158 protein-coding genes, 4 tRNA genes and 1 other RNA gene are annotated in these 168,878 nt (G+C 58.0%); 76 read left to right on the top strand and 87 right to left on the bottom strand.

Annotated elements, in window-relative coordinates; genetic code table 11:
- Window positions 1–172: twin-arginine translocation signal domain-containing protein (locus RI101_12480; protein ID MEC4890865.1), on the bottom strand; the 172-nt coding region annotated here is incomplete at its 3' end.
- A 711-nt stretch (window positions 173–883) separates the two neighbouring features.
- On the opposite strand from RI101_12480, the gene RI101_12485 reads away from it, so the two are divergent.
- Both RI101_12485 and RI101_12490 read left to right on the top strand, forming a co-directional pair.
- Window positions 884–958, top strand: a tRNA-Gly gene (locus tag RI101_12485).
- Window positions 959–1,036: 78 nt separating this feature from the next.
- Window positions 1,037–2,008 carry a pyridoxal-phosphate dependent enzyme gene (locus RI101_12490; GenBank protein MEC4890866.1) on the top strand — a complete coding sequence of 324 codons (972 nt, stop codon included), beginning with the start codon at window positions 1,037–1,039 and terminating at the stop codon, window positions 2,006–2,008.
- 13 nt (window positions 2,009–2,021) lie between these two features.
- Here the strand turns inward: RI101_12490 and RI101_12495 are convergent, their stop codons facing one another.
- The 4 genes from RI101_12495 to RI101_12510 form a co-directional block, all read right to left on the bottom strand.
- Window positions 2,022–4,214 carry a DUF3488 and transglutaminase-like domain-containing protein gene (locus tag RI101_12495; GenBank protein MEC4890867.1) on the bottom strand — a complete coding sequence of 731 codons (2,193 nt, stop codon included), beginning with the start codon at window positions 4,212–4,214 and terminating at the stop codon, window positions 2,022–2,024.
- A complete protein-coding gene (locus RI101_12500; GenBank protein ID MEC4890868.1) occupies window positions 4,204–5,325 on the bottom strand; it encodes a DUF58 domain-containing protein in 1,122 nt (373 codons plus the stop codon). The genes RI101_12495 and RI101_12500 overlap by 11 nt, the downstream gene beginning before the upstream one ends.
- 39 nt (window positions 5,326–5,364) lie before the next feature.
- Entirely contained in the window at window positions 5,365–6,306 is a 942-nt protein-coding gene (locus RI101_12505) for a MoxR family ATPase (GenBank protein ID MEC4890869.1), read from the bottom strand.
- Between the two features lie 142 nt (window positions 6,307–6,448).
- Window positions 6,449–7,537, bottom strand: coding sequence for a hypothetical protein (locus tag RI101_12510; GenBank protein MEC4890870.1), 1,089 nt, complete (start codon window positions 7,535–7,537; stop codon window positions 6,449–6,451).
- Window positions 7,538–7,888: 351 nt separating this feature from the next.
- On the opposite strand from RI101_12510, the gene RI101_12515 reads away from it, so the two are divergent.
- From RI101_12515 to RI101_12525, 3 genes are all read left to right on the top strand, one after another.
- Window positions 7,889–8,908 (top strand): ChaN family lipoprotein, encoded by a 1,020-nt coding sequence (locus tag RI101_12515; protein MEC4890871.1) that lies wholly within the window; start codon window positions 7,889–7,891, stop codon window positions 8,906–8,908.
- A gap of 108 nt (window positions 8,909–9,016) precedes the next feature.
- Window positions 9,017–9,928, top strand: a complete 912-nt coding sequence (locus tag RI101_12520) for a hypothetical protein (protein MEC4890872.1) — start codon at window positions 9,017–9,019, stop codon at window positions 9,926–9,928.
- Between the two features lie 139 nt (window positions 9,929–10,067).
- Window positions 10,068–10,259, top strand: a complete 192-nt coding sequence (locus tag RI101_12525) for a hypothetical protein (GenBank protein ID MEC4890873.1) — start codon at window positions 10,068–10,070, stop codon at window positions 10,257–10,259.
- An 89-nt stretch (window positions 10,260–10,348) separates the two neighbouring features.
- On the opposite strand, the gene RI101_12530 is transcribed toward RI101_12525, so the two are convergent.
- Window positions 10,349–11,026 carry an arylesterase gene (locus RI101_12530; protein ID MEC4890874.1) on the bottom strand — a complete coding sequence of 226 codons (678 nt, stop codon included), beginning with the start codon at window positions 11,024–11,026 and terminating at the stop codon, window positions 10,349–10,351.
- A gap of 69 nt (window positions 11,027–11,095) precedes the next feature.
- Here RI101_12530 and RI101_12535 point away from each other — a divergent pair, with 69 nt between their 5' ends.
- Window positions 11,096–11,800: an ABC transporter ATP-binding protein gene (locus tag RI101_12535; GenBank protein MEC4890875.1), complete on the top strand. Its 705-nt coding sequence runs from the start codon at window positions 11,096–11,098 to the stop codon at window positions 11,798–11,800.
- On the top strand, window positions 11,797–14,469 hold the full coding sequence (locus RI101_12540) for an FtsX-like permease family protein (protein ID MEC4890876.1): 2,673 nt from the start codon (window positions 11,797–11,799) through the stop codon (window positions 14,467–14,469). The genes RI101_12535 and RI101_12540 overlap by 4 nt, the downstream gene beginning before the upstream one ends.
- Window positions 14,470–14,495: 26 nt before the next feature.
- On the opposite strand, the gene RI101_12545 is transcribed toward RI101_12540, so the two are convergent.
- The 10 genes from RI101_12545 to RI101_12590 form a co-directional block, all read right to left on the bottom strand.
- Complete coding sequence (locus tag RI101_12545; GenBank protein MEC4890877.1) at window positions 14,496–17,069, bottom strand: M1 family metallopeptidase; 2,574 nt, start codon at window positions 17,067–17,069, stop codon at window positions 14,496–14,498.
- 145 nt (window positions 17,070–17,214) lie between these two features.
- Window positions 17,215–17,916 (bottom strand): ribose-5-phosphate isomerase RpiA, encoded by a 702-nt coding sequence (gene rpiA, locus RI101_12550; protein ID MEC4890878.1) that lies wholly within the window; start codon window positions 17,914–17,916, stop codon window positions 17,215–17,217.
- Window positions 17,913–18,980 carry a glucokinase gene (gene glk, locus RI101_12555; protein MEC4890879.1) on the bottom strand — a complete coding sequence of 356 codons (1,068 nt, stop codon included), beginning with the start codon at window positions 18,978–18,980 and terminating at the stop codon, window positions 17,913–17,915. Before glk ends, rpiA begins: the two co-directional genes overlap by 4 nt.
- Entirely contained in the window at window positions 18,977–19,747 is a 771-nt protein-coding gene (gene pgl / locus RI101_12560) for a 6-phosphogluconolactonase (protein ID MEC4890880.1), read from the bottom strand. Before pgl ends, glk begins: the two co-directional genes overlap by 4 nt.
- A 1-nt stretch (window position 19,748) precedes the next feature.
- Entirely contained in the window at window positions 19,749–21,440 is a 1,692-nt protein-coding gene (locus RI101_12565) for a glucose-6-phosphate isomerase (protein ID MEC4890881.1), read from the bottom strand.
- 102 nt (window positions 21,441–21,542) lie between these two features.
- Complete coding sequence (locus RI101_12570; protein ID MEC4890882.1) at window positions 21,543–22,181, bottom strand: hypothetical protein; 639 nt, start codon at window positions 22,179–22,181, stop codon at window positions 21,543–21,545.
- A 28-nt stretch (window positions 22,182–22,209) separates the two neighbouring features.
- A complete protein-coding gene (locus RI101_12575) occupies window positions 22,210–22,845 on the bottom strand; it encodes a L,D-transpeptidase (GenBank protein ID MEC4890883.1) in 636 nt (211 codons plus the stop codon).
- A gap of 8 nt (window positions 22,846–22,853) precedes the next feature.
- Window positions 22,854–23,990 carry a L,D-transpeptidase gene (locus tag RI101_12580; protein ID MEC4890884.1) on the bottom strand — a complete coding sequence of 379 codons (1,137 nt, stop codon included), beginning with the start codon at window positions 23,988–23,990 and terminating at the stop codon, window positions 22,854–22,856.
- 14 nt (window positions 23,991–24,004) lie between these two features.
- On the bottom strand, window positions 24,005–24,625 hold the full coding sequence (locus tag RI101_12585) for a hypothetical protein (GenBank protein MEC4890885.1): 621 nt from the start codon (window positions 24,623–24,625) through the stop codon (window positions 24,005–24,007).
- A gap of 149 nt (window positions 24,626–24,774) precedes the next feature.
- Window positions 24,775–25,011: a hypothetical protein gene (locus RI101_12590; protein ID MEC4890886.1), complete on the bottom strand. Its 237-nt coding sequence runs from the start codon at window positions 25,009–25,011 to the stop codon at window positions 24,775–24,777.
- Between the two features lie 401 nt (window positions 25,012–25,412).
- On the opposite strand from RI101_12590, the gene rpmH reads away from it, so the two are divergent.
- From rpmH to RI101_12665, 15 genes are all read left to right on the top strand, one after another.
- A complete protein-coding gene (gene rpmH / locus RI101_12595; protein MEC4890887.1) occupies window positions 25,413–25,550 on the top strand; it encodes a 50S ribosomal protein L34 in 138 nt (45 codons plus the stop codon).
- Window positions 25,551–25,743: 193 nt separating this feature from the next.
- Window positions 25,744–26,079, top strand: a complete 336-nt coding sequence (rnpA, locus tag RI101_12600) for a ribonuclease P protein component (protein MEC4890888.1) — start codon at window positions 25,744–25,746, stop codon at window positions 26,077–26,079.
- Between the two features lies 1 nt (window position 26,080).
- Window positions 26,081–26,293: a membrane protein insertion efficiency factor YidD gene (gene yidD / locus RI101_12605; GenBank protein ID MEC4890889.1), complete on the top strand. Its 213-nt coding sequence runs from the start codon at window positions 26,081–26,083 to the stop codon at window positions 26,291–26,293.
- Window positions 26,294–26,324: 31 nt separating this feature from the next.
- On the top strand, window positions 26,325–28,016 hold the full coding sequence (yidC, locus tag RI101_12610) for a membrane protein insertase YidC (GenBank protein ID MEC4890890.1): 1,692 nt from the start codon (window positions 26,325–26,327) through the stop codon (window positions 28,014–28,016).
- Between the two features lie 55 nt (window positions 28,017–28,071).
- Entirely contained in the window at window positions 28,072–29,511 is a 1,440-nt protein-coding gene (gene mnmE / locus RI101_12615) for a tRNA uridine-5-carboxymethylaminomethyl(34) synthesis GTPase MnmE (protein MEC4890891.1), read from the top strand.
- An 8-nt stretch (window positions 29,512–29,519) separates the two neighbouring features.
- On the top strand, window positions 29,520–31,406 hold the full coding sequence (gene mnmG / locus RI101_12620; protein ID MEC4890892.1) for a tRNA uridine-5-carboxymethylaminomethyl(34) synthesis enzyme MnmG: 1,887 nt from the start codon (window positions 29,520–29,522) through the stop codon (window positions 31,404–31,406).
- A 75-nt stretch (window positions 31,407–31,481) separates the two neighbouring features.
- A complete protein-coding gene (gene rsmG / locus RI101_12625) occupies window positions 31,482–32,129 on the top strand; it encodes a 16S rRNA (guanine(527)-N(7))-methyltransferase RsmG (GenBank protein MEC4890893.1) in 648 nt (215 codons plus the stop codon).
- 61 nt (window positions 32,130–32,190) lie between these two features.
- Window positions 32,191–32,967, top strand: a complete 777-nt coding sequence (locus RI101_12630; GenBank protein MEC4890894.1) for an AAA family ATPase — start codon at window positions 32,191–32,193, stop codon at window positions 32,965–32,967.
- Entirely contained in the window at window positions 32,945–33,796 is an 852-nt protein-coding gene (locus RI101_12635) for a ParB/RepB/Spo0J family partition protein (GenBank protein ID MEC4890895.1), read from the top strand. Before RI101_12630 ends, RI101_12635 begins: the two co-directional genes overlap by 23 nt.
- A 167-nt stretch (window positions 33,797–33,963) precedes the next feature.
- A complete protein-coding gene (locus RI101_12640) occupies window positions 33,964–34,464 on the top strand; it encodes a polymer-forming cytoskeletal protein (protein MEC4890896.1) in 501 nt (166 codons plus the stop codon).
- Window positions 34,465–34,586: 122 nt separating this feature from the next.
- Window positions 34,587–35,033 (top strand): polymer-forming cytoskeletal protein, encoded by a 447-nt coding sequence (locus tag RI101_12645; GenBank protein ID MEC4890897.1) that lies wholly within the window; start codon window positions 34,587–34,589, stop codon window positions 35,031–35,033.
- A 36-nt stretch (window positions 35,034–35,069) separates the two neighbouring features.
- Window positions 35,070–36,152 carry a tRNA 2-thiouridine(34) synthase MnmA gene (mnmA, locus tag RI101_12650; GenBank protein ID MEC4890898.1) on the top strand — a complete coding sequence of 361 codons (1,083 nt, stop codon included), beginning with the start codon at window positions 35,070–35,072 and terminating at the stop codon, window positions 36,150–36,152.
- Between the two features lie 434 nt (window positions 36,153–36,586).
- On the top strand, window positions 36,587–37,669 hold the full coding sequence (locus RI101_12655) for a DUF481 domain-containing protein (GenBank protein MEC4890899.1): 1,083 nt from the start codon (window positions 36,587–36,589) through the stop codon (window positions 37,667–37,669).
- A gap of 48 nt (window positions 37,670–37,717) precedes the next feature.
- Window positions 37,718–38,131 carry a large conductance mechanosensitive channel protein MscL gene (gene mscL / locus RI101_12660; protein MEC4890900.1) on the top strand — a complete coding sequence of 138 codons (414 nt, stop codon included), beginning with the start codon at window positions 37,718–37,720 and terminating at the stop codon, window positions 38,129–38,131.
- 60 nt (window positions 38,132–38,191) lie between these two features.
- Window positions 38,192–39,319 (top strand): OmpA family protein, encoded by a 1,128-nt coding sequence (locus tag RI101_12665; GenBank protein ID MEC4890901.1) that lies wholly within the window; start codon window positions 38,192–38,194, stop codon window positions 39,317–39,319.
- A 72-nt stretch (window positions 39,320–39,391) separates the two neighbouring features.
- Here the strand turns inward: RI101_12665 and RI101_12670 are convergent, their stop codons facing one another.
- Together RI101_12670 and RI101_12675 are read right to left on the bottom strand one after the other, a co-directional pair.
- Window positions 39,392–40,639, bottom strand: coding sequence for an ABC transporter substrate-binding protein (locus RI101_12670; GenBank protein MEC4890902.1), 1,248 nt, complete (start codon window positions 40,637–40,639; stop codon window positions 39,392–39,394).
- A 66-nt stretch (window positions 40,640–40,705) separates the two neighbouring features.
- Entirely contained in the window at window positions 40,706–41,788 is a 1,083-nt protein-coding gene (locus RI101_12675; protein ID MEC4890903.1) for a HEAT repeat domain-containing protein, read from the bottom strand.
- 359 nt (window positions 41,789–42,147) lie between these two features.
- Here RI101_12675 and RI101_12680 point away from each other — a divergent pair.
- The 6 genes from RI101_12680 (at window position 42,148) to RI101_12705 (ending at window position 46,846) form a co-directional block, all read left to right on the top strand.
- Window positions 42,148–42,230 (top strand) — tRNA-Leu (locus RI101_12680).
- A gap of 57 nt (window positions 42,231–42,287) precedes the next feature.
- Window positions 42,288–43,610: a trigger factor gene (tig, locus tag RI101_12685; protein MEC4890904.1), complete on the top strand. Its 1,323-nt coding sequence runs from the start codon at window positions 42,288–42,290 to the stop codon at window positions 43,608–43,610.
- 69 nt (window positions 43,611–43,679) lie between these two features.
- Window positions 43,680–44,318 carry an ATP-dependent Clp endopeptidase proteolytic subunit ClpP gene (clpP, locus tag RI101_12690; GenBank protein MEC4890905.1) on the top strand — a complete coding sequence of 213 codons (639 nt, stop codon included), beginning with the start codon at window positions 43,680–43,682 and terminating at the stop codon, window positions 44,316–44,318.
- Window positions 44,319–44,331: 13 nt separating this feature from the next.
- Window positions 44,332–45,588, top strand: a complete 1,257-nt coding sequence (clpX, locus tag RI101_12695; protein ID MEC4890906.1) for an ATP-dependent Clp protease ATP-binding subunit ClpX — start codon at window positions 44,332–44,334, stop codon at window positions 45,586–45,588.
- 166 nt (window positions 45,589–45,754) lie between these two features.
- Window positions 45,755–46,273 carry a TIGR02266 family protein gene (locus RI101_12700; GenBank protein MEC4890907.1) on the top strand — a complete coding sequence of 173 codons (519 nt, stop codon included), beginning with the start codon at window positions 45,755–45,757 and terminating at the stop codon, window positions 46,271–46,273.
- Between the two features lie 54 nt (window positions 46,274–46,327).
- Window positions 46,328–46,846, top strand: coding sequence for a PilZ domain-containing protein (locus tag RI101_12705; protein MEC4890908.1), 519 nt, complete (start codon window positions 46,328–46,330; stop codon window positions 46,844–46,846).
- On the opposite strand, the gene RI101_12710 is transcribed toward RI101_12705, so the two are convergent.
- The 3 genes from RI101_12710 to RI101_12720 all read right to left on the bottom strand — a co-directional run bounded on the left by RI101_12710 (window position 46,767) and on the right by RI101_12720 (window position 49,776).
- Window positions 46,767–47,639: a HEAT repeat domain-containing protein gene (locus RI101_12710; GenBank protein ID MEC4890909.1), complete on the bottom strand. Its 873-nt coding sequence runs from the start codon at window positions 47,637–47,639 to the stop codon at window positions 46,767–46,769. The two genes, RI101_12705 and RI101_12710, sit on opposite strands and share 80 nt — an antisense overlap.
- Window positions 47,636–48,442 (bottom strand): twin-arginine translocase TatA/TatE family subunit, encoded by an 807-nt coding sequence (gene tatA, locus RI101_12715; protein ID MEC4890910.1) that lies wholly within the window; start codon window positions 48,440–48,442, stop codon window positions 47,636–47,638. The genes RI101_12710 and tatA overlap by 4 nt, the downstream gene beginning before the upstream one ends.
- A gap of 131 nt (window positions 48,443–48,573) precedes the next feature.
- A complete protein-coding gene (locus RI101_12720) occupies window positions 48,574–49,776 on the bottom strand; it encodes a M24 family metallopeptidase (GenBank protein MEC4890911.1) in 1,203 nt (400 codons plus the stop codon).
- On the opposite strand from RI101_12720, the gene RI101_12725 reads away from it, so the two are divergent.
- From RI101_12725 to RI101_12740, 4 genes are all read left to right on the top strand, one after another.
- A complete protein-coding gene (locus RI101_12725; GenBank protein ID MEC4890912.1) occupies window positions 49,775–50,302 on the top strand; it encodes a hypothetical protein in 528 nt (175 codons plus the stop codon). The genes RI101_12720 and RI101_12725 overlap by 2 nt on opposite strands.
- A gap of 143 nt (window positions 50,303–50,445) precedes the next feature.
- A complete protein-coding gene (locus tag RI101_12730; GenBank protein ID MEC4890913.1) occupies window positions 50,446–50,853 on the top strand; it encodes a hypothetical protein in 408 nt (135 codons plus the stop codon).
- 1 nt (window position 50,854) lies between these two features.
- Complete coding sequence (locus RI101_12735) at window positions 50,855–51,595, top strand: gamma-glutamyl-gamma-aminobutyrate hydrolase family protein (protein ID MEC4890914.1); 741 nt, start codon at window positions 50,855–50,857, stop codon at window positions 51,593–51,595.
- Window positions 51,596–51,718: 123 nt separating this feature from the next.
- Window positions 51,719–53,167, top strand: a complete 1,449-nt coding sequence (locus RI101_12740; protein ID MEC4890915.1) for an amino acid permease — start codon at window positions 51,719–51,721, stop codon at window positions 53,165–53,167.
- 15 nt (window positions 53,168–53,182) lie between these two features.
- Here the strand turns inward: RI101_12740 and RI101_12745 are convergent, their stop codons facing one another.
- The 8 genes from RI101_12745 to RI101_12780 all read right to left on the bottom strand — a co-directional run bounded on the left by RI101_12745 (window position 53,183) and on the right by RI101_12780 (window position 59,935).
- Window positions 53,183–53,617, bottom strand: a complete 435-nt coding sequence (locus RI101_12745; protein MEC4890916.1) for a hypothetical protein — start codon at window positions 53,615–53,617, stop codon at window positions 53,183–53,185.
- Between the two features lie 74 nt (window positions 53,618–53,691).
- A complete protein-coding gene (locus tag RI101_12750; GenBank protein ID MEC4890917.1) occupies window positions 53,692–54,198 on the bottom strand; it encodes a phosphate-starvation-inducible PsiE family protein in 507 nt (168 codons plus the stop codon).
- A 19-nt stretch (window positions 54,199–54,217) separates the two neighbouring features.
- Window positions 54,218–54,610, bottom strand: coding sequence for a hypothetical protein (locus RI101_12755; GenBank protein MEC4890918.1), 393 nt, complete (start codon window positions 54,608–54,610; stop codon window positions 54,218–54,220).
- A gap of 9 nt (window positions 54,611–54,619) precedes the next feature.
- A complete protein-coding gene (locus RI101_12760) occupies window positions 54,620–55,903 on the bottom strand; it encodes an MFS transporter (GenBank protein ID MEC4890919.1) in 1,284 nt (427 codons plus the stop codon).
- Window positions 55,900–57,003 (bottom strand): beta-N-acetylhexosaminidase, encoded by a 1,104-nt coding sequence (gene nagZ, locus RI101_12765; GenBank protein ID MEC4890920.1) that lies wholly within the window; start codon window positions 57,001–57,003, stop codon window positions 55,900–55,902. The genes RI101_12760 and nagZ overlap by 4 nt, the downstream gene beginning before the upstream one ends.
- A gap of 20 nt (window positions 57,004–57,023) precedes the next feature.
- Entirely contained in the window at window positions 57,024–58,532 is a 1,509-nt protein-coding gene (locus RI101_12770) for a leucyl aminopeptidase (GenBank protein MEC4890921.1), read from the bottom strand.
- A gap of 51 nt (window positions 58,533–58,583) precedes the next feature.
- The gene (gene queE / locus RI101_12775) at window positions 58,584–59,258 is read right to left on the bottom strand and encodes a 7-carboxy-7-deazaguanine synthase QueE (protein ID MEC4890922.1); all 675 of its coding nucleotides are present in this window, start codon (window positions 59,256–59,258) and stop codon (window positions 58,584–58,586) included.
- Window positions 59,249–59,935, bottom strand: coding sequence for an HAD family hydrolase (locus tag RI101_12780; GenBank protein MEC4890923.1), 687 nt, complete (start codon window positions 59,933–59,935; stop codon window positions 59,249–59,251). The genes queE and RI101_12780 overlap by 10 nt, the downstream gene beginning before the upstream one ends.
- A gap of 147 nt (window positions 59,936–60,082) precedes the next feature.
- Here RI101_12780 and RI101_12785 point away from each other — a divergent pair.
- The 5 genes from RI101_12785 (at window position 60,083) to RI101_12805 (ending at window position 64,224) form a co-directional block, all read left to right on the top strand.
- Window positions 60,083–60,166 (top strand) — tRNA-Leu (locus tag RI101_12785).
- A 409-nt stretch (window positions 60,167–60,575) separates the two neighbouring features.
- A complete protein-coding gene (locus tag RI101_12790) occupies window positions 60,576–62,381 on the top strand; it encodes a PAS domain S-box protein (protein ID MEC4890924.1) in 1,806 nt (601 codons plus the stop codon).
- Between the two features lie 10 nt (window positions 62,382–62,391).
- Entirely contained in the window at window positions 62,392–63,048 is a 657-nt protein-coding gene (locus RI101_12795; GenBank protein MEC4890925.1) for a response regulator transcription factor, read from the top strand.
- Window positions 63,049–63,341: 293 nt separating this feature from the next.
- Complete coding sequence (locus tag RI101_12800) at window positions 63,342–63,713, top strand: response regulator (protein ID MEC4890926.1); 372 nt, start codon at window positions 63,342–63,344, stop codon at window positions 63,711–63,713.
- 76 nt (window positions 63,714–63,789) lie between these two features.
- Window positions 63,790–64,224 carry a hypothetical protein gene (locus RI101_12805; protein MEC4890927.1) on the top strand — a complete coding sequence of 145 codons (435 nt, stop codon included), beginning with the start codon at window positions 63,790–63,792 and terminating at the stop codon, window positions 64,222–64,224.
- A 2-nt stretch (window positions 64,225–64,226) separates the two neighbouring features.
- Here the strand turns inward: RI101_12805 and priA are convergent, their stop codons facing one another.
- Window positions 64,227–66,140 (bottom strand): primosomal protein N', encoded by a 1,914-nt coding sequence (priA, locus tag RI101_12810; GenBank protein MEC4890928.1) that lies wholly within the window; start codon window positions 66,138–66,140, stop codon window positions 64,227–64,229.
- 543 nt (window positions 66,141–66,683) lie between these two features.
- Window positions 66,684–68,255, bottom strand: a complete 1,572-nt coding sequence (locus tag RI101_12815; GenBank protein MEC4890929.1) for an OmpA family protein — start codon at window positions 68,253–68,255, stop codon at window positions 66,684–66,686.
- Between the two features lie 619 nt (window positions 68,256–68,874).
- Here RI101_12815 and ndhC point away from each other — a divergent pair.
- From ndhC to RI101_12885, 14 genes are all read left to right on the top strand, one after another.
- Complete coding sequence (gene ndhC, locus RI101_12820; GenBank protein MEC4890930.1) at window positions 68,875–69,258, top strand: NADH-quinone oxidoreductase subunit A; 384 nt, start codon at window positions 68,875–68,877, stop codon at window positions 69,256–69,258.
- Window positions 69,249–69,776 (top strand): NADH-quinone oxidoreductase subunit B family protein, encoded by a 528-nt coding sequence (locus RI101_12825; GenBank protein MEC4890931.1) that lies wholly within the window; start codon window positions 69,249–69,251, stop codon window positions 69,774–69,776. The genes ndhC and RI101_12825 overlap by 10 nt, the downstream gene beginning before the upstream one ends.
- Window positions 69,777–69,785: 9 nt before the next feature.
- Window positions 69,786–70,283, top strand: a complete 498-nt coding sequence (locus RI101_12830; protein MEC4890932.1) for an NADH-quinone oxidoreductase subunit C — start codon at window positions 69,786–69,788, stop codon at window positions 70,281–70,283.
- Between the two features lie 14 nt (window positions 70,284–70,297).
- Entirely contained in the window at window positions 70,298–71,542 is a 1,245-nt protein-coding gene (gene nuoD / locus RI101_12835) for an NADH dehydrogenase (quinone) subunit D (protein ID MEC4890933.1), read from the top strand.
- Between the two features lie 24 nt (window positions 71,543–71,566).
- Window positions 71,567–74,257, top strand: coding sequence for a molybdopterin-dependent oxidoreductase (locus tag RI101_12840; protein ID MEC4890934.1), 2,691 nt, complete (start codon window positions 71,567–71,569; stop codon window positions 74,255–74,257).
- Between the two features lie 36 nt (window positions 74,258–74,293).
- Window positions 74,294–74,881, top strand: coding sequence for an NADH-quinone oxidoreductase subunit NuoI (gene nuoI, locus RI101_12845; protein MEC4890935.1), 588 nt, complete (start codon window positions 74,294–74,296; stop codon window positions 74,879–74,881).
- A 9-nt stretch (window positions 74,882–74,890) separates the two neighbouring features.
- Entirely contained in the window at window positions 74,891–75,412 is a 522-nt protein-coding gene (locus RI101_12850; protein ID MEC4890936.1) for an NADH-quinone oxidoreductase subunit J, read from the top strand.
- A 3-nt stretch (window positions 75,413–75,415) separates the two neighbouring features.
- Window positions 75,416–75,718, top strand: a complete 303-nt coding sequence (gene nuoK / locus RI101_12855) for an NADH-quinone oxidoreductase subunit NuoK (protein MEC4890937.1) — start codon at window positions 75,416–75,418, stop codon at window positions 75,716–75,718.
- 1 nt (window position 75,719) lies between these two features.
- The gene (nuoL, locus tag RI101_12860; protein ID MEC4890938.1) at window positions 75,720–77,696 is read left to right on the top strand and encodes an NADH-quinone oxidoreductase subunit L; all 1,977 of its coding nucleotides are present in this window, start codon (window positions 75,720–75,722) and stop codon (window positions 77,694–77,696) included.
- A gap of 36 nt (window positions 77,697–77,732) precedes the next feature.
- Window positions 77,733–79,292 (top strand): NADH-quinone oxidoreductase subunit M, encoded by a 1,560-nt coding sequence (locus tag RI101_12865; protein MEC4890939.1) that lies wholly within the window; start codon window positions 77,733–77,735, stop codon window positions 79,290–79,292.
- A gap of 5 nt (window positions 79,293–79,297) precedes the next feature.
- On the top strand, window positions 79,298–80,974 hold the full coding sequence (locus RI101_12870) for an NADH-quinone oxidoreductase subunit M (GenBank protein MEC4890940.1): 1,677 nt from the start codon (window positions 79,298–79,300) through the stop codon (window positions 80,972–80,974).
- A gap of 30 nt (window positions 80,975–81,004) precedes the next feature.
- The gene (locus tag RI101_12875) at window positions 81,005–82,501 is read left to right on the top strand and encodes an NADH-quinone oxidoreductase subunit N (GenBank protein ID MEC4890941.1); all 1,497 of its coding nucleotides are present in this window, start codon (window positions 81,005–81,007) and stop codon (window positions 82,499–82,501) included.
- Window positions 82,502–82,744: 243 nt separating this feature from the next.
- The gene (locus tag RI101_12880) at window positions 82,745–84,352 is read left to right on the top strand and encodes a response regulator (protein ID MEC4890942.1); all 1,608 of its coding nucleotides are present in this window, start codon (window positions 82,745–82,747) and stop codon (window positions 84,350–84,352) included.
- Between the two features lie 23 nt (window positions 84,353–84,375).
- Entirely contained in the window at window positions 84,376–85,323 is a 948-nt protein-coding gene (locus tag RI101_12885) for a hypothetical protein (GenBank protein MEC4890943.1), read from the top strand.
- On the opposite strand, the gene RI101_12890 is transcribed toward RI101_12885, so the two are convergent.
- The gene (locus tag RI101_12890) at window positions 85,320–85,745 is read right to left on the bottom strand and encodes a rhodanese-like domain-containing protein (GenBank protein MEC4890944.1); all 426 of its coding nucleotides are present in this window, start codon (window positions 85,743–85,745) and stop codon (window positions 85,320–85,322) included. The two genes, RI101_12885 and RI101_12890, sit on opposite strands and share 4 nt — an antisense overlap.
- On the opposite strand from RI101_12890, the gene RI101_12895 reads away from it, so the two are divergent.
- Window positions 85,732–86,124, top strand: coding sequence for a hypothetical protein (locus RI101_12895; protein MEC4890945.1), 393 nt, complete (start codon window positions 85,732–85,734; stop codon window positions 86,122–86,124). The genes RI101_12890 and RI101_12895 overlap by 14 nt on opposite strands.
- 12 nt (window positions 86,125–86,136) lie before the next feature.
- Here RI101_12895 and pyrE read toward each other — a convergent pair whose 3' ends face one another.
- The 12 genes from pyrE to RI101_12955 all read right to left on the bottom strand — a co-directional run bounded on the left by pyrE (window position 86,137) and on the right by RI101_12955 (window position 95,061).
- Complete coding sequence (gene pyrE, locus RI101_12900) at window positions 86,137–86,709, bottom strand: orotate phosphoribosyltransferase (GenBank protein MEC4890946.1); 573 nt, start codon at window positions 86,707–86,709, stop codon at window positions 86,137–86,139.
- A 112-nt stretch (window positions 86,710–86,821) separates the two neighbouring features.
- The gene (locus tag RI101_12905; protein MEC4890947.1) at window positions 86,822–87,331 is read right to left on the bottom strand and encodes a CbiX/SirB N-terminal domain-containing protein; all 510 of its coding nucleotides are present in this window, start codon (window positions 87,329–87,331) and stop codon (window positions 86,822–86,824) included.
- Between the two features lie 28 nt (window positions 87,332–87,359).
- Window positions 87,360–88,313, bottom strand: coding sequence for a DUF523 and DUF1722 domain-containing protein (locus tag RI101_12910; GenBank protein MEC4890948.1), 954 nt, complete (start codon window positions 88,311–88,313; stop codon window positions 87,360–87,362).
- On the bottom strand, window positions 88,310–89,755 hold the full coding sequence (locus RI101_12915) for a deoxyribodipyrimidine photo-lyase (protein ID MEC4890949.1): 1,446 nt from the start codon (window positions 89,753–89,755) through the stop codon (window positions 88,310–88,312). The genes RI101_12910 and RI101_12915 overlap by 4 nt, the downstream gene beginning before the upstream one ends.
- Window positions 89,755–90,177 (bottom strand): hypothetical protein, encoded by a 423-nt coding sequence (locus tag RI101_12920; GenBank protein ID MEC4890950.1) that lies wholly within the window; start codon window positions 90,175–90,177, stop codon window positions 89,755–89,757. Before RI101_12920 ends, RI101_12915 begins: the two co-directional genes overlap by 1 nt.
- A gap of 9 nt (window positions 90,178–90,186) precedes the next feature.
- Complete coding sequence (locus RI101_12925) at window positions 90,187–90,720, bottom strand: hypothetical protein (GenBank protein MEC4890951.1); 534 nt, start codon at window positions 90,718–90,720, stop codon at window positions 90,187–90,189.
- Between the two features lie 8 nt (window positions 90,721–90,728).
- The gene (locus RI101_12930; protein MEC4890952.1) at window positions 90,729–91,181 is read right to left on the bottom strand and encodes a PDZ domain-containing protein; all 453 of its coding nucleotides are present in this window, start codon (window positions 91,179–91,181) and stop codon (window positions 90,729–90,731) included.
- 61 nt (window positions 91,182–91,242) lie between these two features.
- On the bottom strand, window positions 91,243–92,157 hold the full coding sequence (locus RI101_12935; GenBank protein MEC4890953.1) for a TIGR01777 family oxidoreductase: 915 nt from the start codon (window positions 92,155–92,157) through the stop codon (window positions 91,243–91,245).
- Between the two features lie 223 nt (window positions 92,158–92,380).
- Complete coding sequence (locus RI101_12940) at window positions 92,381–93,226, bottom strand: SUMF1/EgtB/PvdO family nonheme iron enzyme (protein MEC4890954.1); 846 nt, start codon at window positions 93,224–93,226, stop codon at window positions 92,381–92,383.
- Complete coding sequence (locus RI101_12945; protein MEC4890955.1) at window positions 93,223–93,591, bottom strand: hypothetical protein; 369 nt, start codon at window positions 93,589–93,591, stop codon at window positions 93,223–93,225. Before RI101_12945 ends, RI101_12940 begins: the two co-directional genes overlap by 4 nt.
- Window positions 93,592–93,742: 151 nt before the next feature.
- Entirely contained in the window at window positions 93,743–94,708 is a 966-nt protein-coding gene (locus RI101_12950; protein ID MEC4890956.1) for a formylglycine-generating enzyme family protein, read from the bottom strand.
- Between the two features lie 56 nt (window positions 94,709–94,764).
- Entirely contained in the window at window positions 94,765–95,061 is a 297-nt protein-coding gene (locus RI101_12955) for a hypothetical protein (protein MEC4890957.1), read from the bottom strand.
- Between the two features lie 69 nt (window positions 95,062–95,130).
- Here RI101_12955 and RI101_12960 point away from each other — a divergent pair, with 69 nt between their 5' ends.
- The gene (locus tag RI101_12960; protein MEC4890958.1) at window positions 95,131–96,123 is read left to right on the top strand and encodes a MerR family transcriptional regulator; all 993 of its coding nucleotides are present in this window, start codon (window positions 95,131–95,133) and stop codon (window positions 96,121–96,123) included.
- Between the two features lie 317 nt (window positions 96,124–96,440).
- On the opposite strand, the gene RI101_12965 is transcribed toward RI101_12960, so the two are convergent.
- Window positions 96,441–100,448, bottom strand: coding sequence for a helix-turn-helix transcriptional regulator (locus RI101_12965; protein MEC4890959.1), 4,008 nt, complete (start codon window positions 100,446–100,448; stop codon window positions 96,441–96,443).
- 552 nt (window positions 100,449–101,000) lie between these two features.
- Window positions 101,001–101,086, bottom strand: a tRNA-Leu gene (locus tag RI101_12970).
- Window positions 101,087–101,447: 361 nt separating this feature from the next.
- Here RI101_12970 and RI101_12975 point away from each other — a divergent pair.
- The 6 genes from RI101_12975 to RI101_13000 all read left to right on the top strand — a co-directional run bounded on the left by RI101_12975 (window position 101,448) and on the right by RI101_13000 (window position 108,719).
- Window positions 101,448–101,690, top strand: a complete 243-nt coding sequence (locus RI101_12975) for a hypothetical protein (protein MEC4890960.1) — start codon at window positions 101,448–101,450, stop codon at window positions 101,688–101,690.
- A 369-nt stretch (window positions 101,691–102,059) separates the two neighbouring features.
- On the top strand, window positions 102,060–102,524 hold the full coding sequence (locus tag RI101_12980) for a hypothetical protein (GenBank protein ID MEC4890961.1): 465 nt from the start codon (window positions 102,060–102,062) through the stop codon (window positions 102,522–102,524).
- A 506-nt stretch (window positions 102,525–103,030) separates the two neighbouring features.
- A complete protein-coding gene (locus RI101_12985; GenBank protein MEC4890962.1) occupies window positions 103,031–103,636 on the top strand; it encodes a recombinase family protein in 606 nt (201 codons plus the stop codon).
- A 1,122-nt stretch (window positions 103,637–104,758) separates the two neighbouring features.
- A complete protein-coding gene (locus tag RI101_12990; GenBank protein MEC4890963.1) occupies window positions 104,759–106,228 on the top strand; it encodes a hypothetical protein in 1,470 nt (489 codons plus the stop codon).
- 695 nt (window positions 106,229–106,923) lie between these two features.
- Window positions 106,924–107,679 (top strand): hypothetical protein, encoded by a 756-nt coding sequence (locus RI101_12995; GenBank protein MEC4890964.1) that lies wholly within the window; start codon window positions 106,924–106,926, stop codon window positions 107,677–107,679.
- Window positions 107,680–108,017: 338 nt separating this feature from the next.
- A complete protein-coding gene (locus tag RI101_13000) occupies window positions 108,018–108,719 on the top strand; it encodes a hypothetical protein (protein ID MEC4890965.1) in 702 nt (233 codons plus the stop codon).
- 52 nt (window positions 108,720–108,771) lie between these two features.
- Here the strand turns inward: RI101_13000 and RI101_13005 are convergent, their stop codons facing one another.
- Together RI101_13005 and RI101_13010 are read right to left on the bottom strand one after the other, a co-directional pair.
- Complete coding sequence (locus tag RI101_13005) at window positions 108,772–110,316, bottom strand: site-specific integrase (protein MEC4890966.1); 1,545 nt, start codon at window positions 110,314–110,316, stop codon at window positions 108,772–108,774.
- A 452-nt stretch (window positions 110,317–110,768) separates the two neighbouring features.
- Window positions 110,769–112,223, bottom strand: a complete 1,455-nt coding sequence (locus RI101_13010; GenBank protein ID MEC4890967.1) for a hypothetical protein — start codon at window positions 112,221–112,223, stop codon at window positions 110,769–110,771.
- A 156-nt stretch (window positions 112,224–112,379) separates the two neighbouring features.
- On the opposite strand from RI101_13010, the gene rplI reads away from it, so the two are divergent.
- The 6 genes from rplI (at window position 112,380) to lpxC (ending at window position 117,635) form a co-directional block, all read left to right on the top strand.
- On the top strand, window positions 112,380–112,847 hold the full coding sequence (rplI, locus tag RI101_13015; GenBank protein ID MEC4890968.1) for a 50S ribosomal protein L9: 468 nt from the start codon (window positions 112,380–112,382) through the stop codon (window positions 112,845–112,847).
- A 29-nt stretch (window positions 112,848–112,876) separates the two neighbouring features.
- Window positions 112,877–114,139 (top strand): serine hydroxymethyltransferase, encoded by a 1,263-nt coding sequence (gene glyA / locus RI101_13020; GenBank protein ID MEC4890969.1) that lies wholly within the window; start codon window positions 112,877–112,879, stop codon window positions 114,137–114,139.
- Between the two features lie 30 nt (window positions 114,140–114,169).
- A complete protein-coding gene (nrdR, locus tag RI101_13025; GenBank protein ID MEC4890970.1) occupies window positions 114,170–114,634 on the top strand; it encodes a transcriptional regulator NrdR in 465 nt (154 codons plus the stop codon).
- 111 nt (window positions 114,635–114,745) lie between these two features.
- Window positions 114,746–115,855, top strand: a complete 1,110-nt coding sequence (locus RI101_13030) for a sensor histidine kinase (GenBank protein ID MEC4890971.1) — start codon at window positions 114,746–114,748, stop codon at window positions 115,853–115,855.
- Complete coding sequence (locus RI101_13035; GenBank protein MEC4890972.1) at window positions 115,842–116,513, top strand: response regulator transcription factor; 672 nt, start codon at window positions 115,842–115,844, stop codon at window positions 116,511–116,513. Before RI101_13030 ends, RI101_13035 begins: the two co-directional genes overlap by 14 nt.
- A 159-nt stretch (window positions 116,514–116,672) precedes the next feature.
- The gene (gene lpxC, locus RI101_13040; GenBank protein ID MEC4890973.1) at window positions 116,673–117,635 is read left to right on the top strand and encodes a UDP-3-O-acyl-N-acetylglucosamine deacetylase; all 963 of its coding nucleotides are present in this window, start codon (window positions 116,673–116,675) and stop codon (window positions 117,633–117,635) included.
- 231 nt (window positions 117,636–117,866) lie between these two features.
- Here lpxC and RI101_13045 read toward each other — a convergent pair whose 3' ends face one another.
- Window positions 117,867–118,286: a winged helix-turn-helix domain-containing protein gene (locus tag RI101_13045; protein MEC4890974.1), complete on the bottom strand. Its 420-nt coding sequence runs from the start codon at window positions 118,284–118,286 to the stop codon at window positions 117,867–117,869.
- Between the two features lie 402 nt (window positions 118,287–118,688).
- Between RI101_13045 and RI101_13050 the strand changes: the two genes are divergently transcribed.
- The 3 genes from RI101_13050 (at window position 118,689) to RI101_13060 (ending at window position 120,321) form a co-directional block, all read left to right on the top strand.
- Window positions 118,689–119,516: an inositol monophosphatase family protein gene (locus tag RI101_13050; GenBank protein ID MEC4890975.1), complete on the top strand. Its 828-nt coding sequence runs from the start codon at window positions 118,689–118,691 to the stop codon at window positions 119,514–119,516.
- A 117-nt stretch (window positions 119,517–119,633) separates the two neighbouring features.
- On the top strand, window positions 119,634–119,918 hold the full coding sequence (locus tag RI101_13055; GenBank protein ID MEC4890976.1) for a hypothetical protein: 285 nt from the start codon (window positions 119,634–119,636) through the stop codon (window positions 119,916–119,918).
- Between the two features lie 70 nt (window positions 119,919–119,988).
- Complete coding sequence (locus RI101_13060; protein ID MEC4890977.1) at window positions 119,989–120,321, top strand: arsenosugar biosynthesis-associated peroxidase-like protein; 333 nt, start codon at window positions 119,989–119,991, stop codon at window positions 120,319–120,321.
- A gap of 35 nt (window positions 120,322–120,356) precedes the next feature.
- Here the strand turns inward: RI101_13060 and RI101_13065 are convergent, their stop codons facing one another.
- The 3 genes from RI101_13065 to RI101_13075 form a co-directional block, all read right to left on the bottom strand.
- Window positions 120,357–122,216, bottom strand: a complete 1,860-nt coding sequence (locus RI101_13065) for a RiPP maturation radical SAM C-methyltransferase (GenBank protein MEC4890978.1) — start codon at window positions 122,214–122,216, stop codon at window positions 120,357–120,359.
- 39 nt (window positions 122,217–122,255) lie between these two features.
- Window positions 122,256–122,606: a 4a-hydroxytetrahydrobiopterin dehydratase gene (locus RI101_13070; protein MEC4890979.1), complete on the bottom strand. Its 351-nt coding sequence runs from the start codon at window positions 122,604–122,606 to the stop codon at window positions 122,256–122,258.
- A gap of 706 nt (window positions 122,607–123,312) precedes the next feature.
- Window positions 123,313–123,615 (bottom strand): hypothetical protein, encoded by a 303-nt coding sequence (locus RI101_13075; GenBank protein ID MEC4890980.1) that lies wholly within the window; start codon window positions 123,613–123,615, stop codon window positions 123,313–123,315.
- Window positions 123,616–123,858: 243 nt separating this feature from the next.
- Between RI101_13075 and RI101_13080 the strand changes: the two genes are divergently transcribed.
- Complete coding sequence (locus tag RI101_13080) at window positions 123,859–124,347, top strand: macro domain-containing protein (protein MEC4890981.1); 489 nt, start codon at window positions 123,859–123,861, stop codon at window positions 124,345–124,347.
- Window positions 124,348–124,564: 217 nt separating this feature from the next.
- Here the strand turns inward: RI101_13080 and RI101_13085 are convergent, their stop codons facing one another.
- The 3 genes from RI101_13085 to ssrA form a co-directional block, all read right to left on the bottom strand.
- Complete coding sequence (locus RI101_13085) at window positions 124,565–125,551, bottom strand: formylglycine-generating enzyme family protein (GenBank protein MEC4890982.1); 987 nt, start codon at window positions 125,549–125,551, stop codon at window positions 124,565–124,567.
- 190 nt (window positions 125,552–125,741) lie between these two features.
- Window positions 125,742–126,461, bottom strand: a complete 720-nt coding sequence (locus tag RI101_13090) for an MBL fold metallo-hydrolase (protein ID MEC4890983.1) — start codon at window positions 126,459–126,461, stop codon at window positions 125,742–125,744.
- A gap of 123 nt (window positions 126,462–126,584) precedes the next feature.
- Window positions 126,585–126,934, bottom strand: a transfer-messenger RNA (tmRNA) gene (gene ssrA, locus RI101_13095).
- A 214-nt stretch (window positions 126,935–127,148) separates the two neighbouring features.
- Here ssrA and RI101_13100 point away from each other — a divergent pair.
- Window positions 127,149–127,820: a methyltransferase domain-containing protein gene (locus tag RI101_13100; protein ID MEC4890984.1), complete on the top strand. Its 672-nt coding sequence runs from the start codon at window positions 127,149–127,151 to the stop codon at window positions 127,818–127,820.
- A gap of 15 nt (window positions 127,821–127,835) precedes the next feature.
- Here RI101_13100 and RI101_13105 read toward each other — a convergent pair whose 3' ends face one another.
- The 9 genes from RI101_13105 to RI101_13145 form a co-directional block, all read right to left on the bottom strand.
- Window positions 127,836–129,470, bottom strand: a complete 1,635-nt coding sequence (locus RI101_13105; GenBank protein MEC4890985.1) for a hypothetical protein — start codon at window positions 129,468–129,470, stop codon at window positions 127,836–127,838.
- 2 nt (window positions 129,471–129,472) lie between these two features.
- Window positions 129,473–130,354 carry an MBL fold metallo-hydrolase gene (locus RI101_13110; protein MEC4890986.1) on the bottom strand — a complete coding sequence of 294 codons (882 nt, stop codon included), beginning with the start codon at window positions 130,352–130,354 and terminating at the stop codon, window positions 129,473–129,475.
- Window positions 130,355–130,357: 3 nt separating this feature from the next.
- Window positions 130,358–131,413: a methyltransferase gene (locus tag RI101_13115; GenBank protein ID MEC4890987.1), complete on the bottom strand. Its 1,056-nt coding sequence runs from the start codon at window positions 131,411–131,413 to the stop codon at window positions 130,358–130,360.
- A 62-nt stretch (window positions 131,414–131,475) separates the two neighbouring features.
- Window positions 131,476–131,865 carry a RidA family protein gene (locus tag RI101_13120; GenBank protein MEC4890988.1) on the bottom strand — a complete coding sequence of 130 codons (390 nt, stop codon included), beginning with the start codon at window positions 131,863–131,865 and terminating at the stop codon, window positions 131,476–131,478.
- A 155-nt stretch (window positions 131,866–132,020) separates the two neighbouring features.
- A complete protein-coding gene (locus tag RI101_13125; protein ID MEC4890989.1) occupies window positions 132,021–132,752 on the bottom strand; it encodes an SDR family oxidoreductase in 732 nt (243 codons plus the stop codon).
- Window positions 132,753–132,764: 12 nt separating this feature from the next.
- Window positions 132,765–133,370, bottom strand: coding sequence for a nitroreductase family protein (locus tag RI101_13130; GenBank protein MEC4890990.1), 606 nt, complete (start codon window positions 133,368–133,370; stop codon window positions 132,765–132,767).
- 5 nt (window positions 133,371–133,375) lie between these two features.
- Window positions 133,376–134,788 carry an efflux transporter outer membrane subunit gene (locus RI101_13135; protein MEC4890991.1) on the bottom strand — a complete coding sequence of 471 codons (1,413 nt, stop codon included), beginning with the start codon at window positions 134,786–134,788 and terminating at the stop codon, window positions 133,376–133,378.
- 1 nt (window position 134,789) lies between these two features.
- Entirely contained in the window at window positions 134,790–137,963 is a 3,174-nt protein-coding gene (locus tag RI101_13140) for a multidrug efflux RND transporter permease subunit (GenBank protein ID MEC4890992.1), read from the bottom strand.
- 3 nt (window positions 137,964–137,966) lie between these two features.
- On the bottom strand, window positions 137,967–139,157 hold the full coding sequence (locus RI101_13145; GenBank protein MEC4890993.1) for an efflux RND transporter periplasmic adaptor subunit: 1,191 nt from the start codon (window positions 139,155–139,157) through the stop codon (window positions 137,967–137,969).
- Between the two features lie 233 nt (window positions 139,158–139,390).
- On the opposite strand from RI101_13145, the gene RI101_13150 reads away from it, so the two are divergent.
- A complete protein-coding gene (locus RI101_13150; protein MEC4890994.1) occupies window positions 139,391–140,296 on the top strand; it encodes a lysophospholipid acyltransferase family protein in 906 nt (301 codons plus the stop codon).
- Here RI101_13150 and RI101_13155 read toward each other — a convergent pair.
- The 6 genes from RI101_13155 to RI101_13180 are packed head-to-tail and all read right to left on the bottom strand — an operon-like array spanning window position 140,281 to window position 143,402.
- Window positions 140,281–140,517, bottom strand: a complete 237-nt coding sequence (locus RI101_13155) for a CDGSH iron-sulfur domain-containing protein (GenBank protein MEC4890995.1) — start codon at window positions 140,515–140,517, stop codon at window positions 140,281–140,283. The two genes, RI101_13150 and RI101_13155, sit on opposite strands and share 16 nt — an antisense overlap.
- 23 nt (window positions 140,518–140,540) lie before the next feature.
- Complete coding sequence (locus RI101_13160; GenBank protein ID MEC4890996.1) at window positions 140,541–140,987, bottom strand: VOC family protein; 447 nt, start codon at window positions 140,985–140,987, stop codon at window positions 140,541–140,543.
- A 4-nt stretch (window positions 140,988–140,991) separates the two neighbouring features.
- Window positions 140,992–141,402: a VOC family protein gene (locus RI101_13165; protein ID MEC4890997.1), complete on the bottom strand. Its 411-nt coding sequence runs from the start codon at window positions 141,400–141,402 to the stop codon at window positions 140,992–140,994.
- Entirely contained in the window at window positions 141,402–142,064 is a 663-nt protein-coding gene (locus tag RI101_13170) for a DsbA family oxidoreductase (GenBank protein ID MEC4890998.1), read from the bottom strand. Before RI101_13170 ends, RI101_13165 begins: the two co-directional genes overlap by 1 nt.
- Window positions 142,061–142,927, bottom strand: coding sequence for a pirin family protein (locus RI101_13175; protein MEC4890999.1), 867 nt, complete (start codon window positions 142,925–142,927; stop codon window positions 142,061–142,063). Before RI101_13175 ends, RI101_13170 begins: the two co-directional genes overlap by 4 nt.
- A 25-nt stretch (window positions 142,928–142,952) precedes the next feature.
- The gene (locus RI101_13180; protein ID MEC4891000.1) at window positions 142,953–143,402 is read right to left on the bottom strand and encodes a DoxX family protein; all 450 of its coding nucleotides are present in this window, start codon (window positions 143,400–143,402) and stop codon (window positions 142,953–142,955) included.
- Between the two features lie 269 nt (window positions 143,403–143,671).
- On the opposite strand from RI101_13180, the gene RI101_13185 reads away from it, so the two are divergent.
- The gene (locus RI101_13185; protein MEC4891001.1) at window positions 143,672–144,214 is read left to right on the top strand and encodes a hypothetical protein; all 543 of its coding nucleotides are present in this window, start codon (window positions 143,672–143,674) and stop codon (window positions 144,212–144,214) included.
- A 14-nt stretch (window positions 144,215–144,228) separates the two neighbouring features.
- Here the strand turns inward: RI101_13185 and smpB are convergent, their stop codons facing one another.
- Window positions 144,229–144,711, bottom strand: coding sequence for an SsrA-binding protein SmpB (smpB, locus tag RI101_13190; GenBank protein MEC4891002.1), 483 nt, complete (start codon window positions 144,709–144,711; stop codon window positions 144,229–144,231).
- Window positions 144,712–144,769: 58 nt separating this feature from the next.
- Here smpB and RI101_13195 point away from each other — a divergent pair, with 58 nt between their 5' ends.
- The gene (locus RI101_13195; protein MEC4891003.1) at window positions 144,770–145,276 is read left to right on the top strand and encodes a DUF721 domain-containing protein; all 507 of its coding nucleotides are present in this window, start codon (window positions 144,770–144,772) and stop codon (window positions 145,274–145,276) included.
- On the opposite strand, the gene RI101_13200 is transcribed toward RI101_13195, so the two are convergent.
- The 8 genes from RI101_13200 to hisS all read right to left on the bottom strand — a co-directional run bounded on the left by RI101_13200 (window position 145,203) and on the right by hisS (window position 156,047).
- On the bottom strand, window positions 145,203–145,814 hold the full coding sequence (locus tag RI101_13200) for a hypothetical protein (protein MEC4891004.1): 612 nt from the start codon (window positions 145,812–145,814) through the stop codon (window positions 145,203–145,205). The two genes, RI101_13195 and RI101_13200, sit on opposite strands and share 74 nt — an antisense overlap.
- Before the next feature lie 47 nt (window positions 145,815–145,861).
- Window positions 145,862–148,342 (bottom strand): DNA gyrase subunit A, encoded by a 2,481-nt coding sequence (gene gyrA / locus RI101_13205; protein ID MEC4891005.1) that lies wholly within the window; start codon window positions 148,340–148,342, stop codon window positions 145,862–145,864.
- A 92-nt stretch (window positions 148,343–148,434) separates the two neighbouring features.
- Window positions 148,435–150,900, bottom strand: a complete 2,466-nt coding sequence (gyrB, locus tag RI101_13210; protein ID MEC4891006.1) for a DNA topoisomerase (ATP-hydrolyzing) subunit B — start codon at window positions 150,898–150,900, stop codon at window positions 148,435–148,437.
- Window positions 150,901–150,907: 7 nt separating this feature from the next.
- Entirely contained in the window at window positions 150,908–152,035 is a 1,128-nt protein-coding gene (gene dnaN / locus RI101_13215; protein ID MEC4891007.1) for a DNA polymerase III subunit beta, read from the bottom strand.
- Between the two features lie 24 nt (window positions 152,036–152,059).
- Window positions 152,060–153,400: a chromosomal replication initiator protein DnaA gene (gene dnaA, locus RI101_13220; protein ID MEC4891008.1), complete on the bottom strand. Its 1,341-nt coding sequence runs from the start codon at window positions 153,398–153,400 to the stop codon at window positions 152,060–152,062.
- A 592-nt stretch (window positions 153,401–153,992) separates the two neighbouring features.
- Window positions 153,993–154,334 (bottom strand): DsrE family protein, encoded by a 342-nt coding sequence (locus RI101_13225; GenBank protein MEC4891009.1) that lies wholly within the window; start codon window positions 154,332–154,334, stop codon window positions 153,993–153,995.
- Window positions 154,335–154,354: 20 nt separating this feature from the next.
- On the bottom strand, window positions 154,355–154,675 hold the full coding sequence (locus RI101_13230; protein ID MEC4891010.1) for a DsrE family protein: 321 nt from the start codon (window positions 154,673–154,675) through the stop codon (window positions 154,355–154,357).
- Window positions 154,676–154,781: 106 nt separating this feature from the next.
- Window positions 154,782–156,047 (bottom strand): histidine--tRNA ligase, encoded by a 1,266-nt coding sequence (gene hisS / locus RI101_13235; protein MEC4891011.1) that lies wholly within the window; start codon window positions 156,045–156,047, stop codon window positions 154,782–154,784.
- A 237-nt stretch (window positions 156,048–156,284) separates the two neighbouring features.
- Here hisS and RI101_13240 point away from each other — a divergent pair, with 237 nt between their 5' ends.
- Window positions 156,285–157,772, top strand: a complete 1,488-nt coding sequence (locus RI101_13240; protein ID MEC4891012.1) for an FAD-dependent thymidylate synthase — start codon at window positions 156,285–156,287, stop codon at window positions 157,770–157,772.
- 19 nt (window positions 157,773–157,791) lie between these two features.
- Window positions 157,792–158,829: a tetratricopeptide repeat protein gene (locus RI101_13245; protein MEC4891013.1), complete on the top strand. Its 1,038-nt coding sequence runs from the start codon at window positions 157,792–157,794 to the stop codon at window positions 158,827–158,829.
- 1,011 nt (window positions 158,830–159,840) lie between these two features.
- On the opposite strand, the gene RI101_13250 is transcribed toward RI101_13245, so the two are convergent.
- The gene (locus RI101_13250; GenBank protein ID MEC4891014.1) at window positions 159,841–160,176 is read right to left on the bottom strand and encodes a helix-turn-helix transcriptional regulator; all 336 of its coding nucleotides are present in this window, start codon (window positions 160,174–160,176) and stop codon (window positions 159,841–159,843) included.
- Window positions 160,157–160,480 (bottom strand): type II toxin-antitoxin system RelE/ParE family toxin, encoded by a 324-nt coding sequence (locus RI101_13255; GenBank protein MEC4891015.1) that lies wholly within the window; start codon window positions 160,478–160,480, stop codon window positions 160,157–160,159. The genes RI101_13250 and RI101_13255 overlap by 20 nt, the downstream gene beginning before the upstream one ends.
- 386 nt (window positions 160,481–160,866) lie before the next feature.
- Between RI101_13255 and RI101_13260 the strand changes: the two genes are divergently transcribed.
- Entirely contained in the window at window positions 160,867–161,685 is an 819-nt protein-coding gene (locus RI101_13260) for a hypothetical protein (GenBank protein ID MEC4891016.1), read from the top strand.
- A 280-nt stretch (window positions 161,686–161,965) separates the two neighbouring features.
- On the opposite strand, the gene RI101_13265 is transcribed toward RI101_13260, so the two are convergent.
- The 6 genes from RI101_13265 to RI101_13290 form a co-directional block, all read right to left on the bottom strand.
- A complete protein-coding gene (locus tag RI101_13265; protein ID MEC4891017.1) occupies window positions 161,966–162,919 on the bottom strand; it encodes an alpha/beta hydrolase in 954 nt (317 codons plus the stop codon).
- Between the two features lie 251 nt (window positions 162,920–163,170).
- The gene (locus RI101_13270; GenBank protein MEC4891018.1) at window positions 163,171–163,440 is read right to left on the bottom strand and encodes a hypothetical protein; all 270 of its coding nucleotides are present in this window, start codon (window positions 163,438–163,440) and stop codon (window positions 163,171–163,173) included.
- 231 nt (window positions 163,441–163,671) lie between these two features.
- A complete protein-coding gene (locus tag RI101_13275) occupies window positions 163,672–164,007 on the bottom strand; it encodes a P-II family nitrogen regulator (protein MEC4891019.1) in 336 nt (111 codons plus the stop codon).
- Window positions 164,008–164,067: 60 nt separating this feature from the next.
- Window positions 164,068–167,283, bottom strand: coding sequence for a DUF2309 domain-containing protein (locus RI101_13280; protein MEC4891020.1), 3,216 nt, complete (start codon window positions 167,281–167,283; stop codon window positions 164,068–164,070).
- A complete protein-coding gene (locus RI101_13285; GenBank protein ID MEC4891021.1) occupies window positions 167,271–168,560 on the bottom strand; it encodes a proton-conducting transporter membrane subunit in 1,290 nt (429 codons plus the stop codon). Before RI101_13285 ends, RI101_13280 begins: the two co-directional genes overlap by 13 nt.
- Window positions 168,561–168,568: 8 nt before the next feature.
- Window positions 168,569–168,878 (bottom strand): NADH-quinone oxidoreductase subunit L (locus tag RI101_13290; protein ID MEC4891022.1); only part of this gene is annotated, 310 nt, incomplete at its 5' end.

Raw genomic sequence — 168,878 nt, forward strand, 5'->3', positions numbered from 1 at the left:
GGTATTGATCGTGATAGACGCGCTCCCACGACCGGTCCGGATAATCGCCCAGCGGGTTCCCGACTTCGATGACCGGCTGCAGCGCGGTCAACGCCAGGACTTTATCCGCCACCGCCACTGCGGCCACGGTCCCCGCGGAGACTTTCAAAAATTGCCGACGTGACAAAAACATGAGTGACACCTCCTAAGTTGAGGGCTCAAAAAGCCCACGTGCCTTTCCTACTATTTAAACCGCTTACCAACCACCCCCCTTCCTTCTGATGATTTCGCCTTAAACCCGAGAACAAATAGCTGGCAACGAAGGGCGCTATAACCTTCCATCCACGCTATTTTCTCAACGTTTTCCAGCATAACGATTCATTCCTTATCGCAATATTCAAACCATTGAATTGAAATGGGATGACAGGAGGGCAATGCTTTTAACTAGTTGATAAGTATAGACATAATGACTTTACTGCGATCCAATCAACAAAGAGACACTTCTTCGAAATGAGTAGTTTTAGTATCACTTAAAAATCTCCATGCCAGCTATGCTATATAAATATAAAAAATACAGCTACTTATGAGTTGCGTCGATTATTCGTCCGGTGATACCAAAAGGTAGCGCTCTATCCGCTGAGCGAGACGTTTTCCCATCTAAATCTATGCGCATGATTCATGTAAAAAAGATCTAGCGTAGGTCAATGAACATCCGGCTACGTCTTTTTATAATCTCTCATTAAAAAGACGGCCCCCAGTGATGCTAGCTCCTAGCTTCCATAGCTCTAAATCCATCGTTCAGATATTTCGCCTGACCATGACAATCTTTTATATATTGATTGGCTTGCTTGACAGCCAAGATCTACCTCAGTAGAATCGCACCTCTTCGTCAGCCCCCTAGCGAGCGGGAATAGCTCAGTGGTAGAGCATCGCCTTGCCAAGGCGAGGGTCGAGGGTTCAAATCCCTTTTCCCGCTCCAAATTCTCTTCTTGGATATTCTGGTACCCCGAACGATTTCTTCCTGATTGGGCTACATTCGCAAATCCAGGGATTCCCCATGGTGAGTGACGTAGCATTTGAGTCCATTGCCCAGGCGGCTGATATCCTAAGGGGAGTCGCCCACGTTACACCGGTCATATCGAACCGACAGCTCGATGCGGTGGCACAGGCATCCGTCTTCCTCAAATGCGAGCAGTTTCAAAAAACCGGCTCTTTCAAGTTTCGAGGAGCCTACCATGCTGCCAGCCATGTCCTCTCATCCGGTCGCTCCAAAACTGTCGCCACCATCTCTTCCGGAAACCATGGTCAAGGACTGGCCTTGGCCGCCAAGTTGCTTGGCCTCTCCGCCCATGTGATCGTGCCAAAACCTGAGTCAGCGTTGAAGTTAGCGGCGATTTCGTCATATGGAGCCCAGCTCCATCTTGAAGAGAATCGATCTCTGGCTGAAACGACGATACGTGAAATGACAGAGCAAGGAGAGATCATTCCGATTCATGCCTTCAATGATCCGCACGTCATCGCAGGACAAGGTACGATCATGCTGGAGCTCTTCTCGCAAGTCCCGGACTTAGACATCATCCTTGCCCCGATAGGGGGAGGGGGATTGCTGTCGGGGCTCTGCCTGGCCACCCACCACCTCAACCCATCCCTCCGGGTATATGCCTGTGAGCCTTACGGTGCGGCTGATGCCAAAGAATCTCTCCGATTGAATCAGGTCATCCCGATGCCTGCGCCACAAACCTTGGCCGATGGGCTCCGGACAAGTCTCGGCAGCAAGACACTCCCCATCTTGCGACAGCACCTGACCGATGTCTTGTTGGTGAGCGAAGAGGAAATCGTGGCGGCGATGCGCTTCGTCTCTGAACGGATGAAGCTCGTGATCGAACCTTCCAGCGCCGTCGCGATAGCCCCATTACTCCGGGCAGAGTCCGTGTTAAGAGGGAAACGGGTGGGAGTGGTTATTACCGGAGGAAACGTAGACCTTGAAATCTTTTGGAAGTCTCTAAAGCCCGCAGCCGGCCAACCATAAATTTAGAATGTAGTCACGCCACCGGCGGATCAAGGTGCATCAATTGGCTAAGGCTCTGCTGAGCGCGGTCCAGCTCTTCTTTGGTCAATGCAACCTGTCCAAACCTTCTCCGGCAATAGAGATCCGTGACGATTGCCATCGATTCACCAGCCTGCGCCCATTGTTCTTTGACGGATTGCAAGAATTCCAGGGGAGTGGCGGCGGGAGACTTGGCAATTCCATATTGAGCGGCCTGCGTGATCGCCCTCTCGTACATGGAGGCAATGACCGTCCGATCAGGGGAGACCTTCTTCGATAGGCTCTTCTTGCCCCACGGCCACACCCGGATCAGGCCGAACATGGCACCAAACCCGATCACGACGAGGCCCAGAAACTTCAGAACAAGACGAAGGTTTCCCTCACGTGCAGATTGGACCATCGCACCCAGTCGATCGCCAACGGGAGCCAGCAGTGACGAGAGCGAACTCCACGCGTGATGGCGGACCGCGTCACTGCCCTCCTTGAGTCCTCTCACCACCGCGACTTGATCGGCTCCGCTGTATTGCACAAAGAACCGATTCCATCGGAGCCGTAGGTTATCCATCATCCGGCTCAACGTCTGCCACCCTGGATCGACCACGGATTCAATCACGGCTGGAGTAGGGTCCATCATGACCCAGCCGGAGTGGGGCAAATACACTTCGACCCAGGCATGGGCGTCACGTTGACGCACCAGATAATAGTTGCCGTATTCATTCCATTCAGTCGCCAAAAACCCCGTGACTAATCGCGCGGCCACGCCCACACTCCGCAGCATCACGACCATGGCGGTCGCATAATGCTCGCAATAGCCTGTCTTTCGGGAAAAGAGAAACTCTTCGAGAGGGCGATCCTGGCTGCTGGCCGGAATATCGAGACTGTATCGGAAATTTCTCGACAGATAATCTTGGATGGCCTGAGCCTTCTCATACGTACTCGCCTTGGCCTGTGTCACCTCTTGGGCCAAGGCGGCCACGCGCTCAGAGGCGTCCGGAAGCTGCAAATAATGTCGCGCAAAGGGCTCGGAATATGTGACTGGTTGGGGGTGCAGATCCGCGGGCTGTACCGAATGGGGGCGTGACAGCACCGTATACTCGATCCGGGACGACGCGGATAACGGAAGGTAGAGCGCCCCGGTCGGATCGGACTGGATCCCGAAAAACTGCCCGCTGACCGACTCAGGGAACGGAGCCGCAAACAGCACCGCTGTATCCAATGCCTCCAACAGGATAGTTTGGCGAATCAATGGACCGCTCTGACCGGAGAGACGCGGCTGGCTGGATCTAATCGTGAAGGTCCCCGGCGATGATTCGGCTACAGCTCGACGATTCGTCAGCTGTGTAGTCCATGATCGCCCATCGTACCGGTCATAGGCCATTCCCCGCAGATAGAAATGGTCCTCAGCTTTCCCAGACCGCTCAGCCAACTCCACTCGCATCACGATTCCCGGATCCCGCTTGATTGGGCCGATCATCCCCAAATCCACGGTTTCTGAAAATCCCGACGTCCGGATGCCTTCCCCCATGCTCGTATGGCCGAATCCTGCGCTCACGCGCGGGATCGTGAAGAAGATCACCACCGTGAACAACAACGTTCCCAGAGCCAGGCCATTGGCCAGCCAAAACAATTGCGGGGTAATGCGGGCTCCACTTGCCGACGGTGACTCGACCGAGTTCGCAGCCCGAACCTCCAGCGTGCGGTCCTCAGATTCTCTTGTGAGCTGATACAGCACGAGCGTCCAGACTCCCGTCAGGAGATAGGCAAGAAACACGGGGAGGTACCACAAATCTGTGGTCGATGCCGCCGACGCCAAAATGGCCATCAGGCTGATGGCGTAGAGGTGGAGGTAGTCCCTCCGGCTCTCCAAATTGAAAAGCTTGATGACCATGAGCAGCAACAGAAAATGCACGCCCGCCGGCAGCAGCTCACCCGACATCCAGAGCAGATCAACCCAGAATCCCGCAAAAGCTGTGAGCACCAGGACATTCCACGCTCTCGTCGAGAGCGTGATGTGATTCACGAATTGACCAACTGGATAGATCCCGACGGTTCGCAGAAGGGTGAGGATCAACGTCGATCCGGTGAGCAGCAGAAGACCTTCCGGCAAACTCGCGCCGAGACTGAGGCCGATAAAGGCCGCGGAGGCGAGCAAGATCGATGTCAGCCGTAAGGCCTTATCAAACGGCATGGGCCCTCGCGCGGAGAGCTGTTTCATCAATGACGACGTCCGGACGCCCTCCCCAAGAAAAGAGCTCCTGTCTCCCCCAAGGCAAAATGGCAATGGTCGCACCGGCTCCGCCACTCAACGAGTCATCACCCTCTGCAGGAATGAGCGGCCCGTTTGAGTCGGGAGCCACCCGCTCACACAGCGCCAAGGATTCCAATAGGCCCATCAGATGGGCCTCGCCTTGACCAAACACAGACGGGGTCTTCCCCACAATCATCCTCACTTGATACCCCCGCGCCGTCAGTGCCCAGGCCAGAGAGGCCGTCAACGACACCGCCTCCTCGAACAGGGTGTCATGACTTTGCGGAGCGGTTGTAGAGAGGATGAGCGTCACGCGCTGCTGATCTTCCGCTTCCATCTCACGCACCATCAGCTTTGAGGTGCGCGCCGTGGAGAGCCAATGGATGTTGCGGGAATCATCGCCCGAGTGGTACTGCCGCAGATTATAGAGTTCGCTTCCATGCCCTCTTCGCTGAAGCGAGCGCTCATGCCCCAAGGCAATGACGTTTGCAAGGAGCTGGTCTTCAACCGGCTGAATCGCGGGAGAAACAATCACTGATCCTTCGAGAGGATAATAGGCCTTCTTGAGAAACAGGCCGAAGGGAAACGAGGTGCCGACGCGTACGCCTCCCAAAGACAACCGCCCTCGTTTGGTCGCCACCAGGGGATAGGGCAACAGATGACTCGCCCCGGGCAGCAATTGCCGCACTGTCAGCCCGCGATCGATCTCCTGCTCGCCGGCCACATCCCACAGGCGGAGCGAAAAGCTCGGCATCCGTGTTTTACGATTGCTCACGACGAGCGTCGCCGTCGTCGGCTCATTGAGATAGATGAGGCCCGGGAGATGGCGGCGGAATTCCAGCCTGCGCAGGCAGAGCTCCGCCACAATCCCTGACATCATTACCACACTCAACATCATGGCAAGGAGCAGATAAAACAGATTATTGCCGGTATTGATCGCGGCCACGCTCACGGCGAGCGTGAAAAACAGAAACCTGGTTCCCTCGGACGTGACTCGCGTCGAGCGGCGCTGGGTCACACGCCGGAACCACCGTTTCAGACCATTCAGCATAGCGGTCGTCTTCCGAGAGAGCGCGACGAACGTCGCAGCTTAGACAGGGACCGGGACGGACTCGACGAGATCATGCACCACCTGCTCGGTCTGCTCGCAATTGCGCTGGCGCAACCCCTGAGACCGGCTGAGCATGATGCGATGCGAGAGCACGACAGGGGCCAGCTCTTTAATATCGTCCGGCAGGCAATAGGCCCGTCCTCGCACAAACGCCAACGCTTTGGCCGCACGGCTCAAGGCCAGCGCGCCACGGGTGCTCACACCGAGCGACAACAGCTCCGTCTGCCGCGTCGCCTGCACGATTGCCAGGAGATACTCCGTTAAGCTCTCCTCCATCAGCACCTGCTCGACTTGGTGTTGCAAGTCGAGCACGTCGCGGGCACTCACCACCGGCTGCAGATCTTCGGCCGGATGAAGCGATTGCGGGCGGTCCAGCACCTTCTTTTCCTCCTCCGGCGAGGGATAGCCGATCTGAAGGCGCATGAGGAACCGGTCGAGCTGCGACTCCGGCAAGGGGAACGTGCCGTGATATTCCGCCGGGTTCTGGGTGGCAATGACCATGAAGGGCTGATGCAGCGGATGGGTCTGATTATCGACGGAAATCTGCGCTTCGCTCATCGCTTCCAATAAACTGCTCTGCGTCTTGGGCGTCGTGCGATTAATTTCATCGGCTAGAACGATGTGCGCGAAAATAGGGCCCGGCATAAATTCAAACGCCTGTTTTTGCCGGTTGAACAGGGAGACGCCGACAATATCGGAGGGCAGCAAATCGCTGGTGAACTGAATGCGTTTGAAAGAGCAATCCAACGACCGCGCCAGACTGTGAGCCAGGGTCGTCTTCCCAACGCCCGGCACATCCTCCAGCAACAGATGCCCGCGGGCCAGCAGGGTCACGACCGTTCGTTCGATGACGCTCGGTTTGCCTTTGATCACACGGGCAATATTCTCTTGGATCGCCTGCACGATGGAGGTGGATTTCATAATGGGTATCGTCGTTGTTCCGGTTGTGAGGCAGATACTGACCAGATTAGAGAGAAGTCTAGCAAAGGGTCTGGGGGTGGTCAATTTATGGTGTATATCCGGCGGGCGAGGCCGACGAATGTTCGACGGGCAGGGGAATTGGCTAGCAACGGTTCGGAACGAGTGTCACAAACCAGGGAGGCGCTTCTTCGATCATGTCGGAGAAGCGGCGCGCCGTACTGCTGGCCGGAAGACCTGGGAAAACTGCGCCGCGCCGGATCAGGACCTGCCGGAACGAAGCAGGCTTGCCATTGGCTTGGACGGTTGGCGATGCCGGCAGAGTGGCACGGAGAGGGGCGATGTCGGCAAGCGACAGAGACTCTCCGCTCTGCAAGCCGGTCAATTGCCGGTAGACCTCGCCAAAGACCTCCGGCAGATTTGACGACGAGAACGGCAGATCGGCAGGACGATAGCGCGGATGCTCCAGCAACTGCGCGAGCAATTCCCAGAACACTTGCGAATCGACTGCGCCAAGAATGCCCACGACACCGCGTTTCGCCAACAGATTGAGAAGGGCCAGAGGACCGCGAATGTCGAACTTCCAGGACGGGAAGATGAGGGCCCGTTCACCGTGCTGGACTTCTAGGGCCGATTCACCTTCAAAGCGAATCTGTCGGAAGGTCCCCTTGGTCTGGCGAAGATCCTCCAGAATCACAGCCTCTGAGAGTCGTGTCGGCTCATAAGCAAACGTGGGAGTGGCCGGAGCCCAGCAGGTGGCGATGGTATAGAGAGGCGCCAGCTTGCCGGCGTCATCGAGATCGTGCAGGTCGCACATGTCTTGATTGCCGTAAAAGCGAAAGGCCAGCCCAGGCCGTGCTTGCAACTGCGCGATGCGCGTGCGCCCAGGATGGAGCGGCCCACCGAGCTTAGAACCGGGATCGAGCCGGTCCACAGCATGGAGTATCAGATCTCGCGCTTGGCCCAGAAGAATCGGCAGATACTGATCCGCGAGCTCGCCGGCGAAGGAAAGATCTCCCGCTCCCAAATCAAGAACGGACGCCACAGGCGATTGGAGAAGAAGATCGAACGGATTGGATGACTGCCGGACCAACCGATCGACGTCTTTGTCTCCGACATCCGGCACAGGCCATCGCGAGGCCAGTGCCGGAATGAGTCCGAAATATATGCAGAGGGCGCGAAACGCTTTGGACGGAGGGAACCCCGTGAGTGCCTTCAGACCAGGGCCGTCCACATCTTGAATCCCTCTTGCGTGTCCCCGGTCCAAAGACCGGCTCAATAGATCCTTGACTGCCGGAGGAAGCGATGCCTCCTGCGATGCACGGACAAGTTGTGCGAGTATCAAAGGAAAGGCCGATGATTCGTGGACCCGTTTGGATGCCTCCCACCGGCTTCCCGATTCTTGTGCGAGACGGTTTACGACCCGTCGGAATTCTGCAATGGTATCGTGTTCGGACATGATGAGACAGGATCATTCCCCAACGACATTCGCAATGCACGCCGCTTCAGGAGAATAATGGCCCTGTCCTCACACCGTCAAGGCGGCCAGCTTGTCGCCATGTCGTGGGTATGTTAGGAAACAATCATGCACCCACCCCACCGCACAACTATTTTCAGCAGAAATATGCAGCGGCTCTCGCTCTGCCTCGCGTTCGCCTTCCTTTCCCTCCTCAATGCCTGTGCGCCAACCGCCGTATCCACCCAAGGAACGAGCCGATCGTCTGTCTCTGTCTGGCAGCCAGGCCAGATCATCGATGGAAAGACCGGGCAGGTTCTGGACCGATCCGATTGGCTCAAGAGTCTTTCACAATACGACATCGTGTATCTGGGAGAGGAGCACTACAACCGTCACCACATAGAGGCGGCCCTCACGGTCCTAAAAACTGTGATGGCAGAGGGCATCCGTCCGGTTCTGACAATGGAAATGTTCGGATGGGATGGTCAGGGGGCGTTGAACGACATCCTTTCCAGTTCTGATCCCATGGATAGCCCATGGCTGGATCGTGCACGGTGGCAGCAGAACTGGGGAGGCGCGTATGACAATTACGCGCCGCTCGTCGCCTTCGCAAGAGACCAGCATCTGGCCCTCTACGCCATGAACCCGCCAAAATCCTTGATCCGTCGCGTCGTCACATTGCGCCTGGACCAGGCTCGGCAAGAACCGGAATGGACTCTCTGGGGGATGGATCGGGAAGAGATCGTCGATGATCCCGCCTATCGGTCCAGAATTCTCGCCCAACTCCAACGCTGCCATGGTGGCGGCGCGGAAGAAGACTACCTTCCTATGTACGAGGCCTCGATGGTGCGGGACGAAGGCATGGCCAAAACCGTCGCACAAGCCCTTCGCACCGCCCGGCTCTCCGAACATGCTCCCCGGACACTCATCCTAAGCTATACCGGAGGCGGACATATCCAATACCACCTGCCTGTTCCCAAACGAGTGGCCCGCCGGCTCACCGAGAAGATCGCTCAGACAACGGTCTACCTTGCCTCGTATGACTCCAGCCGCGCAGATGACATCGTGAACTTGGTTCAGGAAGGCATCGCCGATTACATCTGGCTGACGCCGGTCAGCCAGCAAGGTCTCCCCCAGCGCTGCCGGTAGGTGACGTCTCACCCCCCTTGGCCGGCAGGCTGAGAACAAGAACTCCCGAATTGTTGACAGATTCCCGAGAGAGAGGCAGACTGACTCGATGTAGGGGACTGGTCTTTCATGGCTATCACGCGAAACAAGATTCCTTGCAGCGCAGATCGCCTTGGCCTGCTCGATCCACACATGATCCAGGCGGTGGTCGAATCCTCTGCCTTTCAGATCGGCAAACAATACCTGGCCGAAAATCGGGTTCGAATCGTTGAAGCCGACGAAGCCCAGATCGCATCAGCCGTGATCGGCAATTCCGGACTCTATGAACAGACGATCCGGTTGAAAGACGGCCACTTAATCTCAAAATGTTCCTGCACCCTGCCTGAAGAACCAATCTGCCGGCATTGCATCGCTGTCCTTTTGGAGTATCACCGTTGGTCACAGCCCCGTCAGGCGCGAAAATCGCCGGCGGCACCCGAGACGAAACCTCAGGCGGCACCCCAACCAACAGCCCAGGGGCAGGCGAAGACCGCCCAGGCCTCAGCGTTCTCAGCCGACGTCAAACTCAGCGAGGTTATGTTATTCATCGAGTGGCTGCAGCCGGCGATGGCGGCAATCGAAAAAGGACAGGCGCTCCCGGCCTCACCGCCAATTGGCGCCGGTGAAATCGCCACCTGGATGCACACGATTCGGAATCTTGAAGAACGCCGCCAGGAAAGCGAAGCGGTACAAATTCATCTTGAAGCGGATCTGCGGGATCGGGAGGCCTATGTCGGACGGCTCACCCAACAATTGCAGACATCAATCGCGGAGGCCAAGACAGCCCAAACCACCACGCAAGAACTCCAGCGAGAAGTCGAGACCTACAAAGGACTCCTCGCGAAGGTGGCTGAGCTGGCGGGTGACGTCAGCCGTTATGACGGTCAGTTGAAATCGATGGCCCAAGAGTTCCTGAGCAAAGGCAGCCAGCTCGACAAATTGGCGGGATCCTACAAGTCAGTCGCTGACGCCCTCAAATCTGTCACCAAGACCCCTTCCTGACATCCTCCGGTTCGGCTATCCCCCAGCCACCCAATATTGGGCGTCCTCCTCCCATCCAGAAAGACATCTTGCGCTCCTCCTCGATGATTTTGTAAAATGCGGCCCTCGATTTCGATTTGGCCCTCACAGAGGAGTGATCATGATGAAGAAAATGTTGGCAGGAGTGAGCATGATGAGCGCCGTCATGCTGACGGTGGCGCCGGTCGTATTGGCAAATGAAGCCAAAGGTGATGGTCCGCCAGACTATAGCGGCATCACGGGCTTGTATTACGTCATTATTGCCCTCATCCTCGGCTACGGCGTCTGGGACACGTTCCTCAAGAAGTCGTAAGCGGTTCCGCCTCGTATCATGTTGTACGAAGTCCTGCCCGGTTGAATATTTCAGCCAGGCAGGACTTCGTGCTTCTCGTCTTGCGGGACCTACGACCCGTTCTTCAGGAGCGGCCTGAGCTTCTGGAATACCCCGTCAACAACCCGCTCGTATCCCGCTGCCGTCGGATGAATCCCATCAGCCTGATTCAACTCGCGTGAACCAGCCACTCCTTCAAGGAAAAAGGGGATCAGCGGAAGATGATACTGTTTGGCTAACTCAGGGTAGATTCGTTCAAACCCATCAATATAGTCCTTTCCGTAATTGGGCGGCAGCGTCATCCCGGCAAGAACGATCTTTGCCCCTGAGCGTTGAATGTGCTGGATCATCCGCTCTAAGTTCGCTTTCGTCTCCTCCAGCCGCAACCCTCGGAGCCCGTCGTTGGCGCCCAGTTCAAGAATCACGATCTCCGGGTGGCTCTTCAAGATCCAGGGCACCCGGCGCAGCCCCCCTGCCGTGGTCTCTCCGCTGACCCCGGCATTGATCACTCGATATCGAAACCCTTGCGCATCAAGGCGCCGTTGTAATTGCGCGGGGTACGCGTCGCCCGCTCCCATTCCAAGACCCGCCGTCAGACTATCGCCAAATGCCACAATCGTGGGCCTTACATCCGGTGATGACACGGAAGGCTCCGCACGAACCTCGTGCGAAAGCCCACCGAAACCGATGACCATGAGGGAGACGCTGAGAATGACGGTCGAGACCGACACGTTTCTGATCAATTTCACCCTACGTTCCAAAGTCGTACAGTATAATAACACCCGGCCGAATTCTCCGGTACAGGAGCGCACTCCTCTATGATCGCCATTGCACAGCTTTCGATGCATCTTCCGGCAGGGGGCCGGCCTGTCACCATCCTCGACAATCTGTCACTCGATATTCCAGACAAACAGATGGTGGCCATCGTCGGTCCGTCAGGAAGCGGGAAATCGACGTTGCTGGGCTTGATGGCGGGCCTCGACCGGCCCACGTCAGGATCGATCACGTTAGACGGAACCGAGATCACGACCCTGTCCGAAAGCGCGCTGGCGCGCTTTCGCCGCGCCAAGATTGGATATATTTTCCAATCCTTTCATCTGATTCCAACCCTTACGGCTCGTGAGAACGTGATGGTGCCATTAGAACTCAGTGGCGAGCGAGGGGCCGATGCTCGGGCGGCGGACCTTCTTGCCACGGTAGGACTGGCAGGCCGTCTCGACCATTATCCGGTCCAACTTTCCGGAGGCGAACAACAGCGCGTGGCCGTCGCACGGGCCTTCGCCTGCCGTCCGCCCTTCCTGTTTGCCGACGAGCCAACCGGCAATCTCGACAGTGCCACGGGCACACAGGTCATCGATCTGCTGCTCTCGATGCATCGGGACTATGGCACCACGCTGGTCCTGGTCACGCATGACCGGGCCCTTGCCGGCCAGATGCAACGCGTCGTGTCACTGCGAGACGGCCGCATCGAATCCGATCAACTGGCTCCAGATTCCACCGGCGCCATAGGCTCCTGCGCGTGACGCGCGTCCTCTTAAAGATGGCCTGGCGGGAAACCCGCGCCTCCTGGCGGCACTTTCTCTATTTTCTGATCTGTATAGCGGTCGGCGTCGGAGCGCTGGTGGGTGTCTCCCTCTTCGCCGCCAACGTAGAACAATCTGTCACCCGAGAAGCTCGCGGGTTGCTGGGGGGCGATCTTGAGATTCGCCTCTCCCGTCCGATGAGTCCCTCAGGGTTGGATTACCTTGCCTCGCTGTCCAGCCGGGACATCGTACTGACGCATGTCAGTGAGTTGGTCGCAATGGCCGCACGAACGCCGGGCGGGAATCCGGGCGGACAACCCACGCAACTTGTCGAATTGAAAGCCGTTGAGACCCTCTATCCATTTTATGGGGCCCTGCGCATCGAACCAGCACGCCCGCTGTCAGCGCTCCTGTTTCCTCCGGCGGGCCAGTGTCTCTCACAGCCCTGTCACGGAGCTGTCGTACAGGACGCGCTACTGATCAAGATGGGGCTCGCTGTCGGTGATCGCGTCACAATCGGCCAAGCGATGTTTCTGATCACCGGCGTCATCCGGACCGAGCCGGATCGGATGGCCAATGCCTTCAGTGTCGGCCCTCGGGTGTTGATTTCCCAGGAAGGACTTCAGGCCACGGATTTGGTCAAGGTCGGCAGCCGTGTGCGTGAGCGATACTTGCTGAAAGTTCCGCCTTCCACCAGAGTCGATCCGATGCTCTATGAGTTACGGGACCGGCTCGCAACCGACTCTCCACGAGTCTCGACCTATCGCGACGCGCAACCGCAGCTCAAACAATTTCTCGACCAGCTCACGCGCTATTTGGGGCTGATCGGCCTCACCGCGCTGTTCATCGGCGGCCTCGGCGTGGCCACGTCAATTCGGGCCTTTCTGCGGGAAAAACTGGCCACCATCGCGATCCTCAAAACCATCGGCGCCGAATCCCACACCATTGTGTTCATCTATGTTTTACAGGCCGTCTTGTTAGGACTCACAGGCAGCCTCGGCGGATTGGCGATCGGCATGGGGCTCGATCACGGAGTCCCGTGGGCCATTACAACCTGGTTTGACGCTGACCTGATCGAACAATTGGGATTCGTTTCCGGCTTGACGCTGAACGCGCTCCTTCCATTGGGGAAAGGCCTGGCGCTGGGCCTGCTCACAACACTGTTGTTTGCTCTGTGGCCGCTCTTGACCATTCGTGAAATCAAACCGTTCGCCATCTTCCGGCGCGAGGTGGCCCCTGATGAAGGGGCTGCGACGGCAGGGTTTCTCACCGGCCGATTTAGACGAGTTCGCGTTGATTATCAAAAGATCGTGGTCGGTGTCTTCATTGGAATGGGGTTGGCGGGGCTTTCGATCTGGCAGGCGGGGTCTTGGATGGTGGGATCCTTGTTTCTTGCGGCGTTTGCCCTGGCGATCGTCTTGCTGGGCAGCGCATCCTGGCTGGTCATGCGGGGGCTTTCGTGGATGCCGCGTATTCCTCATCTGGCCGTTCGGCAAGCGGTTGGCAATATGATCAGGCCGGGGAGTCAGACGGCGAGCGTCACGATTGCCATAGGAATCGGCGTCATGGTGATGGTGACGGTCGCGCTGGTGGAACGAGCGCTGCTTCGGCAAGTGGGCGAGAGCCGTCCACAGGATTCCCCAACCTTTTTTTTCATCGACATTCAGCCGGATCAGGCCGAAGGCATGACGTCGTTGCTCCGGACACGCAAGGGCGCGACCCCTCCGACATTGACCCCACTGGTACGGTCACGCCTGGCGGCCCTCAACGGCCAGCCGGTCAAGGTGGATGCCTTGTCCGAGGAAGAAGAACGAGCTCGGCGCTCAGGAGACAAAGAGGAGCGGCGAAAAACTTGGTACCTGACCCGTGAGTATGTCCTGACCTTTCTGGACACGCTCCCTAAAGATAACCGGATTGTCAAAGGCACCTGGTGGTCTCCGGGCCAGGCTTTTACCACCCCCCTCGTCTCCGTCGAAGAAGAGGCGGCCCATGCACTGGGCCTCGATCTCGGACAAACGCTCACGCTCGATATTCAGGGCGCCAGGCTCGTCGCAACCGTGGGGAGTATTCGCAAGGTGGAGTGGGGAAACTTCTCCACCAATTTCTACCTGATTCTTTCGCCCGGCTCGTTGGATGGCGCCCCACTGACCTATGTCGCCACCGTGCGTGTTCCTCCCGAAGACGAATTGCCGCTCCAACAGGCCGTCGTCGCGGGATTTCCAAATGTGACCGCGATCAATATCGGGGACGTGCTGGAGAGTTATGCGCGCATGCTGGACAGGCTGTCGCTGGCCATCCGCGCCGTCGCTTTGTTCTGCGTCGTGACCGGCGGACTGGTCATGGGCGCGGCCCTCGCCGCCACCCGGTATCGCAGACTCTATGAGTCCGTCATCCTCAAGGCGCTCGGCGCGACGCGCAACATGATTACCTTTTCATTCGCGATCGAATATGCGCTGCTGGGGCTTGTCGGGGGAGGCATCGGCATCGGATTGGCCAGCGCCTTGTCCTGGGGCATCCTCACATTTCTCTTCGAACTGCCATGGGGATTGCACCCATCCATCCTGCTGGTGGGAATGAGTCTGACGATTGTGCTCACCCTGGCCGTCGGATTTCTGAGCACCTATCGGCTGCTCGGCCAGCGGCCCTTGGCCGTGCTCCGTCAGGAGTAGCCATCACGGCCTCTCGCGCCTTCTTATCAAGAGAGCAGCGACTGCGACAGGCTCGCCCCTGCTCGTTCGCGAAACGCGACGGCGATGCGGAGCTGTTCAAAATACTGCTCCAACGTCTTCCCGCCGAGATCGATCTTGCGACGGCCGAAAAAGTCCCGCACATCCCGTTCGAGTTCCGGCGTCGCGAGGCACACGATGCCGCCGCACATCCGCCGGAGGCCCTGCTTCGGAAACAAGCGGTCCATCTGGTCCCAGTTTGCCTTCACAAAGTCCCACGCCTGCTCCCGGCCATACACATTCCCCAGCACCGCGCTGACGAGAAACGGGGCATCTTGCGTTCTGGTCTCTCCGCTGACCGTCCTGGCCAGCGTCCGTTGCAGCAACGCGGGAGGTTGAAATGCCGCGAGGGAAAACAGATAGCGCCGTTCTTCTTGCGGCGTCGCGGCCGCTCGATATTGCTCAGCAAAGGCCTCGTACCGCGCCTCGTCTCCGGTATGGGCAAGAATGGACACGAGGGCGGGGACGAGATTCGGATCCACCGCGGCGGAATCGTGTGTGTACTGCTGATAGCGTTCGGCGGCCTGTTGCTGAATTACCGTGTCGTTGCCCAGCTTTCCCAACGCGCCGATGAGCTCCCCGCGCAATTGCCGGACAAGATCGTTTTCTCCCGCCTGAGGCGTCCAGCCAAGCCTGTCGACCGCGGGGGCGACGAGCGCTCGGACGAAGGCTTCCAACGCAGGCCGTTCCTGGGCGGTGACGATGCGATTCAAAAACGTCAAGGAGTCGAGCAGCACGGCCCACACATTCTTGTCCCGCTCCTGCTGGAAGGACTTGGTCAAGCGGAGATAGTCCGACAGCGGCATGAGCCCGGAGAGGGTCGTCGCCCAGGCATCGCCGACCATATTGAACCGTTCGATGGGCGCCAGCCTGTCCAGACCGGCCGTGAGGAGCTGCTGAAGCAGCGTAGGACTATAGCGGACCCGATAGAACCCGTGGCCCCCCTCGTTGATGAGGAGATGGGTCGTTCCCTTGGGAAGCGCCACCCGCATCTGACGATCTTTGAGCAGTATCTGACGAGACTCCGCCTCGTTGCCGATGCCGACGCTCATCCGCACCGGCACCTGCCAAGACTGCTCCGTCGTCTGTTCGTTCGGCAGATAGGAAAAGCGTTGCTGAGACAGCACAACCGCCGACTCTCCATCCATAGCCACCGTGATCAATGGGAAGCCTGGTTGGAAGATCCAGCCATCCATCAACTCGGGAACCGGCTGCTTCGCGGCCGTGCCTAACGACACCCACAGATCGTTCGTATCCGCGTTTCCATACGCATGGGTGCGAAGATACTCGCGCACGCCATCACGAAACACGGTTGGCCCAATGTGTTGCTCCAACATGCGGAGCACGGAGGCTCCTTTTTCATAGGTCAGCACGTCGAACATGGCGTCGGCATCCTTGGGGGCGCGCACCGGAAATTCAATGGGCCTGGTGCTCTGGAGCCCATCGACGGAGAAGGCCGCCGCCCGTGAGACGCTGAAGGAATCCCACCGCTTCCATTCCGGCTTCCAGGCATCCACCGCCAACATTTCCATGAAGGTCGCGAAGGCCTCGTTCAGCCACAAGCCGTTCCACCAGGACATCGTCACCAAATCGCCGAACCACATGTGGGCATTCTCATGGGCGACCACATCGGCGACTCGTTCCAGTTCGCCATGGGTCCCGCTTCCAGGATCGACCAGGAGCGCGGTTTCTCGAAACGTGATGGCGCCCAAATTTTCCATGGCGCCCGAGGCAAAGTCGGGAATGGCCAGAAGGTCCAGCTTGTCGCCCGGATAGGGAATCCCGTAGTAGGCCTCGAAAAACGTCAGCGACGCGACGGCAATGTCATGGCCAAACGAGGTGAGTGGTTGTTTGCCTGGCACGGTCCAGAGCCGCACGGCCGTGTTGCCGACGAACACCGGCTTCGTGGCTTCCAGCCGCCCAACGATGAAGGCCACCAGATACGTGGACATCTTGATACTGTCGGCGAATCGCAGCACTTTCTTGCCGGCTTCGACGGACTCAGACACCACCTGCGTGTTTGAGACGGCGGTCAGGGCTGGATCGATGGCCAGCGTCGTGGCAAATACGGCTTTGAAATCCGGCTCGTCCCAACAGGGGAAGGCGCGGCGCGCATCGGTAGCTTCAAATTGAGTCGCCGCCAATATCTGGGTCGCCCCTGACGGGTCTTTATAGGTGCTGCGGTAAAAGCCACGCAGCTGATCGTTCAATTTCCCCTGAAACACCAGATGAAGCCGCCATTCGCCCGGTGTAATAGCGGACGGGAACCGGAGCTGACCGCGTTGCAGCGATTCATCCAGCTCGATCGTGGCGCGCCTCCGCTGCCCCGCGACATTGTCGAGTTCAGCGGAGGCGATGTTCAGATCGACCGCGTTCAGGATGATGACGCTCGTCGCCTGTTCGACTCTTAGGGTGACCGTCTCACGCCCTGAAAACGTGGCGGAAGCCAAATCCGGTTCGAGATGCAGATCGTAGCGAGTCGGGATCACGTGCCGGGGCAGCCGATAGGGATCCCCCATCATCGTTGTCGTATCTACGGTCATATCGTTACCTCTTGGTCGAGCTGGAATGACGGTTGTGTGTGCAGGGGCGCAGGCGGCAAGGAGCGCCGGCGCGAACGGGAGCATCAGAAGGAAACGAGCCTGTTTGAGCAACGTCAGGCACGTCTCGCGCCGGCCAACGCAATCCTCATCCTCGTGTTGCATGGAGCGTTTCGACGCCCTGAGGTCTGCCGACAATCACGATATCGGTGCGTCCGACAAAGAGACCGGTTTCCACGATTCCCGGAATTTGGTTCAGCGCGACTTCGAGTTCCTGCGGCCGGTCGATGCGGGCGAGATGCACATCCACGATCAGATTCCCGGCTTCGGTTTTAAATGGAGCCCCGTTGCGCTCCCTCAAGACAACTCGGCTCTTGGTCAGCGCTTCGATTTCCCGCGCCGTACTGCCCCAGCCAAACGGGATGACTTCAATCGGCAAAGGGAATGAACCGCCCAACATGGCCACTTGCTTCGTATGATCGACCAAGACGATAAATTGCTTGGCGGAGGCCGCGACAATCTTTTCCTTGAGCAGCGCACCACCGCCGCCCTTGACCAGATTGAACGCGGGATCGACCTGATCGGCGCCGTCGATGGCCACATCGATCTCCCACCGATTATCCGTATCAATGAGCATGATGCCGGCTTGTCTGGCCAGTATCGCTGTTTCTTGCGACGTCGGCACGCCGCGCAGCTGCATCCCGGCGCGGACCTTCTCGCCCAGGGCGATCACCATATGCTTCGCCGTCGAGCCGGTTCCGAGTCCTACGACCATGCCGTCGCGGACATACTCCACCGCGGCCAAGGCCGCGGCTTTTTTCAGACTATCGAGATCGTGAGGGTTGGTCATAATGCCGGTGCGTGTGAGAGGGCGCCGGCGACCGAGGCCGCGCCGAGGAGCGCGGTCTGCTGATTCATGACCACCTTCACAGGCATGTTGCTCAGCAATCGCTTATAGCGTCCCTTGTTGGTAAATGATTTCATGAAGGTGCCGTCTTGCAGTTTCTTGATCAGCTTCGGCGCCATGCCTCCGGCGACATAGACTCCGTCGAGCGACAACGATTTTAATGCGAGATTGCCGGCTTCGGCCCCATAAATGGAGGCAAAGAGATCCAGCGTCTGCTTCGCAATCTCGGCCTGTCCATTGAGGCCGGCTTCGGCGATCTCCGCTGCGGGATTCCCGGCCTTGATCTTTTCCGCCAGCCAGGTCGGTTCATTCTTTTTCGTGTCCCGTACATACTCGTAGATCGCATGCAACCCCGGCCCTGACAGCAACCGCTCATAGCTCACGTGGAGATACTGGCTGCGCAAATACCGGAGCAGCTCGATCTCATAATCATTGGTCGGGGCAAAATCCGTATGCCCTCCCTCCGACGGCATCGGACGATAGGACTTGCCATCCCAAAAAAGAATGGCTTCGCCGAGTCCTGTGCCCGCGGCAATCAGAGCCAGCGCTTGCCGTTTCTTCGGCAGCGTGCCGGGGTTGAGCACTTCTACTTCATCGGGACGGAGTAGCAAGACTCCATAGGCGGTGGCTTCGAGATCGTTGAGCAATTGCACCCGCGGAATGCTGAACTTCTTCGCAATCGCCGGACCATCGACAATCCATGGAAGATTGGTGGTCTGTGAATGGTTGTCGATGACCGGCCCCGCGATGCCGAAGCAGGCGGCAGCGACAGTGATTGGCTCCGGCGGAGAGTCCGCCTCTTTCTCTTCGCCATCGATTTCCGCATCGAGTTCATCAAGGGGAGTCGGCGGCTTGGGCGGCGTGAGAAACTCTTCCAGGATTTCTTCGAGTGATTTATAATCGGCGCTGTGAAAGGTTTCGAGCCGCACCGGCTCCACTCGCTCGCTGACCCATTCATAGAGGGCCAGATTGGTTTTCGTTCCGCCGATATCGCCTGCGAGAATCATGATGCTCCCCTGTGTGGGTCCGAGAGACTGGCTCCAGCCGATCGATCCAGCAGCCAAATCAGCCGTCCGCTCTCCGGTCGTACCAATGCAGCCGGCAGCGCTGGCTCCATCTGATTGCGTGGCTCGATGACCGCGCGCACGGTCTGCGCCTTCCCGGCGCCGGTAACCAGGAACAGTACCACAGTCGCCCTGTTGAGCACACCTACTGTCAGCGTGAGTCGTGACACAATCCCCTTGGGCGCCTGCCCCACGGTCACCAGCCGGCGCTGCTCCGTCACCGCCGTGGTTCCCGGAAAAAGGGACGCCGTATGGCCATCGTCTCCAAGGCCAAGCAATACCAGATCGAGTGGTGGGATTTTGGGAGCCGGACAAGCTGTGAGTGCCCGCAATGTCTTTTCATACTCTCGCGCGGCGGCAGCGGGATCAGGCATTTCGCCTTTCATGCGATAGACCTGGTCCGGCGGGATCCCGAGGGGCTGAAAGAGAGCCGTCTGCGCCAGCCCGTAATTACTCTCCGGATGCTCCGGCGGCACACAACGCTCATCCCCGAATACAAACATGACATGATCCCATTGAATCTGAGACCGCCATTCCGGGGACGTCAACGCACCATACACCAGCTTGGGTGTAGATCCGCCGGACAAGGCCATGAGACATCGGCCACGTGATTGGATCGCATGCGCCGTGATATCACGAATCAGGACACAAGCTTGGTGTAGCCATTCCTGGCCGTCTGAATAGATCTGGATGTCAGGAGAGTCAGGCATGTCAGCGACGTCGTTGCTGCTGCCGTTTCAAGGCTGGGCGACGGACGGTACGGGCGGGGATCAAGGCCTGTGTGATGGCCTGCACCGCCGCCACGGGATTCGCCCCCAACGAGACTCGGAGAACGGCACGCTCGTGTGCCTGGAGCGAGTCAAGATCGCCCGCAGCCTGGGCTTGAGCCAGTGTGCCGAATGAGAACGCCTTTCCTGGAATGGCCAAGTCGGGTGTCATGCGATCGACCAGCTCTAGAAAGATACCGCTATTCGGACCACCTTTGTGCAGTTGTCCGGTGGAGTGCAGGTAGCGAGGGCCGTAACCGAACGTCGTCGTGATATGGTGTTGCTGGATCAACGTCTTTCTGAGACGGCGGACCGCCGATTCAAATGACTTGGACGGCATCCCATAGGCCAGAATCGAGAGATAGGCCCCGGGCTTCATCCGGCTGGCCAACGAGACGGCAGCCTGTTTGGGCGAGCTGACGGTTTGGTCAGGCAATCGGCCATTGGCCATGAACCCCTCCAGCACCCGATTGGTGTTGTCCTTGCTTTCCTGAACGTTCGGCTGATCGAACGGCTGAATGCCCAACAGATGACCCGCCACCGCCGTTGCATATTCCCATCGGAAAAATTCCGCCCCGAGGTCGTAGGGATCTCTGAGATCGAATTGCAGAACGGGATGGCCGCCTTGTGCAAGCGCCTGAACTTGGCGATCGAGGGTGGCATTCTTGGCCCCCTTCAATCGCAAATAGATAAAGAACCGGTCTTGTCCGTACATCGTGGGAGTCAGCACCGGCTCTTGCGCGACAGGGATCAGACCTGTGCCCTCCTTCCCCGTGCTCTCTGCCAATAGCTGCTCGGCCCACAACCCAAAGCTGTCGATCGGTGGTGATGCGATGATGGTGACTTTATCGCGTCCCGCCTTTGCCATTGTGGCCATGGCCACACCTAAATAAATGCCGGGATTGCGCTCGACGTGATCAGCCACTCGGCACTGATCGGCCATACGTGCAGCCCGTTCCAGCAGCCGTTGGACATTGACCCCCAATAACGCGGCAGGCACTAATCCGAACAGCGATAGGACGGAATACCGGCCGCCGATATCGGGCGGATTGCTGAAGATCTGACGGAATCCATAGTCCTTCGCCATGCGCTCAAGTCCGGTCGCGGGGTCGGTGATGGCGATGAATTGTCCGCCTCCCTGGTTCCCCTTGGTCCGAGTGACAAGATCCCAGAAATGGGCAAAGAGAGACATGACCTCAACCGTGCCGCCGGATTTGCTCGCCACCAGAAAGATCGTACGAGCCGGATGAATGGCCTTGGTTACTGATTTCACCCATCCCGGCACGGTCGAATCAAGCACCCACAGTTTCGGACAGCCCTTCTGCGATCCGAACGTGACCCGGAGGACTTCAGGCCCCAGACTGCTGCCCCCCATTCCGAGCAGGACGACATCTGTGATGCCATCTTGTCTGGTTTCTTTGGCAAGGAGGCGAAGGGTGTCTAATTGCTGAAGCATATCCTGAGGCAGGGATAACCAACCCAGGCGATTGGAAATTTCCGAGGGATCTGGCTTCCAGAGACGGTGATCCTTGGCCCAGAGGCGTTCAACGGTGCGGGTGAGGAACTGCTGCTCGAGCGAAGCATGGGTCAACTCGGCGTACGGCGATGCAAGCATGCGGAGTGAGGACCGCCCCATAATCTCCTCCCCTCAAGCAACAGACCGACTGAGAGCCGTGTGCAGACTGTCGGATATCTTAGGGAACCGAGACACGAAAAGCCACTGATCTTCAACCATGTATCATGAGGGGTCTGGCAAGCGGCGGACAATCAATGCCATCCCATCGACTGTGGACCATGCCAGCGACTGCGCTTGTTCGACCGATAGGCTAAGCGCGATGCTGGCCTCAGGCGGGGACGGCTGATTCGTGTGGGCAGTACCCCATGCCTTCAGTTGCCGCCAGAGATCCGCGGCCGATGAAAGGGCCCTTTGGACAACCCCCTCATCACGAGCCGATTGAATCTCTACCCGGAGGGCCGGAGTAAACGACAGTTGATAGTCCGTCGGCATATCCGCAAGTGCGATAGGCTCCTGCTCCGTGGTTGCGGACGGATCGATCTTTCGGCGAACCACCGGCGGCCGTGCAGCCAGTCGGAACGTGCCCGTCAACTGATGCGGAGCTGTGGCAGCCCATCGCAGAATCGATATCCGGTGGAGATCGACTCCGCGCCCCTTGATCCGGACCGCTCCTGCAGGAAGGTCGAGCAGAAGATAGGTTTGCGGCCTGGCGGCGAGCTTCACTTCTTCTTCAAGAACCCGGGTCGCCTCGCGAAGAGCGGCTGGGTCATCGCGCTTGAGATCGGGGAATGCATCGTATTCGGCGGCCCACCCAGTGGACACCATGACAAAAAAGAGCACGATTGCAGCTTGAACAGGCATGAACGGTATCTGTGTTAGCCCGGCACGGCTAGAAAATCATGATGGGTGTCCCGACTCGAGCGAGCTGGTAGACACTTTTCAGGTCGTTGTCGTTCAACCGAATGCACCCGTGGGTCACATTTTTTCCCAAGAGCCTGGTATAGAGGGTGCCGTGAATGAAGTACCCTTTTCCGAACCCGAGCGCATATTCCCCGAGGACCCCCTGTTCCACCCGGTCGGCAGGATTTTTGGGCACCATGAGGCCCTCTTCGATGAACGCCCAATCGGGTTTCACCCATACCGGATGCGTCAATTTCGACTGCACAGAGAACTCTCCACGGGGCGTATCGAACACCCATTGGCTGTTCCCTTCCCCGGGTTTGTCCAGCACGATTCCGCTGCCGGTCGAAGCCAGCGCGTCCAAGATCACCTCGTGGCTGCGCTTTACGTATAAGTGATTTCTTGCTGTATCGACAAGAATATACGGCTGGCGAGGCATATACTGCGTGAGCTGTTTGCTCACATTCTTGTACCGGGCGTGGAGATCATCCAGGAGAGCTTGATCGCGTACCGGCGGCGGTGTGACGGACGCAGGTGACGTCTGCACTTCGCTGCGAGTGGAGGACAACAGAATCGCAACCAGCCCGAGCGCGACCGCTGACAGTATGATGAAGAACCGTGTCATCGGGCGCCTCAGGTTTCGTCTTTCCGCACATCTAATTGGGACAAGGCCAATGCAACTGCATTGCCCTCGGTCAACGCCCCGACGATCGTGACCGGCGTCCCGGCCTGGACCCGCTCAAACAACGCCGTCATGTGTGCGTTTTCGAGCATGACGCATCCCAGTGTTTGCGCCATCAGCTCGTTTTCCGCCCCATGGATCTCGATTTGCCCCCCGATTTGTTTCGCCGTCGGAATATGACCGGCCTTTTTGGCCTGAACAAATCGACGCCGATCATCTTGATTCGGATAATCCAGGACCAGCGCGCGGTAAAACTGGGTTTGCCCTTGCCCGCGTTTGGCGGTGATGCGATAACGCCCTTCCGGTGTGGCGCCATCCCCTTGAAATTGCTTTTCACGGATTCCGTTAAATCCGAGCCGCACCGGATACGAGAGGATTGGCCGCCCATTTTTATAGAGGATCAGATTCCGATCGGCCTTACTCACCACAATCGCCGTTGACTGATGCGTACGGGACCAATCCACCGTTTGCTGAGCCAGTGTCTGCCATCGGGCGATCCGGCGTTCATCCGTATAGCGCCCGAGCTCCTTGCTGAGTACGGACGCCTCAACAAATAGTGCGCGCCCGGCCTGATCGGCAGCCTGAATCGCCCGCTGATAATCCTGGCGATCGTAGAATGACCGGGCTTGCTTGACAAGAAGATCGGCCTGGACAGACTTGCCCCCCAAGACGATACGCCCATCAATGGCATCGACTTGCGAGGCGATCAGCTTGAGTCGTTCCTCGACCCGCGTGAGCTTGTCCTGCGCCATCCGTCGTTTGAGGTCTCGCTCCTTATGAAGCCGCGCAACAGTTCCCCCGCCCTCTTCCAGTAACCGTTTGAGCTCGGCCTCCAAATCGTTGGCTTCCCATGGCCAGCGAACCAGGTCATCATCCGATTGAACACGCGCTCTCAGTGGAATCCATTGCTGAACGAAATGCGCGTAGTCGTCAGGGGCAACCTCCGCCGCTTGCAGGGCCACCAGATCGTGATCAATGGATTCAAGAGCATTGACCAGATCCGGTGGGACGGCTTCAAGACAGCCCGCCAGGAGCAAGCCCTGGCAGACTGCAAAACCCCTCAGCATATTCGTGAATATTGCCCTCATCAGGAAATACTACCTTATTTCTTCTTTGCCGCCGAGGGTTTCCCTTTTCCCACCTTGGCAAGAGCGCTCTGAATTTCGGCTGAAACGGCCTGGCTCTTGTCGTTAATAGCCTTCGCTTGAGTTTGCGCCGCAGGATAATCTTCCTTGTCGATCGCGATTTGGACTTGATTCAACGAGGCTTTCAGTGCCTCCACATCGTTCTTAATCGCTTCCAATGCTGCACGGTCTTTGCCCACTGGCGCACTGGCGACAAGATCTTCCGCGACCTTCACGGCTTCCTGTGCGACTTGCCGCGCCTGAAGGGCTCCAGCCTTGGCTTCCTCTTTCTTCTTTTCCGCATCGACCTTGACCCGCTCACCCTCGGCTTTGGCGGAGGCAGCCAGTTGCTCGACCTTTCCATAGTCCCGCAACAGCGCAAACTTGGCATCCTGGTCGGCCGCTTCTTTCTTCATCGCCGCCAGCGAGGCTTCGAGCTTAGCAAAGTCCTGCGCGCTATAGGTTGCAGCCCCGCTTTGCTGAGCCTCCCGTACGGCTTTATCCGCCGCTTCGATTTGCTCTGTCGGAGGCTTGGCACAGCCGGCTAACAAAAATGCTCCTAAAGCAAGAGGGGCTATCATATTGGTCATCTTCGTCATCTCGGTCTCCTTCTTCTTTCGATTCAGTCAATCCAATTGATACGTATCGCGGGCACAAATTCGAGGCCGTCCAGAGACAACGGCATTGGGATGCCGAGGCCGGTCTCGATGATACAACCAGGCCTCGGAGGGAAATTCGGCTATCCGTTCTACTTTTTCTGACCTTTTTTCTTTCCTTTGCTTCCCTTTTTCCCCTTCTTCCCCTTTTTCTCCTTGTCACCGTCCGCTGGTTTCTCCGCTTCAGCAGGAGCAGAAACAGCAGGAGCAGGGCTCGCAGGTGCTGCAGGAGTGGCAGGCACAGCTTCTTGGGCTCGAGCTGACGCCCCCATTGAGAACGTGACAGCAATAGTGATGGCCACGACGCTGGCGAGAATCCGCATCATCATGATTTTCCTCCTCAACGACATAAAATGTAGAGACATCCCTTCCCTTCAGCACGATCTCCGCGTCTAGGCAAACCAGTGACGCGAACATCTACGTTCATCATGGCAATCTCGATGCCATCACTCTCCCAAGTCAAAAATATTACAATAAATACATAATAACAATGCGTTACGCATGGTAGCGCTTAAAATGCTCTCAATTTGTCCTGTGGCACTCTGGCACTGACTGGACAAAAATGCCTCAAAAATTAATGCTTTACCGAATTCGCTTTCCTAGCTCTCAACAGGACGGCGCCTAAAGAAACGGCTTCTTATCGCAATAGAAAATTGACACATGGACACATGCTCAATATAATGCCCCTTTCGCTCAGGTAGCCAGTGCGGCAATTACGAAGGAGAGTGTGATGTCTTTTACGTTCCAGCAGCCCTCGAAATTGAAACGGAAACGGGAACATGGGTTCCGCAAGCGGATGAGCACCAAAAACGGCCGGAAGGTATTGGCTCGTCGTCGGGCAAAGGGCCGCGCTCGTCTTGCCGTCTAAGACATCCTGATCCATTCCGGGACGGGATTGGAATAGATTCTCAGGGCGATGGGCGTTCTGCCTTTCTCTGGAAGGTGCTTCTTCCTGCCTCTCATTTGAACGACAATGGCAGCCCACGCCTTGAGCATCCTACTGATGGTCTCTCCATATTCTGATGGCGATAAGACAGGGACCTCAACCCAGGCGTCAGTCCATGTTTTTACGGGTGAGTCGTGAGATTGAGCAGGTCAAGCGCCATGGCCACCGCGTTTCAACTCACTTCTTCAATTTATTGCTCTTTCGAAAATCCGATTCCCTCAGCCAAGTCGGAATTATCGTCGGCAAACGGTTTGGGATTGCCGTACGGCGGAATCGTGCCAAGCGGATTTTTCGTGAACTGGTTAGAGAGACTTACCCCGATCTCACGCCAGGCTTCGCGCTCCTGATCTTTCCCAAGAGGGATGCAATCCTAGAGCCCTTTCAGGATCTCAAAGCGGCATGGATCGGCTCGCTTCGAAAACAACGGTTGCTGTCATCAAAACCGCTCTAACATGCGTCACCTTTTGATACTGTTCATTCGCGGCTATCAATATCTGATTTCCCCTTTGCTGGGGCCTGCCTGCCGGTTTGAACCCACTTGCTCTCACTATGCCGCGGAGGCTATTCATCGCCATGGCGCTTTATATGGGTCGGGACTGACTCTCGCCCGTTTATTGAAATGTCACCCCTTCCACCCAGGCGGGATCGATCCTGTCAAAAAATAATCTCCTTTATCTGAGAAAGTACTGCTGAGATATGGAAAAGCGCGTCGTGGTTTTCTTGGTCCTCTCCCTTGTCATCATCTTCGGGTATGAATACGCCCTCAAGGAATTGGGATTGATCCCGGCGGTGTCCTCTGTTGAAGAAACTGCACCAGCTCCCGGAGACGATCAAGGATCTCGTCCTGCACCGGCGGTCAATGCCCAAGCGCCTGTCGCCTCTTCCGGTCAGCCTCTTTCGGCCTCCTCAGGCGAATCGCGAGCGCAGGAAGCGGCCATGCAGCCGATCGCAACGGACGAGCTTGTCGAGATAGAAACCGACTTGTACCGGGCCAAATTCTCGCCTCACGGAGGCGTGCTGACAAGCTGGGAACTTAAACGGTATCAGAATTCAACGACGGACCAAACGGCCGTTCAATTAGTCCGGCAAGGGGCAAAATTCGCCGGACCGTTAACGGTCGTCACCGGTGATCCGGCCCTGACCAAGTCATTGGTCAATGGTTTGTATACGGTCGAGAAGGATTTCACCTCCTTGGATCAGGCTCATCCCGTCGGACATTTGACCGTCCGCTATCAAGATGAGTCTCAAAACATTTTCCTCGAAAAGCAGCTGACCTTTCATTCCAATAGCTACCTCGTCGATATCCAAGTCAAAACTACTGGACTCGACGGGACCGTCAATCTAGGCTTAGGCACCAATTTTGGCATCGTGGAATGGGGCGATGGCATGATCGGCCAAATTGGATCGGCTGTTCTGGTGGATGGGAAAGTCGAAAAAGAAGCCCCTGAGTCTGAGACCGAACGGAGCGGCAATATTCAATGGCTCGCGCTCCAAGACAAATATTTTCTGTCGGTATTAATTCCCAAGCAGGCCTCGACCGTCTTGGTCAAGAAGGAAGGCGATAAACTTATTTCGGCCGCCGTCAAAATACCGGTGACCCCATCAGGATCCACATTGGCCCTCCAGCTGTATGCTGGCCCGAAAGAATATGACACCTTGCAGGCCTTGCAACTAGGGCTTGAGGACACGATCGACTTCGGATGGTTCATCTTTGGCAGTTGGAGCGTCGTCAAAGCCATTGCGAAGCCCATTTTTTATGTCCTGCGTTTTATCAACGAGTACACCCACAATTACGGCGTCACTATCATCCTGTTGACCATGGCGATCAAGGCGCTCTTTGTCCCCCTGCAATTCAAGAGCTATAAATCGATGAAACAGATGCAGGTGATTCAGCCCAAGGTTCTGGCGGTTCAGGAAAAATACAAGGACGACCGGGATCGCCTGAACAAAGAGCTGATCAAGCTTTACCGTGATCATAAGGTGAATCCGGTGGGTGGCTGCCTTCCGATGGTGTTGCAGATGCCGGTGTTTGTCGCGCTCTTTAATATTCTCTATATGACGATCGACCTCCGGCAGTCGCCTTTTATCGGCTGGATTACCGATCTTTCGCTTCAAGACCCCTATTACGTGATGCCGATCATCATGGGTGTCACGATGGTGGTGCAGCAAAAGATTACGCCCACCACGATGGATCCCACGCAGGCGAAGATCATGCTGATGCTTCCCGCGTTCATGACTTTTTTGTTCATCAATTTTCCTGCCGGTTTGGTCTTGTATTGGCTGACCAACAATGTGCTCACAATTTCTCAGCAGGTCATCACCGATCGAGTCATCTTTGCGAATAAGCCTGTCTTGCACGATGCGAGTGAGTCACCATCCAAGCGTTGAGGGAATGGCGATAGCGGAGACCCTTGAGCATAACTTCTGGATGTGAGGCACGACCATGGCATACGGAGGGGGGCCTGATGATACAATCTGTGCCATTGCCACACCGGTCGGCGAGGGTGGTATCGGAATTGTCCGACTGAGCGGGACGGATTCCATCCCCATTGCCGCTCGATTTATCCGGCTTCGGTCGGAGGTTCCGATCGGCTCACTTTCGACTCATTCGCTTCATCTTGCGGACATTATTCGCCCCCAGCCTTCTTCCCATCCCAGCCAGACGTGTACGGGCCACGATGCCATCATCGACGAAGCTTTCGTGGTCTATATGAAAGCCCCCCGATCCTATACAGGCGAAGATGTCGTTGAAATTCATTGCCATGGCAATCGCCGCATCTGCGCGATGATTTGCGACGCGGCACTCTCGGCCGGATGCCGCCTGGCCCAGCCAGGTGAGTTTACCAAGCGCGCATTTCTCAATGGCAAGATGGATCTCTCTCAGGCTGAAGCGGTCCTCGACACGATTAGAGCGACTTCGGAAGAAGGGTTGAAGGTCGCACAGCGCCATCTACGAGGCGATTTAGGGAAAGAGGTTGGACGGTTACGCGAACAACTTCTCGCGCTGCTGGCCCATATCGAGGCCGGCATCGATTTTGTGGAAGAAGATATCAGTTTCGTGGAACGCACGGAGCTGCTGGATACTCTGGCAGACACTCAGGTGGTCATCCTCCGCGCCCTGAATACCGCTAAAACCGGGCGTTTGCTTCGGGAGGGTGCACGGGTGGTGATTGCGGGCCGGCCCAATGTTGGAAAATCGAGCCTCTTGAATGCGCTGTTGCGCGAACGGCGCGCGATCGTGTCCTCCATTCCCGGTACCACCCGCGACATGATTGAGGAGTCGATGGAGGTTGACGGAATTCAAATCTCCTTGATCGACACAGCCGGAATTCGCAACACGGTCGATCCCCTCGAACAAGAGGGCATTCATCGCACCTGGAATGCGCTCCATGACGCGGACCTCATTATCACTCTGTTCGATGCGACGTCTCCCCCGGAGGAATCCTTCGAGATGGAGCCGTATTGCCTGTTCCAAGAGCGGGCGATTCCTGTTTTAAATAAGGTGGATCTCCTGCTACCTGAACAACGAATGTCCTTACAACAACGGCTGTCCGATATCTTGGGACACCTACCCATTTGTGTTTCAACGATGAGCGGAGAAGGCCTCGATTCTTTGCGCCATCAGCTACGCTCTCGAGTCTTACCCGATTATCTCGAGTCTTCCGAAGGGGTCATGATTACAAATGTTCGTCATCAGGATGCGCTTGTGCGATCAAATGACGCGCTCACTCAGGCCATCGATTCGGTCAACTCAGGAAGAGAAGCGGAATGTCTGGCGGTCGACCTCCGTACCGCAGCTGATGCACTTGGTGAGATTACCGGCGTAATTACGTCGGACGAAGTTCTTGATCGCATTTTTTCTGAATTCTGTATTGGGAAATAGCGAGACCCATGGCTCAGGCTTTCGATGTTATCGTGGTAGGAGGAGGGCATGCAGGCTGCGAAGCGGCGTTGGCTGCGGCGCGGATGGGCGCAGACACCTTGCTCTTGACGATGGAGAAGGATCGCATCGCCCAAATGTCGTGCAATCCCGCGGTCGGCGGCATTGCCAAGGGCCACCTGGTAAAGGAGATCGATGCACTGGGCGGCGAGATGGGCCGGAATACGGATCGGGCCGGAATTCAATTTCGCTTTATCAATACCAGCAAAGGCCCGGCTGTCCGAGCCTTGCGCGCCCAATGTGACAAGAAGCTCTACCGTCTCGCCATGCAGGACACGCTGGCCGCACAGGCTCATCTGCGGGTTGCGGAAGGAACGGTCGACCGCCTTCTCACCGAGTGCGGCCGTGTGGTGGGCGTTATCACCGGCGCCGGCGAGCGCATTGACGCCAGAGCGGTGATTCTGACATCAGGTACATTCCTTAAGGGTCTTATCCATATTGGGATGAGTCATTTCCCGGCCGGACGAGCCGGCGAGGCCTCCGCGGAACACCTGTCCGATTGCATGCGCGACCTTGGATTCGAAGTCGGTCGATTGAAAACCGGCACACCGCCGCGCCTCGACAAACACTCCATCGATTTCTCTGTGATGGAGCCGCAGCCCGGCGACGATCCTCCGCCGCCCTTTTCCTATCGCACAGAGAAAATCACCACCCCTCAGATTTCATGTCATCTCACATATACAAATTCACGCACGCATGAAATCATCAAAGAGAATCTCGACCGCTCACCACTCTACAGCGGCGTCATCGATTCCGTTGGGCCCCGCTACTGTCCATCGATTGAGGACAAGGTGGTTCGATTTGCCGATAAACAGCGGCATCAAATTTTTGTGGAACCGGAAGGACTGGATACCGACGAGTTTTATCCCAACGGTATTTCAACGAGCCTTCCGGTAGATGTTCAAGCCCAGATTCTCGCCACGATTCCAGGACTGGAATCTGCCAAGATATTGAAACCAGGATATGCAATTGAATATGACTATTTCCCACCGCGCCAACTGTTTCCTACGCTTGAAACAAAGCTGATCGCCGGCCTCTATCATGCCGGACAGATCAATGGGACCTCAGGCTATGAAGAAGCGGCGGCACAGGGAATTATGGCAGGTATCAACGCGGTCTTAAAGCAGAGAGGGGAGGCCCCTCTCATCCTCGATCGTTCGCAGGCTTATATAGGCGTATTAATTGATGATTTAATTACAAAAGATGCTCGCGAACCCTACCGCATGTTCACGTCACGAGCCGAGTATCGCCTTTTACTTCGCCATGGCAACGCGGATCTTCGTTTGATGGAGACCGGTTATCAGGTGGGGATCGTCGGACAACGCGACTATGACAATCTTCTCAGAAAGCGAGAGGCTATCGTTCAGGAAATAGAGCGGCTCAATACGACCAGACCGAAATCATCCGATGCCATTCAGACGCGCTTGAAAAACACACACCTTGAAAACTATTTGACCTCTCATACGTTTGCCCAGCTACTCAAACGGCAGGATTCAACCTATCGCCAACTGCTACATACATTCGATGCGATAACGATAGAAGATGATGAAATCATTGAAGAAGTTGAGCTAGAAATTAAATACGAGGGGTATATCAAGAGGCAACTGCAGCAGATCGGTCAGTTTAAAAAACTTGAGCAACGATCGATTCCCCAAACATTTGACTACAAAACTATCCCAGGGTTTTCTCGGGAAGTACTCGAAAAATTCGTTCGCGTGAGGCCTTCGACAATAGGGCAGGCGTCAAGAATTTCAGGAGTGACCCCGGCATCAATTTCTCTGCTTATTGTGGCACTTGAAAAATTCAAGCGTAATGGGTCACGGTCTGCTCAAGCATGATCATCCGTCATAAATTATTGATGACCGTATTCTTGCCCTCTTGACCTCCTTCCCATAATCACGTAATTGTTCCACGTGGAACATGAATTTTCTATTTCCTCGCTTCTCGTCGATAGCGCTGCCTCACTCGGCATTTCGATTACTGCAGAACAATCCAAAAGCTTCATGGTCTATTTAGATCAATTGAAGACTTGGAATAGGACGACGAATTTAACCAGCATCACAGACGATGCTGAAATTGTGATTAAGCATTTCATCGATTCCATTGCCGCTATAAACGCCGTTGACTTTCATGTCGGCAGCCTTGTGTGTGATGTAGGAACGGGGGCAGGATTTCCAGGAATCCCACTCAAAATCATGCGACAGGACCTGCGAATGGTCTTAATAGAACCATCGAAGAAAAAAGCGTCATTTTTACGATATATTGTTGGGCTGCTCCGCCTTAATCAGATGGATATATTCGAAGGATCTTTGGAGAGTTTTGCAGGTAACTTCACCGGTAAAGAAAAGGCAGACTATATCCTCGCTCGAGGGATCAAATACGATTTTATTCTTGGCCTGTCACAAGCAATCCTTTCAATGAACGGGAAAATCATTCCTTTTCTTTCTATGCCAATTGATCGTACAGGCTTAATCGGTGGAGCAACCTGTGAGAATGAATACTCTTTTGATCTCCCAATGGGCCTTGGGCACCGAGTCATTGCTTCCATATCAATGATATAGAGCACCATCACTGTGAATGTTCCACGTGGAACATTCAACCATATCGCGAAAAGGTTAAAGAATGGCGCGTATTGTTGCCGTGGCCAACCAAAAAGGAGGCGTTGGGAAAACAACGACTTCCGTTAATTTATCAGCGGCGCTCGCGCTCCAAGGTCAATCAGTTTTATTGATTGATCTTGATCCTCAGGGAAATGCCACCAGTGGGGTTGGAATTGATCCACGGTCATTGCAAAGTACTGTCTATACATGTCTTATTAAGCAAGCCAAAGCGGTCGATGTTGTACATTCTACTGATATTAAAGGACTTTCTGTCATTCCATCCAATGCTGACTTGGCCGGAGCAGAAATAGAACTCGTTGGACTTGATGAGAGAGAACACTACCTTCGTGACGCCATTCAAGACATTCACGCTCAGTATGATGTCATCATTTTAGATTGCCCACCAGCTCTTGGGGTCTTAACTATCAATGCCTTGGCAGCTGCAGGCTCGGTCTTAATCCCGGTTCAATGTGAATATTATGCACTTGAAGGGCTGACAAGATTGATCGGGAGCATTGAACGGGTGAAGGACGCCATAAATCCCAACCTCTCTATCGAGGGGATTGTGCTGACCATGTTCGATGCTCGCAATAGTTTAGCCCGTCAAGTGTCTGAGCAGGTCCGTGGCCACTTCGGTGACAAAGTTTATCAATCTGTTATCCCTCGAAACGTCACCTTGGCAGAAGCCCCAAGTTATGGGCGCCCGGGTATCCTGTACAATATGGCCTCATCCGGTTCTCAGGCCTATCTTTCGCTCGCAAAGGAGTTCATTGCCCATGGAGAAAAAAGCGCTCGGTAGGGGATTGGACGCACTGCTTCCATCAGGAAAATCATCGCCTTCTCAGCCACTTGCATCAGATGTACACCAGCTGAGAGTCGATGCGATTGTCCCGAACCGGTATCAACCTCGGCAGATTTTCCATCCTGCTGAGCTTGCAGAATTGGCTGCCTCAATTAAAGAGAGCGGCTTGCTCCAGCCAATCTTGGTTCGTCGCAAAGGCGATGGAATCTATGAGCTGATCTCAGGAGAGAGAAGATGGCGCGCGACAAAGGAGGCCGGCCTCGACACGATTCAAGCCGTTGTCAGGAATTGTAGCGACCAAGAGGCCATTCTCTTTGCTCTCGTTGAAAATATTCAACGAGAAGATCTGAATCCCATGGAAACGGCTCGGGCCTATGCCAGAATGATGAACGAATTTGGACTTACTCAAGACGGCATTGCTCAAAAAGTGGGGCGCGATCGATCCTCGGTAGCGAATTCCCTTCGCCTGCTTAATCTTCACCCTGATGTCCAGCAACTGGTTGAATCCGGAGCTCTTTCTGCCGGTCATGCTAAAGCACTCCTTGGGCTGGCTCTTCCAGAATATCATAATAAATTCGCTAAGATAGTGACAGATAAAGGCCTCTCAGTCAGAGAAACGGAAAAGCTGGTTGAGACAGCATCCACTGAAAAGCGCCGCGAGAAAAAAGCATTGCCCAACTCTGACTGGTCCGACGTCGAGTCCAGATTACAAAAGCGACTCGGGACTCGCGTTACCATAGAACCACGCGGCAAAGGCGGAAAAGTCGTCATTCATTATTTCTCCGAACCGGAGCTTGAGGGTCTGATCGAAAACCTCCTTTCCTAACAGCCGCCCCCAAACATTTTTCTGTCACCCAGGCATGGAAATGCATATTTCTTGTCTTTCTGTAAAATAACGCTAAATATCTTCCCTAGACACTCCGATACAGCTCCTAACAAGAGCCAACCCATTCACCCTATGTATTCGGAATAGCCAGAGGAGGAGCATCGATTATGTGGAAATCAGACAAGCAAGACGGGAAGCGTCCGATGGGGGAGGAAATGGAAGTCGAAGACTCCAATAGTAATTCCACCCCGACCAGACAAGAAACCGCCGAAGATGTCAGTGCATTCGTGGGAAAGGGCGTTGAGTTCAAGGGAACGATTTCCTACAACGGCACCGTACGCATCGACGGATTCCTTGATGGCGAAATCCATACGGAAGGCGTGCTACTCGTCGGCGAAGAAGCCGTCATTACTGCCAAAGTCACGGCCGGCACCATTGTGTGCAAGGGCAAAATCACTGGCGATGTCGTGGCAAAAGAAAAGGTCAAGCTCCGGGCTCCCGCGATTGTCAGCGGCGGTATCAAGACGCCGATGCTCTCGATCGAAGAGGGCGTGCTCTTCAACGGAACCCTGGAAATGAGCCAAGGAATCAGGGAAGTGCCGCGCGACATCCCTGCCCACCCAGTGGGCATGTCCAATCAGGGCGGACTGAAGCGCGTGAATGGTTGATTTTAGCTAATAAGTTTCACGTAAGCATAGCCTGATCCCGTTGCTCATCGGGGCGCCATTCTTGCTGTTTTTTGACGCCCCGATGAGTTGACCGCAGCCATGAGAAAGGTCTACATCATCGTATGTGGGCACTCGGCGACAGAAAAGCCTCACCGGAAAACGAAGACGACAACTTTACCTTTCTAGGAAGGGGCGTCGAGTTTAAAGGCGTGGTCACCTTCGACGGTACCGTGCGCGTCGACGGCCGCCTTGAAGGAGAGATTCATACCACGGGGATGCTTATCGTCGGGGAATACGCCGTCATCAAAGGGATCATTTCCGCCGGCGTATTGATGACCAGTGGAAAAATCCAAGGAACCGTGACAGCCGCTGAAAAAATACAAATCCTCAAGCAGGGGGTCTTAATCGGAGACATCCGAACCCCGGCGATCTCCATCGAAGACGGAGCCCATTTCCATGGGATGTGCGACATGGGAGCTCACAAGTGGGTGGACGAACCATTACAGCCAGCCAAAAATGTCCATGATCTCACCCTTCACCGAAATAAAGTGCGGACTCCAGACCTCTAGCCCTTTCAGCTCCTAGCCAGTACAATAGCTCCCACTATGGCACGCCCAACGGTTCTCCTCGGCATGAGCGGAGGAGTCGATAGTTCTGTCGCCGCGCTTCTCCTGGTTCGCCAAGGCTACGAGGTCCATGGCGTCACCCTCCAGGTGTGGGAGCACGAAGATGAGACCGTCGCGGCCTCCAAGCGATGGGAAGAGCGAGGTTGCTGCAAAGTGGGCATTGCCCGCTATGTCGCACAGAAACTGAACATCCCTCATGAGCTCGTCGATTCACGGGAGCAATTCCGTGCTGCGGTCATAAACGATTTCGTATCCGGGTACGCCAACGGCACCACACCCAATCCCTGTGTCCGCTGCAATGAACGAGTCAAACTCCGGCAACTCATCGAACTGGCTGATGCCAAAGGCATTGCCTACGTCGCAACCGGCCATTATGCACAAATCGCCTCTGAGCAAGGCCGGACGATCCTTAAGCGCGGCGCGGATCCGAAAAAAGACCAGAGCTATTTTCTCTATCGCATTCAACCATCTTGGATGTCCAGGCTCCTGTTTCCAGTCGGCATGATGAACAAGACAGCCGTCTGGGAGCGATCAGAAGAACTCGGACTCCCGACGGAGGAACTTCGTGAAAGCCAGGAAATCTGCTTTGTGAGCACCGGAGACTACCGGACATTTCTACAAACGGAAATTCCCACGGCCAAGAATCCAGGTCTCTTTGTCGACCAGGATGGAAAACCACTTGGAACACATCAAGGCATCGCCTTCTATACACCAGGCCAACGCCGCGGCCTCGGCGTCTCATCGGGTCAACGCCTCTACGTTCAACGGGTTCAGCCCGAGAACAACACGGTTGTCCTGGGACCAGACGACGCCCTCCTCAGCTCGGCCTGTACCGTGGCCGATCTCAATGTGCTTGACCCGATGCTGCATGCACATTCGGCTCTGGTAGAGGCCAAACTCCGCTACGCGACTCCAGCGACTCCCGCGACCATCCAACCGAGTGGTCCCAGCTCTCTCACCATACAATTCCACACACCACAACGAGCCATCAGTCCAGGACAATCGGCCGTCTTTTATCATGGAAACCAAGTCCTTGGAGGCGGTATTATCCAAACCGTCTAACGGACGGGCACACCTCGTTCAGCGATAATCTTCCCCAGCATCAAAGACGGCGATATAACTGCCGACCTTCCCTCCTCCTAAGTGGATCCAGAGAAGCACCCATATTTCTTGAGGCAGACTTATGCCACTCTATGGCCAGGATGCCACAGAAGAATATCCCTCCCCAAAAAACTAATTCCATTCCCATGAAAACACGCATATTCTAATAGCACTCTTATGGCATCAGCATTGCTTGGGGGTGGAAAACCTCCTCACATACTTCAACTCCTACTGTTATGTGACAAGAGAGATAAATTCATCGTTGCGCAGAATAAAACAAGTCAGGTATACACATCACTCAATACAGTCCATTTGGCCCTAGGTTGTCTATCGACATTCCAACCACCTGTTAAATCGGAAACCGCGCCACTCGTCTTTGTGTATAAGGAGGAGCAATGAAGAAACTCGTCTCTCTACTGCTCATGCTGGGTATCAGCATGGCTGGCATGGCATCTGCCCATGCTGTTGAAGAGGTTCCCCATCTTGATATGGCCACGATGAAAAATGGCAGCACTATTTATGGGGAAGTAATTGAGATGTCCGGAGGGGTCCTCGTGATGAGAACCCCTGCCAGTCCAGACAATCTGATAAAACTTAATTGGAGCGAAGTCGTCAGCCTGTCCGTAAACCATCCGATCCCCTTCCATTTCAAAGAAGGTACAGTCCTGATCGGCACGGCCACCGTTGGCCCAGACGGAAATATCAACATCAGCTCCGAACCCCTCAAGGGCTCTCTGTCGGTGCCAGTGGATGCCATCACGGCGGTCAATCCCCTCATTCAACCGCCGGTCATCTATTCCGGCAGCCTCACAGCCGGCCTGTCGCAAACAACCGGCAATAGCCACCTCAAGAATGCCAGCGTACTGGGCGATCTGGTCGCGCGCAGCGAACAGCTTCGCCTCTCAATCAACGGCCGCTACATCTATGGCGAAAATGCCAGCACCCTCATTGCGCGTAACTCCCGGGGAACGATCAAGCTCGACTTCTTTATCACCAAACGGTTTTATTGGTTTGCCTCAGCCTATGTTGAAAACGACCGGTTCCAAGACTTAAAAATGAGAACCGCCCTCGCCAGCGGTCCTGGTTATCAATTTATCGAGCGTGGAGACTTTACCGGCATCTTCAAAGATATGACCTTCTATACAGAAGCCGGCGTCACATACTTCAACGAAGATTTCCGTCTGGCGGAGGATAAATCATCCATCCGTGCCCGTGTCTCCATGAAACTGAACTGGCCAATCCTGGACGACCGCATCACCTTCTACCACTACGATGAGTTCTACCCATCGCTCGAGAATACGAGCAACTATTACTTGACCATGGATAACGGGGTGCGATTCAAGATCTGGGAAGGATTCGTCAGCGGCATTCAAGTCACGACACGGTACAACAGCAAACCCGCGGCCGGTACCGGCGATACAGACAATATGTACCTCTTTACCCTGGGCTATAGTTTCGACACCGCACGCAAACGATAACGCCGATCGAGTGAATATCCATAACCAGGCTGACCAAGGAGGGTACCTATGCTGAAAGAATTTAGAGACTTTGCCATACGCGGTAATGTACTCGACATGGCCATCGGGGTCATCATCGGCGGGGCGTTCGGTAAAATCGTGTCCTCGCTGGTCAGCGACGTGTTGATGCCACCAATTGGACTGTTGATGGGGAGAGTCGATTTCTCCAGTCTCTTTATCAATATGTCAGGCACACCTCAGCCTTCGCTCACCGCAGCGAAAGCCGCCGGAGCTCCCACCATTAATTACGGGGTCTTCCTGCAAACCGTCTTCGACTTCATGATCATTGCCTTTGTCATCTTCATGTTGGTGAGGCAGGTCAATCGATTCAAAAAGGAAGCCCCTCCCGCGCCGCCGGCGGGACCTACCAACGAAGAAAAGCTCTTGATGGAAATCCGAGACGCCCTGAAAAACCGTCACTAATCACCGGCGTTTGACTTGCCACGATTGGGCAAGCGCGCGTCATACACAAAAGGAGAACCCATGCGAATATACAAGACACCTCTTCTGGCACTGAGCCTTCTGGCACTGGCCGGCTGCTCTTCCTGGCAACCGATGTGTCCGGACAACGGCTTCCAGTACCGCATCTGCCCGCAAGGCACCGCTCAGAGCACCACGCAAGATTTAACGAACCGACTTGCCGCGCTTGAAAAGGAGCGCGAGGCCCTCGCCGCCGAATTGGCTGCCGCGAAGCGGGAGAGCGGATTACTCAGTGAGCGAGTACAATCCCTGGAATCTCAACTGGCACAAAAAGACCGAGAGCTGGCGGCGTTGCGTAGCGGTGCCGGAGACTCATCGCAACTGGCCAGACAGCTCTCCAGTGCGCAATCCGATCTAGAACAGGCGAAATCCCGCATCACAGATCTCGAGCGACAACTCGCCGCCGCACAAGCCGGGGCATCGACTGAGAAAGAGCAGCTCGCCGCCCTTCAAGCCGGAGTGGGAGAGAAGGACCAGCTCGCCAAGGACCTGGCAGCAGCCAAGCAGCGGAATGCAGAGCTCGAAGCCCAATTAACTGCCCTGACCAGCGCGGCCGGGGATAAGAGCAAGCTTGCCGCCGATCTCGCCGCTTGCGCACAACGAGTCGCCGATCTGGAACGCCAACTCGCAGAGCGGGACAAAGAACTTGCCGGACTCCGTGGCGACCTTTCATCGGAAATGGCTAAGCTGAGAGAGGCCCAGCGCGGACTCATCAAGGCGCTGCGCCCGCAGATCGAGAAGGGCAACATCATGGTCGATCTCAACAATGAACGCCTCCTCATCAACCTCGCCTCCAGCTATCTCTTCGGATCGGGCGAGGATCAACTCAAGCCGGCCGGAGCCGATGCGCTCAAGCAAGTGGGGAACATTCTCAAAGATTTCCCTGAATACAAGGTCGCGGTAGACGGCCATACGGACAATCGCCCCATTCGGAGCGCGCTGAAGAAAAAGTTTCCGACGAACAAAGAACTCTCCGAAGCCCGAGCCGCGAACGCGGCGCAAGCGCTGACGGAAGGCGGCTTAGGGGCAGCGATAACTCACGGCTATGCTGACACCCAACCGGTGGTGCCGAACACCACCGATGCCGGCCGGGCCAAGAATCGGCGTGTCGAAATACGGGTTACCAAGTAACTCTATGACCGGTCCTAATTCGTAATACGGGGGCTTCTCCCGCAAGGAGAAGCCCCCTCTCACATTCGTCGTCTACAAGATACAAGCCTGTTGATCAACTGAACCGGACACAGCCACGCCTGGAACCGTAGACACTATTTTATAGTGCCCCAGACCCAACTCTTTTCCAAACGCTTCGCCCACCAACACATCCTGCACATGCTGATGATCTGACGCCCGAAACACCGACGGACCTTCCTTGAGCCCATCGAACTCGTGCCCCTCAAGGGCTTTAATCAGAGCGGCCGTCTCTGTGGTGCCCGCCCGTTGCATCGCTTCAAGAATTTGGGTCATGGCGGCATACCCAAGATAACAACGAGACGTGGGCGTATGGTTATACTTATCGATCACGCCCTGGATGAAGCGTCTCGAGCTGTCTGTCTTCACCTTGGGATCCCAGATGAGTCCCCAGATCCCCGCATTACTGGCATAGCCGAGCGGGCGCCCGATTTGCTCGCCACTGATCATGCCACCCACGCCGATCTTCTCCTTGGCCAACTCCAGCTTGGCATAGACCTTCAGCGCATGAATCAGATCCCAGCCGTAAAGGTTTAAGACGATCAATGATGGCCGCTTGTCTTTCGCAACAGCCACGGCGTCGGTAAAATCCGTGGACCCAAAGGGCATCAGTGCTTCACCGATCAGTTCAACTCCGTGGGACTGCCCGGCGGTCACCATCTCCTGAGCCATTGCCTTGCCATCCAGGGAACTGGTGGTGATCATGTACCACTTCGTCCCGTACGCCTTGACCAGATGAGGCACGACCGCCCGTGACATCATGGCGGCATTCGGCATGAACACAAAGGTGTGGGAGTTACAGGCCGCTCCGCTGAGTTCTGGAAGATGCGAGCCCGTGACCATAAACAGCTTGTGCTCTTTCTTGGCATATTCCGACACAACCAAGGCGCAGTCCGCATTGAAGGTGCCCATCAACACATCGACACGATCCTCCTTTACAAACTTGGTCGCGGCCTTCAAGGCCATCTCCGGATTCGAGGCATCGTCCGCTTCCAGAATCATCACCGGACGCCCCAAGACGCCCCCTCTCTTGTTAAAAAGATCGACGGCCACATTCGCGCCGTGGACGTCATGGATCGAAGAGGTCTTATATGGACTCGACAGCGGATCGATGATGCCGATCTTGATGGGCTGGCTGCCCGCCGCTGCTGTCTGAGCAACGCTTGTCCATCGCACACCCTGGTTGATCAGGTCACCACAAACCAAGGACCCGGTGGCGGCTACGGCCAATTGAAGAAACTGTCGTCGCGATTGCTCAATCATGCAGATCCTCCTCTTCTGCCAATCCATCGCCCAGGCACAACCGCTGAACGTCACGATAGTCGATATTCAACTGTATTGGTCCCAGGTATCACACTGCTTGATCGACCAAAACACAGCTTCTTTGAGTTTTTTGAGCTGCAGATTGTCAGGATCACGGATGGCTTGAAGCTTCTTATCCAAATCGTAGAGAGGCTGAATCGAGCGTTTATCGGGAATCTTTCCCAACGCCCACGCGACCTCGATGAGCACCGGCCAATCGGTCTTGGGATCCTGAAGTCTGGCCAGCAATGGAAGCACCACCGACGCATCACCGTGAATGCCCCCCAGCTGGCCCAGCCCCTTGGCCGCGGCCGCCTGAATTTCTACCTGCGGAGCGGTATTCATCATCTCGACCAAGAGGGGAATCCCTTCTCGCCCCAGATTCCCCATAGCCATCAAGGCCTGCTTCGCAAGATCCCGGTCTTGCAGCGCCTGCTTCAATTTCGGCAAGGCCTCATCGGCCTGCATCTCGCCCAGCAATGAAATGATCCGCACCTTGCGAGGCACACTCGTGTCCGCCGCATCCAAGACCTTGAGCAGCCGTTCGGGATGCCCCCACTCTGCGGCCAGTAAGAGAGGAAACTCGTATTTCTCCAGCGCCTCTTTCAATCGTGCCATCGCAAAGGTTCCGGCGTCGCCCGCATGAGCCGCCTGAGCCGCAGCAGACGCATCCTCGAAATCCGTGCGCACTTCCTTCTGCCACTTAATTTTCATCCCGCCCAGCACATAGGTCAGCTGACACGCCGGCCCTTTCCATAACCTGGACGGAGCATCGGGCAAATCATTATCTCCCCCCGCTGACGCGGTTCCTTCCCACGTCTTGCGTTGCTCACATTTGACCCGAAAGACCACATCGTGGGGTTTGGTCCCATCCTGAACCATGGTGTACCCTAATTCACTCAACCGCCGAACCACGACCGACGATAGAGGACCGGCATCGGTGGCGCCTGTATCAGTCAGAGCAATCGCCTCCACCAGAATCGTTTGAATCTTATCGAGCTGGGCCTTCTGCTCCGCGGTAAAATACTCCCGATACGCCCCCGCCTCGGAAGTCCATAGACTCACACTCCCTATGATGACGGATGCCAGCACCACTAATGATCGAAACATGACACACCTCCTTGCCAGCCGGACACTGCGGAGATGAAAAAGCTGTATGAACCGCTGAACACCATAAGCATAGAAGCGCGAGGGACCATGCCACTTAAGTATACTCCCCGGCCTTTGTCGGGACCACCCATCTCTCACGACCTCCCCGCTTAGACCCATGATCCCTGCCTGCTTCCCCTGTGCATCCAACGCTCCACACTGATGCTCAATAAGATCCGTCTCCTTCCCGGATCCAGCGCCCAACCCCGCAGGAGTATGGGTTGACACTGGCATCCCTCCAACGGTACAAAAGGCTTACACAATCGCGTGTTTTGCTGTCTCAGCAATCGCGGCGACAGCCCCGCGATGCTCCCCACCGTGCGAGAGTGGCGGAACTGGCAGACGCGCGAGACTTAGGATCTCGTGGGTAACCGTGGGGGTTCAAGTCCCCCCTCTCGCACCAGCCACGGCAGACCATATTGGCACTCATCCCTAGCAGCAGTGTGGAAGGACGTCCGCGATGACCATGAAGATGGAAATGACCGAATTAGGCCCCATGAAGCGGGCCCTGAAAATTGAGGTCGCCGCAGAGGAAGTCACGCAGCGATTCTCACAGGCCTATACCGAACTGAACCGGCAGGTGCGCATCCCGGGGTTTCGTCCGGGCAAGGCGCCGTTGGGCATTCTTGAACAACGGTATGCCAAGGCCGTTGAAGAAGACGTCATCCGCAGCCTGGTGCCAGATTATTACGACCGCGCGATCCGACAGGCCGGCATCAGCCCGGTCGTGGTCGAGATCCCCCCGCTGGAGCGCGTAAAAATCAAGAAGAACGAACCCTTCACCTTTACGGCCACCGTTGAAATCAAGCCCACGATCGACCTGCGGGATTACAAAGCGCCCAATCCCATTTCGCTCAAGCCGGACAAACGCACGGTCACAGACGAACAACTGGATCGCGCGCTTGAAGTCTTGCGCGAGCAACAAGCCAAGCTGGATGCGGCGCCAGCCGGCACCGCATTGGCCGAAGGGGATTTTGCCGTCGTCGACCTGGAAGGGTTCCTGTCCGGGTCTCCGCTCGAAGGCACCAAGAAAGAGGGCCAGCTCCACAAAGTGGGATCCAAAGCCGCCCTGCTCGGAATTGAAATCGACTCCCATGTGACCGGCAAGAAGGAAGGGGACGTCATCGAGATTCCCCAGGCCTATCCGCCGAGTCATCCAGACAGCCGAGTTGCCGGAAAGACCGTGCAGTTTCGGCTTGTCATTCAGGGAGTGAAACGGAAAACCTTGCCCGTGCTGGACGACGAATTTGCCAAAGACTGCGGCCCGTTTTCAACGCTGCAAGAAATCAAAGACAAGCTCCGCAGCGAAATGGAGAAGGCGCTGAAGCGCGATATTGATGAGTCCTACAAGGACACCATTCTCAAGCGTTTGGCGGAAACCCATCACTTTGACCTGCCTGAAACCCTGGTCAATCGCGAATTAGACGCGATCGTTCGCCAGAAGCTCCAGGAGCGCCAGCGTGGAAAAGCCACCGACCCGGCTCCTGCAGCCACAGCGGAAGATATTAACGCCATTCGCGAAGAGAACCGCGAGGAAGCCAACCGCCGTGTCAAAGTGGGTCTCGTGCTCGAAGCCATCGCGGCCAAGGAAAACATTACCGTCACTCAGGAAGACATGAATAACGAAGTGAACCGCCTGGCAACAGAGCTTCGTGTCCCTGTAGGCGATCTTGTGAAGATGATCCAGTCTGGCGGCCAAGATTCTATTGAAGAACTTCGTTCTCGAATCCTGGCCGACAAGGCCCTCGACTTCGTTTACCGTCATGCCGTGATTCAAGGATAGATACGGGCATTCGCTCCGGGCCCACGCCCGGAGCTTTCACAACCCGAAGCCGGAAAGGAACTGACGTCTATGCTGGTCCCCATCGTCGTCGAACAAACGAATCGAGGCGAACGCGCCTACGACATTTACTCCCGGCTCTTGAAAGACCGCATCATCTTCTTGGGGGCCCCCATCGATGACGTGTTCGCCAATCTGGTGATTGCCCAACTCCTGTTCCTCGAGGCCGAAGATCCGGAGAAGGATATCAATCTGTATGTGAATTCTCCCGGAGGAAGCGTCACCGCAGGACTCGGCATTTACGACACGATGCAATACGTGAAGCCTGCCATCAACACTATCTGCCTGGGCCAGGCCGCCAGCATGGGCGCCTTGCTCCTGACCGCGGGCACCAAAGGCAAGCGCTTTGCGCTCCCCAACGCACGCGTGATGATTCATCAGCCCTTGGGCGGGTTCCAAGGGCAGGCGACCGAGATCGACATTCATGCCCGCGAGATTCTGAAAATCCGCGAACGGCTGAACGAGATCATGGCCAAACACACCGGCCAGCCGATTGAAAAGATCGCGCATGATACGGAGCGCGACTACTTCATGTCCGGTGAAGAAGCCAAGAAGTACGGACTGATCGACGAAGTCATCACGCGGCCTCCCAAAGCCTTGAAGGCAGTGGAATCCGGCGACGCCGCCAAAGACGGGGCCAAGGGCAAGTAACACAGGAGGGCGCATGGCCAAGCAGGAGAAAGTCGACCGACATCTGCGGTGTTCGTTCTGCGGAAAGAGCCGCGATGAAGTCCGCAAGCTCATCGCGGGTCCGACCGTGTATATCTGCGACGAATGCGTCAACCTCTGTAACGACATCATTGCCGAGGATTGGGAAGAGGCTAAGGAGGAAATTTCCTCCAAGCTCAAAAAGCCGGCCGACATCAAGCACCATCTTGACCAATATGTCGTCGGCCAAGAACGGGCCAAGCGTATCCTCTCCGTCGCCGTGCACAACCATTACAAGCGCATCTCGTCCAAAGAAAAGGATGTCGACGACGTCGAGCTCCAGAAGGGCAACATTCTCGTGGTCGGCCCAACGGGAACGGGAAAAACCCTGCTCGCCCAGACGCTGGCCAAGTACTTGGACGTCCCGTTTACCCTGGCCGACGCCACAACACTGACAGAGGCCGGCTACGTGGGAGAAGATGTCGAAAACATCATCCTCAAGCTCCTCCAAGCCGCTGACTACGATGTGGAACGAGCCGAGCGCGGAATCGTGTATATCGATGAAATCGATAAAATCAGCCGCAAGAGCGACAGCCCCTCCATCACCCGTGACGTATCCGGAGAGGGCGTGCAACAAGCCCTCCTCAAGCTGATCGAGGGCACAGTTGCGAATGTTCCCCCCCAGGGAGGGCGCAAGCATCCTCATCAGGAATTCATTCAGGTCAATACCAGCAACATCCTCTTCATCTGCGGCGGCGCCTTCGTTGGGCTGGACTCGATCATCGAGCAACGATTGAACCGCAAGGCCATGGGGTTTGGCGCAGAAATACGCGGGAAAAACGAAGTGCGCTTGGGCGAGCTGCTGGCCAAAGTGCAGCCGGAAGACTTCCTCAAATACGGGCTCATCCCGGAGTTTGTTGGACGGTTGCCAGTGGTGGCCACACTGGAAGAATTGGATGAGCGGGCGCTCATACGCATTCTCACCGAGCCGCGAAATGCGTTAACCAAGCAGTACGAAAAATTGCTCTCCTTCGAAAAGGTGAAGCTGAAGTTTACCGACGGCGCCTTGGGAGCCGTCGCCCGGAAGGCCTTCCAGCAGAAAACCGGAGCCAGAGGCCTTCGCGCTATTCTCGAAGAAGTCATGCTGGATGTGATGTACGACGCCCCGTCGCAAAAGCAAATCAAGGAAGTCCTCATCACAGAAGATGCGATTTCAGGGAAGAATCCCCCGATTCGCATCTACGAACAGGATAAAGACGCCAAAAGCGCATAGCCATTGTGCTGGCTCGGGCTACCATCTGTAGCCCGAGCCAGTTTCCTCTCTCCCCTCCCGGTGTGCCCTCGAATCATACGCCTCCTGTGCAAATCTCATGATTTTCTCGACAATAGAGAATACCCCGATATACTCGTGGAATGACGAACTGCGCTCAGGAGGATCTGTGAAATATCCCGTATCATCCAGCCTTCGCCACAGAGGGAAAGCGCTCGAACTGGATGCAGCGCGCGAAATGGTCACCCTGCTCGGAATCACCGGCGAACCTATTGGAAGCCTGCCATGGGATTTTGTCATCGACCAGATTCTGGCCTATCGCAAACCGCCCACACCCAAAGAAACACGAACCGAACCACGCGTCGCCCTGTCATTTCGGGTGAAGTATAAAACCCCGGAAGGCCACCACTTCGATAGCCGGGCCGGGGGAATCGGCGGGGGAGGCCTCTTTATTGAAAGCACGTCCCCCCTACCGGTCGGGACCAAGATCGCCATGGACTTTTCACTCTCTGAGCAACCGCCTGAGTGGATCCCGGCCAAAGGCATCGTCGCCTGGGTCTGCCCCAAAGCCGATCAATATACCTTCAGCCCCGGCATGGGGATCCGCTTCACCGATATGGCCCAGGAAACCCGTGACCGTATCCTCAGCATCGTCGCGTCACTTGAGAGCAACGGGCAGGCCGCGTAAACAGGCTCCGGCGACGCTCACCATTTCGTCCGTATGTTTTCAGTGGATAGACAGATGAAATTCACCGTTCAAACGACCGCCGGCCATCAAGGGAAGATTCTGTCGGTTGACGCCCAAGACGAAACCGTAGTGATCCATTCTCCTTCGGGAAATCTTCTCGGCAGCCTGCCTTGGAGCGCCGTCATCGATCGCGCCATCCAGCACTTTGACGATGGCGACTACGCGCATGCCCGGAACTATCCTCGCACCCCCCTGGCATTGAAAATCCGCTATTCCACACCGGACGGCAAACAGATCGACAGTTTAACGGGGGGGGTCGGAGGTGGAGGGCTTTTTATCGAAAGCAGCGACCCCTTGGCTCCTGGCACCATGCTCACAGTGGAATTCGCCCTTCCCCACCGCCCGGCACAAAAACTCAAAGCCACAGGGAAGGTCGCCTGGACGAGAAAAAGGGCCGAGCGTTATCTGCTCTTCCCGGGAATGGGCATTCAGTTTATCGAGATCGAGGAGCAGGCCCAGAAGGATCTGATTGAGCTGGTTGAAGGATTGAATCGAGCCCGTCTCTCGTCGTAAGCCCCGCAAGACTCTGCCTGGCCCAGCGGCGCACTTGGGCGCTGCTATCCACGAGGGCCGCAGCAGTAAGACCGCTGCCCACCGTATCCTCTGCATGAAATCCCAGGCGATAGGCCGCTTCGGCCCGCACGGCGGCATCGGCATCGTGCGCCAGCCGATCGAGAAGTGTTGCCACAACACGATCGTCATTCTGTTCACCTAAGACCGCCACAGCCAATTGCCGCACATGCGCGTCATCACCGACGGCCTTCCGCAATAATTCCTCCTGCGCATCTCCCACTCGATCGAGGCCCAGTAGTGCGGAGAGAGCGGCGGACCCAGCGTGAGAGTTTTCATGGGACAAGATGGCCGCAATCGTAGATCTGACTTCCTGATCGACCTCAGCATTGCCCAGTGCTTGTGCGGTAGAAAGCCGAACGGCAGGACTTGGATCCAGCAATAAGACAACAAGCCGCCGACCGGCATCCGCCTTCAACGGGCCCAGCCGTCCAAGACTGCGAGCAATCGCTTCCCGCACGATGGGGGACTCGTCGCCAAGCCGCGATACAAGATGGGGTACCGCACTCGGATCGCCGATCTTGCCTAAAGCCTCCGCTGCCGTTCGACGGATCGCCCCGTCTCGATCATCCAGAAGCATCACGAGGGAAGCAACGGTATGGAACGGAGCGGAAGGAGGGGAGTCTTGATAACAGCCCTGAAGCGCAGCCGTCACGACCATCAAGACAAGATGGGAGAAAACACGATGGAGGAACATATGAATCCGGACGACCGCACAAAATCCTGCAGATCTCACGCTGGCTTGGGCGGTTCCTCATCAACGACCGGCAATTCCCTGGCCGCTTCAAGGGATTGCTGGAATTCTTTCTGCGCAGAATCCATTTCATTTTGGATGGTGCGCATTTCCGGATCGACGGTATTGCGGACATCCGCCACCGCTTGCCGGAATGTGCGCAATGCATCCCCAAGGCCTTCCCCCAAACTCTGCATGTCGTTGGGAGACACCCCCGCCGGCTGGGCGGCTTTGGCCTTGAGTGCCGCCTGCTGTGCCTGCACACGAGCCACCGCATCTTTATTCACAATCGCCGAAGGCCGATTGGCCGCTGGTTTGGCCTGGGCTCCCGGAGGAAGCGGAGGATACTGGGCACGCGACATGGGAGCGGGCGCTGCGGCGCGCTCCTCCATCGTGACCACCCGTTGAGCGGCGCCCGGCGACGTTGCCGCCGGTTGAGGCGCGGCAGAACGAGGAGCTTGAGGAGACTGCGGACCCATATTGTAGAGCATCGACGCCGTTGTGCCAGGGGTCAATTCAGGACCAGGCACATAGGGAACATTGGTGGCTTTTGGCGCAGCTGGCGCCTGAGCCGCCGGTGGAGCCACAACAGGAGCGGCTTGAGCCTGAACCACCTGCGGTGCGACAGCTTCCGGTTGAACCTGGGCGGCATCCGGAGGCGGAGGCATTTCGTTTACTTCTTTTTTGAATCCTTTCAGCGCCTTGCCGACCCCTTCGCCGATCTGAGGCAACCGGCCGGCGCCAAAAATGATCAGCACGATGACGAGAATGATGATCAGCTCTGAAATGCCCATTGTTCCGAACATTGCCGCACCTTTCTTCTTCCCGTGAGCCTTGACGAGGCCCGGCCTAACGCCCCGCACCTGGGCTGAATCTAGCCGCCACAGCGATGGACTGTCAAGGAAGGTATGATCAGAGAGGGAGCGACCGAACTCGCTTACAGGATGGGAACGATTTCCGTCTGCAGAGGCTGGCCGTAAGCCAGCGCCTCGCGTTCGGAGACATACACATCCAACTCACTCCGAATGCCAAATTCTCCCGGCAGATAAATTCCCGGTTCAATTGAAAAACAGGTGTGTGGAATGATGCGTCGGCTATCTTGAGTCTCCAAATTATCGATGTTGGCCCCGTTGCCATGCACTTCTTCGCCGATGGAATGGCCGGTGCGGTGGACGAATTGTGCCCCATACCCAGCCGCCACGATCACCTGCCGGCAGGCCTCATCAATTTCCCAGCCATAAGGGTATTGCCCTGCAGCCACTCGCTGTTGCACAAAAGTGACGGCGGCATCGCGGCCACTCCGCACCGTGTCGAAGACCGCACGATGCTTGGAGGGAACCCGGCTTCCCGTAAATCCGGTCCATGTAATATCTCCATAGACCGCACCCGGCTCCTGGCGCTTGGCCCAGAGGTCGATCAACACCAAATTCTCACGAGTAATGGGCGAAGACCTGGTCGCGGTTGGCCCATAGTGGGGATCCGCGCTATGGGCATTCACGGCTGCAATGGGAGGACTCGACGTCACCATCCCCGCATCATGAATCCGCCCCAGGATGAATTGCTGTACATCATATTCCGTAAGCGAGCGGCCGGCATGTACTACCGATCCGACATGTGCAAACGCTTCATCCACGATCCGGCGCAAGGCCGTCACCGCATAGCGATGGGAGTCCAGCTGCTCGTCCGTCCAGACCGCTTCAAACCGCTGAATCAGGTCGGCTGCACTCACCACATCCACCCCGAAGCTGCGGATCAGATCGATCGTGCCCGCATCAACCCGCGAGACATACGGCACGGCATTCCGCGGGGAGTATTGCATCGCCACACGCCGCTGACCGGCGAGGAGCGCCGACAGAAGCCGGTGCTGCTCTTCCCATGACACATAGACCTGAGAGCGCCCGGGCAATTCATCCAGCACGTGAGGCTCAATGCGATGGAGCAGCTTCACCGGTTCGCCAATCGCCGGCACCCAGTAATACCAGCGCCGCGTCACATGGCGTGACGGGTCCAAGAGCAGGACGCGATAGGCCAGGGGATCGCTCCCCCGAAAATCATAGAACAACCAGCCGTCCGCCAAGCCGGTCTCCCGAAGCGTCTGCTGAATCGACGCCACCCGTTCGTCATATCGTGAGGTCGTCATGGTGAGGCATCTTATCGTCGGAACAGAGACCCGTCAATTCACGCTCGGCTCGATCCAGCCGCATGCTACAATGTGGCGCATGGATACGACCGCGCCACCCGACCAGCTTCCGTATCGCGTGACACTCTTCTTTGGTCCTGAAACCGTCGAAGAACAGGATGACACTCACTACTGTGTGTTCAATGTCAAAAAACGGAGTTGGAAGGCCGGGATTCAAGTCTCCGTCGAGATCGCGAAGGCCCAAGTCACGGCCCTCCAGGAAACACTGCAGCTGACAGAACGTCTCGCAAGCGCTCTCGCATCCGTGCCCGAACCTGAACAGGCTGACTACGCGGCACGCATTCAGGACCTTTTTGCCCAAGCGATCGCCTGGTGCAAACTCGACCTGCGACTAGATTTAGGCGTTCCCCAAGAGAACCAGCGTATCGGCAGCACCGAACTGGTCCAAGAACTTCATCATGCCGCACAAGCCAGACGAGAGTATGTTGTTTCCTACATCCTCAGCGAGCTCGATCTCATGCCATGAACGCCTTCGTGGGCATTCTGCTGAAAAGCCATTCGGCAGGGGGTTTGCAAGCGATGATGAATTTGTTATAACGCGATACACCCGTTTTGAATCAGGAGAGTCATTCAGATCACTCTTCTGCTGTGAAGAAGAAGGAGGTACCCGTGACACGTCTTGGATTGATGCGTACGCTTCCACTGACCACGCTGGTCGTGCTGATGACATTTTCGCTCCTCATCGCCGCTCCGGCCTGGAGTCAATCATCTTCAGCCGATACCCAACAGGGAACGGCCTCCGGCGCAGGCATGCAGGCAGCCTCCGCCGTTTCCACCATTCTGTATTTTCCGCTCAAGGCCGCCTTTTCGATTTGCGGTGGCATCGTCGGCGGATTGGCCTATGTCTTCTCCGGCGGAAGCGAACAAACTGCCAAGAACATCTGGATCCCCAGCATGTACGGCACCTACGTCATTACCCCCGAGCATCTGAGCGGCGATCGCCCAGTCCGATTCCTCGGCGTAGCCGCCGACAGCGAATCGTCAGGCACCACCGGTGCGCCTGAACCAGTCCGGTAACATGAAACCCGTCATCGGCGTCACGCCAGACTTTAATGCCGGTGACCGGAAAGAATGGGGTGGGCATGAGCCCACCTATTTTTTGCGGGCGCGCTACATTCGCGCCATCGAAGAACTCGGCGGAATTCCCCTCATCCTGCCGCTCGTCGCCGATACAGCGGGACGGCGCCGCCTCCTGGACGGCATAGACGGGCTGCTCTTGACCGGAAGCGGACCCGATCTTCCGCCGCGTCTTTACGGAGAGCGTCAGCGCTATAAATTTCCGCTTGTCAGCGAGCGCCGCGCCAACTTCGAGCTGGATCTCGTCCACCACGCGCAACAACGCGACCTCCCCTTGCTGGGCATCTGCGGCGGGATGCAAACCCTCAACGTGGCCTTTGGTGGCAGCCTCTTTCAGGACCTGCCGTCCCAGGTGCCCGGCGTCTTGCCCCATCGGCAAAAGGCCAAGGCGATCCATGTGTCCCACGCCGTAACGGTCGCACCAGGCAGCCTGCTCAGAAGAATCGTCAAGAAGGCCTCGATGATGGTGAATAGCTCCCACCATCAATCCGTGAAAACCGTAGGACCAGCCTTGATCGCCAGTGCCGTTGCGCCGGACGGCGTGATCGAAGCCGTCGAATCGCCCCGACACCGATTTCTCCTCGGGATCCAATGGCACCCTGAATTTCTCTTCGAGCGCCACGTACTCCATCGGCGGTTATTTCACGCTTTGCTACGAGCCGCTCGCCACACGCGCACCTGATACCCGGGAGGTCACGCTTCTCAATTCTTCTGGCCCTCCACTATCCTGCTGCTATACTGACCAAAAGATGGATCCTGCATCCTTGAACACCCACACAACTTCAGACGATCGTTCGGAGGGTTCGTGACCAGCCGCCTCTTGCGCACCAAATCGATCGAACGCATTCTCTCAGACGCCGACCATCCGCAGCACCGCCTCAAGCGCACCCTGAGCGCGTGGGACCTGACCGGATTGGGCATCGGCGCCATTATCGGCACCGGCATCTTTGTGCTCATCGGCACCGCGATCGTGGGCGATGCCCACCGGCCAGGAGCCGGTCCTGGAATCATTCTCTCCTTCATTCTGTCGGGATTGACCTGCGTGCTCGCCGCCCTCTGTTATGCGGAATTTGCGGCCATGATCCCGGTCGCCGGTTCGGCCTACACCTATTCCTATGCCACGCTCGGCGAATTCCTCGCCTGGATCACCGGATGGAATTTGATCTTGGAATACGGGGTCGCCTGCGTCGCCGTAGCCATCGGCTGGTCCGGCTATTTCAACAATCTGCTCAAGCTTGCCGGAATCCAGTTACCCAATTGGGCCACCCACGCCCCCGGAGGTCCCGAGGGCGGCATTGCCAACTTCCCTGCGGCCATCATCGTCTTGCTGGTGACCATCATCCTCGTCATCGGCATCAAGGAAAGCGCCCGCGCCACCGGCATCATCGTGTGCCTGAAGCTGGTCGTCATTCTCTTTTTCATCGCCGTCGGCGGTCCGGCGGTCACCCCGAGCAACTGGACCCCGTTCATGCCGCAGGGCTTTGCCGGGGTGAGCGCGGCCGCCGCCACCGTCTTTTTTGCCTACATTGGGTTCGACGCCATCACCACCACGGCGGAGGAAGCCCGCAATCCTCAGCGGGACTTGCCAATCGGCATTATGGCCGCACTGGGCATCTGCACGATTCTCTATGTCGCCGTCGCCGCCGTCCTGACCGGGCTCGTGCCCTCCGATCAGATCGACATTCATGCACCCGTGGCGGAAGCCCTTCGCTTGGTGGGATATACATGGGGCGCCGCCGTCGTGGCCATCGGCGCGGTGGCGGGGATTACGAGCGTCCTGGTCGTGATGATGTTGGGCCAGATCCGGGTGTTTTTCGCAATTTCACGTGATGGGCTGCTGAGTCCCTGGCTATCGGCTGTTCACCCGCGGTTTGGAACGCCCCATCATGCGACCTGGCTGACCGGGGGTGCCGTAGCGCTCATGGCTGCCCTTGTGCCCATCGGCACCGCCGCCGACATGACCAATATCGGAACGTTCTTCGCGTTCACCCTCGTCTGCATCGGCCTCATCGTCCTGCGCTACACCAGGCCCCATCATCCCAGACCGTTCAAGACTCCCTTCATGCCGTGGGTCGCGATCCTGGGCGCGATGTCCTGCCTTGCCCTCATGTGGCAGCTTCCCACACTCACCTGGCATCGGTTTGTCTGGTGGACCATCGCGGGCATCGTCTTGTATGGAATCTACGGGATGCGGCACAGCAAGCTCGCCGCAGCTCAGGCGAACGAAACCGCGACGCGGCCGAATTCAGACTAAGCAACCAAGACAGGATTACTTCGATTCGACCGCAGATTCCGGTGTAGCCGCTGGAGCGGCAGAAGCAGATGGCGGAGGAGTCGCAGGAGCAGGACTTGGCGTGGCGGCTGCCGGAGGAGCTGGCGCGACACCGGCTGCTGCTGGGGGAGCAGCCGGCTTGGGAGGAGCGGCCGGTTTCGGCGGAGCTGGTTTCTCCGGCTTAATTCCACCTTCCCACGACGGCCCGGAATACATCTCTGCCGCCAGCCCTTTGGTCTTCCACTTGTCTTCGAAATCAGCCGCTGCTTTGTTCGGAGTTTCCCCCACACCCAAGACGTCATTCCAGGGATAGGCTTTAGGACTGATCTGGCAGCCGGTCTCCGTCCGCTTCAAATAGAGCGCGATCGGATTCCCTCGGTAGGGGCCGAGAAAGATATGCACGCAGCCGACATATTCGAGTAAATTGGCCATACCAGTCTCCAGGAAGGCGGATGATGCCATAAGTCGCGGGACACAGGCAAGTCAAAGAGACAGGAATCTGACTGCTAGGCGATCGCGCTATTCCCAGCCGCCGGCCGCTTTCGGATCATGAAAACCGCAATGATGAGGACCAGAATGACCAGCACATTCAAACCCACATCCATCAAGTATTGATAGAATTGCATGTCCGTCATGTGCAGTTGATGGGACAACTCCGCGCTCGCCGTCAAAATTCTCCTGGTACAGGCAATAATGCCCACGGCCAAGTACGGCTCCAGCGTCAGGACTTCGGTCTGGAGAAATCGGACCACCGTGCGGAAGAGCTCCAGTAAAATAATCACCAACAACAAATCATTGAGCAGCTTGAGCCCCGCCGGCAGCAACGCCACTTCCCCGGCCTTGGTGAACAACACGACCAGGAACAGATACCACGCATGCAGGAAAATCAGCATGCCCAGGATCAAGAGGCTGAACCCGGCCGTGGCATAGCCCAACCGGTCCAGCCACTCCATGTAATGACACCAGCGCTTCAGGACCTCACCGCGAGCCGTGACCGATTGATCAGCCGCCATCACTATCCTCCGATCGTGATTAGGCGTGTCCCGCCTGACCGGTTGGCTTCGGCTCCGGATCAGGGGCACGCATCTGACCGAACTTCAGCTCCCGCATCGAACTGGCCGTCAAGGAATGTCCGCAGCAGCGGATTTCCTTAAAGCCCGCTCCGCCATCCATAATCATCACACGCAACCCGCAGGAATCGGGATAAAGCTTCTTTTCATCCAGGATCACCGCCGGAGGCAACAGCCCTTTTTTCCGGCCGGCCGGAGAGCCCATGTCTTCCACCACATCCAGCTCCGTCAATTCATGATTGCAGCAGATCACCTTCTCAAACCCTTCGCCGCCGCCCATGACTTTGATCACGAGTCCGCACGATTGAGGATGCCGTTTGTGCTCATCGAGGATATCGCCCTTCTTTACCGCCATCCGGTCACCTCAGTCCTGCGCAGCCGCGATGCCGCGCTCTTCATCGACTCCAAGAAATACGGCCAGGCCGGCCGCGAAAAAGACCACCATGGAGAGGACCGCCCAGCGCTGGCTGCCGGTCCAAGCCGTGACTTCACCGTAGACGATCGGCCCCATGATCGCCGCAAACTTCCCGACGACGGAAAAAAACCCGAAGAACTCTCCTTGCCGGCCCAGCGGGGTAAATCGTCCGAGCAGCGTGCGACTGACCGCTTGATTGGATCCAAGCGCAGCACCCGCCACCAGCCCGAGCAGATAAAACTGAGTCTGTGTTTGAACCATCGCCGCAGCAATGACCAACCCGACCCACATGACTAACGTAATCGTGATGGCTCTGACCGCGCCAATCCGATCAGCAACCACTCCAAATCCGACCGAGCCGAGGCCCGCCGTAATCTGGGTGACGAGGAAATAGATAATCAGATCCCCCGGCGTGAAGTCTAGGACTTTGTTGGCGAAAATCGCCGAGGCCACAATCACCGTATTGATGGCATCCGAATAAATGAGATAGGCCACGAAGTACCGCCGCAGATCACGATATTTCGCCAATTGGCCGATCGTGTCGCGCAATTGGGCCGTCAGTTCACGCCATAGGGTCAGCCCAGGCGCGAAGCCCCTCGGTTGAGCCCGCTCCTGCAGCAAGGCAAAAGTCGGAAGGGCGGCCACAAGAAAAAACACCGCGGTAACCACAAAACTCAGCCGGTAGAAGATCAAATTGGCGTCGGCAAATCCCTCTTTGATGAAGGGATAGGCCAGCGCCAGCGACAAGAGCCCGCCGACATAGCCGAATCCCCACCCGTACCCGGACAAGCGGCCCATCTGCTGGGGCGGCACCAGCTCGACGAGAAATGCGCTACAGAACACAAAACCCAGGTCAAAACCGATATTGGCCAGACCGAACAACACCAGCCCGAGCCCGGTGTCGCCCCTGACGACGAAAAACAACAACGCGGTGCAGGTCACACAGAGCAGGGTAGAGCCGATCAGCAGCCACTTCTTGACCGCGCGGGCATCGGCCAACGCCCCCAATAGCGGAGACAGCACCGCGACCACCAGCATAGAGGCCGAATACCCCCAGAACCACAGCCGCTCAGCCATTCCGTTAGAGGACAGATCCGCCGCCACGACCTGAATGAAATAGACGCTATAGGCGACGGTGACGATGAGGGTGGAAAAGGAGGAGTTGGCGAAGTCGTAGCAGCACCAGGCCCAGAGTTCGCGACGGCTGGCCGGGTAGGGGGGCGGCTGTGTCACACCGTCGCTTTCGCGATGCGCTCGCGCGCCTGGTGGATGGAGCGGAGCAGCATTTGATGGCTGCGGCAGCCCACGATCAACTTGGCATCGGAAATCACAACCGGCTTATAGGGGGCAAGAAACCGCTGCTTCAACCGGGCAATACGCGCCAGCGATTGCTCCAACCGCTCGATGGAAATACTTCCATCGGCAACGGCTTTATCCAAGGCCGTGATGGCCGCAATCTCGCGGTTCCGGTCCTTGCAGATCAACGGCATGTCGCAACCAGCCTGAATCGCCCGCACGGTGGCCTCTTCAATGCCATAATGATCGATAATCGCATGCATCTCCAGATCGTCGGTTAAGACCACCCCGTCATATTTGAGTTCCCCACGAAGGAAATCGGTGATGATGGCGGGAGACAGCGTCGCAGGCACCTTGTCATCCAAGGCGTGGTACCGCACATGGGCCGTCATCAATGTGGCCACTCCGTGAGCCGTGGCCTGGCGGAACGGGGGAAACTCGACGTCTTCCAGCCGCTCGCGCGTAGCCGTCACGACCGGCAGTTCCTTGTGGGAATCCGTACTCGTATCCCCATGTCCGGGGAAATGCTTGCCGCAGGCCACCACACGGCTATCTTGAAGACCGCCGATCGTGGCCAATCCCAGTTCGCAGACAGGACCGGGCGTTGTGCCGAAGGCGCGATCCCCGATCACCGGATTCGCCGGATTGCTGTTCACATCCAGCACCGGGGACATATTCATATTGATCCCGACCGCCCGGAGTTCTTTCGCAATGGTCGCCGCCGCCGCATAGGCGAGTTCGGAAGAGTTGCAGCGCCCCAGCACCTCGCAGGGCGGGAAAATCGTGAAGCTCTTCGGCAACCGCGACACCCGGCCGCCTTCCTGATCGATCGAAATCAGCAACGGCGAATGCGGGCTGCACCGCTGCAGCTCATTCGTCAATTCCACGATTTGCCCGATCGATTCCAGATTGCGCGAAAAGAGAATCACCCCGCCTGGCTTATATTCCCTGATAAAGGCCGCCAGGTCCGGGGAAACCGACGTCCCGTCGAACCCCACCATGAATAACTGGCCGATCTTCTCACGCGACATCAGCATAGGTGCAGCCCTCAACGGCCTTAGAGTGTCCGATCGATCAAATACTGGATCAATAGCCGCGTCCCAATCCCGCTGGGCCCCTTGGGAATATAGGCCCGTTCCCGCTCGCTCCAATCCGTGCTGGCAATGTCCAAATGCACCCAGGGGCAATCACCAACAAACTTGCTCAGGAACAACGCCGCCGTGATCATCCCGCCCCCGCGGCCTCCGATATTCCGCATATCCGCGACATCGCTCCGCAGCTGCTCGAAGTATTCCTCCCACAGCGGCATCTCCCAGACCCGCTCCCCTGAGCGCAATCCGGCCTTGCGCAACGTCTCCTTCAAGACCGTATCGGTCCCGAACATGCCGATGGCGAACTGCCCCAGCGCCACGACACAAGCGCCGGTGAGCGTGGCAATGTCGATCAGGGCCGCCGGTTTGTAGCGGGTCGCATAGGCCAGCGCATCGGACAAAATCAGCCGGCCCTCCGCATCCGTGTTCTGCACTTCAACCGTTTTGCCAGACAGCGTCTTCACCACATCGCCGGGCTTCATGGCCCGGCCACCCGGCATGTTTTCGGCCACCGGCAAGATGCTGATCAGATGCAGGGGCAATTTCAACCGGGCCGCGGCACGGATCGACGCCAAGACCTCGGCGCCGCCGGTCATATCCGCCTTCATATGTTCCATGTTTTCCGCCGGCTTGAGTGAAATACCGCCGGTGTCGAACGTGATGGTCTTGCCGACCAGCACAACAGGCCGCTCGTCTTTTTTCTTTGAGCCCTTGTATTCGAGAATAATGAACTTCGGAGGCTCATGACTGCCCCTGGCCACGCCGAGCAACGCGCCCATCCCGAGTTTCTCCATATCGCGCTCTTCGAGGATCTTGATCGTCAGGGATTCTTCCTTCGCAATCGCTTTCGCCTCGTTCGCCACCATGGCCGGGGTCAGCACATTCGACGGATGGTTGCAGAGATCGCGCACCAACACCGCCGCCTCCGCCGTCGCGACACCACGCCGCAGCCCTTCCGTGACGGAACGGAGCGCCTCCTTCCCCGTCACCAATACGCACATGGCCTTCACATCTTTGGCAGCCGGCGCGTCACTGCGATAGGTCGTGAACTGGTAGCTGCCGAGAATCGCCCCCTCGGCCATCGCTTGCGCGGCCTCCACCAGCGACGATGCGGCCGGCAGCAGCGCGGGTAAGGCGACGATAAACGACGACGCCTTGATCTGACGCACCCGCTTCACGGCATACCCCATGGCCTGCCGAAGCTGGTCCGCGCCGAGATCCTTCTTCTTGCCCAGCCCCACCAGGAGAATCCGTTTGGCAGGGACCTTTTTCTGTGCATGAATCAAGGCCAGCTCATTGGCCTTGCCCTCGAATTCTTTCGATTGCAGCAAGTCCCGCAGCACGCCGCCCAGGGCCTTATCGACCGACGCGGCATCCAGGGAAAGCGCCTCGCCCTCGCAATGCATCAGGACCAGTACCTCGGCTGCTTCGGTTGTGACCCGGCCTATCTTGGTTTCAACGCGCATGATCTTCATAGCCCGTACACCCTCCTCGAAATAGACGACACCACCTCACCACACAGGATGCTATACGCCCCGCATATCGGGAGCCCAAATATATTTGTGCAACTGCAATTGGAACCGTACCGGCAGCCGATCCGCCAGAATCCATTCCGCCAACTGGCGAGGGTCCAGGGAGCCGAACACCGGACTGAAGAGCACCGTGCAGCGGTCGGCCAGCCGATACCGCGCCACCATCTCGCGCGCCCAGTCATAATCCGCGCGGCTGGCCAGCACATACTTCGCTTCATCCTTGGCCGTTAACTGATCCAGGTTCGGCCAATGCATGCGATCCGTCATCCCGCTGCCCGGACATTTCACGTCAAGAATGATATGAGCCCGCCGATCGACCGGCTCAATGTCGATCGCACCACTGGTCTCCAGCAAGACCGTATAGCCCTCGTCGCAGAGCCGCGCAATCAATGGAAGCGACTCCGGCTGCGCGAGCGGTTCGCCGCCGGTCACTTCAACCAAACGGCATCCGTATTGCGCCACCTGCGCGAGGAGCGCATCGACAGACAACAATGTACCGCCATAGAAACTATATTCCGTATCGCACCAGGTGCAGCGGAGCGGGCAGCCGGTCAGCCGAATGAAGACGCACGGCTGGCCCGCATAGGTCGACTCGCCTTGAATACTGAAAAAGATTTCGGTGACCCGCACCATCGTCTCTCGAGGCGGTGCAGCCAGATTCATTTCCATGACACCACCGGCCAGCCATTGCGCCGGGCTACCCGGGCCATCCCCCTGATGGGATTCACCACGGTTGGATGCCCTACCGCGCTCAAAATCTCCCGATCGCCGGGACTGTCTCCATAGGCGAAGCAGGCGGCCAGATCCAAGTCCAGCTCCTCAGCCAGACGCTCCACCAGTGTGTGTTTTCCATTCCCGTAGGGCAACGGCTGAAGCAGATCGCCGGTATAGACACCATCCCGTTGCACCAGTTGGCCGGCCAGACACCGATCGACTTGCAGCGAGGTCGCAATGGGATCCACCAGAAAGTCGAGCGATCCCGTCACCAGCACAATGGCATGACCGGCCTGCCGATGCTGCTCCATCTGTCTCATGGCATCGGGCGAGACCGCGGGGCATAAGCATTCACGACAAAATTCTTCACCCAGCGGCTCAATCACTTGAGCCGGCTTCCCCATCAAATACAGTTTCCGTTCCCGGAGCGGCTGAAGGGACAGGGCCGGCCAATGCCGAAGCCACCACATCGCACTGGCCCGCGCTTCGGGCCATCCCACGATTCGCCGCTGCCAGAGCCATCGAAAAAACCGTATTTCGCTCGCCTCGCCGGGCAATAGCGTGTTATCCACGTCGAAAAACGCGGCGACAGACGTGCCAAGACGGTGGCGATTGGAGGTCACGAAGGCCATGAAACGACTATCCTACCTGCTTACCCGAGAACGCCCACGGTCAGTACGGGAGATGGGGGCCGATTCTACCGGACACCTGCTTTATTGACAAGGATTTTGGCCTACTTCTATAATGCCCCTCCCTCGTCCGGTTTCCATGCTTCCGATGCCGAAGTGGTGAAATGGCAGACACGCACGTTTGAGGGGCGTGTGGCGCAAGCCGTGCGGGTTCAAGTCCCGCCTTCGGCACCAACAACAGTAGCTCCCGCCCGAATCTCTTAAGAGACGATGATCGATCGGCGCACGGCCCGCCGCTCTTTCTTGGCGGTTCATCCGGGCATCAGGCCTGGTGTATTTTTGTCTAGACATTCGTCACCCCTTCATAGGACACTCTTCATTCCTAATCTTCCCGGTTCAGGCCTTACCTGAGAGGGCATGTGGCTAAGCGGTTCTCGCAACCCACCTTACAACCACTGTTCTGGACTCCTCGACCACGACTCCTCTCTCTCCTGTTACATGGCGTCACGTTGAAACTGCTGTCAGCCTTTCCCATCAGATCCGGCTGTAGTTCCACCACCTTTTCTTCATCCATCTCCTTCGCACAGTCCCTTAGGTTCTCCGACCATCTCAGGATCTCTTCCACTAGACAAGGAGCTACCGCATGAGTCGCACCGATGTCCTTGAGGAACTTGAGTCGATGCGAACGCAGGTATCAGAACTTACACGCGAGCTCGCCGAGCGCGACCGCACCATCGACGACCTTCGGAACATCATGGACACCGTGCCCGACTTTCTGTTCACACTCGATCACGGCGGACAGCTCATCAAATGGAACAGACGGGCGGTCGAAGCCACCGGATATACACCCCAGGAGTTATTCCATAAACCCGCCCTAGACTTTGTTCCAGAGGAAGAACAGGATCGTACCGCAGCGGCGATTCGACAGGCCTTCACGGAAGGATACGCGGAGCTCGACGGCCATTTACTGACCAAAGGGGGCCGCCGCATTCCCTATCATTGGACCGGCGCCGCACTCAAGAATTCACAGGGTAACGCCATCGGCATCACGGGCATGGGCCGGGATGTCTCCGAACAGAAACGCGCGGAAGAGGAACACCGCGCCTTATTTGACCAAAGCCCGCTCATGTGCTTTCTCATCGACACCGATGGGACACTCCAGAAAGTCAACCGGCAGGGGGCAATGGCATTGGGGTATGAGGCTGACGAGTTGCTGGGCCAGTCCATCCTCACCCTGTTTCCGGAGGAACATCACGCCCTCGCAATGGACCATATCGCCGCCTGTATCATTGGCTCCGGAAGCGCCCTCGCAAGTTGGGAACTGGAGAAGCAACGCAAAGACGGCAGCCGTCTCTGGGTCAAGGAATTCACTCGGGTGATGACAGACCGGTATGGCCGGCCCACCCTGCTGATCTCCTGCGAAGACATTACGGATCGCATCCGGGCTGAGCACATGTTGCGGCTTTCACAATTCACGATCGATCATGCCGTGGACGCGATCTACTGGATCGATCCCCAGGCCAAGATCATCCGGGTGAACAAGGCGGCCGGCACTATACTGGGATACTCGGAAGAAGAGTTGTGCACGATGACCGTCCACGATCTGAATCCCGCATTCCCAGAAGCCATCTGGCCGTCGTTTTGGGCCGAATCGAAGCAACGCAAAACCCTTACGATCGAAACCACCCATCGACATAAGCAAGGCCACCTGATCCCCGTCGAGATTCAGATCAACTATCTTGCTTATGAGGGCCAAGAGTTCCACTGCGCCTTTGTTCGCGATATCACCAATCGCAAACAGGCGGAAGATGTGCTCCGCCATCGGGAGCAGGATTTGCGCAAAGTCCTCGACGAACGGGAACAGCTTAGCCAAAACCTCCACGACGGCATTTTGCAATCGCTCTACGCGATCGGGCTTGGCCTCGAATCCTGCAAACCCCTTATGCGCCACCGAAAACACGGCAAGGTCTCGGAACTCCTCGAACAAGCCATTGGCCAGATGAACCGCGTGATGGGAGAGATCCGGAACTTTATTGCCGGACTGGATTCCGGAATGTTATCGGAAGACACGTTCTCTAGCGCGCTGCATGCCGTGATTCACGCGATCACCGCCACCCAACCCCTTCACTGCACGGTGACCATCGACGATGCCGCCGCTGGCCGGTTATCCACCGAGCAGGCATTGCACTTGGTGAATATCGTGCGCGAAGCCCTCAGCAACAGCCTCCGCCACGGACGAGCCACGAAAGCCTCGGTGTCGCTCAAGCAACTGGCCCATTCCCTTCGCCTCTGCGTCAGCGAAAATGGGCATGGATTCAATCCACCCAGTGTGCAGGGAGTGGGAAACGGCCTGACCAATATGGCAGCGCGAGCCCACAAGATCGGAGCACGGTTCTCGATCCGTTCCGCGCATGATCGCGGAACACGCATCCTCGTCAATCTCCCATAACAGGAGGACTATGCGAACGGTACAACCTCACCCGGTCCGGTTGCTCCTCGTCGATGACCATGAAGTGGTGCGCGTCGGGCTGCGAACGCTGCTCGTACAACATGACCATGTCACCGTGGTGGGAGAAGCCGACAGCGTGGCTGGAGCCATTCTCAGCGCCGCACGGCTGAAACCCGACGTCATCCTCATGGATGTGCGTCTGCCGGATGGCTCCGGTGTGGACGCCTGCCGGGACATCCTGGCCGCCAACCCCGCAATCCGTGTGATCTTTCTTACCTCCTATGCCGATGACGACTCGGTCCTTGCCGCGGTGCTGGCCGGAGCGCACGGATATGTTCTCAAGGAAATCGATTCCGCCGCCTTGCTCCGAGCTGTACACACCGTTGCCCAAGGCCATTCCATATTGGACCCTCACGTGACCGAACGCGCCTTGAGCTGGATCCGGGGCCTTGGCACAACTCCGCAGGCCCCAGGTACGGACCCTCTCTCTACTCAAGAAGAACGCGTGTTAGCGTTAGTTGCGGAAGGGCAGACGAATAAGGAAATCGCAACGGCTCTCAATCTCAGTGACAAAACGGTGAAGAACTACCTGTCTAACATCTTTCAGAAATTGCGGATCACCCGGCGGGCTCAAGCCGCCGCATTCTTTATCAAACGGCAACCGTAGACAGAGACAGACGGCCCTAGACCAATCCGTCCCAAAATCCTTTCCAAGCCGCTCAATCGCTCTAGTAACAAGACGTTGCCATGCACTAAGCTTGGGCCATTGAGGCGGGATGTTCCATGATCTAAGGTCGGCTCTTCCTTGCACGAGATGACATACGGATGGAAGCGCTTGCTCGCATTAGCACGTGATGCTAGAGTTGCCGGGGCGCTCATCAACCGGCTGCATGGGCTTGCAAGAGTCTTCCCCCCACCCCAGCCGCACGGTTGCTAGGGCCTTCTTATTAGAGGTACTCCATGCCATCTGTCCTAGTCGTTGATGACGAAGATCAGATCCGCCAGTTGATCCGAGAAACCTTGGAGCAGGCCGGGTATGAGGTTCAAGAGGCCCGTGATGGGAAAGAAGGCCTGGAACGATACCGGGCCAAACCGGCCGACCTCGTGATCATGGACATCTTGATGCCGGACCAAGACGGACTGGAAAGTATCATGACGCTTCGGCGTGAGTTTCCTGCCTCCCGCGTCATTGCCATCACGGGTGGCACCGACATGATCGGCATCTTGAATTTCCTCGATGTCGCCAAAATGCTCGGCGCGCGCAGAACCCTTCAAAAACCATTCGACATGCAGACGTTGCTGGAGGCCGCGCGGGCCGAGCTCGCCCGGTAAGTTCGCTCCCGGCAGCCACGACCGCCTCACCCCTCATTGACTTCGGATCGTACAGCCGTCACACTGCCTCCCCGCCATGCCACTGACCTCGCAGAACCTCATCCAGCTCAACATCGGCCTCGGCACGCTTGTCGTGGCCGCAGGATTTTGGCTGCTCTGGGGCGCCGTGCCAACGGCGGTCATGGTCGGATGGACCCTGCTCGTTGCGGGTTTTCTCTTGTGGAAAGGCCGGACGATCACGAAAATCTGGGCCTGGTCCACGCTGCTTGTCGGACTGGAGAGCTTCGCCTGGCCGCTCAATCTGATGGTGCAGCTCAAGTCGGCCACGACCACGCCATCGGACGAAGAGATGGGAACCGTCCTCTCCGCCGTCGTCTTGGGACTCTTCGCCGCGGTGTTCTGGATTTCCTTTTCCTATGGCCTCTTCAAGCGCGCGTGGGCCGCATCGACACCGGTTCCTCCCACCACCCCGCCCACGCCCGTGAAACCACCCCGCCCCAAAAAGCGCTAGACTTACGCCATTTCGAGAGGATCCACGTCCACGCTGAACTTCACATTTCTGCGGGGATAGGCAGGCTCGACCATTTCCAGAGCCTGTTGCACCACCAGACGAATCGCGGCACGATCGTGTCCCTTGACCATGATGTGTGACCGCACTTGTCCTTTCGGACCCATCCCGACAGCCGGCACCGGACCGAGAATGCCGATGCCCTCAGATGACGGAGCGAGGAGAGACCCGGCGGGGGAAGATATCCCCTTTCGATGAACCGCCGTGACAGAGGCCGCCGCAGCACCGTGTAACTGCTTCACCCACTGTTGCGCAGCTTGCCCGACCAGCACACGATCCTTGCCGGACACCGCCAGGTGAATCAAGTGCACAGCCGGCGGATACCCAAGCAGTTGGCGGGCCCGCAGCTCCTCATCATAAAACCGGGCCGGATCATGGAGGGCGATGGCCTGCATGACATGATGGTTCGGCAGAGCGGTTTGGAGCACCACGCGCCCTCCGGTTGCAGCCGGACATCCCAAACTCGCCGCGTCAACCAGCAATTGGTAGGTGCGCTCAGCCGCTCGAAAGTCCGGCACGTGCAACCCGGAATCGGCCTGCACAATCCCGACAAGACCAACGGGAGCGATCGGCTCACGCTGAAACAAGACCTGCGTCCCGATGAGAATATCCCACTCCCCCGAGTACACCTGCCGCCACGATCCTCTCGCGGCCCCGGCCCCCTGCGAAACGTCTCCTTCCACCCGCACCAGACGGGCGTCTGGAAAGAGCCGGCGAACCTCCAGCTCCACCCGCTCCGTTCCCTCGCCAACCGGACTGAGACGTGACGAGCCGCAGGTCGGACAGATGTCGGGGGGAGACAGGCCGACACCGCAATATCGGCAGGTGAGCCGCCCTTTGTCTCGGTAATAGGGAAGCGCCACGGCACAGGAGGCACAGCGGGGAACCCACCCGCATTCCCGACAGACCAGCGCCCCAGCGTAGCCCTTTCGATTCAAGAACAAGATGGCCCGCTCATGCCGCTGCAGCGTCTCGCGCAACGCGGCCACTAAGCGGCCACTGAATGGCGAACCTGAAAAGTCCTGAGACAGATCGACCAATTCGACGATCGGAGCCTGCTCAGGGCGAAACGGCTGCGTCCGTCGCTCAACGTCCGCCACCGTCATGGACTCCAAGGAAGGATGGGACGATCCCATGACCAGCGGCACCTGATGCTGTTGCGCCCGCAACCACGCGACCTCGCGCGCATGATACCGCGGCTCCTGCGGTTCCTTGAGCGCCGCGTCATCTTCACCCTCTATCCATATCAACCCGATCTTGTGCAACGTGAGGAAAATGGCCGAACGGGTCCCGACCACGAGCTGAGGCGACTCCTTCGATTCCGTGGGGCTCACAGGATTCTGAACCCGGCCATGATGCACGATCACTGGCAGGTCCATGATGCCCTGCAGAACCTTCGCCAGCCATTCAGCCTTCGCCACCTCCCCGACAATCACCAAAACCGACCGGCCGGCGGCCAACACCTGTCTGGCGGCACTGGCCAACAAGGCAATCCGATAATTCGTGTCACCATGAAACAAGACTTTCATGGCGCGAGAGGCCTGCAGAACGTTTGTAAGACATTGTCCAGCCTCTCGATCTATTTCCGGAGACAGCGGCAAACGGATGGGCGCAGGATGCTGTGCCACCGATGCTTTGCGGGCCGGAGCCTGCTTCCGCGGAGCGCCACCCGTGCTGCGTATGACCCACTGCTGGGCTTGGAGCCGTTGCAGAGTGCCGCGCGGGACTTCCTTGGCAGCCATTTGAGTGGTCGCCGCCGATAACCCGCCGGTTCGCCGGGCAATACGGGTGAGAAGCGGCCGCATTTCCTCGGGACAGCGCCCCCCTTCAAGTGCGCTCCGTCCCTCCTGAGTAGCCATGAAACGGATCGGTGGAGGCTTCGAGAGCGGTTCCGCAGGCAACACCAACCGCAAACATTGCCCCCATGGGGCAAGATATTCATCCGCCACTCGTTTTGACAATGCGAATAGCTCCGGGGAAATCCCCGAAAGCTGCGCCCCTTCGACAACGGAAACAATCGGTTTGAGCCGAGAGACACTCATGCCCGTTGGCGGCTGGCCGCTCAGCCTTACAACCGCCCCCTGCAGCATTGTCCGGCCGAACGGCACGCTGACGCACTGACCGACCGCGATCCGATTTGCCAGAACGGGAGGAACGAGATAGGTAAAGGCCTTTGCGATATGCCGCGGCACGATTACATCGGCAAAGAGTTGCGGAGCTGCAGACGCGTGGGACGGGGGAGGCATAGGAGGCATATCGGTGTGTTGCATACAGCATTGTAGCAGCGCAGGAAAAGACAGGACAATGAACGAAAGCCGCTTGCGTGAATCCTGAACAGGGAGAGGACAGAGCATCCAGGATGCCATCAGGAGACATCCTGGACGCTCACGGGAAGAGTCTGACTAGAGTGCTGGAGCAGAAGGCTTGGTCGAATCCTGTGCGGGAGGATCCGGCATGGTCTCCCCTGCCGAAGCAGGAAGACTGGGAGTTCCAGGCGCATCGGCCTGAGGAAGCGCTTCTTGCCCCGATGGCACTGAAGTGCCCGGAGTGGCGCGAGGCCCTTCTTGACCAGCGCCCGCATCCACCGAACCGGCTCCACGAGCGTTCAGCTGTGACGAATCAGTTTCCATCTGGCCCGGGACCTCTGCCTGAGAGGTTTTGGGTTCGGCCGATGCCGGCGCATAGAGCACCACCTCAACTCGGCGGTTGCTGGTGCGACCTTCTTCCGTCGCATTGGTCGCAGCCGGCCGGCTATCGCCATAGCCCATGGAAGACAACCGGCTGGAGTCCACCCCGCCTTTTTCCACCAGGTATCGCACGACGCCATTCGCACGAGCCTTTGATAATTCCCAGTTACTCGGGTAGCGGGACTTCAGTGAAGGCCCGATTTCCCTATTGTCGGAATGACCTTCCACGCGAATCATTCGTCCATCGCCGCTGGACTGCAGATACTCGATCAACTGATCAAGGACTTTGTACCCCTCGGGTCGGATCGCAGCCTCGCCCGACTCATACCGCAACAGATTTGCCACGTCTGCAAGGTTCAGGCGGCTCGCGCCCGCGGCATCCTGCACTTTCAAACTCCGTGCAACCGCGTCAGACGGAATGACCGACGCGACACTTTTTTCAGACGTCCCGCGCTTCGGCTGGGGCACAATCGGAGCAGGGGAGAGCTCAGCTGGTTGCGCAACCGGCGCCGAATGTCCCACCAGCTTATATCGATCTCCCACCATGATCCTCGTCGTCGACTTCGTAATCTGGGCCGTCGCCGTCTGGTCTTCCGTTGAGATGATCCTGATCTGCCCAACCTTGCGAGAGGGAATCCCCAATCCCTTGCGATAGATATCCAAGAGATCTCCCTGCCTCAGACCATCCGCTTGCCCCCGATCGAGATACACAACATTCCGCTGAGCCACGAGAGTCACCGGTGGATCCGCTTGCAGACTGACGATCATGCCGCCGATATCTCCTCGATCACCAATGGAACTGGTCCCGCTCGCCGCCACAGGGGGAGCAAACCGGTACACCGGATCGCCAGGAGCAAAGGCTCCGTAACTGCGAACGACCTCCACGGTCGTCAAGGCATCATCCACCTGAGCCACCCGCACCACCGCCAGCCGCAGGGTGATGAATCCAAGGTATTCGCGCGTGACCGGATGAAACACCTTGCGGACCCGTCGATAGACCGTGAATAAGTCGCCTGCCGCAACGTCATGAGGGTTGTCCAACTTGAGATAGACAGAATCTCCCGCACCGATAACGGTCCGAGCTCCTGAAGCTTGATTGTCGCCGGTGATCAGATTCACCAGCCCATCGCGGGGCGTCACTTTCTGAATAGAGCCGGCTGCATAAGCCAGTGCGGCCTCACCGAGCCGAACCGACTCAGTCTCTTGCGTTTGAGCCATCACTCCGTCTGGCAGAAGGCTGCCCCACGACAAGAGCACAGCTAGAACGATTCGTATCATGTTTTTCATGGGTTTAGTCCTTCTGTTGAGACAAGTAGCTCTTCGCAAACCATAGCAAAGGGTCGTGTATTGTCAAGAATAATGGCAGAACCCCACCGTGCATTTGACGGCGGATTTCTCGGGGTGGTACCGTGTCACGAAATATTACAATATCCTGCTCGCGAATCATGGTTGGTTCACATGACAACACCACGACCAGCCGACTCTCCCCGCTCTTCCCCGCAACCGAGGATTGAAACCCAAATTCATCGGCGGCGAAAAGCAAAAGCCTTGTCGCCGTTAGAATCAGAATGGGACGACTCCCAGCAGAATCCACCAGCCCATCTCCGCATACCACGCTCCCAAAAACTCCCCCAAGATCCTCAAACCTGACGAAACACACCACCCTGGATGCCGCAATACGGATTTCATTCGGTCATACGGCAATTTAACGACCGTGAAACGGTCAGTGCTAACAGTCTGTAAAATAAATACAATTCATCATTTTTCTCTCCAGTCCCTGTAGGCACGGAAACCTAGGGCTTTCGGGTCGGTATTTGTAGGTCCTTTGTCCGCTTGCTATCCCAAAGACCACGGCACTAAGATCTCCCCTCTTCTTTCTAGGTCAACAGCTTGTGAGACGAGAACGATGACCGGTTTTGACCTGCTCCTCGAGTATTTAACTCGATATTTCCCGATTCTGCTCTTCGTCTTTATCGCGCTCGCGTTCGGGGTAGTGACACTGGTGATCAGCTATTTTGTCCAACCTAAATATCCAGAACCGGAGAAACTGTCGACCTATGAATGCGGATCCGAACCATTCTCGGATGCTCGGATGCCGTTTCCCGTTCGGTACTATATCTTTGCGATGTTGTTCGTTATTTTCGATATTGAAGTCATTTTTCTCTATCCCTGGGCTGTCGTGTTCGAAAAGCTCGGGATTATCGGGCTTGTTGAGATGCTGATTTTTATCGCTTTATTTCTCGTGGCTTATGTCTATGCGTGGAGGAAGGGGGCGCTTGAATGGGACTGATCCAGCTAGGACGACCGGACAAGGACGGCTCCCCCGACGTCATCACGACCACCGTGGAAAAGGCGGTGAACTGGGCGCGCAAAGGGTCGCTCTGGCCCATGACCTTCGGCTTGGCCTGCTGCGCGATTGAAATGATTGCCGCCGTGTCGTCGCGCTACGACATGGACCGATACGGGGCCGGTGTGTTTCGTGCCTCCCCCCGGCAGTCCGATCTCATGATTGTCGCCGGGACCGTCTGCCGCCGAATGGCGCCCGTGATCCGTAAGATCTACGACCAGATGCCCGAGCCTAAATATGTCATCGCCATGGGATCTTGTGCGACATCAGGGAACATTTACGACAGTTATAGCGTAGTGCAGGGAGTCGACCGGTTCATCCCTGTCGATATTTATGTGCCAGGATGCCCTCCCACACCTGAAGCGCTGTTCGACGGCATCTTGAAACTGCAAGAGCGGATTATGCAAAAGCGAGTGTTTGTAAAGCAGCCGGACCAGGTCAAAGAAAGCCTGAAGGTATAGTTCGTCACCATGCATCTCTTGGCTCAGCGAGTACAGGATACGTTTCCCGCTGGATTTGTCTCCGCCAATGAATGGCGCGGGGATGTGTCTGTAACCGTGACCCGAGCCACCGCACATGAGGTGGCCCGCTTCCTTCACGACGATCCGGGAATGGACTTCGACTACATTGTGCACGTAAGTTCTGTCGATTGGCCGGACGATGAAGAACGCTTTGAAGTCGTATGGGAGTTCTATTCCATTCGCAAACGGCAACGAATCCGGCTCAAAGTGCGCGTGCCGGAATCGGATTGCATCGTGGACTCCTTGACCGATCTCTGGAAAGGCGCCGACTTCATGGAGCGCGAGGTCTACGACATGATGGGCATCCGCTTCCGCAATCATCCCGATTTGCGGCGGATCCTCATGCCGGACGATTACACCGAAGGCTACCCCCTTCGGAAAGACTTCCCGCTGCGCGGCAAGGGCTGGCGGGACACGTTCGATTTTCTTGACGAAATTCCGCGGTAGGAATCACGCAAGCGATGGCATTCGAAGACCAGAGAACGACCGTTTATAAAGTCGATCCGGAGCATCCGGAGAGCGAAACGCTCCCGACGCTGCGAACGGAAGAGCTGCTGCTCAACATGGGGCCGCAGCATCCCAGCACCCACGGCGTGCTCAAAGTCATCTTGGAGCTCGAAGGTGAGCGCCTCGTCAAATCGACCCCGGTGATGGGCTATCTCCATCGCGGCGTCGAGAAGCTGGCCGAGGAAGGCACCTACCATCAATTTATTCCGCATACAGACCGGCTCGACTACGTCTGCGCGATGTACAACAACTTCGCCTATTGCCGCGCCGTGGAAAAGCTGATGAATCTGCAAGTTCCGGAACGGGCGGAATACCTCCGCACGATCGTGGCAGAAATCCAGCGCATCATCGGCCATCAATTCTGGCTCGGCACCCAGGCACTCGACATCGGCGCCATGACCGTCTTTTTCTATTGTTTCCGGGACCGTGAAATTTTGCTCGACTGGTTCGACGAACTCTGCGGCGCGCGGTTGACCACCAGCTGGTACCGGATCGGCGGAGTCGAGCGGGACTTCACCCCCTCGTTGCTTGGCAAGTTGAAGCAGTTCCTCGATTATTTCCCACCCAAGATCGACGAATACATCGTCTTCCTGGAAAAGAATCGCATCTGGGTCGCGCGCACCAAAGGTGTCGGAGTCATTTCCGCAGAGGACGCCGTCAGCTTCGGCTTGAGCGGTCCGACCCTGCGCGGCTCGGGTGTGGATTACGACCTGCGCAAATACGAACCCTATTCCGCCTATCCGAAATGCGAGTTCAGTGTTCCCGTCGGCAAGAACGGCGACACCTACGATCGCTATTGGATCCGGGTCATGGAAATGTACGAGAGCGTGAAGATCATTCGCCAGTGCCTTGAGCAGATGCAGGAAGGCCCGATCATGGCGGATGTGCCCAGCGTGACCCTGCCTCCAAAGGAACGGGTCTTCACGAATCTCGAGGCCATGATTCAGCAGTTCAAACTGTTCTCCCAGGGGTTTAACGCCCCTCCGGGGGAAATCTACTGCGGAACCGAGGCGCATAAAGGCGAGCTGGGGTTCCATATTGTCAGCACGGGCGGGGGGAAACCCTATCGCCTGAAAATCCGCGCCCCGTCGTTCATTCACATGGGCGCATTTGATTATATGTCGCGCGGCTACATGATCGCCGACGCCATCACGCTGTTCGGCACCTACGATATCGTGATGGGCGAGTGCGATCGGTAGGATAGGGATATAAGGATCGGGACCATGGGCTTGAAGCCAGCTACAAATCCGGATGTCGAAGCGGCGTCCATTGAGTTGACCATCGACGGCAAGACGGTCTCCGCGAAAGACGGCGTCTCGCTCTATGACGTCATTTCCAGCACGGGCAAGATCATCCCGGCCATGTGCTACCACTATACCTTCGACCCCTTCGGCTCCTGCGGCATGTGCCTCGTCATGCAGGAAGGCAAGAAGGCCCCGGTCCGCTCCTGCACCGCGAAAGCCACCGCCGGCATGATCATCAGGACGGAAGGCGAAGACCTCTTCCTGGCCCGCAAGAAGGCGGTCGAGAAACATCTGTCCGTCCATCCGCTGGACTGCCCGGTCTGCGATGCCGACGGCCACTGCGAACTGCAGGATATGGCCTTCCAGCATGGCGTCACAAATTTGGCCAATGCCAAACAGAAGTTCATTCCGGAAGACACCCGCAGTATCGTCCTCGACTTCAATATGAACCGCTGCATCGCCTGCGCCGAGTGCATCAACGTCTGCAAGGACGTGCTCATGATCGATGCGTTGCAGTTCATGAAAAAGGGCGGGTTCAACCAAGTCGTCGCCAAAGGCGATCTCCCCCTGTCCTGCGAATTTTGCGGCGATTGTTTGGCTGTCTGCCCAGTGGGCGCCATTACGAACAAGTATTCCAAGTATCTCTACAAGCCCTGGCAGATGAAGAAGACGACGAGCACCTGCAATTACTGCGGTGACGGCTGCCAGCTCTACCTGGAGACCAAAGACTCCGAGGTCATTCGTGTGACGTCGCCCTTGTCCTGGAAAAACAAATGGGGCGATCGATCGGAAACAGCGAAGGGGCACGGCGGGCTCTGCGTGCGCGGCCGCTTCGGCTTCGAATACCTCGACGGAAAGAGCCGCCTTACCCAGCCGCTCGTGCGTGAGAACAACCAACTCGTGCCGAAGCCCTGGCTCGAGACCATGCACCAGGTCGTGGATCGGTTCGCCGCGATCAAGGAACAGCACGGCAGCGACGCCATTGCCGGACTGATCACGGCCCGCTGCACGAACGAAGAACTCTATTTGTTCCAAAAACTCATGCGCTCCGTCATCGGGACCAATCAACTGGACAGCAGCGCGCGCTATGGGCACATAAATTTTGTCCATGCGTCACGGCATGCCCTGGGCTTCGGGCGGACCCCGAACGATTGGGAAGATCTCACGAAGGCCAAGGCCATTTTGCTGATCGGCTCGAACCTCACGGAGACAAACCCGCTGACCGCCGTCCGAGTGAAAGAGGCCGTCCGGGTGTATAACGCCCAAGTGGTGGTGCTCGACTCAGCCGTCACGAACATCGCCAAGCTGGCGTCACATCCCTTCCTGATTAAGCCAGGGACAGAAAGCCTGGTAATCGACGGATTGGTGAAGGCCACGATCGAGCAGGATCTGGTTGACGAAGCCGCGGTCGGTAAGCACCCCCAATCGTTTGAGGCCTTGAAGGCCGCCGTCGCGGGCTTGTCGCTCGATCAACTGGCTGCCCAAACCGGTATTTCCGCAGAAGCCTATCGGGAAATCGCCGCCATCATAGCGGAAGCGCCCCGCTCGATCATGCTCTGCGCCGAAGGTATCGTGCGCCGCCCGGATGGCTACCAGAATGTGCTGAAATTGATCGATCTGGCCTGGATTACCGGCAAGCTCGGCAAGGCCGGTTGTGGCGTGAATACGGTCACCGAAGAGCCGAACGAGCAAGGCGCTGTCGATATGGGGGTCGCGCCTGAATTCCTTCCAGGGCAGGCCCGCTATGACGATGCGGCCGCACGTGAGCGATTCGGCAAAACCTGGGATGCGCCCCTCCCCGCCAAAGGCGGCGCCAACCTCATTGAAATCCTAAAGCGCTGCAAGAGCGGGCAGATCAAGGCCTTATATGTGCTTGGTGAAAACCCCTTGGCCACACTGCCGGCCTCGATGGAGATCAGGCAGGCGCTTGAAAAACTCGACCTGCTCGTGGTGCAAGATCCTTTCTTGACCGATACCGGACGCCTCGCGCACTTTGTCCTCCCGGCCTGCACCTATGCCGAAAAGGACGGGACGTTTACCAATCTCGAAGGCCGTGTTCTCCGCGTCCGCCAAGCGATGGACCCGATCGGCGAAAGTCTTCCTGACTGGCACATCATGACGGCTCTGGCCAATGCCTTGGGCGCGCAATGGCCCTATGAATCGGCCAACGACATTCAATCCGAAATCATGAAGCTGCTCCCGGGATACTACAATCTCGGCCAGCCGCGCAAAGTGACGCCGGAACCGGATGCGTATCTCGCCAACGGCTACGCGGCCGAGGTCACGGCCCGCTACCGAGCCGTGCAAGCCGTTAGCGATTCGAAGCGGTCCTTCGCCTTGGTGATGGGGCAGCAACTCACGCATTCCGGCAAGATGTCCACTGAGGCGCCCGGTCTGATCAAGATCGCGCCGAACACGGGCAAGCTGCGGATGAATCTGCAAGATATGGAACTGCTGGGGCTTCAGGACGGTTCAAAAGTGCGCGTGACATCGGAACGGGGATCGCTCCAACTGGGTGTGCAAGCGGACGCCTCGCTCGCGCCGAATACCTGTTTCTTCCCGGAGCATTTCAACGAGCCGCCGGTCAAGGATTTGATGGCGGTGCACGTGGACGCGACGACCGGCGTCCCGTCATTCAAGCATGCATGGGTCAGTATCGAACGAGCCTAGGGATCGCCGGATGATTCCGAAAGGCAGGAGCCTACGATGAGCGTCGCCGCACTGACAAAGAAGATTCTGCATGCCGCCTTGTTCTATGAGATTTGGGACGCCATGAAGGTGACGTTTCGCCATATGTTCCATAAACCGATCACGTTTCAGTATCCTCGGGAGCAGCGCACGCTGCCGGATACGCACCGCGGGGCGCTGAGCCTGCTCCGGTACGACGATAAACGGGAACGCTGTGTCGGCTGCGACCTCTGCGAAGCCGCCTGTCCCTCGCATTGCATCAAAGTGGTGAGCGCCGAGGACAAGGAGCGCCCCCTTCAGCGCTACGCCAGTGAATTCTATATCGACATCACCAAGTGTGTATTTTGCGGCTATTGCGTGGAGGCCTGCCCCGTCAACGCGCTGGCTATGACCAAGATGTACGAGTTTTCCACGCATGACAAACGCACACTGCTCTTCGACAAAAAGCGTCTATACGAAATTGGGGAGCGTCATTTGGAAGACGCGAAAAAATATCTCTATGCCCATAACCAGGAGAAGAATGCGGAAGAGAGTCGCGAGTACCGCTACTACTTTCCGCAATCGGTCCTCAAACCGACGCAATCAACTCCCAAGCATTTGAGCTGAGCACGGACAATGATCGCTGTCTTTTTTTCGTATTTTGCCTTGGTCAGTATCGCCGCCGCCGTCCTGACCGTCGCCCTCAAGAATCCCGTCCATTGCGGATTGGCCTTGCTTGCCGTCCTCCTGCATGTATCAGGCTTGTTCGTCTTGCTGAACGCGGAATTCCTCTGGGCCGTCCAAGTGGTGGTCTATGCCGGCGCCATCCTGGTGCTGTATCTCTTCGTGCTCATGCTGCTAAATCTGAAAACGGACGAGCGCTATTTCCACTCGACCTATCTGTACTTTCTGGGGCCTGCGGCCCTGGGTTCGCTCTATGTTTTGTATTTGCTCGTGAAGTCCCCCTATGCCGGGGCGAAAGGCACGGCTCCCACGGTCGCTATTTTACAGGATGGGGATACGGCGGCCGTCGGCATCAAGATGTTCAGCGACTATCTGCTGCAATTTGAAATTGTCGGTGTCTTCCTGCTCGGCGCCATTATCGGCGCCATCGTGCTGGCCAAGACGCCTAAACCGATCGATGCCGGAAAAGACTGACGCATGATACCTTTAGCCGCCTATGTCGCCGTCAGCGCGATCCTCTTCCTCACCGGACTCCTCGGAGTGCTGATCCGGCGGAACTTTATCATCGTGCTGATGTCCGTCGAGATCATGCTGAACGCGGCGAATATCAACCTGGTGGCCTTTTCACATTACCTGGAGTCCATGGCCGGCCAATTGGTGGCCCTGTTCATCATCGCCATTGCCGCCGGAGAAGCGGCTGTCGGATTGGCCATCATCATCGTGGTGTTCCGTGGCAAGCTCTCAACCAACGTCGACGAAATGAACCTATTGAAGTGGTAACGTGTCTGATTTAACCGATCTGCTCATCAAGCTCATTCCGGTATTTCCGTTGCTGGCCGTGATTGCAAACGGCCTCTTCGGCAGCCGGTATTCCCACGAGATTGCACACCGGCTGGCCTGGGGCTCCGTGGCGCTGTCCTTTCTCTGTGTGATCGGCGTATTCGCCGACGTCCTCCGCACAGGAGTCTCGCACGAAGTCGTGGCCTACCAATGGATCTTCGGCGGGGATCTCACGATCAACCTGGCCTATCTGGTCGATCCCTTGACCTGCGTGTGGCTTCTCGTGGTGACCGGCGTCGGCTTCCTGATCCACGTCTATTCCGTCGGGTACATGCATGGCGAAGAGGGGTTCACCCGCTTCTTCACCTATATGAACCTCTTCATGGTCTCGATGTTGCTGCTCGTCATGGGCAACAACTACGTGGTGCTCTTCATCGGATGGGAAGGCGTCGGTCTTTGCTCCTATCTCTTGATCGGCTACTATTACGACAAGGTTTCCGCCGCGAAAGCCGCCTCAAAAGCCTTCGTCGTGAACCGGATCGGCGACGCCGGATTTCTCCTGGCCATTTTCCTGGTCTTTATCAACTTTAAGACCCTCGACTATACGAAGGTCATGGCACAGGTCAGCCAGCTCTCGCCTGAGATGGCCACCGCCATCGCCCTCTGTCTGTTGATCGGCGCCGTCGGGAAATCAGCCCAATTGCCGCTCTATACCTGGCTGCCGGATGCCATGGAAGGTCCGACTCCGGTGAGCGCCCTTATTCATGCCGCCACCATGGTGACGGCGGGCGTCTACATGATCGTACGCAATCACGCCATCTTCGATATGTCGCCGATCGCCATGGAAATCGTCGCGGTGGTCGGGGGATGCACCGCCCTCTTCGCCGCCACCATCGGCCTGGTACAGACTGACATCAAACGCGTGCTGGCCTACTCGACCGTCAGTCAGCTCGGATACATGTTCCTCGGCTGCGGCATCGGTGCCTATACCGCCGCGGTCTTCCACGTCATGACACATGCCTTCTTTAAGGCCCTCTTGTTCCTGTCGGCCGGCTCGGTCATCCATGCCTTATCGGGCGAGCAGGACATCCGCAAGATGGGGGGACTCAGCAAGAAGATTCCCTGGACTTATCGTCTCTTTCTCATCGGCACCATTGCCATTGCCGGCCTTCCGCCCCTGGCCGGCTTCTGGAGCAAAGATGAGATCATGGGACATGCCTTCGTCAACCATCACTATCTGTACTACGGCATGGCCGCAATCGGCGCGTTCCTCACCTCGTTTTATATGTTCCGCCTGACCTATCTGACCTTCTACGGCCCCTCACGGATGGATCATCACACGGAAGAACATGTGCATGAATCGCCGATGGTGATGGTCGGCCCGTTAATGGCCTTGGGTGTGCTCTCAGTCCTGGGAGGACTGATCCTGGGCTTCCCGCCGGAACATGGCTGGCTGCACGGGTTCCTGGCGCCGGTCGCCGCGGTGGCAGGGGAACATGAAGCGAGCGCCGCACTCGTGCTGCTCCTCATGGGCGCCGCCACCGGGATCGCCCTGCTCGGATGGGGCCTCGCGCATTTTCTCTATAGCGCCAGCCCCGCGACAGCCGAATCCTGGAGCACCAAGTTTTCCGGAGCCTATACGACCTTGCTCAATAAATATTACGTCGATGAACTCTACGACTATCTGTTTGTCGAACCCACCAAACGGATCGGGGAATGGCTTGACTGGTTCGACCGCACCGTCATCGATGGCCTTGTCCGCGGCGTGGCGCAACTGGCCGATTGGGGCTCCGCCGGATCGACGTGGATCGAAAAATATGTGGTCTACGCCGGCCTCAATGTCATTGGGCTCGGGAACCACATGGCGGCGCGCCAGGGCCGCAAACTCCAGAGCGGGATGGTGCATCACTATGCCGCGCTCATCATTGCCGGACTGTTTCTGTTGGCGCTGGTCGTACAGCTCATTATTCAACTGTAAAGAAGATCCTATGATCGCCGAGGCATCACAGCACCCATGTTAGAAGAACTCGCAGCCGGTTTCCCGATCTTGTCCTGCCTGCTCTTTCTCCCACTCGTCGGAGCAGCCGTCCTCTGGCTCTTTGAGGACGAGGATATGGTGCGAACCTCGGCCCTGACAATTACCCTTGTCGAATTGGCCCTCGCGATTTTTGTGTTGATTCGCTTTATTCCCGAATCCGCGGCCATGCAGTTTTCAGAGCATGTCCCATGGATCCCCGGGCTCGGCATCAGCTATCACCTGGCCGTTGACGGCATCAGTGTCCTCTTTGTCGGCTTGACCGCCTTCCTGACTGTCCTGGTGGTCATCTACTCCTGGGACACCATTCGTCAACAGGTCAAACTCTACATGATGTGTGTCCTGGCCCTTGAAACGACAACCATGGGCGTCTTCGTCTCGCTGGACCTGATTCTCTTCTTTGTCTTCTGGGAATTGATGCTCATCCCCAGTTATTTCCTCATCAAACTCTGGGGTGGGGGAGCCGAGCGGCATTATGCGGCCCTGAAGTATGTGCTCTATACGCTCCTCGGCAGTGTCTTTATGTTGGTCGGGATCGCCCTGCTCAATTTGAACTTCCATCAGTGGGCGGTCCTTCGTCATACCGACCAGGTCTATTCCTTCGACTTGCTCGATCTATTGACCGTTCCCATCCCCCTCAGCCAGCAGATCCTGATTTTCTGGCTGATGTTTATGGGCTTTGCCTTCAAAGCTCCCGTATTTCCGTTCCATACCTGGCTCCCGGATGCCTTGCTGGAAGGCCCGATCGGCATGGCGGTGGTTCTGGCCGGACTCAAGTTGGGAACCTTCGGCTTCATGCGATTCAGCATCCCGCTCCTGCCGGACGCATCCAAGAGCCAGACCGTGGTGGCAATCCTCATGTGTCTGGGCATTGCAGCCATCCTGTATGGGGCCATCATGGCGCTCATTCAGCCAGACTTCCGCCGCCTCCTGGCCTTCAGCAGCATCAGCCACCTTGGCTTCATCGTGATCGGCCTCTTTGCGCTCAATTACCAGGGGCTTCAAGGCAGCCTTTTGACCATGATCAATCTTGGATTCAGCACTGCCGGCCTCTTCTTCATTGCCGGCTTTCTCTATTCCCGGCAACAGACAACCCATCTCTCTGCCTTTGGTGGGATGGCCAAACAGGTTCCGCTGCTCGCCAGTTACTTTTTGTTAATCGGCCTGGCCTCTATTGGCTTGCCGGGAACGAACGGATTCGTCGGAGAATTTCTCATCCTCCTGGGGACGTTCAAAGCGAATTGGATCTATGGCGCCTTTGCCGTCACCGGCGTGGTCTTCGGAGCAGCCTATTTTCTCTGGTACTACGAACGGGCCATTCTCGGCCCCCTGGGCAAAGCCGTGAAAAGCACCATGGTGGACCTGCAACTTCGTGAAATGATTATCGCCGTGTCACTGTCCGTGATGATTCTCTGGATCGGGCTCTATCCATCCCCCTTCCTGCGCATCATGAACGGCTCCATCCAAGCCTTAGTCGATCGGCTGGACCATGGCACGGTGGCATCGCTTACTGACTCCGTTCAACGACAGGATCACTAGAACCCATGGGTGACTACGCACTGCTCTACATTCTGTTCGCGCCGTTCGTCGGCGCCTTGGCGCTCATTTTTGTCTCCAACCGCCAGGCAATGCTCGTCCGTGGCATCGCAGCCGGATCGGCCTTCGTTTCCCTGATCGCGTCCATCTACTTGTTCTATGCCTATGACCCGGCCAAAGGCGGGTTTCAGTTCATCCAGAAATTCGAATGGTCGCGCCAGCTCGGGATCTCGCTGTATCTGGGCGTGGATGGGATCGGCACTCCGCTTGTGCTGGCCTCTTCGATTCTCTTGTTCGCCGGAATCTTCGTCTCCTGGCACGTCAAAGACCGGATGAAAGAGTTCTATATCTGGATCTTGATTCTGGCCGCCGCGACCATCGGCGTCTTCATGTCACTGGACCTCTTCTTCCTGTACTTCTTCTACGAGATGTCCGTCATCCCCATGTACCTTTTGCTCGGGATGTGGGGCAGCCACACCAAGAAGTATCTCGAAATGACCGACGCCGAAGGCCTCAAGCAGCGCGATTCCGTGGGGTTCATCTTCAATTTCGGCTCGAACAGCAAAGAATACGCCGCGATGAAACTCGTGCTGTTTCTCTCGGCCTTTGCCGTCGCGGCCCTCATGGGAATTTTATTGATCTACAAATATTCCGGCCTGAATACCTTCGATATTCTGGTGCTCCGTGAGCAGGCCCATCTGATGAATATTCCTGTCCTAGGCACCACGCTCGACAAGATTATCTGGGTCCTGATTTTCTTCGGATTCGCGTCGATTGCGCCGCTCTGGCCCCTCCATTCCTGGTCGCCGGTCGGACATGCGGCAGCTCCGGCCGCCACGAGCATGCTCCACGCCGGCGTGCTGATGAAGCTCGGCCATTTTTCGATTATTCGGGTCGCCTTTGAAATTCTTCCGGAAACCACGCGCGAGATGATGCCGATGGCGGCGGTCCTCTGCATGTTCAGCATTATTTACGGCGGATTCGTGGCCTTTTACGCCAAAGACACGAAATACGTGATCGGCTATTCCAGCTCCAGCCACATGGGCTACGTCTTCCTCGGCATGGCCGCGCTGGACTATATCAGTTTGAGCGGAGCCGTCATCTATATGTTCGCCCATGCCATGGCCACCGGCATGCTCTTCGCCATGGCCGGCTGGGTCTACGACCAGACCCATACGCGCGATATCCCGTCGCTCGGCGGCCTGTCGAACAAGATGCCCTTTATCTCGGGCTGTTTTGTCGTAGGCTGCATGGCCTCCATCGGCATGCCCGGCACGGTCAATTTTATCGCCGAGGTCATGATTATCGTGGGGAGCTGGAACAAGTATCCGTTCCAGGTCGTGGTCGCCGTCCTCGGCATCGTGCTGACCCTCGCCTATCTCTTCAAAATGATGCGCGGGTTGTTCTATGGCCCCATGGATCAGAAATACAGCCACTCCCACGATGCCGTCTCCATCGTAGACCGGCTTCCGCTGCTCATCATGATTTCCGTGAGTATCGGCTTTGGCCTCTTTCCCATGCATTTATACAATGTCGTCCGCTCAGGGGTGGATCCGCTCATTGCCAGGATCACACACGTCGTGCCGGTAGCCTCCGCTCCGGCCCTCGATTCCCCGAGTCCAACAGTACAGGAACAATTGGCTGCACGCGGAGTACAGCTTCAACCGGAACGGATGACAGAATAGGGTACGCCTGACGATGTACGGATCGACGCTATGAATTTTGAATTGAACATGTCGCTGTCGGATCTCCTGCTCCTTCTGCCGGAGATTGTGCTGACCATTTGGCTCTGCCTTGTCTTGATTGCCGATTTCGCATTCCCGCGCATGCCCAAGGAGCAGCTGGCCTATTTCAGCATCGCCGGCCTCGTGGCGACCCTCGCCTGTCTCGCCTGGCTTGATATCAGCCATACCACCGGGGCCCTCTTCGGCAACATGTATGTCCTCGACCGGATGGCCCTGTTCTTCAAGATGTTTATCGTTGGGGCGAGCATCCTCGTCATACTCGCGTCCATCGAATACGTCCAGAAATTCGCCTTCTTCCGCGGTGAGTATTACTTCCTGGTGGTCATGTCCGCCCTCGGCATGATGTTCATGGCCTCCGCCAACGATCTGCTGTCGCTCTTTGTCACGCTGGAATTCTCCACCTTCGGATTCTATGTCCTCGTGGCCTACCTTCGCGACGATGTGGCCTCCAACGAAGCCGGGCTTAAATTCTTCATCCTCGGAGTATTTGCCGCGGGATTGCTGGCCTATGGCATCAGCCTGGTGTACGGAGAAACGGGCAAACTCGTATTTTCCGATATGACCTCTGCCCAGGCTACCCCGGGCCTGATCATCGGCTTCCTGCTGATCTTTGCCGCGCTTGGATTTAAGATCGGCGCGGTGCCCTTTCACTCCTGGATTCCCGACACCTATCACGGATCGCCCACGCCCGTGACCGCGTTCCTCTCCATCGCTCCCAAAGGCGCGGCCTTTGCCATTCTCCTGCGCATGTTCTTTGTCGCGCTGGCGTCATTTAAGCCCATGTGGGTCCTGTTGCTCGCGGCCACCTCGATCCTCTCGATGACCTATGCCAATATCGTGGCCATCGCGCAAAAGAACATCAAACGCCTCCTGGCCTACTCCGGCATCGCGCAAATCGGGAATGTGCTCATCGGACTGGCTGCCGGAACCAAGATGAGCAACGACGCGATTCTGTTTTACCTGCTGACCTATCTCTTCGCGAATATCGGCGCATTCGCTGTCATCATTGCGGTCAGCCATGCTATCGGCAGCGAAGAAATCGACGATTACAGTGGCCTGAATCGCCGGTCGCCGTTTCTGGCGTTTTCCATGCTGCTGTTTCTCCTGTCCTTGGCCGGAGTCCCTCCGCTGGCGGGCTTCATCGGCAAACTCTATATCTTTGTCGCGGCCATTAAGGAAGGTCTCTATACCCTCATCACCGTCGGTCTGATCAACATTGTCATCTCGATGTACTATTACCTCATCGTGGTCAAGAAAATGTACATCGCCGAACCGACCAATCCGGCTCCAATCGCGATTTCCACGCCCCTCAAGGTGGTGGTCTATATCAGTCTCGCCGGTACGCTGCTCATCGGGATCTACCCCCAGCCGTTCATTGACTGGGTCGTGGCCGCCACGATGATGTTTTCCCATTTTGGCGCCCCAGCCTCTACCATGATCCCCCCGGTCTCCCCATTTGGAGGCTAACTCGCCTCTGCTCAGATATTAGAAACTCAACCCCCTTGCGGCCCCTCCACAACAGGAGTAGAGTGCGCCTCATTGGTCTCCATAGACATCGACAGGGCGGTTTGTCCCTTCTATGGACATAGCAACATACGATTATCCGCAGACTTCTACTCGTCCACGAGACGCAGCCTACTTTTTCCATTTCTCTCTCGCTCCAGACACAGCCACCGGTCATCCCCCCTGGAACTATAGGATTGAAGCACTGTGACCACCCCGCTTCGACTCCTCCAGCTAGAGGCGAATCAAGACGATGCGGACCGTATCGTCGCGGCCTTAACCGATGGAGACATTGCCTGCCAGACGGTGCGTGTTGACCAGGCCGACGCCTTTATCAAAGCCTTAAAACGAAAGAAATTCGACATCATCCTCGCCGACTATTCCCTTCCCGGTTTTGACGGCTTCACAGCCCTCAGCCTGGCACGGCAAATCTGCCCTGACATTCCGTTCATTTTCGTGTCCACCACGCTCGGGAAAGACCTCGCACTCGACGCGGTTCGTCGTGGGGCCACCGACTACATTCTCAAACAGCGCCTCGGCCGCCTGGTTCCCTCCATCCATCGGGCGCTGAGGGAATTGGAAGACCGCCTCGAACGCAAACGCGTGGAACAGGCCTTGCGCCAGAGCGAAAAGCAATTGCGGCAAGCGCAGAAATTGGAAGCCGTCGGCCGATTGGCGGGAGGGCTCGCCCACGACTTCAACAACCTCCTCACCGTCATCATGGGACATGGCCAGGGACTCCTGGCCGAGATTCCGCCAGACGATCCATTGCGCAGCAGGATTGAGGAAATGCAGCAGGCGGGAGATCGGGCTGCGACCCTGATCCGTCAACTCCTGACCTTCAGCCGACAGCAGCCATCGAAGCCGAAGGTGCTCGCCCTGAATCCCCTCATCACCAATTTTGAAACCATGATGCGCCGCTTGATCGGGGAAGATCTCGAGCTCACTATCGCATTGAGCCCGCAGGATCTGCAGATCAAAGCGGACCCGGCTCAGATCGAACAGGTCCTCATGAACCTGGTCGTGAACGCGCGCGAGGCCATGCCCAAAGGGGGACAGCTGGTCATTCATACCTCGCTGGTCGAACTGACACACACGCCCATGTATTATGCGCGCCCCTTCGCCTTAGGGGCCTTTGTGAAACTCAGTGTGGCCGACACGGGGCGGGGAATGGCCCCCGACGTGCTCTCGCATATGTTTGAGCCGTTCTATACCAGCCGGCGAGACGGCAAAGGCACCGGGCTGGGGCTATCGACCGTGTATGGAATTGTCACGCAGAATGGAGGAGGGATTGACGTCACCAGTCAGGTGGGGAAAGGCACCACCTTCGATGTGTATTTCCCCAGCATGCCATCGCGCATTGTGCACCCGCAGCCGAATGAGCCGTTCAGTTGCTCATTGCGGGGTCATGAAACCATTCTCCTGGTGGAAGACGACCAATCGGTCCGCGAGATGGTTCGTGATGGACTGAGAACCCTGGGCTATCGTGTGATTGAATCCCGGAACGGCCTGGAAGCCTGTCTCATCGCATCTCAACAAATCGGAAACATTCACTTGGTCATCACTGACGTGGTGATGCCGGGCATGAGCGGCACCGAGCTCGCCCAACACCTTCGGATCTTAAAGCCGGACCTCAAACTGCTCTTCATGTCAGGCTATGCGGACGACATCGGCATCGGATCCAGCGACCCCTCCAGCGACTACCTCCAAAAACCCTTTACGCCGGAACTCCTCGGGCAGCGCATCCGGCGACTGGTTGAGCACACCGCGAACAGCCAGACACAGCCACCAGCCCACGAACTGGCTCCGCAATAATCGGTCACGATCGGCATATCGGCATGAGCATCCATCGCCCGTTTTCATTCTCCTCAACCATCCTTCGCAGACCCGTCCGGCGCCGCGCGAGCGGAAACAGAGGCCAGCTCGCCATCCGTCTGATCCTGGCCAGCGCTCTTGGATTGCTAGGCGCCCCTGAGGCCTTTGCACAAGACCTCCAGTGGGAATCCTTCGGCGACGGATTGGCCGTATCCGTCTGGCAACCGAGAGAACGCTGTCCCGACATCGACTCCCTGCTCGTCGTGGACGCCGATCCGGAGCGCTACCGGTTTTCCGTTCACTACTATGCCCAGGAGGGTTTGGCCCATCCGCCCACCATTGAAGAGTGGCAGAAACGGACACAGGCCACGGTGCTCTTCAACGCCGGCCTCTTTCGCGAGAACTTCGCGTATCTGGGTCTCTTGTTCAAGGAGGGCCACTCACTGGGAAGCCGCCGCCATACGACCTGGCAAGGACTCTTTGTCGCAGAACCGGCACAGCCCACGACAGAACCCAACGCCCGCGTCCTCGATCTGGCACGCGATCCCTTTCAGGAAAGCGCGCCGCCCTATCGCGAAGCGGCCCAATCCCTCATGCTCCTCGATCGGACCGGAACGATTCGGGTCCGGCAGACGGGCAAGCTGGCCTATCAAACATTGGTTGCCGAAACCCGCAATGGCCACATACTGGTCTTCAAGAGTGTGGGGTTAGTCAGCCTGCACGGAGTCGGCCAATGTCTTCGTGACGCGTTTCCGTCCATCCGCACTGCCATGGCCATGGATGGAGGATCGTCTTCCGATCTCCTCGTATCCGATTCCCTCTGGACACAGGGAACGCCTCACCCGCAGCGAGCCTCCTGGAAGGAATGGTTTGCAGGAACTTCCACCCCGCATATCCCTCTGCCGGCGGTGATCGGCATCAGCCCGAGAAAACCACCGGCCTCGTCAACCGGGCAGGCGGGGAAACGCTAGCGGTTTGGTTGAGCGACGGGAAATCCTGCCTCTGTCCAGGCATTCATACTGCCGTCGACGTTATACACATGCCGATACCCCAAATCCGCCAAGGTCTCGGCGGCAATGTTGCTGCGATGTCCGGACTGGCAATACACCACGATATGATCGTCCAGCTGAACACCCAACTCGCGATGACGGCTCTTGATTTCAGGAAAATCGATATTGAAATCCGTCCCGGGAATCATGCCCGCCCGATGCTCGTCTGGAGTCCGAACATCCACGAGAACAAATCCTTTCTTCTGCGGTGACGGCGCCTTGGCAAGACCCGCCTGCAGCTGCTGGACGGAGAGCAGATAAGAATGATAAGACCACCCCGTTCCAGCCAGCACCAGGCTGGCCATAAGCGTGATTCCCATGAGCGCCCCTATGAAACGCGTCATTGTCACCTCCTTGTCTCATGACGACTGCAGAGCTTCGTCTACTGCCTCGAAACATCCTAAAAAGAGATTGAGCGGCTGGTCAAGAGCAGCAGGGCTCATCGGAGGGCTCCTCCTCGCCGGATGCGCGGATGGGGCCAAGCTCCTGCAAGAATCCGAGAACGGCGGCGTGATCGTCTACCCATTCAAAGGCGAACAGGGAGCCCTGCTGTCCGCTTCCAGAACAGAAGCCTTCGCGCTGATGAAAGAGAAATGCCACGGACCCTACACCATCATCCGCGAAGGAGAAACCAAAGGACGCACACGCATTGCCGGTGCAGTGGAAGGGGCGCAGGAAGCCGTTCGTGAGCGCCGGTGGGGGATTCAATTCCAATGCCGGTAGACGGCACAGGCCTTATGTCCTGCCTGGTTGATGCCGCATGAGATCGTCGATGGTCAGGAGGCTCACGACGGTCAATCCTTCCGCCTCCACTTTCTTGCGTCCCTCCTGTTCGTGGCGGTCGACAATCACCAGCGCGTGCGTGACATGCAGCCCAGCCCCCCTCGCAGTCGTCACCGCTTTCAACAGAGACCCACCGCTGGTCAGCACGTCATCGACAATCAACGCACGATCGCCCGGCTTGTACGCCCCCTCGATCAACTTGCCTAACCCGTGATCTTTGGGCTGTTTCCGCACCACAAATGTCCGCCAATCCCGTGACGGCTGGGCCGCATAGGCATAGTCGGAAATCGTCGTCGCAATGGAAATCGCCCCGATCTCCAACCCTCCCAGACAATCCAGATCAACGCCCTTGAGCGCATCATACGCTAGCTGCGCCACCAAACGCCTCGCCCGAGGATGAGCCATCAAGGCGCGACAGTCCACATAGAACGGGCTCGTGAGTCCGGACGCCAGCTTGAACCCACCTTGGGGATCCCACTTGAATGACTGCGTGTCATGAAATGCTTTCGCCAGTTGGTCCCGCACGGAATCCTCCCTCTCTGTCTACGAAAATGACGGGGCGTATTGTACACGGCCCAGGCCACAGATAGCATCACTCTCGTGAGCGGGCGGTCTTCAGGAGCCGCGGCAAGGCCACCTAAGAAAAGCGCCGCACCTGTTCCGCCAATGTGCTGGCCACGAGACCGAGATCAAAAGGCCAGGCATACCGCAGTTCAACCCCCGGATACTGCGGCCGCAAATGGTCGAGGATTTCTGGGATCTCCACCTCCGAGTGCGACCCGCCCGGCGTGAACATCGTCGTCGTCACAGTAATGTGCGTCGCCCCTTTCTTGACCAGGGCCTCGACCGACTCTTCCAGCGTCGGGGCACAAAACTCGTTGTACGCGACGGCAAAGAGCACATCTCCCAGGCTGGCTCGCAACTGAGCCGCCACCGCTTCCAGTCCCGATTGATACGGATCCGTCTCCGGTGTCCTCGGCCACTGGCGGATTTTGGCATCAAGCTCCAGCTCTTCAGCCGAAGGCGGTTGCTTGGCCGCGCGCCGCTGAGCTTCCAGCCGTTTCAGCTTTGTGACCAATTCCTGCGGACACCCCTTGGGAATCCCGCCGTGCCCGACCAGAATCACTCCCTTGATTGCCGTTCCCATCTTGTCTCTCCCTTTCCCCTATCTTCAGTTACACATGATTGCGCAACATGAGTTCTTTCGGATGCGGATTCAGATACACCTGGTCGCGAATGTAGTGCACCTCGAAGAGGTGGACGTAATGCTTGATCAGCGTGAGGGGCACAATGAGCGGCGTCAACCCTTGATGGTAGTCTCCGATCACACCCAGCAGTTCCGCCTTGTCCCGCGCGGCAAGGTGGTCTTTGAAATATCCGAGGATGTGCTGTAACACATTCACATGTTTCCGCACCGTCGCCCTCATGGCCAACGCTTTCATGAAGAGGTCGCCATACCGGTGGGCAAGCTCTTTGGGCCGGTGCCGTTCCGCCTGGCCGACCAGCCGCCCGAGGGCCTGGTAATGCTGCGGACTATGGGCCATGAGCAGATACTTATGAATCGTGTGGAACCGGACCACCGCCTGCCTCGTCACACCGTTCTGAAGCAGATCCTGGTACCGGCGGTAACAAAATACGCGCTCGATAAAATTCTCCCTGAGCGGCGCATCACAGAGCCGCCCTTCCTCCTCGACAGGAATCAGCGGGAACTGTTCGACAAAGGCCCGCGCGAAGATGCCGGATCCGTTTCGGCTCGGCATCCCCTGTTCGGTATAGACGCGAACCCGCTCGACGCCGCAGCTTGGCGACCCCCTCTTAAACACATACCCAGAGAGGTCCAGATCCCCAAGCGCCTCAAGGCGCTTCGCGGTCATCCTCTCCAACACCCGAGTATGATCCTTCCCGCTGGTGATGGTCAGGAGCCGGGGATGAGCAGGATCGCCGACCAGCCGCATCGCTTCCCGCGGAGTGCCCAGTCCGGCCTCGACTTCCGGACAGACCGGAACCCACTCCACATAGGGGCCCAAGACATCGGTCAGAAAGTTGTCGCGCTTGTGGCCCCCGTCAAACCGGACTTCGTCTCCGAGAAGACAGCGGCTGATCCCGAGACGGAGCGGTGCGGTTGTCATGATCCTACCCGTTGTGTGCCCATCTTCAAATATTCCTCGCGTGCCCGGCGATGATCCACGATGGGTGCAGGATACTCGCCCCCGATCCGACAACCGACACGTCCCTGCTCGCTCGCTGGCATCAGATGCGGCTCATGAATCCACTTATTCGACAGCAAAGCCAACTCCGGCACATAGAGACGAATATACTGTCCTTCTGCATCGAATTTCTTGCTTTGGAGCACCGGGTTGAAAATGCGGTACCCGCGCATCGCATCCGTGCCGGTCGAGGCGCACCATTGCCAATTGCCGTTATTCGCAGCGACATCCGCGTCCAGCAAATGCTGCATGAAATACCGCTCGCCACTCTGCCAGTCGATCCGCAGATCCTTGATCAGAAACGAGGCTGTAATCATCCGTACACGGTTGTGCATCCATCCCGTCTGATTCAGCTGCCGCATGCCGGCATCCACAATCGGATACCCGGTCTTCCCTTCGCACCAGGCCTGAAACAGGCGGTCCCGTTCCGGACCCGGTTCCCGCGACAGGGGGACTGCCACGGGACGGAACGGACCCTCAACGACACGGGGAAAGGCCGAGAGCACCTGCTGAAAAAACTCTCGCCACACCAGTTCATCGATCCAGATCAGGACATCCGCCCTCGATACCCGGCTTCCCTGTGTGAGACCGCCCAAGGCCGTATGGATAGCCGTGCGGGCCGACAGAGTTCCAAAACGAAAATGAGGGGAAAGTTGTGAGCTCCCGTCGATGCCCGGCAGATTCCTGCCCTGACCATACGTGTGACCCGGGCCACGGAGAAACCGTTGCAACCGCTTCCGGGCCTGCCCCTCTCCCGGCTCAATCCAGGGCACCACGTGGTCGTACCCTAATTCACCCGCCGATGGAAGGGGAGAAGAGGCAGGGAGCTCTGGATTCTTTGAAGCCGTGATGGCCCTGGGAATCGGGAGGGGCGAGGGTTTCGCCGCCTGCCACTTGGCCCACCAGCGGGTGCGATAGGCGCTGTATCGTTGCATCGGTTCGCCGGTCACGCCTCGGACTTCTTCCGCCTCAAACACAACATGGTCTTTGAATGTGCGGACGACCACGCCGATCTGTGCCAATCGGTGCTGAAGGGCCCGGTCCCGCGCAATCGCCCCCGGTTCATAGTCACGGTTCCAATAGACGACATCGGCCTTCCATTCGCGGGCCGCTTGAACGACTTCTTCCACCGGATCGCCCCGACGCCATCGCAGCGTGAGGCCCAGACCGGCCAACGATGCCGACAGGTCCCGGAGACATCCCAGCATGAAATTCACGCAGGCGGCCCCGAAGACAAGCGGCTGCAAGAGAAGTTCATCAAAGACAAAGAGCGGAATAACTTCTCCACAGGCCTCGCAGGCGGCCGTCAAAGCCGGCTGATCGTGCACTCGAAGATCGCGTCTGAACCAAACAAGGCCGCGCATCAGAACAGCTCCTGCGATGCCGGGTTCGGCTTGTGAACGGACCGGGGCGCATCGGCAAACAGGGATCGCCGCCAGATGAGGTACAGGGCAAACAGGAGAGTCGTGGCCATGAATCCTGACCGGACCATATGAAATCCAAATGCCACCTGATTCATCGCCTCGCTCACGATTCCGAACCCGGCATAGGCCAGACTCAACCCCCATGCCCAGGGCCGCAACCAAAGAAACCCGTAGCCGATCAACAGATGCACGGCGGGAGAGTGAAGTTTGACCAGGAACGAGACGGACCCTGCCACTGTCGTCCCGAACAGCTTGAGCGCATAGGCGGGAAACAGCACGATGACGATCAGATCCACGGTGCCGACGAACAGGAACAATCCGCCAAGCAGTTGGATATCCACGCCCGCCAGTCTTGCTCGCATCTTCGCCTCCTATCGTACCCAGGCTGTGGGAAAGCGCTGCCACCAGCTCTTCGGATTCGCCGCCCGCCATTGCGTCTGTTCCACCCAGAGGCGATCGGACTCGGCCTTGTTCAAACGATTGGCCATCGCCGCGCTGACATCGGACTGTTGCCGCACACCGGCCTGGATCATCTCCTTGGCCATGCGGGCCAGTCCCCCCGGAGGGTCAACCAGGTCTTCCGTGTCGCGGTACGCCAGGTTGAGATACAACTGCTCAACCGCTATCCACTGCTCTTCGCGGGACAGATGTTCCAAATAGGCATCGATCGCCTGATAGACATACGTGAGGTGGATATAGCTGGCAGCCGATGGCGTCTCGTCGATGGCCCGCTGACAGGCTTCAAGCGCACGACGATAATCGCCGGCCGCTAAAAAGAGATTCGTGCGTGCCAGATTGGAATGCGCCTGTGAGGGAGCCGCACTGCCTGGCTCACCGAATGCCGCCCCTCCCCACAAACCAATCAGCAGCCCGAACAGCGCCATGCATGCCAGACGATGGACCATGAGACCTCCTATCTGCCGGACCCGCCATGCGAACTCATCGGGCCCTTCGGCAGCTTGTCGCTGGCGACACGCGTGATGGACAGCTCACGAGTGCCTCCTTCACCCTTCACCCCCAACTTCACGACGGTTCCCGCTTGACCCCGGATCATCTTGACCACCTGTTCATATGTCTTTCCCGTCACGGGAGTCCCATCCACCGTCATGACTTCATCCCCGTGACGGAGCCCTGCCTGTTGAGCCGGTCCTTCCGGATGGACCATCCCGACGTAGAGCACCGCCGGATCACCGATCCGCTCAGCCCCGACCTGGAGTGACACGCCGATCACGCCGTTGGGCAAAGACGAGTCATCCCCATGCGCATAGGGCGCCGAACTCACGGGCTGGTCGGCCGCCCCGGCGGCCCCCGCGAAGAAAAGCCCTATCATTAATACCGTCACAATATGAGTACTTGTGATCTTCATCGGTCTCCCTCCTTGTGAATAACCATCGACGATCGCTGCTTCCGTGCGCAGCTTCTGCACACTAGCCTGCAAGGATCGCCCGTAAGGCCGTCTCCAGCGTCGGATATTGAAAGACGTACCCACCGGAAAGCGCCTTCGCCGGACTCACTCGTTGACCTGTCGTCATCAGCGTTCCCAGCTCACCAAGCGCCACGTTCAACGCCAGGCCCGGCACCGGAAACCAGGATGGCCTGTGCAACACCTTACCAAGAGTCATACTGAATTCGCTCATCGTCACCGGCGTCGGTGCCACAGCATTAACGGGACCAGACACCGTGGGGGTCCTGAGGACCCACTGAATCAAGCCGATGTGGTCGCGCCGGTGAATCCAGGAGACCCACTGGGTTCCCGGCATGATCGGACCTCCCGCGAACAACCGGAAGGGCAGCAGCATCTTCGGCAACGCGCCGCCGGCCTGTTCCAGGACCATGCCCGTCCGCAAAAGAACCACCCTCGTGCCATACGATGCAGCGGCAAGAGCCGCGGCTTCCCACTCCAGACAGAGATCGGCCAGAAAGCCTTGGCCGCGCACCGCGCCTTCATCCAGCACACGATCGTCGCTGGCCCCGTAGTAGCCGATACCGGACGCGTTGATGAGCGTGCGTGGTCTTGAAGACCGGCGCAATAGGGCCTCGACCAATAGGCGGGTAGTCCGCACACGGCTGTCGGTGAGGAGGCGCTTCCGCGCAGGGGTCCAGCGGGCTTCGGCGATTGGAGCCCCGGCGAGATTGATGATCGCATCGGCTCCTTCGAGCGCCTGCTCCCACAACCCGGCCTCTCGCCCACTCCACTCAACGGCAGTCACAGCGGGGCCGAACAACCGTTGGGCTTCTACCGGCCTTCTCGTCAGGAGTGTGACCGTATGGCCTTCCGCACAGAGCAACAGGCACAGGGGCCGGCCGATGAATCCCGTTCCGCCAGTCATCACAATGCGCATCGTCGTTTCTCCTGCATCAACCAGACCGCATCGAAAACCATTCCGCGTCCATTCATAATGTCCACTGATATTGCCGGTCCCATGATCGTGATCCTGCCGTCCTCCCCGTAGCTCCCACAACACCACTCCTGCTCCATGTCCTCCAAGGGGACAGGTTCCTCCAGAGGGAGGAGCCCGTCCACCTCAGCGAGAGACGCCGTGCGGAGTCGCGGCGCCGCCCTGGCTATTTTTGGCGAACCTCTTCATCAAGGCTACGAACACAGCGAAAGCCGGTGCCGTGCGTCTGAAGCGCAACCCCCCCGCGGCCCCTGGCGGAGGTCGTGATGTCGGCCAGCGGGCTATGCCACGAGCCGCCGCGGATCGATCGCACCACACCCTTCTTGTCAGGACCCTGCGGATTTCGGTCCTGCGCATGCTTGTAGTAATCCGCATCGTACCAGTCGGACACCCACTCCCTCGCATTGCCGGCCATATCTTTCACTCCGTAAGGGGAGTCTCCCTCAGGCAGAGTGCCGACGGGGTGGAGCGTCTTCTCCTCATCCCATTCACGATCAAAATTTGCGCGCCTCAACGTCGCCGGTTCATTGCCCCAGGGAAACAAACGGCCATCGGTCCCACGAGCCGCCTTCTCCCATTCGGCCTCTGTCGGAAGACGCTTTTTGGCCCAACTACAGTAGGCCTTGGCGTCATACCAGGTCGTCTGAACGACAGGGAGTTGCTCGATACCCTTCGCGGACAAGAGCGGCCCCGTGCCGTACGGATTCGGCGGATTGCGATGGCCCGTCGCGGCGACGAAGGCCATGTACCGTTCATTGGTGACTTCGACTTGATCGATCGCAAAGGCATCGAGATAAATGGATCGTTGCGGCCATTCATCGGCGCGGCCCTTTCCCTCTGGATTCCCCATTAAAAATTCTCCGGCAGGAATCGTCACCATGGGAACCGGATCAAGGTCTTTTGACCCCGGGGCCGCCGCCACGACAGTCGATGGCCCAACGGCACAGACAATGGCCATGATCCCTGCAGCCACATTCCAGCGAGCTGTGTTCCTGCTCAAGGCTCGTGTCATTTCTTCTGCTCCTTGCTCCCCTCGATGGCGTGGGTCGTATGGATTTTGACTTGGCCGACAAGACGCTCCACCTGGCGCTTGTCCCCCCGCTCGGCTGCCTCTTGGGCCTGAGGGATGAGGGTTCTGGCCTCGTGCAAATGCTCCTCGATTTCTGCCTGCAGCGCGGGCGAGGCTACGGTGCCTCCTAAGGCCGCGCGATGATACACCTCCCAGGCATGGTCCACCTCGTGCTCGGCGTCATGCACCGCTTTCGCGCTGTCCGGATGCGGGTGGCCGGCCGGATCGATGGGACCAGCTAATCCAATGCCGGTTCCCATGAGTGCGCTGAATACCATTCCAAGAATAATAGTGGTGTCCCGTGTCATGTGTACGCCTCCGTCGCAATCGCACCTTCGCCACAACCTGCTCACCATTCAATGAACGCGACGTCCTGAAACGCTCGATCATCTCAGGTCTCCTGCCAGGAAGTCAGACTTTCTGGGGGGCGGCCATGCCGCCCCCCCAACGGCCTTGCTGCTATTTCTTCTTCATGCTCTTCTTGATCAGATCACGGGTGGCCAAGTACTCCTTGTTCCCCGGATCAGCAGCCAGCGCCTTCTCGATGGAAGCCATCGCATCGGCGTTCTTCTCCGCCCCCATGGCGACGAGAGCCTGGATGAAGGCATCACGACCGGTCTGCATGGATTCGTCGGAAATCGTCTGTGCCGACTTGGCGCAACGGAATCCGAGTCCTACTCCATAGGAGTTGTTCTCCGGTTGATTCCAGAACCGATGGCTCGTGTGCAAGGATGTCTCCGGAGCCAGCCAGGAGCCGCCGCGCAACACCCTGACCGGACCCTGATTGGCAAAGTTGTAGCCCTTGTCCGGCCCCTTGGGGTTCAGCGCAAGACTCTCGTTATAGGACTTCGGGTCATACCAGTCATTGACCCACTCGAACACATTGCCGGCCATGTTATAGACGCCGAATCCACTTACCCCTTCCGGATAGGAATCAACCGGCATGGTGCGACCGACATTCTGTCCATAATTGGCCTTCTTGGGATCAAGTTTGTGGCCCCAGGGATAATGGTTATCGCCATCCGGGCCTTTGGCAGCCCGCTCCCACTCCGCTTCGGTCGGAAGGCGCTTGCCGTCCCACTTGCAGAATGCGTCAGCATCAACCCAGCTCACCCCGACCACAGGCTGGTTAGGCTTGCTCAGACGGGGATCGTCCCAGTACGCCGGTGCCGGATGGCCGGTAGCTTTCATGAATTCCTTGTACCGTGCATTCGACGCTTCGTACTTATCGATGAGGTAGGCATCGAGGACGACCTGATGCGCCGCTTCATCGGCATGTTCGCGACTCCCCATGGTGAACTCACCTTTGGGGATCAATACCATATCCTTGTCGCCGGCAGACGAATCTGCTGCTGCCGCCATGGATAGAGTTCCCGTCATTAACGCCACTCCCAATCCCACCTGAAGAACTGTTTGACTCCGCATTGGAAACCTCCTTGGTTTGGAAACACCAGGAACACCCTGGCCGATTGAGACCCTTGTTACGACCGAACCTGCCACTCCCTCGATTGATCCAATGTGCCCTGAGACCGAACCGTCCTTGACTCCAGCCGGACTCGCCGATTGCGCACAATGACGGGATCGACGACTTCCCCGCATTGCACACAGCGCTTGGCGGCAAACGCGAGTTCGCCGGTGCTATTCAGGAGGTCCATGCACAAGTCACTCACCATGAATCCGCCGCATCTGACGCACATCGACTCAGGGTGGCCTGCCAAAGAGACGGCCCGGTGCTGCAGATGATTCCCGTTCCCTTGCTGCGTCGATGCTGTTGCCATAATCACCTCCATAGGATTTATGTTCAATGTTTGTTTCATGTATGTCTAATGTATAAACCATGATGTCCAATGTGTCAAGTGTTTTTGTATAAATTATTTGACAAACATTGGACGCTGAAATATAATCAAAAAATAATAATGAATCTCCATAGAATTCATAGAGTTGCGAAACTAACAGGCCTCTCGAAGGATGTGATTCGTGTCTGGGAGAGGCGCTACGGGCTTGTCAAACCTTCGCGAAGCTCCAATCGCTATCGGGAGTACAGCGACGAAGAAGTGGCACTCCTTCGCTTCGTGAAGGATCAAATGGAACAAGGGGCAACGATCGGGGGACTGGCAGCGGAGGGACATGATGCCCTGGTCGCGCGCATGCGCATCGCCACGCCGGTTTCTCCCCAGGAGGAAAAACCGCATGAGCGGCTGCTAGATGATTTGATTGGATCCCTTGACCCGCTCGACAAGGCAGGATTCGAGCGCAAGCTCAACGGCGCGGTGGCCGTCATACCATTTGAAGAGGCGCTTCACCGAATATTACTGCCACTGCAGCGCCGCATTGGCGAGCTCTGGCATGAAGGCAGATTGAAGGTAGGCATCGAGCACTACGTGACAAAACTCGTGCAGCAAAAACTCTTCTCCGTCATGAATCAAATGCCGGTCAATGAATTAGGGCCCCGCGTCTTGATCGCCTGCGCTGAAGGGGAGCTTCATGAAATTGGCGCGCAAGCCGCCGCCTACATTGCCGCCTCTCATGGTTGCCAGGTGTATTACCTGGGCCCCAATTTGCCCACGTCAGAGCTTCTGTCATTCTGCGAGCGGATCACTCCCGATCTCGTCCTGCTCTCTCTCACCGATGCACAAACAGAAGCGGCCGCACTTCAACACCTCAAGAACCTCGAGCGGCTCGCCAGCCGCTGGTCTATTGCGGTGGGAGGACAGGGGGCGCGCGCCATCGAGCCGCTCCTGCGGAATTCCACGATAGAACTCCTCGACGACTTCAACGCACTGCACAGCCGACTGACCAGGCTTAGCTCACACCGCAAACTCGCCGATCATTCCCAATAGAGAGCGCTTCGGATCCATTCGCCTGCAGATAATCGAGGATCTGAATAAAGGAAACCCCGGGAAAGGCGGGCGACTACCGGCTTCACGGCAGTCGATCGAGAGAAGAAAAGCCCTAGCAGGCTGCGGAAATTCTCTGGTAGAGACGCTCAGCATCGATGAATGGATCAGACACGGGAGCGGTTCAGAGCAATCGCAGGATGATCAAAAAGGCCGTCCAGCAAGGCCGCAGCAAGCGAAGAGGCGAAGCGTACTGACGAATGTACGGAGAGCCTCTGAGCGCCGCGAGAACGCCGTTGGCGGACTTTGTCAGCATCCTGCTAGAGCTTCCACGAGGGAGAGCCCCATTCCTGCGCCAGATCTTCGCGCCACGCGCGATCTTCATAAGAGGTTGCGATCTTCGCCATCAGGCGCGACGTACGTGGCCATCCCTCGCGTAACCGGCGCGCGGATTCACGAAGCCGATCAGCTTGCACCTTCCATTCACTCCGCTTTTCGCGACCCGCATTGCCGTGGAAGGAGAGGCCCAGACTGAGCCCTGCCTCCATCTCCTCGCTGGCCAGTTTCTCCATGAGGTTCCGAACCGCTTCATGGGGCCAGGCCCCGTCCTCACCTGGAGGATAATGCGCCAAGACCCGTCCGATCTGATAGTCAGCCGCCTTAAGGAGGCCAAGACTGGATGCCAATTCACGAGCGCGTGACACCCACGGCGTCAACGTTTCGATTGAAACCGTCCCATCCACATTGAGTCCGGGCGCCTGCTGCCATCGTGACAGCAGATCAGCCCCGCACTGGGCACGGAGCTGCTGCGCCTGGGTCGCATCCTGAATCGCGTGCGGTTCCGGCCCATAGGTGCAGGTTAATAGTTCCACGAAGAATGCGGGGGTCTCGGCCAGCACCCGCTCGACTCGACTGAGCCGCGGATCACATCGAATAAACGGCCTTAACGTCCATTCCAACCGTGCGAGTTCCACATCAGAAATCTCGCCGGACCGAACCATCTGCTTCAACAGACTGACGACGCGATGACCCTGCCGTCCCCAATCCAACTCGCCAGGCGATGATGACGCCAAGCGAGACATAACTTCTACGGCAAGTCCTGAACGCACGCGAGAGGACTCGCCCTCTGAAGAGAGAACCAGCAGCTCGATCGCCGACTCCCATTGGCGATAGTCGAGAAACTTTTGGACGACCCGCTCAAGAAATTGCCCGTCGAGCCGCCCGTGCCCATGCGGGCCGATGTGCGACCAATACAGCCGCCTGGTGGTATCATCTTCACGGTCCACCGCATCCCAGGTCATTTTGTCCGGGAAGGGAAGGCATCGAAAATAATCCGCCCGTTGCGCAGGAGTCCACGTGTGCCAGACGCTCCCCTCGCGCAAACGGACCGCCCAGTTATAGCCCTTCATCGCCCGGCGTGTGATGAGAAAGTGCCTGCCCAGTTGCCGGCGCGCTTCATTGGAGGAACCTAAACATTGCGTCAGAATCTCTACCTCGGATGCATCCGGCACCTGACTCGCGCCCAAAGCGGCGCCAACTTTCTCCGGATAGGGCACCTGATCAGCTAACGATAAAATCGCGGGTAATCCTCCCTGCGCAAACAGCGTGTCCACACTGCTGATCTGCGCCTCTTGAAGCGCCTTGGCATAGTCCTCGCGAGATTGTTTGGAGGAACTCTCGGGCTCCGCTGAGAACAGCCACTTCCGCTTGATGACCGGATCGCGGGGCTCAAACTTCGCCTGGAGCCCGACAAGACGGTCAACCACGTTGGGGGAAAGCGCTCCAGCCGCACGATGATCCCGCCGATGCGATGACACCATCTGGCGCACGCTCTCCCACACCAGACTCTTATCGGCTTCACTGAATAGTCCAGGGTCGAGAGACAGCAACCTGCCACACAGCGATTCACCGACTGATCGAGGCACCTCCGGCAACCGGTCTATCAAGGCCTTCCAGCGGGAACCCGCCGTCCCCGTATCATCCAGCTGCCTTTGAGCGATCTCCTCTGCAGCCCGCAGGATTTCCGTAGAGATGGCCGTGGGATTCCGTTCCGCCCCCCACTCTCGCCAGCGCGGCTTGACGACCGGCTGTGTAGGATCCAGGCTGCTTGGCACACAGTGATCGAGAAGATCCCATGCCACGTTCGGCTCGCGTGTTCGTATCAGATCAAGCACGCGCAGGCGCTCGTCCAAGTTCGCAACAGTGCCGGACCCGCCGCAACGCAGGACCTTGCGCAGAAGGACGAGCGGCCCCGTTGCCAAGCCACCGCCAGGCCCCTTCCCCGCCAGCGTCGCGAGCATCAACGCGGTGCGCGCGAAGTAGTCAGGCGACCAGGCCAGCCCCTCCAGCGCATCCAAGAGTCCCGTCGAGGGAGGCGCGTGCAGTGCCGCGTTATCTCCGTCTGAGACTATCGTTCCCAGATGCGTAGGTGGGCTCGCGAGCGCGCGTTCGAGCGCCGAGAGAAAGACGTCTGGCGCGGCTTCGGCAAGACAGGGGAAGAGCGGGGAGAGCGATGTCCACAGAAACCAGTCCTCGGATTGGGACAGAAGCTTCGTGAGCATCCTCGTCGCCCAGGCTTGTCCGTTCGCACGATCATCGATCGGGCACACCTCACTCCACGAGCCCAGTATCGCGAGCGTTTCAGCCAGCCCCTTGCGGAGTGCGCCCGAATGCGTCAGGACGGGGTCACGCTCCCCCAATACCTCCAGCACCACAGACTCCAACCGTTCAAGATGCTGTTTCGATATGGAACGAGACAGGAGACACCAGCCATCCGCCAGGGACGCCCACACCCGCATATCACCGGCCAGGCGAACCGGAGGATCAGGATCACCGGCCCAGCGTTGAAGCAGGGCCGTCACTTCTCCATACGCGGTTCCTGCCAGAGCAGACAGCACCTGTTGATCGGCCGGGTTGCGGTCATTCCATTGCCCGGCGAAGAGGGCCGAGATCAAGATGCGCGCAGAGCCGGATTCCGTCCAGAACGGGGTCACGGTAGAGGCGTCAACAGCCAGGGCTCGCCGGAGTACACCCAGGCTTCGCCCCGCCAGTGCCGCGAGTTCTCCAGCACGGTGAGGAGCCACACCCGTTGCATCGAGAATCGCGCTGGCTGCCTCTCGATTGAGCCACGGAAGAATGATCGCACCGTGCGAAGGCCGTTCGCCTCCCCCAAACGGAACCGCGATCGAGTGGCCATTCGCGAGAGCGGCAGCCACAGCATGGCGATCGTGAACAAGCGGGATCAGCACGAGCGGAGTGGTCCAGCCAGCCAACTGCCTCCAGGCCACAGGATCGTCGACGATCACCGCGCGAGCCAGAATGGCTTCCCGCTCTTCAGGATTTCCCATACGCAGAACGGCAGCGGCAAAAAACGCCAGGGCTTCTTCTCTCGTGTCCGCTTGCAGCTCCAAGACCGATGGCTGAGCCAGAAGGAACTCATGCACTGGCACAACGGACTCCCAACGGCCGGCCAGGACCAGCTCCGGGCTTATCGCAGGGCAGGTTGCGCCCGACCATGTGTGCCAGAAGCTGTGGATATCCATGACGCCGCTGGGATGCCTGCCCATCAGAGTTGAAAACCAGATATGCACCGCCGGGCAGGCCTCGAGCCAGGCCGCCAGATCATCGGCATCAAGAACACGAACGTCCTTCCACAGCCCTTCCTGTCGCTTGGATAGAGCCCAGGCTTCTTTGTTCGCCCAGCGCCTCGGAGTGACAAAGACAAATGTGCTATGGGCCGGCTGCACCACGCCTGGTTCGTTCACCCTTGCCGCATAATCTGCGTCGGCCTTCTCTTCGACCTGCTCCTGAGTCCCCATCTCCCAGCCGGAAACTCCTGGAGAAACAAAGACATGGCCTTGCGATACCCGAAGGACTCCGTCCCACACAGATCCGTGTTTCCCATCTTCTGACCCGATATGGATCTCTTCAAGCCCTACAAGGGTGCAGATCGCCAGCTTCTTGATCAGTTGGGGAAGGATGGCGGGCGCATCGAGTCGGTGTGCCAAGCCCTCCACGTCTGCCGCATCCGCCAACTCTGTCCGCATCCGCCTTGAAACCTGGACAGGGACCCGAGCAGGGGAAGCTTTCGAGAAGGTGATCGTATGAGCCGCCTCGCTCACTGCCGGAAACAACGTGGCAACCGGAGCGCCGAGGGCGGCGGAAATCTTGATGGCGAGGTCATGCCGAACCGATTGTGTACCAGCTTCAATTCGCTGAATTTGCTGCTGGCTCGTTCCAATGTTCGCCGCCAGAGCCTTTTGGGAGAGTCCCAATTCTTGACGGAAAACCCGTATCCGGTTCAGTTCTTTTGGTTCCTTGAGCTTCATCGGATCCTATGCGGTTGGAGCTGTCCGCGTTCTCTGCAACCACTACTTTTTGGCCATATTGCCCCAGTGCTCTACTCAATATCGTGAACACGAATTAGTGTCCAGAAATAACACGATTTCATGTTTCTCCATATTCTCACAAACAATCAGAGCCTTATCGATCAGTAAATACGTGAAAATGACCTGAGGTGATGGATGGAAAACGAGAGTGAGTTGGCAGCCCCCCCGGACAACTCACTGACCATACAGCCATGGGAGGGCAGCCCTGGCCTTCCGGCAGAGCCGCGATGATCCGCTCCCAGAGAGCTTGAGCGGGTATCACTCCGCTAGGCGTCCCAGGAAATGGAGCCCCATGTTCTGCTGTTCATCGAGGAGTGGGCAAGAGTTGCCTACGGACGGCTCATGCGATATCGGAGAACTGATAGGCAAACGAAAGGAGACCAGAGGAGGATACGCCTGAATGAAAATGGATGAAGGTTCAGCTGCGGGAAAAGTTGGGGCAAGAGGCTGAACCGATATCGGATCAGCAAGACAACCGTTTTAGAGAAGGTGTGGTGCCGAAGGCGGGAGTTGAACCCGCATGACCTTGCGGTCGCTGGTACCTGAAACCAGTGTGTCTGCCATTCCACCACTTCGGCGTCGAGATGCGTGGGGAGCGGTGATTATCCCGAATTCCCGACCCCCGCGTCAAGCAACGGTTTTTGTTGTTATTGACGCATCCGACCGCCACCCGCCCATAGTGCCATTCACCTAACCAGAGAAGCCACGAATACCACCGAGTCACCCCACCTGATGTGCCTTCTGAATCGTTGCGGAAGTGTAGCCGATCCACAGGCAAAAGTGTAGCACTAAGCAGAATATCACTCTCTCCTTCCATAAATGGATTGTATCCACTTGCGGGTGTAATGCTTGCATTTGCTCTCCTTCCGTTGCTATAGCTGCCTCCCAGTAGCGGCAACAACAGACCTTCAATCACCCATTCACACCTTGGGAGGCTTCATGGAAATGAATCAGGACAGCAGTAACAGTAACGACAACGCTTTCCCGATGGTCAAAGCCAAGCACGCTATAACCAATGCGGTGAACACCTTGGTCCTAGCCTTGGACCTCTTACCGGAAACAGAAATGCAGACTCGAAACACCGTCCTTGAAGCTCTGGCGGTGTTGGGTGTTTCGGAAGAGGATCTTAAGGAGTGGAGTGAATTCGGAATTGTGGTCCCCCATGTAGGGAATAAACATTGATGAGGCGTATCAGAAATAGAATCGTGTGAGGATCGGGCGAGGATGTGGCGGGTTTAGGGAATTACTACTCTGTCTGTAGATGATCAAACCTCGGTGAGGCATATCGAAATGGATACTAATTGGATATCTGCCTTCACGGTCAATGGGTTCCGAATTACTACTTTGTCTGTAACCAGCTAAACCTTGACGCTCATGTATCTCATTGGGATACTTGCCGAATATCCCTGCATGGTCAATAGGTTCCGAATTAAGGCCCCATCTGTAGCCGAGAGAGAACCCTCTCACCCGTCAAAGGATGACTTGACTCAGATGATAGACTAGATCGGACCGCCCTTCGTAGGTCTGGGGAGTGTTTAACGGGGAGTTTCCATGAAGCCTATCCTCTTCCACGACATCGACGGCGTTCTCTTTGGAGAGTATGACGGTCAGTTCCAGCTCAGACCAGGCGTTTCCAGTTGGCTCCGTTGGGCTGTCCAGACCTTCGATCTCGTGTGGTTGACCTCCTGGGATCGGGAGAAACTCCACACACTCCTCAGAGGCCTCTACCTCGATGATGTTATCCAGCAATCCACATACGGGGACTGGATGAACTACCAACACAAGGAAGCCTGGTTAGAACGTGCACACAAGCGACTGAACGGACGGGCCTGGTATTGGGTCGATGATATTCACACCGATATCTCGACGCTTCCGGCTGAGTCGTGTGTATTGGTGAACCCGAAAGGGCGGGATGAACTGGAGCGGCTTAAGACCTTCTTGAGTGGGAGGTTATCTGCAAGTGGAACGGATATGGCTCAGGAATCCATCCACCACGCACATAGCTCGCGTTTCTAAGGCGATCCCCTATCGACCCATGCCTTCCTATGGATCGGGGAGAGATCGTGGCTCCAAAGGCCTCCTAGGAGGGGAGTTTTGAAAATGGAGTAAAAATTTGTGAGGGGATATCGCTGATCGTCGCGCCTGAATTTCCCCCATGACCGGGTGGCCGGTCTCGGACAGCTACCCCTTGTCTTGAAACAACCTGCACGGTCCTCTCCTCACCCGCGATTCCCATAGCTCTCACTTCCGATCCTCGGTAAAGTTGTTCTCCGGTTTGGTGTTGGTCTTATCCATCCCACCCAAATGAGAATTCAAATTCAAACCACCGACCAAAGCGAAACCTGGTCAAGCCTTGCGGATGTGGAAGCTTCCTTTGAGGCTGTCCTAATAACCCCACCACATCCTGACCCACAAACCCTTGCATCCATGCAGGGTGGAGCGTGTCAAAACGCATGTCCTATATACAGTTGATTTCAGGACGCAGGCATGGTACAGTCCCCGGCACACAGGGAGGACACACCATGGAGCTTCAGCGACTTCAGAAGACCAGGCGGGTAGCGCTGTATGCGCGAGTGAGTACGGACGGACAAAGCGTCGAGAATCAGTTGAAGGAACTGGAAGCGGTAGCCATCAAAGAAGGCTGGGAAGTGGTAGAGCGGTTTGTTGATAAGGGAATCAGCGGTGCGAAAGGGCGAGAGGGACGGCCTGCCTTTGACAGGCTTTGCAAAGGGATCGTGCGCCGTGAATTCGACATGGTGGCCGCTTGGTCTGTGGATCGGCTAGGCCGTAGCCTTCAAGACCTTGTTACCTTCCTCAACGATCTCCACAGCAAGCACGCCAACCTCTATCTCCACAAGCAAGGGATCGATACCACGACCCCAGGCGGGAAGCTGTTGTTTCAAATGCTGGGGGTCTTCGCTGAGTTTGAGCGAAGCATGATCGTGGAGCGTGTCAGGGCCGGTCTGAAGCGGGCGAAGGCAGAGGGCAAGGTGCTAGGCCGTCCCCGTGTTAGTGCGGCTGTAGAAGCCAAGGTGCGCGTTTTGAGAGCCAAAGGCGAGGGCATGCGGAAGATAGCCAAGACGTTGGGGATCGGGAACTGTACCGTTCAGCGAATCGTTAACGCTTAGTTAGCAGCCAGAACAAGACAAAGCCTCCTACGGCCTAAGAAGGCCACTGAAGGTTGTCGGCCACAGCCTCACAGCGTATCGAATGGATGCCCCACGGCCTTCCCAGAATCGTGGGTGGGCTCAGTCTATCTCTCTCCAGTTTCATTCTATCTCTGTGTGATGCCCCTCGTATTATGTTTCGCTAACGGACCACGTTTCACCCCGTTCATCAGTTTGTCTCCTAACCCTTTTACACACTCAATTTCCTCGAAAGGAGTTCTTGTCCTCTATGTCCTCTTCCCTCAATCCTTGGGCCTCGCTGGAGGCTCGTTCTTCATCGGGTAACGGCAGCGGTAACAACAGCGACAACAACCCAACTACCAATCCAGCGCTCAATGGGCGATGCGTACTTCAGGCAAAAAACACCACCGAAGTTCGACGCCTTAGGACTGACCATGAATCCGAACAGGCATTGGCCTTCCTAAAGAAGGCGTTAGCAGGGGATACACCACACGATAAACCATCCATCTCGTTGGTGGTGAGGCGGTCTCTAAAACTCTATCGAGACTATGTGGCTGGGTTTGTCGATTACCCAGCACAACTTGACCATGAGAGAAAGATAGTTCGGATGAACAGCTTGCTCCCAAGACGAAGAAGGAGCAGGCCTGACGTAAGCTAATTTCCTCGACCCATCCCCTCAGCGATCTATGTTTATACCGGCCACCTAGCTAGCCTTTTTCACAGCGATCTCATTCTGACCCATACCTTCCTATGGGTTGAGGCGAGATCGTGTCCAAAACGCGAGCTAGCTCAGTACGTATTCAATTACTCAAGAAAGGATTCGCACACGATGTCATTGAAGGTTGAACAGCATCACCACCGCCACCACCGCACAGAGATCCAAATAGACGAAGCCACCACCGACCCAAGCAACAAGGGGAAACTCCTCACGCCTCTGAGAGCGATTCGGGTGAAGTGTTTGGATTGTTCTGGTGGGTCATCACATGAAGTTCAGGCCTGTACCGTTGTTGCCTGTGCTCTCTATCCGTATCGGTTTGGGAAACGACCGGCAACGGTGGCCAAGCACCAGACAACAAAGAGGAAGAATCTCCTCCATCTCAAAAAAGGACACCCAAACACACCATGACGATGATTCAACAGCAATACGCCAAAAAGTCGAAGCAGATCCAAGCCGCCAAGCGTGAAGGCCGATGGGGTCAGGTGAAGAAACTCAAACAAGAACGGGAGGCATTGAAGTCAGCACTTCGAGGGGGAGTACCGCATATCAACGGCTCAAGGCCTTCTGAGACCGTTGAGACCTCACAGGAAGATGATTCTCGTACCCTTCCTTTCAACTTCTATTACATCCCAGGCTCTCAGCAAGCTGCCGTTCTGGTAGATCAGATCTTCTCTCGATGGACACAACATCACCAATTCAAGCGATCCATTCCAGACGACCGCTTGCAGGCATACCGACAGATCATCGAGACGGTGATAAGCAACCTCCTGTATGTCTACTCCATCGGACAGGAAGCCGTCCTTATCACCAGAGAGAAGAAACGGTTGTCGGCTCGTAGTCGGTATCGGCCCACCTGTTTCAATGAGAAGCTTTTGACCGTCCTCGATGACCTGCATGCGATGGGCGTGATTGAGCAACGTCTAGGCGAACGCTGGGGGAGGGACTATGCCAAGGTGTTTGGGTTCAGCACCGCCCATCGGCCTCGCCGAAAGAATCAAACGGAACTCCATACGACTCCACACCTGGAGGCCCTACGAAGCCAGTACCGAGTTACACGGCCAGCCGATGTGTGTGTCCTCACCGATCAACAGGAAGTCATCATTCTCAAGGAAGATGAACGCTCCGGCTTGGTGGAATATCAGGACACAGACCAGACGGTGACGTATCGAACTCACATGCAACACATCAACCGTATGCTTGAAGAGGCGGGGAATCTCCTTGCGCCTGAGTGTCAGAACATCCCTCGATTCGATCAGCGTCAGCGGTTCTTGGTGAGGAAGTTCACCCATAGCAGCTTAGAATCAGGAGGACGGTTGTGGGGTGGGTTCTGGATGAACGTGAAGAAGAAGGAACGACCCTATGTGTTACGGATCAATCAGGAAAGAACCGTGGAGCTGGACTACCGTTCCATCATCGTTCACTTGGCCTACATCGTGGCTGAAGCGCCTCAGCCGACTATGGATGACCTCTATAACATTCCAGGTCTGTCCATCGAATCACGGCCAGGAATCAAGAAGCTCATGGGTGCTTTGTTGTTTGATCAAAGCCCTACACGCTCACGATTTCCGCAAGGCGTTGGAGAGTTGTTCAGTAAGGAAGATCGGTCCAAAGGATTTGCCTCAGTGGTGGGTCTCATTCGCCAGGCTCACCCCAACATCGCCCACCTGTTTGGAACTGGAATCGGTCACTACCTCCAGTATTTGGAATCATGCGTACTGGTCAAGGTACTACTCTCCTGCCAAAGAGCGGGTATCGTGGCTCTTCCCATTCATGATGCTGTGATTGTGGCGTCATCTCATAGGGACACAGTGAGAGAATTCATGAGGCTGGCTTCTCTTGAGGTTGTTGGTCGGTCTATTCCTGTAGGGTTATGAGAGGCTATGTATGGGAAGGGATAGGGTCACAGAGCGATGGTCATAAACTCTATAACCCACCTTCCCCTATGTAGGGGTCTTAAGGAATGAATGAAATCCACGGCTTTTAACTCTCTGGAGCCAACAGGCGAACATCAATAAAGCAGAGCATGGCGATAGTAGGAACCGAATAGGCCGCTCCAATTGAAAATCTTTCCCAACTATGCGAAAAAGAAGACGGCCTCCCAGAGTGGTAGCTCCAAGAGGCCGCTTCTCCATCCTAGGTTCTACTTCTGAGATTTGCGACGCGGTCTGAGGGGGAAACCCTTCAGGCCGTAGTCCTCAGCGTAGATCACCTTGCCGGTTCTTGTCGTGATGTACTTCACGAAAGCGATTGGTCCCGGCTGTGGCTTCTTGTGAGTCATACAGCATCCTCCCTTCCCGGAGCGTCTCACAACCGCCCCGCGCCTAAGGGCAGTCTGATATCCGAGACGGAAGATTCAGGACAAATCAATCAGCCACAGTTCGTGATTACCATGTCTCCAGGGGGGACGCAAGCCCATGTTTTACTGATTCACTAGGCTGGCAGCGGGATTTGTTGACCTGTAGAAATCGCTATGGTAGAAGAGTCGCCCGTGAAGTTTCCCCCTCCTTATTCAACCATTCGAGTCTATTTCCGCCCTAAGATAAAGACCTATGGTAAGGAGATACTGACAATGAAGTCCCCAAGTCCCGCCGTACTTTTTCTTCTGTCAGCGTTCATACTATTTTCTTCTGGCTGTGTTGCCCGTAATGCAGCCGATGACATGCAGAAGCGCATGCAGGAACGCGCACGGCTTAGGGCATTAGAGCCAACCTACCTCGCGAATTACGATGTCTTATTATCTGAAGTGCAGCGGCCCCAGGACGCACAAGCTCGATTCGGAGAACTCAAGATATCTCAAGTTGACACGGGTAAGGGGAGAATCTTTCAGGCAGAGGATCAATTATTGCGGATTGTCTGGACTGGGCCAGATGCTCAGCTTGGATTTGAATTGCTCAATAAGGTGGATGGTCCTTTCAAAATTCTATGGGATGAAACCGCTTACGTCGATATCGGCGGGCAAACGCATAGGGTAATTCATAGTGGAGTCAAACTGGTTGATAGAAACTCTCCCCAACCGCCCTCGGTTATCCCTAGCAAAGGCAGACTGAGCGACATGGCATATTCTAGCGATAATGTCACCTTCTCCCAGTACGGTGGCTGGTCCCAAATGCCGATGTTTCCTTGTACGAGAGAGGGCTACGTCTGCAATGATCTGAACCGAAAACTTGTCACGGCACATACCGGCTTGGACTACCGCGTTCTGCTTCCAATTCAAGTTGGAAAAGACACGTTCCCTTACACTTTTGTCTTTCGAGTTGTTAAGGGGGAGGTTCTGACAATCCCCCCGAAAGGAGAACCTCAGACGAAACCAGAAGCCGCACACTAAGCTAAGGACTATTCCCTGCCCGCTGAAATCCTGCGGCTTCCGCCTCCGTTGAGCTATTAAACGCTACTCTATTCCCTGGCCCAATCTTCTCTGTAGTTCAGACCATCAGGACATGGCAGATATGGTATTGCCCGCTCTGCCCCCCCGTTACCAATCATCGGATAGAGGGGGATATGAAGGAGAAGGTACGTGGCAGGGCGCTCTTAGCAGTCCCCTAGAGGTTCTACCCTCGGCCCTTGCGCCTCCTTCGGTTCCCTCCTACAATGCGGGCCACATACTGACCTCCCTCTTGAGGTCCATACCATCATGGTAGAGACCGATGATCGGCTAACTCGACTATGGCTCAGAGTAAAGACTTGTCGTTCTTGGAAAAGTTGGATGCAGACATTGCACAATCCCAAGCGAACCAAGCACCCGTCACGGCTCAAGTACACCAGACACCTACGCCACCTACTGAAGCTGGATTCACAGCTATCATCTTCGTACTTGTCATGGCGGGGTTTATTGGGATGGTTGTCTTCAAAGTAAGGCGATCCCAGAAGGCAGGTCCCAAAACATCCGTAAACCCGAGAGCTGAACGCGCTGCACAAATAGCCCAGCTAGAAAGCGCGATGAGTAAGGCCTCTAAAATCGTGTCCGCATACGGAGCTGTTCTTGAACAAGAAGGCGAACCTGGGATTATGTTCTATCCGCTCTCCGATCTCCCTTACACAAAGACTGAAATCAGAGCGGCTATAGAACTGCTCCTGGTCATGGAAAAAGACGAAGCCATGCGAGCCTCCCTAGAGGTCTGCGATATAAGCCTGAATCAATTTATTCCGGATGAGGAGTATCGTGTTGTTCGTCAGCAGCGGAAAGGCCTATCTCAGGCACTACAGGGACTACGAGATGGTGAGAGGGATGCCCGAAAAGTTGCTGAAGCCGTTCTTGCTGGTGGGACTGTCGAAGGGGAAGCTCAGCTTCGGCACATTGAGGAGCGCGTTCGGCAAGAAGATCAACGAACATTGATGCGGCATAAAGAGTTGAGACAAAAAGGCTGAGTCATACAAAACAACTTCCACCCACTGCCCTAACAGCCGGACTTAAAACCTTTTAGGCCTTGAACTTCGGGAGACCTTTGAGGAGCGGACGGAAGTCTAGTTTTTCCAAAGCCGCTTGGAGTGTCGGAAGGTGCGGACGGAGGTAGGTTTGCTCATGGACATCCTCTCCGCTATGTCCGATCAGTTTTCGGCGGGTTTCACCATCTACTCCAGCCGCATGAAGTTTGGTCGTCAGGGTTGAGCGGAATGAGTGCAGGGCCTTCTTCCCTGTTACGTTTTGCTGTTTGAGAAGACGAGCCCACCACTTACCAACGGCATCGCCTTGTGTTGTCCACCGTCGCCGCCCTCCAGTCCCAGACTTCCCCGCTTGGGGAGGTCTTGCCGGTTGTGGCGTGGGGAAGAGTAACTCCCCCTTTGACCTTCGGCGCAGTTCCACATATTCCAAGAATCCGAGTTCCTGAAGGTGAGAATGAATAGGGACAACCCGCCGACTGACTTTAGTTTTGAGTCGTCGGCCCCTCGCTTCGTCTGGAGTGATGTCGAAATAGTGAACGCCTACCTCAGTCTTCACATCGGTAACGGCTAGACCGGCGATTTCTTCTCGACGTGCGCCCGTGTAAAGGAGGATCAGCGGCAACCAGTATCGGGCATACTCCCCACGCCCCTGTCGTCGGAGCTGGTCTTTGTACTCCTCACAAGTGAACAGTCGCCGGATCTCCTCATCGGCGAACGGTTCATAAGACGATGACACCACACCCTGATAGGCCACTCCATCTACCGGATTCCGTGTGAGGTACAGACGGGGGGGAGCAATCGCCCAAGTGAAGAATCCCTGAACGAACGAAAGCTGTTTGTTCACTGTCGAGAGGGAAAGTCGTTGAATATCGTTCTTCCCATCGGTCTCCTTGAGAACTTCAGCCGCTGTCTTACCTGAATACCGCTTCGTCATGTGGGCGGGGAGTTTGGTCAACGCATCCCGATAACCGAGACACTCTTGCGGAGTCACTGAACGAAGATCCTTATCCCCAATGACTTCTATGAATGTCCGTAGCGCCACCCTTTTGGCTTCCCGTGTCCCTGGCGCTTGCCGTTCATGCTCCTTGAGATAGTCCACACTAACGACCGACAGCAACAGAGGCGGACCAGGAGGTAGGGGTTCCTTCCCATGTTCTGGGACGGCAGCAGCAACGGTCAACCGACCGGGGACAGCCACTCCCTCATAGTTTCCCCGCACCCGTTTTTGAATCTCCCTAGCAATAGTCTGTTGGGCCTTCACCAGCTCACGGGATACCAGCCGGTAGAGCTGGGTTCCCTTCTCCAGCCGTAACCCGTAACGCTGGAAGAAGTCCTCCATCGCCCCGTCAAACCCCTCCAGCCTGTTGGATTTCAGAGCGCCAACGGTTTTTCGCTCATCCCACTCAGCGAGGCGAGCCTCTATCGCTTGCCAGGTGCCGTGTTCTTCGGGACGGTCCCCCTCATATACAACCTCCACTCGGTCACAAGCCGGATGCTCCCCGCCATACCATGATTGCTCCCACTCATCTAGGCGAGTGGAAATGTACTGCTGGAGAAGGTGACGGATCTGTTCAGGCGACATGCTTTCCCGATGGTGGCGTATCTGGAGAAGGAGAGACGCTAGCTTCCCCTCCCATACCGCAGCCCTTAAAGATGCCTCAGAGTACGCTGTAACGCCAAGGCTTTTCTGAACCTCTCGACGTTGGAGGATGGGTTGAAGGTCCCTAGGAACAATGAAGCGAGCGTACCAGCAGATAGCCTTCCCGTAACGGGATCGGCGAAAAAGTGTAGCCACCAACACCCCCAACAGTGTAGCCAGAAGGCTTCTGGGGCGTGGTCATTCGTTGGAATCTCTGCCTAGGAGCGGGGATTTAGTGGGACTGGAAGCAGTTGGCGGGAGTTGAACCCGCATGACCTTGCGGTCGCTGGTACCTGAAACCAGTGTGTCTGCCATTCCACCACTTCGGCATTCGGGTCGGAAGAGGGATTATCCTGAATTGTCGCTACCGGCGTCAAGTAATTGAAGAGGATTTTCTACGAGGCCGGCTGAGCCTCCGGCATGGTCCAGCATCCTGCCGGCCCGACATCGCGAAGATCGCCGCTCAACACGATGCGTTCCCGGACCAGTCCTGAGGCGGCAAACAGCAAGGCGGTCTCGATCCAGGGCGCGTCTTCCGCGATCAGCACATCGAATCGCACGCGGCTGAACAGCGGATCGCTTGCCACACGAGCTGGTGTCGCCACCACCAGCCGGCGGTTCTGAATGAAGGCCTGCCGGTTCGTATCTTCCTCGGCCGCCAGCAATTCGCGAATCTTCTTGGTGCCGCCGAGTTTCTTGATGTCCTCTTTGAGCTCCTCGAATTCCGGGCGCAGATCTTTCGGTACCGCGGCCTCCGGCACCAGTTCCTCTATGCGGACCTTGGCAATATCGAGTTCTTTGGTCAATTCACCGATCTGTTTTTCGTACAACACACGGTACTGCTGCAGCGATTCCACGTTTTTCCCCACGGTCTGCATGCCCAGCCGCCTCCAGAGGGGGAGATTGTCGTATTCCGTGAGAATCGCGGTCACGTCCTTCACTTTGGCCTGCAGCTCGCTCAGTTGGGTCAGGAGGCGCCATTCCAGCAAGCGCACTTCATCGAGGTCCTTTTGTTTTTGCCCTTTATAGGCCAGCAATGGGGTCAGCTCACGAAACCGGTCATACTTCCGCCGCAGCGAGGCTTTTTCCGCCCTCGACTTCGCATAGAACTGATGCATTTGGGCCTCGAACCCCAGCTCTTGAATCGAGAGGCCGGCCATCTGGGACACGGTGGTCATTTCATACCGGCTGATCCAGGTCTTATAGGTCAAACCGCTGGCTTTCATGGCGCGCGCGACGGTCCCGGCCAGCTCATCGCAGGCATGATGGTCGGGACTGATGAGCAGAACGCGTTTATTGGCCCGGATGAGCTCCAGCACCAGACTGGCCAGCTTCTGGCGGCGCAGCACACGATCCTCCTGCCAGATGGTGCCAAGGATCGCGGATGATCCCTGATGCAGCTGCTCAGGATCCCCCGCCGAGAGCAGCAGCGGAACCAGCCGTTCGGCCGGACCAAGATTATAGGCATCGGCCTTGGTCATCATCTCCACCAGCCGCTTTGCGACGGTCTGCAGATGTCCGGCCCGGTCGGGAATTAAGGTGGCTGACGGCACCGACGAACCGATGGCATCGACGGCCTGCACCCTTGCAACACCCTCGCGGCAACTGATCACAACGCCCTCGGTCGCCTCCAATTCCTCCTCGGGAATGATCGAAACGGGAAGGTCGATGGCCAGGGAACAGCCGGCAGGGAGCGTAAATTCATACAGATGCAGCCCCCCGATCGTCTGGATCAATCGCCCCTGGGTGACCGTCACGGGCAGGTCGAAGCCTGCCTGCGTCAGCTGTTGGCCTTCGGCCTCCAGCCGAACCGCGCAGGTTTCAAGACATGCTCTCGCTGTCAGCGCCATCGAACTCCTCAATTCGCCACTCGGAATGGACCATGATAAAGGGGGATGAGAGCCCCTGTCCAGCCGGAGGAGGTCCTAGGAGAAGGACTTTGAGAATTGACTTTTGGCCGCCACCCCAGTATCTTCTTTCTCTTTCCAACAGAAGGAGTTAGGGGTATGAAAGTCATTCTTCAAGAGACGCTCGAAGGGGTCGGACACCTGGGCGATCTGATCGATGTGTCCACCGGGTTTGCCAGGAATTTCCTCCTCCCGCGCCGCAAGGCCGTTGAGGCGAATAGCCGCAGCATCAAGGCCTTTGAACACGTCAAGCGCGTGGCCGCCGAAAAAGCGAAGAAGGAAAAGCTCGAAATCGAAGCGCATGCGAAGAGCCTGTCGGCTGTGACGGTCACGATCGAGGCGCAGGTCGGCAAAGACGACAAGATGTTCGGGTCCGTGACGAACAAGGACATCGTGGACGGCTTGGCCGCTCAAGGCTTCACGGTGGATCGCCGCAAAGTGCAACTCGCCCAGCCCATCAAGGAACTGGGCACGGTCACCGTGCCGGTCAAGATGCCGCGCGACGTCACCGCGACGATCACGGTGCGTGTGGTGAAGAAGCAGGAACCGGAAGCTCCTTCCGCTTAAAAGAAAGTATAGAGAGGCTTGGAGGATCGATGCGGGACGCGATAGGGTCGTTGGAAGCGCTCAAGGCAACAGATCTGGATGTCTATGCTGCCATTGAGGCAGAAGAAACACGCCAGCACGACAAGTTATTGCTGATCGCATCGGAAAACTTCGCCAGCCCCGCGGTCTTGGCGGCTCAGGGCAGCCTCATGACCAACAAATATGCGGAGGGCTATCCCGGCAAGCGCTACTACGGCGGATGCCAGCACGTCGATACCGTCGAAGACCTCGCGATCCAACGGGCCAAGCAACTCTTCGGCGCGGACCACGTCAACGTGCAGCCCCATTCCGGTTCGTCCGCCAACATGGCGGCGTACCTCTCCGTCCTCAAGCCGGGGGACACCATTCTTGGGATGGACCTCGCCCAAGGCGGCCACCTGACGCATGGCAGCAAAGTCAGTTTCTCCGGCATGATCTTCAAGGCCTTCTCCTATGGAGTGGACCGCCAGACCGAAACCATCGACTACGATGCCGTGCAGAAGATCGCGGAGGAATGCCGACCCCGCATGCTCGTCGTCGGCGCCAGCGCCTACGCGCGCGTGCTCGACTTTCCGCGCTTTCAGCAGATCGCCAAGTCCGTCGGCGCCTATCTCATGGTGGACATCGCCCATATCGCCGGACTGATCGCGGCGGGACTCCATCCCAGCCCGGTTCCCTATGCCGATTTCGTCACCACGACCACGCATAAGACGCTTCGCGGCCCCCGCGCCGGCATCGTCATGTGCAAGGCGGAGCATGCCAAAGCCGTCGATAAGATCATCTTCCCGGGCCTTCAGGGTGGGCCCTTGATGCACGTGATTGCGGCCAAAGCCGTGGCGCTCAAGGAAGCCTTGTCGCCCTCGTTTAAGAAATACCAGCAGCAGGTCATTGCCAATGCCCGCGTCCTTGCGCAAGGCTTGCTGGACCGCGGCTATAAGATTGTCTCCGGGGGCACCGACACCCATCTCTTCCTGGTGAACCTCAGCAACAAAGGCATCACCGGGAAAGAGGCCGATGCGGCGCTGGATGCAGCGGGCATCATCGTCAATAAGAACGCCGTTCCCTATGATGAAAAGCCGCCGGCCGTGGCCAGCGGCATCCGGATTGGATCGCCGATCGTTTCGACCCGCGGGATGCGCGAGGCCGAGATGAAGGAGATCGTGGAGCTGGTCGATCGCGTGTTGCAAAACCGGCAAAATCCGGCCGTCCTGGAAGAGGTCCGTGCGCAAGCCAAGGCACTCTGTGGCCGCTTCCCAATCTTCCACTCCTACTAGCCCATCGTTGTTAGGGCAGGGTCACCACCTGTGAAATGTCCGTTCTGTGACGAACTCGAAGATAAGGTGGTGGACTCGCGCATGGCGAAAGAGGGCGAGGTCATTCGCCGCCGCCGCGAGTGCCTCGGTTGCAAGCGGCGCTATACCACGTATGAACGCGTGGAAGAAATTCTTCCCGTGGTCGTGAAAAAAGATGGACGGCGCGAGTCGTTCGACCGCACGAAAATTCTCTCCGGCCTCAAGAAAGCCTGCGAGAAGCGGCCGATCAGCACCGCCACTATCGAGACCGTCACGGATCGGATCGAGAAGCGCATTCAAGAGATGGGCGAGAGCGAAATCGAGAGCCGGATCGTGGGCGAAGAAGTGATGAAAGAACTTCATCAGCTGGACCAGGTCGCCTATGTTCGTTTTGCCTCTGTGTACAGGGAATTCAAGGACATCGACCAATTCATGGATGAGCTGAAATCTCTGGCCCAGCAACGCCGGGAGCGGTAGCTCGGCAGGCTCCTCGTTGCCCGGCTCTTGCCGGCGCGTTCGCCCTCTCCTCCCGGTCCAGCAGCGCCTTCGTCGGATACATACGGTCATCTGAACACAGGTCAGGCATTCATGGCAGCCACCAAATTGCGTTCCCCCCGAGTCCGGAACAAATCGTCCAAAGTCGGCGCGACGACCGTGGCCATCATCGGGGCCGGGCGTGGCGGCGCCGCCCTGATGGAAATCTTCGCCAGCGACCCCCTCGTGCAAATCGTCGGCGTCGCGGAGGTCAATCTCAAAGCTCCCGGCATCGCTCTCGCCAAGCGCCTGCGCATTCCCGTCACGCGCGACTACCGGAAACTGCTGGCCATGGAGCAAGTCGATCTGGTCATCGACGTCTCGGGAGATGCCGATGTCTGGCAATTCTTGCAGGACTTCCATCGCATGGGCGTCACGATCATCGGCGGCGCCAGCGCCAAATTTATGTGGGAGCTGATCGAGGCGCGCATCCGGGCCACGGCGGAGATTGAAAAGACCCTCAACAAATACCAATCTCTTTACCGGCTCTACGTCAAGGAAACCGGAGCCGCGGTGACCGAGGAACGCACCAGAATCGCCTGTGAAATTCACGATGGACTGGTGCAGAGTCTTGCGGGTGTGAATTTCAAACTCGATCTCTGCCAGCAGCTCGTTCGGAAAGACCCGGCCGCCAGCCTGGCCACCATCAAGGAAAGCAAGGCGCAGCTGAAACTGGCCATTCAAGAAGCCCGGCAAGTCATCTTTAATTTGCGGCCGCTGCACTACGATAAGATGGAGCTGATTCCTGCTCTCACGAATTATCTCAAATCCTACGAAACACAGTCGCACATTCAATCGCAATTTTCGGTCACGGGGGATGAGGCGATCCTGTTTCCCCGCACCAAGATTTTCCTGTTTCGCATCATCCAGGAGGCCCTCAGCAACGTTCAAAAGCATGCCAAGGCCGACCGCGTTTCCATTAAACTGGAGATCGATCTCGAAATGTTGCGGGTCACGATTTCCGACAATGGGATCGGCTTCGACATGGACACCGTGCTTCGAGACCCCGACAAGTGGGACCACTTCGGCATTCGCGGAATCATTGAGCGCGCGCGGCTCGTCGGAGGAGAGGGGCATATCGAATCGAAAAAAGGACGGGGCACCACCATCATCGTTGAAGTACCCCTCGTGAATAAGGAGACGATCGACCATGGAAAAGATTAAGGTCTTAATCGCCGACGATCATCGGGTCGTGCGCGAAGGATTGGCGGCTATTCTCAAAACGAAAGAAGATCTTCAGATCGTCGGAGAGGCGCAAGACGGGATCGAAGCCGTCGAAAAAGCGCGCACCTTGGAGCCCGACGTGATCCTGATGGACGTGAGCATGCCGCGCATGGGGGGCGTCGAGGCCACAAGGCAAATCAAGCGCGAGTTCCCGCACATCGGCATCGTCGCCCTGACGATGTACGAAGAGCAGCAATACATTTTCGACCTCGTCCGCGCCGGAGCCACCGGCTATCTCTTGAAAGACTCGGAATCGTCACAGATTGTCGCGGCCATTCGGGCCATTTACCGCGGGGAGTCGCTGATCCATCCATCCGTAGCCAGCAAGATCTTGGCCGAGTTTTCGCTGATGGCTCAGAAAAAGGGCAAGAAGCCAGGGTGGGTTGAGCACGATTTGACTGAACGGGAAATTACCGTGCTCCGGCTGGTTGCCGATGGCAAAACCAACAAAGAAATCGCCAATAACCTCGACCTGAGCGAAAAGACCGTCAAAAATCATGTGCGGAACATCTTCCATAAGCTCCAAGTGTATGACCGGACACAAGCAGCCATCTTGGCGATTCGCAAAGGCTTGATTGAATTAGATCCTCGTCCCTAACTGCGTCTTTTCTCTCGACGTCCGCAATCTGAGCCTCTTCGTCCAATGAAAACGCACAGTTGTATTTTTTTTACAACAGCGTTGCATTGATCACATGTAATTATTCATCAATATATTCATATATTTACATATATACGATGTCGGCATGCATATTGCTTTATGTTCGTCACGTCTGTAACTATTGGAGGATACGTGAGGAACCAACAGACTCTTGCAGCACCGGTCACCTGTTCAGGCGTCGGGCTCCATTCGGGCCAGCCCGCAACCATGACGCTTCGGCCAGCGCCCCCCAACACAGGGGTGGTGTTCGTCATTCGCAATGGGAAAACCAGCGCCTCGCTTGCTGCGTCTATCGACCACTTGGTTCCCACGGAACTCTGCACCGCCATTCATAGCAACGGATTTCAGGTCAAGACCATTGAGCATGTTCTTTCTGCATTGGCGGGGCTTGAAATCGATAATGTCTATATCGATGTGACCGCCGGGGAAGTGCCCGTCATGGACGGAAGCGCCGCCCCCTTCGTCCAGCTGATCCAATCGGCCGGCCGGGTGTCACAAAATCGCCGTCAGCCCTATCTCAAGATTATGGCTCCCATCGAAGTATCCGAGGGGTCCAAGTGGGTTCGGATCGAACCCTCTGCCACACCGCGCATTACCTATACGATTCACTACGATCACCCGTCGATCAAGACGCAGACGTACATGCATGAATGCACCGCCGCCAACTTCGAGCAGCACATCGCCGAAGCACGGACATTTGGATTTCTCCATGAAGTGCAAGCGCTCTGGGCGCGGGGCCTAGGGCAAGGCGGAACCTTGGAGAATACGGTGGTGCTGTCAGAAGAGGGCGTGGTCAACGAATCAGGGCTCAGATTTCCCAACGAGTTCGTGCGCCACAAGATCCTCGACCTGATTGGCGATTTCTCGCTGCTCGGCATGCCGTTCATCGGCCACATCAGCGCTGAACGATCAGGACATGCCCTGCACAACCGTCTGGTGAAGCAAATCCTCAGTCAGCCGGAAAAATGGATGATCCTCAATGCGGAACCGGCCGCATCAGAAGCGCGCTCGACGGTATCCGTGACCCGCCACCTGCCGGCTGTCGCCCTTCAAGCCTCCTAATCGTTCGCCACTCATCCGTGCACATCGATGAAGCGGGATCTCTTCGGAAGGGATTCACTGTCTCTTGCGGGGGAAATGAGAGTTTTAACGCCGAGAGTGAGTGGCCTCACCCTCGGCGTGTAATTCGAGGCGGGTTACTTCTTCTTCTTCGCCGCTGCCTTCTTCGCTGGTTTCTTCGTTGCCAAGAGTCTCACCCCCCTTCGTCGTTAAGAGATGGAACAACACTACCCGTTACACTGCTTGGATCAACACATCTTCCAACGCTTCAAACGTATTCGGCCCAACTTTTCTAAACCGCTTATCCCGCTTGAGCGACGTCGCAACCGAGGTGAGCGGCGTCTTGCCTTTGATCTGAAGGCCGCCTTCCACTAAGCGCTGGACCAGCTCCTTCGCATGCATGGACCGATTTGACTCGCGAAGAATTTCATACGCCGCTTCCGGCACGCTCTTCCCAACGTACTTGCTTCGCCCCAGCAGAATTTCCCGCGACTGATCCGTCACGTCCATGACCGGCAACGCGCGCACACCCTTGTTGTCATCGGTAATAATTTGGCTGGACAGGCTGGCGAGTTTGGCTTTATCGGCCTCCACGCGGTAGAGCGTTTCGGCCAGTTCAAGATACTTCTTGATCGTCGCAATTTCGTCATCCAAACGACGCTTCTTTTTTTCTAATTCCTGAAATCGATTCTTGTAGGCGTGAATTCTTTGCTCCAGCCCTACAAGTATGTCTGTTAGCTCTTCCACGACATCCTCACAAAAAGCATGCTTGCTTTATAACATTGCTTCTAAACACTGTCAAGCAGAAATCATACAATATCTAATTCGTATTAGATCATCGTACCTTGCATGGAAGGAAGCATTGTGACGACTCGTATCGCAAGGCTTGATAACTGTCTTGTAATTTAGACGTATCCTCTATTATCAATGCCTTCTAATACGATGCTTTGATCAGCCAGACGGGCGTTTCATAACGGCCACCTGCTAAATTCCAATTAAATTATTTCCATTGCTTGTACCGTCATCATCGCTCCATGGTAGTCTTCCGCTAGTCGTATGAATTGTTCAACACATCAGACCGATCTCCAAAACCTGCTTGAAACGGCCATGACAGCGGCGCGACAGGCTGGAGCCATTTTGATGGGCTATGCCAAATCAGGTTTTCACATTGAATATAAAAGCGCCATCAATCTCGTCACAGAAGCGGACCATGCCGCAGAACAATGTGTGATCGACGCCATCCGCTCACAATTTCCCACGCACGGCTTTCTCGCCGAAGAACGTGGCCGAGTCGATCAGGAACCCTCGCCATACCTGTGGATCATCGACCCGCTCGACGGCACCACGAATTTTGCTCACGGATTCCCCGCCTATTGTGTTTCCATTGGATTGGAACACCAGGGACAGAGTGTATTGGGAGTGGTATACGATCCGACCCGCGATGAACTCTTCAGCGCGACACGTGGAGGCGGCGCGCATCTGAATGGCCGCCCGATTCACGTCTCGCAGACGGCGGCTCTCGATCAAGCGCTGCTTGTGACGGGCTTCGCCTACGATATCCGGGAGACACCACAGAACAACCTTGACCATTTCGTCCGCTTTGCCCTCCGCGCACAAGGCATCCGTCGCACCGGCTCCGCCGCGCTGGACCTGTGCTATGTAGCAGCCGGACGCTTCGACGGGTTTTGGGAAGTCAAACTCAATCCGTGGGACATGGCGGCAGGAACGGTCATCCTGAAAGAAGCAGGGGGACAGGTCACAAACCTACGTGGAGAAACCCATTCCTTGTACGGCCAAGAGCTCGTGTCGAGCAATGGCCTCATCCATGAGCCTATGCTGTCCGTCATTCAGGAATCCCTGCGCGCCACGCCATCCAAGCCATGATGCCCTCCGTTTCCTGAGATAGCGGAATCCTTCATGGCACATCCGAACAACACCCCGTATACAGCCGGACTCTCCGTAGGCTAAAATTGCGCACGATCTTATGTGGAGTATTTGAACATGGCGACCGCAACACCTCCTTCTTGGCCAACGAACAACAATCCATCCGGTGAAGGGCCGGCTGAAGCCGCCACCTGGGATGTCGAACTCCTCCGCGTCCTCGTCAGCCGCAAGGGAACACAGGTGGATGCCCAATGGGCGATTCATCCCCAGCTCAAGCAAGACTTGCTGCCGGCTGAATGGAAAGAGGTCACCGATTTGATGGCCAAAGTGACGGATATTGTCGGCACCCGTTTCTCCGAAGTCCTCACGCAGGTCGAGCCTGATCCTCCCGGTCATGCCTGACCCTGAACGCTCACACCCCTGTTCCGTACAGCGACTTCCATTCCTCATGTCCGGCCAAAGGAGCTGAACGATGGACTCGTATTATCACGCGCACGATCTGGGTAAATTCAGCGACATCGGGAAAGGCAACAAGGAGCTCTGGGACAAGTTCATGAGCTACTACAGCGCCGTGTTTGCCGAGGGCGCCCTCACGGAGCGGGAGAAGGCCCTCATCGCGCTCGCCGTGGCACATGCCGTGCAGTGTCCCTATTGCATCGATGCCTACACCCAAGCGTCGCTGGAAAAGGGATCGAACATTGAGGAAATGACGGAAGCGGTGCATGTGGCCTGCGCCATTAGGGGAGGGGCGTCACTCGTCCACGGGGTGCAGATGCGCAACGTGGCCGAGAAGCTGTCGATGTAAGAAATAGTTTTCGACTGACGGCAAACCGGCGTGGTTCAGAGATATTGGTTTTCCGGAATGGCCAGCGTGAAGTATTTCCCCCGCTCTTCGTAGAGAATGCGTCGGCTGGTCAAGATCCTCAGAGCTTCGTTCAGTTCGTCATCTGAGAGCGCCAGGTCACTCTTGGCTTCCTTCAGCGTCACACGCATCTGATCCCGGCTCTTTGCCGCCTCGTTGCAAGCCTCGATGATGCCGGCCGCAGGCCAGTCGAACCGTTCCCTGGTCGGTGCCTGAGGATCACGCCCGTCGTAGACCGTGACGTACTCCATCGCCTTGGAGTAATACAGAAACGGCCGGTCGCTGCCGCGCGCCCGCCGCTGCCATTCTTCCACCAAACCGACCAATTCCTGATAGAGGTGCGGATCCACCGGCCAGTTGTCGAGTTCATATTCGAAATCGTAGGCAATCTTCATCAAATCGACGCGTGCCGCATCATACACATACTCATAGGCCATGCCAGGCGCCGTAATCCGAACCCCATATTCATGCGGCCTGGTGAAGTAAGGGCTAAACCGCTGCAGCCAGAATTTCCCGGTTGCCTCCGGTGCCTGCAAATGAAAGAGGGACGGGAGGAGATCGATCTGCCGCCGATAGTCCTCATTGGTTTCACCGGGAAAGCCGAGGAGGATATTCCAGGACACCGCCACTCGGTAGTAGTAACTCCACTTCAGGCAGATGATGTTCTGCATGGGCGTCACGCCCTTGTCCATCGCCTTGAGCTGCGAGAGGCTGAGGCTTTCCAATCCCGGCTGCATGCACTTCACGCCCCCCACGGCCAGTGTGCGGATCTGGCTCTTCTGGAGATTGCTCTTCGTTTCGATGAACACATCGAGATCGCAGTGGGCGGCGGCAAATTGACCGAACAAGTTCTCGACATACTTCATGTCGATGATGTTATCGACCAGTCTGAACCGGGTCGTGTCGTACCGGCTGGAGAGGGCGGACATCTCGCGCGCGGCCTGCTCCGGCGACTTCGCGCGGAACTTCATGCTCTGCGCATTCAAGCCGCAGAACGTGCAGTGATGCTTCTCCCCCCACCAGCAGCCGCGTGAGCCTTCGTAGAGGAGAATGCGATCCAACCCCTGCGCCGCATCGCCGAGTTCGGCCAGCAGATGGTAATAGTCGTCATAGTCCGGCGGTCCGGTCTTCGCGAAGTCGGCAAATAGCGCCGGATTCGGGGTCAAGCGAATCTGATCCTGCTCCCGGAAGATGACTCCATTCGGTACGGATTCCGGTTTCCCCTCGAGCACATGGCTCACCAACTGAGGAAAGACCTCTTCTCCTTCGCCCACCACGACATAGTCGATAAAGGGAAAGGCCCGGAAATATTCCATCCCCATCTCGCCGTCGTAGTTGGCCCCGCCGAACACGATCTTGACGTGGGGATAGAGATCCTTGATCAATTTCGCCAGCGTCAGGCTCGCCACATTCTGGTCGAACGTGGAGGTGAAGCCCACCAGCTTGTACTGGCCCCAATCGATTGCCGTCATCGCCCAGGTCAGAAATTGCGGAGCGGTCCGCGTCGCCATGTCTTCAAAGAAGGAGATGGGCTGGCCGCTTTCTTGGGCCACCTGCTCGAAGACCGGCTTGAAGACCCGCGGATATTCAGCCCGCTTGGGATTATCCCGGAAGAGCAGATACGAAAAGAGCCACTCGCCAAAGAGCGCGCGCTTCTCGCAGATCATTTCATAGAGCGGCACACCGATCTTGTGCGCGAAGCGGACATTCAAGTGGTGGCAATCGACTGGGATGCCCTTTGCTTTGAGCAGAGCGGAGAGCGTGCCGAGCTGGATCGACGGATACTTCGAGTAACTGAACGGCATGTTGACGAGCGCCACCTGGGCTTGGCCGCTCATGTGATGCCTCGTGGGTTCATGACATAACCATCTTCGGAATTACCTGGCCGCTGCACGGAACGGCTCGAATTCACGGTCGGCTTTTGCCGCGAGATAGAAATCGCTTTCCGTCAGGCCGTTGATTTTGTGTGTCCAGATCTCCACCTTGCACTTCCCCCAGGCCAGGTAGAGATCCGGATGATGGCCTTCGGCCTCGGCAATCGCACTCACGGTATTCACATAGGCCAAGGCCTGAGCAAAATCTTTGAACGTATAGAGCCTCTCCAGATGGCCCTGCGCGTTCAACGACCAGCCTCGGCCGAGTTCGCTCAGCAGCGCCTGGACCCGCTCAGCGGGCAGAGAAGGGACGCCGCCCCGGCAAGGCACGCATTGATGATCGGCAAGCCCCATAGCGGCCTCCTTCGGTGAGAGAGACGAGGTATTGTAAAGGGGCCATGAGCGCAGAAACAAGGCGGAGTGGTGAAAACAGCACGGGCGACCCTGCACTATGGTGGGAGGCCGCCCGTGAGTGGCGCTTAGGACGCCGAGAGAATAGACCTTACTCTTATGTCGCGGCCCGCGAGACCTGCGCGAAGCAAGCCCGAAAGACTTCCAGTCGGGGGAGACATCGTCAATCCCAGGGTCTTGGGTTCCTTGTGCCAGCATTCGGCACCCCACGGAAAAACTGGCTGGAATCTGTCGATTTCCAGTGCCATGAGGCACAGCCAGTGGAGAACCGGCTCGCACAACCGACGAGAAGCCTACCTTTGCATCGGCAGGCCTGACGGACCAGGTGGCGTTGCGTCGCTCATATCCACCCTCCTCTCTGATGAAGTCAGCGAGAAACCTGGATAGCAGCCGCGCGGTCTGCCCGATCTCCCGCAATTCGGAACATCATGGGCCGCACTTCCCCTGTACGCCCATTAGACACAGGTGTCAATAGCCTCGGCGTAGACTTTCGACATAAGCAGCAAAGCATAACGTATGCCCGAGCCATTCTGTCATTCATGCGGCCGCTCATCGGTTTTCGAAGAGGATGGAAAACAGCCGGGAGAAACAACAAGGGGAGAGCCGTACAACCACTCTCCTGCCATGATCACAGCGGAGTCAGAGTAACCTACCGTCCCATGCCCTGGGATTTTTGCTTTGCCTTTTCAATTTCTTCCGTCATCTTCGCTTCAGCCTGGCTCTTATGCTGAGCGGCCGTCTCTTCCATCTTTCGCTCGGCCTCGGATTTAACATTGCCGGCCCCTTGACGAACGTTCGACGTTGACTCGGTCGCGGAACGCTTGGCATTCGCCATTTCCTGATCGAGCCGTTGCTGCATATCCCCAGCAGAAGGAACCTGGGCAAAGGCCGTGCCCCCGCCTCCCATAACAACCACGGCCATGACCGCATACAAAGTGATTGGATTCTTCATACCATCCGTCCTTTCTCGGTTATCCCGTTGAGAGATGCCGGTAAATACCCTAATCAATAATTGGTACCGGTTCAAGTCCCCCACCTACCGCGCCCTCTTCAGGACGACAGCAGAGACTCTCCCTCAAGCTGACGGGAAACATCTTCGTGACGGCCGGATGAGAAATATCCTCCTGTCCCGATTGACCCAGCGAAGAAAAAGCCTTATCTGGAACACAGGCGTTCATCATACAAAGGAGTTGTCATGATCAAAGAAGTCACAGGGGATTTGCTCTTATCGAAAGCTGCCGCCATTGCTCATGGAGTCTCACCGCACGACGATTTTAAGCAAGGCCTGGCCTTATCGCTTCGCGAACAATGGCCTGGGATGTACAAGGACTTCCGGCACTACTGTCAAACCTATAATCCCAAGCCGGGAACCTTGTGGAGCTGGAAGGGACCGGGATCACCCGTCATTATTAATCTGTTCACTCAAGAACCGCCGGACGGCCATCAGAGCAAACCGGGGAAAGCCACGATCCCCAATATCAACCATGTGCTGCAAGCCTTGAAGAAAGAAGCTCAGGCTCAGCAAGTCACAAGCCTGGCTTTGCCAAGGCTCGCGACAGGAGTGGGGGGATTGACCTGGGATGAAGTACAACCCGTGATCCAATCCACGCTCAAGGACCTGGGCATTCCCGTCTATGTGTATTCGACCTATAAGAAGGGTGTCGCAGCAGCAGAACAGGCGTAACAGGCTGCGGAAAAACTCGCGTAGAACCGTCAACATCGATGAATGAATCAAGCACGGGAGCAGCTCAGAGCAATCGCAGGATGATCAAAAAGCCCGTCCAGCAAGGCCGCAGCAAGCGAAGAGGCGAAGGCGTACTGTTGAACGTACGGAGAGCCTCTGAGCGCCGCGAGAACGCTGCTGGCGGACTTTTTCAGCATCCTGCGTAAGTTCGGAAAGGCTAGGGAAGCTTGGGGACATCCTGCGCACAGCGGAAGCCGACATTCGGATCTTGTTCGGTGGGATTGCCCTTGGTACGAAACGAAGACCGCAGCCGGTAGGGATTGTTGATATACGACCCGCCGCGCTGCGCCTTCGCCGTCCCTTCACTCGGACCGCGCGGGTTGATGGCCGGATTTTTTGCAAAGTTCGAATAAAACTCCTCGTCGTACCAATCCATCACCCATTCATACAAATTCCCGGCTAGATCATGCACTGCGTACGGGCTCTTCCCCTTGTCGCGATTGCCGACCGGCGACACCGTCTCGGCGCCCCCTTCTTTGAGCCCGAAGACCGCATGAGCAGGAGTCGGAGGATCATTCCCCCAGGGATAAATTCTTCCATCGGTCCCGCGGGCCGCCTTCTCCCATTCCGCTTCCGTCGGCAGCCGTTTGCCCGCCCACAAACAGTAGCCCGTGGCATCCATCCAACTGACCCACCGCACCGGCCGATCCGCTTGGACAAGGGGCGTGTCCTTGTCCGCAAACCCCCAGGGCGGTTCGCTCTGAACCGCCTCAACATATTTTGCAAAGCGTCCGTTCGTCACTTCAAACTTGTCGAGATAAAACGCGTCCAGATACACACGGTGAATGGGCGCCTCGTCTTCATCGCCCTTATCGCTCCCCATGATGAACTCGCCCGCCGGGACCAGCACCATCGGAGCACCATCCTTGCCGGCGATCTCGGCAGGATGCGGGATCGCCGGTTTGAGTGCCGCGCCGCTATTCGTAGCCGCCTTGCCTTTCTCGGCAGGCTTGGCTTCCCCTTCAAGTCCATGCGGCTTGACGGGAGGGACAGCAGACTCCGGCTTGCCAACGGACGGCGGGGAGATGGCCGGAGGCTCTTGCTTGGCAGGCCGACTCTCGTTGGCCGCCGAAGTACTTGCCCAGCAAAACAGTCCAACGAGCAGACTCAGTCCCAGAGCGGAGATTGTCGATCGGCCTCTCATCCACATCCCTCTCGTCAGACACACAGCAACGCAGCCAGTCAGACCCTTCACCGTACCGAAAACGGCGAAGCAAATCCAGAGCACCCAGCCGACGATAGGCACTGGGCATCTTCAGATCAGGTTGAAGCCGGTCTAAAAGCCAAACGGCAGGCTCCCGGTGAACTATCGTCTCTCCCTCGGCCTTCATCGGCTAGACTTTTGCGGAAAGCACGCCTGCTAGATTGCGCAACAAATTATGGCCATTCCCACGCCAGGCGCTGCCGTGCATGCAGGCCAGCAAGACAGGGTTGGTATCCGCAATCTTGTGCAGAAGCGAGTTCGTCGCGGTGCCATGGGAATAATAATCCATGCCTTGTCGCATCGCCTCACTCGGACCAAGAATGTCCCCCTCCGTCACGGGCGCCATTCCCGACCCAGGCTGAGTGAAAAGATCCCCGCACAGCAGCGTGCGAGTCGTCTCTTCAAACAGATAGCCGCATTCCCACCCATGAGGCAGATGCGGCGCATCGATCCATCGCAATCGTTTCTTGCCAATCCGCAGCGTGGCGCCATCGGCAAGCCCATTCGGCGCACGGTCCATCCCGCCGCCATTGATCAATGCGTTCACTTGGCTACAGACCGGCTGCGCATCTGGAGCAGCCGCAAGAAACTCATTCAAGGCCCCACACTCATCCTGCTCGTAATGCGAGAAGCCGATATACCTCAGGTTCTTGACCGGCATGACTTGTTCAATGGCGACTCGCACGAAAGGAAAGAACGGACGGGGGCCCGTATGAAACAAGAGCGGTTCCTCGTCAAGCAGCAAATACTGATTAAACGTAAACCCTCCTGGAACGGGAATCGCCTCAGGCGGAACGTCCACACTAATCCGATAGATCTGCTCCCCAACTTCATGAATCGTAGTGTTCACGGCACCTCCTTGTAGTAAGACATAGGTGATCCATTTCTTTCGTCATCATGGAAGGAGTATCTGGATGTCCGAGGAGGGTCGCCCGGAGCCAATCGAATGGCCCCGGGTCGAGAGCATATAGTTTGGTGGAGGCGAGGGGAGTTGAACCCCTGTCCGAAGACCGTCAGCACACCGGATCTACATGTGTAGCCGATCGTTTTAGTTTCGCGGCCACCCACGCCCATCGGCTGGCTTAGACTGGCCACTAGCCCAGTATTGTCTCGTCCTCAGCCGCTGAGCACCAGCCTTGGACCAGCCCGCTGTATCGCGTTCCGACCACCCCCGCGGGCCTCAGGTGGAGGAACGTCGCAGTTAATTAAGCTGCGAGTGCCAGTTCTTGATTGGCAGTTACATTTTCCCAGAAGTTTAACGAGTTCCTAGGAGCTCGACATGCACCGATGACTTCAGTATCCCCGTCGAAACCGGTCGCCCCCTTTCTTCAAGGTCGTGAAACGTACAACGTAAGAGGAGGGAATCGCTGGAAGGATTCGGCCAGTCGATCTACCCTCACTCCGCCTTAAAGGCAGATAGTCATCATACAGCACAGATCAATGGGATACCAGAACCGCCTGGAATGACACCAGCAACTTCCTAGAGACCGTGAATTACATGGCTCTGCGGGAGAGAAGGGTCTATGCTGAACAATAGATGGATGCACGCAAACCAGGCTACGAGGTCGAAACCACCGGTTACCATATGGGAGCGACCGCGTATCAGATTCGGACGCTGCTCGATCGGCGGCAGTTCTCAGACCCTGACGGTTGCGCAGAACGGGCCGGGATTTCCTCCGCCTCCTGGCCGATTTTCGGCGTCGTGTGGCCATCGGGGCTGGCGCTGGCGGAAGAGATGAGCCGATTCCCCATCGAGGGCAAAACCATTCTGGAAGTCGGCTGTGGTATCGGCTTGCCCAGTCTCGTCCTGCGGCGGCGCGGCGCCAACATCACCGCGACGGATTACCATCCATTGGCGGAAGAATTTCTCCGGCACAACACCGATCTGAACGGACTCGCGCCGATCCATTTTTTCAGAACGGCATGGCTGGAACCAAATCTCGACCTCGGCCGCTTTGACTTGATTATCGGCAGCGATCTGCTCTATGAGCGGGACCATCCCTCGTTGCTCGCGGGATTTCTCGCCGACCACGCCAACCCGGCCTGCCAAATTCTCCTCGTCGATCCAGGAAGAAGCCGTTGCGGCCAGTTCAGCTCCCACATGGCCTCCCAAGGCTATGACCGCACCGAGTGGCGCATCCGCTTGCCGGAGAGAAACATGCCCTTTTTCCCAGGCCGGCTGCTCAGCTTCGTCCGCGCCCACGCGTAAAACAGCCTCTCTCCCTTACGCGCTCTTAAAGCGCGTCACTTTCGCAAACATGATGGCAATAAATGGGAGCGTAAGCCCTAACAGCAATTGGATGATCAGCAGCGGGCCGAGCTGGCTGTAGTCAGCGGGCGTTTGAATCGCGCCGGTCGCCGCATCCTTCACCTCCCGCGTGACGACAAAGATCTCGTTCAAGTATTTGGTGCCGAGCTGGCTGAAGGAGAGAGCGAGATTGGTGAATGAGGCCATGACGGCAAAGAAGGTCGCTTTCAAATTCGCCGGTGCCGAGTTGGCGATCCAGGCCAGCATGGGGACCATGGAGATCTGGCCCAGCGGGGATTCCAGCGCCGTATCGATCAGCGCGATAAACCGCGCATCGACGACCCCGCCGGTCATCCTGGCCGTCCATTCGTGCAAGCCGTAGAACATGCTCACGATCGGCAGCGCCAGAAGGGTGCCGATGACCGTGAGAAATCCGACGACATAGGCGATGGAGCGCTCGGCCATGAAGCGCCGGAACACGAACATGCCCACCAAGGTCAGCGTGCTGCCGATCAAGGAGAGCACCGAGAGAAACTGTTGATCGAACTTCAGATGGTCGATCATCCACCAAGTCGCGCCTGGCCCTGAACCGGGAATCGCGCGAAAGAGAAAAACCACGACCGCCGTGCCGACGAGGGTGAATCGTTTATCCGGCTCCAATTCGCGGACCAATTTCGCCATCAGAAAGAGCACGATCCCCATGGACCCGGCAAAGACAATCTCTTCGCTGTAGGCAAAGCCGCCGAAGCCCACCGTCAGCGTAAAGAGGACGAAGGCGAGGCTGCCGCCGAGAATCCACCAGTTCGGTGTCGTCGGTTCGCCTGACTCCTCCCGCGCCTGCACCATCTGCGCAGCCTGCGCCTGTGAGAACCCCTGTTGCAGCAACTGTTGGCGCTGTTGCCTCCGCAGCCACCAAGCCACAACCAGCCCGAGGACAGACACACAGGGGATCACCAGCGCCATCAAATAAATACGCTGGTAGATCTTGACCAGTTCTGCCTGTGGCAATCCTTCAGTGCCGCTGAACATGGAGACATTGACCAGAGCCACCAGGATGCCGCCGCCGATGATGGCCACACGTCCGAGCGTTTGCATCGTCGTGTGCATGAGCTTGCGCGCCGCCTCGTCGAACGGCTGGCCGCGTTCATCGACACGTGGCACCGCTTCGACCGTCATCGCATCCGCCACGGCATCCTGAAGGACGTAGCCGATGGGGGCGAGCAGGGTGCTGATGACGAACCAGACTTCCGCCGGGAGGATCGCCGTCATCGCCTCGCGATGGCCGATGAGCGCCGCCATGATGCCGAGACTGGCAGCCAGGAATCCGGCGCCCAGCCCCACCAGCCAGCCTTTCCATCGCCACAGGAGATCAACCGTATGCCCGATCGGCATCTTGAGGGCCCAGGGAATGCCGGCCCAGAATCCCAGCGCGGCAAGGAAGGAGGCCGAGAGACCCAGATACTCTTTCACGAAAAATGTGCCGACGATGCCGGTCAGACCGGAAATGCCGTAGGCCATATAGACCATCAGCGGCGGCAGGTAGGAGAGGCGCATGTCTCGTCCGAGCGAGAGAATATTGCGATCGACCCACTGAGCCAGTTGTGTGATCATCGTTAGGAGCACGCCGTGGTGATCTGCCGCCGCTCAACCAGCGCCTGCAACTGCCGCTGCATCTCGTCGCTGGTGAACCTGATCCGGTCCCCGTGCCCGGCCAGCACCCACTCAAAGGAATAGTGCCGCAGTTTCTGGATCGAGTCCACCAGCACGCGCTTCCTCCAGACCAGCCGTTGCGGGGCACCCAGCCGCTGTTCCGCCGCATCCCACCAGAGATGATCGCCGGTAAAGAGAAACCGGTTGTGATACAGCAAGGCCATGCTCCCGGCCGTATGCCCTGGGACCGGAATCGCCAGAAAGCCCGGGGCGAGTTCGATGGCGTCCAACCCTTCGATCACCCACTCGGCATCCGGCATGGCCTCGACATCGCCGCAGTGAATGATCCGTGCCGCCCCGAAATGCGCCGCGTATTGATGGGCATCCGCCACATCGTCTTTGTGCGTGAGAAAGATGGACGCGATGCCGCCTCTCTGCTCAAACGCCTCGACCAGATGTTTGACGTAGCGCGGCGAGTCGATCAGCCAGTTCCCCGCCGGATGCTCGATGAAGAAACTGTTCGCCCCGAATGACTTCTCGGCATTGAAGCCGCAAAAATAGACGCCGTCTTCGAGCGGGAGGGGGAAGCTTGCCATGGCCCTATGCAGCGCAACCTTGTCGCCCTGCTCGGTGCCAATTGCCCCGACCGGGCAGGCCAGCAACGCCTGATACGCCTGATGGATCTGGCGCTCTCCTTCAGGCTGACGCCGCACGGCCGAGAACTCGCCGAATTCCTCGAAGCTGGAGGGAGCCAGCTGGCGGCAGGTATCGCAATTGATGCAGGTCGCATCCACGTAGAAGTTGCCTGCTACATTGGAGACCAGCCGGTTCTTCTGATCGGCCATCGTCTACTTGATCCCCACCACCATCGAGTCGGGCCCGGCGAGCGGCTCAACGTAGCTCTTGCGGAATCCCGCCTCTTTCATCCAGCCCCGGCAATCCTTGCCCGTATAATCAAAGCCCCCGGGCGTTTCGATGAGCATGTTCAAGCTCATCAGCAGCCCCAGCACATTCGTCTTCCGGCCGTCGTCGATCAACGTCTCGTGCACGATCAAGGCTCCGCCTTTCGGCAAGGCCTCATAGGCTTTCTTGAGCAACATCCGTTTTTCTGCCAGATCCCAGTCATGGAGGATATGGCCCATGATGATCACATCGGCCTGAGGCAGGGGCGCCGTAAAAAAGTCAGCCGGGTGAAATTGCAGACGCCGCTCCAGTCCCTGTGCCCGCACATAGGATTCAAAAATCGGCTGCACCACCGGCAGGTCCATCCCTCTGCCGCTCAGGTGCGGATGCGCCAGAGCCACTTGCACCGGTACGCCACCTTGGGCGCAGCCCACATCCACGAACGTGTTGTACCGTTTCCAGGGGAATTGCTTTGCAATGGCCCGGGCCGCGCCGAAGCTCAATCCCGTCATGGCCTTGAGAAATCCTTCCAGCCTGATGGGATCCGCATAGAGCGCCGCAAAAAAGTTGCCGCCTTCTTTCGCTTCGTTCTGAGGCGCGCCGGTGCGCAGACCCTCCGTCAGCGACCCCCAAAACTTGTACAGCCGTTCATTGCACATCTCCAGCATGCCGCCGGCGTAGGACGGTTTGTTGCGATCCAGGAACAGATTGGTCTCTGGCGTATTGGCGTACCGGCGGCCCGTTCGCCGCAACAGACCGAGCGAGACCAGCGTATCGAGGAAATCCCGGACACTGCGCGGGTGGAGCGACAAGCGGGCTTGAATCGCCTCGGCATCGAGCGCGCCCTTCGCCAGTTCCGTAAAGAGGCCCAATTCAATGGCGCTCAGCAATGTTTTCGAGCCCCAGAATCCCAGCCCCAACTGCATAATCCCATCGGGCTTCAACACCGGCGGCTTCTTGGCCTTCGGCCTCTTCTTGTTCACACGCTGTACGGTAGCCATCACTCTCTCCCTCCTTTTCCCTCAAAAAGGATGTGCGCCCCCTCCATTCGCCGCGCGCGTTGCTACCCGTGAGTCATGATCGCATCGGCTTCGATTTCGACCAGCATGTCCGGATCGATCAGCCGCTTCACTTCCACCATCGTCGTGGCTGGCCGGATGTTGCCGAACACTTCACCATGCGCCCGTCCGACCTCCTGCCATTGATCGATATTCGCCATGTAGATTCTCGTCCGCACGACATCGGCCAGCGTCGCGCCGGCCTGCTGCAGCGCCGCTTCGATCGTTTTGAAGGTCTGAATCGTCTGCGCGTAGGGATCGCCCTTGCCCACCAGGCCGGACGGCGTCATCGCCGTAGACCCGGAGACCTGCACATGAAAGCCCACGCGCACCGCCCGTGAATACCCGATCTTCGCTTCCCAAGGACCACCCGTCGAAATGTTCTGCCGTGCCATCGTCACTCCTTTAGATTACCCGTGTGAGGTGAGAGAAATCCGGTTCTTGTTCTGCATGAGCCAGGTCTCGAAATTCAAGTGCGCAGGATTCACGCTGCGGGCAACCCTGCGGCCCGGCAACCCCCATCATCTTCTGATCCGCCATCGCCGGCCTTCTACATCACAATGCCGCCGCCCGCCTGTATCGTCTGCCCCGTCAACCAGCGCGCCGGCTCGCTCACGAGAAACGCCACCACCTCGGCAATGTCGCCTGGAAGCCCGATCCGTTTGAAGGGAGACTGCTCAATGCCCATCTGCCTGTACTGGTCCGTCAACACCCCCGTATCGGTAAACCCCGGCGACACCGTGTTCACCGTAATCCCTCGCGGGGCGAGTTCATGCGCAATCCCCTGCGTAAATTGCTCGAGCGCCCCGCGGCTCCCAAGATAGGCCGTGGCGCCATAATAGTGGAGCTTGGTCCCGGCGCTGGAAATATTGACGATCCGCCCGTGATCGCGCAGCACCCTGGCCGCTTCTTGCATCGCAAAGTACGGCCCCTTGGCATGCAGATTCATGAGGGCCTCGACATCCGCTTCCGTCGTCTCCAAGAACGGCTTGGGCACGAACTTCCCGGCGTTGTTCACCAATATATCCAGCCGGCCGAATTGCGCCGCCGCGTCCGTGATCAACCGCCGCGCATCCGCCACCTGGCTCATATCGGCCTGCACGGCCACGGCTTTCCCGCCCTTCGCCTGAATTCCTGCCACGACTTGCCTGGCCTTGTCCTCGCTGTGATGGTAATTCACCACCACCAGCGCGCCGTCCCCGGCCAGCCGTTCGGCGATGGCTCGTCCGATCCCGCTGGACGCACCGGTCACAATGGCCACTTTCCCGCTTAACGGCAGCATCCCCGTACCCTCTCACGACCGGCGTAGAAACAGTGGAACGCCCCACTGTCCTGCAAAGGTGATCTCCGCCAGCGGCTTCCGTTCCCGTGGCTTCACTTCGCGCTGCTGCAAATAGTCCGGGAGCACGGTCAGATCACCGGGATACCCCACGGCGATCATCGCCACCGGCTCATAGCCGGACGGAATCGTGAGTTCCGCCCTCGTGCGCTCGATATCGAAGCCTGCCATGGGGTGCCCGATCAGTCCGAGCGCGGACGCTTGGAGAAGCAGATTCTCAACGGCCATCCCGGTATCGTGAAAGGCATGCCGATTCGGCCGGCCGTCGTCTTCAAAATTCATCTGCGCCACGGAGAGCAGGAGTACGGGCGCCCGGCAGGCCCATTTGCGGTTGCCCTCCAACAGGCAGGCCAGAAGCCGGTCATACGCCGCCTGGTCGTCTTTGGTGGCCACGACAAACCGCCAGGGTTGCTCATTGCTGGAAGAGGGAGCCCAGCGCGCCGCCTCGAGCAGGGCACGAAGCTGCTCCGGCTCGACCCTCCGTTCATCGAATGCGCGGGGACTCCATCGCCGGGCGAGCAACTCATGAATCGGGGAGTCCGTCTCAGCAGGCTTCTCCATGGGGCTTACTCCTTGGGTTCGTTCGCGCGCGCCATGTCGGGCGACCAGCCTCCGCCGAGCGCCTTGTAGAGCTGGACAACCGACACCAAATGGAGCCGGCGCGACCCCGTCACAGCCAATTCGGCTTCAAACAAATTGCGCCGCGCCACGAGCACATCGAGATAGTTGGCCAGTCCGCCCTTATACCGCAATTCGGCCAGACGCAGCGCGGATTGCAGCGCGTTGACTTGCGCCTGTTGCGCTTCATTCTGGGCGCGGGCGGTCCGCACCGAGACCAGGGCATCTTCCACTTCACGGAAGGCGGTCAAGACCGTTTTCTCGTACTGCGCGAGCGCTTGCTTGGCCTGGGCCTCGATCGCCTCCTGCTGATAGCCCAAGACCGGCCCGCTGAAGAGCGGCCCGGCAAACCCCATCCCTCCGACGCCGAATGACGCGGGATCGGTGAAGAGTTTCGACAATTGCGGGCTGGCGGCACCGAGCAGTCCCGTGAGCGAGATCTTCGGAAACCGTTCCGCTTTGGCGGCGCCGATGCGGGCCGTCACCGCGGCCAGTTGCTGCTCTGCGTCAAGCAGATCCGGACGGCGCTGTAACAAGTCCGACGGAAGTCCGGCCGGCACCTCCGGAGGCACCACTTGCTCGTTCAACGGGCGGCCGCGCGGAATCGCGAAGGGCTTGCGGCCGAGCAGCACGCTCAGCTGGTTTTCCGCCTGCACCATCTGCCGCTCGAGTTCCGCCGACCGCGCGGCGGCGTTGGCCCGCTCGGCTTCAAACTGATCCGTATCCAGCCGCGAGGTCAGCCCCTGTTTCAACCGCGCCTGGGCGATGCGGACGGATTCCTCCCACGATTGCAGCGTGTGCTTCGCAATATCCAGCTGCGCATCGAACTGGAGCAGGTTGAAGTAGCTTTCCGCGACCCCGCTGACCAGCTGCAGGACCACCGCGCGCCGATTCTCTTCTTTCGCCAGCAGATCCGCGCGCGCCGCTTCATTGGAGCGCCGGATGCGTCCCCAGACATCGAGCTCCCAGGAGAGATTTCCCTGCAGATAATAGTTGAACGGGTTGGCGAAACCGGGAAACAGGAAGATGGTCTTGCGGCCCAGGTTCGGCGCATTACCCGACGCGGTCATCCCGGGAAGAAAATCTGTTTTGGCCAGCAGGGCGCGGGCCTGAAACTCCTCCACTACCGCCGCCGCACGCTGGAGATCCTTGTTCTCAACCAGCGCGATCTTGATCAACCCCTGCAGCTGGTCATCCCGGAGCAACTCCCACCAGGGCAAGTTGGCCAGCGACGGGGCATCGGCGGGAGCCACCGCCATCCGGAACTGGCCGCCCGTCTCCGTCTGGGGCCGTTCATAATCGGGCCCCAGCGCGCAGGAGGCGAGCATGGCCGAGAGTCCGAGGGCGAGAAACCGCTGCATATTAACGCTCCTCCTCCTGTGCCGGGTTCGACGTCTCCGCCGATCCGGCGGGAACGGCCGCGGCCGGCCGGCGGGTCGACAGCGTCCGGATCAACACATAAAACAACGGCACGAAAAAGATCGCCAGGAACGTGGCGGCCAGCATGCCTCCCAACACGCCCGTCCCGATGGACTGGCGGCTGGCGGCGCCGGCCCCGCGCGCCATGACGAGGGGAAACATCCCGAAGATGAAGGCCATGGAGGTCATGATGATCGGGCGGAACCGCAGGCGCGCCGCGTCGATGGCCGAGTCGATCAATGGGCGGCCAGCCTCATACCGCGTATTGGCAAATTCGACGATCAAGATCGCGTTCTTGGCCGACAGGCCGATCAAGGTCACCAATCCGATCTGGAAGTAGATGTCATTCTCGAACCCCCGCATCCACACCGCGGACAAGGCGCCGAAGACCGCGAACGGCACCGCCAGAATCACCGCAAAGGGCACCACCCAGCTCTCGAACTGCGCCGCGAGGACCAGAAACACCATCAAGAGACCGACGGCAAACACCTGCCCGGACTGCCCGCCCACCCGCCGTTCCTGAAACGAAATGTTGCTGTAGTCGATGGCATAGCCCTGCGGAACGAGCACCTCTTTCCCCACACGGTCCAGCGCTTCGAGCGCCTGTCCGGAACTGTAGCCCGGCGCGGCGGCGCCCAGCACCAGGGCGGTATTATAGCCGTTGAAGTGGTTCACCGGATCCGGCCCGCTTTGATATTCCGTCGTGATGACCGTGTCCAGGGGAATCATGTTCGTGCCCTGGGCGCTCTGTGCCCGGACATAGATCTTGCCAATGTCCTGCGGAGTCGCGCGGTACTCGGCTTCCGCCTCCGTCTGGACATGATAGATGCGGCCGAATTTGACGAAGTCGTTGATGTACAGTGAACCGAAATAGGCTTGCAGCGTATCGAACACATCGGAAATCGGCACCCCGAGCGCCTTCGCCCGCTCCCGGTTCACGCGGGCATAGATCCGTGGCGCCGACACACGGAAATTCGTCCCGACCCGGCCGATGGCAGGCTCCTTTTGAGCCCGCTCCACGAACTGCTGGGTGACCGCCGCAAACTGTTTGAAATCGCCGCCGCCCGGATCCTGCACCTGCACGGAGAATCCGCCGACAGACCCCACGCCGCGAATCGCGGGCGCGTTAAAGGCCAGCAGCAGCGCTTCGGGAATCTTGGCAAACTCCCCATAGGCGGCGCCCACCAGGGCCTTCACATGGTTCTGCGGTTCCGTGCGCTCATCCCACAGCTTCAGCGGCACAAACATCGTCGCCGCGTTCGGCCCTCTGGTCCCGAACACAAAGTTCTGGCCGGACAGGGCATCGGTCGAATGCACGGCGGGATGCCCCTGGAAAAACCGTTCGATCCGTTCCAGCACCGCGTCGGTCCGTTGTTTTGAGGCCCCATCGGGCAACTGCACGACGGTGATGAAATAGCCTTGATCCTCTTCCGGCAGAAAACTCTTCGGAAGCGATTGAAACAGGCCGATGGAGACCACCACTAACAGGGCGAAGAGCACCATGAACCGGTTCGGCCTCGCCACCAAGGCCCCCACTCCGTGCATATAGCCCTGCTGCGTGCGGCCGAACAGCCGGTCGAACAGCACCCAAAATCCGGCCCGCTCGCCATGATGCGGAACCAGAACCATGGCGCAGAGCGCCGGACTGAGCGTGAGCGCCACAAACCCCGAAACCGTCACTGAAATCGCGATCGTCGCCGCAAACTGTTTGTACAGCGCGCCCGTGATGCCCCCGACAAACCCGACCGGCACAAAGACCGACACCAGCACTAGCACGATCGCGATGATCGGAGCCGTGACTTCCCTCATCGCCCGTTTGGCCGCCTCTTTCGCCGATACCCGGTCTTCGCGCATATGGCGTTCGACGTTTTCGACGACCACAATCGCGTCGTCCACCACGATCCCGATCGCGAGCACCATGCCGAACAGCGTGATCGTGTTGATCGAGAAACCCAGCGCATACAGGCCGATGAACGTGCCGATCAGCGAAACCGGCACCGCCACGGTGGGGATGATCGTGGCGCGCCAGCTTTGGAGAAACAGATAGACCACCAGGACGACGAGCACCATCGCCTCGGCCAGGGTCTTCACCACTTCTTTGATAGAGACATCGATAAACCGCGTCGTGTCGTAGGGAATGTCGTAAGACACGCCGGCGGGGAAATTCTTCGCCAGTTCATCCATCTGGGCACGCGTGCGGCGTATCGTATCCAGCGCGTTGGCGCCGGGCGAGAGGAAGGTGAGAATGAACGTCGTCGGTTTGCTGTTCCAGCGGCCTTCCAGCGCATAGGATTGCGCGCCCAGTTCGATCCGGGCCACATCTTTGAGCCGCACCGCCGAGCCGTCCGGCAGCGCGCGCACGATCAGCTCCTCGAATTCTTTGACGTCGGTCAGGCGCCCTTTGGTAATGATCGGGATCGTCAGCTCCGTGCCTTTCGGCGCCGGTTCACGCCCGATCGTTCCGGACGGGTAATCGCGGTTCTGCTCTCGAATCACATTGGCCACATCGCTCGGGGTGAGGCCGAGCCGGGCCATGAGCATCGGGTTCAAGATGATCCGCATGCTGTAGTTCTGCTGTCCGAAGACAAGGGCGTCGCCCACGCCTTTGACGCGTTTCAGGTCGTCGGCGATCCGGAGAATGGCGTAGTTAGAGAGGAACACGGCGTCATGGCGCGGATCGGTGGATTTCAACGCGATGACCCCCACCAGATCGGGAGACATCTTTTTCACGGAAATGCCCTGGCGGACGACCTCGGGAGGCAGCTGCGGCTCCGCCAGTTTCTCGCGATTCTGCGTCTGCACCTGCGCAATATCGGGGTCCGTGCCGATCTCGAACGTCAGCTTGATCGTCACGTGCCCGTCGTTGCTGCTGCTGGACTCGAAGTACAGCAGATTGTCGATGCCCGGGAGCGTCACCTCGATGGGCCGGGCCACCGATTCGGCCGCCACGTCGGCGCTCGCGCCGGGATAGTCGGCATCGATCTGCACGACCGGCGGTGTGATTTCGGGAAATTGGGCGACCGGAAGGAATTGCAACGCGAGCAAACCCATCACCACGATGATGATGGAGACCACCGAGGCCAGAATCGGCCGGTCGATGAAAACGTGACCGTTCACGCGTTATCCTTGTTGAGGAGCAGGGGAATGAGGTTCGGCGGCCGGGGCCGGGGCCGCGCCGACCGGAACCGCCTTCACCGGCGCACCGGGACCGATTTTCATAAGGCCGTTGACGACCACCCGGTCTCCGGGCTTCAGCCCTTCGTCGATCAGCCACTGGTCCCCTTTCCAGTCGGCCGCGACGATATCGCGGATCTGCACCGTGTCATCGGGACCGACCACGTAGACAAAGGGCCCTTTTGGCCCCTGCAACACGGCGCGTTGCGGGATGAGAATCGCGTCGGTCTTCGTATCGCCGGTGAACCGGACTTTCACGAATTGGCCGGGCAGCAACAGCCGCTGCGGATTCGGGACGGTAAGCCGGACCTGGCGGGCGCCGGTCTCCGAGCGCAATCCCGGTTCGAGAAGGTCCAGCACCGCCTCCTGCGGAAAGAGCGTGCCGTCCATCAAGGTGAGACGGCCGCGCAAATGATACACGCCGGGGTGGTGAATCTTCTTGGACTCGATATCGCGCCGCCGCTTCAAGATGAAGCTCTCCGGGACGCTCACCACCACGAACATCGGATCGACCTGGTGAATCGTCGTCAGCAAATCCGTTTGGGCGGATACCAGCCGGCCTTCATAGTAACGGCTGCGCTCGATCAACCCGTCGATCGGCGCCGTGATCAGTGTGTTATCCAGGTCGAACTGCGCTTTAATCAGGTCCGCCTGCGCGGCCTGCAGCAGCGCCCGCGCCGCCATGTCTTCGGCGACCGCATCATCGACATCCTTCTGGCTTACGGCCTGTTCGGCCAGCAGGGGCTTCACTCGGGCCAGGTCTTGTCGGGCCTGCACGAGCTTGGCTTGGGCCTGAGCGATCTTGGCCTTGGCGCTCGCTTGCGCGGCCTGGAACGGGACCGGATCGATCTGATACAGCCGGTCGCCTTTTTTCACATCGCGCCCTTCGGGATACAAGACCGCCTTGAGCAGACCCGTCACCTGGGAACGGATCTCGACGGGACGCGAGGCTTCGGCCTGGCCGATAAATTCCGGCTCGTCGGGAATCGTGTGCGTCGTGACCGTCATCACCTCGACTTGCGCCACCGGCGGCGCCGGCGCGGAACCGGCATCCGGCTTACAACCGACCGTCCCCAGAGCCGCAGCAACGGCGATGAGCAGGGTGAGCCCACTGTCAATGACACGCTTTGCCATCATGCGTATTCCATAAGAAGACATATCGAGGCCAGTGTACCTCTTCCCCCCCTGGTTTCTCTACCCTGCCAGGCCCGAACGAACGGCAGAGCAATCCTGGCTGCCCCGCGCCCTGTTGGGCGCAAAAAGATTGCGGAACGCCGCCAACTCGCCTATCCTGTGGCGTCACCATGCTGCTGAACCATCAGCCTGCGATCGTCACCCAGCGAGCCTGAATCGATCTTCACCCACCGCCGATGAAATACGCCTGTGAATATCTCCTGCTCCGCTTCGCCGACCTGCTGTTCCAAGCGCTCCCGCGCGCCTGGGCCATCGCGCTCGGTGAGTGGATTTTTCTCCGCCTGCCGGCGCTGATTCCCAAACGCCAGGCGCTGATCCTGGACAATCTCGCCCGGACCTTTCCCGGCTCCTCACCAGAAGACCGGGCCCGCATCGCCCAGGCTGTCTGGCGCAACCTCGGACGCACGGCCATCGAGTTCGTCCGCATCACCGACTATGCCCGCCACACCCTTGAAGACCTCGTGGTGGTGGAGGGACGGGAACATATGGACCGGGCCGTCAAGGAAGGGAAGGGCGTCATCATCCTCACGGCCCACTTCACGAACTGGGAACTGACGGGATCCTTCATTCAACGCCAGTTCGGCTCGATGACGGCGATTGCCCGTCCCGTGCACAATCCCTATGTCGAACGATGGGTCCAGCGGAAACGTCTCTCCGGCGGGATGAAGATCATCCCCGCACAGGACGCGGTCAAAGCCTCGCTCAAATGTCTGAAGGCCAACGGCATCGTCGGCATCCTGATCGACCAAAGCCTCTCCTCCGGCCTGCTCGTCGATTTCTTTGGCCGGCCCGCCGGGACCACCACGCTGCCGGCCCTGCTGCATCTGCGCACCGGCGCGCCCGTTGTCATGACCTACACCCTGCGTGAAGACGGCCGGTTTCGGCACGTGTACCAACCAGTGGTCTTTCCCCCGGTTGCCGAGGATGCTGATCGCATTTTGATCTATACCAAGGCCATCAACACCCTCTTCGAGGATCTCATCCGCCGCTATCCGGAAAACTGGTTTTGGATCCATAACCGCTGGAAACGCGCCGAGTCCCTGCCCGAGACCGCCGCCGATCCCGATCAGAGCGCCTTGTGAGCCCCGTCACAGAAGGGCGGATTCTTCGTCTGCTTGCACTGGCACAGGGCCACCTGCTTCTTCTCGGTTGCCGTAAATTCCATGGGCGTGAAGTCAGTGCCTTTGTGCGCGCCGTCACAAAACGGTTGGTTCTTAGACCGGCCGCACCGGCACCAATAATAGGTCCCCGGCTCCAACGACAACACCACTGGTTGCTTGGCTGCAATGACTGGTTGTTCCATGAGCTCTCCTCCCATTCGTGAGATTACAAATAGAGCGGCTTGATCGGTGAGATGACCGCCGCCGGATCGTTTTTCCACACCGACTCATCCGCATCGACATACAGTTCGACTTCGTTCCCGTCCGGATCGCGGAGATAGAGACTCTGGCTCACGGTATGATCACTCATCCCGTCGATCGTCACGCCAGCCTGCTCCAGTTCACGCTTCGCGGCGCGCAATTCGTCCAGGCTGTCTCCGACCTTGATCCCAATGTGATAGAGGCCCCGGCGCCTCCCTGTTGAAGGGCCTGGCGCATCGCCCACCTGGATCAGCAGCAGCTCATGATGCGTGCGGCCGGACGTGAGGGCCGCCGCCGCGCCATTGAAGATCCGGCCGACTTCAGTGAACCCCAGCAGGTCCCGATAGAAGGCCAGTGACCGTTGCAGATCTTTCACATAGAACACGACATGGCCGAGATAGTGCGCTTTCATCGGTTCACCTCCTGAACGTGATGCCGGCCTTCTGGACCTCCTGATAGGGGAGGAGCCAGACCAGCGATTCGTCGCTCAGATCGCCAACCTGAATCCGGTTTCCCCAGGGATCGCGAAAGTCGCAACGGAAACCGGGGTGCAGCGTCAGCTTGTACTTCTGCGTCAGTTTTTTTCTGACTTCCTTGATCTGCCGCGCGTCGCGGACCATCAAGCCGAAATGTTTCACCCGATCAGGCTGTAGTTGCTCGACCTCGAAGATCGCCATGAACTGATGCTCGCCCAGCTTGCACCAGGCGGCTCCCTCGCCCCCGCGCAGCATCTTCAGGCCGAAGACATCGGAATAGAACTTCACGGCTTTCTTCGCATCGGTCACTTCGATGACCACGTGATTGCAGCCATAGACTTGCACAGCCATCACACACCTGCCTTTCGTCCCGCCCGGTCCGCCGCCACCCGCTTGAGCGCCGACACAAAGACCTCCACTGGTTGCGCCCCGGAAATCGCGTAGGTCCCGTTGATCACGAAGTAGGGCACGCCCCGAATCCCGAGCTTGTGGCCGGCCGCTTCTTCCGCCTTGACCTCCGTTGTCCCTTCATCGCTCCGGAGAACCCCTTCCACGAACTCCGCGCTCAATCCCGCACGGGCCGCGAGGCGAACGAGGACGGGGACCGATCCAATATCCGCTCCCTCCTCGAAGTAGCCCCGAAAGAGTGACTCCATCACCGCGTTTTGGCAGCCTTCCCGTTCACCCAGCCATATCAACCGGTGCGCGGCAAATGTGTTCGGCGTCCGTGTGATCTTTTCAAAGGCGAAGGCAATCCCCTCAGACGCGCCGGCAGCCAGCACATGTTCTTCCAGCTGCCGGAAGGCGTCCAGACTCCCGAACTTCGCTTCCAGATAGGCCGTGCGATCCATGCCCTCCTTCGGCATCGTCGGATTGAGCTGAAACGGCCGCCAGATCACCTGCGCATCTGCGTTAAACGAAGCGAGCGCCCGCTCCAGCCGCCGCTTCCCGACGTAGCACCAGGGGCACACCACATCCGAATACACCTCGATGTGGAATCCGCGATCCGTCATGACAAGTGCCCCATCTTGCCGGCCTGATAATCATGCACCGCCTGCACTAACTCCTGCTTCTCGTTCATGACGAAGGGCCCATAGCGGGCAATCGGCTCATCGATGGGTTCACCGGCCATCACCAAGATGCGGCTGTCCTCTCGGGCCTCGACCGTGACCTGCGATCCGTTCCGCTTGCAGACGATCAGCTCCGCTTCCCCGGCCGCTGGCGATCCGTTCACGGAGGCGCTGCCATGCAGGACAAAGAACGAGGCGTTGTGCCCTTCAGGCCAGACCAGCGTCGTGCGCTGCCCCGCCTTCAATTCGAGATCGTAGAGATCCACCGGCGTGAAGGTCCGCGCGGGACCCTTCTGGCCCTGACACGATCCGGCAATCACACGCAACCGGCCGCCTTCGAGCGCCACGGCCGGAATGTCGGCGTTCAGAATCGTCTGGTAGCCGGGCGCCGACATTTTCGACGCGCGCGGCAGATTCACCCACAACTGAATGGCGTGGAGCCGGCCGCCCTGCTTCGCAAATGCCTGCTCGTGAAACTCCTCATGAACGATGCCGGCCGCCGCCGTCATCCATTGCACATCGCCCGGACCGATCACCCCGGCGTTCCCGGCGGAATCGCGATGAGCCAGGACGCCCTCGTACACGATGGTGACCGTTTCAAAGCCGCGATGCGGATGCTCACCGACGCCGCGAGGATGGTCCGTCGGCGCGAAGTACTGAGGCCCCGCATAGTCCAGCATGAGAAAAGGACTCACCTCGCGATCGAGATCATTGCTCGGGAACAGATTGCGCACGGGAAATCCGTCGCCGACCATATGCGTCGAGCCTGGTTGATAGATGCCGAGAATGTCCTTTGCCGCCGTCATGATCATCCTCCTTTCCGGACGCAGTTCAGTGCGCGAGGTTCGCCGCGATTGCCCGATCCGCCGACCACCGGCCGGCCCCTGTCACCAGAAGAGCCAGCGCGATCCCGATGACCAGCAGATGAAATTCGAATCCCTCGCCCTGCTGCGTGCCGAACCAATTCATGAAGAACCCGTAAGGCAGATGGGCCATTGTAATCGCCCCCAACATGATCACGATATAGCTGGCAGCCGTGAACCGCGTCAGCAACCCCAGCATCAGAGCCACACTGCCAAACGATTCACCGACAATCACGAGGAACGCCACAAGCCAGGGAAGATGCAGCGTGTCGGTGAAGAAACCCATCGTCCCGCTGAAACCAAATCCGCCGAACCAGCCCAACAGCTTTTGCGCCCCATGGGGAAATAGCACGAGGCCCAGCGTGAGGCGGAGAATCAGTCCGGTCCACTCATCATTCGTGTCAAAGAATCTCTTCATGGCATCTCCTCCTCAGCGTGGGGGTCTGCATGAAGCCCCGCTTCGTGCATCTAGGCAGCCGCCTCTCATATGACCTAACCCATATAATAGTACTAACTAGTACTATGTCAAGGGGGGCCTGTCGCATTCGTCGGCCCTGCGATTCCTTCGGGCAAGCGCGGCTTGGCCTGGCCGTTGAAATTGTCCATGGTTCCAGCAGGAGAGCCGCGCCGCACATCTCGGTGGAAACCTTCTCACCTGTGATAATCTTGCGCAGGAGGGATTTGACGATGCCAACCGCCCGATCCAATGTCGGTCAATCGGCTGGGCTAGTGAGTCCCCTTCGGGGAGGAGGCCCGATTCGGAAGGTCTCTGCCGCCTTCTGTGTCATCGGCCTGCTGGCCGTGGGATGTCCCGTCGGAAGTCCGGCGCAGAACGGGCTGCCCGGCACACCACTCTTCAGTCCCTTGCACATGCCACTCGCCTCATTCGACCGCGTTCCCGTCAAAAAGATCCTGGCCAATCCCGGCGAGTACCATCTCCGACAGATCAGAATGAGCGGTGTCATCCGTTCTATTCAGACCGACGTCCTGACACAGGGTTGCGGGAGAATCTACGAGCTGACGACCCTAAGGCTGGAAGACGAAACCGGAACGATCGACATATTCGATCAAGGAGCCTGCGGCGGGAATACCAGCCGGCTCCGCGCCTCAACCTTGGCCGTTGGAGATCATGTCGATGTATTGGTGCGAGTCGCGGCGAACCGGGATACGGAAAGTAGTCGCGGGATGGTCGAGATCTTGGTGATATGGAGTGAGCTGGCGCGCAAGTAGCCCCGGAGCCGCCGTTACTCGTCCCGCTTCCGGCCTTTGATCGCCCGTTCCATCTCCCGGCCGGCTTCACGGGTTTTCAGAGACTCGCGCCGGTCATACAGTTTCTTGCCCTTGGCCAGACCGAGTTCGACCTTCACCTGGCCACGCTTGGAAAAATACAGACGGAGCGGAATCAGCGTCAGCCCTTTCTGCTGGGTCTTGCCGAGCAGCTTGTTGATCTCTTTCTTGTGCAGCAACAGCTTCCGGACCCGCAGCGGGTCGTGGTTCATGATGTTCCCATGGCTGTAGGGGCTGATATGGCAATGGTGGAGAAAGACTTCGCCTTCGTGCACGCTCGCGTAACTCTCTTGCAGATTCACCCGCCCCTCGCGCAGCGATTTGACCTCGGTTCCCCTGAGGACAATGCCGGCTTCGTACTTCTCTTCGATAAAATAGTCGTGGTAGGCCTTCCGGTTGGTGGCGATGACTTTGTATTGATCGTCGGTGTCTTTGCTCATCGGTGTCCTGCCTGCCCGCCGCCTTGACCCGTTTCTTGGCTACGGCCTAAGATGCCTCATGCCTCGCTACAGTCCGTTCGATTCGCTGGGATCCATCCTCTCAGGCCTTGCCAAACGGCTGGGCCTGGAGTCCCACTTGGTGGAGCTGCGCCTGCAACAGCACTGGCGCGAGATCGTCGGAGAGCCGATCGCCTCGCACACCTGGCCCGCCCAGCTGCGCGCAAAAAAGCTCTACCTGATCGTGCCGAATTCAGTCTGGCTTCAGCAACTCACCTTCTTGAAACCCACCCTGCTGGCCAAATTGAACGAGGCGGCCGGTACGGAACTGGTCACCGAGATCATCCTGCGCCTGGGCGAGATCCCCGCGCCGGCCGCAGCCTCCTCTGCCGAACCGGCTGCCACGAGCAACCCGGCGCCCGTTCCCGACATCTCACCAGCTGAAGCCGCGTCTCACACGGCCGTGATCCAAGACCCTGATATCCGCAAGCGCTTTACAGAGGTGATATCGACGTATCCCGCTCGGACTCCGTCTCCACCGGAAGGGGATCCGTCACGCGTCCCTTGAACAGCACACGCGTCGCGCCGGACAGCGCTCCTGGCTTGGGCAGAGGGCCGAGCCCGCCTTCTTCGTCCTGCTCCTGCAGCCAATAGTATCCGCGGACGGACTTCTCGAACTCTGACACGACCGCCGCGTCCCCGGCCACATATTTGGCCAGCACCTCGGGGTCCGTCCAGCCGTCGTCATTGAACACATAGATCAGGATTCGCCGATACCGTCCGCCCGGATCGTCCGGCGTCGTGGGCCGGACCTTCATGCTTCCAAAATCGTGCGTCTGGTGGCCAACCTTGCGAAACCGGTTCAGCAAGGTCTCGATCTGCTGATCCGTCGTCGCGGGAGGCACATGCGTGGCGACCAGATGGCCGTTTTGCGAGCCGACGCTGTAGGGGGGAATCGACCGGTCGGGACGGCTGAGGTACATCCCTCCCCAGATGAGCGCAAAGGAACCCACAAAGACACTGATCGCCAATTTGACGACCGTGTCCAGCGGCTTCTTGGGCGCCGGACCGGAGGAGGGCGTTGGGACGGAGGCTTGTTCGTGCATGGAAGACCCTGCGCCGCCCGGCGCGGTGGACCGCGTGACCAGCCGGATCAGGCGCCGGGCGTCTCCTCCGCAGCCGGATCTTCTCGTTCACCCACGACTTCCGCCAGCCGGGCCACGCCGATCACCCGATCGTCCTCGCCGTCGAGATCGAGCACGCGGACGCCCTGGGTGTTCCGGCCGACTTCGCGAATGTCATCGACTTTGCAGCGGAGCAACTTGCCTTTCGCGGCCATCAGCATGATCTCGTCGCCCTCACGGACCTGGAGGAATCCGACCGCCAGCCCATTCCGCTCGGTCGTCTTGACGCTGATGATCCCTTTGCCGCCGCGGCCCTGGACACGGTAATCATTCACCGGCGTGCGTTTGCCATAGCCGCCTTCCGTCACCGTCAGAATCGCCGTGGTCGAATCGGGCGTGATGGTTTCCATGCCGATCACTTCGTCACCTTCTTCCAGCGTAATGCCGCGGACGCCGTGGGCGGTCCGGCCCATGGGCCGCGCATCTTCTTCTTTGAATCGAATCGTGATGCCTTGTTTCGTCCCCAACAGAATTTCCCGCTGGCCGTCCGTCACGTGCACCGCGATGAGCTTGTCGCCGGGATCCAGCGACAGCGCGATGATGCCGCCCTGGCGCGGGTTGCTGTAGGCCGACAGTTCCGTTTTCTTGATCACGCCCTGTTTCGTCGCCATCACGACATACCGGTCGTCGCGGTATTCCTTCACCGGCATGGTCGCCGTGACCTTCTCGTCCTTCGACAGGGCGAGCAGGTTCACGAGGGCCTTCCCCTTCGCGCCCCGGCTGGCTTCCGGAATCTCGTGCACCTTCAGCCAGAACACTTTCCCCGCATCGGTGAAGAACAGGAGCGAGTCGTGCGTCGAGGCGGTAAACAGCGTTTCCACGAAGTCCTCGTCCTTGATGCCCATCCCGATCTTGCCCTTCCCGCCGCGCCGTTGGGCGCGATAGAGGGAGACGGCATTCCGCTTGATGTATCCGGTATGGGAAATCGTGACGACGACTTCTTCTTCCGCGATGAGATCCTCCAGGGTGAACTCCGCTTCCTCTTTCACGATCTGCGTGCGGCGTGCGTCCTTGTAGGCCTCCCGGACTTCGGCCAGCTCGTCCTGGATAATCTTGCGGACCAAGGCTTCACTGGCCAGCACGGACTTGAGGTACTCGATCTGCTTGAGGACGTCCTGATATTCCTCCACCAGCTTCTGGCGCTCGAGCTGGGTGAGCCGCTGCAGGCGCATCTCCAGAATCGCGCCCGCCTGGATGTCGCTCAATCCGAACTGGCTCATGAGCCCCGCCCGCGCTTCGTCCGGCGATTGCGAACGGCGGATGAGGGCGATGACGGCATCCAGATTGTCGAGGGCGATCTTGAGGCCTTCGAGGATATGGGCCCGCTCCTCGGCCTTGCGCAACTCATAGGCGGTCCGGCGGACGATGACTTCCCGCCGGTGCTCGATGAAGTGATGCAGGATCTGCTTCAGATTCAGCACTTCCGGCCGGTTGTTCACCAGCGCGAGCATGATGACGCCGAAGGTCGTTTCCAGCTGCGTGTGCTTGTACAGATTGTTCAAGACGATGAGCGGGATCTCGCCGCGCTTCAACTCGATGACCACCCGCACCCCTTCGCGATCGGAGGATTCGTCGCGCAGGTCGGCGATGCCCTTGATCCGTTCGTCTTGCACCAGCTCGGCGATCTTCTCGATCAGCCTGGCCTTGTTCACCTGATAGGGGATTTCGGTGACGATCAGCCGTTCGCGGTCGGTCCGTTCGTCCGTCTCGACATTGACCTTCGCCCGCACCTTCAGGAGGCCGCGGCCCGTTTCGTACGCGTCCTTGATGCCGCTCATGCCATAGATAAATCCCGCGGTGGGAAAATCCGGGCCGGGAATTTTCTTCATGAGCTGGGCGACGGTCACCTCGGGGTTCTCCAGCAAGAGGAGCAGCCCGTCGATCACCTCGCCGATGTTATGCGTGGGAATATTGGTCGCGTAACCGACGGCGATGCCGCCCGCGCCGTTGATCAGCAGATTCGGCACGCGGGTCGGAAGGACCAGCGGTTCCTGGAGCGATTCGTCATAGTTGGGGCCGAAGTCGACCGTTTCCTTGTCGATGTCCGCCAGCAGATCTTCCGCCAGCTTGGTCATGCGCGCTTCCGTGTAGCGCATCGCCGCCGCGGAATCGCCGTCCATCGAGCCGTAGTTGCCCTGGCCGTCCACCAGGGGATAGCGCATGTTGAAATCCTGCGCCATGCGCACAAGGGTATCGTAGATGGCCGAGTCGCCATGGGGATGGTAATTACCCATGATTTCGCCGACGATCTTGGCCGACTTGCGGTAAGCCCGATTGTGGGCCAGGCCCATTTCGTTCATGCCGAAGAGGATGCGGCGATGCACCGGCTTGAGTCCGTCGCGCACGTCCGGCAGCGCCCGTCCCACGATCACGCTCATGGCGTAATCCAGGTACGACGACTTCATCTCATCTTCAATGGCGATATACCCTAAGCGTTCATCAGGCGGCATTCTGGCTCCATTGGCAGGCGAGAGGCACGGGGCGCGGGGCCAGAGGGTATATCCTTACCTCTAGCCTCGTGCCACTAACCCCTCGCCATTTTTTAGACGTCCAAATTTCTCACTTCGAGCGCATGTTCTTGGATGAAGTTGCGGCGCGGCTCGACTTCGTCACCCATCAAGATCGTGAAGATTTCATCCACGCCGGGGATATCCTCCAGCTTCACCTTGAGGAGCGTCCTGGTTTCGGGGTCCATGGTCGTCTCCCACAACTGGGAGGGATTCATTTCTCCCAGCCCTTTATAGCGCTGGATGCCCAACCCTTGTTTCCCGATGTCGATGATGGCCTTGACCAGCTCCGACGTGCCCGAGACCGTCTGCTCCTGCCCCTTGGCCTTGAGCTTGTACGGCGCGCGGCCCAGCCCGATCGTCGAGGGGGCCAGCTTCTGCAATTCCCGGAAGTCCGCCGAGCCGACCAATTCATGCGTCAGGTCCAGCGTGTGCACCATCCCGTTGCCGGTGATGCGCACCACGACTTTGTTCGACTGATGCTCTTCGTCCTCGACGATTTCCAGATTGGCCGTGGACTTGGGATAGACGGCTTCCAGCACCCGCTTGGCGTTGGCGACGACCTGCGCCAGCGCGGCCCGGTTCTTCAACAGCTCGCGGTCAAGACCCGGCTCGTCCACGAAGGCCCGGAGAATCGTCGCTTCATGCTGTTTCTTATTGAGGCGCTGCAGGAACGTTTCAAACGCGATCAGTTTCTTCAGCACCGGCAGGAGCCGGCGGCCCGTCACGTAGCTCTGGCTGCCCTCGACGTACACTTCGACGTCTTCCACCGCCAGATCCGCCAGGTATTCGTTGAGCAGCCCTTCGTCCTTGAGATATTTCTCCGTCTTGCCCTTCTTCACTTTGAAGAGGGGAGGCTGCGCGATATAGATGTAGCCGCGCTCGAGCAGCTCCGGCATCTGGCGGAAGAAGAACGTCAGCAAGAGCGTCCGGATGTGGCTGCCGTCCACATCGGCGTCGGTCATGAGGATGATCTTGTGATACCGCGCCTTGGCGATGTCGAAGGCGTCTTTCTCCGGCTTGTCGCCCTCTTCCCGCTTGCGGCCGATGCCGGTGCCGAGCGCCATGATGAGCGTGCGGATTTCGTCGCTCGTCAGCATCTTGTCGAACCGGGCTTTCTCGACGTTGAGAATCTTGCCCTTGAGCGGAAGGATGGCCTGGTATTTCCGGTCGCGGCCCTGCTTGGCCGAGCCGCCGGCCGAATCTCCCTCGACGATGTACAGTTCGCTGAGCGCCGGATCTTTTTCCGCGCAGTCGGCCAGCTTGCCGGGGAGCGAGCCCCCGTCGAGCGCGCTCTTCCGGCGAATCAGCTCCTTCGCCTTCCGGGCCGCCTCGCGCGCGCGCGCGGCATCGATGGCTTTCCCGATGATCTTCCGGGCGACAGGCGGATTCTCCTCGAAATAGGTGCCGAGCGCCTCGTTGACCGCCGCTTCGACGATGCCCTTCACCTCGCTGTTGCCCAGCTTGGCCTTGGTTTGGCCTTCGAACTGGGGATTGCGCACCTTCACGCTGACGACCGCCGTCAACCCTTCGCGCACATCGTCGCCGCTGAGCGATTCGGTTTCTTTTTTCAGCAGATCGTTGGCGTTCGCGTAACTGTTGATCGTGCGGGTGAGCGCCGCTTTGAAACCGACCAGGTGCGTGCCGCCTTCTTTCGTATTGATGTTGTTGGCGAACGAAAACAGATTCTCCGCATAGCTGTCGTTGTATTGCAGCGCCAGCTCCAGGATCATGTCCGGCTTTTCGACGTTCACATAGATCGGCTTGTGAATCGGCGTCTTCGCCTCGTTGAGATGCTCGACGAAGGACACGATGCCGCCCTTGTACTTGAAGGTCTGCTCCTTTTCCTTGCGCTCGTCCTTCAGGAGGATCTCGAGACCCTTGTTCAAGAACGCCAGCTCGCGGAGCCGTTGCGCCAGAATATCGAAGCTGTACTCCAGCACCTCGAAGATCTGCCCATCCGGCTTGAACGTCACCTTCGTGCCGCGCCGTTTCGTCTTGCCGGTCACTTGCAGCGGCGCGCCGGGTTTGCCGCGCTCGTACCGCTGCTCGAACACCTGGCCGTCCTGCCAGATTTCGAGTTCCAGCCATTCGGAGAGCGCGTTGACGACCGAGATGCCGACGCCGTGCAGACCGCCTGACACCGTGTAGGCGCCCTGCTCGAATTTGCCGCCGGCGTGGAGGACGGTCAACGCCACTTCGGCCGCCGATTTCTTTTGTGTCGAATGCATGCCGGTGGGAATGCCCCGGCCGTTATCGATGACCGTGACGCTGCCATCGATATGGATGGTGACCTCGATGGTTTCGCCGAACCCCGCCATGTGCTCGTCGACGCTGTTGTCGACCACTTCGTACACGAGGTGGTGCAATCCGTCGACGCCCGTGCTGCCGATATACATGGCCGGGCGTTTCCGCACGGCGTCGAGGCCTTCGAGGACTTTGATTTGGTCGGCGTTATAACTGTCGGACTTGGGCTTGCTGATCGACTCGTTCGTGGCCATCCGTCTCCTAGATCTTAATGGGCATTACAACGCACTTGAACCCCGGACTCTCGGACTCCTGGATCAAGCAGGGGCTGAGCGGCGTATCCATCTGCAGGGAAATCGTTTCACCATCCATAACGCTGAAGACGTCCAGGAGATAGCGGGCATTGAATCCCGTGTTGAGCGCTTCCCCCTCATAGGTCGCCGGCAATTCTTCGGTGGCTTCTCCGTAGTCCGGACTGCTGGAGAACAGGGTCATGCTGCCGGGCGCAAACGACACCTTGACGGCGTTCGCCTTGTCCTTCGACAGGACGGACACGCGGCGCAAGGCGCTTTCCAGCTCGGCCCGGTTCACCGTGATCTTCTTGCCGCCGTCCTTCGGAATGACCTGCTGATAGTTGGGATAATTCCCTTCCATCAGCCGCGAGGTCATGAGGAGCCCGCTCTTGCGGAAGATCATCAAATTCTTCGTAAAGCCGATCAGCGGTTCCCCGTCGCCGCCGCCTTCTTCCAGGAGGCGCCGGATTTCCTGCGCGGCCTTCTTGGGGATGATGGCCTTGATCTCCTGCGGGCTGCCTTTGCCGGCTTTGCCCACTTCCTGTTCCGCGACCGCCAGGCGATGCCCGTCCGTGCCGACGAGGCGGAGCGCCGTCTTCTTGTCGGTGATGATCAGGGTCACGAGCAGCCCGTTCAAGATATAGCGCGCATCGTTGTCGCCGGCGGCGAAGAGGGTCTTCCGGATCAATTCCAGGAGCCCGGTGCCGGAGAGGGGAATGAGCCCTTCACGGTCGATGGTTGGCAGGGCCGGGTACTCGGCGCTGGGCAGGCCCACGATCTTGAACTGGCTCTTGCCGGCGGAAATCGTCGTCCAATTGTTGTCGCCCGAGGTCAATTCGATCTCGCCGGCCGGCAGCTCCTTGATGATCTCGTACAGCTTCCTGGCCGACACCGTCACACCGCCGGGCTGCAGCACCGTGGCCTTGTAGAGCCCGCGCATGCCGATCTCCAGGTCCGTCGCCACGATCTCGGCGCCGTCCTGCTTCGCTTCGAGCAGGATGTTGGACAGAATCGGCATCGTGTTCCGCTTCTCCACCACCCCCTGCACACGCTGGAGGCCTGTCAACAATTCGTCTCGCCCAATGCGTACTTTCATCGTCCCTCTCCCCTCGCTGAATGCTCAGCCTCGCAGAATCTGTTCCTTCAAATTCTCCAGCGTGGCCTGCAGCGCCGTGTCGGTCTCTTTCGCCTTCGCGACCTGGCGGCAGGCATGGATGATGGTCGTGTGGTCCTTCCCGCCAAAATGGCGGCCGATTTCAGGATAGGACGCATCGGTCAGCTCGCGGCAGAGATACATGGCGATCTGCCGGGGATGCACCAGCGTTTTGCTGCGCCGCCGGGACTTCAATTCGGCCATCTTCAAATGGAACTGGGTGCAGACCGCTTCCTGAATGTCTTCCATGGCAACGATCTTTTTCTTGTCGCCGATGAGGTCCCGCAGCACGTTCTTCGCCATCTCCAGGCTGATGACCTGGCCCGTCAGCGAGGCGTAGGCGCCCAAACGGACCAGGCTGCCCTCCAGCTCGCGGATATTGCTTTTCATCGTCGTGGCGAGGAACTGAATGACGTCTTCCGGCAGCTTGACCCCTTCGTCCTCGGATTTCTTGCGCAAGATGGCGATGCGGGTTTCGACGTCCGGCGGCTGGAGATCGGCGATCAGCCCCCATTCGAAACGGGACCGCAGCCGCTCTTCGATATCCGGCATGTCCTTCGGAAACCGGTCGCTGGAGAGCACAATCTGCTTGTGGCCTTCATAGAGGGCGTTGAACGTGTGAAAGAACTCTTCCTGGGTCCGCTCTTTGCCGGCCAAGAATTGGATGTCGTCGATCATCAGCATATCGATATGCCGGTAGCGCTTCCGCAAGTCCATCATCTTGTCGTAGCGGATCGAGTTGATCACTTCGTTTGTAAACTGCTCCGTCGTCAGATACGCAATACGGAGGTCCGTCCCTTCAGCCACATGATTGCCGATGGCGTTGAGCAAGTGCGTTTTACCGAGGCCGACGCCCCCGTAGATGAATAACGGATTATAGGCTTTTCCAGGCTGTTCCGCGACGGCCATGCAAGCCGCATGGGCAAACTGATTCCCGGCGCCGACAACAAAGTTCTTAAACTTATATTTCGGATTGAGCTGGATGCCCCGGCGCGGTTTCGCCGGAGCCGGATTCTTTGGCTGGAGAGGAGCCGCCGGAGCATCTGCCGGCTTGGCAGCCCTTTGCATGACGGAGAATGACACCGCCATCTCTCCGCCTCCGCGTGCGGTCGAGACCGCTTCTGCCAGGAGAGGACCATAATGGTCGCCAAGCCAATCGCCGAAGAATTTATTCGGCACGCCGATGTGCGCAGTCGAGTTCTCGATCCGATCCAGATGAACGGGGGTGAACCAGGTGTCATAGACCTGCTTCGGGACCTTTTCCTGGATGTAATGGAGAGCTTCCTGCCAAACCGTGTCGACGCTCATAACCCTATAATTTTCCTATACACAGGTTTATACACACCTGTGGATAACGAAACAATTTGTGCTGAATTCCCTCTTCCAAGGATGGTAAACAGGTGGCTGATTACCATGTCCCTCCGGATCTTGTCGAGCCGCACCCGGTCACTTCCATTTTCATACACATGTTATCCCTTGCGACCTTCACATGATTCCAGAGGAAATCCCCAAGGTCATCCGCAAAGACCGCTCACAAATTCCACTTACTTTCCAACAATATAGTGTCTCTTCACACTATACCCAGCCCCTACTACTACTCCGACTGCTCCGACTATCTTTCTCTCTTAGGTGAGATCATAAGAAGTCAGAGCACGATAACCTTTGGATGACGATAGGCTAATTCCAAGAGGTCCTCCGCCGTTAGAGCCTGACCGGAACTCTGCTCGGCTCCAGGGTTATCACAGAGCACTTCGGCAAAATGCGTTGAAGAAGACAAGGCCTTCTCAACCCCAATCACCGATGAAGACACATCGCTCTGCGAGAGCAAACTCGGTTCAACAGTCTGAAGGGGACATCTCACAACATAAAGAGCTGAAGTCATATCCAATCCCCCAAACCGCTAAAAAACCAGTGTGCGATCGACAGATTCGAGAAACGCTCGAATAGCCTCGGAAGTCTCATATCGGGCAGAAAACTGTGATTGCACCAGTGATCGATCTGTATCAGATTGAAGAATAAAGGGGATTTCGAGATGCTCAATAGAAGGAAGATATTTTTCCAGAATATCGGCATCCACGACATCATCAAGATCTTCGGATAAGAGGCGCACGGCATCGTGCAGCAACACGACCGTCGTTTCATGGGTCCCAGCTACAAGACCCAGGGCAATCCGCAAGGCTTCTACCGGACGATGAGTCTGTCGGGGGTCTTCTCGAATCACCACAGCCACTTTTTTTGCCATAACGGAAGTCTCAACGAGAGTTAGGTGAATGCGAGAAACTGATCGCACGCATCGATGATGCCGGAAAGCACGACGAGCCCGCATAAAGAGATTTTGTCCGATATGCCGTCTGTCGGGACATGATGTTGCTGGCATCCATAAGCACAGGCAAAGAGCTTCACGCCGCGAGCAGCCAATTCTTCATAACGGGCATCGCGAATGTTCTTTACGCCTTCATCGATGAGGTACAGATATACCTCATCATTCCGGCGGAGAGCAGCCTGAGACAGGTGATAAACCGTATCGACACTGGCATGTGTCGGCGGGACAGAAAGCAGCAATCCAAGCTTCCGATTGCTCATAGGAAATCCACAGATATTTATATAAATTAATCAAACACTTAGAAAATTACACACAGGCGAGAGCGTACGAACTTTCGAGAGGAAAGTCAACCGCAAAAACAGTCACTTATGAGGGAAATATCAGCGGCTTGATTGAAGCGACCACAGCCGACAGAGGGACGTCGGATTGCCCCTTCGTCTCCATATTTCGTAGAAGCGCCAATCCCTTCGTCACTTCATCATCGCCGATCATGAGGGTATAACGGCACTTCAAACGATCAGCCTGGCGAAGATGGGCTTTCAGAGTATTGGATCGGAAATCGACGACGGCCCGGATACCGGCCCGGCGAAGATCTTGTAACACAGTAAAACCGATCGGAGCCCCCTGATCGCCGAATCCTGCCACGTAGACGGTCATATCTCCAGCCGGTGGCGGAGTCTGACTCTCCGGGAGCATCATCGTGACTCGTTCGATGCCGACAGCGAACCCGACGGCCGGAGTCGGAGGCCCACCGAGCGTTTCAACGAGCCCGTCATACCGTCCGCCAGCTCCAACTGCGTTTTGGGCGCCGAGGCTCGTCGTGGTCACCTCAAACGTCGTCAGACAATAGTAATCCAGCCCGCGAACCAGCCGATGATTGAGATGATAGGGGATGCCCAGGGTGTCGAGCCCTTTCAACACCGCGTCAAAATAGGTACGGGCCTTGTCCGACATCGATTCGGCCAGTTTCGGCGCCGCTTCCGTGGCGGCCTTACAGTCCGGCACCTTGCAGTCCAACACCCGCAAGGGATTCGTGTCGATCCGCCGCTGGCAATTCACGCAGAGTTTATCCACCAATGGCCGAAGGTAGGCGACCAGCGTGGGCCGGTAGGCCTCGCGGTCGCTGGTATAGCCCAGGTTGTTAATTTCCAGGGTCAGGGCCGGAAGCGTGAGATCCGACAGGAGTTGCCAGAGGAGCGCGATCGTTTCGACGTCGGCGCGCGGGTCGGCCATGCCGAAGGATTCCACGCCGAATTGGTGGAACTGCCGCAGCCGGCCGGCTTGCGGCCGCTCATGGCGGAACATCGGACCAAAGTAAAAATATTTCTGGGGCAGGGGATCCGCCGCGCGATTGTGTTCGATATAGGCCCGGACCGTGCCGGCCGTGCCCTCCGGCCGGAGCGTCAGCGACGTCCCGTCCCGGTCCTGGAACGTGTACATTTCTTTTTCGACGATGTCCGTCGAGGCGCCGATACTCCGGGCAAACAGCGTCGTCACTTCGAAAATCGGGACGCGGATTTCCTGAAACCCGAAGGTCGTGGCCCAATGCCGGGCCTTGTCCTCGATGAACCGCCAGCGCGGCGATTCCTCGGGAAGCAGATCTTTGACGCCCTTGATGCCCTTGATCATCATGCTGTGCTCCGCACAAGGTGAGAGGTTGCGAAGCGTGGGGCAAGATCTCCTCTTGCCTCGTGCCTCTGGCCCCTCGCCAATGGGGACGGACTATAACGGCGCATTCCGCGGCAAGTCAACGGATCGGAGCTTGCGCCTCGCCCACACGGGGGGTATAGTTCGGCCCTCGCGGATGTCGTCACCGAACCGGGGCCTGTCGTCCAAGACAGCCCGATGAACCGGGGCCTAGATCAACGCATGAATCAGGATCAATCCAGCCGTCGCGTCATCGCCCTGGCCCCCATGCCGCCGGAGAAATCCGCCTACGCCCTGGCGCGCTACAGCCGCTCGCCCGATTCCATCGAGAGCAGCATCCGGTGGGTCCACGGCCACTCGTCGGAAAAATTCTGGGACCAGTTCTATTTCGACTACGGCCACGCGTCGATCGCCGACCTCGGTCATGTCATCATCTGTTTTGAAGGCATCTCCGAACTGGCGGCCATCCGCCTCGAAGACGAACCCCTCTGGGACGGGCAGGCGAAATCCAGCCGCTACCAAAACTTCGCCTCCGGCTCCTGGTACATTCCGGATTCCCTGCGCGGATCGGAAACCGAAGGCACCTATGAAGGCATACTGCGCAGCCTTTCAGAAGTCTACAAGCTCTTGCACCAGCCGCTGACCCAGTTTCTCACCGAACGGGAGCCGCGTCCCGAGTCCATGAAACCGGCGGACTATCAGCGGACCATCGCCGCCCGCGCCTTCGACGTCACGCGCTATCTGTTGCCGCTGGCCGCACGGACGAACGTCGGGCAGGTCGTGAGCATCCGCACGCTGGAGAAGCAGATCACCAGACTCTTGTCCTCACAGATGCCCGAGCTGCGCCTCATCGGGGAGGATCTGAAAGAGGCCTGCCAGCGCGCGCCGGTGAATCTCTGGGGCGAACTCAGCGGCCAGGGCGCCGGGCTCAGCGAACCGCTCGCGCCGACGCTCGCGCGCCATGCCAAGCCGAACGACTATCAAGTCTCCGTCTATCAGGATCTCGCCCGCTATGCCAAAGAAGCCTTGAAGGGCACGGGCCTGGACCAACCGGCGAACTGGGGCGAGCAAGAACCGGTCGATCTGATCGAGCCGCACGATCCCATGGACGAGATCGTGGCCACGCTGCTCTATCGCGTTTCCCACGCGCCCTATCGCAGTATCCTCGCCGTGGTGCGGAACTGGTCGCAGAAGCAGAAGCAGGAGACCATCGACGTTGCCATGAGCAAGCGCGGCCCCTACGACGAACTCATCAAGGAGTTCCGCAGCGGCTACGCCTTTACCTTCGACATTTTGATGGACATCGGCGGCTGGCGCGATATGCACCGGCACCGGCGCTGCCAGCAGATCCAGCAGAACTTCACGACTCTCCATGGCTATGACGTGCCGCCGCCGCTCGTGCAGGCGGGGCTGGATCAGGAATACCGGCAGGCCATGAACGCCGTGCGCAGCGACATCGAGCAGTTGAAGAAAACCAGCGCCGAGGGTTCGCTCTACGCCACGCCCTTTGGCTTCAAGGTCCGCTGCCTCTTCAAGATGGACTATGCCGAGGCCGAATACATCGCCAAGCTGCGCTCCGGCGTCAAAGGCCATTGGTCCTATCGCACCATCGCCTGGCTCATGAAACACAAACTCGCGGCGCGCTACCCCGCGCTGGGCGACCGCATCCAAGCCACATCGCCCGACATCGAAGACACCCTCACCAGATAACTGAGTACCGGCTCGCCCTATGTCTGACCATCAAGCACAATGTGAAGCGGCCCTCCTCGACGGACAGTGGGACCTGGCCGAATCGGAAGCCCGCGCCTGGGCCCGCCATCTCCCGGCAGGGGTCGAAAAAGATCCCCGCCCGCATTTCGTGTTCAACGTCGTCTACCTCATCCGCGGCCAGTTCGCCGACGCCTGGCAGACCCATGCCCGCTGCCTGCAAGAAGCCGACGACATTGCGGAAGTCAGAACATGGGTGGAAGGGTTCGTCGGCCAGCAGCAGGAGAACGCCCACGCCCATCTCGTCATGGGCCTGTTCCTCGCCCAGTCCGGCGAGTCGGAACAATCCATGAAGTCGTACAAAGAAGCCGTGCGGCTGGCGCCCGAGTCGGCCTATCCGCATTACTTCCTCGCCCAGATCCACGAGCGGGCCAACCATCTGGAAATGGCGATCAAGGAATATCGCGAAGCCGTCCGCCTCGCGCCCGGCTACGCGCCGGCCCGCACGAACCTCGGCGTGGCCTATCAGGAGCAGGGCCGCCTCGAAATGGCCATCCCGCAATACCGCGAAGTCATCAAGCTCAACCCCGAGGATCACGTCGCCCACGCCAACCTCGCCTGCGCTCTCGCGGAGCAAGGCAAGATGGAAGCGGCCGTGCAGTCGTACAAGACGGCGCTGAAGCTGAATCCGAAAGACGCCGAAGTCCACTTCGCATTGGGCGGGTTGTACGAAACGCGCGGGCGCTTAGATCTGGCGGATCGATCCTATCGCGAGGCGCTGGAGGCCAACCCCGATTTCGGACCCGCGCACTCGGCGCTGGGCTGGCTCGCGCTCAGGAAGCAGAAATTCCAGGACGCGCAAGAAATGTTCAGCCGCGCCCTGAAGTGCAACGAAGAAGATCCCCGCGCCTACCACGGCATCGCCGAACTCTACGCCATCCGCGGCAAGCGCCAGAGCGCGATGGAAAACTACTCCAAGGCGGTGAAGTACTACCGTGATCCCGAAATGCGCAACGCGCTCATGAATCAGTTGTTTCAAGAAGGCCAAGTGCCGGATTAGGGCCCGCGCTCTCTTCGTTCCTCGCTCGCCGAGCGCGCACGCAGGAACCATCGGATTTCTACATCATGGTCGGTGCTCGCTCAATGCGCGCGGTCGAACGAAAAGATCGCGGACCCTTTTGATGTGTGGGGGAGCAATGACATCAGGGAATTTCAAACTTACCCGTGTTTCAGGGCAGCCAGTTGGTGATGCTGAGCTTCTCGATGACTTGAGGCGGGTTTGCGAAATGCTTGGTTCTTCGACCATATCCATGACGAAATACCGCGAACATGGCCAATATGAAGATACCACTGTTGCGAGACGCTTTGGCACTTGGAACAACGCGCTGCTCAAAGCCGGTCTTCATCTCTCAAATGAAGTCAATCTCTCCGATGATCGTTTATTCGAGAATATTCTGACGCTCTGGCAACACTACGGTCGACAACCACGACGGAGTGAGCTTGCAAAGCCACCGTCACAAGTTTCGCAAACTCCTTATAATAGACGATTTGGTTCATGGACTGCGGCCTTAGGAGCTTTCGTGGAGTATGCAAACGCTGGAGGCACCGAAGCACCAACAGTGTCAGAAAAAGGCAGAAGCCAAACAAAGACAGGACGCGACCCATCACTTCGACTTCGGTGGCATGTCTTGCAGCGAGACAGATTCACTTGCTGCGCTTGCGGAGCAAGCCCAGCGCTATCTCAGGGTGTCGAACTTCATATAGACCACATAGTTCCGTGGAGCAAATGTGGAGCAACGGTTTTGGAAAATTTGCAGACCCTTTGCTCAGAGTGTAATCTTGGCAAATCCAACATACATGGGAGCTAACAACTGCATCGAGAGCGAGACCGGGGGGAATTTTCAGCAGCCGATTAGGGCAGTCCGAGCGAGTGCATGAAACTTTCGACAGTGGTGGTGTAGTCGCTGGGGAGGCCCAGCTCTTTGTTGATCTCTCCGTGCTTCATCTCCACCGGCAGCACCACGGCTCGCCCACCTTCGATGCAAATGGCTGGGCTTGCGGGCAGGCGTCGTTACGCGATTGCTAGCATCAAATGCCCGACAGATTTGGAAGCGGGCTTTACCTTGATTTCGATGTCATAGCCGAGCCGATTCAGGCAATCCATCAGTTTGCGTTCGGATAGGTTGGAGAAGTCGCCACGCATCATGCCAGAGACCTTGGGTTGGGTGATCCCCATGCGCGTTGCTGCTTCGTGCTGGGTCAGCCCTTGCTGGCGAATGGCCTTCCTGATCTCAATCACCAACCCTGTCTTGATCTTGAGCTTGTCGGCATCGGGCAGGCCCAAGTCAGCGAAGACATTGCCAGAACTGCGTTGCACTTCGACTCCATCAATGACTCGTTTTTTCATGTCGTAGATCCTTTGCAAGCGCCTCGGCCACTTTGAGCCTGGCGTGAATGATGGCTCTATCCTCTTTCGGCGTTGCGATGCCACGCTTACTCTTTTTTTGGAAGCAATGCAGAACAAAGACCGCTTCTTCGAACTTCACGGTATATACAGCACGATAGGTGCCGCTCCTATCGTATTCGACAACCTCAAGCACTCCGGCGCTGCCAAAACCCGTGAGCACCTTCGCCGCATCGTGTTGATCACCGGCTTGAGCAAGCGAAAGAGCGTACCCGAAGAATCGCCTGACGGCGGCGGGTAATGCCATCAGATCTTTGTAGCTACTGCCTATCCATTCGAGAGGCCTTTCGGTAGGAGCCATACCCCGATTATACCTGAACGAGTATATTCCGCAAGTACCCGATCAGTTCAAATGCGGGTTTTCTCGGGCTTCGGTGACCGCTCATGGCCGATGGCAGTCCTCGACCCAAAGCGGAAGTTCATGACCGACCTCTAGCAGAAGGGGGGCTAACGCCGATCCGCATAAGAACCCGTGATAAATGGTCCCACCATCGCAACTCATTGAAACAACAACGAGCATGACGTATTCTTCACGAACAGTAGTGGCGTGTCATACGGACAGAAATGGTCTGATCCAGCTCTTACGCGGATCCGTCTAAACACTGTTAGCCAGCCTGGTGCTGTGCATCCATCATGACGAACCCGGAAGATCGATGTCACCCGCTCATCGCTAAGCGCCTAATGAGCCTGCAGCAAGCTCTGATGGCCCTATTCGATGCCGGCTCAACAATGAGTACCGCCAGCCGGGGTGCCGAGCGCGAGCTTTTCGTTTCAAGCTTTCTCGCCCAGGTCTTCCCGCCAACGGTACGATTTGGGTCTGGGGATATCACAGATGTCCGCCACCGTGTTTCGGGCCAGGTAGACATTATCGTTGAAGCGCCCGCGCTCTTTAGTTTTCCTGCAGTCATCGGCGGTCCTCGCCTTTACCTCGCTGAGGGCGTCGCTGCCGCAATAGAAGTGAAGTCAAATATTTCAAATCAATGGGAAGAAGTAGTGACGAAGCGCAAATCCGTCCGCGAGCTTAGTGTTCTCGAGCGCAAGTATTCTCGTGAAGAAAAGTTGGCGTTGCTCCAAAATCTATACCCAGGCCGTGCGGTAACTCCGCTTGACTCACCCGCTGACGCAGTGAAAGAAAAGAAGGGCGGTGTTCCGTTTATTTGCATCGGGTTTGAAGGGTGGAGCGATCTGGACACGGTCCGCGCTCACGCCAGTGAGGTTGACGCAATTTTCGTGTTGCGCCATTGCCTCTACGCTGGCGCTGGTGGCTCAGCGAAAGGACCAGTGGCGATCCTAATGTTCCTAGAGTATCTGTCTTCCTTGATTCAAACCGCATCGGTTACGATCTATCCGACTTTTCACTATGGACTAATGTCACAACTCCATGCTGAGCATCCTGGACTACTTCTCGAGGAAGCGAGTGACAAGTCGCCGAAATTAGTCGACGAAACATGAGGCTGGCTAACAACATCGTCGAGCGGACCGGCCCAGAGCGGCCGGCCGCTCACGATGAACGTTAATGCGACCGGGCTGAGGACCGCTTTATGGCTGTGCGATCTCGGCGTCGAACTTCCACTCTTGGCCGGATACCGACGGTCGCAAAATGGCCATTGACCGTCTGATTCATGAACCCAGGACTTCTAGTTTGGCAGGCTGGAATCTCGAAGGTTTGGGGACGCAGATTTTGTGGACAAATGAATGAGAACGTAGCTGGAGGGAAGTTTTCAGTAGCCGATTAAGGTAATCCTAGCGAGCGCATGAACGTTTCGACGGTATTGGTGTAGTCGCTGGGGAGGCCCAGTTCTTTGTTGATCTCACCGTGCTTCATATCCACCGGCAGCACCACGGCTCGCCCGCCTAAGTTGACCACCTTCGACGCAAATGGCTGGGCTTGCGGGCAGGCGTCATCACGGCGGGTGGAGCAGACCAGCAGCATCGGCGCCGGTGCGGTGGTCAGACGGTGGTAGGGTGATCCGTCAGTCCAGAACGCACGGTCCTTGCCGAACGCCCGATCATACATACGATGGTGCTTGCCCTGCATGATCTCGACGAGGTCGTAGGCGGCGCTGTCGAGTACGATCGTTCCGAGTCCTGGGGTGCCGCCCTGTTTTGTGACGATGCGTGGGTCCGCTGCCAGCAGGGATACCAGATGGGCCCCGGCTGAATGCCCCAGTAGCACCACCTTAGTGGGATCGCCTCCCCACGAGGGGGCCTTGGCCTGCACGAAGGCCAGGGCATGGGCGATGTCGTCGGCCTGGTCGAGCGGGTTGGGATGCTTCGACATGCGGTAGTTTGTCGAGACGAGGAGATAGCCCTTGGGCAACCAGTGCGCGACTTTGTTCGACACGAAATTCGAGGCTCCCTTGTCGCCCAGCATCCAGGCGCCGCCGTGGACCATGAAGAGGATCGGCGCCCCCTTGGCTTGGGCGGGGAGATACACATCCAGACGCTGCTGAGGATCGGTGCCGTAGGAAAGATCGCCCTCGAACCGTGCCCCCGCTGGGAGTGGCACATTGGTCGTGGAGCGATCGTCGGTCTCCAGTTCGGAGGCCTCGTTGGGTGGCGTGGCCGCGCGCCGACTGTCGCGCCGCTCCTCGATCCAGTCTCGCAGCGGCCCGCCCGAGGCTGAGGTGAAAATTCCCACCAACCCCACAAGCATCAGCATCGAGAGCAGAACGCGTTTCATCATCGCCTCCCGGGTTCACTTACGGTCACAGTGTCAGTAGGCTCATCATACCGTTGTAGATTGAAGCTGACACGACATTTCGCAACGGCAACCGGCAAGGAGTTTGGATAGCGAGAAGAGTATGGGATGCATCGACAGGCGGCTCATTTCCGTCAGCAGGGAGGCCCGCGCACGAGAACGAAGCTCGGGGAACGATGCGTCTCGGCACATCGGGGGTTGGGCGGGTGAGACCGTCGGGAAGTTTCAGCGGCCGATTACAGTTCGCGGATCGCGCCTTGCAGGACCGTAATCTGCGTGACTGGGTCGCCGGTGGATTTCAGCTCGGTGCGGATTTGGTCTTTGAGATAGGAAGAATAGCCGACGCGGTCGACGAGGAGATCGAGAAAACGTTCGGCCGGCAGCAGGCTTTGGGTCTTGAGTTCTTCGACCGTGTCGTCGCTCACCGGGATGTAGGTGCTCCCGATGTGAAACACGACGTTGTAATACCGTTCCCGCCCAATCCGTTCGAACCTTAAGCCCTTCATGCCATTCTCCCAGGCAGGATGTTGAAAAAACCCGCCAGCTTTGTTCTCGCATCGCTCAACGCCTCAACGTACTGAGCAGTACGCCTCGGCCTCTCGCTCGTTGCGGCCTCGCTGGACGGCTTTTTTGAACATCCTGCAAGATCCGTTAAGAGGGGCCATTTTAGACAAGTCTTGGCGTGGAAGACAAGTGCGTGGCAGCGGGGCCTGGGCCCCGCCCCAGGCCCCGCGACGCTAGGTTGCCGTCTTGCCGAAATACTCCTGCCGGCTGACCGCAACATCGGTCACGAACATGACTCCGGAATAGCGGTCGAACAGGGGCCGCAATCCCGCCAGGATCGGCTCGACCTTTTCCTCCGGCACGACGGTCATGATCATCTCCAGGCTTTCCTGTTCGCTGAACATGAAATGCGCTTCGCGCACTCCGTGGTGCCCCTTGCCCGACACGTTGCCGATGATGGTGTACCCCGTCGCTTTGACCCGGTCCAGCAGCTCCGTCACAAAGGCCCGATGTTCCCCCGCCACGATCACCCGGATTTCCTTCATCGGATGCAGTGTTAATGCGCCCACAGTTCAGCTCCTTCCTTAGTAACGGCCTCCGTAGAGATGTCCAGACTCCAACCAGAATCCTCAATCGACTTTGATCCACTCGCCGGTCGGGCGGTACCGATAGAAGACGCCGTCTTCCGGTTCCAGCGCGACCAGGTGGACCCACTCGTTATGATAGAACTGCTTCAGCACCTCATGGCGCGCGATCAGCTTGACGATCCGTTCGCGCGGCGCTTCGATCACGGACAGAAGCCGCATCGGCTCATGGTACGGCACATCGCCGTTCATGACCGTTTGCAGCGCGAGGCCGAGCCGGAGGTCGCTCCAGGGGCCGGACATGATGCCGAAGCGGCCGACGACGTTATGGTAGATCTTGCTCCCGCTGCCGTAGACCTCATTATCCACCGTGGAAAAATAGTGTTCCATGTTGATCCACTGGGCCACGACCTGGGGCCCGGTCATCAGCACTTCGAGGAGGCGGCCGCTCGGATCTTCGCGATAGTCGTACGATTGCAAAAAGACCCGCCCGCCCAGATCGATCCCCTTGGTCAGGTCCCGCCGGCCGATGACGATGGACGTGTTGCTCGACAGGCCCCACTCCGGCCGCACCTGGCTCCAGTCCAGGCTTCGCTGCCGGACATGCGCGATCGATTCGGATGCCGGCAGCGGTTCGTTGAGATCGGGAAAGCGCGCGCAGCGTTCCAGGCTCGTAAGCCGGGAGGCTTCCTTGAGATCTTGCATCAGCCGGGCGATATCCGCGCGGTGGGTCGGCGGCACATCCTCCAAGTCGAACAGCTGCACGTCGTCGGTGGTGGTATCGACCTGGCCGGCCAGGAAGTGGGTGTCGGACGGAATCACGAGGCCGGTTTTCGCCAGGCGCTCACGGACTTTCGGATTGTTGGCCATCATGGCGAGCACCCGGGCGTTGGGCTTGCCTTCGTTGCCGCCGCAGGCGCCGCAGTCCAGCGCGGATTCAAACGGATTGTTCTCCGACGTGCTGCCGTGCGCGCAGATCAGGACGAGGCGGGCGAAATGATGGGTGAGGCCCATCAGCCGCAAGGCCGTATCCACCGTCAGGACCTGTTCGTCGATCGTAAAGCCGGTGCGGGTGATCCGTTCCTTTTGCCGGGAGGTGGCCCGTTGATTGATCTCGTAGCGCTGCCGCAAGGTCGTCACGAAGCGGTTGAGCTCGTCCGTGGTCAGCCCGGCGTGGGTGGCGGCGGACACGAGGGCTGCGTCCGGTTCCCCGTCGCCGCTCAACGCCCGTTGCCGCAAGGCCTCGACCAGGGCCGGGGTGATCTGGGAGCTGCGCAGGCCGGTCCGTTCTTGCAACGCCTGCCGCACGGTCGCCTGCTGCTCGGCCGCCAACATCTCGGCGGTCTCGGCCGGCGCCAGCTTGTCCACGGTCAGCGTCGTGGCGATCGACGGCACGAAGAGGCGGCGCAGCCAGGCGGTCCAGCGCCGGTAGAGCGCGGGCAGGAGGGTTTTCCCGACGATGGGCAATCCGTAGAACCAGCCCAGCGATTCCACCATGACGTAGGGCGTCACGACGTTTTCTTTCAAATCGTGCAGCAGCGTGTGCCCGGCATGGACCATTCTGGTCCGGGCCTCATGTTTCGGGACGACATGGTCCAGATAGCTGCGGGGAATCTCGCGCACCTCGTTTTTGGCGCGCATGATGACGGGGAACTGTTCCGTGTCGTGGTCCCGCCCCCAGGCGCGATAGCGGATGAAGGCGGCAAAGAAGCCGGCGAACCCGTAGGTCTCGTTCGCGCCGCTGGATTCGAGATGCCGCCGGAACGGTTCGGAGCGGACATCGATGCAGAAGACCGATTGGGAATGCGGCCGGGTGGAGGCCGGTTCGCCGCCGGTCTCCGAGTGGGCTACCCGCGAGCGCGCGAGCGCGCCGAGGAGCCGCTCCTGGTACCCGGCTTCGAAGGCTTTGAGCCAGACCGGTCCATGGTCCGATTCGGGGAAGGCCTTCATCCAGTCGGCGAGGCGGATCAGCTCGGCCGGGGCCGTGGTCAGCAGCGTGGCGGGATTGAGCTGGAGGGCCAGCGCGAGCGCGCGCAACTGCTTGGCGGCGCCATGACGGGCGACACGGACCTGGCGCGGCACGACGTCCGACCGGTAGCGCTGGAACAATCCCTCCCAGCCGTTTTTCTTCTGATGCCGCAGCCGGTCGACTTCCTCCGCATAGATGGCGGGGAGCCGGCCGGCGATCCGTTCCCGGCGCAGAAAATATTCCTGGGAACGCTGGCGCAGATAGCCGGTCACGGCCTCGTAGGTGCCGTCGATGCCGAGTTCTTCGCGGCAGGCCTGCTGCACCAGTTCGCGCACATACCAGAGGCGGATCGCGAGATACTTCACCACCCCCACGGGATAGGCCCGCTGCCACTCGTAGTCGCGCTCTTCCGCGCGCCATTTAATGAACCCGGACCAGCCCGGGAGCGCCGTGAGCTGCAAGGCGAGATAATCCTGCCGCAGCGCCGCCGGAATGCCGAGGGCATCCAGGCTTTCCAGCAAGGCATCTTCGGGATAGTCGGGCAGGCGGGCGATCTTCCCTCTGCTGTCGGGAATGCCGAGGGGCGACCATTCGCGGGCGGCGAGGGCTTTCCAGGCCAGGTAGAATCCCTGCTCCCGCCCCGGCATGGCCCAGGTGGCGTGCCCTTCGTCCAGGAAGGCCTCGCACCACTTGATCAGCTCGCGGTTGATCTGATCGACGATGGTGGTGCCGAGCACCTGATCGCACCAGTGCGAGAGCGTGAGCCACCGGCCGAGCGCGGCCTGGTCGGCCTGGACCACGCTGCGCACGCGCTCCTCCACATCCGGGTTGGGCAGCACCGACTCCAGCCGGTCGGCGATCGAGACATCGAGCTGGTGATAGGGATCGTGCTCCCATCGCGCATCCAGCGGTTCCTCGACCGGGGTGCAGAGGCCTTCGGCCAGACAGGCGCGGAGCACTTCGCCATGGGAGACGCGATGCAAGCCGATGGTGACGGAGTCATGGCGGGCCAGGGGCGCCACCGCCATGTCGATATGGCGGGATTGAATCCGGCCGGAGCGGAGATAGTGGCGATAGAGCTGGCTGGGGAGATAGCCCTCTCCCCCGAGGAATTGTTTGCCGCGCCTGACGGTTTCTTCGAACGGCAGATATTCGAGGCTGTGGAGTGGATTGTGATGGACGAAGGTCCGCATCGGCCAATATTGGGCGACGACCTCGCTGGCGAGGCGGATCACGCCCCGGAGCTCCATGCGTCTGGTTTCCATATCGGCGGACGAGGTTATCGGGTCCATGCGTTGGATTCCACCAGGACGCCGGCACGCGCCGGTTGCGCGGCGCCTCCGAACAGATTGGTCGGCGCGAGGCCCAGCGCGACCATGATCAGCACCACCAGCAGCAGCGAGGCGAATTCGGACCGTTGCACATCTTCATAGCGGAGATCGGGGCGCTTGCGGCCGAAGAGCAGCCGTTGCACCAGATCGAGGATATACCAGGAGGCCGCCAGCCACGTGAGGGCGATGACGAGCGGGGCGACCGAGAGCGTCAGGGAGGTGGTCAAGAGCAATCCCATGAAGCCGGCGAAGACGCCGAAGGGCGGCAGCCCCATTGCCGCCAGGGCCAGGAGCGAAATCAACACGGCAAACTGCGGCATCCGTGCCGCCAGGCCGCTGATGGCCCGCGGGTCCACGTCATCTCCGTAGCGCGTCCGGATCACCTGCCAGGCGAGCAGCAGTCCGCCCGTGACAAGCGCCACGCTGCCCAGGAAGACCGCGGCCTGCGGCCTGACGGTTCGCGCCGCCGCCACAAACCACCAGAGGATGGAGAAGAACGCCAGGCTGCCATAGGCCAGGAGCAGCCGCACGCGCGACTGGGCCAGCGCTTTGATGGTGGCATACACGGCGCCCGCCAAGGCCAGCGCGATCAGGGCCGAGGCTGCGGCATCGGGGAAATTCTGGACGATCGTGGCAATCCGATGCAGCCCGATCGCGGGGAGCAGCAGCACGGTAAACGGAGGCAGGCTGCCGGGTAGCCGCGTGAGCGCGGCCACGTACCCATGGTGGAGCGGGAACAGCGGCAGCAGAATGGCGCAGGCCAGCAGCGACGGCAGGGGCGAGTCGGTCACGGCCGCGATCCCCGCGCACAGCGTCCCCAGTCCGTAGGTGCCGATGCCCAGCCATGAGGGCCCCCAGAACGGATCGTGATGCCAGTACAGGAGGAACGTGATGAGACCCAGGAGCAGCGGGAGCGCGATCTGGCCGATGGAGGACGGGCTGGTCAGAATGCCCAGGCCCAAGCCCAGCGACACCAGCGTCATGATCCAGGCCAGCCGATGTTCCTTATGAACGGGCTGGCCCAGGAGCGACACGCAGGCGGCCAGCGGGAGGAGCACGACGAAGAGCAGCCCTTCCGTCGATCCTCTCAACTGAGTGAAGCTCGCGGCCACGGCCAGCAGACTCACCAGGGTGACGCTGACCGACCAGGTCTTCAGCTTCTCCGGCCGGGACCAGACGGCGAAGCCCAGCAGGGCGCCCAGGATGGGCACCGCCGCGACGAGCCATGGGGCGGCCATCGGGGTGATCACTCCGACCACCTCACATCGCGCTTGTCGATTTTATGGACGACGCGCATCACGCCTCTGCCCAGCGCCTGATAGAGCTCATCCATATACAGCCGGTTCATGAAGACGACATACAGACGAAACCGCAGGCCCTTGACCCATCCAGGGACCCACATCGTCTGGCCATGAGCCCGCATGTAGAGGTAGCCCCAGCTGCCCACCGTCAGGATCGTGGCCAGGAGGACGATCCCCTCGAACATCCAGGTGGGCAGGTGCGCCGCCTGGAAGTAGGCGGCGACGTCGTCCGGATTCGGATACAGGAACGCGGTG

Origin of the sequence: Nitrospira sp. (genome assembly GCA_035968315.1) — a bacterium.
Taxonomy (GTDB): Bacteria; Nitrospirota; Nitrospiria; order Nitrospirales; family Nitrospiraceae; genus Nitrospira_D.

What these genes read in the sequence shown, in the direction of transcription:
- RI101_12490 (MEC4890866.1), top strand. Translation starts at nt 1,037, where the DNA reads ATGGTGAGTGACGTAGCATTTGAGTCCATTGCCCAGGCGGCTGATATC.
- RI101_12495 (MEC4890867.1), bottom strand. Translation starts at nt 4,214, where the DNA reads ATGCCGTTTGATAAGGCCTTACGGCTGACATCGATCTTGCTCGCCTCC.
- RI101_12500 (MEC4890868.1), bottom strand. Translation starts at nt 5,325, where the DNA reads ATGCTGAATGGTCTGAAACGGTGGTTCCGGCGTGTGACCCAGCGCCGC.
- RI101_12505 (MEC4890869.1), bottom strand. Translation starts at nt 6,306, where the DNA reads ATGAAATCCACCTCCATCGTGCAGGCGATCCAAGAGAATATTGCCCGT.
- RI101_12515 (MEC4890871.1), top strand. Translation starts at nt 7,889, where the DNA reads ATGCACCCACCCCACCGCACAACTATTTTCAGCAGAAATATGCAGCGG.
- RI101_12520 (MEC4890872.1), top strand. Translation starts at nt 9,017, where the DNA reads ATGGCTATCACGCGAAACAAGATTCCTTGCAGCGCAGATCGCCTTGGC.
- RI101_12525 (MEC4890873.1), top strand. Translation starts at nt 10,068, where the DNA reads ATGATGAAGAAAATGTTGGCAGGAGTGAGCATGATGAGCGCCGTCATG.
- RI101_12535 (MEC4890875.1), top strand. Translation starts at nt 11,096, where the DNA reads ATGATCGCCATTGCACAGCTTTCGATGCATCTTCCGGCAGGGGGCCGG.
- RI101_12545 (MEC4890877.1), bottom strand. Translation starts at nt 17,069, where the DNA reads ATGACCGTAGATACGACAACGATGATGGGGGATCCCTATCGGCTGCCC.
- rpiA (MEC4890878.1), bottom strand. Translation starts at nt 17,916, where the DNA reads ATGACCAACCCTCACGATCTCGATAGTCTGAAAAAAGCCGCGGCCTTG.
- glk (MEC4890879.1), bottom strand. Translation starts at nt 18,980, where the DNA reads ATGATTCTCGCAGGCGATATCGGCGGAACGAAAACCAATCTGGCCCTC.
- pgl (MEC4890880.1), bottom strand. Translation starts at nt 19,747, where the DNA reads ATGCCTGACTCTCCTGACATCCAGATCTATTCAGACGGCCAGGAATGG.
- RI101_12565 (MEC4890881.1), bottom strand. Translation starts at nt 21,440, where the DNA reads ATGGGGCGGTCCTCACTCCGCATGCTTGCATCGCCGTACGCCGAGTTG.
- RI101_12570 (MEC4890882.1), bottom strand. Translation starts at nt 22,181, where the DNA reads ATGCCTGTTCAAGCTGCAATCGTGCTCTTTTTTGTCATGGTGTCCACT.
- RI101_12575 (MEC4890883.1), bottom strand. Translation starts at nt 22,845, where the DNA reads ATGACACGGTTCTTCATCATACTGTCAGCGGTCGCGCTCGGGCTGGTT.
- RI101_12580 (MEC4890884.1), bottom strand. Translation starts at nt 23,990, where the DNA reads ATGAGGGCAATATTCACGAATATGCTGAGGGGTTTTGCAGTCTGCCAG.
- RI101_12585 (MEC4890885.1), bottom strand. Translation starts at nt 24,625, where the DNA reads ATGACGAAGATGACCAATATGATAGCCCCTCTTGCTTTAGGAGCATTT.
- RI101_12590 (MEC4890886.1), bottom strand. Translation starts at nt 25,011, where the DNA reads ATGATGATGCGGATTCTCGCCAGCGTCGTGGCCATCACTATTGCTGTC.
- rpmH (MEC4890887.1), top strand. Translation starts at nt 25,413, where the DNA reads ATGTCTTTTACGTTCCAGCAGCCCTCGAAATTGAAACGGAAACGGGAA.
- rnpA (MEC4890888.1), top strand. Translation starts at nt 25,744, where the DNA reads ATGTTTTTACGGGTGAGTCGTGAGATTGAGCAGGTCAAGCGCCATGGC.
- yidD (MEC4890889.1), top strand. Translation starts at nt 26,081, where the DNA reads ATGCGTCACCTTTTGATACTGTTCATTCGCGGCTATCAATATCTGATT.
- yidC (MEC4890890.1), top strand. Translation starts at nt 26,325, where the DNA reads ATGGAAAAGCGCGTCGTGGTTTTCTTGGTCCTCTCCCTTGTCATCATC.
- mnmE (MEC4890891.1), top strand. Translation starts at nt 28,072, where the DNA reads ATGGCATACGGAGGGGGGCCTGATGATACAATCTGTGCCATTGCCACA.
- mnmG (MEC4890892.1), top strand. Translation starts at nt 29,520, where the DNA reads ATGGCTCAGGCTTTCGATGTTATCGTGGTAGGAGGAGGGCATGCAGGC.
- RI101_12630 (MEC4890894.1), top strand. Translation starts at nt 32,191, where the DNA reads ATGGCGCGTATTGTTGCCGTGGCCAACCAAAAAGGAGGCGTTGGGAAA.
- RI101_12635 (MEC4890895.1), top strand. Translation starts at nt 32,945, where the DNA reads ATGGAGAAAAAAGCGCTCGGTAGGGGATTGGACGCACTGCTTCCATCA.
- RI101_12640 (MEC4890896.1), top strand. Translation starts at nt 33,964, where the DNA reads ATGTGGAAATCAGACAAGCAAGACGGGAAGCGTCCGATGGGGGAGGAA.
- RI101_12645 (MEC4890897.1), top strand. Translation starts at nt 34,587, where the DNA reads ATGTGGGCACTCGGCGACAGAAAAGCCTCACCGGAAAACGAAGACGAC.
- mnmA (MEC4890898.1), top strand. Translation starts at nt 35,070, where the DNA reads ATGGCACGCCCAACGGTTCTCCTCGGCATGAGCGGAGGAGTCGATAGT.
- RI101_12655 (MEC4890899.1), top strand. Translation starts at nt 36,587, where the DNA reads ATGAAGAAACTCGTCTCTCTACTGCTCATGCTGGGTATCAGCATGGCT.
- mscL (MEC4890900.1), top strand. Translation starts at nt 37,718, where the DNA reads ATGCTGAAAGAATTTAGAGACTTTGCCATACGCGGTAATGTACTCGAC.
- RI101_12665 (MEC4890901.1), top strand. Translation starts at nt 38,192, where the DNA reads ATGCGAATATACAAGACACCTCTTCTGGCACTGAGCCTTCTGGCACTG.
- RI101_12670 (MEC4890902.1), bottom strand. Translation starts at nt 40,639, where the DNA reads ATGATTGAGCAATCGCGACGACAGTTTCTTCAATTGGCCGTAGCCGCC.
- RI101_12675 (MEC4890903.1), bottom strand. Translation starts at nt 41,788, where the DNA reads ATGTTTCGATCATTAGTGGTGCTGGCATCCGTCATCATAGGGAGTGTG.
- tig (MEC4890904.1), top strand. Translation starts at nt 42,288, where the DNA reads ATGACCATGAAGATGGAAATGACCGAATTAGGCCCCATGAAGCGGGCC.
- clpP (MEC4890905.1), top strand. Translation starts at nt 43,680, where the DNA reads ATGCTGGTCCCCATCGTCGTCGAACAAACGAATCGAGGCGAACGCGCC.
- clpX (MEC4890906.1), top strand. Translation starts at nt 44,332, where the DNA reads ATGGCCAAGCAGGAGAAAGTCGACCGACATCTGCGGTGTTCGTTCTGC.
- RI101_12705 (MEC4890908.1), top strand. Translation starts at nt 46,328, where the DNA reads ATGAAATTCACCGTTCAAACGACCGCCGGCCATCAAGGGAAGATTCTG.
- tatA (MEC4890910.1), bottom strand. Translation starts at nt 48,442, where the DNA reads ATGTTCGGAACAATGGGCATTTCAGAGCTGATCATCATTCTCGTCATC.
- RI101_12725 (MEC4890912.1), top strand. Translation starts at nt 49,775, where the DNA reads ATGGTGAGGCATCTTATCGTCGGAACAGAGACCCGTCAATTCACGCTC.
- RI101_12720 (MEC4890911.1), bottom strand. Translation starts at nt 49,776, where the DNA reads ATGACGACCTCACGATATGACGAACGGGTGGCGTCGATTCAGCAGACG.
- RI101_12735 (MEC4890914.1), top strand. Translation starts at nt 50,855, where the DNA reads ATGAAACCCGTCATCGGCGTCACGCCAGACTTTAATGCCGGTGACCGG.
- RI101_12745 (MEC4890916.1), bottom strand. Translation starts at nt 53,617, where the DNA reads ATGGCCAATTTACTCGAATATGTCGGCTGCGTGCATATCTTTCTCGGC.
- RI101_12750 (MEC4890917.1), bottom strand. Translation starts at nt 54,198, where the DNA reads ATGGCGGCTGATCAATCGGTCACGGCTCGCGGTGAGGTCCTGAAGCGC.
- RI101_12755 (MEC4890918.1), bottom strand. Translation starts at nt 54,610, where the DNA reads ATGGCGGTAAAGAAGGGCGATATCCTCGATGAGCACAAACGGCATCCT.
- nagZ (MEC4890920.1), bottom strand. Translation starts at nt 57,003, where the DNA reads ATGCTGATGTCGCGTGAGAAGATCGGCCAGTTATTCATGGTGGGGTTC.
- RI101_12770 (MEC4890921.1), bottom strand. Translation starts at nt 58,532, where the DNA reads ATGAAGATCATGCGCGTTGAAACCAAGATAGGCCGGGTCACAACCGAA.
- queE (MEC4890922.1), bottom strand. Translation starts at nt 59,258, where the DNA reads ATGGAAATGAATCTGGCTGCACCGCCTCGAGAGACGATGGTGCGGGTC.
- RI101_12780 (MEC4890923.1), bottom strand. Translation starts at nt 59,935, where the DNA reads ATGGCCTTCGTGACCTCCAATCGCCACCGTCTTGGCACGTCTGTCGCC.
- RI101_12790 (MEC4890924.1), top strand. Translation starts at nt 60,576, where the DNA reads ATGAGTCGCACCGATGTCCTTGAGGAACTTGAGTCGATGCGAACGCAG.
- RI101_12795 (MEC4890925.1), top strand. Translation starts at nt 62,392, where the DNA reads ATGCGAACGGTACAACCTCACCCGGTCCGGTTGCTCCTCGTCGATGAC.
- RI101_12800 (MEC4890926.1), top strand. Translation starts at nt 63,342, where the DNA reads ATGCCATCTGTCCTAGTCGTTGATGACGAAGATCAGATCCGCCAGTTG.
- RI101_12805 (MEC4890927.1), top strand. Translation starts at nt 63,790, where the DNA reads ATGCCACTGACCTCGCAGAACCTCATCCAGCTCAACATCGGCCTCGGC.
- priA (MEC4890928.1), bottom strand. Translation starts at nt 66,140, where the DNA reads ATGGCTACTCAGGAGGGACGGAGCGCACTTGAAGGGGGGCGCTGTCCC.
- RI101_12815 (MEC4890929.1), bottom strand. Translation starts at nt 68,255, where the DNA reads ATGAAAAACATGATACGAATCGTTCTAGCTGTGCTCTTGTCGTGGGGC.
- ndhC (MEC4890930.1), top strand. Translation starts at nt 68,875, where the DNA reads ATGACCGGTTTTGACCTGCTCCTCGAGTATTTAACTCGATATTTCCCG.
- RI101_12825 (MEC4890931.1), top strand. Translation starts at nt 69,249, where the DNA reads ATGGGACTGATCCAGCTAGGACGACCGGACAAGGACGGCTCCCCCGAC.
- RI101_12830 (MEC4890932.1), top strand. Translation starts at nt 69,786, where the DNA reads ATGCATCTCTTGGCTCAGCGAGTACAGGATACGTTTCCCGCTGGATTT.
- nuoD (MEC4890933.1), top strand. Translation starts at nt 70,298, where the DNA reads ATGGCATTCGAAGACCAGAGAACGACCGTTTATAAAGTCGATCCGGAG.
- RI101_12840 (MEC4890934.1), top strand. Translation starts at nt 71,567, where the DNA reads ATGGGCTTGAAGCCAGCTACAAATCCGGATGTCGAAGCGGCGTCCATT.
- nuoI (MEC4890935.1), top strand. Translation starts at nt 74,294, where the DNA reads ATGAGCGTCGCCGCACTGACAAAGAAGATTCTGCATGCCGCCTTGTTC.
- RI101_12850 (MEC4890936.1), top strand. Translation starts at nt 74,891, where the DNA reads ATGATCGCTGTCTTTTTTTCGTATTTTGCCTTGGTCAGTATCGCCGCC.
- nuoK (MEC4890937.1), top strand. Translation starts at nt 75,416, where the DNA reads ATGATACCTTTAGCCGCCTATGTCGCCGTCAGCGCGATCCTCTTCCTC.
- RI101_12865 (MEC4890939.1), top strand. Translation starts at nt 77,733, where the DNA reads ATGTTAGAAGAACTCGCAGCCGGTTTCCCGATCTTGTCCTGCCTGCTC.
- RI101_12870 (MEC4890940.1), top strand. Translation starts at nt 79,298, where the DNA reads ATGGGTGACTACGCACTGCTCTACATTCTGTTCGCGCCGTTCGTCGGC.
- RI101_12875 (MEC4890941.1), top strand. Translation starts at nt 81,005, where the DNA reads ATGAATTTTGAATTGAACATGTCGCTGTCGGATCTCCTGCTCCTTCTG.
- RI101_12885 (MEC4890943.1), top strand. Translation starts at nt 84,376, where the DNA reads ATGAGCATCCATCGCCCGTTTTCATTCTCCTCAACCATCCTTCGCAGA.
- RI101_12895 (MEC4890945.1), top strand. Translation starts at nt 85,732, where the DNA reads ATGAAACGCGTCATTGTCACCTCCTTGTCTCATGACGACTGCAGAGCT.
- RI101_12890 (MEC4890944.1), bottom strand. Translation starts at nt 85,745, where the DNA reads ATGACGCGTTTCATAGGGGCGCTCATGGGAATCACGCTTATGGCCAGC.
- RI101_12905 (MEC4890947.1), bottom strand. Translation starts at nt 87,331, where the DNA reads ATGGGAACGGCAATCAAGGGAGTGATTCTGGTCGGGCACGGCGGGATT.
- RI101_12910 (MEC4890948.1), bottom strand. Translation starts at nt 88,313, where the DNA reads ATGACAACCGCACCGCTCCGTCTCGGGATCAGCCGCTGTCTTCTCGGA.
- RI101_12915 (MEC4890949.1), bottom strand. Translation starts at nt 89,755, where the DNA reads ATGCGCGGCCTTGTTTGGTTCAGACGCGATCTTCGAGTGCACGATCAG.
- RI101_12920 (MEC4890950.1), bottom strand. Translation starts at nt 90,177, where the DNA reads ATGCGAGCAAGACTGGCGGGCGTGGATATCCAACTGCTTGGCGGATTG.
- RI101_12925 (MEC4890951.1), bottom strand. Translation starts at nt 90,720, where the DNA reads ATGGTCCATCGTCTGGCATGCATGGCGCTGTTCGGGCTGCTGATTGGT.
- RI101_12930 (MEC4890952.1), bottom strand. Translation starts at nt 91,181, where the DNA reads ATGAAGATCACAAGTACTCATATTGTGACGGTATTAATGATAGGGCTT.
- RI101_12935 (MEC4890953.1), bottom strand. Translation starts at nt 92,157, where the DNA reads ATGCGCATTGTGATGACTGGCGGAACGGGATTCATCGGCCGGCCCCTG.
- RI101_12940 (MEC4890954.1), bottom strand. Translation starts at nt 93,226, where the DNA reads ATGACACGAGCCTTGAGCAGGAACACAGCTCGCTGGAATGTGGCTGCA.
- RI101_12945 (MEC4890955.1), bottom strand. Translation starts at nt 93,591, where the DNA reads ATGACACGGGACACCACTATTATTCTTGGAATGGTATTCAGCGCACTC.
- RI101_12950 (MEC4890956.1), bottom strand. Translation starts at nt 94,708, where the DNA reads ATGCGGAGTCAAACAGTTCTTCAGGTGGGATTGGGAGTGGCGTTAATG.
- RI101_12955 (MEC4890957.1), bottom strand. Translation starts at nt 95,061, where the DNA reads ATGGCAACAGCATCGACGCAGCAAGGGAACGGGAATCATCTGCAGCAC.
- RI101_12960 (MEC4890958.1), top strand. Translation starts at nt 95,131, where the DNA reads ATGTGTCAAGTGTTTTTGTATAAATTATTTGACAAACATTGGACGCTG.
- RI101_12965 (MEC4890959.1), bottom strand. Translation starts at nt 100,448, where the DNA reads ATGAAGCTCAAGGAACCAAAAGAACTGAACCGGATACGGGTTTTCCGT.
- RI101_12975 (MEC4890960.1), top strand. Translation starts at nt 101,448, where the DNA reads ATGGAAATGAATCAGGACAGCAGTAACAGTAACGACAACGCTTTCCCG.
- RI101_12980 (MEC4890961.1), top strand. Translation starts at nt 102,060, where the DNA reads ATGAAGCCTATCCTCTTCCACGACATCGACGGCGTTCTCTTTGGAGAG.
- RI101_12985 (MEC4890962.1), top strand. Translation starts at nt 103,031, where the DNA reads ATGGAGCTTCAGCGACTTCAGAAGACCAGGCGGGTAGCGCTGTATGCG.
- RI101_12990 (MEC4890963.1), top strand. Translation starts at nt 104,759, where the DNA reads ATGACGATGATTCAACAGCAATACGCCAAAAAGTCGAAGCAGATCCAA.
- RI101_12995 (MEC4890964.1), top strand. Translation starts at nt 106,924, where the DNA reads ATGAAGTCCCCAAGTCCCGCCGTACTTTTTCTTCTGTCAGCGTTCATA.
- RI101_13000 (MEC4890965.1), top strand. Translation starts at nt 108,018, where the DNA reads ATGGCTCAGAGTAAAGACTTGTCGTTCTTGGAAAAGTTGGATGCAGAC.
- RI101_13005 (MEC4890966.1), bottom strand. Translation starts at nt 110,316, where the DNA reads ATGTCGCCTGAACAGATCCGTCACCTTCTCCAGCAGTACATTTCCACT.
- RI101_13010 (MEC4890967.1), bottom strand. Translation starts at nt 112,223, where the DNA reads ATGGCGCTGACAGCGAGAGCATGTCTTGAAACCTGCGCGGTTCGGCTG.
- rplI (MEC4890968.1), top strand. Translation starts at nt 112,380, where the DNA reads ATGAAAGTCATTCTTCAAGAGACGCTCGAAGGGGTCGGACACCTGGGC.
- glyA (MEC4890969.1), top strand. Translation starts at nt 112,877, where the DNA reads ATGCGGGACGCGATAGGGTCGTTGGAAGCGCTCAAGGCAACAGATCTG.
- RI101_13030 (MEC4890971.1), top strand. Translation starts at nt 114,746, where the DNA reads ATGGCAGCCACCAAATTGCGTTCCCCCCGAGTCCGGAACAAATCGTCC.
- RI101_13035 (MEC4890972.1), top strand. Translation starts at nt 115,842, where the DNA reads ATGGAAAAGATTAAGGTCTTAATCGCCGACGATCATCGGGTCGTGCGC.
- lpxC (MEC4890973.1), top strand. Translation starts at nt 116,673, where the DNA reads ATGTTCGTCACGTCTGTAACTATTGGAGGATACGTGAGGAACCAACAG.
- RI101_13050 (MEC4890975.1), top strand. Translation starts at nt 118,689, where the DNA reads ATGAATTGTTCAACACATCAGACCGATCTCCAAAACCTGCTTGAAACG.
- RI101_13055 (MEC4890976.1), top strand. Translation starts at nt 119,634, where the DNA reads ATGGCGACCGCAACACCTCCTTCTTGGCCAACGAACAACAATCCATCC.
- RI101_13060 (MEC4890977.1), top strand. Translation starts at nt 119,989, where the DNA reads ATGGACTCGTATTATCACGCGCACGATCTGGGTAAATTCAGCGACATC.
- RI101_13065 (MEC4890978.1), bottom strand. Translation starts at nt 122,216, where the DNA reads ATGAGCGGCCAAGCCCAGGTGGCGCTCGTCAACATGCCGTTCAGTTAC.
- RI101_13070 (MEC4890979.1), bottom strand. Translation starts at nt 122,606, where the DNA reads ATGGGGCTTGCCGATCATCAATGCGTGCCTTGCCGGGGCGGCGTCCCT.
- RI101_13075 (MEC4890980.1), bottom strand. Translation starts at nt 123,615, where the DNA reads ATGAAGAATCCAATCACTTTGTATGCGGTCATGGCCGTGGTTGTTATG.
- RI101_13080 (MEC4890981.1), top strand. Translation starts at nt 123,859, where the DNA reads ATGATCAAAGAAGTCACAGGGGATTTGCTCTTATCGAAAGCTGCCGCC.
- RI101_13085 (MEC4890982.1), bottom strand. Translation starts at nt 125,551, where the DNA reads ATGAGAGGCCGATCGACAATCTCCGCTCTGGGACTGAGTCTGCTCGTT.
- RI101_13100 (MEC4890984.1), top strand. Translation starts at nt 127,149, where the DNA reads ATGGATGCACGCAAACCAGGCTACGAGGTCGAAACCACCGGTTACCAT.
- RI101_13105 (MEC4890985.1), bottom strand. Translation starts at nt 129,470, where the DNA reads ATGATCACACAACTGGCTCAGTGGGTCGATCGCAATATTCTCTCGCTC.
- RI101_13110 (MEC4890986.1), bottom strand. Translation starts at nt 130,354, where the DNA reads ATGGCCGATCAGAAGAACCGGCTGGTCTCCAATGTAGCAGGCAACTTC.
- RI101_13115 (MEC4890987.1), bottom strand. Translation starts at nt 131,413, where the DNA reads ATGGCTACCGTACAGCGTGTGAACAAGAAGAGGCCGAAGGCCAAGAAG.
- RI101_13120 (MEC4890988.1), bottom strand. Translation starts at nt 131,865, where the DNA reads ATGGCACGGCAGAACATTTCGACGGGTGGTCCTTGGGAAGCGAAGATC.
- RI101_13125 (MEC4890989.1), bottom strand. Translation starts at nt 132,752, where the DNA reads ATGCTGCCGTTAAGCGGGAAAGTGGCCATTGTGACCGGTGCGTCCAGC.
- RI101_13130 (MEC4890990.1), bottom strand. Translation starts at nt 133,370, where the DNA reads ATGGAGAAGCCTGCTGAGACGGACTCCCCGATTCATGAGTTGCTCGCC.
- RI101_13135 (MEC4890991.1), bottom strand. Translation starts at nt 134,788, where the DNA reads ATGCAGCGGTTTCTCGCCCTCGGACTCTCGGCCATGCTCGCCTCCTGC.
- RI101_13145 (MEC4890993.1), bottom strand. Translation starts at nt 139,157, where the DNA reads ATGATGGCAAAGCGTGTCATTGACAGTGGGCTCACCCTGCTCATCGCC.
- RI101_13150 (MEC4890994.1), top strand. Translation starts at nt 139,391, where the DNA reads ATGAAATACGCCTGTGAATATCTCCTGCTCCGCTTCGCCGACCTGCTG.
- RI101_13155 (MEC4890995.1), bottom strand. Translation starts at nt 140,517, where the DNA reads ATGGAACAACCAGTCATTGCAGCCAAGCAACCAGTGGTGTTGTCGTTG.
- RI101_13160 (MEC4890996.1), bottom strand. Translation starts at nt 140,987, where the DNA reads ATGAAAGCGCACTATCTCGGCCATGTCGTGTTCTATGTGAAAGATCTG.
- RI101_13165 (MEC4890997.1), bottom strand. Translation starts at nt 141,402, where the DNA reads ATGGCTGTGCAAGTCTATGGCTGCAATCACGTGGTCATCGAAGTGACC.
- RI101_13170 (MEC4890998.1), bottom strand. Translation starts at nt 142,064, where the DNA reads ATGACGGATCGCGGATTCCACATCGAGGTGTATTCGGATGTGGTGTGC.
- RI101_13175 (MEC4890999.1), bottom strand. Translation starts at nt 142,927, where the DNA reads ATGACGGCGGCAAAGGACATTCTCGGCATCTATCAACCAGGCTCGACG.
- RI101_13180 (MEC4891000.1), bottom strand. Translation starts at nt 143,402, where the DNA reads ATGAAGAGATTCTTTGACACGAATGATGAGTGGACCGGACTGATTCTC.
- RI101_13185 (MEC4891001.1), top strand. Translation starts at nt 143,672, where the DNA reads ATGCCAACCGCCCGATCCAATGTCGGTCAATCGGCTGGGCTAGTGAGT.
- smpB (MEC4891002.1), bottom strand. Translation starts at nt 144,711, where the DNA reads ATGAGCAAAGACACCGACGATCAATACAAAGTCATCGCCACCAACCGG.
- RI101_13195 (MEC4891003.1), top strand. Translation starts at nt 144,770, where the DNA reads ATGCCTCGCTACAGTCCGTTCGATTCGCTGGGATCCATCCTCTCAGGC.
- RI101_13200 (MEC4891004.1), bottom strand. Translation starts at nt 145,814, where the DNA reads ATGCACGAACAAGCCTCCGTCCCAACGCCCTCCTCCGGTCCGGCGCCC.
- gyrA (MEC4891005.1), bottom strand. Translation starts at nt 148,342, where the DNA reads ATGCCGCCTGATGAACGCTTAGGGTATATCGCCATTGAAGATGAGATG.
- gyrB (MEC4891006.1), bottom strand. Translation starts at nt 150,900, where the DNA reads ATGGCCACGAACGAGTCGATCAGCAAGCCCAAGTCCGACAGTTATAAC.
- dnaN (MEC4891007.1), bottom strand. Translation starts at nt 152,035, where the DNA reads ATGAAAGTACGCATTGGGCGAGACGAATTGTTGACAGGCCTCCAGCGT.
- dnaA (MEC4891008.1), bottom strand. Translation starts at nt 153,400, where the DNA reads ATGAGCGTCGACACGGTTTGGCAGGAAGCTCTCCATTACATCCAGGAA.
- RI101_13225 (MEC4891009.1), bottom strand. Translation starts at nt 154,334, where the DNA reads ATGGCAAAAAAAGTGGCTGTGGTGATTCGAGAAGACCCCCGACAGACT.
- RI101_13230 (MEC4891010.1), bottom strand. Translation starts at nt 154,675, where the DNA reads ATGAGCAATCGGAAGCTTGGATTGCTGCTTTCTGTCCCGCCGACACAT.
- hisS (MEC4891011.1), bottom strand. Translation starts at nt 156,047, where the DNA reads ATGATGATCAAGGGCATCAAGGGCGTCAAAGATCTGCTTCCCGAGGAA.
- RI101_13240 (MEC4891012.1), top strand. Translation starts at nt 156,285, where the DNA reads ATGAATCAGGATCAATCCAGCCGTCGCGTCATCGCCCTGGCCCCCATG.
- RI101_13245 (MEC4891013.1), top strand. Translation starts at nt 157,792, where the DNA reads ATGTCTGACCATCAAGCACAATGTGAAGCGGCCCTCCTCGACGGACAG.
- RI101_13250 (MEC4891014.1), bottom strand. Translation starts at nt 160,176, where the DNA reads ATGAAAAAACGAGTCATTGATGGAGTCGAAGTGCAACGCAGTTCTGGC.
- RI101_13255 (MEC4891015.1), bottom strand. Translation starts at nt 160,480, where the DNA reads ATGGCATTACCCGCCGCCGTCAGGCGATTCTTCGGGTACGCTCTTTCG.
- RI101_13260 (MEC4891016.1), top strand. Translation starts at nt 160,867, where the DNA reads ATGACGAACCCGGAAGATCGATGTCACCCGCTCATCGCTAAGCGCCTA.
- RI101_13265 (MEC4891017.1), bottom strand. Translation starts at nt 162,919, where the DNA reads ATGATGAAACGCGTTCTGCTCTCGATGCTGATGCTTGTGGGGTTGGTG.
- RI101_13270 (MEC4891018.1), bottom strand. Translation starts at nt 163,440, where the DNA reads ATGAAGGGCTTAAGGTTCGAACGGATTGGGCGGGAACGGTATTACAAC.
- RI101_13280 (MEC4891020.1), bottom strand. Translation starts at nt 167,283, where the DNA reads ATGGACCCGATAACCTCGTCCGCCGATATGGAAACCAGACGCATGGAG.
- RI101_13285 (MEC4891021.1), bottom strand. Translation starts at nt 168,560, where the DNA reads ATGGCCGCCCCATGGCTCGTCGCGGCGGTGCCCATCCTGGGCGCCCTG.